General features: G+C 67.9%; 200 protein-coding genes and 2 tRNA genes (1 of these 202 cut by a window edge). 130 read left to right on the forward strand and 72 right to left on the reverse strand.

Features of this window, described 5'->3' with window-relative positions:
* Positions 1-24: 24 nt before the first annotated feature.
* The 10 genes from ACODTB_RS06220 to ACODTB_RS06265 form a co-directional block, all read right to left on the reverse strand.
* The gene (locus tag ACODTB_RS06220) at positions 25-1,023 is read right to left on the reverse strand and encodes an ABC transporter substrate-binding protein (RefSeq protein ID WP_488929175.1); all 999 of its coding nucleotides are present in this window, start codon (positions 1,021-1,023) and stop codon (positions 25-27) included.
* Between the two features lie 70 nt (positions 1,024-1,093).
* Entirely contained in the window at positions 1,094-1,951 is an 858-nt protein-coding gene (locus ACODTB_RS06225; protein ID WP_291120300.1) for a creatininase family protein, read from the reverse strand.
* A gap of 21 nt (positions 1,952-1,972) precedes the next feature.
* On the reverse strand, positions 1,973-3,232 hold the full coding sequence (locus ACODTB_RS06230) for an amidohydrolase family protein (RefSeq protein ID WP_291120298.1): 1,260 nt from the start codon (positions 3,230-3,232) through the stop codon (positions 1,973-1,975).
* Between the two features lie 11 nt (positions 3,233-3,243).
* Complete coding sequence (locus ACODTB_RS06235; RefSeq protein ID WP_291120295.1) at positions 3,244-4,263, reverse strand: PDR/VanB family oxidoreductase; 1,020 nt, start codon at positions 4,261-4,263, stop codon at positions 3,244-3,246.
* Positions 4,264-4,385: 122 nt separating this feature from the next.
* A complete protein-coding gene (locus tag ACODTB_RS06240; RefSeq protein ID WP_291120293.1) occupies positions 4,386-5,051 on the reverse strand; it encodes a TetR family transcriptional regulator C-terminal domain-containing protein in 666 nt (221 codons plus the stop codon).
* A gap of 107 nt (positions 5,052-5,158) precedes the next feature.
* A complete protein-coding gene (locus ACODTB_RS06245) occupies positions 5,159-5,560 on the reverse strand; it encodes a RidA family protein (RefSeq protein WP_291120290.1) in 402 nt (133 codons plus the stop codon).
* A gap of 7 nt (positions 5,561-5,567) precedes the next feature.
* On the reverse strand, positions 5,568-6,548 hold the full coding sequence (locus ACODTB_RS06250) for a Bug family tripartite tricarboxylate transporter substrate binding protein (protein ID WP_291120287.1): 981 nt from the start codon (positions 6,546-6,548) through the stop codon (positions 5,568-5,570).
* A 13-nt stretch (positions 6,549-6,561) separates the two neighbouring features.
* Entirely contained in the window at positions 6,562-8,163 is a 1,602-nt protein-coding gene (locus ACODTB_RS06255) for a hydantoinase B/oxoprolinase family protein (protein WP_291120284.1), read from the reverse strand.
* Positions 8,160-10,115 (reverse strand): hydantoinase/oxoprolinase family protein, encoded by a 1,956-nt coding sequence (locus tag ACODTB_RS06260; RefSeq protein WP_488929176.1) that lies wholly within the window; start codon positions 10,113-10,115, stop codon positions 8,160-8,162. Before ACODTB_RS06260 ends, ACODTB_RS06255 begins: the two co-directional genes overlap by 4 nt.
* A gap of 9 nt (positions 10,116-10,124) precedes the next feature.
* Positions 10,125-11,363 carry an NAD(P)/FAD-dependent oxidoreductase gene (locus tag ACODTB_RS06265; protein WP_291120277.1) on the reverse strand — a complete coding sequence of 413 codons (1,239 nt, stop codon included), beginning with the start codon at positions 11,361-11,363 and terminating at the stop codon, positions 10,125-10,127.
* 163 nt (positions 11,364-11,526) lie between these two features.
* Between ACODTB_RS06265 and ACODTB_RS06270 the strand changes: the two genes are divergently transcribed.
* Positions 11,527-12,447, forward strand: coding sequence for a LysR family transcriptional regulator (locus ACODTB_RS06270; RefSeq protein WP_488929177.1), 921 nt, complete (start codon positions 11,527-11,529; stop codon positions 12,445-12,447).
* 1 nt (position 12,448) lies between these two features.
* Here the strand turns inward: ACODTB_RS06270 and ACODTB_RS06275 are convergent, their stop codons facing one another.
* Complete coding sequence (locus ACODTB_RS06275; RefSeq protein ID WP_291120272.1) at positions 12,449-13,696, reverse strand: DEAD/DEAH box helicase; 1,248 nt, start codon at positions 13,694-13,696, stop codon at positions 12,449-12,451.
* A gap of 40 nt (positions 13,697-13,736) precedes the next feature.
* Between ACODTB_RS06275 and ACODTB_RS06280 the strand changes: the two genes are divergently transcribed.
* Positions 13,737-14,102 (forward strand): translation initiation factor Sui1, encoded by a 366-nt coding sequence (locus ACODTB_RS06280; RefSeq protein WP_291120269.1) that lies wholly within the window; start codon positions 13,737-13,739, stop codon positions 14,100-14,102.
* Positions 14,103-14,105: 3 nt separating this feature from the next.
* On the opposite strand, the gene ACODTB_RS06285 is transcribed toward ACODTB_RS06280, so the two are convergent.
* Together ACODTB_RS06285 and serB are read right to left on the reverse strand one after the other, a co-directional pair.
* Positions 14,106-14,657, reverse strand: coding sequence for a redoxin family protein (locus ACODTB_RS06285; RefSeq protein ID WP_291120267.1), 552 nt, complete (start codon positions 14,655-14,657; stop codon positions 14,106-14,108).
* 14 nt (positions 14,658-14,671) lie between these two features.
* Complete coding sequence (gene serB, locus ACODTB_RS06290; protein WP_291120265.1) at positions 14,672-15,397, reverse strand: phosphoserine phosphatase SerB; 726 nt, start codon at positions 15,395-15,397, stop codon at positions 14,672-14,674.
* Positions 15,398-15,441: 44 nt separating this feature from the next.
* On the opposite strand from serB, the gene ACODTB_RS06295 reads away from it, so the two are divergent.
* Positions 15,442-15,888, forward strand: coding sequence for a GNAT family N-acetyltransferase (locus ACODTB_RS06295; RefSeq protein WP_291120263.1), 447 nt, complete (start codon positions 15,442-15,444; stop codon positions 15,886-15,888).
* On the opposite strand, the gene mfd is transcribed toward ACODTB_RS06295, so the two are convergent.
* On the reverse strand, positions 15,863-19,372 hold the full coding sequence (mfd, locus tag ACODTB_RS06300) for a transcription-repair coupling factor (RefSeq protein WP_291120260.1): 3,510 nt from the start codon (positions 19,370-19,372) through the stop codon (positions 15,863-15,865). The genes ACODTB_RS06295 and mfd overlap by 26 nt on opposite strands.
* Positions 19,373-19,491: 119 nt before the next feature.
* Between mfd and ispD the strand changes: the two genes are divergently transcribed.
* Positions 19,492-20,214, forward strand: coding sequence for a 2-C-methyl-D-erythritol 4-phosphate cytidylyltransferase (gene ispD, locus ACODTB_RS06305; protein ID WP_291120257.1), 723 nt, complete (start codon positions 19,492-19,494; stop codon positions 20,212-20,214).
* Complete coding sequence (gene ispF / locus ACODTB_RS06310) at positions 20,211-20,714, forward strand: 2-C-methyl-D-erythritol 2,4-cyclodiphosphate synthase (RefSeq protein ID WP_291120254.1); 504 nt, start codon at positions 20,211-20,213, stop codon at positions 20,712-20,714. The genes ispD and ispF overlap by 4 nt, the downstream gene beginning before the upstream one ends.
* Here ispF and ACODTB_RS06315 read toward each other — a convergent pair.
* Complete coding sequence (locus ACODTB_RS06315) at positions 20,698-22,101, reverse strand: sensor histidine kinase (RefSeq protein WP_488929178.1); 1,404 nt, start codon at positions 22,099-22,101, stop codon at positions 20,698-20,700. The two genes, ispF and ACODTB_RS06315, sit on opposite strands and share 17 nt — an antisense overlap.
* Positions 22,101-22,832, reverse strand: a complete 732-nt coding sequence (ompR, locus tag ACODTB_RS06320; protein ID WP_291121876.1) for an osmolarity response regulator transcription factor OmpR — start codon at positions 22,830-22,832, stop codon at positions 22,101-22,103. Before ompR ends, ACODTB_RS06315 begins: the two co-directional genes overlap by 1 nt.
* Before the next feature lie 169 nt (positions 22,833-23,001).
* Between ompR and ACODTB_RS06325 the strand changes: the two genes are divergently transcribed.
* Together ACODTB_RS06325 and ACODTB_RS06330 are read left to right on the forward strand one after the other, a co-directional pair.
* The gene (locus ACODTB_RS06325; RefSeq protein ID WP_291121875.1) at positions 23,002-23,295 is read left to right on the forward strand and encodes a hypothetical protein; all 294 of its coding nucleotides are present in this window, start codon (positions 23,002-23,004) and stop codon (positions 23,293-23,295) included.
* 62 nt (positions 23,296-23,357) lie between these two features.
* The gene (locus ACODTB_RS06330) at positions 23,358-24,044 is read left to right on the forward strand and encodes an SIMPL domain-containing protein (RefSeq protein ID WP_488929197.1); all 687 of its coding nucleotides are present in this window, start codon (positions 23,358-23,360) and stop codon (positions 24,042-24,044) included.
* A 55-nt stretch (positions 24,045-24,099) separates the two neighbouring features.
* On the opposite strand, the gene ACODTB_RS06335 is transcribed toward ACODTB_RS06330, so the two are convergent.
* The gene (locus ACODTB_RS06335) at positions 24,100-24,870 is read right to left on the reverse strand and encodes a 3-hydroxybutyrate dehydrogenase (protein WP_291121874.1); all 771 of its coding nucleotides are present in this window, start codon (positions 24,868-24,870) and stop codon (positions 24,100-24,102) included.
* A 91-nt stretch (positions 24,871-24,961) separates the two neighbouring features.
* Here ACODTB_RS06335 and ACODTB_RS06340 point away from each other — a divergent pair, with 91 nt between their 5' ends.
* From ACODTB_RS06340 to phaR, 4 genes are all read left to right on the forward strand, one after another.
* Positions 24,962-25,882 carry an alpha/beta fold hydrolase gene (locus ACODTB_RS06340; protein WP_291121873.1) on the forward strand — a complete coding sequence of 307 codons (921 nt, stop codon included), beginning with the start codon at positions 24,962-24,964 and terminating at the stop codon, positions 25,880-25,882.
* A 22-nt stretch (positions 25,883-25,904) separates the two neighbouring features.
* The gene (locus ACODTB_RS06345) at positions 25,905-28,217 is read left to right on the forward strand and encodes a RelA/SpoT family protein (RefSeq protein ID WP_291121872.1); all 2,313 of its coding nucleotides are present in this window, start codon (positions 25,905-25,907) and stop codon (positions 28,215-28,217) included.
* A 63-nt stretch (positions 28,218-28,280) separates the two neighbouring features.
* A tRNA-Val gene (locus ACODTB_RS06350) sits at positions 28,281-28,357 on the forward strand.
* 222 nt (positions 28,358-28,579) lie between these two features.
* Positions 28,580-29,122, forward strand: a complete 543-nt coding sequence (gene phaR, locus ACODTB_RS06355; protein WP_291121871.1) for a polyhydroxyalkanoate synthesis repressor PhaR — start codon at positions 28,580-28,582, stop codon at positions 29,120-29,122.
* On the opposite strand, the gene ACODTB_RS06360 is transcribed toward phaR, so the two are convergent.
* On the reverse strand, positions 29,112-29,882 hold the full coding sequence (locus tag ACODTB_RS06360; protein ID WP_291121870.1) for a DUF72 domain-containing protein: 771 nt from the start codon (positions 29,880-29,882) through the stop codon (positions 29,112-29,114). The genes phaR and ACODTB_RS06360 overlap by 11 nt on opposite strands.
* Positions 29,883-30,020: 138 nt before the next feature.
* Between ACODTB_RS06360 and rimO the strand changes: the two genes are divergently transcribed.
* Positions 30,021-31,403: a 30S ribosomal protein S12 methylthiotransferase RimO gene (gene rimO / locus ACODTB_RS06365; protein ID WP_291121869.1), complete on the forward strand. Its 1,383-nt coding sequence runs from the start codon at positions 30,021-30,023 to the stop codon at positions 31,401-31,403.
* A gap of 161 nt (positions 31,404-31,564) precedes the next feature.
* On the opposite strand, the gene ACODTB_RS06370 is transcribed toward rimO, so the two are convergent.
* Positions 31,565-31,649: transfer RNA gene (locus tag ACODTB_RS06370), tRNA-Leu, on the reverse strand.
* 47 nt (positions 31,650-31,696) lie between these two features.
* On the opposite strand from ACODTB_RS06370, the gene rnr reads away from it, so the two are divergent.
* From rnr to ACODTB_RS06385, 3 genes are read left to right on the forward strand one after another with little or no spacing between them, the layout of a single operon-like run.
* Positions 31,697-33,979: a ribonuclease R gene (gene rnr / locus ACODTB_RS06375; RefSeq protein ID WP_291121868.1), complete on the forward strand. Its 2,283-nt coding sequence runs from the start codon at positions 31,697-31,699 to the stop codon at positions 33,977-33,979.
* Positions 33,980-34,002: 23 nt separating this feature from the next.
* A complete protein-coding gene (locus ACODTB_RS06380) occupies positions 34,003-34,938 on the forward strand; it encodes a gamma-glutamyl-gamma-aminobutyrate hydrolase family protein (protein WP_291121867.1) in 936 nt (311 codons plus the stop codon).
* A 41-nt stretch (positions 34,939-34,979) separates the two neighbouring features.
* Entirely contained in the window at positions 34,980-35,531 is a 552-nt protein-coding gene (locus ACODTB_RS06385) for a YggT family protein (protein WP_291121866.1), read from the forward strand.
* Positions 35,532-35,539: 8 nt separating this feature from the next.
* On the opposite strand, the gene ACODTB_RS06390 is transcribed toward ACODTB_RS06385, so the two are convergent.
* Positions 35,540-37,153 carry an NAD(P)H-hydrate dehydratase gene (locus tag ACODTB_RS06390; RefSeq protein WP_488929179.1) on the reverse strand — a complete coding sequence of 538 codons (1,614 nt, stop codon included), beginning with the start codon at positions 37,151-37,153 and terminating at the stop codon, positions 35,540-35,542.
* 43 nt (positions 37,154-37,196) lie between these two features.
* Positions 37,197-38,477, reverse strand: coding sequence for an FAD-dependent oxidoreductase (locus ACODTB_RS06395; RefSeq protein WP_291121865.1), 1,281 nt, complete (start codon positions 38,475-38,477; stop codon positions 37,197-37,199).
* A gap of 343 nt (positions 38,478-38,820) precedes the next feature.
* On the opposite strand from ACODTB_RS06395, the gene rpsB reads away from it, so the two are divergent.
* The 20 genes from rpsB to ACODTB_RS06495 all read left to right on the forward strand — a co-directional run bounded on the left by rpsB (position 38,821) and on the right by ACODTB_RS06495 (position 59,698).
* Positions 38,821-39,576 (forward strand): 30S ribosomal protein S2, encoded by a 756-nt coding sequence (gene rpsB, locus ACODTB_RS06400; RefSeq protein ID WP_291121864.1) that lies wholly within the window; start codon positions 38,821-38,823, stop codon positions 39,574-39,576.
* 114 nt (positions 39,577-39,690) lie between these two features.
* Positions 39,691-40,584 carry a translation elongation factor Ts gene (tsf, locus tag ACODTB_RS06405; RefSeq protein WP_291121863.1) on the forward strand — a complete coding sequence of 298 codons (894 nt, stop codon included), beginning with the start codon at positions 39,691-39,693 and terminating at the stop codon, positions 40,582-40,584.
* 147 nt (positions 40,585-40,731) lie between these two features.
* Positions 40,732-41,442: a UMP kinase gene (pyrH, locus tag ACODTB_RS06410; protein ID WP_291121862.1), complete on the forward strand. Its 711-nt coding sequence runs from the start codon at positions 40,732-40,734 to the stop codon at positions 41,440-41,442.
* A gap of 43 nt (positions 41,443-41,485) precedes the next feature.
* Positions 41,486-42,046 carry a ribosome recycling factor gene (gene frr / locus ACODTB_RS06415; protein ID WP_291121861.1) on the forward strand — a complete coding sequence of 187 codons (561 nt, stop codon included), beginning with the start codon at positions 41,486-41,488 and terminating at the stop codon, positions 42,044-42,046.
* Between the two features lie 25 nt (positions 42,047-42,071).
* Positions 42,072-42,839 carry a polyprenyl diphosphate synthase gene (gene uppS / locus ACODTB_RS06420; RefSeq protein WP_291121860.1) on the forward strand — a complete coding sequence of 256 codons (768 nt, stop codon included), beginning with the start codon at positions 42,072-42,074 and terminating at the stop codon, positions 42,837-42,839.
* Complete coding sequence (locus ACODTB_RS06425; RefSeq protein ID WP_291121859.1) at positions 42,832-43,653, forward strand: phosphatidate cytidylyltransferase; 822 nt, start codon at positions 42,832-42,834, stop codon at positions 43,651-43,653. Before uppS ends, ACODTB_RS06425 begins: the two co-directional genes overlap by 8 nt.
* A gap of 5 nt (positions 43,654-43,658) precedes the next feature.
* The gene (gene ispC / locus ACODTB_RS06430; protein ID WP_291121858.1) at positions 43,659-44,843 is read left to right on the forward strand and encodes a 1-deoxy-D-xylulose-5-phosphate reductoisomerase; all 1,185 of its coding nucleotides are present in this window, start codon (positions 43,659-43,661) and stop codon (positions 44,841-44,843) included.
* Positions 44,844-44,891: 48 nt separating this feature from the next.
* On the forward strand, positions 44,892-46,256 hold the full coding sequence (rseP, locus tag ACODTB_RS06435) for an RIP metalloprotease RseP (RefSeq protein WP_291121857.1): 1,365 nt from the start codon (positions 44,892-44,894) through the stop codon (positions 46,254-46,256).
* A 13-nt stretch (positions 46,257-46,269) separates the two neighbouring features.
* On the forward strand, positions 46,270-48,594 hold the full coding sequence (gene bamA, locus ACODTB_RS06440) for an outer membrane protein assembly factor BamA (RefSeq protein ID WP_488929180.1): 2,325 nt from the start codon (positions 46,270-46,272) through the stop codon (positions 48,592-48,594).
* Positions 48,594-49,112, forward strand: a complete 519-nt coding sequence (locus tag ACODTB_RS06445) for an OmpH/Skp family outer membrane protein (RefSeq protein ID WP_291121650.1) — start codon at positions 48,594-48,596, stop codon at positions 49,110-49,112. Before bamA ends, ACODTB_RS06445 begins: the two co-directional genes overlap by 1 nt.
* A gap of 20 nt (positions 49,113-49,132) precedes the next feature.
* Complete coding sequence (gene lpxD / locus ACODTB_RS06450; RefSeq protein WP_291121649.1) at positions 49,133-50,185, forward strand: UDP-3-O-(3-hydroxymyristoyl)glucosamine N-acyltransferase; 1,053 nt, start codon at positions 49,133-49,135, stop codon at positions 50,183-50,185.
* A complete protein-coding gene (gene fabZ, locus ACODTB_RS06455) occupies positions 50,182-50,622 on the forward strand; it encodes a 3-hydroxyacyl-ACP dehydratase FabZ (protein ID WP_291121647.1) in 441 nt (146 codons plus the stop codon). The genes lpxD and fabZ overlap by 4 nt, the downstream gene beginning before the upstream one ends.
* Before the next feature lie 19 nt (positions 50,623-50,641).
* Positions 50,642-51,436 carry an acyl-ACP--UDP-N-acetylglucosamine O-acyltransferase gene (gene lpxA / locus ACODTB_RS06460; RefSeq protein WP_291121646.1) on the forward strand — a complete coding sequence of 265 codons (795 nt, stop codon included), beginning with the start codon at positions 50,642-50,644 and terminating at the stop codon, positions 51,434-51,436.
* Between the two features lie 7 nt (positions 51,437-51,443).
* Complete coding sequence (lpxB, locus tag ACODTB_RS06465) at positions 51,444-52,589, forward strand: lipid-A-disaccharide synthase (RefSeq protein WP_291121644.1); 1,146 nt, start codon at positions 51,444-51,446, stop codon at positions 52,587-52,589.
* Positions 52,561-53,208 carry a ribonuclease HII gene (gene rnhB, locus ACODTB_RS06470; protein WP_291121642.1) on the forward strand — a complete coding sequence of 216 codons (648 nt, stop codon included), beginning with the start codon at positions 52,561-52,563 and terminating at the stop codon, positions 53,206-53,208. The genes lpxB and rnhB overlap by 29 nt, the downstream gene beginning before the upstream one ends.
* Positions 53,205-53,981 (forward strand): TrmH family RNA methyltransferase, encoded by a 777-nt coding sequence (locus ACODTB_RS06475; RefSeq protein ID WP_291121641.1) that lies wholly within the window; start codon positions 53,205-53,207, stop codon positions 53,979-53,981. The genes rnhB and ACODTB_RS06475 overlap by 4 nt, the downstream gene beginning before the upstream one ends.
* A gap of 197 nt (positions 53,982-54,178) precedes the next feature.
* Positions 54,179-55,345: a glutamine-hydrolyzing carbamoyl-phosphate synthase small subunit gene (gene carA / locus ACODTB_RS06480; protein ID WP_291121639.1), complete on the forward strand. Its 1,167-nt coding sequence runs from the start codon at positions 54,179-54,181 to the stop codon at positions 55,343-55,345.
* A gap of 24 nt (positions 55,346-55,369) precedes the next feature.
* Positions 55,370-58,627 carry a carbamoyl-phosphate synthase large subunit gene (gene carB, locus ACODTB_RS06485; protein WP_291121637.1) on the forward strand — a complete coding sequence of 1,086 codons (3,258 nt, stop codon included), beginning with the start codon at positions 55,370-55,372 and terminating at the stop codon, positions 58,625-58,627.
* Between the two features lie 148 nt (positions 58,628-58,775).
* A complete protein-coding gene (greA, locus tag ACODTB_RS06490; RefSeq protein ID WP_291121636.1) occupies positions 58,776-59,252 on the forward strand; it encodes a transcription elongation factor GreA in 477 nt (158 codons plus the stop codon).
* Positions 59,253-59,257: 5 nt separating this feature from the next.
* Complete coding sequence (locus tag ACODTB_RS06495; RefSeq protein ID WP_291121634.1) at positions 59,258-59,698, forward strand: DUF4149 domain-containing protein; 441 nt, start codon at positions 59,258-59,260, stop codon at positions 59,696-59,698.
* A gap of 4 nt (positions 59,699-59,702) precedes the next feature.
* Here ACODTB_RS06495 and folD read toward each other — a convergent pair whose 3' ends face one another.
* The 3 genes from folD to ACODTB_RS06510 form a co-directional block, all read right to left on the reverse strand.
* Positions 59,703-60,554, reverse strand: coding sequence for a bifunctional methylenetetrahydrofolate dehydrogenase/methenyltetrahydrofolate cyclohydrolase FolD (folD, locus tag ACODTB_RS06500; RefSeq protein ID WP_488929181.1), 852 nt, complete (start codon positions 60,552-60,554; stop codon positions 59,703-59,705).
* Between the two features lie 87 nt (positions 60,555-60,641).
* Entirely contained in the window at positions 60,642-61,268 is a 627-nt protein-coding gene (locus ACODTB_RS06505) for a response regulator transcription factor (RefSeq protein ID WP_291119523.1), read from the reverse strand.
* A complete protein-coding gene (locus ACODTB_RS06510; RefSeq protein WP_291119526.1) occupies positions 61,265-63,820 on the reverse strand; it encodes a PAS domain-containing sensor histidine kinase in 2,556 nt (851 codons plus the stop codon). Before ACODTB_RS06510 ends, ACODTB_RS06505 begins: the two co-directional genes overlap by 4 nt.
* A 216-nt stretch (positions 63,821-64,036) precedes the next feature.
* Between ACODTB_RS06510 and aceE the strand changes: the two genes are divergently transcribed.
* The 3 genes from aceE to lpdA (ACODTB_RS06525) are packed head-to-tail and all read left to right on the forward strand — an operon-like array spanning position 64,037 to position 70,288.
* Positions 64,037-66,748 carry a pyruvate dehydrogenase (acetyl-transferring), homodimeric type gene (gene aceE, locus ACODTB_RS06515; RefSeq protein ID WP_291119529.1) on the forward strand — a complete coding sequence of 904 codons (2,712 nt, stop codon included), beginning with the start codon at positions 64,037-64,039 and terminating at the stop codon, positions 66,746-66,748.
* A gap of 15 nt (positions 66,749-66,763) precedes the next feature.
* On the forward strand, positions 66,764-68,434 hold the full coding sequence (gene aceF, locus ACODTB_RS06520) for a dihydrolipoyllysine-residue acetyltransferase (protein ID WP_488929182.1): 1,671 nt from the start codon (positions 66,764-66,766) through the stop codon (positions 68,432-68,434).
* A gap of 12 nt (positions 68,435-68,446) precedes the next feature.
* Complete coding sequence (lpdA, locus tag ACODTB_RS06525) at positions 68,447-70,288, forward strand: dihydrolipoyl dehydrogenase (RefSeq protein ID WP_291119535.1); 1,842 nt, start codon at positions 68,447-68,449, stop codon at positions 70,286-70,288.
* A gap of 69 nt (positions 70,289-70,357) precedes the next feature.
* Here the strand turns inward: lpdA (ACODTB_RS06525) and ACODTB_RS06530 are convergent, their stop codons facing one another.
* On the reverse strand, positions 70,358-71,710 hold the full coding sequence (locus ACODTB_RS06530; RefSeq protein ID WP_291119537.1) for an alpha/beta hydrolase: 1,353 nt from the start codon (positions 71,708-71,710) through the stop codon (positions 70,358-70,360).
* Positions 71,711-71,808: 98 nt separating this feature from the next.
* Here ACODTB_RS06530 and ACODTB_RS06535 point away from each other — a divergent pair, with 98 nt between their 5' ends.
* Positions 71,809-72,744, forward strand: coding sequence for a LysR family transcriptional regulator (locus tag ACODTB_RS06535; protein WP_291119540.1), 936 nt, complete (start codon positions 71,809-71,811; stop codon positions 72,742-72,744).
* Positions 72,741-73,727, forward strand: coding sequence for a tripartite tricarboxylate transporter substrate-binding protein (locus ACODTB_RS06540; protein WP_291119546.1), 987 nt, complete (start codon positions 72,741-72,743; stop codon positions 73,725-73,727). Before ACODTB_RS06535 ends, ACODTB_RS06540 begins: the two co-directional genes overlap by 4 nt.
* A 42-nt stretch (positions 73,728-73,769) precedes the next feature.
* Here the strand turns inward: ACODTB_RS06540 and ACODTB_RS06545 are convergent, their stop codons facing one another.
* Complete coding sequence (locus ACODTB_RS06545; RefSeq protein WP_488929183.1) at positions 73,770-74,324, reverse strand: C40 family peptidase; 555 nt, start codon at positions 74,322-74,324, stop codon at positions 73,770-73,772.
* Between the two features lie 82 nt (positions 74,325-74,406).
* Positions 74,407-76,065, reverse strand: coding sequence for a 4-hydroxyphenylacetate 3-hydroxylase family protein (locus tag ACODTB_RS06550; protein ID WP_291119553.1), 1,659 nt, complete (start codon positions 76,063-76,065; stop codon positions 74,407-74,409).
* 136 nt (positions 76,066-76,201) lie between these two features.
* On the opposite strand from ACODTB_RS06550, the gene ACODTB_RS06555 reads away from it, so the two are divergent.
* From ACODTB_RS06555 to zapE, 8 genes are all read left to right on the forward strand, one after another.
* Positions 76,202-76,936: a TetR/AcrR family transcriptional regulator gene (locus ACODTB_RS06555; protein WP_291119555.1), complete on the forward strand. Its 735-nt coding sequence runs from the start codon at positions 76,202-76,204 to the stop codon at positions 76,934-76,936.
* 78 nt (positions 76,937-77,014) lie between these two features.
* The gene (locus tag ACODTB_RS06560) at positions 77,015-77,623 is read left to right on the forward strand and encodes an isochorismatase family protein (protein ID WP_291119605.1); all 609 of its coding nucleotides are present in this window, start codon (positions 77,015-77,017) and stop codon (positions 77,621-77,623) included.
* Between the two features lie 126 nt (positions 77,624-77,749).
* Positions 77,750-79,645 carry a propionate--CoA ligase gene (locus ACODTB_RS06565; RefSeq protein ID WP_291119558.1) on the forward strand — a complete coding sequence of 632 codons (1,896 nt, stop codon included), beginning with the start codon at positions 77,750-77,752 and terminating at the stop codon, positions 79,643-79,645.
* 107 nt (positions 79,646-79,752) lie between these two features.
* Positions 79,753-80,127 carry an ArsR/SmtB family transcription factor gene (locus tag ACODTB_RS06570; protein ID WP_204731485.1) on the forward strand — a complete coding sequence of 125 codons (375 nt, stop codon included), beginning with the start codon at positions 79,753-79,755 and terminating at the stop codon, positions 80,125-80,127.
* Between the two features lie 178 nt (positions 80,128-80,305).
* Positions 80,306-83,197: a 2-oxoglutarate dehydrogenase E1 component gene (locus ACODTB_RS06575; protein ID WP_291119565.1), complete on the forward strand. Its 2,892-nt coding sequence runs from the start codon at positions 80,306-80,308 to the stop codon at positions 83,195-83,197.
* Between the two features lie 89 nt (positions 83,198-83,286).
* Entirely contained in the window at positions 83,287-84,558 is a 1,272-nt protein-coding gene (gene odhB, locus ACODTB_RS06580) for a 2-oxoglutarate dehydrogenase complex dihydrolipoyllysine-residue succinyltransferase (RefSeq protein WP_291119568.1), read from the forward strand.
* A 65-nt stretch (positions 84,559-84,623) separates the two neighbouring features.
* On the forward strand, positions 84,624-86,051 hold the full coding sequence (gene lpdA, locus ACODTB_RS06585; protein ID WP_291119571.1) for a dihydrolipoyl dehydrogenase: 1,428 nt from the start codon (positions 84,624-84,626) through the stop codon (positions 86,049-86,051).
* Positions 86,052-86,060: 9 nt separating this feature from the next.
* On the forward strand, positions 86,061-87,158 hold the full coding sequence (gene zapE / locus ACODTB_RS06590) for a cell division protein ZapE (RefSeq protein WP_291119574.1): 1,098 nt from the start codon (positions 86,061-86,063) through the stop codon (positions 87,156-87,158).
* An 8-nt stretch (positions 87,159-87,166) separates the two neighbouring features.
* On the opposite strand, the gene ACODTB_RS06595 is transcribed toward zapE, so the two are convergent.
* Positions 87,167-87,925 (reverse strand): PP2C family protein-serine/threonine phosphatase, encoded by a 759-nt coding sequence (locus ACODTB_RS06595; RefSeq protein WP_291119577.1) that lies wholly within the window; start codon positions 87,923-87,925, stop codon positions 87,167-87,169.
* A gap of 164 nt (positions 87,926-88,089) precedes the next feature.
* Here ACODTB_RS06595 and ACODTB_RS06600 point away from each other — a divergent pair, with 164 nt between their 5' ends.
* Complete coding sequence (locus tag ACODTB_RS06600; RefSeq protein ID WP_291119580.1) at positions 88,090-90,123, forward strand: ATP-dependent DNA helicase; 2,034 nt, start codon at positions 88,090-88,092, stop codon at positions 90,121-90,123.
* Here the strand turns inward: ACODTB_RS06600 and ACODTB_RS06605 are convergent.
* Positions 90,086-90,850 carry an outer membrane protein assembly factor BamD gene (locus tag ACODTB_RS06605; RefSeq protein WP_291119609.1) on the reverse strand — a complete coding sequence of 255 codons (765 nt, stop codon included), beginning with the start codon at positions 90,848-90,850 and terminating at the stop codon, positions 90,086-90,088. The two genes, ACODTB_RS06600 and ACODTB_RS06605, sit on opposite strands and share 38 nt — an antisense overlap.
* 116 nt (positions 90,851-90,966) lie before the next feature.
* Here ACODTB_RS06605 and ACODTB_RS06610 point away from each other — a divergent pair, with 116 nt between their 5' ends.
* The 22 genes from ACODTB_RS06610 to ACODTB_RS06715 all read left to right on the forward strand — a co-directional run bounded on the left by ACODTB_RS06610 (position 90,967) and on the right by ACODTB_RS06715 (position 112,552).
* Positions 90,967-91,977 carry an RluA family pseudouridine synthase gene (locus tag ACODTB_RS06610; protein ID WP_291119583.1) on the forward strand — a complete coding sequence of 337 codons (1,011 nt, stop codon included), beginning with the start codon at positions 90,967-90,969 and terminating at the stop codon, positions 91,975-91,977.
* Between the two features lie 198 nt (positions 91,978-92,175).
* Positions 92,176-92,940 (forward strand): SMC-Scp complex subunit ScpB, encoded by a 765-nt coding sequence (gene scpB / locus ACODTB_RS06615; RefSeq protein ID WP_291119587.1) that lies wholly within the window; start codon positions 92,176-92,178, stop codon positions 92,938-92,940.
* On the forward strand, positions 92,906-94,246 hold the full coding sequence (locus tag ACODTB_RS06620; RefSeq protein ID WP_291119591.1) for a pseudouridine synthase: 1,341 nt from the start codon (positions 92,906-92,908) through the stop codon (positions 94,244-94,246). The genes scpB and ACODTB_RS06620 overlap by 35 nt, the downstream gene beginning before the upstream one ends.
* A gap of 114 nt (positions 94,247-94,360) precedes the next feature.
* On the forward strand, positions 94,361-94,786 hold the full coding sequence (gene ndk, locus ACODTB_RS06625; protein ID WP_086123506.1) for a nucleoside-diphosphate kinase: 426 nt from the start codon (positions 94,361-94,363) through the stop codon (positions 94,784-94,786).
* 7 nt (positions 94,787-94,793) lie between these two features.
* Complete coding sequence (gene rlmN, locus ACODTB_RS06630) at positions 94,794-95,942, forward strand: dual-specificity RNA methyltransferase RlmN (RefSeq protein WP_291119596.1); 1,149 nt, start codon at positions 94,794-94,796, stop codon at positions 95,940-95,942.
* On the forward strand, positions 95,939-96,799 hold the full coding sequence (pilW, locus tag ACODTB_RS06635) for a type IV pilus biogenesis/stability protein PilW (protein WP_291119599.1): 861 nt from the start codon (positions 95,939-95,941) through the stop codon (positions 96,797-96,799). Before rlmN ends, pilW begins: the two co-directional genes overlap by 4 nt.
* Positions 96,792-97,724 (forward strand): RodZ domain-containing protein, encoded by a 933-nt coding sequence (locus ACODTB_RS06640; protein WP_488929184.1) that lies wholly within the window; start codon positions 96,792-96,794, stop codon positions 97,722-97,724. The genes pilW and ACODTB_RS06640 overlap by 8 nt, the downstream gene beginning before the upstream one ends.
* Before the next feature lie 2 nt (positions 97,725-97,726).
* Positions 97,727-99,007, forward strand: a complete 1,281-nt coding sequence (ispG, locus tag ACODTB_RS06645) for a flavodoxin-dependent (E)-4-hydroxy-3-methylbut-2-enyl-diphosphate synthase (RefSeq protein WP_291113383.1) — start codon at positions 97,727-97,729, stop codon at positions 99,005-99,007.
* A gap of 49 nt (positions 99,008-99,056) precedes the next feature.
* Positions 99,057-100,361: a histidine--tRNA ligase gene (gene hisS, locus ACODTB_RS06650; RefSeq protein ID WP_291113295.1), complete on the forward strand. Its 1,305-nt coding sequence runs from the start codon at positions 99,057-99,059 to the stop codon at positions 100,359-100,361.
* Between the two features lie 91 nt (positions 100,362-100,452).
* On the forward strand, positions 100,453-101,118 hold the full coding sequence (locus ACODTB_RS06655) for a YfgM family protein (RefSeq protein WP_291113297.1): 666 nt from the start codon (positions 100,453-100,455) through the stop codon (positions 101,116-101,118).
* 5 nt (positions 101,119-101,123) lie between these two features.
* Complete coding sequence (gene bamB / locus ACODTB_RS06660; RefSeq protein WP_291113299.1) at positions 101,124-102,278, forward strand: outer membrane protein assembly factor BamB; 1,155 nt, start codon at positions 101,124-101,126, stop codon at positions 102,276-102,278.
* A 50-nt stretch (positions 102,279-102,328) separates the two neighbouring features.
* Positions 102,329-103,663, forward strand: coding sequence for a ribosome biogenesis GTPase Der (gene der / locus ACODTB_RS06665; RefSeq protein ID WP_291113300.1), 1,335 nt, complete (start codon positions 102,329-102,331; stop codon positions 103,661-103,663).
* Positions 103,664-103,728: 65 nt separating this feature from the next.
* Entirely contained in the window at positions 103,729-103,998 is a 270-nt protein-coding gene (hfq, locus tag ACODTB_RS06670) for an RNA chaperone Hfq (protein ID WP_084360358.1), read from the forward strand.
* A 79-nt stretch (positions 103,999-104,077) separates the two neighbouring features.
* The gene (gene hflX, locus ACODTB_RS06675) at positions 104,078-105,262 is read left to right on the forward strand and encodes a GTPase HflX (RefSeq protein WP_291113304.1); all 1,185 of its coding nucleotides are present in this window, start codon (positions 104,078-104,080) and stop codon (positions 105,260-105,262) included.
* A gap of 134 nt (positions 105,263-105,396) precedes the next feature.
* The gene (gene hflK / locus ACODTB_RS06680) at positions 105,397-106,710 is read left to right on the forward strand and encodes an FtsH protease activity modulator HflK (RefSeq protein ID WP_291113306.1); all 1,314 of its coding nucleotides are present in this window, start codon (positions 105,397-105,399) and stop codon (positions 106,708-106,710) included.
* Positions 106,711-106,736: 26 nt separating this feature from the next.
* Positions 106,737-107,630, forward strand: a complete 894-nt coding sequence (gene hflC, locus ACODTB_RS06685) for a protease modulator HflC (RefSeq protein ID WP_291113308.1) — start codon at positions 106,737-106,739, stop codon at positions 107,628-107,630.
* A gap of 30 nt (positions 107,631-107,660) precedes the next feature.
* Positions 107,661-107,846: a DUF2065 domain-containing protein gene (locus tag ACODTB_RS06690; RefSeq protein ID WP_291113310.1), complete on the forward strand. Its 186-nt coding sequence runs from the start codon at positions 107,661-107,663 to the stop codon at positions 107,844-107,846.
* A 104-nt stretch (positions 107,847-107,950) separates the two neighbouring features.
* Positions 107,951-109,144, forward strand: coding sequence for an ATP phosphoribosyltransferase regulatory subunit (locus ACODTB_RS06695; RefSeq protein WP_291113312.1), 1,194 nt, complete (start codon positions 107,951-107,953; stop codon positions 109,142-109,144).
* On the forward strand, positions 109,141-110,529 hold the full coding sequence (locus tag ACODTB_RS06700) for an adenylosuccinate synthase (RefSeq protein ID WP_291113314.1): 1,389 nt from the start codon (positions 109,141-109,143) through the stop codon (positions 110,527-110,529). Before ACODTB_RS06695 ends, ACODTB_RS06700 begins: the two co-directional genes overlap by 4 nt.
* 66 nt (positions 110,530-110,595) lie before the next feature.
* A complete protein-coding gene (locus ACODTB_RS06705; RefSeq protein ID WP_291113316.1) occupies positions 110,596-111,120 on the forward strand; it encodes a phosphoribosyltransferase in 525 nt (174 codons plus the stop codon).
* Between the two features lie 5 nt (positions 111,121-111,125).
* Entirely contained in the window at positions 111,126-112,322 is a 1,197-nt protein-coding gene (locus ACODTB_RS06710; protein WP_291113318.1) for a PLP-dependent transferase, read from the forward strand.
* Positions 112,323-112,357: 35 nt separating this feature from the next.
* Positions 112,358-112,552: a hypothetical protein gene (locus ACODTB_RS06715; protein WP_291113320.1), complete on the forward strand. Its 195-nt coding sequence runs from the start codon at positions 112,358-112,360 to the stop codon at positions 112,550-112,552.
* A 36-nt stretch (positions 112,553-112,588) separates the two neighbouring features.
* On the opposite strand, the gene mnmH is transcribed toward ACODTB_RS06715, so the two are convergent.
* Positions 112,589-113,668 carry a tRNA 2-selenouridine(34) synthase MnmH gene (gene mnmH / locus ACODTB_RS06720; RefSeq protein ID WP_291113322.1) on the reverse strand — a complete coding sequence of 360 codons (1,080 nt, stop codon included), beginning with the start codon at positions 113,666-113,668 and terminating at the stop codon, positions 112,589-112,591.
* 6 nt (positions 113,669-113,674) lie between these two features.
* Positions 113,675-114,355, reverse strand: a complete 681-nt coding sequence (locus tag ACODTB_RS06725; protein WP_291113324.1) for an arylesterase — start codon at positions 114,353-114,355, stop codon at positions 113,675-113,677.
* Here ACODTB_RS06725 and ACODTB_RS06730 point away from each other — a divergent pair.
* Complete coding sequence (locus ACODTB_RS06730; RefSeq protein WP_291113326.1) at positions 114,354-115,040, forward strand: ABC transporter ATP-binding protein; 687 nt, start codon at positions 114,354-114,356, stop codon at positions 115,038-115,040. The genes ACODTB_RS06725 and ACODTB_RS06730 overlap by 2 nt on opposite strands.
* Before the next feature lie 7 nt (positions 115,041-115,047).
* On the opposite strand, the gene ACODTB_RS06735 is transcribed toward ACODTB_RS06730, so the two are convergent.
* Genes ACODTB_RS06735 through ACODTB_RS06750 form a run of 4 tightly spaced genes read right to left on the reverse strand, consistent with a single transcriptional unit; the run spans position 115,048 to position 118,112 of the window.
* A complete protein-coding gene (locus ACODTB_RS06735; protein ID WP_291113328.1) occupies positions 115,048-115,395 on the reverse strand; it encodes a thioredoxin family protein in 348 nt (115 codons plus the stop codon).
* Positions 115,385-116,683, reverse strand: coding sequence for a c-type cytochrome (locus ACODTB_RS06740; protein WP_291113330.1), 1,299 nt, complete (start codon positions 116,681-116,683; stop codon positions 115,385-115,387). The genes ACODTB_RS06735 and ACODTB_RS06740 overlap by 11 nt, the downstream gene beginning before the upstream one ends.
* Entirely contained in the window at positions 116,680-117,423 is a 744-nt protein-coding gene (locus ACODTB_RS06745; protein ID WP_488929185.1) for a c-type cytochrome, read from the reverse strand. Before ACODTB_RS06745 ends, ACODTB_RS06740 begins: the two co-directional genes overlap by 4 nt.
* Positions 117,424-117,443: 20 nt before the next feature.
* The gene (locus ACODTB_RS06750) at positions 117,444-118,112 is read right to left on the reverse strand and encodes an acyl-CoA dehydrogenase family protein (protein WP_291113331.1); all 669 of its coding nucleotides are present in this window, start codon (positions 118,110-118,112) and stop codon (positions 117,444-117,446) included.
* Between the two features lie 210 nt (positions 118,113-118,322).
* On the opposite strand from ACODTB_RS06750, the gene ACODTB_RS06755 reads away from it, so the two are divergent.
* Genes ACODTB_RS06755 through ACODTB_RS06780 form a run of 6 tightly spaced genes read left to right on the forward strand, consistent with a single transcriptional unit; the run spans position 118,323 to position 122,768 of the window.
* On the forward strand, positions 118,323-118,664 hold the full coding sequence (locus ACODTB_RS06755; protein ID WP_291113333.1) for a CidA/LrgA family protein: 342 nt from the start codon (positions 118,323-118,325) through the stop codon (positions 118,662-118,664).
* Entirely contained in the window at positions 118,661-119,341 is a 681-nt protein-coding gene (locus ACODTB_RS06760; protein WP_291113335.1) for an LrgB family protein, read from the forward strand. Before ACODTB_RS06755 ends, ACODTB_RS06760 begins: the two co-directional genes overlap by 4 nt.
* A 56-nt stretch (positions 119,342-119,397) precedes the next feature.
* On the forward strand, positions 119,398-120,822 hold the full coding sequence (locus tag ACODTB_RS06765; RefSeq protein ID WP_291113337.1) for an aminotransferase-like domain-containing protein: 1,425 nt from the start codon (positions 119,398-119,400) through the stop codon (positions 120,820-120,822).
* Between the two features lie 26 nt (positions 120,823-120,848).
* A complete protein-coding gene (gene rlmB, locus ACODTB_RS06770) occupies positions 120,849-121,592 on the forward strand; it encodes a 23S rRNA (guanosine(2251)-2'-O)-methyltransferase RlmB (RefSeq protein ID WP_291113339.1) in 744 nt (247 codons plus the stop codon).
* Positions 121,593-121,597: 5 nt separating this feature from the next.
* Entirely contained in the window at positions 121,598-122,326 is a 729-nt protein-coding gene (locus ACODTB_RS06775) for an SIR2 family NAD-dependent protein deacylase (RefSeq protein ID WP_291113341.1), read from the forward strand.
* A gap of 52 nt (positions 122,327-122,378) precedes the next feature.
* Positions 122,379-122,768, forward strand: coding sequence for a nuclear transport factor 2 family protein (locus tag ACODTB_RS06780; RefSeq protein ID WP_291113343.1), 390 nt, complete (start codon positions 122,379-122,381; stop codon positions 122,766-122,768).
* A gap of 7 nt (positions 122,769-122,775) precedes the next feature.
* Here the strand turns inward: ACODTB_RS06780 and ACODTB_RS06785 are convergent, their stop codons facing one another.
* Both ACODTB_RS06785 and ACODTB_RS06790 read right to left on the reverse strand, forming a co-directional pair.
* The gene (locus ACODTB_RS06785) at positions 122,776-123,930 is read right to left on the reverse strand and encodes a CaiB/BaiF CoA transferase family protein (RefSeq protein WP_291113345.1); all 1,155 of its coding nucleotides are present in this window, start codon (positions 123,928-123,930) and stop codon (positions 122,776-122,778) included.
* Positions 123,927-125,090, reverse strand: coding sequence for an acyl-CoA dehydrogenase family protein (locus tag ACODTB_RS06790; RefSeq protein WP_488929198.1), 1,164 nt, complete (start codon positions 125,088-125,090; stop codon positions 123,927-123,929). Before ACODTB_RS06790 ends, ACODTB_RS06785 begins: the two co-directional genes overlap by 4 nt.
* A 97-nt stretch (positions 125,091-125,187) precedes the next feature.
* Here ACODTB_RS06790 and ACODTB_RS06795 point away from each other — a divergent pair, with 97 nt between their 5' ends.
* Positions 125,188-126,081: a LysR family transcriptional regulator gene (locus tag ACODTB_RS06795; RefSeq protein ID WP_291113349.1), complete on the forward strand. Its 894-nt coding sequence runs from the start codon at positions 125,188-125,190 to the stop codon at positions 126,079-126,081.
* Between the two features lie 8 nt (positions 126,082-126,089).
* Here the strand turns inward: ACODTB_RS06795 and ACODTB_RS06800 are convergent, their stop codons facing one another.
* The gene (locus ACODTB_RS06800; protein WP_291113351.1) at positions 126,090-127,067 is read right to left on the reverse strand and encodes a Bug family tripartite tricarboxylate transporter substrate binding protein; all 978 of its coding nucleotides are present in this window, start codon (positions 127,065-127,067) and stop codon (positions 126,090-126,092) included.
* A gap of 204 nt (positions 127,068-127,271) precedes the next feature.
* On the opposite strand from ACODTB_RS06800, the gene ACODTB_RS06805 reads away from it, so the two are divergent.
* Positions 127,272-128,828, forward strand: a complete 1,557-nt coding sequence (locus tag ACODTB_RS06805; protein WP_291113353.1) for an acyl-CoA synthetase — start codon at positions 127,272-127,274, stop codon at positions 128,826-128,828.
* The gene (locus tag ACODTB_RS06810) at positions 128,828-129,676 is read left to right on the forward strand and encodes an alpha/beta fold hydrolase (RefSeq protein WP_291113355.1); all 849 of its coding nucleotides are present in this window, start codon (positions 128,828-128,830) and stop codon (positions 129,674-129,676) included. The genes ACODTB_RS06805 and ACODTB_RS06810 overlap by 1 nt, the downstream gene beginning before the upstream one ends.
* Here ACODTB_RS06810 and ACODTB_RS06815 read toward each other — a convergent pair.
* The 10 genes from ACODTB_RS06815 to ACODTB_RS06860 form a co-directional block, all read right to left on the reverse strand.
* On the reverse strand, positions 129,662-130,255 hold the full coding sequence (locus ACODTB_RS06815; protein ID WP_291113357.1) for a chromate transporter: 594 nt from the start codon (positions 130,253-130,255) through the stop codon (positions 129,662-129,664). The two genes, ACODTB_RS06810 and ACODTB_RS06815, sit on opposite strands and share 15 nt — an antisense overlap.
* A gap of 2 nt (positions 130,256-130,257) precedes the next feature.
* Entirely contained in the window at positions 130,258-130,878 is a 621-nt protein-coding gene (locus ACODTB_RS06820) for a chromate transporter (RefSeq protein WP_291113359.1), read from the reverse strand.
* A 10-nt stretch (positions 130,879-130,888) separates the two neighbouring features.
* Positions 130,889-131,758 carry an AraC family transcriptional regulator gene (locus tag ACODTB_RS06825; protein ID WP_291113361.1) on the reverse strand — a complete coding sequence of 290 codons (870 nt, stop codon included), beginning with the start codon at positions 131,756-131,758 and terminating at the stop codon, positions 130,889-130,891.
* Positions 131,755-132,219 (reverse strand): GyrI-like domain-containing protein, encoded by a 465-nt coding sequence (locus ACODTB_RS06830; RefSeq protein ID WP_291113363.1) that lies wholly within the window; start codon positions 132,217-132,219, stop codon positions 131,755-131,757. Before ACODTB_RS06830 ends, ACODTB_RS06825 begins: the two co-directional genes overlap by 4 nt.
* A gap of 85 nt (positions 132,220-132,304) precedes the next feature.
* Entirely contained in the window at positions 132,305-133,234 is a 930-nt protein-coding gene (locus tag ACODTB_RS06835) for a bifunctional helix-turn-helix transcriptional regulator/GNAT family N-acetyltransferase (RefSeq protein WP_291113365.1), read from the reverse strand.
* A 58-nt stretch (positions 133,235-133,292) separates the two neighbouring features.
* Complete coding sequence (locus tag ACODTB_RS06840; protein WP_291113367.1) at positions 133,293-133,679, reverse strand: response regulator; 387 nt, start codon at positions 133,677-133,679, stop codon at positions 133,293-133,295.
* Positions 133,676-135,310, reverse strand: a complete 1,635-nt coding sequence (locus tag ACODTB_RS06845; protein ID WP_291113369.1) for a GAF domain-containing sensor histidine kinase — start codon at positions 135,308-135,310, stop codon at positions 133,676-133,678. The genes ACODTB_RS06840 and ACODTB_RS06845 overlap by 4 nt, the downstream gene beginning before the upstream one ends.
* Positions 135,311-135,572: 262 nt before the next feature.
* On the reverse strand, positions 135,573-136,316 hold the full coding sequence (gene fabG / locus ACODTB_RS06850; RefSeq protein WP_291113371.1) for a 3-oxoacyl-ACP reductase FabG: 744 nt from the start codon (positions 136,314-136,316) through the stop codon (positions 135,573-135,575).
* Between the two features lie 70 nt (positions 136,317-136,386).
* Positions 136,387-138,540 carry a 3-hydroxyacyl-CoA dehydrogenase NAD-binding domain-containing protein gene (locus tag ACODTB_RS06855; RefSeq protein WP_291113373.1) on the reverse strand — a complete coding sequence of 718 codons (2,154 nt, stop codon included), beginning with the start codon at positions 138,538-138,540 and terminating at the stop codon, positions 136,387-136,389.
* 3 nt (positions 138,541-138,543) lie between these two features.
* A complete protein-coding gene (locus ACODTB_RS06860; RefSeq protein ID WP_291113375.1) occupies positions 138,544-139,749 on the reverse strand; it encodes an acetyl-CoA C-acetyltransferase in 1,206 nt (401 codons plus the stop codon).
* A gap of 98 nt (positions 139,750-139,847) precedes the next feature.
* On the opposite strand from ACODTB_RS06860, the gene ACODTB_RS06865 reads away from it, so the two are divergent.
* Entirely contained in the window at positions 139,848-141,011 is a 1,164-nt protein-coding gene (locus ACODTB_RS06865) for an acyl-CoA dehydrogenase family protein (RefSeq protein ID WP_291113377.1), read from the forward strand.
* Between the two features lie 13 nt (positions 141,012-141,024).
* Here ACODTB_RS06865 and ACODTB_RS06870 read toward each other — a convergent pair whose 3' ends face one another.
* The 5 genes from ACODTB_RS06870 to ACODTB_RS06890 form a co-directional block, all read right to left on the reverse strand.
* Positions 141,025-141,654, reverse strand: a complete 630-nt coding sequence (locus tag ACODTB_RS06870; RefSeq protein ID WP_291113379.1) for an ABC transporter ATP-binding protein — start codon at positions 141,652-141,654, stop codon at positions 141,025-141,027.
* Positions 141,655-141,658: 4 nt separating this feature from the next.
* Positions 141,659-142,447 carry a general secretion pathway protein GspB gene (locus ACODTB_RS06875; RefSeq protein WP_488929186.1) on the reverse strand — a complete coding sequence of 263 codons (789 nt, stop codon included), beginning with the start codon at positions 142,445-142,447 and terminating at the stop codon, positions 141,659-141,661.
* Between the two features lie 13 nt (positions 142,448-142,460).
* Positions 142,461-144,173 carry an ExeA family protein gene (locus ACODTB_RS06880; RefSeq protein ID WP_291121941.1) on the reverse strand — a complete coding sequence of 571 codons (1,713 nt, stop codon included), beginning with the start codon at positions 144,171-144,173 and terminating at the stop codon, positions 142,461-142,463.
* Positions 144,174-144,259: 86 nt separating this feature from the next.
* Complete coding sequence (locus ACODTB_RS06885; protein ID WP_291121939.1) at positions 144,260-144,838, reverse strand: bactofilin family protein; 579 nt, start codon at positions 144,836-144,838, stop codon at positions 144,260-144,262.
* A gap of 102 nt (positions 144,839-144,940) precedes the next feature.
* Positions 144,941-145,855 carry a crotonase/enoyl-CoA hydratase family protein gene (locus ACODTB_RS06890; RefSeq protein WP_291121937.1) on the reverse strand — a complete coding sequence of 305 codons (915 nt, stop codon included), beginning with the start codon at positions 145,853-145,855 and terminating at the stop codon, positions 144,941-144,943.
* Positions 145,856-145,998: 143 nt separating this feature from the next.
* Here ACODTB_RS06890 and ACODTB_RS06895 point away from each other — a divergent pair, with 143 nt between their 5' ends.
* The 5 genes from ACODTB_RS06895 (at position 145,999) to ACODTB_RS06915 (ending at position 151,244) form a co-directional block, all read left to right on the forward strand.
* A complete protein-coding gene (locus ACODTB_RS06895) occupies positions 145,999-147,570 on the forward strand; it encodes an FAD-dependent monooxygenase (RefSeq protein ID WP_291121935.1) in 1,572 nt (523 codons plus the stop codon).
* The gene (locus tag ACODTB_RS06900; RefSeq protein WP_291121934.1) at positions 147,567-147,764 is read left to right on the forward strand and encodes a hypothetical protein; all 198 of its coding nucleotides are present in this window, start codon (positions 147,567-147,569) and stop codon (positions 147,762-147,764) included. The genes ACODTB_RS06895 and ACODTB_RS06900 overlap by 4 nt, the downstream gene beginning before the upstream one ends.
* Positions 147,754-148,206, forward strand: coding sequence for a MarR family winged helix-turn-helix transcriptional regulator (locus ACODTB_RS06905; protein WP_291121933.1), 453 nt, complete (start codon positions 147,754-147,756; stop codon positions 148,204-148,206). The genes ACODTB_RS06900 and ACODTB_RS06905 overlap by 11 nt, the downstream gene beginning before the upstream one ends.
* A gap of 24 nt (positions 148,207-148,230) precedes the next feature.
* Positions 148,231-148,809 (forward strand): GAF domain-containing protein, encoded by a 579-nt coding sequence (locus ACODTB_RS06910; protein WP_291121931.1) that lies wholly within the window; start codon positions 148,231-148,233, stop codon positions 148,807-148,809.
* Between the two features lie 92 nt (positions 148,810-148,901).
* Entirely contained in the window at positions 148,902-151,244 is a 2,343-nt protein-coding gene (locus tag ACODTB_RS06915) for a YgiQ family radical SAM protein (RefSeq protein WP_291121929.1), read from the forward strand.
* Between the two features lie 3 nt (positions 151,245-151,247).
* On the opposite strand, the gene ACODTB_RS06920 is transcribed toward ACODTB_RS06915, so the two are convergent.
* Positions 151,248-151,937: a DUF1294 domain-containing protein gene (locus ACODTB_RS06920; protein WP_291121927.1), complete on the reverse strand. Its 690-nt coding sequence runs from the start codon at positions 151,935-151,937 to the stop codon at positions 151,248-151,250.
* A 92-nt stretch (positions 151,938-152,029) separates the two neighbouring features.
* Between ACODTB_RS06920 and ACODTB_RS06925 the strand changes: the two genes are divergently transcribed.
* The 3 genes from ACODTB_RS06925 to ACODTB_RS06935 are packed head-to-tail and all read left to right on the forward strand — an operon-like array spanning position 152,030 to position 153,351.
* Positions 152,030-152,380: a TA system antitoxin ParD family protein gene (locus tag ACODTB_RS06925; RefSeq protein WP_291121925.1), complete on the forward strand. Its 351-nt coding sequence runs from the start codon at positions 152,030-152,032 to the stop codon at positions 152,378-152,380.
* The gene (locus tag ACODTB_RS06930) at positions 152,377-153,015 is read left to right on the forward strand and encodes an ATPase (protein WP_291121923.1); all 639 of its coding nucleotides are present in this window, start codon (positions 152,377-152,379) and stop codon (positions 153,013-153,015) included. The genes ACODTB_RS06925 and ACODTB_RS06930 overlap by 4 nt, the downstream gene beginning before the upstream one ends.
* A gap of 12 nt (positions 153,016-153,027) precedes the next feature.
* On the forward strand, positions 153,028-153,351 hold the full coding sequence (locus ACODTB_RS06935) for an ATPase with chaperone activity (protein WP_291121921.1): 324 nt from the start codon (positions 153,028-153,030) through the stop codon (positions 153,349-153,351).
* A gap of 10 nt (positions 153,352-153,361) precedes the next feature.
* Here ACODTB_RS06935 and ACODTB_RS06940 read toward each other — a convergent pair whose 3' ends face one another.
* The 7 genes from ACODTB_RS06940 to ACODTB_RS06970 all read right to left on the reverse strand — a co-directional run bounded on the left by ACODTB_RS06940 (position 153,362) and on the right by ACODTB_RS06970 (position 160,379).
* Complete coding sequence (locus ACODTB_RS06940) at positions 153,362-154,540, reverse strand: MFS transporter (RefSeq protein ID WP_488929187.1); 1,179 nt, start codon at positions 154,538-154,540, stop codon at positions 153,362-153,364.
* 8 nt (positions 154,541-154,548) lie between these two features.
* On the reverse strand, positions 154,549-155,103 hold the full coding sequence (locus ACODTB_RS06945; protein ID WP_291116575.1) for an NUDIX hydrolase: 555 nt from the start codon (positions 155,101-155,103) through the stop codon (positions 154,549-154,551).
* Between the two features lie 166 nt (positions 155,104-155,269).
* Positions 155,270-156,316 (reverse strand): TRAP transporter substrate-binding protein, encoded by a 1,047-nt coding sequence (locus tag ACODTB_RS06950; protein WP_291116578.1) that lies wholly within the window; start codon positions 156,314-156,316, stop codon positions 155,270-155,272.
* 102 nt (positions 156,317-156,418) lie between these two features.
* The gene (locus tag ACODTB_RS06955; RefSeq protein ID WP_291116581.1) at positions 156,419-157,123 is read right to left on the reverse strand and encodes a fumarylacetoacetate hydrolase family protein; all 705 of its coding nucleotides are present in this window, start codon (positions 157,121-157,123) and stop codon (positions 156,419-156,421) included.
* 69 nt (positions 157,124-157,192) lie between these two features.
* The gene (locus ACODTB_RS06960) at positions 157,193-157,516 is read right to left on the reverse strand and encodes a 2Fe-2S iron-sulfur cluster-binding protein (protein WP_291116584.1); all 324 of its coding nucleotides are present in this window, start codon (positions 157,514-157,516) and stop codon (positions 157,193-157,195) included.
* A gap of 8 nt (positions 157,517-157,524) precedes the next feature.
* A complete protein-coding gene (locus tag ACODTB_RS06965) occupies positions 157,525-159,003 on the reverse strand; it encodes a glutamine synthetase family protein (protein ID WP_291116589.1) in 1,479 nt (492 codons plus the stop codon).
* Positions 159,000-160,379, reverse strand: coding sequence for a Rieske 2Fe-2S domain-containing protein (locus ACODTB_RS06970; RefSeq protein ID WP_291116593.1), 1,380 nt, complete (start codon positions 160,377-160,379; stop codon positions 159,000-159,002). Before ACODTB_RS06970 ends, ACODTB_RS06965 begins: the two co-directional genes overlap by 4 nt.
* Before the next feature lie 79 nt (positions 160,380-160,458).
* Here ACODTB_RS06970 and ACODTB_RS06975 point away from each other — a divergent pair, with 79 nt between their 5' ends.
* The 4 genes from ACODTB_RS06975 to pgeF all read left to right on the forward strand — a co-directional run bounded on the left by ACODTB_RS06975 (position 160,459) and on the right by pgeF (position 163,841).
* Complete coding sequence (locus ACODTB_RS06975) at positions 160,459-161,178, forward strand: GntR family transcriptional regulator (RefSeq protein ID WP_291116596.1); 720 nt, start codon at positions 160,459-160,461, stop codon at positions 161,176-161,178.
* 110 nt (positions 161,179-161,288) lie between these two features.
* On the forward strand, positions 161,289-162,392 hold the full coding sequence (locus ACODTB_RS06980; protein WP_291116599.1) for an alkene reductase: 1,104 nt from the start codon (positions 161,289-161,291) through the stop codon (positions 162,390-162,392).
* Positions 162,393-162,426: 34 nt separating this feature from the next.
* Positions 162,427-163,068: a maleylacetoacetate isomerase gene (gene maiA, locus ACODTB_RS06985; RefSeq protein WP_291116602.1), complete on the forward strand. Its 642-nt coding sequence runs from the start codon at positions 162,427-162,429 to the stop codon at positions 163,066-163,068.
* Complete coding sequence (gene pgeF, locus ACODTB_RS06990) at positions 163,068-163,841, forward strand: peptidoglycan editing factor PgeF (RefSeq protein ID WP_291116605.1); 774 nt, start codon at positions 163,068-163,070, stop codon at positions 163,839-163,841. The genes maiA and pgeF overlap by 1 nt, the downstream gene beginning before the upstream one ends.
* On the opposite strand, the gene ACODTB_RS06995 is transcribed toward pgeF, so the two are convergent.
* The gene (locus ACODTB_RS06995; protein ID WP_291116608.1) at positions 163,761-164,075 is read right to left on the reverse strand and encodes a hypothetical protein; all 315 of its coding nucleotides are present in this window, start codon (positions 164,073-164,075) and stop codon (positions 163,761-163,763) included. The genes pgeF and ACODTB_RS06995 overlap by 81 nt on opposite strands.
* Before the next feature lie 131 nt (positions 164,076-164,206).
* Here ACODTB_RS06995 and ACODTB_RS07000 point away from each other — a divergent pair, with 131 nt between their 5' ends.
* From ACODTB_RS07000 to ACODTB_RS07020, 5 genes are all read left to right on the forward strand, one after another.
* Entirely contained in the window at positions 164,207-166,051 is a 1,845-nt protein-coding gene (locus ACODTB_RS07000; protein ID WP_291116611.1) for a PHA/PHB synthase family protein, read from the forward strand.
* A 33-nt stretch (positions 166,052-166,084) separates the two neighbouring features.
* Positions 166,085-167,263, forward strand: coding sequence for an acetyl-CoA C-acetyltransferase (locus ACODTB_RS07005; protein WP_291116614.1), 1,179 nt, complete (start codon positions 166,085-166,087; stop codon positions 167,261-167,263).
* An 80-nt stretch (positions 167,264-167,343) separates the two neighbouring features.
* Positions 167,344-168,081 (forward strand): acetoacetyl-CoA reductase, encoded by a 738-nt coding sequence (phbB, locus tag ACODTB_RS07010; RefSeq protein WP_291116616.1) that lies wholly within the window; start codon positions 167,344-167,346, stop codon positions 168,079-168,081.
* A gap of 226 nt (positions 168,082-168,307) precedes the next feature.
* On the forward strand, positions 168,308-170,026 hold the full coding sequence (locus tag ACODTB_RS07015) for a cation:proton antiporter domain-containing protein (protein ID WP_488929188.1): 1,719 nt from the start codon (positions 168,308-168,310) through the stop codon (positions 170,024-170,026).
* A 108-nt stretch (positions 170,027-170,134) separates the two neighbouring features.
* A complete protein-coding gene (locus tag ACODTB_RS07020; protein ID WP_291116622.1) occupies positions 170,135-171,073 on the forward strand; it encodes a hypothetical protein in 939 nt (312 codons plus the stop codon).
* 135 nt (positions 171,074-171,208) lie between these two features.
* Here ACODTB_RS07020 and ACODTB_RS07025 read toward each other — a convergent pair whose 3' ends face one another.
* From ACODTB_RS07025 to ACODTB_RS07035, 3 genes are read right to left on the reverse strand one after another with little or no spacing between them, the layout of a single operon-like run.
* The gene (locus ACODTB_RS07025) at positions 171,209-172,870 is read right to left on the reverse strand and encodes a response regulator (RefSeq protein WP_291116625.1); all 1,662 of its coding nucleotides are present in this window, start codon (positions 172,868-172,870) and stop codon (positions 171,209-171,211) included.
* A complete protein-coding gene (locus ACODTB_RS07030; RefSeq protein WP_488929189.1) occupies positions 172,867-174,378 on the reverse strand; it encodes an ATPase domain-containing protein in 1,512 nt (503 codons plus the stop codon). Before ACODTB_RS07030 ends, ACODTB_RS07025 begins: the two co-directional genes overlap by 4 nt.
* Before the next feature lie 39 nt (positions 174,379-174,417).
* On the reverse strand, positions 174,418-174,924 hold the full coding sequence (locus ACODTB_RS07035; RefSeq protein ID WP_291116631.1) for a hypothetical protein: 507 nt from the start codon (positions 174,922-174,924) through the stop codon (positions 174,418-174,420).
* A 236-nt stretch (positions 174,925-175,160) separates the two neighbouring features.
* Between ACODTB_RS07035 and dusA the strand changes: the two genes are divergently transcribed.
* Entirely contained in the window at positions 175,161-176,186 is a 1,026-nt protein-coding gene (gene dusA / locus ACODTB_RS07040) for a tRNA dihydrouridine(20/20a) synthase DusA (protein ID WP_291116634.1), read from the forward strand.
* Between the two features lie 3 nt (positions 176,187-176,189).
* Here the strand turns inward: dusA and ACODTB_RS07045 are convergent, their stop codons facing one another.
* Both ACODTB_RS07045 and ACODTB_RS07050 read right to left on the reverse strand, forming a co-directional pair.
* A complete protein-coding gene (locus ACODTB_RS07045) occupies positions 176,190-177,074 on the reverse strand; it encodes a Dyp-type peroxidase (protein ID WP_291116637.1) in 885 nt (294 codons plus the stop codon).
* Positions 177,075-177,176: 102 nt separating this feature from the next.
* Complete coding sequence (locus ACODTB_RS07050; RefSeq protein ID WP_291116640.1) at positions 177,177-177,812, reverse strand: GntR family transcriptional regulator; 636 nt, start codon at positions 177,810-177,812, stop codon at positions 177,177-177,179.
* Positions 177,813-177,944: 132 nt separating this feature from the next.
* Between ACODTB_RS07050 and scpA the strand changes: the two genes are divergently transcribed.
* The 8 genes from scpA (at position 177,945) to ACODTB_RS07090 (ending at position 188,050) form a co-directional block, all read left to right on the forward strand.
* Positions 177,945-180,101 (forward strand): methylmalonyl-CoA mutase, encoded by a 2,157-nt coding sequence (gene scpA / locus ACODTB_RS07055; RefSeq protein ID WP_291116643.1) that lies wholly within the window; start codon positions 177,945-177,947, stop codon positions 180,099-180,101.
* Entirely contained in the window at positions 180,098-181,102 is a 1,005-nt protein-coding gene (gene meaB, locus ACODTB_RS07060; RefSeq protein WP_291116646.1) for a methylmalonyl Co-A mutase-associated GTPase MeaB, read from the forward strand. The genes scpA and meaB overlap by 4 nt, the downstream gene beginning before the upstream one ends.
* Positions 181,103-181,128: 26 nt before the next feature.
* Positions 181,129-182,661, forward strand: coding sequence for an acyl-CoA carboxylase subunit beta (locus ACODTB_RS07065; RefSeq protein WP_291116648.1), 1,533 nt, complete (start codon positions 181,129-181,131; stop codon positions 182,659-182,661).
* A gap of 138 nt (positions 182,662-182,799) precedes the next feature.
* Positions 182,800-184,848, forward strand: coding sequence for an acetyl-CoA carboxylase biotin carboxylase subunit (locus ACODTB_RS07070; protein ID WP_291116651.1), 2,049 nt, complete (start codon positions 182,800-182,802; stop codon positions 184,846-184,848).
* An 83-nt stretch (positions 184,849-184,931) separates the two neighbouring features.
* Positions 184,932-185,519, forward strand: coding sequence for a class I SAM-dependent methyltransferase (locus ACODTB_RS07075; RefSeq protein WP_291116654.1), 588 nt, complete (start codon positions 184,932-184,934; stop codon positions 185,517-185,519).
* A 3-nt stretch (positions 185,520-185,522) separates the two neighbouring features.
* Positions 185,523-186,014, forward strand: a complete 492-nt coding sequence (locus tag ACODTB_RS07080) for a VOC family protein (RefSeq protein ID WP_291116657.1) — start codon at positions 185,523-185,525, stop codon at positions 186,012-186,014.
* A gap of 149 nt (positions 186,015-186,163) precedes the next feature.
* A complete protein-coding gene (locus ACODTB_RS07085; protein ID WP_291116659.1) occupies positions 186,164-186,451 on the forward strand; it encodes a hypothetical protein in 288 nt (95 codons plus the stop codon).
* 78 nt (positions 186,452-186,529) lie between these two features.
* Positions 186,530-188,050 (forward strand): methyl-accepting chemotaxis protein, encoded by a 1,521-nt coding sequence (locus ACODTB_RS07090; RefSeq protein WP_291116663.1) that lies wholly within the window; start codon positions 186,530-186,532, stop codon positions 188,048-188,050.
* A 9-nt stretch (positions 188,051-188,059) separates the two neighbouring features.
* Here the strand turns inward: ACODTB_RS07090 and rsxB are convergent, their stop codons facing one another.
* Together rsxB and ACODTB_RS07100 are read right to left on the reverse strand one after the other, a co-directional pair.
* On the reverse strand, positions 188,060-188,722 hold the full coding sequence (gene rsxB, locus ACODTB_RS07095) for an electron transport complex subunit RsxB (protein ID WP_291116666.1): 663 nt from the start codon (positions 188,720-188,722) through the stop codon (positions 188,060-188,062).
* A 46-nt stretch (positions 188,723-188,768) separates the two neighbouring features.
* Positions 188,769-190,163, reverse strand: a complete 1,395-nt coding sequence (locus ACODTB_RS07100) for a polyhydroxyalkanoate depolymerase (RefSeq protein ID WP_291116670.1) — start codon at positions 190,161-190,163, stop codon at positions 188,769-188,771.
* Positions 190,164-190,397: 234 nt separating this feature from the next.
* Between ACODTB_RS07100 and ygiD the strand changes: the two genes are divergently transcribed.
* Positions 190,398-191,270 carry a 4,5-DOPA-extradiol-dioxygenase gene (gene ygiD / locus ACODTB_RS07105; RefSeq protein WP_488929190.1) on the forward strand — a complete coding sequence of 291 codons (873 nt, stop codon included), beginning with the start codon at positions 190,398-190,400 and terminating at the stop codon, positions 191,268-191,270.
* 101 nt (positions 191,271-191,371) lie between these two features.
* Here the strand turns inward: ygiD and ACODTB_RS07110 are convergent, their stop codons facing one another.
* Complete coding sequence (locus ACODTB_RS07110; RefSeq protein ID WP_291116676.1) at positions 191,372-192,568, reverse strand: amino acid aminotransferase; 1,197 nt, start codon at positions 192,566-192,568, stop codon at positions 191,372-191,374.
* Between the two features lie 255 nt (positions 192,569-192,823).
* Between ACODTB_RS07110 and ACODTB_RS07115 the strand changes: the two genes are divergently transcribed.
* The 16 genes from ACODTB_RS07115 (at position 192,824) to ACODTB_RS07190 (ending at position 212,572) form a co-directional block, all read left to right on the forward strand.
* Positions 192,824-193,459 (forward strand): XrtA/PEP-CTERM system exopolysaccharide export protein, encoded by a 636-nt coding sequence (locus ACODTB_RS07115; protein ID WP_291116680.1) that lies wholly within the window; start codon positions 192,824-192,826, stop codon positions 193,457-193,459.
* An 81-nt stretch (positions 193,460-193,540) separates the two neighbouring features.
* Positions 193,541-195,097, forward strand: coding sequence for an XrtA system polysaccharide chain length determinant (locus ACODTB_RS07120; RefSeq protein WP_291116683.1), 1,557 nt, complete (start codon positions 193,541-193,543; stop codon positions 195,095-195,097).
* A gap of 15 nt (positions 195,098-195,112) precedes the next feature.
* Positions 195,113-196,063, forward strand: a complete 951-nt coding sequence (locus ACODTB_RS07125; protein ID WP_291116686.1) for an XrtA-associated tyrosine autokinase — start codon at positions 195,113-195,115, stop codon at positions 196,061-196,063.
* Between the two features lie 22 nt (positions 196,064-196,085).
* Positions 196,086-197,666: a TIGR03016 family PEP-CTERM system-associated outer membrane protein gene (locus ACODTB_RS07130; protein ID WP_291116689.1), complete on the forward strand. Its 1,581-nt coding sequence runs from the start codon at positions 196,086-196,088 to the stop codon at positions 197,664-197,666.
* Positions 197,667-197,669: 3 nt separating this feature from the next.
* The gene (locus ACODTB_RS07135; RefSeq protein ID WP_291116691.1) at positions 197,670-198,788 is read left to right on the forward strand and encodes an XrtA/PEP-CTERM system-associated ATPase; all 1,119 of its coding nucleotides are present in this window, start codon (positions 197,670-197,672) and stop codon (positions 198,786-198,788) included.
* 16 nt (positions 198,789-198,804) lie between these two features.
* Positions 198,805-199,668, forward strand: coding sequence for an XrtA system polysaccharide deacetylase (locus ACODTB_RS07140; RefSeq protein WP_291116693.1), 864 nt, complete (start codon positions 198,805-198,807; stop codon positions 199,666-199,668).
* Positions 199,661-200,713: a FemAB family XrtA/PEP-CTERM system-associated protein gene (locus tag ACODTB_RS07145; protein ID WP_291116696.1), complete on the forward strand. Its 1,053-nt coding sequence runs from the start codon at positions 199,661-199,663 to the stop codon at positions 200,711-200,713. Before ACODTB_RS07140 ends, ACODTB_RS07145 begins: the two co-directional genes overlap by 8 nt.
* 21 nt (positions 200,714-200,734) lie before the next feature.
* The gene (locus ACODTB_RS07150) at positions 200,735-201,970 is read left to right on the forward strand and encodes a TIGR03087 family PEP-CTERM/XrtA system glycosyltransferase (protein ID WP_291116698.1); all 1,236 of its coding nucleotides are present in this window, start codon (positions 200,735-200,737) and stop codon (positions 201,968-201,970) included.
* Position 201,971: 1 nt separating this feature from the next.
* The gene (locus tag ACODTB_RS07155) at positions 201,972-203,882 is read left to right on the forward strand and encodes an XrtA/PEP-CTERM system amidotransferase (RefSeq protein WP_291116701.1); all 1,911 of its coding nucleotides are present in this window, start codon (positions 201,972-201,974) and stop codon (positions 203,880-203,882) included.
* Positions 203,883-203,914: 32 nt separating this feature from the next.
* Positions 203,915-206,026 (forward strand): NAD-dependent epimerase/dehydratase family protein, encoded by a 2,112-nt coding sequence (locus ACODTB_RS07160; protein ID WP_291116704.1) that lies wholly within the window; start codon positions 203,915-203,917, stop codon positions 206,024-206,026.
* Positions 206,023-207,144 carry a glycosyltransferase gene (locus tag ACODTB_RS07165; RefSeq protein ID WP_291116707.1) on the forward strand — a complete coding sequence of 374 codons (1,122 nt, stop codon included), beginning with the start codon at positions 206,023-206,025 and terminating at the stop codon, positions 207,142-207,144. Before ACODTB_RS07160 ends, ACODTB_RS07165 begins: the two co-directional genes overlap by 4 nt.
* Before the next feature lie 13 nt (positions 207,145-207,157).
* Positions 207,158-208,357, forward strand: a complete 1,200-nt coding sequence (locus tag ACODTB_RS07170) for a glycosyltransferase family 4 protein (RefSeq protein WP_291116710.1) — start codon at positions 207,158-207,160, stop codon at positions 208,355-208,357.
* A 3-nt stretch (positions 208,358-208,360) separates the two neighbouring features.
* A complete protein-coding gene (locus tag ACODTB_RS07175; protein WP_291116712.1) occupies positions 208,361-209,902 on the forward strand; it encodes a hypothetical protein in 1,542 nt (513 codons plus the stop codon).
* Positions 209,899-211,077, forward strand: coding sequence for a glycosyltransferase family 4 protein (locus tag ACODTB_RS07180; protein WP_488929191.1), 1,179 nt, complete (start codon positions 209,899-209,901; stop codon positions 211,075-211,077). The genes ACODTB_RS07175 and ACODTB_RS07180 overlap by 4 nt, the downstream gene beginning before the upstream one ends.
* Positions 211,074-211,235: a hypothetical protein gene (locus ACODTB_RS07185; protein WP_291116718.1), complete on the forward strand. Its 162-nt coding sequence runs from the start codon at positions 211,074-211,076 to the stop codon at positions 211,233-211,235. Before ACODTB_RS07180 ends, ACODTB_RS07185 begins: the two co-directional genes overlap by 4 nt.
* Positions 211,236-211,243: 8 nt before the next feature.
* Positions 211,244-212,572 carry a putative O-glycosylation ligase, exosortase A system-associated gene (locus tag ACODTB_RS07190; protein ID WP_291116720.1) on the forward strand — a complete coding sequence of 443 codons (1,329 nt, stop codon included), beginning with the start codon at positions 211,244-211,246 and terminating at the stop codon, positions 212,570-212,572.
* Here the strand turns inward: ACODTB_RS07190 and ACODTB_RS07195 are convergent.
* Positions 212,550-214,007: an oligosaccharide flippase family protein gene (locus ACODTB_RS07195; RefSeq protein ID WP_291116722.1), complete on the reverse strand. Its 1,458-nt coding sequence runs from the start codon at positions 214,005-214,007 to the stop codon at positions 212,550-212,552. The genes ACODTB_RS07190 and ACODTB_RS07195 overlap by 23 nt on opposite strands.
* 320 nt (positions 214,008-214,327) lie before the next feature.
* Here ACODTB_RS07195 and ACODTB_RS07200 point away from each other — a divergent pair, with 320 nt between their 5' ends.
* Positions 214,328-215,485 (forward strand): acyltransferase family protein, encoded by a 1,158-nt coding sequence (locus ACODTB_RS07200; RefSeq protein ID WP_291116725.1) that lies wholly within the window; start codon positions 214,328-214,330, stop codon positions 215,483-215,485.
* Between the two features lie 10 nt (positions 215,486-215,495).
* On the opposite strand, the gene ACODTB_RS07205 is transcribed toward ACODTB_RS07200, so the two are convergent.
* Positions 215,496-216,197, reverse strand: coding sequence for a 4'-phosphopantetheinyl transferase family protein (locus ACODTB_RS07205; RefSeq protein ID WP_291116728.1), 702 nt, complete (start codon positions 216,195-216,197; stop codon positions 215,496-215,498).
* Between the two features lie 352 nt (positions 216,198-216,549).
* Between ACODTB_RS07205 and ACODTB_RS07210 the strand changes: the two genes are divergently transcribed.
* The 4 genes in view from ACODTB_RS07210 to ACODTB_RS07225 are tightly spaced (each overlapping or abutting the next) and all read left to right on the forward strand, a layout consistent with a single transcriptional unit that may run on beyond the window.
* A complete protein-coding gene (locus ACODTB_RS07210; RefSeq protein ID WP_291116731.1) occupies positions 216,550-217,329 on the forward strand; it encodes a thioesterase II family protein in 780 nt (259 codons plus the stop codon).
* Positions 217,326-221,843: a type I polyketide synthase gene (locus tag ACODTB_RS07215; protein WP_291116733.1), complete on the forward strand. Its 4,518-nt coding sequence runs from the start codon at positions 217,326-217,328 to the stop codon at positions 221,841-221,843. Before ACODTB_RS07210 ends, ACODTB_RS07215 begins: the two co-directional genes overlap by 4 nt.
* Positions 221,843-228,274, forward strand: coding sequence for an SDR family NAD(P)-dependent oxidoreductase (locus ACODTB_RS07220; protein WP_488929192.1), 6,432 nt, complete (start codon positions 221,843-221,845; stop codon positions 228,272-228,274). Before ACODTB_RS07215 ends, ACODTB_RS07220 begins: the two co-directional genes overlap by 1 nt.
* On the forward strand, positions 228,271-228,658 hold the 5' end (the start) of the coding sequence (locus ACODTB_RS07225) for a type I polyketide synthase (protein ID WP_291116740.1). Its footprint extends 3,995 nt past the window's final position; the window shows 388 of its 4,383 coding nt (coding positions 1-388); its start codon is at positions 228,271-228,273; its stop codon lies off the right edge, out of view. The genes ACODTB_RS07220 and ACODTB_RS07225 overlap by 4 nt, the downstream gene beginning before the upstream one ends.

Raw genomic sequence — 228,658 nt, forward strand, 5'->3', positions numbered from 1 at the left:
CCGGGCACGGCGCACCGCCGTCGCTCAGGGCAGCACCTTGGCGTCGCGGGCGAGGTCGAAACGGTAGGCCTGGTCGATGTTGACCTTGGCCGGGTCGATCATCTCGTTCTCGACCAGGAAGGCGTGCGTCTTGAGCAGGCGCTCGCGCGTGATGATGCCGATGCCCTGCTTGGCGGCGTCGCCGCTGGTGATGATGCCCATCTCCTTGAGCTTGCCGATGCCGTAGTTGAGCTGGTCGTCGGTCATGTTGGGGTTGTCCTTCTTGATCAGCGCGTTGGCGGGCGCCGGGTCGGCCAGGTAGCTCTTGTAGCCTTCGGCCGTGGCTTTCACGAAGGCGGCCACGGTCTTCTCGCGCTCCTTGACGGTCTTGTCCATGCAGGAGATCAGGTTGGCGTAGGGAGGGTAGCCCTGGTCGGCCAGCAGGAAAGAGTTGGCCTTCACGCCGGCCTTCTGGATCGCGAACGGCTCGGACGAGAGGAAGCCCATCTGCACGACGTTCTTGTCGGCCACGAAGGGCTGGATGTTGTAGGTGTAGGGCCGCGCCTGCGCGTCGGTGTAGCCGTACTTGCCCTTGAGCCAGGACCACATGCCACGCATCGCCGTGGGCGCGATCAGGATGGTCTTGCCCTTCATGTCCTCGAAGGACTTCACGTCCTCGTGGGCGATCAGCACCTGTGGGTCCTTCTGGAAGATGGCGGCCACGTTGACGATGGGCAGGCCGTTGCCGCGCGCCACCATCATCTGCGTGTCGGTCGCGCCCATGATGCAGTCGGCCTGGCCGGCGGCCATGATCTGGATGATGTTGATCTGCGGGCCGCCCATCTTGATGGTCACGTCCAGCCCGTGCTTCTTGTAGATGCCGTTCGCGATGGCCTGGTAGTAGCCGCCGTGCTCGGCCTGCGCGTACCAGTTGGTCATGAAGGTGAACTTTTCCTGCGCCTGGGCGGCGCTCAGGCTCAGGACGCCCAGGGCGGTGGCGCCGAGGGCTCGGCACAGTCGGGTCAGGGATGCGGAGGAGGACATGGCAGGCCTTTCTGTCGAAGGGTGGGGGTGGGACGGAGGAGCGCGGGAGGGAAACGGAACGGTGGATCGATCAGCCCAGCGTCTGCTGGATGTGACCGGTGAAGTGGCCACGCTCCCAGGTCGGTTCATCGCGAACGACCCAGCGCATGGTGAAGAGTTCGGTGATGGCCTGGACCCAGCTGTTGGCCAGGCTGTCGAGGATGGCTTCGCCCTGTTCGCGCGTGGCGGTGGTGGGGTCGCCGATGACGCCGCTGGGGCCGAAGTCGCGCGCCACCCAGGCGCAGGCCGGTCGGCCATCGGCCGAGAGCGTCTTGGACGGGAAGGGCGGCGGGAAGTACGCGGCCGCGCGCTCCATGTGCACCGTGTCGGGCGCCAGCGCGAGCATCAGCGCGGTTTCCGAATGGCCAGCGTGCATGGAGAGCTTGCGTTCTTCGTCGCTGATGAACTTGCCCGAGACGTTGGGCACGCGCGAGACGCCATAGGGCACGACGACGAAATCGCCATGGCGCAGGCGCAGCTCGCGAGCGGCCATCTCCAGCACCTGCGGCTGGCCACCATGGCCGTTGGCGAACACCAGCTTGCGGAAACCCGAGCGGTAGACCGACTCGCCCAGCTCGATCATGGTCGAGAGCAGGGTGGTGCCGGTGAGCGTCATGGTGCCCGCGAAGTGCAGGTGCTCTTCGGACTTGCCGTAGGTGATGGGGGGCAGGCCGAAGGCGCGGATCTCGGCGGGCAGGCGCTCGAAGGCCTTGCCGATGACGCCCGCGGCGATCACGGTGTCGACCGAGCACGGCAGGTGCGGCCCATGCTGTTCGGTGGCCCCCACCGGCAGCACGATGACCGTGTTCTCGCGGTCGGGCAGCGCGGTGATTTCCGTCCAGGCCAGGTAGGGCAGGAAACGGTGCGGGGGGAAGTAGCCGTGCATCATGGGGCGGGTCCTTGTGGGGAGTCAGGGAATGAGGGGGCGGCCGTTGCGCAGCACCACGCGGGGCGCGGTGCGCGAGGGCCAGGCATGGGTGTCCGAGGCGGTGAAGACCACGAGGTCGGCGCTCGCGCCGTCCAGCGTGGCGCGGGCCAGCGGCTGGCGCTGCAGCCAGTCGGCGCGGCACAGCGCGTCGGACCAGGTGTCGAAAGGGGTGTCGAGCTGACCGGCCAGCGTGGCGGCCTGCATGGCTTCGAGCGGGTCCAGGCTGCCGACGCGGCAGAACGGGTCCTGCACGTTGTCGCTGGCGAACAGCAGCGGGATGCCGCGCTCGCGCGCTTCCTTCACCAGCATGAGGCCGCGCAGGCGCGGCGTGCGGCCGGTGATGGCGTCCTGCAGCAGCAGGTTGGTGATGGGCAGCGACACCAGTGTGATCGGCGCGCGCGCCACGGCGTCCAGCGTGGCCAGCGCCTGGTCCTCGGGCTGGGCCGCTAGCGCGCAGTTGTGGCCGCAGACCACGCGGCCGGTGAAGCCGATGTCGCGCAGCAGCAGCGCGATGAAGGCCAGGCCTTGCGCGCCGGGATGGAGTTCCTCGTCCACGTGCAGGTCCAGGTCCAGATCGACCGCCTGCGCGGCGTGCACGAGGTGGCGCAGGGCGTTGGCGTCCCAGTTGCTGGAGTGCACGAAACCGCCGAGCAGCGCGTGCGGGCCGGTGGCGGCGACGCGGCGCGCCAGGGCCTGCGCCTCGTCGCGGTCCTGGAACAGGCCGAGCTTGATCAGGGCGACCTGTTCGAGCCGCACGCGGCCGCGCCATTCGGCGGCGAGTTCGGTGATCACCTCCCACGCCAGGGGCGGGGTGCTGGGGTCCCACCAGTCGATGTGGGTGCGCAGGTGCGTGGTTCCGGCCTCCCAGGCCCATTGCAGGCCGCGCTCGGCGCGCTCGCGCAGGTCGGCGTGGGTCCAGTGGGCGCGGTCGCCGATCACCGCGTCGATCGCGCCGAGCAGGCCGGGCTTCACGGCGCCCATGCGCGGCAGGATGAAGGCCTTGTCCAGGTGCGTGTGCGCATCGACCATCCCGGGCAGCACCGGCGCGCCCTGCACGTCCCAGCCCTGGCCGGTGACCCTGACGGTGCCGGTGATGGGCGAGGTGCGGGTCACACGGCCCTGGGCCAGTTCTAGCAGCGCCAGGGCCGGGCCGGCGCGGTCGGTGGGCCAGTCGGTCGGCAGCAGCCAGCGCGGCAGCCGCGCGTTGGCGATGAAGTCGGGGGCGGCGGGCGGCTGCGGCATGGGGGTGGGGTTCAGAGGTCGAGGGTCAGGGTGGGCGAGTGGCTGCGCGCGCAGCAGATCGCCACGTGCGTGGCGCGCTCGGCCTCGGTCATGCACGCGTCCTGGTGGTCCGGCGTGCCATCGAGGTAGGGCGTGAGGCAGGAGCCGCAGATGCCTTGTTCGCACACGGTGTCCACCGCCACGCCCGCGCCTTGCAGCACGTGGGCGATGCTTTTGCCCGGCGCCACGGGCAGGCGCAGCTGGCGGCGCGCGAGCAGCACCTCGAAACCCGACGTCTGGGCCGGGGCGGCCTGGGGCTGGGTCGGGGCGCTGAAGTACTCGAAGTGCACGCGCTCGGCCGGCCAGCTCTGGCAGGCCTCGCGCACGTGGGTCATGAAACCCTCGGGCCCACAGAAGTAGACGTGGGAACCGGCCGGCGCCTGGGCGATCACGGAAGAGGGGCGGGTGGGCGACGGCACGCTGTCGAAGTGCACCTGCACGTTGCGCCGCCAGGGTGCGTGGTCGAGCGTGCTGCACAAGGCCAGGTGCTTGGAACTGCGCGCGAACACCGCGAGCGTGAACGGCGCGCCCAGCGCGTGCAGCGCATGCGCCATGGAGACCAGGGGCGTCACGCCGATGCCACCGCCCAGCAGCAGGTGGTGGGCCGCGTTCGGCGCCAGGCGGAACTGGTTGCGCGGCAGGCCGATGCGCAGGATCTCGCCTTCGCGCACCCACATGTGCAGGGCGCGCGAGCCGCCGCGGCCGGTGTCTTCGCGCTTGACCGCGATCTCGTACGACTCCGTGGTGCGCGTCGGATCGCCGCAGAGCGAATAGCTGCGCACCAGGCCGCCGGGCAGGTGCACGTCCACGTGCGCGCCGGCCTCGCAGGCCGGCAGGGGCAGGCCGTCGATGCGCTGCAGCACATAGCTGTTCACCTCGTCGGTGTGGCGCACGACGCGGGCGACGCGGATGGTCAGGTCACCGCGTGGCGCGGGGCCGTTCGGGGGGCTGGCATGGACCGGTTGGCCCGCTGGCGTGTTGATCGAGCTCAATTTCTGACCATTTAATTTGACTGTTTGGTCAGTATAAGAAAAATCATCCCCGGGGAAACCGTGAAAACCCGCAGATTCAGGGAAGGAAGGTGGCGCCGCGTGTCGTTGGCGCCACAGCGCGCTCAGTCGCGCAGCAGGCCGCAGCCGCGCAGGATGAACGGGATGAGCTCGTTGGCCACGGCCTCGCGGTCCAGGGGCCCGCAGATGTGGCGCACCTGCAGCGCGAAATCGGCGTGGTGCTGCGTCATGGCCCAGATGTGCATGAGCAGCAGGTGCGCGTTCATGGGCTTCATCAGACCGCGCGCGATCCAGCCGTTGATGATGCCGACTTCCTTCTGGACCCAGGTGCGGGCGTTGGGCCAGTAGCGCCCCAGGTTGTGGCCACCGTCCAGGATCTCGCGCGTGAAGATGCGCGAGACCGTCGGCTGGTCGAAGGCATGGTCCAGCTTCTGGCGGATGTAGTGGCTCAGGATGTCGGCCGGCTCGGTCAGGCCGGGCGGTGCGAACTCGATCTTCCAGGCCATCATCACCGAGTCCAGCAGCTCGTTGTAGAGCTCCTCCTTGCCGGTGATGTAGTAGTGCAGCTGGGGCTTGGTCAGGCCGGCGCGCTCGGCGATGGCCTGGGTGGAGGTGCCCTTGAGGCCATGCAGGCTGAACTCCTGGGTGGCCGCTTCCCGGATGGCGGCGAGGATGCGCTGTCGGCTTTCCCGCACCGCACGTGCGGGGCGCGCAAGCGTGGGGGTGGCGGCGCGGGGCTCGCGCCGTGCCGGGGAATCTGCAGCTGTCATGGTCCGGAGTCGCGTGGGCCGGAGCCGGCCACGACGCGCTGAAAAGTGGGATTTCATGATAGCAGGCGCGCCATTCTGGTGCGCGCGGCCAGCCCCTCGCCACGGGCTCAGCCGGGGCGGCGCAGGGCCACCGCCTCGATCTCCACCAACACGGGCGCAATCAGGCCGGAAATGACGGTCGAACGCGCGGGCGCCGTGGCCGCGGGGAAGCGCTCGGCGTAGGCCTCATTGAAGCCGGGGTAGTCCTTGGCGTTGACCAGCCACACCGTGGTCTTGACCACATCGGCCAGCGTGCAGCCGGCGCGCTGCAGGATGGCTTCGATCAGGTCCAGGGTGTAGTGGGTCTGGCTCGCGATGTCCTCACCGGCCGGCTGCCCGTTGCGCATGGGCACCTGGCCCGCGACGAAAACCAGCCGGTCCTCGACCACCACCGCCGGGGAGATGGGCTGGACCTTGCCGGCCCGTTCCACGGGCGGCCCGATGTGTTCAATGCCGGGGTTGGGGCTCATGCGGGGGTCAGTCGGGTTTGGCACCGGAGGCCTTGACGATGGAGGCCCACTTCTTCGTTTCCGATTCGATGAAGGCCTTGTACTCGGTGGCGCTGCTGCCGCCGAGCTTGAAGCCGCGCGAGACGAAGTACTCCTGGATGTCGGGGCTGGCCAGCGCGGCGTTCACGTCCTTGTTGATCTTCTCGACGATGGCCGCCGGCGTGCCGGGCGGCGCGAACAGGCCTTGCCACGACAGCGCCTCGAAGCCGGGGTAGCCGCTCTCGGCGACGGTGGGCACGTTGGGAAACAGCGGGTGGCGCTCTTTGGACGTGACGGCCAAGGGCACCAGTTTGCCGGCCTGGATCTGCGGCATCACCACCAGCACGTCGCCGAACATGAGGTCGATCTGGCCACCCATGAGGTCGGTGAGCGCACCGGCGCTGCCGCGGTACGGGATGTGCAGGAACGACGCCTTGGTGGCGAGCTTGAACATCTCGCCGGTCAGGTGCATCGAAGTGCCGCTGCCGGGCGAGCCGTAGGTGATCGAGGCGGGCTTGGCGCGCGCGGCCGCGATCAGTTCCTGCAGGTTCTTCGCCGGCAGGTTGGGGTTCTTCACGATCAGCAGCGGCGCGCTCACCACGGCCGTGACCGGCGTGAAGCCCTTGACCATGTCGTAGGGCAGGTTGGGGTAAAGCGCGCCGGCGATGCCGTTGCTGCCGGTCACGCCCAGCAGCAGCGTGTGGCCGTCCGACTCGGACTTGGAGACGTGGTCCGCGCCCACGGTGCCGCCGGCCCCCGCGCGGTTGTCCACCACCACGGTCTGTTTCCAGGTGACGGTGAGTTTCTCGCCGAGCTTGCGCGCGAGCAGGTCGGTGCTGCCGCCGGGCGGGAAGGGCACGACGATGCGCACCAGTTTGCTGGGGTAGGCCTGCGCCGAAGCGAGCGAGGGCGCGAGCGCGGTCACGGCGAGCGTGGCCGCGAGCGCGAAGGTGGTGGCGATGCGGTTCATGGCGAAATCACTTTCATGTGGGTTGGTCTTTCGGTGCCACCAGCGTGTGGTCTGGTGCACCCCAAGCGCCTCCTCCGGCCGTTTCTATGACGAGCCTGTCCCCCGCCGACCACTCGACGCGCGCCCGGGCGGGCAACACGTCGATGCGGCCATCGGCTCTTTCGATGCGGGCGGCCGACGGAGAACCGTCGCCACCGCCCTGGCTGCCGCGCGCGCGGCTGACATGGCGTTCGCCCCGGTAGGAGACGCTGCCCTGTCCATCTAGCAATAGGTATACCCGCCGCACGCCATGGCCACCCACGAAGCGGCCCACGCCGCCGGAGCCTTCGCGGATCGCGTAGGTGCTCACGCGCAGCGGCGCTTCGGATTCGATCACCTCCACCGGCGTGTTGCGCGCATTGCCCACGTCGGTGGAAATGCCGCTGGTGCCATCGGCCTGCGCGCTCGCGCCCGCGCCGCTGGCGATGATCTCGGTGAGCAGCCAGCGCTGGCCGTTGGCCCCGGTGCCACCGAGCGAGAGCACCGTGGCCACGCCCGCGTTCGAGGCCAGCGGCTCGCGCGAGGCACCGAGCGACCAGGCGCTGAGCATGGCGTTGCAGGCGAGCTTGAGCGTGGCGGTGCGCGCGTTCACGGCGGCGGGCAGGCGCGGGTTGACCACGCTGCCTTCGGGCAGCACCCAGGTGGCGGGCGCGAGGCAGCCCGCGTTGTTCGGCGCCTGCGGCGCGAGCGAGCGCATGAAGAACAGGATGGCCGACATCATGCTCGAGGGCGAGGCGTTCACCGGTCCGCGTGTCTGCGGCGACGAGCCGGTGAAGTCGATCGTCAGCGCGTCGCCCTGCTTGCGCAGGCTCACCGCGATGCGCACGGGCGCGTCGTCGATGCCGTCGCCGTCGAGCTGGTCTTCCCACTGCCAGGCGCCGTCGGGCACCTGGCGCAACGCATCGCGCGTCATGCGCTCGGACTGCGCGAGCAGGGCGTCGCACACGGCGTTGAAGGCGGGGCCGGTGCGCGCCTGCAGTGCGGCGGTCTCGCGCGCACCCAGGCTCACGGCGGACCACTGCGCGTTCAGGTCGCCGACCAGGTTGCCCGGCGTGCGGCTGTTGGCGGTGAGCAGGGTCTCGACGTTGCTGTCCACCACGCCGGCCGCGCGCCAGCGCACCGGCGGGATGCGCAGGCCTTCCTGGTGGATGTCGGTGGCGTTGGGTGGGATCGAGCCGGGCGCCATGCCGCCCACATCCTGGTGGTGCAGGATGGCGGCGGCCAGGGCGATGGTGACGCCTTCGCGGACGATGGGCCGCACCACGATCAGGTCGGGCAGGTGCGTGCCGCCCGACCAGGGGTCGTTCATGAGGTAGGCGTCGCCCTCGGTCATCTGTGGCGCGGGAAAACGCTTCAGGACGCCGGCGACGGCGGGGATCAGCGAACCCAGCAGCAGCGGCAGCGAGCGCGCCTGCGCGAGCAGGCGGCCGTCGGGCAGGAAGACGGCGGCGGCGCAGTCGCCGCCTTCGCGCGCGATCGACGAGTAGGCCGCGCGCATCATGCGGCTCTGCATGCGGTCCACGATGCCCTGCAGCGCCAGCCGCACGGGCTCCATGAGGATCAGGTGTTCGTTCATGCGCGTGCCTCCTCGGCCTGCGTCAGCAGCAGGGAGCCGTCGGCCTCGTGCGCCCATTGCCAGCCCGCCGGCACCCACACCGTGGTGGTGGCCGCGAACAGGGCCTGCGGACCCTGGCCCGTGGGAGCGCAGCCGGCCCAGAGCGCGGGGTCGGGCCGCAGGTGGTGGGCGTTGACGCCGGGCTGGGGCACGGCCTGTTCGAACACACCGCGCAGCAGGCCGACCAGCGCATCGCTGCGCGCGGGCATCTGGCCGCGGAGGGCTTCGTAGCGCGCGGCGAAGCGCGCCTGCAGCGTCGGCAGGTCGTCTTCGGGCAGCCACGCCACTTCCACCGGGCTGCCTTGGCCCCGGTGCAGGATCTCCAGGCTCCAACGAATGGCTGCGCAGTCGGTGCTGGGTTGCAGTGCGTCGCGCAGGCCGGTGAGCGCGGCCAGGCCGTCGGCATTCAGCGACATCGAGCAGGCCTTTTCTACTGTCTGCGTGGGCGGCGAGGCCAGCAGGCCCAGCGCGGCGACCACGCCGGCGTGCGCGATCACGCGCACCTGCGACACGCCCGCGAGCTCGGCCACCTCGGCCACGTGCTGGGCGCCACCGCCACCCGCCGCGACGAGCAGGCAGTCGGCGGGGTGGATGTGGCGCTGGAAGGCGCGCATCTTCACGCTCTCGGCCATGGCCGTGGCGGCGGTGGCCGCGATGGCTTTCGCCGCGTCGATGGTGGCAATGCCCAGGGGCAACGCGACGTCGCGCGCCACGGCCGCTTCGGCCAGCGCCACGTCCAGCACCACGCCGCCGGAGAGCCGGTGCGGCAGGCGGCCGAGCAGCAGCAGGGCGTCGGTCAAGGTGGCGTTCGTTCCGCCCAGGCCGTAGGCCGCGGGGCCGGGCCAGGCGCCTTGCGAGCGCGGGCCCAGGCGCAGGCCGCCGCCGGCGTTCACGCTGGCCAGGCTGCCGCCGCCGATGGAGAGCGATTCCACATCGGCGCAGCGCAGCCGCAGCGCGAGGTCGCCGCAGAGCAGTGTGTCGGTGAAAAGGGGGCGTCCGGCTTCGAGGATGCCGATGTCGGTGCTGGTGCCGCCCACGTCGATCGACATGACCACCTGCGCGGCATCGCTGTCGGGCAGGCTCGCGGCCACGCCCTGCAGCGCGGCGCAAGGGCCGGACATGGCCAGGCCGATGGGGCGCGCCACGGCATCCTGCCAGGGTGCGATGCCACCTTCGGAGCGCATCAGCGCGGGCGCGGGCAGGCCGCGTTCGGCCAGCGCGCCGCCCAGCGACTGCAGGTACTGCTGCACCATGGGCTTGCTGTAGGCGTCGAAGGCGGTGGCGAGGAAACGCTCGAACTCGCGCGGCTTGGGGTCGACCTCGCTGGAGAGCGAGACCATCAGTTCCGGTTGCGCTTCGAGCAGCCAGGTGCGCACCTGCTGCTCGTGCGCCGGTCGCAGGTGGGAGAACAGCAGGCAGACCGCGACCGAGCGCAGGCCCGAGGCAGCGATGCGGTGGGCCAGGGCGGTGACCTGTTCGCGGTCCAGCGGCTCGATCTCGTCGCCGTGCGCGTCCACGCGCCCGGCGATCTCGACGCGGTGCGCGGCGGGAAAGAGGCGGCGCTCGGGGGTGGGCGGCAGCACGGCGGCGGTGTACAGGTCGCGCCGGTCCTGGCGGGCCAGCGCGAGGATGTCGCGCATGCCGGTGTTGGTGATCACGGCCACCGGGCCGTCGTTCTGCTCCAGCAGCAGGTTGGTGACCACGGTGGAACCGTGCACGATGCGCGCGACCTGGGTGGGCGCGATGCCGTTCTCATCGAGCATGCGCTGCACCGCCTGCAGGATGGGCTGCACCAGCTGACCGGCCTCGCGCGGGTGCTTGAGGCTGCGCAGTGCGCCGTCCGAGGCGCAGGCCACCACGTCGATGAAGGTGCCACCCATGTCGATGCCGATGGCCCAGCTCGGTGTGCTCATGCCGGCCTTTCAGCGGAAGCGCCGCGCGCTGAAGGGCGACAGGTCCACCTGCGTGGCGCGGCCCGCCACCAGGTGGGCGACCTCGCGGCCGGTGGTGGCGCCCATGCACATGCCCATGTGGCCGTGGCCGAAGGCGAGCCAGGCGTTGTCGGCATCGCGGCTGCGGTCGATCACCGGCAGGCTGTCGGGCATGCAGGGGCGGTGGCCCATCCACTGCGTCACTTCCGAGGTGTCCAGGTGCGGGAACAGCAGCTGGCCCTGGCGCAGCAGCGCCTGGGCGCGCTCGTAGTTGGGTGCGCGCTTGAGGCCGGCGAACTCCACCGTGCCGGCAAGCCGCAGGCCCATGGCCATGGGGTTGACCATGATGTTGTTTTCCGACGCCATCACAGTGTGGCGCAGCTTCAGGTTGGAGCTGCGCACGGTCACGTGGTAGCCGCGCTGGGTTTCCAGCGGCACGCGGTCGCCGAGCTGCTTCGCGAGCTGGCCGGACCAGGCACCGGCGGCCACCACCACGCCATCGACCGCGAGTGGTTCGCCGCGGTCCATGCGCAGGCCGGTGACGCGCCGGCCTTCGCGCTCGAAGCCGGTGACCGAGCGGTGGTCGTGGCGGGCGCCGTCGCGCACGCTTTGTGCGACCAGGGCCTTGACCAGTTGCGACGGGTCCAGCGTGGAGCCGTTGTCGGGCGCCAGGATGCCGAAGCGAAAGCGCCCCTTCAGGTCGGGCTCAAGCTCTTCCAGCTCATCGCGTTCGACGTTGATGAGGTTCACGCCGAGGGACTTGCGCAGCGCCATGCCCCACTTCCACTGGTCGGCGGCCTCGCGCGAGGAATAGACGTACAGGCAGCCGCTGCGGCGCACCAGGGCGTTCGCGTCGGCGTGGTCGAGCAGCGGGCCGTAGCAATCGAAGATTGGGCGCAGCAGGGTCTGCAGCGCCGTGGCGATGCGCGTGACCTCCTGCGGCGTGGAGTGCTGCAGCATGCGCAGCAGCCAGGGCAGCACGCGCGGCAGGTAGGTGGTGCGGATGGTCAGCGGCCCCAGCGGGTCGAGCAGCCAGCTGGGCACTTTCTTCCACATGTTGGGCATGCCCACTGGCAGGCAGGCGCTGGGGGACAGGGAGCCGGCGTTGCCGAATGAACAGGCTTCGCCTGGTTCCAGCGGATCGACGAAGGTGATCTGGTGGCCGTCGCGCTGCAGCCAGGCGGCTGTGCAGGCGCCGACGATGCCTGTGCCTACAACGGCGATGTGCATGGGATCAGCGGTTTCTTTTGAAGGGGACGAGGTTGTCTCGCGGCATTCTAGGGAGCACGCCATACATCAAACAAGCGAATTCTTTTGATACATTCATCATGAAATCTGATGATGGTGCATGCACGCCCGCGGGCACCGCTTCTGAACCAGATGGGTGCACGCGATGAACATCAGCTTGAGACAGATGCGGGCCTTCGCAGCCGTGACGCAGAGCGGCAGCTTCACCGGCGCTGCGCGCCAGCTCAGCCTCACGCAGTCGGCGGTGAGCATGCTGGTGCAGCAGCTGGAGCAGGAGCTGCACCTGCAGCTGTTCGACCGCAGCCGCACGGCCATCACGCTCACCGAGGCCGGCAAGAACCTGCTGCCGCTGGCGCAGCGCATCCTGGAGGACGTTCGCCAGGTGGTCGAGGGCGCTTCCGAGATCCGCGCCTTGCGCCGCGGCTTTCTGCGCGTGTCCACGTCGCAGATGATGGCCTGCACCTGGGTGGCCTCGGTGCTCACCGAGTTTGGCCAGCAGCACCCTGGCATCAGCCTGCGCCTGAAAGACGCTGTGGCCGACGACGTGGTGGACACCGTGCGCCATGGTGCGGTGGAGCTGGGCATCGGCCCCGAGCGCGTGACGGGCGAGGACGTCACGCGCAGCTTCCTCATGAACGTGCCGATCCGCCTGGTGTGCCCGAAGGGGCACCCGGCCTACGGGCGCGCCAGCGTTTCGTGGAAAGAGCTGCGCGACGAGCGCTGGATCAGTTATTCCCATGAGTTTGGCCGCCACGTGGAGCGTGCGCTGCACACGCACGGCCACGACTTCTCGCTGGACACGGCGAGCGACGTGGGCTTTCTCACCACGGCGATGGCACTGGCCGGCCACGGCATGGGCGTGCTGCTCGCACCGGAGTACGCGCGTTCGTTCGCCGACAACTTCGGCGTGCGCTTCGTGCCGCTGCGCGCGCCGGCGATCCAGCGCGAGTACTTCGTGTACCAGCGCAAGGGGCAGTCGCTGTCGCCGGCGGCGGCCACCTTTCTCGATCTGTTGCGGCAGCGCGGTGGGGGTGCCCGGCGCGCGGGCAAGGTGGCTCAGGGCTGAATCAGTCCGGCTTGCGGGTGGCAGCTGCCGCGGCTGCGCGCAGCTTGTCCTTCTTGCTGGGCCGTTTGCCCTTGATGCCACCGTCGCCTGGCGAAGGCGGTGGCGCGGTTTCGGTGGGCTCGAAACCGGGCAGCACTTCGAGTGGCAGGGAGAGGCCCTGGCGTTTCTCGATCAGGCGCCAGTGGGCTTCGGTGGCCGGGCTCACGAAGCTCACCGCCAGGCCGCTCGCACCGGCGCGGCCGGTGCGGCCGATGCGGTGCACGTGGTCCACCGCCGAGCGCGGCAGGTCGTAGTTCACCACCACCGGCAGTTGCTCGATGTCGATGCCGCGCGCGGCCAGGTCGGTGGTGACGACCACGTCCCAGCGCTTTTCCTTGAACTCGCCCAGCGCCTGCTGGCGCGCACCCTGGCTCAGGCCGCCGTGGAAGGAAGTGGCGTACAGGTCGCCGTGGTGCAGCTTGGCGGCCACGCGCTCGGCCGCGTACTGCGTGGCCACGAACACCAGCACGCGCTGCCAGCCCTGGTCCTTGATGAGCTGGCGCAACAGCTGTGTGCGGCGCGTGCTGTCGACCAGAAAGACCTGTTGCAGGATCACCGCGGCCTCGGCCGGCGCGGCGGACACGTCGATGCGCAGGGGTTCGCGCAGCAGCGCGTCGGCCAGCGCCTGCACCGCCGAAGGGAAGGTGGCTGAGAAGAAGAGGTTCTGCCGCTGGGTGGGCAGCAGGGCGAGCACGCGCGCGAGTTCATCGGCGAAGCCCAGGTCCAGCAGGCGGTCGGCTTCGTCGAGCACCAGCAGCTCCACCGCCGACAGGCGCAGCGCGTTGTGTTCCACCAGATCGAGCAGGCGCCCGGGCGTGGCGACCACCACGTCGGCGCCGCCGCGCAGCGCCATCATCTGCGGATTGATCGACACGCCGCCGAACACCACGGCCACTTTGGGCTGGCGCGGCAGGTGCTGCGCCAGCGCACGCACCACCTCGCCGGCCTGCGCCGCGAGTTCGCGCGTGGGCACGACCACCAGCGCGCGCACGCGGCGCGGCGAATGGGTGGTGGCCTGGGTGAGCCGTTGCAGCAGGGGCAGGGCGTAGGCGGCGGTCTTGCCGGAGCCGGTCTGCGCGGTGGCGAGCAGGTCGTGGCCGGTCAGCACGGCCGGAATGGCTTCACGCTGGATCGGGGTGGGCGTGGTGAAGCCGAGTTCGGCGGCGGCTTGGGCGAGGGCGGGCGCGAGGCCCAGGGCGGTGAATGGCATGGATCGGGGCAGTGTACCGGCCCGGGCATGATGCGGCCCCATGAAGAACAAGCTTTCGACCGGTGGCCTGGTCTACTCCACCGATGCGGGCCGCATGTGCCCTGACTGCCGCCAGCCGGTGGCGCAATGCGTGTGCAAACAACGGGCCAGTGCCGTGCCGGCGGGCGATGGCGTGGTGCGCGTTTCGCGCGAGACCAAGGGCCGGGGTGGCAAGGCGGTCACGCTGGTCAAGGGCGTGGCGCTGGACGCGGCGGCCTTGGCCGCGCTGGGCAAGCAGCTCAAGGCGGCCTGCGGGACGGGTGGCACGGTGAAGGACGGTGTGATCGAGATCCAGGGCGACCACATCGAGAAGGTGATGGCCGCGTTGAAGGCGCAGGGCCACGCCGTCAAGCGCGCGGGCGGCTGAAGCTCAGACCAGGCGCGCCCACCACAGTCGCAGCCGCATGCCGATCTCGCTGGTGTAGCCGACCGTGGGCGTGCGCAACCGGCCCTGGGCATCCACCACCACGAAGGCTGGCACGGCCTTGAAGCCGAACTGGCGGGCGATCTCGCCGCGCGGATCGATCGCCGTGGCCCAGGGCAACTGCCGCTGCCCGAGCACGCGGGCCACGGGGCCGGCCTGACCGGATTGCATGGCGATGGTGAGCACCGGCCAGTCCGCCGAGAGCCGGGTCACGCTGTGTTCTTCCGTGCGGCAGATGGGACACCACTCGGCCCACACGTGCAGGGCCACGGGCTGGCCGGGGTGGTCGGCGCGCCATTGCGCCAGGGTCGTGCGGCGCTCGCTGCCGTCGGGCTGCACCAGGGTGAGGGCCAGATCGGGCGCGGGGCCACTCGGCACATCGCGCGTCTGCCAGACTTGCACGCCCAGCAGCACGGCCAGCACCAGTGCCAGGGTGGTGAGGTGGCTTTTCCACCGTTGGCGCAGCGACTGCGCGAAGCGGGCAAGGCGCAGCGGCATGGACATCAGCGTGTTCAGCGCAGGACTTCGAGCAGGCGGTCGAGCCCGCCTTCGTTGATGGCCACCATGGCCTGCGCGCGCACGGCGGGCTTGGCGTGGTAGGCCACCGAGAGGCCGGCCACACCCATCATGGGCAGGTCGTTGGCGCCGTCGCCCATGGCGATGCACTGCGAGGGCTCGATGCCCAGCAACGAGGCCACCTCGAGCAGCGTGCGGCGTTTCTCGGCACCGTCGCAGATGTCGCCCCAGGGCTGATCCACCATGTGTCCGGTGAGCTGCCCGCAGTTCGGGCCGCTTTCCACCTCGAGCACGTTGGCGCGGGTGAAGTCGATGCCCAGCGTCTGGCGCACGCGCTCGCTGAAAAAGGTGAACCCGCCCGAGACCAGCAGCACCTTCAGGCCGGCGGCCTTGCAGGCGCGCACCAGCTCGGCCGCGCCCGGGTTGATGCGCAGGCGCTCGGTGTAGACCTGCTCCATGTCGGCGATGGTCACGCCGCGCAGCAACGCCACGCGCTTGCGAAGGCTGTCCTTGTAATCGGTGATCTCGCCGCGCATGGCGGCCTCGGTGATGGCGGCCACCTCGGCCTTCTTGCCCACGGCATCGGCGATCTCGTCCACGCATTCGATGCTGATGAGCGTCGAGTCCATGTCGAAGGCAATGAGCTTGAAGTCGCTGAGCTTGAGTGGAGGGGTGAAGCCCTGGACGGTGAGGCCGGGGGTGAATTCGGTGGCGGTGGTCATGGGTTGGATGAGGCTAAAGTTCTTGTCATTCAAGAGGGAATGCGATGCAAATTGTTCACTGCACGAACGCTCAATTGGACGTGCTGTCCGAGCTGTTCAACGACTATCGGATCTTCTACAAGCACGAAAGCGATGTGTTGGCTTGCCGGAACTTTATCGCGCAAAACATCGAGCAGCGACGTTCAAAGATCTTTCTGCTGCTAAGCGATGAAGGCAAGCCGCTGGCTTTTTCCCAGCTGTATCCAGCAGTCTGCTCCCTGGCACTGCGACCTTACTATTACCTGTCCGATCTGTATGTTGTGGCGTCGGAGCGGAAAAAGGGCCATGCGCGGCATCTGATGGGCTATCTGACCGAGCACTTCGCGCAGCTTGGGGCGCAGCGCCTGACGCTGGACACGGCCACCACCAACAAAGCGGCACAGTGCCTGTACGAGTCACTGGGGTACGTGCGGGAAGACGTGTACATCACCTACCACCAGACGCTGGGTTGACAACAGGCGCTTCGACGGGGGACTTCAGCGTCCCCAAACTGCGCAGCACGTCGCGCACCAGCTGCACGCGGTCCTTCACCTCGGGCAGGGGGCGTTCGATGCGCAGCTTGTCGTTGCCGGCGAGCTTGATGTGGCGGTTCTTCTGGATCAGTTCGATGATGCGCATCGGCTCGAACGGCGGGTTGGCGCGGAAGGTGATGTTCGTCACGCCCGGTGCCGCATCGACTTTGACGACACCATAGGGTGTGCTGATGCAGCGCAGGCGGTGCACGTCGATCAGCGTCTGCGCCTGTGGCGGCAGCTTGCCGAACCGGTCCACGATTTCTTCGAGCAGGGCATCGACCTGGTCGGTGGTCTTCGCTGTGGCCAGCTTCTTGTAGAAGGACAGGCGCAGGTGCACGTCGCCGCAGTAGTCGTTGGGCAGCAAGGCGGGGGCGTGCAGGTTGATGTCGGTGGTCACCGACAGCGGTGAGAGCAGGTCGGGCTCGCGCCCGGCCTTGAGCGAGCTCACCGCTTCGCTGAGCATCTCGTTGTAGAGCTGGAAGCCCACTTCCAGCATGTTGCCGCTCTGGTTCTCACCCAGCACCTCGCCCGCGCCGCGGATTTCCAGGTCGTGCATCGCCAGGTAGAAGCCGCTGCCAAGTTCCTCCATCTGCTGGATCGCGTCCAGCCGCTGCGCCGCCTGCTTGGTCAGGCCTTCGATGTCGGGGACCATGAGGTAGGCGTAGGCCTGGTGGTGGCTGCGGCCCACGCGGCCGCGCAGCTGGTGCAGCTGCGCCAGGCCGAACTTGTCGGCGCGGCTCATCACGATGGTGTTGGCCGTGGGCACGTCGATGCCGGTCTCGATGATGGTGGAGCACAGCAGCACATTGAAGCGCTGCGCCACGAAGTCGCGCATCACGCGCTCCAGCTCGCGTTCGGGCATCTGACCGTGCGCGATGGCGATGCGCGCCTCGGGCAATATCTCTTCCAGCTTCTGGCGCCGGTTCTCGATGGTCTCCACCTCGTTGTGCAGGAAGTAGACCTGACCGCCGCGCTTGAGTTCGCGCAGCACGGCTTCGCGGATCACGCCGTTGCCCTCGTTGCGCACGAAGGTCTTGATGGCCAGGCGGCGCTGCGGTGCCGTGGCGATCACGGAGAGATCGCGCAGGCCTTCGAGCGCCATGCCCAGCGTGCGCGGGATCGGCGTGGCGGTGAGCGTGAGCACGTCGACCTCGGCGCGCAAGGCCTTCATCTGTTCCTTGTGGCGCACGCCGAAGCGGTGTTCCTCATCGATGATGAGCAGGCCCAGGTCCTTGAACTTCACGCTTTCGCTGAGCAGCTTGTGCGTGCCGACCACGATGTCCACCGAGCCGTCGGCCAGGCCCTTGGCGGCGGCGGTGATTTCCTTGGCCGAACGGAAACGGCTCATTTCGGCCACCTTCACGGGCCATTTCGAAAAGCGGTCGGACAGCGTCTGGAAGTGCTGTTCGGCCAGCAGCGTGGTGGGCGCGAGGAAGGCGACCTGGCGCCCGCCGGTGACGGCCACGAAGGCAGCGCGCAGGGCGACCTCGGTCTTGCCGAAGCCCACGTCGCCGCAGACCAGACGGTCCATGGGGCGCGGGCTGATCATGTCCTGGATCACGGCGTGGATGGCGGCCTTCTGGTCGGCGGTTTCCTCGAAGCCGAAGTCGTTGGCGAACACCTCGTAGTCCTGCGCGGAGTAACGGAACGCATGGCCCTGTCGCGCGGCGCGGCGCGCGTAGATGTTGAGCAGTTCGGCGGCGGCGTCGCGAACTTGCTCGGCTGCCTTGCGCTTGGCTTTCTCCCACTGCCCGCTGCCCAGTTTGTGCAGCGGCGCCTCGTCGGCGCTCACGCCGGTGTAGCGGCCGATCAGCTGCAACTGGCTGACCGGCACATACAGCACGGCCTTGTCGGCGTATTCCAGGTGCAGGAATTCCTGCAGCGCGGGGCTGCCGTCGGGGTTCTTCTCCCCCATGTCCATGTTGACCAGGCCGCGGTAGCGGCCGATGCCATGTGCGTTGTGCACCACGGGGTCGCCCAGGTTGAGCTCGGACAGGTCCTTGATCAGCGCGTCGACGTCGCTGACCTGTTCCTGCTTCTTGCGCCGGCGCGTGGTGGGCCCGGCGGCGAAGAGTTCGGTCTCGGTGACAAAGTCGATGCCGTCGTCCAGCCAGGAGAAGCCGACCGCGAGCGCGGCGGTGGCGATGCCGGTCTTTTCGTCGCTGGCCTGGAACTCGGCGAGCGAATCGAAGGCCGGTGGGTTGACGCCGCTGGCGCGCAGGAAGTCCAGCAGGCTTTCGCGCCGGCCATCGCTTTCGGCCAGCAGCAGCACGCGGTGCGCGGTGTTGCGGATGTGGGCCTGCAGGCGAGCGAGCGGGTCTTCGGCGCCGCGCACCACGGACAGGTCGCCCAGCTTCTGCACGTGCGCGCCGTGTTCGATCTCCTGTTGCGCCGGGCGCACCACGTACTGCGCGTGCTGGTTGGCGCGGGTGTAGAACTGCTCGGTGCCCAGGAACAGCGCTTCGGGCGGCAGCACCGGCCGCTCGGTGTCGCCGCGCAGCAGGCGGTGTCGGTCCTTGGTGTCCTGCCAGAAGCGCTGGAAGGCGGGCTCGAGGTCGCCGTGCAGCACCACGGTTGCGTCCGCGCCGAGGTAGTCGAACACGGTGGCGGTGTCGTCGAAGAACAGCGGCAGGTAGTACTCGATGCCGGCGGTGGCCACGCCGTTGCCGATGTCCTTGTAGATTCGGCTCTTGGTCGGGTCGCCTTCGAGCAGCTCGCGCCAGCGGCTGCGGAATTTGGCGCGCGCCGTGTCGTCCATCGGAAACTCGCGCCCGGGCAGCAGCCTTACCTCGTTCACCGGGTACAGGCTGCGCTGGCTGTCGGGGTCGAAGGTGCGGATGCTGTCGATCTCGTCGTCGAACAGGTCCACCCGGTAGGGCACCAGGCTGCCCATGGGGAAGAGGTCGATCAGACCGCCGCGCACCGCGTACTCGCCGGGGCTCACGACCTGCGTCACGTGCTGGTAGCCCGCCAGGGTCAGCTGGCCCTTGAGTCGGGCTTCATCCAGCTTCTGCTTGACCTTGAAGTGGAAGGTGTAGCCGGCCAGAAAGGAGGGCGGCGCGAGCCGGTACAGCGCGGTGGTGGCGGGGACGAGCACCACGTCGGCGCCGGTGTCCTTGTCGCGCTGCGAGATGCGCCAGAGCGTGGCCAGGCGTTCGCTGATCAGGTCCTGGTGCGGCGAGAAGGTGTCGTAGGGCAGCGTTTCCCAGTCGGGGAAGAGGGCGCAGCGCAGGCCGGGCGCGAAGAACGCCATCTCGTCGATCAGGCGCTGCGCATCGTTGGCGTCGGCGGTGACGATGGCGGTGAGGCGGCCGGCGGCCTTCTCGCGCTCGCCCAGCTGGGCCAGCATCAGGGCATCGGCCGAGCCGCCGGGGTGCGGCACGGTGTGGCGTTTGCCGGGGATGAGTTTGGGCAAGTCCATGGGAGATGGAGGGGCGTGCGGGGTGGACTTGAGTGCGTGGTGGGCCAGTGCGGCCATGACGAACACCCCCGACCGGGAGGGCGGGGGTGTGAGGGCTGATTTTAGAATGCAGGCACACCATGCCCCATGCCGACACCGAATTGACCCGCCCGGGCGCTCCCCGATACCATGCGCTGCTGCCCTGTGCGGGGACCGGCACCCGAGCCGGCACCGACATCCCCAAGCAGTACCAGCCGATCGCCGGCCAGCCCATGGTGATGCACACCCTGGCGGCCTTGCGAGCCGTGGCGCGCCTGCAGGGCTGTGTGGTTGTCATCGCACCCGACGACGCTTTCTGGGCCTCGCCGCCCGTGGGCACCACGCTGGCGCGCTGCGGCGGGGCCACGCGCGCCGAGAGCGTGTTCAACGGCCTGCAGGCTTTGCGCGAGCAGGGTGCAGACGCGCACGACTGGGTGCTGGTGCACGACGCCGCGCGCTGCCTCGTCACGCCGGCCCAGGTGGATGCCCTGATCGATGCCTGCTGGAACGACGCCGTGGGCGGACTGCTGGCGCTGCCTTTGCCGGACACGCTCAAGACCGAAACCGGTGGGCGCGTGGCGGCCACGGTGGAGCGCGCCGACAAGTGGCTGGCGCAGACGCCGCAGATGTTTCGCCTGGGTGCCTTGCAGGCCGCGCTGGCGGCCACGGCGCCCGGCGGCTTCGCCGGTGTGACCGACGAGGCCAGCGCCATGGAGATGGCGGGCCATCGGCCGCTGCTGGTGCGCGGCAGCGCGCAGAACTTCAAAGTCACCTACCCCGAAGACTTCGCACTGGCCGAAGCCGTGCTCAGGAGCCGATCATGAAGACCACCTCCCTTCCATCGTTGCGCATCGGCGAGGGCTGGGACGTGCACGCCCTGGTGCCCGGGCGGCCGCTCATCATCGGCGGCATTCGCATCCCCCACAGCCAGGGCTTGCTCGGCCATTCCGATGCCGATGTGCTGCTGCACGCCATCACCGACGCGCTGCTGGGTGCGGCAGCGCTGGGCGACATCGGCCGCCATTTCCCCGACACCGACGAGCGCTTCAAAGGAGCCGATTCCAGTGTGCTGCTGGCCGAAGCGGCGCGCCGGGTGCGCGAGAAGGGTTTCGAGATCGGCAACATCGACAGCACCGTGATTGCGCAGGCGCCCAAGCTGGCGCCCCACATCGCTGCCATGTGCGAAGGCATCGCCCGCACGCTGGGGCTGGCGCCCGGTCAGGTCAACGTGAAGGCCAAGACGGCCGAGAAGATCGGCCCCGTGGGGCAGGGCCTGTCGATCGAGGCGCGCGCCGTGGCGCTGCTCGTCAAGACGGCGCCTTGACCAGCTTCATGTGGGCCGCCAGGCCCCCGGTGCTGCTGTTGGCCAGCGCGAAACGGCCGCCCATGCGCGCGATGGCTCGGTCCACGATGGCCAGGCCCAGGCCGGTCCCGGTCGCGGCCGAGCGCGAGACGTCGCCCCGGTAGAAGGGCTGGGTCAGCTGTTCGAGCTGCTCCGGATTGACGCCTTGCCCGTGGTCGCGCAGCTTGACCAGGACGTGGTCGTCCTTGGCCTTGGCCGCGATGTCGATCTTGGCGATGCCGGTTTCCGGGTCGCGCCCGTAGCGCATGGCGTTCTCGATCAGGTTGGAGAACACGCGTTGCAGTTCCACCGCGTCGCCCATCACGGCGGTGTCGCGCGGGATGTTGGTGGTGATGTAGGTGTTCGGGTCCTGGCCGACCGAGAAGATCGCGGCGTCTACCACCTGATTGAGGCTCACGCGCTCGGGCTTGAGGTGGTCGGGGCGGGCGTAGTCGAGGAACTTGTCGATGATCGCGTTGACCTGGTCGATATCGGCCGCCATGTGCTCGCGCGCTTGCGCGTCGTCCACGCTCATCTCGGTTTCCAGGCGCAGGCGGGCCAGCGGCGTGCGCAGGTCGTGCGAGATGCCGGCGAGCATCAGGGCCCGGTCCTGCTCGATCTTGGAAAGCCGCTGGGCCATGCGGTTGAAGCCGATGTTGACCTCGCGGATCTCGCTGGTGGCCACGGCTTCGTTGAGCTGGCTGGCGTTGAAGTCGCCTTCACGCACGCGGCTGGCCGCGAACGAGAGCTTCTTCAGCGGCCGGTTGATCAGGCGCGCGATCAGCGCCGCGCCCGTGAGTGAGAGCAGGGCGGCGGTGCCCAGCCATATCAGCCAGGTGGTGCCCGCCACCGGGCCGATGCGCGAGGGATCGGTGAGCAGCCAGTAGGGGTCGCCGTCGATGGTGAAGCCGATCCACAGGCCTGGCGCGCCATTGACTTCGCGCGCCACCAGGGTGTCGGGCCCGAGCCGGCCCCGCAGGCGCTCGGCCACGTTGCGGCTCAGTGCATCGGTGTTGTAGAGGCGGAAGGTGTCGGTGGGCTCACGCGGTGCGATGCGCAGGCCTTCCTCACTGGCCAGGGTCTTGATCAGCGAGACCCGGGCGATGGCGTCCGAGTGCACCAGGGCGGCCCGGCTGAGGTTGACCAGCGAGGCCAGCTGGTTCGCGCTCTGCAGCGCCCGCGGCTCGTACTCCAGCGCGCGGAAGGTCTGCAGCCAGGCGACGGTGCAGCCGACCAGCAGCAGCGCCAGAAAGAAGAACGTGCGCCAGAACAGGCTCACGCCCCGCGAGGGACGCATGTCCAGCGGGGCGGGCGCTGTCTCCAGCGAGGCCGGCTGGGTCTCGAACGGAACGCGTGACTCGTCGGACATCAGGCATTGCCATCGGGCACGAAGACGTAACCCACACCCCAGACGGTTTGCAGGTAACGCGGCGAAGCGGCGTCCTCTTCGATCAGCTTGCGCAGGCGGGAAACCTGCACGTCCAGGCTGCGGTCAAAGGGCTCGAACTCGCGGCCGCGCGCCAGCTGGGCCAGTTTTTCGCGCGACAGGGGCTGGCGCGGGTGGCGCACCAGGGCCTTGAGCATGGCGAATTCGCCGGTGGTCAGCGGCAGGTCGGCGCCTTCCTTGCGCAGGGTGCGCAGGCTCAGGTCGAATTCGAACGGGCCGAACTTCACCACTTCCTGGTCCTGCGACGGTGCGCCAGGCACCTCGGTGGGTGGGCGGCGGCGCAGCACGGCGTGGATGCGGGCCAGCAGCTCGCGCGGGTTGAAGGGTTTGCCCAGGTAGTCGTCGGCGCCGACCTCCAGGCCCACGATGCGGTCCACATCCTCGCTCTTGGCGGTGAGCATGATGATGGGCGTGCGGTCGCCATTGGCGCGCAGGCGGCGGCAGATCGACAGGCCGTCTTCGCCGGGCATCATCAGGTCGAGCACGATGATGTCGACCGAGTCGCGTTGCAGAACCCGGTTGAGGGCCTTGCCGTCTTCGGCCAGCATGACCTCGAAGCCTTCCTGCATGAGGTAGCGGCGCAGCAGGTCGCGGATGCGGACGTCGTCGTCGACGACCAGCACTTTGTTGGGACGGACAGTGGTTTGTGGCATGGGAGCAACTTCCGTTAAATGTAACAAACTCGATTGTGGCAGCGCCAAGTGCTTGTCAGCACTCATTTTTTATTTTTATGACACGCTGTTACAGATGTTGCCCACATACTCCGCCGCTTCACCTCGCCCACATCACACAATCGGCGAATTGACCATACTTGAGTGCACCATGAAATCGTATCTGTCGAGTGGTTTGTTGCTAGTCACCCTGGGTTCGGCCTACGCCGCGCCGGGCGATCAGCGCGTGCATCCGATGCCCTCGGATGCGCCGGTGGCCGTCATGCCGATCTCGGCCGACGAAAGCGACCCACGCAGCACGATGCGCTTGCGCGATGCGCTGCGACAGCCCTTCGATGACATGGACGACAGCCGCAAACCCTACCGACTTTCGGTGGAGGAGCGCCAGCGTCTGCGCGAACAGCTTCGCGACCAGCCGCATCACGACTTCAAGTTCAAACCATGACCCTGTCTTCCTCGCGTCGCTTCTCCGGTTCCTCTCTTTCTTCCCGCTTTCTTCTCCCCTCCATGCTGGCCCTCGGGCTGGGCTTGAGCGCTTCGGCGATGGCCCAGGTCACGGTGCCCGTGCCTGCCAACGTGGTGAACATCGCCGCCAGCGGTTTCCTGGAGGTGCCCCAGGACTGGCTGAGCATGAGCCTGAACACCACGCGCGAGGGCAGCGACGCCGTGACGGTGCAGAACCAGCTCAAGCAGGCACTCGACGCCGCGCTGGCCGTGGCCCGCGCCAACGCCAAGCCGCAGCAGCTGGAGGTCCGCACCGGCCAGTTCAGCCTGTACCCGCGCTACAGCAGCAACGGCAAGATCAACGGCTGGCAGGGCAGCACCGAACTGGTGCTCGAAGGGCGCGACTTCGCCCTCATCAGCGCCACCGCCGGCAAGATCCAGACCTTGACCATGTCGGGCACCAGCTTCTCGCTCTCGCGCGACGCCCGCCGCAAGCTCGAATCCGATGTGCAGGCCCTGGCCATCGAGCGCTTCAAGGCCCGCGCCGACGAGGTCAGCAAAGGTTTCGGCTTTGCCGGCTACACCTTGCGCGAGGTGTCGGTGAGCTCGGCGGACCAGGAAGTGCGCCCGTTCCAGCCGCGCGCGATGGCGATGGAGGCCAAGGCCGCGATGTCGGACGCCGCCGTGCCGGTGGAAGCGGGCAAGTCCACGGTCAACGTGACCGTGTCGGGCTCGATCCAGCTGCGGTGATGCACCTCAATGACAAAGGCCCGCATCGCGGGCCTTTTTTCTTTGGGGCGGGCCTTTACTGCGCCGCCCAGCCTCCGTCCATGTTCCAGGCCACGCCGCGCACGTTGTTGCCGGCCGGGGAGCAGAAGAACACCGCCAGTTCGCCCAGCTCTTCAGGTGTGGTGAACTGCGTGGACGGCTCTTTTTCACCCAGCAGCTGCCTGGTGGCGTCCGCGTTGGAGATGCCTTGGGCCGCGGCCTTGGCGTCCACCTGCTTCTGCACCAGCGGGGTGAGCACCCAGCCCGGGCAGATCGCGTTGCAGGTGACGCCGGTGGTGGCGTTCTCCAGCGCCGTGACCTTGGTCAGGCCCACAATGCCGTGCTTGGCCGCGACGTAGGCCGACTTCTCGGCCGAACCCACCAGCCCATGCACCGACGCCACGTTGATGATGCGGCCCCAGTTGGACTTGAGCATCGCGGGCAAGGCCAGTCGGCTGGCGTGGAAGGCGCTGCTGAGGTTGATGGCGATGACCGCGTCCCAGCGCTCGACCGGAAAGTCTTCCACGCGCGCGACATGCTGGATGCCGGCGTTGTTGACCAGGATGTCCACCTGGCCGAAGGTGCTGGCCGCGAAGGCCATCATGGCCTCGATCTCGGCCGGTTTGCTCATGTCGGCGCCGTGGTAGGCGACCTTGGCCCCCAGCGCAGCGATCTCCGCCTTGGGGCCTTCGGCATCGCCGAAACCGTTGAGCACGATGTTGGCACCCTGGCGCGCCAGGGCCTTGGCGATGCCCAGGCCGATGCCGCTGGTGGAGCCGGTGACGAGGGCAGTCTTGTTGGCGAGCATGAAGTGAACTCCAGTTCCAGTACGATGGGTTGAAAAGCGCTCAAGGCATTATCACGGACGCCTCCAGGCGCCCGCTTCGCACTGTCACACCATGCAAGAACCGAACCTCCAATACCTTCCCGTCACCGGACCTGTGGCCCGCACCGGCGAGCCGCGACGCATGGCTTATTGGGACTGGGCCAGTGCTTCGGGCGACAGCCGTCATGTGGTGGTCTGCGTGCATGGTCTCTCGCGCCAGGGGCGCGACTTCGACACCCTGGCACGCGCCTTGGTCGAACGCTGCCGCGTGATCGCGGTCGACGTGACCGGGCGGGGCCACAGCGACTGGCTGGTCGATCCCATGGCCTACCAGGTGCCCACCTACGCGGCCGACCTGGCAGCCCTGCTGATGCATCTGCGGGCTGCGAACCCGAAGGCCGTGATCGACTGGGTCGGCACCAGCATGGGCGGTCTGATCGGCATGGCGATCGCGGCCCAGCCCGCCTTGGCGCCACGCCGCCTGGTGCTCAACGATGTGGGGCCAGCCATCCAGTGGGAGGCGCTGCAGCGCATCAGCACCTACCTGGGGCAGAACCCCTCGTTCGACAGCGAGCAGGCGGCCCTGGATTACCTGGCCTCGATTTCCACCGGCTTCGGCCCCCACACGCCAGCGCAATGGCGGGCGCTGTCCCTGCCGCTGCTGCGCGAGCGCGATGGGCGCTGGTGGCTTCACTACGACCCGGCCATCGCCATGCCGGTCAAGGCCTTGACCGGCATGGCCGACGAAGCACAAGCCCGGCAGATCGCCCGCGACGGCGAGGCCACCCTCTGGCAGCTGTACGACGCCATCACCGCGCCCACCCTGCTGCTGCGCGGCGGGCAGTCGGACTTGCTCTCCGAGGCCACCGCCACCGAGATGGGCCGGCGCGGTCCCAGGGCGCGCTGTGTGGTTTTTGACGGGGTGGGCCACGCGCCGACGCTGGTGGCCGATGATCAGGTGGCCGCCGTCCGGGACTTCCTCTGGTCCGACTGAGCGGTGGGTTGTTGAGCGATTCATGAAACGTGTGATTTCCCCGACCTCGTCCGAGGCCCCTCTCATCGAGCGCGCGCCGGCCGTGCCCTCGGCGATTGTGGCGGCCACTTCCGACAGCCTGCCCAAGCAGGCCAACGCACTGGCCCGCGCTCGCGCGTTCGCAGAACCCCTGCTGGGCAGCGAACAGCTCGACACCGGCGAGAACACCCTGGCGCACGCCGATGCCGTGGCCGGCGTGCTGCACGACATCGGCGGGTCCGAGGCGATGCAGGCGGCGGCGTATCTCGTGTACGCCTGCCAGCACCTGAACCGTCCGCAGGAGGTGATCGCCAAGGCGTTTGGCGACAACTTCGCGGCGCTGGCGCTGGAGACTACCAAGCTGGTGCAGTTGCAGCGGCAGGCCCGGATCAAGTCGGCCGAGGTGCTGGCGAAGAAGGAGGAGGAACGCCAGGCGGCGCAGGAGCAGGCCCTGCCCGTGGCCACGCCCGGCAAGGCGCCGGTGTCCGAGCTGGCCGCGAGCCAGACCGAGAACGTGCGCAAGATGCTGCTGGCCTTCTCGCGCGACTTGCGCGTGGTCATGCTGCGCCTGGCGTCCCGGCTGCAGACCCTGCGCTACTTCGCCGCCTGCAAGGGCGAGCCTGGCGACGCGCTCGCCAGCGAGTCGCTGCACGTCTTCGCGCCGCTGGCCAACCGCCTGGGCATCTGGCAGATCAAATGGGAAATGGAGGACCTGGCCTTCCGTTTCCTGGAGCCGCAGACTTACAAGCACGTGGCCCGGCTGCTGGACGAGAAACGGGCCGAGCGCGAAGCCCATGTGGAGCAGGTGCGCCAGCAGCTCGAGGCCGAGCTGCAGCGCCAGGGCGTGGCCGCTTCCGTGCAGGGACGGCCCAAGCACATCTACAGCATCGTCAAGAAGATGCGCGGCAAGTCGCTGGACTTCGACCAGGTGTTCGACATCCGCGCGCTGCGCGTGATCGTGCCCGGCCGCGACGATTGCTACACCGCGCTGGCCCATGTGCACGCGAACTACGTGCCCGTGGCCGACGAGTTTGACGACTACATCGCCAAACCCAAGCCCAACGGCTACCAGTCGCTGCACACGGTGGTGCGCGATGAACAGGGCCGTGCCTTCGAGATCCAGATCCGCACCCAGGCCATGCACGACCATGCCGAACACGGCGTGGCCGCGCACTGGGCGTACAAGGAGGCGGGTGCCAAGGGTTATGCCGGCGTCTCGGCCAGTTCGGAATACGACGCCAAGATCGCGGTGCTGCGCCAGCTGCTGGCCTGGGAGCGCGACCTGAGCGGCACCGCGCAGGGGCTGTTCGACGATCGCATCTACGTGCTCACGCCCGATGCGGCCATCGTCGAATTGCCCCAGGGTGCCACGGCGGTGGACTTCGCCTACAGCGTGCACACCGACCTGGGTCATCGCTGCCGGGGCGCGCGCGTCGATGGCGCCATGGTCACGCTCAACACGCCTCTGCAGAACGGGCAGACGGTGGAGATCACCGCCGCGAAAGAAGGCGGGCCGTCGCGCGACTGGCTCAATGCCGAACTGGGCTACCTCGTCAGCCACCGGGCCAAGAGCAAGGTGCGCGCGTGGTTCAACGCGCAGGCCATGGAGGAGACCATGGCGCGCGGGCGCGAGGCGGTGGAAAAACTGCTGCAGCGCGAGGGCAAGACCGCGCTGAAGTTTGACGACCTTGCCGTGTCCATGGGCCTGGCTTCCGCGCAGGAGCTCTTCGAGCAGGTGGGCAAGGACGAACTGTCGCTGCGGGCCATCGAGACGCACCTGCGCCCGCCCGAGCCCGAGGCGCCTTCCGACATTCCCGTGTGGCTCAAGAAGCCGCGCAAGTCCTCCAGCCAGCCCAGCGGCGGGGTGCTGGTGGTCGGGGTGGATTCGCTCATGACGCAGCTGGCCAAGTGCTGCAAGCCGGCGCCGCCGGACGACATTGGCGGTTTCGTGACGCGCGGCAAGGGCGTGAGCATCCACCGAGCCGATTGCAGCGATTTCGCCCACCTGCAGCGCAAGAACCCGGACCGCGTGATCGAGGTGCAGTGGAGCGGTCAGGTCGCCCCGGATCGGGATGGCCGTGCGGCCGTGTACCCGGTGGACGTGGCCATCGAGGCGCAGGACCGCCAGGGCCTGCTGCGCGACATTTCCGACGTGTTCGCCCGCGAGAAGATGAACGTGATCGGGGTGCAGACCCAGTCGGTCAAGGACGTGGCCTGGATGACTTTCACCATCGAGGTGTCGGACGCCCGGCAGGTGCTGCGGGCCATGTCCGTGGTGGGCGATGTGCCGGGTGTGCGCGTGGTGCGCCGCAAATGATGTGGCGGGGCGGCCAGAAGTGCCCCGGAACACTGCTATACTGCGAGGCTTCGAATCGTTTGTAGGCGCGTAGCTCAGCTGGTTAGAGCACCACCTTGACATGGTGGGGGTCGTTGGTTCGAGTCCAATCGCGCCTACCAAACTTCTTCGGGGTCAACCAGGCCCCGGAAACAGAAAGCAGACTCCGCAGTCTGCTTTTTTTTCGTCTGTTCGGCGCCAGGGCATCGGCGGACGCTGTCTCGCAAGGCTCCCCGCACAGGGAAAACCCATGCTTGCGGCCCAGGGGCGGGTTTTTAGAATGTGCCGTATCCTTCCCGCAGACGACGGGCCTTGTTCGCCCGTCCCTTCCTGAAAGTTCCGCAGTGCAAAAATCCAAGGCCGGTAGCGGCAGCGAACGTGCGCCCGCCGTGCGTGTGATCAAGAAGTACCCGAACCGGCGTCTCTACGACACCGACACCTCGTCGTACATCACGCTGGCCGAAGTGAAGTCGCTGGTCATGGACAACGAGCCCTTCGTGGTTCGGGACGCCAAGACCAACGACGACCTCACGCGCAGCATCCTGCTGCAGATCATCCTGGAAGAAGAGACGGCGGGCGTGCCGATCTTCACCGAGCAGGTGCTGGCCAACATCATCCGGTTCTATGGCCATGCCATGCAGGATTTCATGGGCGCCTACCTCGAAAAGAATGTCCAGATCTTCATGGATCTGCAGCACAAGATGGCCGAGCAGTCCACGGGCGTCAACCCGGAAGCCTGGAAGCAGTTCATGAACGTGCAGTCGCCCATGATGCAGGGCATGATGGGCACCTACCTGGAGCAGTCGCGCACGGCCTTCACGCAGATGCAGGAGCAGATGCAGAAGAACAGCGAGCAGATGCTGGCGGCGCTGGGGCTCAAGCGCTGAGTCTCGCCATTTTTGCTGCCAGCCGCAGCGCGTCGTGGGCTGCCGCGCCCGCCGCCGTGTTGTCGAAGATGCACCAGACTTGGGTGGTCGCTGGCCAGTTCAACAGCTCCCACGCCCTGGCCTCAAGCCAGCTGTCGTCGTATGCCGACCAATACATGCGTGGCGAACCGTGCCAGCGGCAGTAGACGACGGCACCCTGACCGTCTCCGCGCTCGCCGAGCCAGCCGCCTGGCTCCCCGGCGCCGGCAGGTTTGGGCGGATCGGCGACCACGCGACCGATGCGCTGCTCCACCAGCAAGCGCTCGGCTGCCGCCGTGAACCAGGTGGGATGCCTTGGTTCGCAGACGACGGCGCCCGGGTATTCCGCGCGCACCGAGCGAAAGAAGTCGCGTGCGACCTCGGGATCGAATCTCAACGACGGCGGCAGTTGCACCAGCAACACCGCCAGGCGCTCGCCGAGTCCCGCCAGCGACGAAACGAAGGTGCCCACTTCCCCTGGTGGAACCTTCAGCCGCGCCACGTGTGTGAAAGCCTTGGGCAGCTTCACTGAGAAGCGGAAACCTGTCGGTGTCTGCATCGCCCAGCGCTCGAAGGTGTCCGCGCGGTGGGTGCGGCTGAAGGTGGTGTTGATTTCCGTGCAGCCCAGCACCCGTGCATAGCGCTCCAGCAGCGCTCCGTCGCCCGGAAATGCCTCGGCCACCGCTCGCGGCAGGCCCCAGCCTGCGGTGCCGATGTGAAGGGAAGGTGTGGTCCGTGTCATGCCGCTCGTGTGCGGCAATCCGCGTGCCGCTGCCTGCGAGGGGCCAAGGAATGTGCTGCCAGCCAAATCGACGCGCCGCCTTACAATACTGGACCACGCTCTTCAGCCAGGTAGCCCGGCGGAATTCAAATGGAAACAATGACTTACGACACCGCCCCCGCCGCCAAAACACCCAAAGTCGGGTTCGTCAGCCTGGGTTGCCCCAAGGCGCTGACCGACTCCGAACTGATCCTCACGCAACTCAGCGCCGAGGGTTACCAAACCTCCAAGACCTTTGCCGGTGCCGATCTGGTGATCGTCAACACCTGCGGCTTCATTGACGACGCCGTTCGCGAGAGCCTGGACACCATTGGTGAAGCCCTGGCCGAGAACGGCAAGGTGATCGTCACCGGGTGCCTGGGCGCGCGCGAAGGCGAGGGCGGCGGCAACCTGGTGCGGCAGATGCACCCCAGCGTGCTTGCCGTGACCGGCCCGCATGCCACGCACGAGGTGATGACGGCGGTGCACGAGCACCTGCCCAAGCCGCACGACCCCTTCGTGGATCTGGTGCCGCCGCAGGGCATCAAGCTCACGCCGCGCCATTACGCCTACCTGAAGATCAGCGAGGGCTGCAACCACCGTTGCACGTTCTGCATCATCCCGTCCATGCGCGGCGACCTGGTGAGCCGACCGATCGGCGACGTGCTGACCGAAGCGCGCAAGCTGTTCGAGTCTGGTGTGAAGGAGCTGTTGGTGGTGAGCCAGGACACCTCGGCCTATGGCGTCGACGTGAAGTACCGCACCGGCTTCTGGGATGGCAAGCCGGTGAAGACGCGCATGTTCGATCTCGTGCGTTCGCTGGGTGAACTGGCCCAGGGCTATGGCGCCTGGGTGCGGCTGCACTATGTGTACCCGTATCCGCACGTGGATGAGATCATTTCGCTGATGGCCGACGGCCTGTGCCTGCCTTACCTGGACGTCCCGTTGCAGCACAGCCATCCGGACGTGCTGCGCCGCATGAAGCGGCCGGCCAGTGGTGAGAAGAACCTGGAGCGCATCGCGCGCTGGCGCGAGCTCTGTCCGCAGATCGTGGTGCGCAGCACCTTCATTGCTGGCTTCCCTGGCGAGACCGAGGCCGAGTTCGACCACTTGCTGGAGTTCGTGCGCGAGGCGCGCATCGACCGCGCCGGCTGCTTCGCCTATTCGCCGGTGCCGGGTGCCACGGCCAACGAGCTGCCTGACGCCGTGCCCGATGCCGTGCGGGAAGAACGCAGGGCGCGCTTCATGGCGGTGGCCGAGGCCGTGTCGGCCGAGAAGCTGCAGCAGCGCGTGGGCGCGACCATGCAGGTGCTGGTGGACTCCGCGCCGGGCCTGGGCAAGAAGGGCGGCATCGGACGCAGCTACGCCGATGCGCCGGAGATCGATGGTGTGGTGCGGCTGCTGCCGCCAGAGAAGATCAGCAAGACCATGAAGGTCGGCGAATTCACCAAGGCCCGTGTGGTCGCGGCCCAGGGGCACGACCTGTTGGCGGTCCCGGTTTGACGGTGACTGCGATGGCCGGCCTGCCCATTCGCCGGTCACATCGGGTGCTTCAGAATGTGAAGCAACTCAACCGTATGCGCAAAGCCTGCTTGCAGGCTTTGCATCTTGATAAGGCAAAAGAAAAGGGCTTGCAAACATCACGTTTGCAAGCCCTTTATGATTGGTGCCCAGGAGAGGACTCGAACCTCCACGATGTTACTCGCTAGTACCTGAAACTAGTGCGTCTACCAATTCCGCCACCTGGGCTTTCAGGAAAACCAGAAGTATAGCAGAGAAAAAAAGCGATCCAAAAAGTGAACGAAAAAAACAGCCTGTTGGCCGAATATGAAGGTGTCGTTTCCGGACATCGCGATGGACACGGTTTTGTGATCCGCGACGATGGCCAGGCCGACATCTACCTGCCTTCCAACGAGATGCGCGCGGTGTTGCACAAGGACCGGGTCAAAGCCCGCATCGTGCGGCTGGACCGCAAGGGGCGTCCCGAAGGGCGCGTGACCGAAATCGTCGAACGTTCCGACTCCCCCATCATTGGGCGCCTGTTGCAGGAAAGCGGTGTGTGGCTCGTCGCCCCCGAGGACAAGCGTTACGGGCAGGACGTGCTGATCCCCAAGGGCGCCACCGGATCGGCCAAGCCCGGCCAGGTGGTGGTGGTGCAACTGACGGAGCCGCCGGCGCTGTACGGCCAACCGGTGGGGCGCGTGAAGGAAGTGCTGGGTGAGATCGACGACCCCGGCATGGAGATCGAGATCGCGGTGCGCAAGTACGGCGTGCCGCACGAGTTTTCCGACGCCGCACTGGCCCAGGCGCGCGCGCTTCCGGACCACGTGCGCGCCGCCGACCACAAGCACCGCGTCGACTTGCGCGACGTGCCGCTGGTGACGATCGACGGCGAAGACGCGCGCGACTTCGACGACGCCGTGTATTGCGAGCCGGCGAAGGTCGGCAAGGGCAAGGGTTGGCGCCTGCTGGTGGCGATTGCCGATGTGAGCCACTACGTGGAGACCGGTTCACCCATCGACATCGATGCCTATGACCGCGCCACCTCGGTCTATTTCCCGCGCCGTGTGATTCCCATGCTGCCGGAGAAGCTCTCCAACGGCCTGTGCTCGCTGAACCCCGGTGTCGAACGCCTGTGCATGGTGTGCGACATGCTGGTCAACGCCAAAGGCGAGGTGCATGCCTACCAGTTCTACCCGGCGGTGATGTTCAGCCACGCGCGTTTCACCTACACCGAGGTGGCCGCGATTCTGCAGAACACCCGGGGGCCGGAGGCCGCGCAGCGCAAGGCGCTGGTGCCTTATCTGCTCAATCTGCACGACGTGTACCGCGCGCTGCTGATGGCGCGCGGCGAACGCGGCGCTGTGGATTTCGAAACCACCGAGACGCAGATCGTCTGCGACGAGTCGGGCCGCATCGAGAAGATCGTGCCGCGCACGCGCAACGACGCGCACAAGCTGATCGAGGAGGCCATGCTCGCGGCCAACGTGTGCTCGGCCGATTTCATCCAGGAGGGCAAGCACCCCGGTCTGTACCGCGTGCACGAAGGCCCCACGCCGGAGAAGCAGGAAATCCTGCGCAACTACCTCAAGGCCATGGGTGTGTCGCAGACGATCGGCGACAACCCCAAGCCGGGCGATTTCCAGGCAATCGCCAACGCGACCAAGGACCGCCCCGAGGCCCAGCAGATCCACACCATGCTGTTGCGTTCCATGCAGCAGGCGATCTACACGCCCATCAACAGCGGCCACTTTGGTCTTGCGTTCGAGGCCTACACGCACTTCACGAGCCCGATCCGGCGCTACCCCGACCTGCTGGTGCACCGCGTGATCAAGGCCATCCTGGCGCGCAAGCGCTACGAACTGCCGAACCTGCCCACGCCAGGCGAGGCGCACGCCAAGTTGAGCAAGCGGCTGGCGAGCCGTGTGAAGCCCCCGGTGGCGGGCGAGGTGGTGAAGAAACCGTCGGCCGACACGCTGGCCTGGCAAGCCGCAGGCTTGCACTGCAGCGCCAACGAGCGCCGCGCCGACGAGGCCAGCCGCGATGTGGAGGCCTGGCTCAAGTGCAAGTACATGCGCGAACACCTGGGGGAAGAGTTCAGCGGCGTGGTGACCGCGGTCACGAGCTTCGGCCTCTTTGTCACGCTCGATGCGATGTACGTCGAGGGGCTGGTGCACATCACCGAACTCGGCGGCGAGTACTTCCGGTTCGACGAGGCGCGCCAGGAACTGCGTGGCGAGCGCACCGGCATTCGCTATGCATTGGGCACCCGGGTGCAGGTGCAGGTGAGCCGGGTGGATCTGGACGGTCGGCGCATCGACTTCCGGCTGGTCAGCGGTGACGACGATCTCGTGTTGCGGGCCATGCGCGACAAGACCGGTTTGCCTTCCTCGCCCGACCATCCGGCACCGCCCGCCCGGGGGGGCAAGTCGCGCCGCAACCGGAGCGAGGGCGCGCCGCAGGGGCGCCAGGCGCCCGCCATGGACGTCAAGGCCGCCGTGCGCAAGGCGGCGGGAAAGAAGGGCGAGCGGGGCGGTGCCCGCAGCACCGCGAGCCAATCTCGCAAGAGCCGGCGCTGAACCGGTCGTCATCGGACTTCGACATGCCCAACTCTGCCGCCCTGACCAAAAGCCCCGCGGCCAAGCCCGCCAAGGCCACCGTGGTGCGTCGGCGCGAGCCGGCGGCCGTGCCCACCGACCGGGCCTTGCGCATCGGCGTCTCGGCGCGCCTGCTGCACCAGGCGCCTCAGGAGCTGGGTTTCCGGAACAAGATTCTGCAGTACATCGAACAGTCGCTGGCCCACTGGATCATGGAACACGGGGCGGTGGCCTTCATGGTGCCGGCCGTGGCGCACGACAGCAAACACGCGGCGCGCCACCTCAAGGTGGAGCAGGTGGTGCAGGAGCTGGATGCCCTGGTGCTGCAAGGCGGCGCAGACGTGGCGCCTCAGAGTTACGGGCAGACCCCGATGGACCCGCGTTGGCAGGGCGATGTGGTGCGCGACCGCTATGAGCTGGCCTTGTTGCGCACCTTTCTCGCACAGAAGAAGCCGGTGCTGGGCGTCTGTCGAGGCGCGCAACTGCTCAACGTGGCCTTCGGCGGGACGCTGTATCAGGACATCCCGACGCAATGCCCGGCGGCCCATGCCCACGTGGACACCGATCTGTACGACCAACTGGAGCACGACGTGACCTTTCTCCAGGGCACGGCACTGACCAAGCTGTACCCGAATGCCTCGCAGCTGCGGGTGACCAGCATCCACCACCAGGCTGTGGCAGAGCTGGGCAAGGGGGTGGTGGTGGAGGCCGTGTCCACGCTGGACGGCATGGTCGAGGCCATTCGCTGGACCGGCGGGACCTATGCGCGCGGCGTGCAATGGCATCCCGAGTTCCACCATGGGCGCGATGCGCTGGCCGACAGCTCGCCCATCATGCTGGACTTTCTGGAGGCCTCGCGGGCTGCCGCGTTGGAGCGGTTGGCCAGCGGGCACGAACCCGATCCGCGCACGCCGCGGGCGCCCTTGCGATTGGGCGCCTGAGCCTACACTCTGTCCTCTCCGTCCTCCGCTGCTCTCACGCCATGCGCATTGTTTTCTTCCTGCTCGAAACCTTCTTCTTCTTCCTCGTGGCGGCGGCGCTGTTGAGGGCGTGGATGAACCACCTGCGCATCAACATGTCGGGCCAGCCGGGGCGTTTCGCGATCGCGGTGACCGACTGGCTGGTGGCTCCCCTGCGCCGGGTGCTGCCACGCTCGCTCGCGCAGAGCCGCATCGACTGGGGCAGCCTCGGTGCCGCCGTGCTGCTTTCGCTGGCGTTCGGCGTCTTGTGGTGGTTGCTGGCGGCGAGCCTGTCTGCGGCGCCCGGCTCGGCCGCCGGAGTGGTGACGATCGTCTTCACCATGGCGGTGCGACTGCTGGTGCGCACCTTGCTGCAGGGCTTGATGATCCTGCTGATCGGCTACGCCATCCTGTCGTGGGTGCAGCCGCAATCGCCGGTGATGGGCACGCTCGACCGCCTGTGCGCGCCCATCCTGCGCCCGGTGCGCCGGGTCGTGCCCTTGATCGGCGGGGTGGACCTGTCGGTGCTGGTGGTGATCATCCTGCTGCAGGTCGGCCTGATGCTGCTGGGCTGATCGGGCGTTCAGCCCGGCGGCCGCGCCCGCGCCGCCAAGCGTCCTGCCGTGAGCCCAAGGGCAGCGCCATCGTCCCAGTGGTCGGCCAGCCAGCCGTGCAGATGCACGGCCGCAGCGACCCTGTCCCGCACCCCTTCGCCTGAAAGCCCGGCGCGCGCGATCGCGCTGCCGATCATGCCGGCGAGCACATCGCCTGTGCCGGCGGTGGCCAGGGCGGCGTTTCCGCTGGCGTTGATGAGCGGCACGTCCCCGGGCGAGGCCAACACCGAGCCCGAGCCCTTGAGCACGCACAACGCGCCGAAGCGATCGGCCAGCGCCTGCGCAGCCTTCAATCGATGGGCCATGACCTCGGAGGTCGTGGTGCCCAGCAGGCGCGCGGCTTCCAGGGGATGCGGGGTGAGCACCGTTGTCCAGCCCCTGCCGTGGCGGTGGCCGAGCAGGGTTTGCAGCGCGGTGTCGGCGGCGATGGCATTGAGCGCGTCGGCGTCGAGCACCAGCGTTCGGGCGGCCGAGAGCACGCGCGGCAGCAGCGCAGCCACCGAAGCACCGCCGCCGCAACCGCACACGACACTCGCGGTTTCGAGGGCGCCGGGCTCCAGCAGCCGCTGCGGACGGCGGAACATGAGTTCGGGGCAGGCGGGGTCCCAAGGCGTCGGGCTGTTTGCATCACCTTCTAGCAGACCGACGAACACGCGGCCCGCGCCGGCATGCAGCGCGGCCCGGGCAGCGAGCACGGCGGCACCGGTCATGCCCGCGCCCTGCACGGCGATGCCTTGGCCGCCGAGCACCAGCACGTCGCCGAAGCTGCCCTTGTGACTGGCATGGGGCCGTGCGCCTGTCGTCTGTGGCTGCCCGGCCAGCCAGGCGGTCACAGGCACGGCAGTCGCTGGCGGCGCACCCAGCTCGTCGAACCAGACGCTGCCGGCGGCATCGCGTCCGGCACCGGTGAACAAACCGGGTTTCAGGGTGAGCAGCGACAGCGTGTGGCGCGGCCCCGGCGGTGCCAGGGAAGGGGTGTTCAGGGTCGCCAGGACGCCCGTGTCGGCGTCCAGCCCACTGGGGACATCGACGCAGAGCACGGTCTGGACGCAGGAGCGAAGCAGGTCCAGCCATGGGGCGAGAGGTCCCTCCAACGCCCTTTGTGGGCCGATGCCGAACAGAGCATCGATGGCGAGATCGAAGCGCGCCGGCGGCCCGTCGCCGAACGGCACACCGGCGGCGCGCGCGGCCTGCAGGGCCTGGCGGGCGTCGGTTGGCATCCGGGCCTCATCCTGCACCGCATGCGTCACCACCACTTCGGGAAAGCCGCCCCGTTCCTGCGCCCACTGGTGGAGGTGGGTGGCTGCGACCAGGCCGTCGCCCCCGTTGTTGCCGGGCCCGCAGGCCACCCAGATGCACCGCGCGTGCGGTTGCAGGGCCCGCGCCAGCCGCGCGACCGCCAGGCCGGCGCGCGACATCAAGGTGTGGTGGGGGAGGGTGGATGCGGCCTGCTGTTCGATCTGCCGCGTGGCGGCGCTGCCGTACAAGGCAGCGCGGCCGGTGCCGGACGCTGGGTGCAGGCCGGTGCCTGTGTTGAAGCTGCGCGTGTCCAAGGTCTCGCTCCTCTCAAGGAATGGGCGCATTTCAACATGTTTGCGCGCAGGCGCTGACCGCCCGCGGATCGTCTCAGAGACCGAATCGCTGGGGCGTGCTGCCGCTGATGTCGATCTCGGCTGAACGCCCTGACAGCTGATCGGCCAGCGCCCGGGCGGTGCCGCAGGCCATGGCCCAGCCCGCGCCGCCGTGGCCCAGGTTCAGCCACACGCCGGGTTGGCGTGTGGCGCCCAGCACCGGAGGGCCATCGGGCAGTGTCGCCTGGGCGCCTTGCCATTCCTGCACGCTGCCCCGGGGGCCGCCCAGACGCACGGCACCGGGAAACCAGTCCGCCAGCACGCCGTAGAGCCGTTTCAGCGTGGCTTTGGAGGGCTGGCCGGGCGTGGCGCCGAACTCACTGCCGCCGGCCACGCGAATGCGCTGGCCCAGCCGGGCGATCGAGATGCCATGACCCGCGTCCAGCACCGCCGACTGCGGGGCGTCCAGCGGCTCACGCACCGCAGCACTGAGCGAGTGGCTGTAGACGGGCTGCAAAGGCAGGCGCAGCCCGAGTGGGTGCAGCAGGCGCGCGCTGTGCACCCCTGCGCACACCACCACCGCGTCGAACCGTTGCGCGCCGTTGGCGTCCGGGGTGCCCGCGCTCGAGAGCCGCAGGTTCACGCCACCCGTGGGGCCCAGGGTTTCGATGGCGTCCACCGACGTGCTGAACACGAAGCGGCAACCGAGTTGCTGGGCCTCGGCGCGGATCGACAGCGCGAATTCCCGGCAATTGGCGGCGGCTTCCCCGCCCAGTTCGACCGCACCGTGCAACGGCGTTTCAGGATTCAGGGCGGGTTCGAGCGCGCGGGCCTGATCGGCCGAGAGTTCGCGGCAGGCGATCCCGAGGTCCTTCATCTGTTGCAGGGCGGGCTGGGCTTGCTCCGCCTCCCGCGCGTGGCGCCAGAGCACCAGCATGCCCTGGCTGCGGTCGTGGTCGAGATCCCGTTCCTCGGTGATTTCCAGCAGGCGCTGCTGGCTGTACTGCACCCATTGGTGCATCTGCCGGTGGTGTTCGGCCTGGCGCGGGCCTTGGCCCGCCTGCAGCCAGCGCCAGATCCAGCGCCACTCTCCGCCGCGGGGGAACCGGGCCAGTTTCAATCCTCCCGGGCGCGAGACCCAGGGCATGCGCAGGCTGCGTTCGGGCCGATTCCAGGCGGCCGTCCAACCCGCGGCGACGAGCGCACCGCTGGCGAAGCTGGCTTCTTCGGCCACGGTGCTGCGGCGCTCGAACACCGTGACTTCATGGCCGTCGCGCGTCAGTTCGAACGCGGTTGTGGTGCCGATCACACCCGCGCCCACCACCGCGATCCTCAAGATGCGCCCCCGACGGGTGCAGAGGGTGCCCCTGGGTGGGAAGGGGGTGGGCAATCGACGGTCAACGGGACATCGGGCATGGGTCGTGGCGCAGAAACACCCCGGACGCGGTTCCGTTCGGAGCGCGGTCCAGAGAGCGAAAGGAGGACGGGATCGGTCGGGCTGCTATAATCGATGGGCTTTGCAGATGGCTGACTCGAACACCGTTCTTGCCGCCTTTGCAGGGCGAAATCGCAAACCAGCCCAACCGGGTGTTGCCTGAAGCACCAGGACCGTCAGCGGTCCGTTCAATGCACAGGTGATCGGGGCTGGATTTTAGACTCAACCTCTGGAAAGTTAACTCATGTCTATCTCCATGCGCGAAATGCTGGAAGCCGGTGTCCACTTTGGCCACCAGACCCGCTTCTGGAACCCCAAGATGGCACCGTACATCTTCGGCCATCGCAACAAAATCCACATCGTCAACCTCGAAAAGACGCTGCCCCTGTTCGAAGAGGCTGCCAAGTTCGTGCGCCAGCTCTCCGCCAACCGCGGCACCATCCTGATGGTGGGCACCAAGCGCCAGTCGCGCGACATCGTGGCCCAGGAAGCCCGCCGCGCCGGCGTGCCTTTCGTGGACCAGCGCTGGCTGGGCGGCATGCTGACCAACTTCAAGACGGTCAAGACCTCCATCAAGCGCCTGAAGGACATGCAAGCCCAGAAGGAAGCTGGCCTGGACAGCATGACCAAGAAAGAGCAGCTGATGTTTGCTCGCGAAATGGAAAAGCTCGAGAAGGACATCGGCGGCATTCAGGACATGAACGCGCTGCCCGATGCCATCTTCGTCATCGACGTGGGCTTCCACAAGATCGCCGTGCTCGAAGCCCAGAAGCTGGGCATCCCGCTGGTGGGCGTGGTCGACACCAACCACTCGCCCGTGGGCATTGACTACGTCATCCCCGGCAACGACGACTCGGCCCGTGCCGTGGCCCTGTATGCCCGTGGCATCGCCGACGCCATCATCGAAGGCCGCAGCAACGCGGTGAACGATGTCGTCAAGGCCGTGGCCGCCGAAGGCGCCGACGAGTTCGTGGAAGTCAAGGAAGACGCTTCCGCCTGAGCCCGACTCTTGCATGAAAGAGGGGCTCGTGTAGCCCCTTTTTCATAAGGCCACCCGATCATTGAAACAGACCGTTCTGCCCGCTGGGGCACAACGGCGAACGGAGAAACTGAAATGGCAATTACCGCAAGCATGGTCGCCGAACTGCGCGCCAAGACCGACGCACCCATGATGGAGTGCAAGAAAGCCCTGACCGAAGCCGATGGCGACATGGCCAAGGCGGAAGAACTGCTGCGCGTCAAGCTCGGCACCAAGGCCGGCAAGGCCGCCAGCCGCGTCACCGCCGAAGGCGTCGTGGCCAGCTCCATCAACGGCACCACCGGTGCCCTGATCGAAGTCAACTGCGAAACCGACTTCGTCACCAAGAACGACAGCTTCCTGGCGCTGGCCAATGCGGCCGCCCAGCTGGTGGCGGCACACAACCCTGCCGACCTGGAAGCCCTGGGCGCGCTGCCTTACAGCCAGGACGGCTTCGGCCCCACGCTGGAAGACGTGCGCAAGGGCCTGATCGGCAAGATCGGCGAAAACATGTCGTTCCGCCGCTTCAAGCACTGGGCCAACGGTGGCCAGCTCGCTGGTTACCTGCACGGCACCCGCATCGGCGTGGTGGTGGAGTTCGAAGGCGATGCCGTGGCGGCCAAGGACGTCGCCATGCACGTGGCCGCGATGAAGCCGGTGTCGCTGACCTCGGCCGACGTGCCTGCGGAGCTGATCGAGCGCGAGCGTTCGGTGGCCGCCGCCAAGGCTGCCGAATCGGGCAAGCCTGCCGACATCGTCGCCAAGATGGTGGAAGGCTCGGTGCAGAAGTACCTCAAGGAAGTGTCGCTGTTCGACCAGGTCTTCGTGAAAGCCGCCGACGGCAAGCAGACCGTGGGCGCGATGCTCAAGGCCGCTGGCACCAACGTGAAGGGCTTCACCCTGTTCGTGGTGGGCGAAGGCATCGAGAAGAAGGTCGACGACTTCGCGGCGGAAGTGGCCGCGCAAGTGGCTGCCGCCAAGGGCGCCTGATCCTGCCGAGACTGGACGAGACAACGGGCCGCAAGGCCCGTTGTGCCGTATGGGGCTTATTTACGCCCCGAAGCGGCAGGTGAATGCGGGCTCCTCGCTACACTTGCCGGTTGAATCTTTGTTTATCGATTTCCTGAAAGTTGCCTCATGCCAGCCTACAAACGGATTCTGTTGAAACTGTCGGGAGAGGCCCTCATGGGCGATGACGCTTTCGGCATCAACCGAGCCACCATCGTGCGCATGGTGGAAGAAATCGCCGAAGTCACCCGCCTGGGCGTCCAGGTGGCCATCGTCATCGGTGGAGGCAACATCTTCCGCGGCGTGGCCGGGGGTTCTGTCGGCATGGACCGCGCCACCGCCGACTACATGGGCATGCTTGCCACCGTGATGAATTCGCTCGCCCTCGCTGACACCATGGACAAGGCCGGTCTGGTCGCCCGCGTGATGTCGGCCATTGCCATCGAGCAGGTGGTCGAGCCCTACGTCCGCCCCAAGGCCTTGCAGTACCTCGAAGAGGGCAAGGTTGTGGTCTTCGCCGCCGGCACCGGCAACCCCTTCTTCACCACCGACACGGCCGCTGCACTGCGCGGAGCCGAGATCGGCGCCGAGATCGTGCTCAAGGCCACCAAGGTCGATGGCGTCTACACCGCCGATCCGAACAAGGACCCCAGCGCCACGCGCTACACCACCATTTCTTTCGACGAGGCCATGAGCAAGAACCTGCAGGTGATGGACGCCACCGCATTTGCCCTGTGCCGCGACCAGAAATTGCCCGTGAAGGTGTTCTCGATCTTCAAGCCCGGCGCGCTGCGCAAGGTGGTGCTGGGGGGCGATGAGGGCACGCTGGTTCACGTCTGATGCCCACACGGCATTCCATTTCCTGCTGCATTGAGGAGTTTTCATGAGCACCGACGACATCCGCAAAACCGCTGAGCACAAGATGCTTCAATCGGTGGAAGCGCTCAAGAACAGTTTGAGCAAGGTCCGCACCGGCCGGCCCAACCCCGCCTTGCTGGACACCGTGCACGTGGAGTATTACGGTTCCATGCTGCCGCTGTCCCAGGTCGCCAACCTGACGTTGCTCGACGCGCGCACCATCGGCGTGGCGCCGTGGGAAAAAGGCATGGGCGCCAAGATCGAGAAGGCCATCCGCGAGTCGGATCTGGGCCTGAATCCTTCCAGCCAGGGCGACCTGATCCGCGTCCCCATGCCTCCCATGACCGAGGAGCGCCGCAAGGAGCTCACGAAGGTGGTCCGGGGTGAAGGCGAAGCCGCCAAGATCGCGGTGCGCAACCTCCGGCGTGACGCGAACGAATCGGTGAAGAAGCTGGTCAAGGAAAAGCTGGCGTCCGAAGACGACGACCGCCGCTCGCAGGAAGACATCCAGAAGCTCACCGACCGCATGATTGCCGAGGTGGACCGGCTGGTGGCGTCCAAAGAGCAGGACATCATGGCGGTCTGATCCGCCCCTTCCATCGATCCTGGCCATGGCATCTGCTGCAACTCCCCCCTCCTTGCCGGCGAAACTGCCTGGCCATGTGGCCATCGTCATGGACGGCAATGGCCGCTGGGCGCAGAAGCGCTGGCTGCCGCGCGCGGCCGGGCACAAGCAGGGCGTGGACGCGCTGCGTGGGGTGGTCAAGGCGTGCATCGAGCGAGGCGTGCCCGTGCTCTCCGTGTTCGCGTTCTCGTCCGAAAACTGGAACCGCCCGGTGGAAGAGGTCTCGGGCCTCATGGATTTGCTCGCCATGGCGTTGTCGCGCGAGGTGCCCAGCCTGAAAAAGAGTGGCGTGCAACTGCATTTCCCAGGCAACCGGGAAGGTCTGTCGACGCGGGTGGTGCAAGGCCTGGAGGCGGCCGAGCGCGAGACCGCGCACAACCACACCCTGGTCTTGAACGTGTGCTTCAACTACGGGGGGCGCTGGGATATCGCCCAGGCCGCCCGGCGCCTTGCCCAGCAAGGCGTGGAGATCACCGAGCAAAGCCTGTCAGGTGCGATGGCGCTGGCCCACGTGGACGACCCGGATCTGTTGATCCGCACCGGTGGTGAGCTGCGCATCAGCAACTTCCTTCTCTGGCAGTCGGCCTACACGGAACTGCTGTTCACCGACTGCCTCTGGCCCGATTTCGATGCGGCCGAACTGGACCGCGCATTGGCCGAATTCGCCCGGCGCGAGCGCCGCTTCGGCCAGACCGCCGAGCAACGGGCCGAGGTCGAGCCCGAGGCGGTCGCGGTGGGCCAGCGACATGCTTAAGCAGCGCATCATCACTGCCCTGCTGCTGCTGGCCGTTCTGCTGCCCGCGCTGTTTTACCCCTCGATCGAGCCTTTTGCCGCCCTGACCCTGCTGCTGATCGTGGCGGGCGGCTGGGAATGGGCGCGCCTCAACGGCTGTGGCTCTTCGCTCTCGCTGGGCCTGGGCCTGGGTCTGGGTGTCCTGATGGCGGTGGTCTGGTGGGCGGGTGGCCTGAGCCTGTCGCTGCGCCCGCTCTGGCTGGCCGTGGGGGCCGCCTGGGTATTGCTCGCTGTCGTGATGCTCGGCCGTGGCGTGAGAGGCTGGAGCGCCTGGCCCGTCGGCCTGCGCCTCTGGGTGGGGCTGGCACTCATCGCCTGTGCCTGGCTGGCCATGGTGCACGCGCGCCTGGAAGGTCTGGGCTTTCTGCTCTCCGTGCTGCTGCTGGTCTGGACGGCCGACATCGCCGCCTATTTTGGTGGCAAGGCCCTGGGGCGGCGCAAGCTGGCGCCCACCATCAGCCCGGGCAAGAGCTGGGAAGGCGCCATCAGTGGGTTGTTGGGGGTCTTTGTGCTGGCGGCTTGCTGGGTCTGGGCCGATGCGCAGGGCACGAGCCTGTATGCGCGGCTCTGGGCTCTGGGGCCGGCGCTGGCGGTGCTGTCGCTGGTGTTTCTCGTCACCATGAGCGTGGTCGGTGATCTGGTGGAGTCGCTGGTCAAGCGCAGTGCCGGTGCCAAGGATTCCAGCCAGCTGCTCCCCGGCCATGGCGGCGTGCTCGATCGCGTCGACGCCTTGCTGCCCGTGTTGCCACTGGCCATGATGCTTATCACCGTCTGATTGCCATGACCCGTCCCCAAGCCATCACCATTCTGGGCTCCACAGGCTCGATCGGGGTCAGCACGCTGGACGTGATCGCCCGCCATCCGGAGCGCTACACCGTGTTTGCGCTGACCGCCGCCACGCAGGTGGAGGCCCTCCTGGCGCAATGCCAGCGCTTTGCTCCCCGCTACGCCGTCATGGCCAGCCCGGCGCATGCGCAGCAACTGGCCGGCCGCGTGCGCGAGCTCGGCCTGTCGGTCGAGGTGCTGTCGGGCGCGCAGGCCTTGTGCGACGTGAGCCGCGATCCGGAGGTGGATGCCGTGATGGCCGCCATCGTCGGGGCCGCCGGCCTTTCGCCCAGCCTGGCGGCCGCGCAGGCGGGCAAGAAGCTGCTGCTGGCGAACAAGGAGGCGCTGGTGGTCGGCGGCGAGCTGTTCATGCGGGCGGTGCGCGAAGGCGGTGCGACGCTGCTGCCCATCGACAGCGAACATTCGGCGGTCTTTCAATCGCTGCCCGAAGACCCCACGACCTGGTCGCGCCGGGTCGATAAGATCGTGCTCACGGCTTCCGGTGGTCCTTTCCGCACGCGCGATCCGCAGACCTTGCACGAGGTGACGCCGGAGCAGGCCTGTGCCCACCCCAACTGGGTGATGGGCCGCAAGATCTCGGTGGACTCGGCGACCATGATGAACAAGGCGCTGGAAGTCATCGAGGCCTGCTATCTGTTTGGATTGCCCGCTTCGCAGATCGAAGTGGTGATCCATCCGCAGAGCGTGATCCACTCGATGGTGCAGTACACCGACAGCTCCGTGGTGGCCCAGCTGGGTACCCCAGACATGCGCGGGCCCATCGCCTATGGCCTGTCCTGGCCGGAGCGCATCGTCTCCGGTGCGGCCGCACTCGACTTCGCTTCACTGGGGGCTCTGAGTTTCGAAAAGCCGGACGACCGGCGTTTTCCCGGTCTGCGCCTTGCCTGGGATGCCCTGGGCGGCCCGGCGGGCACGACGGCGGTGCTCAATGCCGCCAACGAGGTCGCCGTGGCGGCCTTTCTGGACCATCGGCTGCGGTTCGACCAGATTCACGTCGTCAACCATGCAACTTTGCAGGCCCTGACCCCCTCGAAGCCCCAGGGCCTGGACGACCTGATGGCGATCGACGCGGAAACGCGTGCCATCGCGCAAGTCCAGATCGACCGGCTGGCGGCTTGACGGTCCGGCGGCCGTCACCCCGTCCGTTCACTTTTCAAACGATTTCGCATGCTCACACTCGTTGCCTTCGTCGTGGCCCTCGGCCTGCTGATCGCCGTGCACGAGTACGGCCACTATCGGGTGGCTGTGGCCTGCGGCGTGAAGGTGCTGCGTTTTTCGGTCGGCTTCGGCAAACCGCTGCTGACCTGGCGCAAAAAGGGCAGTCCCACCGAGTTCGTGCTCTGCGCGTTGCCCCTGGGCGGTTATGTGCGCATGCTCGATGAGCGCGAGGCACCCGTCGACCCGGCCGAGCGCCATCTGGCCTTCAACACCCAGCCGCTGCGCTCTCGTGCCGCCATCGTCGCGGCCGGCCCCGCGGCGAACCTGCTGCTGGCGATCGCGATTTATGCCGTCGTCAACTGGACCGGCGTGGAAGAGCCCAAGCCGGTGCTGGCCAGTCCGGTGGCGGGTTCGATCGCCGAGCGTGCTGGCTTGCGCGGCGGTGAGTGGGTGGCGCAGACCGCCGCGGCCGGCGCCGAAGCCAGCGCGGTGGCGTCTTTCGAGGACCTGCGCTGGCGCCTGACGCAGGCCGCTCTGTCGAGCGAGGACTTGACCCTGTGGGTGTCGTCGCGCGAAGGTGATGCGACGCGCCCCGTGACGCTTCCCTTGAGCGAGCTGGACGTGCGGGAAGCCGACGCTGCGCTGTTCCAGCGCATCGGCATCACCAGCCCGTGGAGTGCGCCGGTGGTGGGCGAGGTCATGGAGGGTGGGGCGGCGGCCGCTGCCGGGCTGAGGGAAGGCGACATCGTGCGCAAGGTCAACGACCAGGCCCTGGGCGATGGGCAAAGCCTGCGGGCCCTGATCCGGGCGGCCGTCGGCCCGGCCGGGCAGCCCGTCGAGCAGCGCTGGGAGGTGCTGCGTGCAGGGCAGGCGGTGCATCTGGTGGTCCAACCCGTGCCCGAGCAGCAGGCTGGCATCTGGGTGGGGCGTGTCGGGGCGTACATCGGCGCCATGCCGGAGATGACGACCGTGCGCCACGGCGCGGTCGATGGCCTGGTCAACGGGGTTGTCCGGACCTGGGAGGTGTCCTGGCTGACGCTCAAGATGATGGGGCGGATGCTGATTGGTGAAGCATCGGTGAAGAACCTCAGCGGCCCGCTCACGATCGCGGACTACGCAGGCAAATCGGCCAGCCTCGGTATCACCTCTTACCTGCTGTTTCTCGCTCTGATCAGCGTGAGTCTAGGTGTGCTCAACCTGCTGCCGCTGCCGGTCCTCGATGGGGGGCACCTGATGTATTATCTTTGGGAGGGTGTCACTGGGCGCAGCGTGTCTGATGTCTGGATGGAGCGCCTGCAGCGAGGGGGTGTCGTGGTTCTCATGGCGCTCATGTCCGTCGCCTTGTTCAATGATGTGGCCCGCCTGGCTGGCTGAACGCTTCTTTTCCATGAAAATAAAATCCTTCGGACTTCGCGGCCTGACCCTTTCGGCGCTCGCGACGACCCTTCTTGCGGCCCTGCCTGCCTGGGCTGTCGACCCCTTCACCTTGCGCGACATCCGTGTCGAAGGCCTGCAGCGTGTCGAGCCCGGTACGGTGTTCGCCTCCTTGCCGTTTCGCATCGGTGACCAGTACAACGACGACAAGGGGTCGACCGCCATCCGTTCGCTGTTCGGCCTGGGCCTGTTCAGCGACGTGCGCCTGCAGGTCAATGGCGACGTGCTGGTGGTGATTGTCGAAGAGCGGCCGACGGTCGCGGACATCAGCTTCTCTGGCATCAAGGAGTTTGACGACACCGTGCTCAAGAAGGCCCTGCGCGACATCGGCCTGACCGATGGCCGGCCGTTCGACAAGGCGCTGGCGGATCGAGCCGAGCAGGAGCTCAAGCGCCAGTACATCAACCGCAGCATGTACGCCGCGCAGATCGTCACCACCGTGACCCCGAGCGAGCGCAACCGCGTCAACCTCAATTTCAGCGTGGTCGAAGGCGACGTGGCCAAGATCCGGGAAATCCGCATCGTCGGCAACCGCGCATTCTCGGAGTCGACGCTGCGCAACCTGTTCGACCTCGACACCGGTGGCTGGCTGAGCTGGTACACCAAGTCCGACCGCTATTCGCGCGCCAAGCTCAACGCGGACATCGAAACCCTGCGTTCTTACTACCTTACGCGCGGCTACCTCGAATTCCGCATCGACTCCACCCAGGTCGCGATCGCGCCGGACAAGGAGAGCATGTCCATCACCCTGAACATCACCGAAGGCGACCGCTACGTGGTCAAGTCGGTGGCGCTCGAGGGCGAGTACCTGGGACGGGAAGAGGAGTTCAAGTCGCTCGTGACGCTGCGCGCTGGCGAGGCCTACAACGCGGAAGACGAAAGCAGCACGGTGAAGGCCTTTACCGACTACTTCGGTGCCTTCGGTTATGCCTTCGCCCAGGTCGAGGCCAGCCGCGACATCGATCGGGTGAACAAACAGGTGGCCTTTGTGCTGCGGGCCCAGCCCGCGCGCCGCGTGTACGTGCGCCGCATCAACGTGGAAGGCAACAACCGCACCCGCGACGAAGTCATCCGCCGCGAGTTCCGCCAGCTGGAATCGGCCTGGTACGACAGCGATCGGATCCGCCTGTCGCGCGACCGGGTCGACCGGTTGGGCTTCTTCACATCCGTGGAGGTCGATACCCAGCCCGTGCCGGGCACGCCCGACCAGGTGGACATGACCATCACCGTGGCCGAAAAGCCCACCGGCAACCTGACGCTGGGTGCCGGCTACTCACAGGCCGACAAGCTCTCCATCATTGCCGGCATCCGCCAGGAAAACGTGTTCGGCTCGGGCAACTACCTGGGGGTGGACGTCAACACCAGCGATTACAACCGCCAGGTCGTGATCAGCACAGTGGACCCGTATTTCACGCCGGACGGTGTGTCGCGCAGCTTCGACGTCTACTACCGCACGACCCAGCCGTACACCGAGCAGGGCGGTGACTACCGGCTCATCACGCCGGGTGTGAGCGTGAAGTTTGGCGTGCCCTTCACCGAACAGGACACGGTGTTCTTCGGCATTGGCATCGAGCAGACCAAGATCGAACCCGGTACGGGGCTGCCACAGGCCTACCAGCAGTACTCGAACACATTCGGGGAAACCAGCTCCTCTGTGCCCCTGACCATCGGTTGGTCACGGGACGGTCGCGACAGCGCGCTGGTGCCGACCCAGGGCCGGTTGCAGCGCTTCAACACCGAGATCGGGGTGGGCGGCGATACCCGCTACCTCAAGGCCAACTACCAGATCCAGCAGTACATTCCGCTGACCAAGCAGTACACCCTCGCGTTCAACGGTGAGTTGGGCTATGGCAAGGGCCTGGGCGGCCGTCCGTTCCCGCTGTTCAAGAACTTCTACGGGGGTGGCCTGGGTTCGGTGCGCGGCTTCGACCAAGGCACCCTGGGTCCGACCTCGCCCATCATGTCGGGCGTTCAGGCCGGCGAGCTGGTCAACATCGGTGGCAATCGCAGCATGGCTTTCAGCGCCGAGTTCATTACGCCTTTCCCAGGTGCGGGCAATGACCGCACCCTGCGCATGTTCGGGTTCATCGACGTCGGCAACGTGTACGGTGAAAATGACACCCGAGCAAACGCCACCGATTTGCGCGCTTCCGTGGGTGTGGGCCTGAGCTGGATCTCGCCCGTCGGCCCCTTGCGCTTCGCCATCGCCAACCCTATCCGGAAATTCCCTGGCGATAGAATCCAGAAATTCCAGTTTCAGATCGGAACCTCCTTTTGATGAAGACTTTCTCCCGACTTTTCAACCGACGCCTCCTGCTGGCCGCTGGGCTGGGCCTGCTGGCCTTTGCTGCCATGGCGCAGGACTTCCGCATCGGCTTCGTGAACACCGACCGCATTTTCCGCGAGGCCAACCTGGCCAAGGCGGCACAGACCAAGCTGGAGCAGGAGTTCTCGCGGCGCGAGAAGGAAGTCCAGGGTCTGGCAGCGCAGCTCAAGACCGCTTCGGAGAAATTCGAACGTGAGTCTCCCACGTTGCCGGATGCCCAGCGCGCGGCGCGCCAGCGCCAGCTCGTCGAGCAGGACCGCGACTTCCAGCGCAAGCAGCGCGAGTTCCAGGAAGACCTCAATCTGCGCAAGAACGAGGAGCTGCAAAGCGTGCTCGAGCGCGCCAACCGCGTGATCAAGCAGGTGGCCGAGGCCGAGAAATACGACCTGGTGATCCAGGAAGCCGTCTACATCAACCCCAAGCACGACATCACCGACAAGGTGCTGAGCGGCTTGAACGGCGGCAAATAAAGTTCACGCCAGGGCGACCCGTGTCGAGGCCACTGGGCGACATCGTTGAAGCCCTGGGCGGCGCGCGGCACGGCTCACCCGACCTGCTGATTCACCGCCTGGCCCCCGTGGCCACGGCCGGCCCTGGCGAGTTGGCCTTCGTGGCGCAGGCGCGCTACGCAGGCCAGATTGCCAGCACCGCGGCCGAAGTGCTCATCGTTCCTCCTGCCTTGCAGGACCAGGCCATGGCCCGTGGGGCCTGCATTGTCACGGACGACCCCTACCTCTATTTCGCCAGGCTGACCCAGTGGTGGAAGCAACAGCACCAGGCTGCGCCTGCGCAGGGCATTGATCCACTGGCCAGCATCCACCCCTCGGCCCGTGTGGACGAGGGGGTGAGCGTGGGGCCGTTTGCTGTGGTGGGGCGCGACGTTCATTTGTCGCGTGGTGTCCGGGTGGGCGCCCACGCCGTGCTGGGTGACGGCGCACGCGTGGGTGAAGGCACCTGGCTGCATCCCCGGGTCACCCTGGGTGAGCGGTGCACCATCGGCGCGCGCGGCGTGGTGCATTCCGGTGCGGTGATCGGGGCCGATGGTTTCGGTTTCGCGCCTCATCAGGGCGAATGGATCAAGATCGAGCAATTGGGTGCGGTGCGCATCGGCAACGACGTGGAGATCGGCGCGAACACCTGCATCGACCGCGGCGCGCTGGACGACACCGTGATCGAGGACGGTGTGAAGCTGGACAACCTGATCCAGATCGGCCACAACGTGCATGTGGGAGCGCACACCGCCATGGCCGGTTGTGTCGGCGTGGCAGGCAGTGCGACCATCGGGGCGCATTGCACCATTGGAGGTGGCGCGGTGGTGCTGGGGCACCTCCGGCTGGCCGATGGTGTGCACGTCTCGGCAGCCTCGGTGGTCACGCGCTCCCTGCTCAAGCCAGGACATTACACCGGCATGTTCCCCATCGACGACAATGCCAGCTGGGAAAAGAACGCTGCCTCCCTCAAGCAGCTCAACCGCCTGCGCGAGCGCCTCAAGGCCGCGGAGCAGGCGATCGAACAAGCCCTTCAAAACAATTCAAAGCCATGATGGACATCCACCAGATTCTCAAGCAGTTGCCGCACCGATACCCCATTTTGCTGGTGGATCGCGTGCTGGAGCTGGACAAGGGCAAGAGCATCAAGGCACTGAAGAACGTGACCATCAACGAGCCGTTTTTCGTGGGCCACTTTCCGCATCGCCCAGTCATGCCAGGGGTGCTGATGCTCGAAGCCATGGCCCAGGCCGCGGCGCTGCTGTCCTTCGACACCATGGGCGTCACGCCCGACGACAAGACGGTGTACTACTTTGCGGGCATTGATGGCGCGCGTTTCAAGCGCCCCGTTGAGCCCGGCGACCAGCTCATCATGGACGTGACCCTGGAGCGCGCCAAGGCGGGCATCTTCAAGTTCAAGGGTGTGACGCGCGTGGGCGATCAGATTGCGTGTGAAGCCGAACTGATGTGCACCATGCGCACCATCGCCTGACCGTGGGAGAGCGCGCCTCGTGTCTCTGATTCATCCCACTGCGCTGGTCGACCCTGCCGCCGAACTCGACAGCTCGGTGAGCGTGGGGCCGTACACCGTGATCGGGCCACACGTGAAGATCGGTGCCGGTACCACGGTCGGGGCCCACTGTGTGATCGAAGGCCACACCACCATCGGCCGCGAGAACCGCATCTTCCAGTTCAACTCGCTGGGGGCGATTCCACAGGACAAGAAGTACGCGGGCGAGCCCTGCGAACTGGTCATCGGTGACCGCAACACGATCCGCGAGTTCTGCACTTTCAACATCGGCTCGCCGGGCGACCGTGCGGTGACCCAGGTCGGCAACGACAACTGGATCATGGCCTACGTGCATCTGGCGCACGACTGCGTGGTGGGCAACCACACCATCTTCGCCAACAACTCGCAGCTCGCCGGCCACGTGGTGGTGGATGACTGGGTGATTCTCGGCGGTTTCACCGTGGCTCATCAGTTCGTGCGCATCGGTGCGCATGCCATGACCGCCATGTGCTCTCTGCTGTTTGCCGACTTGCCCCCATTTGTGATGTGCCAGGGCCAGCCTGCCCAGGCGCGTTCGATGAATTTCGAAGGCCTGCGCCGCCGGGGCTTTTCGCCCGAGCGCATTTCGGCCGTGAAGGCCATGCACAAGGCGTTGTACCGGGACGATCTCAAGCTTGAAGAGGCCGTGGCGCGCATTCACGGGCTGACCGACAAGACGCCCGAGGCGGCGCCCGATGTGGCGATGATGCTGGACTTCCTCGGGCAGGTGTCGCCCCAGCGCGGCATCGTCCGCTGACGCCCTGATGAACCCGTCCAAGCGTTTTGCCCTCGTGGCGGGCGAGACGTCGGGCGACCTGCTCGCCGGTCTGTTGCTGGGGGGCGTCCGGCAGCGCTGGCCCGATCTTCACTCGTTCGGCATCGGTGGTCCGCAGATGGTGGCGCAGGGCTTCGACCCCTGGTGGCCCAGCGAGAAGCTCGCGGTGCGTGGGTACGTCGAGGTGCTGCGCCATTACCGCGAGATCGTGGGCATTCGTGCCGAGTTGCAGCAGCGCTTGCTGACATCGACGCGCCCCGATGTGTTCATTGGCGTGGACGCACCCGATTTCAATCTGGATCTGGAAGCCAACCTGAAGGCGGGGGGCATTCGCACCGTGCACTTCGTCTGCCCGTCCATCTGGGCCTGGCGCGCGGACCGGGTCGACAAGATCCGGCGCAGCGCCGACCACGTGCTCTGTATTTTTCCGTTCGAACCCGAGCTGCTGGGGCGGCATGGCATTGCGGCGACCTACGTCGGCCATCCGCTGGCCAATGTGATCCCCATGGAGCCAGACCGCGCGGCAGCGCGCGCCCAATTGGGGCTGCGCGAGGAGGACGCGGTGGTCGCCATTCTGCCGGGCAGTCGCGCGTCGGAGGTGCAGTACCTGGTCGCGCGCTTTTTTGAAACTGCCGTGCGACTTCGGCGCGAGCGCCCGGGGATTCGATTCGTGGTGCCGGCGGTGCCAGCGCTGCGCGAGCGCATCGAGGCCGCGGCCCGTGCCGCCGGGCTGGATGGCGCGTTGACGGTGATCCCAGGTCAGTCGCACACCGCGCTGGCCGCCTGCGATGTGACGCTGATCGCCAGCGGCACTGCCACGCTGGAGGCCGCGCTCTTCAAGCGGCCCATGGTGATCGCCTACAACATGAACTGGCTCTCGTGGCAGATCATGCGGCGCAAGCAGCTGCAGCCCTGGGTGGGCCTGCCCAACATTCTGTGTGGCGAATTCGTGGTGCCCGAGCTGCTGCAGGACGCGGCCACACCCCAGGCGCTGTCGCGGGCGGTGCTGGACTGGCTCGACGCACCTGCGAAAATCGCATCGCTCCAGCAGCGATTCACCGAGCTGCACCACACACTGAGACGAGACACCGCCCAACTGGCCACCGATGCGATCGAACAAGTTCTTGAAGGCTGAACAGGCCCCGCTGATCTGGGACGTGCCCGGACTGCTCGCGGGCGTGGACGAGGCCGGGCGCGGCCCTCTGGCCGGGCCGGTGGTGGCCGCCGCGGTGATCCTGGACGACCGCTCGCCCATCAAGGGTCTGGCGGACTCCAAGCAACTGACCGCATTGCGCCGCGAAAAACTGTATGACGAAATCCGCGCCAAGGCGCTGTGCTGCAGTGTGGCGCAGGCCTCGGTGGAGGAGATCGACCAGCTCAACATTCTCCAGGCCACCATGCTGGCCATGCGCCGGGCGGTCATGGGCCTGCGCCTGAAGCCCGCCAAGGTGCTGGTGGACGGCAACCGGCTGCCGACACTGGACGTGCTGGCCGAGGCCATCGTGTCGGGCGATGCGCTGGTGCCGTCGATTTCGGCCGCGTCCATCCTGGCCAAGGTCACGCGCGATCGCCTGTTGTGCGAGCTGCACCTGCAGCACCCCGAGTACGGATTCGACCAGCACAAAGGCTACGGAACGGCGCAACACATGCAGGCCTTGCGGGTGCATGGCGCCCTGGCTGTGCACCGGCGCTCGTTCGCGCCGGTCGCGCGTGCCTTGGTGGTGCCTGCAGCGAACGAGGGTGGTGAGCCATGACGGCATCGCCCCTGGCCATCACCTCTCGCGACAATCCCCTGCTCAAACGCCTGCGCCTGCTGGTGCAGGATGGCACCGCCTACCGCAAGCAGGGTCAGGTCTGGCTGGAGGGGGATCACCTTTGCCGGGCCTTGCTGGCGCGCGGGCAGCGTCCGCTCACCGCGGTGTTTACCGAGTCCTTCTGGCCGCAGGCCCCGCACGACTTGCGCGATGCCACCGACCACGTGGTCACCGTGCCCGACGCACTGATGGCGGGGATCAGCGGGCTGGAGTCACCGGCCGGTGTGGGCTTTGTCTGGGCTTTGCCGCCCGCTTTGGTGGTGCAGGGCGGCACAGCCACCGTGGTGCTGGACCGCTTGCAGGACGCGGGCAATGTGGGTTCCATCCTGCGCAGCGCCTCGGCTTTCGGTTTTGGCCAGGTGCTGGCCCTCAAGGGCACTGCCGCGCTGTGGTCGCCCAAGGTGGTGCGTGCCGGCATGGGAGCGCATTTCGGGCTGCGCTTGATCGAAGGTTTGGCCGCGGACGATCTCGCGGCGCTGGACGTGCCGATGCTGGTGACCAGTTCCCACCAGGGCGACTGGCTGCATCAGGCCCGGCTGCCCTGGCCTTGCGCCTGGGTCCTGGGCCACGAAGGGCAGGGCGTGGGCGAGGCCCTGATGGCCCGTGCCGGGGCTTTCGTGCGCATTGCCCAGCCCGGCGGAGAAGAGTCGCTCAACGTGGCCGCCGCCGCCGCCATTTGCCTGCATGCCAGCGCAGCCGGATTGGCTTCGTGATCCGTCGGTCGATTGACCGACCCGGGCTATAATTCCACGGTTTACCCGCAATCAGCGCAACCCTGCGCGCCCCGGCTCACCACCCCAGGTTTTTTCTCCGTTTCTGCCCCGGCTCCGGCTGGTGTGAGGCGGGTGCAAGGCCTGCGCGGCACCTGCCGCCGGCGCGAAGACGTTGCCGCCCCACTCTGGAGAATTCCGTGCTTCCCGTCCACCCGAAAGCCCTTCTCGCGCTCGCCGACGGCACGGTCTTTACAGGCGTTTCCATTGGCGCCACCGGTCAGACCACGGGCGAGGTGGTGTTCAACACCTCGCTCACCGGCTACCAGGAAATCCTCACCGATCCCAGCTACTGCCAGCAGATCGTCACGTTGACGTATCCGCACATTGGCAATACCGGCGTCAATGCCGAAGACGTGGAAGCCAGCCGCGTCCACGCCGCTGGCCTGATCATCAAAGACCTGCCCCTGCTGGCCTCCAACTTCCGCAGCAACGAAACGCTCTCGCAGTACCTTCAGCGCGAAGGCACCGTGGCCATCGCCGACCTCGACACCCGGGCGCTCACGCGCCGCCTGCGCACGCACGGCGCGCAGAACGGCTGTGTCCTAGCCCTGCCGGCCGGTGAAGCCATCACCGAGGCGCACCGCGCCCAGGCCCTGGCCGCGGCCAAGGCGGCGCCGAACATGGCCGGTACCGACCTGGCCAAGGTGGTTTCGGCCACGGCACCCTACGCCTGGACGCAGACCGAGTGGCAGCTCGGCTTCGGCTATGGCGAGCAGATCGCGCCGCGTTTCCACGTGGTGGCCTACGACTTTGGCGTGAAGTACAACATCCTGCGCATGCTCAGCGAGCGGGGCTGCAAGATCACCGTGGTGCCGGCGCAGACGCCTGCCGCCGACGTGTTCAAGCTCAAGCCCAACGGCGTGTTCCTGTCCAACGGCCCTGGCGACCCGGAGCCTTGCGACTACGCCGTCGCCGCCACGCGCGAGATCATCGAAGCGGGCGTGCCGACCTTCGGCATCTGCCTGGGCCACCAGATCCTGGCGCTGGCCAGTGGGGCCAAGACCTTCAAGATGAAGTTCGGCCACCACGGTGCCAACCACCCGGTGAAGGACCTCGACAACGGCCGCGTGAGCATCACCAGCCAGAACCACGGCTTCGCGGTCGACGAAAAGACCTTGCCCGCCACGCTGCGCGCCACGCACGTGAGCCTGTTCGACGGCACGCTGCAAGGCCTGGCACGCACCGACCAGCCCGCCTTCTGCTTCCAGGGCCACCCCGAGGCATCGCCCGGCCCGCACGACATCGGCTACCTGTTCGACCGTTTCATCGACCTGATGCAGGCCCGCGTGCCCGCCACCGCCTGAGCCGGCGCACATCCCCAGCGAACCATGCCCAAAAGAACCGACATTCAAACCGTCCTCATCATCGGCGCCGGCCCGATCATCATCGGCCAGGCCTGTGAGTTCGACTACTCTGGCGTGCAGGCCTGCAAGGCCCTGCGCGAAGAGGGCTACCGGGTCGTGCTGATCAACAGCAACCCCGCGACCATCATGACCGACCCGGCCACGGCCGACGTCACCTACATCGAGCCCATCACCTGGCAGACGGTCGAGAAGATCATCGCCAAGGAGCGCCCGCTGGCCCAGGGTGGCTTCGCCATCCTGCCGACCATGGGCGGTCAGACCGCGCTGAACTGCGCGCTCGACCTCTGGCGCAACGGCGTGCTCGCCAAATACGACGTGGAGCTGATCGGTGCGACACCCGAGGCCATTGACAAGGCCGAAGACCGCTTGAAGTTCAAGGACGCCATGACCAAGATCGGTCTGGGGTCGGCGCGCTCAGGCATCGCACACAGCATGGAAGAGGCCTGGGGCGTGCAGAAGACCGTCGGCTTCCCGGTGGTGATCCGCCCCAGCTTCACGCTGGGCGGCACGGGGGGCGGCATCGCCTACAACCCCGAAGAGTTCGAAACCATCTGCAAGCGCGGCCTCGAGGCCTCGCCCACCAACGAGCTGCTGATCGAAGAGTCGCTGCTTGGCTGGAAAGAGTACGAGATGGAGGTCGTGCGCGACAAGGCGGACAACTGCATCATCGTCTGCTCGATCGAGAACCTGGACCCCATGGGCGTGCACACCGGTGACTCGATCACCGTGGCGCCGGCCCAGACGCTGACCGACAAGGAATACCAGATCCTGCGCAACGCCTCGCTGGCCGTGTTGCGCGAGATCGGCGTGGACACCGGCGGCTCCAACGTTCAGTTCTCCATCAACCCGAAGGACGGCCGCATGGTCGTCATCGAGATGAACCCGCGTGTCTCGCGGTCTTCGGCCCTGGCGTCCAAGGCCACCGGTTTCCCGATCGCCAAGGTGGCCGCCAAGCTGGCCATCGGCTACACGCTGGATGAACTGCGCAACGAAATCACGGGCGGCGCCACGCCCGCGAGCTTCGAGCCCAGCATCGACTACGTGGTCACCAAGATCCCGCGTTTCGCGTTCGAGAAATTCCCCACCGCCGACAGCCGCCTGACCACGCAGATGAAGAGCGTGGGCGAGGTCATGGCCATGGGCCGCACCTTCCAGGAGTCGTTCCAGAAAGCCCTGCGCGGCCTGGAAGTGGGCGTGGACGGCATGAACGAGAAGACGCAGGACCGCGAGACGCTGGAGCGCGAGCTCGGTGAACCCGGTCCCGACCGCATCTGGTACGTGGGCGACGCCTTCGCCGCCGGCTGGACGCTGGAGGAAGTGCACCAGTTCACCAAGATCGACCCCTGGTTCCTGGTGCAGATCGAGGAGATCGTGAAGATCGAGCTCGCGCTGGAAAAGACCAGCCTCGACGCGATCGACGCCGACACGCTGCGTGGCCTGAAGAAGAAGGGCTTCTCCGACCGCCGCCTGGCCAAGCTGCTCAAGACCAACGACCAGGCCGTGCGCGAGCGCCGCATCGCCGAGAACATCCGCCCGGTCTACAAGCGCGTGGACACCTGCGCGGCCGAGTTCGCCACCGACACCGCCTATCTGTATTCCACCTACGAAGGCCATGGCGACGGTGAGTGCGAGGCCGAGCCGACCAACAAGAAGAAGATCATGGTGCTGGGTGGCGGTCCCAACCGCATCGGCCAGGGCATCGAGTTCGACTACTGCTGCGTGCACGCTGCGCTCGCCATGCGCGAGGACGGCTATGAGACCATCATGGTCAACTGCAACCCCGAGACCGTGTCGACCGACTACGACACCAGCGACCGCCTGTACTTCGAACCCCTCACGCTGGAAGACGTGCTGGAGATCGTGGACAAGGAAAAGCCGGTGGGCGTGATCGTGCAGTACGGCGGCCAGACGCCGCTCAAGCTCGCGCTGGGCCTGGAGGCAGCGGGTGTGCCCATCATCGGCACCAGCCCGGACATGATCGACGCGGCCGAAGACCGCGAACGTTTCCAGCAGCTGCTGCACACCTTGGGCCTGCGCCAGCCACCCAACGCCACTGCCCGCGCCGAGCCGGAGGCGCTGGAGAAGGCGGCTGCCCTGGGCTACCCGCTGGTGGTGCGCCCGAGCTATGTGCTCGGAGGCCGTGCCATGGAGATCGTGCACGAGCAGCGCGACCTCGAGCGCTACATGCGCGAGGCCGTCAAGGTCAGCAACGATTCGCCCGTGCTGCTGGACCGCTTCCTGAACGATGCCATCGAGTGCGACGTGGACGCGGTGCGCGATGCCACCGGCCGCGTCTTCATCGGCGGCGTGATGGAACACATCGAACAGGCCGGTGTGCACAGCGGTGACTCCGCTTGCTCGCTGCCGCCGTACTACCTGAGCAAGGCCACGGTCGATGAACTCAAGCGTCAGACCGCGGCCATGGCCGAAGGCCTGAACGTGGTCGGCCTGATGAACGTGCAGTTCGCGATCCAGGAAGTGGAAGAGAACGGCGTGAAGAAGGACGTGATCTTCGTGCTCGAAGTGAACCCGCGTGCCTCGCGCACCGTGCCCTTCGTGTCCAAGGCCACCGGCATCCAGCTGGCCAAGGTGGCGGCGCGCTGCATGGCCGGTCAGTCGCTCGACCAGCAGGGCATCGGCGCCGAAGTGACGCCACCGTACTTCAGCGTCAAGGAAGCGGTGTTCCCCTTCGTGAAGTTCCCCGGTGTGGACACCATCCTCGGCCCCGAGATGAAGTCCACCGGCGAAGTGATGGGCGTGGGCAAGACTTTCGGCGAAGCCTTCGTGAAGAGCCAGCTCGGTGCCGGCACCAAGCTGCCGACCTCGGGCAAGGTCTTCCTCACCGTGAAGAACAGCGACAAGCCGCGCGCGGTGGAGATCGCGCGACAGCTTGTCGAGATGGGTTTCTCACTGGTCGCCACGCGCGGCACGGCGGCAGCCATTGCCGCCGCGGGTGTCGCGGTGCAGACGGTGAACAAGGTCACCGAGGGTCGCCCGCACATCGTGGACGCAATCAAGAATGGCGACATCGTGCTCGTCATCAATACCGTGGAAGAGCGCCGCAACGCCATCGCCGACTCGCGAGCCATCCGCACCTCGGCCTTGCTGGCGCGCGTGACCACGTTCACCACCATCGCTGGCGCCGAAGCCGCGGTGGAGGGGATGCAGTACCTGGACAAGCTGGGTGTGATCTCGGTGCAGGAGATGCACGCGCAACTCTGAGGGCGGCCCGCGCGTCGGCTCGGCCGATGCGTGTGGACACCTTTTTCTTTCGCGGCATAATGCCCTTTCATGAACACCGCCGAGCGGCAACGCCCGGCGGTTTGCTTTTGTGCCGGCGCAGAGCCGGAAGCAGTAGGAGAACATCACAGTGGCCACCATTCCGATCACCAAACGCGGCGCCGAAAAACTCAAGGAAGAGTTGCAGCGCTTGAAAACTGTGGACCGCCCCTGGGTGATCAATGCGATCGCCGAGGCGCGCGCGCAGGGGGACCTGAGCGAGAACGCCGAGTACGACGCCGCGAAGGACCGCCAAGGTTTCATCGAAGGCCGCATCGCCGAAATCGAAGGCAAACTCTCGGCCGCGCAGATCATCGACCCGGCCACACTCGATGCGGGCGGCCGCGTGGTGTTCGGCGCCACGGTGGAGCTGGAGGACGAAGACAGCGGCGCGGCCGTGACCTACCAGATCGTGGGCGAGGACGAGGCCGATCTCAAGCTGGGCCTGGTGAACATCAGCAGCCCGATCGCGCGCGCGCTGATCGGCAAGGAAGAGGGCGATGTGGCCGAAGTGCAGGCGCCGGGTGGCACCAAGCGCTTCGAAATCGTCGCCGTGCGTTACGCCTGATGGCCATGCCACTGCACCGTGCTTCCATCTTCATCGCCGCGCTGTGGTGGGGTGGCATCACGGCGCTGAGTTTTCTCGCGGTGCCGACCCTGTTCGCCCAATTGGGCAATCCCGCCGTGGCGGGGCCGGTCGCCGCCAAGCTCTTTTCCCTGCAGTGCTACGCGGGCCTGTTGCTGGGCCTGGCGCTGCTGGTGATGTTGAGGCGGGGCAATGAAAAAGGTGGCCCGCCCAATGGCGCCACCATGACCACCCTGGGCATCGTGGCGTTAGGCATGTTGCTGGCGCTGCTGCAGGAGTTCGGTGTGGCGCAGAACATCGTTACCGCGCGCGCCAGCGGTGGCAACCTGCGTCTGTGGCATGGCGTGGGCACCGCCATGGTGCTGAGCCAGTGGCTGTGTGCCGGCGCCGTGCTCTGGCGCTTGAGCCGGGCATCGCCGGCTCGCTGAGGCCTCAGGCCGCCAGACGCTCGGCCGATTCCAGCGTATTGACCATCAGCATGGTGATGGTCATGGGACCCACCCCGCCGGGCACGGGTGTGATCCAGCTGGCCACCTCCTTCACGCCGTCGAAATCCACGTCACCGCAGAGTTTGCCTTCGTCGTTGCGGTTCATGCCCACGTCGAGCACCACGGCGCCGGGTTTGACCATGTCGGCCGTGAGCACATTGCGCTTGCCCACGGCCGCCACGATCACGTCGGCCTGCAGCGTCAGGGCTTTCAGGTCCTTGGTGCCGCTGTGGCAGATGGTCACGGTGGCGTTCTGTTGCAGCAGCATCAGGGCCATCGGCTTGCCCACGATGTTGCTGCGTCCAATCACCACGGCATGCTTGCCCTTGAGTTCGCAGCCGATGCTCTCCAGCATCTTCATGCAGCCATAGGGCGTGCAAGGCCAGAAGCCAGGCATGCCGGTCATCAGGGCGCCCGCGCTGGCGATGTGGAAGCCGTCCACGTCCTTGGCCGGAGAGATCGCTTCAATTACCTTCTGGGCGTCGATGTGGGCGGGCAAGGGCAGCTGGACGAGGATGCCGTGGACCGACGTGTCGTGGTTGAGCGCATCGACCCGCGCCAGCAACTCCGCTTCGCTGAGGGTGGCGGGCCAGCGTTCCAGCACCGAGTGCATGCCGGTGTCTTCGCAGGCCTTGACCTTGTTGCGCACATAGACCTGCGAGGCCGGGTTCTCGCCGACCAGAATCACGGCCAGGCCCGGCGTGATGCCTTTGGCCTTGAGGGCGGTGACGCGGGCGCTGACGTCGGCGCGCAGTTGGCGGGAGAGGGCATTGCCGTCGATGAGTTGAGCGGTCATGGCTGGAGAGTGTCTGCGGTTGAAATGCAAACGCCCGCCGGGAAAGCGGCGGGCGTTAGGGGGAATGGGTGTGGCTGATGAAGGGATTCAGGCCTTCGCCGGGGTCTGCCCCAGCGCGATCTTGAGCAGGTCGGCCACGGTGTTGGCGCCGAGCTTTTCCATGATGTTGGCGCGGTGTGCCTCCACCGTCTTGATGCTGATGCCCAGGTCGTCGGCGATCTGCTTGTTCAGCCGGCCGGCGACGATGCGTTCGAGCACCTGCGCCTCGCGGCTGGTCAGCTTGGAGAGCAGGGCGTCGCGGCTGACCGCCTGCTGGTGGGTGGCGAAGGCTTCGCGCGCGTGTTCGAGCATGCGCTCGACCAGGGCCACGAGCTGGTCTTCCTTGAAGGGTTTCTGGATGAAGTCGAGCGCGCCGCGCTTCATCGATTCCACCGCCATGGGCACGTCGCCGTGGCCGGTGATGAAGACAATGGGCAGGGGCGACTGGCGCTCGATCAGGCGTTCCTGCAGTTCCATGCCGGTCATGCCACCCATGCGGATGTCGGCGATCAGGCAGGCCACTTCGCGTGCGTCGTAGCGGCTCAGAAAGGCCTCGGCCGATTCGAAACATCGGACCCGGAAGTCCTTGCCTTCGAGCAGCCATTGCAGAGAGTCGCGCACCGCCTCGTCGTCATCGACCACGTAGACGCTGCCTTTTTTGGGGATCAAACTCATCTCGCTCTTTCAGTGTCCGTCAGCGGCTCTGTGGCGGGCCCGGCCGCGGCGCTGAGATTCTGCAGCCGAGAGATCACGGGGATCCAGAAGCTGAAGCAGCAGCCCACCACCTCTTCACCATTGTAGATGTTCTGAACCTGCATCCGGCCGTGGTGCGATTCGACGATGCTGCGGCACAGTTTGAGGCCGATGCCCATGCCTTCGCTCTTGGTGCTGTAGAAGGCTTCGTAGATGCGCTCGATCATTTCGTCGGGCACGCCATTGCCCGAGTCGCGCACCGAGAACTCCACCACATCCACGTCGTCCAGACGGCGTGGCCCGACGCGCAACTCCACGTAGCGTTCACCCGGCGCGCGCCCCGCCTGCGCGATGGCTTCACCCGCGTTCTTGAGGAGATTGATCAACACCTGCTCGATCAGGATGGGATCGACCATGAGATTCGGCAAGCGCGCGGCCACGTAGGGCGAGAGGCGCACCTGATGCCGGCGCAGCTCGATGTCGGCGAGTTCGATCGCGTTGCTCACCATCTGTGCCACGTCGGACAGCGTGGGATTGGGTTCGCTGCGCTTCACGAAAGCCCGGATGCGCTGGATGATCTGACCGGCGCGCTGAGCCTGGCGCGAGGTCTTCTCCAGCGCGCCCAGCAACTCGTCGGTGGTGATGCGCTGCTCGGTCACGCGCGAGATCATGCCGTTGCAATAGTTGGTGATCGCGGTCAGCGGCTGGTTGAGTTCGTGCGCCACGCTCGATGCCATCTCTCCCATGGTGATCAGGCGACTCGCGGTCTGCGCGCGCTCGGCCTGGCGAGAGGCTTGTTCTTCCGCGTAGCGGCGGGGCGTGATGTCGCTGGCGATCACCATTTGCGCCAGCCGGCCGTCGACCCAGGTGAGATAACGCGTGCGCACCTCCAGCCAACGGTCCAGTTCTTCCACGAACACTTCGGCGTTCTCCGCGCCGGCGTCGGTCAGCGTTTCGGTGGGCATGCCGGCGAAGGCGTCCACGGCGTCACCGTCGTCGGGGCTGGGGGAGGGCTGGTTGCCGGCGAGGTCGACCAGGTGCCGGTGCCCCTGGCCCCGCGTGCCGAACCACAGGCGGTACATCTTGTTGGCGAACAGCATCTCGTCGCTGCCCAGGGGTGCGACCGAGACGGCGGAGTCGAGCGACTCCAGCACCGTGGTGAAGCGTTCGTAGGAGGCCGAAAGCTCCTCCCGGATGCGCTTGGGCTCGGTGATGTCGGTCATGGAGGTCATCCAGCCGGTCTGGTGGCCCTTGGGATCAATCAGCGGCGAGACGTACATGCGCGCGTCGAAGATGCTGCCGTCGCGGCGCTTCACATGGACCTCGAAGCCGCCTGGCGTGGAGCGGCCGCGCAGCTCGTCTTCCAGTCGCGCGGCGAGTTGGTCGTGCTCCTCTTCCGGCCAGTAGGGGAAGGGCGCGGTGCGGCCGACGAGTTCGCCTTCGGTCCAGCCGGTCATCGAGCAGAAGGCCGGGTTGACGTAGGTGATGCGGCCCTGCATGTCCAGCGCCCGCATGCCGGTGAGCATGGAGTTTTCCATCGCCCGGCGGAAGTTGGTCTCGGCCACCAGCGCCTGCTGCGCCTGCACGCGGCGGCGGGTGTGGCGCCAGGTGCCGAGCAGCATCCAGACCGTGAGTGCGGACAGCGCGCCGATGACCCAGAAGAAACCACTGCCCACGATGTCCTGCGAGGTGCGGTAGCCCTGGGCTTTCAGGATCAGGCCGTTGCCCACGGGCGAGACGGGCACCTCGTGCTCCAGCGGCGGGTTGGACCACGGCAGCAGGCGCAGCACGCTGGTGGGTGTCTGCAGGCTGCCGGCCAGCACGTGGCCGCGATCGTCCACCAAGGCCACGGCATAGCGCGCCATGATTTCCGGCGGGATGCCGAAGCGCATCAGCCCATCGACCGAGTACTCACCCATGATGGTGCCGGAGAAGCGGCCCTGCTCGCTCAGCGGCACGTGCAGCATCAGCGTGGAATTGCGCGCGTCCTCGCCCAGCGGGCGCGAGTAGATAGGTTGGCGCAGGTCGCGGGCCAAGTCGAAGGAGCCGTCGGTTTCGCCGGCCGAGAGCACCGTGCCAACGGGGCGCACCAGTCCCGCCGGTGCGCTGGGCGAGGCGTAGGTGGCCAGCACGTTGCGCCGGCCATCGATCCAGCTGATGGCCAGCATCTCGGGGAACTGGCTCACCAGGGATTCGACCTGGAACTCGAACTCCTCGCTCTCGATCTCCTTGTTGCCCACCTCACGGGCCAGTCGCATGAGCTGCTCCTGCCGTTCGAGCAGGCGCAGGCGCAGGCGCTGCTGGGCGTACTCCACGTCGCGCGTGACGGCCTCCTGTTCGCGCTCGAGTTCCTCGTAACGCAGGTAGGTGATGGCGACCACGATGGCCGAGAGAAACAGGAGCACGGCCAGCAAGGGGCCGAGGGTGGCGAAGCGATCCTGGCGGGACGGCGGCAGGCGGCGCCACCAGCGCTTCCACCACACGGCCTGGGCAGGCGGGCTGTTGGTCGGCGTGGTTTGGGGCAGGGGAATCATGAACCCGAGAGTCTACGTGAGTGGGTGCTCCACGCCCTTCGTAGGCGCAGGAGAAACGCTGGTTTTGTCGCGCCCAAGGCCTGTTTCGTCAATGGCTTAAATTTTCATAATATAAAAACATAAAGCATATGTTGAAAATGAAAAGCTTTTGTGGAAAAATCAGTGACAGTGCGGATAGACCTCCGTAAGCTCGATTCAAACCAACAGGAGACAACAATGTCAGCGAATGACGCTCTCAATGCCCGTGGTGCCGCCGATGCGGATTCCCAGGAAACCCGTGAGTGGATGGAGGCGCTGGCCGCCGTCATCGAGCGCGAGGGCCCCGAGCGCGCGCACTTCCTGCTCGAACAGCTGCTGGAGGAAGCCCGCCAGCACAGCATCGACCTGCCGTTCTCGGCCACCACCGGTTACGTCAACACCATCGAGCCCAACCAGGAAGAGCGCTGCCCGGGCAACATCGAGATCGAAGAACGTCTGCGCGCCTACATGCGCTGGAACGCCATGGCCATGGTGGTCAAGGCCAACCGCCACAACCCCGAGGATGGGGGCGACCTGGGCGGTCACATTGGTTCGTTCGCCTCGCTGGCCCACATGTTCGGCGCCGGCTTCAACCACTTCTGGCATGCCGAGAGCGAGAACCACGGCGGCGATTGCCTCTACATCCAGGGACACGTGTCCCCCGGTGTGTACGCCCGCGCCTACCTGGAAGGCCGCCTGACCGAAGAGCAGTTGCTCAATTTCCGTCAGGAAGTCAACGGCAAAGGGCTGTCGAGCTACCCGCACCCCAAGCTCATGCCCGAGTTCTGGCAGTTCCCCACGGTGTCCATGGGCCTGGGCCCGCTGATGGCGATCTACCAGGCGCGTTTCCTGAAGTACCTGCATGCCCGTGGCATTGCCAACACCGAGAACCGCAAGGTCTGGGTGTTCTGCGGCGACGGCGAGATGGACGAAGTCGAGTCGCTGGGCGCCATCAGCCTGGCCGCCCGTGAAAACCTGGACAACCTGATCTTCGTGGTGAACTGCAACCTGCAGCGCCTGGACGGCCCGGTGCGCGGCAACGGCAAGATCATCCAGGAGCTCGAAGGCGAGTTTCGCGGCTCCGGCTGGAACGTGATCAAGCTGCTGTGGGGCAGCGAGTGGGACTCGCTGCTGGCGCGCGACAAGGACGGCGCGCTGCGCAAGATCATGATGGACACGGTCGATGGCGACTACCAGTCGTTCAAGGCCAACGACGGCGCCTACGTGCGCAAGCATTTCTTCGGCCGCGATCCCAAGACGCTGGAGATGGTCGCCCACCTGAGCGACAACGACATCTGGAACCTCAAGCGCGGCGGCCACGACCCCCAGAAGGTCTATGCGGCCTACCACAAGGCGGTCAACCACAAGGGCCAGCCCACCGTGCTGCTGATCAAGACCGTCAAGGGTTTTGGCATGGGCAAGGCGGGCGAGGGCAAGAACACGGTCCACCAGACCAAGAAGCTCACGGACGAGGACATCAAGATCTTCCGCGACCGCTTCAACCTTCCGATCCCGGACAGCGAACTCTCCAAGATCCCGTTCTACAAGCCGGCCGAAGACACGCCGGAAATGAAGTACCTGCACGAGCGTCGCCAGGCCCTGGGCGGCTACCTGCCCAAGCGCCGCGTGAAGGCCGATGAAAGCTTCACCGTGCCCTCGCTCGACACCTTCAAGGCCGTGCTCGACCCCACGGCCGAAGGCCGCGAGATCTCGACCACGCAGGCCTACGTGCGCTTCCTCACCCAGCTGCTGCGCGACCAAGCCCTGGGACCGCGCATCGTGCCCATCCTGGTGGATGAAGCCCGCACCTTCGGCATGGAAGGCCTGTTCCGTCAGGTCGGCATCTACAACCCGCACGGTCAGCAGTACACCCCGGTCGACAAGGACCAGGTGATGTACTACAAGGAAGACAAGGCCGGCCAGATCCTGCAGGAAGGCATCAACGAAGCCGGCGGCATGAGCAGCTGGATCGCGGCGGCCACGAGCTACAGCACGAGCAACCGCATCATGGTGCCGTTCTACGTGTACTACTCCATGTTCGGCTTCCAGCGCATCGGCGACCTCGCCTGGGCGGCGGGCGACATGCAGGCGCGCGGCTTCCTGCTGGGCGGCACCTCGGGCCGCACCACGCTCAACGGCGAAGGCCTGCAGCACGAAGACGGCCACAGCCACATCCTGGCCGGCACGATCCCGAACTGCATCAGCTACGACCCGACCTTCGCGCACGAAGTGGCGGTGATCCTGCACCACGGCTTGAAGCGCATGGTGGAGAAGCAGGACAACGTCTTCTACTACCTGACGCTGCTCAACGAGAACTATCCCATGCCCGGCCTGCAGCCCGGCACGGAGGAGCAGATCATCAAGGGCATGTACTACTGCAAGCAGGCGCCGGCCCTCAAGAAGGACGCGCCCAGCGTGCAACTGCTGGGCAGCGGCACCATCCTGCGCGAGAGCATCGCCGCGCAGGAACTGCTGGAGAAGGACTGGGGTGTGAGCGCCGGCGTGTGGAGCTGCCCGAGCTTCAACGAACTGGCCCGTGACGGCCAGGACGCCGACCGCTGGAACCTGCTGCACCCGACCGAAACGCCGCGCGTGCCCTTCGTGGCGCAGCAACTGAGCGCCACCACCGGCCCGGTGATCGCATCCACCGACTACATGAAGAACTACGCGGAGCAGATCCGCCCCTTCATTCCCAAGGAGCGCACGTACAAGGTGCTGGGCACCGACGGTTTCGGTCGCAGCGACTTCCGCAGCAAGTTGCGCGAGCACTTCGAGATCAACCGCCACTACATCGTGGTCGCTGCGCTCAAGTCCCTGAGCGAAGAGGGCAAGCTGCCGGTGGCCAAGGTGGCCGAAGCGATCAAGAAGTACGGCATCAACGCCGACAAAGTGAACCCGCTGTACGCGTAATCCGGAGACAAGAACATGGCACTGATTGATGTGAAGGTCCCGGACATCGGGGACTTTGATGAAGTGGCGGTCATCGAGCTGCTGGTGAAGGTGGGTGACACGGTCAAGGCCGAGCAGTCGCTGATCACGGTCGAGTCCGACAAGGCCTCGATGGAGATCCCTTCCAGCACGGCCGGCGTGGTCAAGGAGCTCAAGGTGGCGCTGGGCGACAAGGTCAAGCAAGGTTCGGTGGTGCTGGTGCTGGAGGCGGCGGGAGAGACCGCAGCTGCTCCGGCTCCAGCGGCGGCACAGGCTGCGGCCGCTGCACCGGCCTCGACCCCTGCGGCACCGGCTGCCGCGCCTGCGGCGGCGCCCGCCGCAGCCGCCGGCCCGGTCGAGGTGCGTGTGCCCGACATCGGCGACTTCAAGGACGTCGCGGTGATCGAGGTGCTGGTCAAGCCTGGCGACAAGATCGCGGTGGAGCAGAGCCTGATCACGGTCGAGTCCGACAAGGCCTCGATGGAGATCCCGTCTTCGGCCGCTGGTGTGCTCAAGGAGCTCAAGGTCAAGATCGGCGACACCGTGAACATCGGTGACCTGCTGGCGATTCTGGAAGGCGCCGCCGCCCCGGCCGCAGCGCCGGCGCCCGCCGCCGCACCGACGGCCGCGCCCACGGCACCTGCTGCCGCTGCGGCAGCACCCCAGGCCGCCACGGCATCGGCGCCCGCCGCCGCCGCACCGGCCCACAACCCCACTGCCACGGCGCCGCTGGGCCTGCCCCACGCCTCGCCCTCGGTGCGCAAGTTCGCCCGTGAACTCGGTGTGCCGCTGGAAGAGGTCAAGGGCAGCGGTCCCAAGGGCCGCATCGTGCTCGACGACGTGCAAGGTTTCACCAAGGCCGTGATGGCCGGCGCCACGCAGACCAAGGCGCAGGCGGCCAAGGCCCCGGCTGGCGGTGGTGGCGACGGTGCCGGCCTGGGTCTGATCCCCTGGCCCAAGGTCGACTTCGCCAAGTTCGGCCCGATCGAGCGCAAGGAGATGGGCCGCATCAAGAAGATCAGCGGCGCCAACCTGCTGCGCAACGCGGTCATGATCCCGGCGGTCACCAACCACGACGACGCCGACATCACCGACCTCGAAGCCTTCCGCGTGTCCACCAACAAGGAAAACGAGAAGAGCGGCGTGAAAGTCACCATGCTCGCTTTCCTGATCAAGGCCTGCGTGGCCGCGCTCAAGAAATTCCCTGAATTCAACAGCTCGATCGACGGTGACGCCCTGATCTACAAGCAGTTCTGGCACATCGGCTTCGCGGCCGACACGCCCAACGGCCTGATGGTCCCGGTGATCAAGGACGCCGACAAGAAGGGCGTGCTGCAGATCAGCCAGGAAATGGGCGAGCTCGCCAAGAAGGCGCGCGAAGGCAAGCTGAGCCCGGCCGAGATGAGCGGGGCGACCTTCACCATCTCCAGCCTGGGCGGCATCGGCGGGCGCTACTTCACGCCCATCATCAACGCGCCCGAAGTGGCCATCCTCGGCGTGTGCAAGAGCACCATGGAGCCGGTGTGGGACGGCAAGGCCTTCCAGCCGCGCCTGATGCTGCCGCTCTCGCTGACCTGGGACCACCGCGTGATCGACGGCGCCGCCGCCGCGCGCTTCAACGTGTACCTCGGCCAGATCCTCAGCGACTTCCGTCGCGTGTTGCTGTAAAGGAGCGCGCAGATGGCAATCATCGATATCCAGGTCCCCGACATCGGCGACTTTGACGAAGTGGCGGTGATCGAGTTGCTGGTCAAACCCGGCGACACGGTCAAGGCCGAGCAAAGCCTGATCACCGTGGAGTCCGACAAGGCCTCGATGGAAATTCCGTCTTCCCAGGCGGGCGTGGTCAAGGAGCTCAAGGTCAAGCTGGGCGACAAGGTCAAGCAGGGCAGCGTGGTGCTGACGCTTGAAGCCGCTGGTGAGGCCGCTGCCGCGCCCGCCGCCAGCGCAACGGCACCCGCGCCGCAAGCGGCACCCGCCGCGGCGCCGGCTGCGGCCCCGGTGGCTGCGCCGACCGCCGCCAGCTTTGGCGGCAGCGCCGATCTCGAGTGCGACGTGGTCGTGCTCGGTGGTGGTCCCGGCGGCTACAGCGCGGCTTTCCGCGCGGCCGACCTGGGCCTGAAGGTCGTGCTGGTCGAGCGCTACGCCACCCTGGGTGGCGTGTGCCTGAACGTGGGTTGCATTCCGTCCAAGGCGCTGCTGCACGTGGCGGCGGTGATGGACGAGGTCAGCCACATGGCGGCGCTGGGCGTGGAGTTCGGTCGCCCGGTGGTCAACATCGAGAAGCTGCGCGGCCACAAGGAAAAGGTGATCGGCAAGCTCACCGGTGGCCTGGCCGCCATGGCCAAGATGCGCAAGGTCACGACCGTGCGCGGTGTCGGCTCCTTCGTGGGCGCCAACCACCTGGAAGTGGAAGAGACCACGGGAGCCACCGGTCAGGAGAAAACCGGCAAGAAGCAGGTGATCGGCTTCAAGAAAGCCATCATCGCGGCCGGCTCACAGGCTGTGCGCCTGCCTTTCATGCCAGACGATCCGCGCGTGGTGGACAGCACTGGCGCGTTGGCGCTCAAGGAAGTGCCCAAGCGCATGCTGATCCTGGGCGGCGGCATCATCGGCCTGGAAATGGGCACCGTCTATAGCACCCTGGGCGCGCGCCTGGACGTGGTGGAAATGCTCGACGGTCTGATGCAGGGCGCGGACCGCGACCTCGTGAAGATCTGGCAGAAGATGAACGCGCCGCGCTTCGACAACATCATGCTCAAGACCAAGACGGTGTCGGCCAAGGCCACATCGGCGGGCATCGAGGTGACGTTCGAGAGTGCCGAGCCGGGTGGCACGGCGCCCGCGCCGCAAACCTACGACCTGGTGCTGCAGGCCGTGGGCCGCACGCCCAATGGCAAGAAGATCGGCGCCGAGAAGGCCGGTGTGGCGGTGACCGACCGGGGCTTCATCAACGTCGACATCCAGATGCGCACCAACGTGCCCAACATCTTCGCCATTGGCGACATCGTGGGCCAGCCCATGCTGGCGCACAAGGCGGTGCATGAGGCGCACGTGGCGGCCGAGGTGATCGCGGGTGAACTGCAGGGCAACAAGGAGCTGGCCAGCGCGGCGTTCAACGCGCGCGTCATTCCGAGCGTGGCCTACACCGACCCCGAGGTGGCCTGGGTGGGTCTCACCGAGGACCAGGCCAAGGCGCAGGGCATCAAGGTCAAGAAGGGCTTGTTCCCCTGGACGGCCTCGGGCCGCGCCATCGCCAACGGCCGCGACGAAGGCGTGACCAAGCTGCTGTTCGACGACTCGCCCGAGGCCCATGGTCACGGCAAGATCCTGGGCGGCGGCATGGTGGGCACGCACGCGGGCGACATGATCGGCGAGATCGCCCTCGCCATCGAGATGGGCGCGGACGCAGTGGACATTGGCAAGACCATCCACCCCCACCCCACGCTGGGCGAGAGCATCGGCATGGCGGCGGAGATCGCCCACGGCTCCTGCACGGACGTGCCGCCGCAGCGCAAGTAAGCGCCGCGATGCCGGCCAAAAAGAAGCCGCCAGCCCTCACGGGTCGGCGGCTTTTTTAGTGGGCCGCGTTCAGCGGGCAGGGACGCGGCTGGCCAGCGGCGCGCTGCGGTAGTCGGGCAGCAGCTTGCAGGTGTCGCCGTACGCGGCCTCGTAGCCCTTGCAGAGCGTGGCCACCGTCTGGGGCGTGGGCTTCTCGTTCTTGTCGATCCAGTTGAGCAGGGCGGTGAACAGCGCGGGGTACTGTGGATCGCTCAGATAGCTGTGCTCGGATTCGTCGCTGAAGGTCTGCACCAGCAGGTTGCCCTTGCCCGCGCGATCCAGTGTCTCGCGGTAGGCGGACGAGAGTTCGACGAATGCGGTCGGATCGTTGACGGCGTGCAGCGAGAGCACGGGCATGTTGATCCGGCCTTCGGGGTCGCTGTCCTTCGCCAGCTCGGCCACGGCCGCCGGGTCGGCGGTGTAGCGCAGCACGCCGGCGTTCAGGGCTGCGTCGTCGGTGGAGCCGGTGTACCGCACGTTGGCGTTGTTGAACGGGTTGCGGTTGCCCAGGCGCAGCTGCGTCAGGTCGCGGAACAGCCAGGTCGCCCAGTTGAGGTGGGCGATCAGCGAGCGTTCCGGGATCTTGATGACGTTGACGATGTTGGCGAGGTTGGTCTTCTGCTGTTCGGTGCGTTGCGCGGCGGGCTTGCGCACGCCGGTGCATTCGTCCACGCGATTGGCCAGTTCGGCGCGCGTGAGCTTGGCGTCCATGGGCAGGCCCTGCCACAGCGGGTATTGGGGCTCGTCTGCCTTCGGGTGGTTCTTGCACACGTACTGGTAGACCACGCGCAAGTCGATCCGGAAGTCGTAGGCGCGGGTGCCGCCGCCCAGCATGCCGCTGGTGAGCAGCATGCCGTCGTAAGGACCTTTGACGGGTCCGTTGGGGCCGTCTACCGTGGCGTACAGTTCGGCGCCCTTGGCGGCGACCGAGCCGCCGTAGCTTTGCCCGTGCAGGATGGTGCGGCGGGGTGGGCCGAAATGCTTCACGAAGACGCGGCGCACGCGCTCGGTGTCCTCGGCCGCCATGCTCACGCCAAAGCCCCCCCGGCGGTAGGTGGCGCCCGCCCAGGCGTGGCCGGCCTTGACGGTCACGGCCCAGCGTTTGAGGTCTTCCTCGCCGCGCGCGAGCGTGGCCGGTCCGGTGTCGGCGGGGCCTCCATGGGCATGCACGACGAGCACGCCGGTTTCAGGTTTCCAACCGGCGGGCAGGGCGATCCAGTAGAAGCCACCGAGCCCGTCTTCGCCGGTGTGGCAGGTGGCACCGGCCGGCACTTCGGCGGGGCAGGCGCGGGGCTGAGGGTCGGTGGGCACCTGGGCGATGGCGCCACCGCTGTGGCCGGCGAGGGCCGCCAGCGCCAGCAGCGCGATGGGGCGAAGGGGCATGAAAGGTCTCCAGTGGTTGTTCGAATCCACGCGGACGATAGGTGCGCCGCCACCCCATGTCAAATATACTGAAATCCGAGTTTCAATACCTTTCAGATATGGAAATCAGGCACCTGCGCTACTTCCTGGCCGTCGCCGAGGCCGGCCACATGACGCGCGCGGCCGAGCGCCTGGGCATCCAGCAGCCGCCATTGAGCCTGCAGATCAAGGCACTGGAAAAGGAGCTCGGCGTTGCCTTGTTCCACCGCCATCCCAAGGGCGTGGCGTTGTCGGACGCCGGGCGCCTGTTCGAGCGGGAAGCGCGCCAGCTGGTGGACGACATGGCGGCCATGGAGCAGCGCATGGCGCGCGTGGCGCGCGGCGAACTCGGTGTGCTCCATGTCGGCTTCACCAGCTCCGCCGCCGCGCATGCTTTCACCCCCGAGGCCTTGCGCGCCTGCCGGCGGGCCTGGCCCGGCATCGCACTGTCGATCCGCGAAGACCACGCGGCCGGCATCACCGAGGCGGTGGCGGCGGGGCGGCTGCATTGCGGTCTGATCCGCGTGCCGGTGTCGCAGCCCGAGAGCCTGACCTTCGAGGTGCTGCTGCGCGAGCCGGTGCTGGTGGCGCTGCCCGCAGACCACGCCTTGGCGCGACGCCGGTCGGGCGCGCTGGCGTTGGCGGACCTGCGCGAGGAGGGCTTCATCCTGGTGCGGCAGCCCGGTGCCCCGGGGCTGTACGCCAACCTGCTGGCGCTGTGCGAATCCCATGGTTTTCGTCCGCGCATTGCCGCCGAGGTCGAGCGCATGGTGACCAGCCTGAACCTGGTGGCCGCTGGCGCGGGCATCGCGGTCGTGCCGACCTCCATGAGCGGCCTGCATCCCCACGCGGTCGTCTATCTGCCCTTGCGCGAAGGCACGCCGTTGGATGCGCCCCTGACCTTGGTGTACCGCTCGGCCGAAGCCTCCGGCCCGGCCGCGCATTTCCTCAAGATCGCCCGGGACACGGCGCGCAAGGCCCAGGCGCGCACGCGACGGGGGCGCACCGCGACATGAGAGGAGGGCTGTCGCGTCGGCAAGCGATCCCGGCGCTGCTGGCACTGGCAGGCGCCGTCGGTCCACGGGCCAGCCGTGCGCAGCCCGGGTGGCCGTCTCAGCCTTTGCGCATCATCGTCGTGTATCCACCGGGTGGGCTCAGCGATGGCGTCGCGCGCGCGCTGGCCGAGCGCCTGTCGTGGCAACTCGGCGTGGCGGTGCGGGTGGAAAACCGGGGCGGTGGCGGCGGCAGCGTGGGGCTGCAAGCGCTGGCGCGCGCGCCAGCCGACGGGCACACGCTGGCCTTCTCGGCGGTCAGCCCCTTGACCCTGCGCCCGCACCTCGGTGCGGTGGGCTACGACCCGTTTCGAGACATCGAGCCGGTGGCCAGCGTGATGTACACGCCCGTGCTGCTGGTGGGCACGCCAACCTTCACCGGCCGGGGCTTTGCGGACCTGCTTGTGCAAGCCAAAGCCCATCCAGGCGCGCTGCGCTGGGCCACCTCCGGCCTGGCCACCGCCGGCCATCTGGTGCTGGAACAGGTGCAGCTGGGCAGCCGCGTGGCGGTCACGCACATCCCCTACAAGGGCGGAGGCCAGCAACTCACCGATGCGCTGGGCGGGCAGTTCGAGTTGCTGTCGACCAATGTGGCTCCCGCGCAGCTGGCCCACATCGAGGCCGGCCGCTTCAAGCCCCTGGCCGTGGGCGCGCCTCAGCGCCTGGACGTCTTGCCGCAGGTGCCCACGTTTGCCGAACTGGGGCTGCCCCAGGCCAACGTCACGTCCTTGTTCGGGCTGTTCGCGCCGGGTGGAACGCCGACGCGCGTGCTGGACCGGCTGAATGCGGAAATCAACGCCGCGGTGCAGACGCCGCCCATCCGGGAGCGGCTGCTGGCGTCGGACAACCTGCCCGCGCTTGGCGACCGCCCTTCCTTCGCGCGCCGCATTGCCGAGGAATGGCGCAGCAACCACCAGCTCAAGGGCGCGAACATCAAGATGGAGTGAGCGTCGGGGTGGCGACGCAGTGGCCGTGACGGCCTGGAAAGCTCAGGGGGCCTTGTCGGCCACTTCCACTCGGCGCGCGCCGTTGAAGCGCTTGTTCCAGTAGGCCATGCGCATGTCTTCCATGCGCACCTGGGCACCGCTGCGCGGGGAGTGGATGAACTTGCCGTCGCCAACATAGATGCCGACGTGGCTGAAGGCACGGCGCATGGTGTTGAAAAACACCAGGTCGCCGGGCTTGAGTTCGCTGCGGTCGATGGTCTGCGTGGCCGCGGCCTGTTCATCGGAGCGGCGGGGCAGGATCTTGCCCAGGGATTGCTCGTACACCGCGCGAACGAAGCCGCTGCAGTCAAAACCCGTCTCGGCGCTGTTGCCGCCGTAGCGGTACGGCACATCGAGGAAGGCCATGGCATTGATGACGAGGCTGGACGCCTGTTCGCTCACCGTGTCGCGGGCATGCTGCACTTGTTGGCCGATGCGCGCCATCAGGCCCTTGTCGCTGAGCAGCGAGTCCATGTCTTCATAGCCGTTGGCGGTGCCCGGCGCGGCGTGGGCCACGGCCGAACCGCACAGCAGAAGAATGGGGAGCCAGCGCAACATAGGGCGTGAGGGTATCGGCGCTGCTGCTGGAAGTCAAGCGAGAATCGAGCGCCAACCCTTTGATTTACAACCACTTTCGTATTCACTTCCTGGCCAGCGGGGTGGCTCGCGACGGAAGGCTGCTGGTGACCGACGGAAGATCGACCATCACGGGCTGGCCGGGCGTGGTGCAGCCGGTGTCGCAGCACTTGCCGGGTTGCCGGTTTTTCGTGATGGCGCGTGCCGGGTCGTGAGGCGATGCGGCGGCGCTGCCGTCGGCCGCAACGCCGCGTTCCAACAGGCGTTCGACCAGCTCGACCTTGTTGCCCACCGGGTAGTTGCGCCAGATTTCCTGTTTCATGGCGGCCGGTGAACCGCCGCCGTGCAGGCTGATCACGCTGTACCAGCCACCCTGGTAGCCAGCGGTCAGGTCTTCCAGGAAACGAGCCGTCTGGATTCGCTGCTCGTAAGGCACGTCGGGGTTGGCACGCAGCACGTCCGAGAGTTTCGCGCCGGTCTCGGGGTTGTGGTCTTCGTCCGGGCCGGGCAGGGTGACGATCAGGCCGCCGCTCACGTAGTGGGCGATGCGGTGCATGTCGTAGATCTGCGTGGCCAGCAGCAGCTTGCCGATGTTGGAGAAGACGGGGTCGGGCATGAAGGTCTGGCTGTGCGGGTCGGCCTTGCCATAGACGCTGGCCGCCACGCCGCAGGCGTAGAAGCCCTCGGTGATGGTGATCAGTTCCACCATCTGTTCACGCAGATGCGTTTCCCGCCCCGGGTCGAAGCCGTTGGCTTCGCACATGAGCGCCCCGGCGCCGATGAGCAGGTCGCCGAAGCCGGCGCGCGCGCCGATGCAGGTGTGGCGGTGGTGGGTGGCGTAGCTGTAGGTGAGGTGGCTGGAGTGCTCCCACTCGCCGGCGTAGAACACGTTGTCCCAGGGCACGAACACCCGGTCGAAGATGCAGACGCCGGTGCTCTGCCCGTACTTGCGGCTGAACAGGGCTTCGCCATGTTCGACCTTTTCGCCGGGCCGGCCGGCAGGGCGAGCGACGATGGTCAGGCCGGGTGCGTCGATGGGCACGGCGCAGCAAACCGCGAAGTCGGCGTCCTCTCGGCCCATGTGGCGGCACGGCATCACCAGCAGTTCGTGGACGTAGGGCGCGCCGGTGACGATGGCCTTGGTGCCGCTGATGACGATGCCGCGTGCGTTTCTCTCCACCACGTGCACGTAGCTGTCCACGTTGGCCTGCTCGTGCGGACGGCGGCTGCGGTCGCCCTTGGCATCGGTCATGGCCACGCCCAGGGTCAGGTCCTGGTCCTGCACGCGGTGCAGGTAGTTCAGGAAGCGCTGGGTGTGCTCGGTGGTCCCGCGGGCATCGTCGATGCGGGCCGAGACCTGGCCGATGGCATTGAGCGCGTCGTGCGTGAGGTAGCGCTGGGCGCAACCGGTCTCCTGGCACACCAGGCGCACGGCTTCCAGCTTGTTGAGCAGGTCGCCGCTGCTGGTGTTGATGTGGCTGAGGCGGTTCACCCGACGGCCACTGGTCTGCTGGACCGCCGTCATCAGCGGCGCGTACCGGGCTTGGAGGGCCAAGTCATAGGTGAGGGCGATGGCGTTGATCCCGGGTTGCAAGGCCGGTTCGTCGGCCACGCTGTCCACCGCGCACCCGTCCACGAACACGCGCGGCTTGCGCTCGCGCAGGGATTCGCGGAAATCTGCGCCGCTCATGAGGGTGGGGGGGTGAGTCAGGGCGTCATTCATGGGATGGATGCCTCGTGGATCGATGGATGGTTGATGAATTTTTTACCTGCCGAGCAGCAATTTAAACAACGTTCAATAATTTATGCAAACGTTTAATTTTGGCGGCGCATGTTCGTCAGGGCGATAAACTGCGCGCATGGACGTCCATTTGCATGAACTGATCCCCGTGCCCTCGGAAGCCGAGGCAGAGGCCGCGCGAGAACAACAACGCCAACGGCAGCTGCGCCAGGCAGCGCAGTCGGATTCCCGGCGCGCCCTGGTGTTGGAAGCGGCGCGCAGTGTCTTCGCCGAAAAGGGCGTGGACGGCGCTAGCATCCGGGAAATCGCCAAGCGGGCGGCGTACACACCAGGGGCGATCTACAGCTACTTCGAGAGCAAGGAGGCGATCTACGCCGCGTTGCTGGCCGAATCGCTGGAGCGGCTGAACCAGGAGGTGGCTGCCGCCAAGCCGCCCAAACCCCAACCCCAGGCGATGCTCGCGGCCAAGGCGCAGGCCTGGTTCGGCTTCTACGCCCGCAACCCTCGCGATCTGGACCTGGGCTTCTACTTGGTGCAGGGGCTGGCCCCACGGGGCCTGACCAGCGAACTGAACCAGCAGCTCAACAGCCGCCTGCACGACGCCCTGCATCCTTGCGAACAGGCCTTGCAGGCCATGGGGCTCTCGCCCGAAGCCGCGCTGCGCGAGAACACCGCGCTCTTCGCCCATGGGGTGGGTTTGCTGCTGTTGCAGCACACCGGCCGCATCCGCATGTTCGGGCAGTCCCCTGACGCGCTGTTCCAGGCCTATGTGGACCAGCTCGTGGCCCGGTTGAGCCCGGGCGATGGCGCTTCAGCGGGTGAACCGGGGCAGGCCGATCTGTTCGGGGGTTGAGGGCATTCGCGGCCACCCCGACCGGCCCTGCGAAAATCCCCGCTTCTCCCCGAAGCCTTAGACGTGAAAGACAAACCGATGCTGCTGGACGCCTCCGATTCCCAACTGGTGCTGGTGGACTACCAGGTCCGCCTGATGCCCGCCATCTTCGAAGGCCCTCAAGTGCTGGCCAATGCCCTGCGCCTGGCGCGCATGGCCCAGGCCCTGCGGGTGCCCACCTGGGGCACCGAGCAGAACCCCGAAAAACTGGGACCCAACCCGCCCGAGCTGCGCGAGCTGTGCCAGAAGACCCTGTCCAAGATGCACTTCGGCGCCGTCTCCGATGGCCTGGCCGACTGGTTGCGCCCTCCCGCGCGTCAGCAGGCGTCCGGCAATGCGCGCAGCCTGCCCAAGCACCTGCAGAAGCCGGCGGCGGCACCAGTCTCGGAGCGCCAGACTGTCGTCGTGGCGGGCTGCGAGGCCCATGTGTGCCTGCTGCAGACCGCGCTGGAGCTGATCGAGCAGGAGTTCGACGTCTGGGTGGTGACGGATGCCTGCAGCTCGCGCACCGAGCGCAACCGAGACGCCGCCTTCGACCGCCTGGCCGGCGCGGGCGCCGAGCTGGTGACCACGGAGATGGTGGCGTTCGAGTGGCTGCGCACGGCCGAGCACCCCGCGTTCCGCGATATCCAGGCCTTGATCAAATAAGAGAAGCGTGCAGCGGCGCAGGGCGGCGGCCTTGCGCCGTGTCAGCCTCGCGCAAGCGGGCTCAGCATAATTATGAATTCACTTTAGTGCGCGACTTTAGGTCCATCAGCTGCAGGAGACATTCATATGAGTCAGGGCTACGCCGAGTTCTACCGCCGCTCCATCGAGGACCGCGATGCCTTCTGGACCGAACAGGCCGCGCTGGTGGACTGGCACAAACCGTTCGACCGGGTCTGCAACCACGACCACCCGCCGTTCGCGCACTGGTTCGAGGGTGGGCTGACCAACCTGTGCCACAACGCGGTGGACCGCCACCTTCAGGATCGCGCCGATCAGAACGCGCTGATCTATGTGTCGACCGAGACCGACACCGAGCGCACCTACAGCTTCCGCGAATTGCATGCCGAGGTGCAGCGCATGGCGGCGGTGCTGCTGGCGCAGGGCGTGAAGAAGGGCGATAGGGTGTTGATCTACATGCCCATGATTCCCGAAGCCACCTTCGCCATGCTGGCCTGCGCGCGCATCGGCGCCATTCACTCGGTGGTGTTCGGCGGTTTCGCGAGCCATTCGCTGGCCAACCGCATTGACGATGCCTCCCCCGTGGCCATCGTGAGCGCCGATGCAGGGTCGCGCGGTGGCAAGGTGGTCGAGTACAAGCCGCTGCTGGACGAGGCCCTTCGCCTGTCCAGCCACAAGCCGGCGTCGGTGGTCCTGGTCAATCGGGGCCTGGCGCCGATGTCCCTGGTGCCCGGGCGCGACCACGACTACACCGCTCTGCGTGAGCAGCACCTGAACGCGCAGGTGCCCTGCGAATGGATGGAGTCCACCGCGATCAGCTACACGATCTACACCAGCGGCACCACAGGCAAGCCCAAGGGCGTGCAGCGCGATACCGGGGGCTACCTGGTGGCGCTGGCAGCGAGCATGAAGCACATCTTCATGGGCGAACCCGGTGAGACCTATTTCTCCACCAGCGACATTGGCTGGGTGGTGGGCCACAGCTACATCGTCTACGGCCCGCTGATCGCCGGCATGGCGACCATCCTGTACGAAGGCCTGCCGATCCGGCCCGATGGTGGCATCTGGTGGCGGCTGGTCGAGAAGTACAAGGTGACGGTGATGTTCAGCGCGCCCACCGCGGTGCGCGTGCTCAAGAAGCAGGACCCGGCCTACCTGAAGCAGTACGACCTCTCCAGCCTCAAGGCGTTGTTTCTCGCTGGCGAACCCTTGGACGAGCCCACGGCGCGCTGGATCAGCGACGGCCTGGGCGTGCCCATCATCGACAACTACTGGCAGACCGAGAGCGGCTGGCCCATCCTCACCATCGCCAACGGGGTCGAGAAGAAGCCCAGCAAGTTCGGCAGCCCGGGGGTGCCGATGTATGGCTACAGCGTCAAGCTCCTGCATGAGTCCACCGGTGAAGAGCTCACCGGCGCCGATGAGAAGGGCGTGGTGGTGATCGAGGGGCCAACGCCTCCCGGCTTCATGCAGACCGTGTGGAAGGACGACGCGCGTTTTGTCAACACCTACTGGAAGAGCATCCCGGGCAAGCTGGTCTACAGCACCTTCGACTGGGGCATCCGTGACCAGGACGGGTACTTCTACATCCTGGGCCGCACCGACGACGTGATCAACGTGGCGGGCCACAGGCTGGGCACGCGGGAGATCGAAGAGAGCATCTCCAGCCACGCCAACGTGGCGGAGGTGGCGGTGGTGGGCGTGGCCGACCAGCTCAAGGGGCAGGTGGCCATGGCCTTCGTGGTCGCCAAGGACACCTCGGCGCTCGGTGACGAGGCCTCGAAGCTCAAGCTGGAGGGGGAGATCATGAAGCGGGTGGACGAGCAGCTCGGTGCCGTGGCCCGCCCGGCCCGGGTGCGTTTCGTGACCGTGCTGCCCAAGACGCGCAGCGGCAAGCTGCTTCGCCGGGCCATCCAGGCGGTCTGCGAAGGCCGCGATCCGGGCGATCTCACGACCATGGACGATCCCGCCGCGCTGCAGCAGATCAAGGATCTGCTGGCCTGAACCGCAGGGGCGGCCTTGCCGGCGTTCCGGTCGCGTTGGCAAGGCATGGTGGTTCGGGATGTTTGTAAGTACAATTCATGCTTATATTTACACGAGCAACGACCGCCATGGAACAGATGATCGCGTCCGAAGGCCAAGTGGAAAAAGTCCGCGTGTTTGAACTCGCGGCCGAACTCTTCGGCGTGCTCGCCACCCCCATGCGGCTGCGCATCCTCAGTGCGCTCTGCGACAAGGAGAAGTCGGTTTCCCAGCTGTTGCAGGAAATCGACACCACCCAGCCCAATCTGTCGCAGCACCTGAACCTGCTTTACCGCGCGGGCGTGCTGGCCAAGCGCAAGGACGGTACGCAGGTGATCTACCGCGTGCAGAGCGAAAAGGCCGTCACCCTGTGCCGCACGGTCTGCACCCAGATCGCGATCGAGATGGACGAGCCGAGCTCGGTGCCGGCCTCCGAGCGCCTCTCGCCCCGCGTCGCGTCCTGACGAACGGCTCCCGCATCGCATCTTTTTACACAGGGCTGTTCCCGCGGTGGCACAATCGCGGGCTGCAGTCAGGTCCTTCCACAGTCACTGTCGCATCCGCCTAACGGTTCAGCCGTGCCGCGGAAGGTTGTCTTAACCAGCTTATGTTTCCCCAAGGGAAACGGAGGTCAGCGGATTTATGAGCGATTCCCAATCGAACGGGGGCAACGTCTATGTTGCCTACAAAGGCAACTCGTACCTCTTCGGCGGCAACGCGCCGTACGTGGAAGAGATGTACGAAAACTACCTGGACAATCCTGGTAGCGTCCCCGAAAACTGGCGCGGTTACTTCGACGCGCTGCAGAACGTCCCCGCTGGTGATGGCACCGACGCCCGCGATGTACCCCACCTGCCCGTCATCAACGCCTTCGCCGAGCGCGCCAAGCAGGGTGGCACCAAGGTCGTCGTGGCCGCAGGTGCCGACTCCGAACTCGCCCGCAAGCGCACCGCCGTCCAGCAGCTGATTGCCGCCTACCGCAATGTCGGTGCCCGCTGGGCCGATCTGGATCCGCTCAAGCGCGCCGAGCGCGACCACATTCCCGAACTCGAACTCTCGTTCTACGGCTTCACCGACGCCGACCTCGAGACCGTGTTCAACACCAGCAACACGTTCTTCGGCAAGGAAACCATGTCCTTGCGCGAGTTGCTCAACGCCTTGCGCGAAACGTACTGCGGCTCCATCGGAGCCGAGTACATGTACATCACCGACCAGAGCCAGAAGCGCTGGTGGCAGGAGCGCCTGGAAGCCACGCGCACCAAGCCAGCCTTCAACGCCGAGAAGAAAAAGCACATCCTCGACCGCCTGACGGCCGCCGAAGGCCTGGAGCGTTTCCTGCACACCAAATACGTGGGGCAGAAGCGTTTCTCGCTGGAAGGTGGCGAGAGCTTCATCGCCTCGATGGACGAGCTGATCAACCAGGCCGGCCAGATCGGCGTGCAGGAAATCGTGATCGGCATGGCCCACCGCGGTCGCCTGAACGTGCTGGTCAACACCCTGGGCAAGATGCCCAAGGACCTGTTTGCCGAGTTCGACCACACCGCGCCCGAAGAGCTGCCCGCCGGTGACGTGAAGTACCACCAGGGCTTCAGCTCCGACGTGACCACCCCCGGTGGCCCGGTGCACCTGTCGCTGGCGTTCAACCCATCGCACCTGGAAATCGTGAACCCGGTCGTGGAAGGTTCGGTGCGCGCCCGCATGGACCGCCGTGGCGACCCGCTGGGCAAGCAGGTGCTGCCGGTGTTGGTGCACGGTGATGCCGCCTTTGCCGGCCAAGGCGTGGTGATGGAAACCCTGGCGCTGGCCGAAACCCGTGGCTATTCCACGGGCGGCACGGTGCACCTGGTGATCAACAACCAGATCGGCTTCACCACCTCCGACCCGCGCGACAGCCGCTCCACGCTGTACTGCTCCGACGTCGTGAAGATGATCGAGGCGCCGGTGCTGCACGTGAACGGCGACGATCCCGAGGCAGTGGTGTTCGCCACCCAGCTGGCGCTCGATTTCCGCATGACCTTCCAGAAGGACGTGGTGGTCGACATTGTTTGCTTCCGCAAGCTGGGCCACAACGAACAGGACACCCCGAGCCTGACGCAGCCGCTCATGTACAAGAAGATCGCGGCCCACCCCGGCACGCGCAAGCTGTACGCCGACAAGCTGGCCGCGCAGGGCCTGGGCGAGACGTTGGGCGACGACATGGTCAAGGCCTACCGTGCCGCGCTGGACGCCGGTCGCCACACGGTGGACCCGGTGCTGACCAACTTCAAGAGCAAGTTCGCGGTCGACTGGAGCCCGTACCTGGGCAAGAAGTGGACCGACAGCGCGGACTCCGCCATCCCCATGGCCGAGTGGAAGCGCCTGTCGGATCGCCTGACCACGATTCCGGACAACGTCACCCCGCACCAGCTGGTGAAGAAGGTGTACGCCGACCGCGCGGCCATGGGCCGTGGCGACATCCCGGTGGACTGGGGCATGGGCGAGCACATGGCTTTTGCCTCGCTGGTGGCCAGCGGCTTCCCCGTGCGCCTCTCGGGCGAGGATTGCGGCCGCGGCACGTTCACGCACCGCCACGCCGTCATCCACGACCAGAACCGCGAGAAGTACGACGAAGGCATCTACGTGCCGCTGCAGAACGTGGCCGACAACCAGGCCCCGTTCGTGGTGATCGACTCGATCCTGTCCGAAGAGGCCGTGCTCGGTTTCGAATACGGCTACGCCTCGAACGACCCGAACACGCTGGTGATCTGGGAAGCCCAGTTCGGCGACTTCGTCAACGGTGCGCAGGTCGTGATCGACCAGTTCATCGCTTCCGGCGAAGTGAAGTGGGGCCGCGTCAATGGCATCACGATGATGCTGCCGCACGGCTACGAAGGCCAGGGCCCGGAGCACAGCTCGGCGCGCCTGGAGCGCTTCATGCAGCTGGCCGCAGACACCAACATGCAGGTCGTGCAGCCCACCACCGCGAGCCAGATCTTCCACGTGCTGCGCCGCCAGATGATTCGCGGCCTTCGCAAGCCGCTGATCATCTTCACGCCCAAGTCGCTGCTGCGCAACAAGGACGCGACCTCGCCGCTGTCCGAGTTCACCAAGGGCGGTTTCCAGACCGTGATCCCGGAGCAGAACGCCGACGTCGTGAAGAAGGCCGAGAAGGTCAAGCGCGTCATCTGCTGCTCGGGCAAGGTGTACTACGACCTCGTCAAGAAGCGCGAAGAGCGCGGCTCGGACGACGTGGCGATCGTGCGCGTGGAGCAGCTGTACCCGTTCCCGCACAAGGTGTTCGGCGCGGAGCTGCGCAAGTACCCCAACGCGACCGACATCGTGTGGTGCCAGGACGAGCCGCAGAACCAGGGCGCCTGGTTCTTCGTGCAGCACTACATCCACGAGAACATGCTTGAGGGTCAGAAGCTGGGCTACGCCGGGCGCGCGGCCTCCGCATCGCCGGCCGTGGGTTACGCCCACCTCCACCAGGAGCAGCAGAAGACGTTGATCGAAGCCGCTTTCGGCAAGCTCAAAGGCTTCATCCTCACCAAGTGAACTGAACGGACCCGAGCCGGTCACCCGACGTTGACGTCCTGTGACCGGCCCGTCCGGCGCACCCCACAAAACCCCCAGGTAGAACACTCATGGCAATCGTAGAAGTCAAAGTTCCGCAACTGTCCGAATCCGTGGCCGAAGCCACCTTGCTGGCATGGAAGAAGAAAGCCGGCGAAGCCGTCGCGGCCGATGAAATCCTGATCGAGATCGAAACCGACAAGGTCGTGCTCGAAGTGCCCGCGCCCGCCGCTGGCGTGCTGGTGGAGCTGGTCCAGGGCGACGGCGCCACCGTGGCCGCCGACCAGCTGATCGCCCGGATCGACACCGCGGCCGTCGCCGGTGCCGCGGCGCCCGCACCCGCTGCTGCGGCGCCTGCTGCCGCCGCTCCCACCGCCGCACCGGCTGCTGCCGCTGCTGCTGCTGCAACATCCCAATCCAAGGCCGGTGTGGCCATGCCCGCTGCCGCCAAGCTGATGGCCGACAACAACCTGGCCGCTGGCTCGGTGGCCGGCACCGGCAAAGACGGCCGCGTGACCAAGGGCGACGTGCTGTCGGCCGTGGCCGCGCCCAAGGCTGCTGCCGCCGCGCCCGTGGCGATCCCCACTGGCGCGCCCACCAAGGTGCTGCCGCAGGTGCCCGTGGTGGCCCCCGACCTGGGCGACCGCCCTGAAGAGCGCGTGGCCATGACCCGCCTGCGCGCGCGCGTGGCCGAGCGTCTGCTGCAATCGCAATCCACCAACGCCATCCTGACCACGTTCAACGAGGTGAACATGGCGCCGGTGATGGAGATGCGCAAGAAGTTCCAGGAGAAGTTCGAGAAGGAACACGGCGTCAAGCTGGGCTTCATGAGCTTCTTCGTGAAGGCCGCGGTGCATGCGCTCAAGAAGTACCCGATCATCAACGCCTCGGTGGACGGCAACGACATCGTCTACCACGGCTACTTCGACATCGGCATCGCCGTCGGTTCGCCCCGCGGCCTGGTGGTGCCCATCCTGCGCAACGCCGACCAGATGAGCTTTGCCGACATCGAGAAGAAGATCGCCGAGTTCGGTCAGAAGGCCAAGGACGGCAAGCTGGGCCTGGACGATCTCACCGGTGGCACGTTCTCGATCTCCAACGGCGGCACCTTCGGCTCCATGCTGTCCACGCCCATCATCAACCCGCCGCAGTCTGCCATCCTGGGCGTGCACGCGACCAAGGACCGCCCGGTGGTGGAAAACGGCCAGATCGTGATCCGCCCGATCAACTACCTCGCCATGTCGTACGACCACCGCATCATCGACGGCCGCGAAGCCGTGCTGGGGCTGGTGGCGATGAAGGAAGCGCTGGAAGACCCGGCCCGCATCCTGTTCGACATCTGATCGATCCTTCTCTTGCCAACGCCCCGCCGCCAGGGGCGTTGGCCCTTTGAATTCAGGAACACAACATGTCCCAATCCTTTGACGTCGTCGTGATCGGCGGCGGCCCCGGTGGCTACATCGCCGCCATCCGCGCAGCGCAGCTCGGCTTCAAGGTCGCCTGCATCGACGAGTGGAAGAACGCTGCCGGTGGCCCGGCACCGGGTGGCACCTGCACCAACGTCGGCTGCATCCCCAGCAAGGCCCTGCTGCAGTCGTCCGAGCACTTCGACCACGCCAACCACCACTTCGCCGACCATGGCATCAGCGCCACCAACGTGAAGATCGACATCGCCAAGATGATCGGCCGCAAAGACACGGTGGTGAAGCAGAACAACGACGGCATCCTGTACCTGTTCAAGAAGAACAAGGTCACCTTCTTCCACGGCCGCGGCTCGTTCGTGAAGGCCGTCGAAGCCGGCTACGAGATCCAGGTGACCGGCGCGAAGGAAGAGCTCATCACGGGCCAGCAGATCATCCTGGCCACGGGTTCCAACGCCCGCGCGCTGCCGGGTGTGCCGTTCGACGAAGAAAACGTGCTGTCCAACGACGGCGCGCTGCGCCTTGGCGCCGTGCCCAAGAAGCTGGTGCTGATCGGTTCCGGCGTGATCGGCCTGGAAATGGGCTCGGTCTGGCGCCGCCTGGGCTCGGACGTGACCATCCTCGAAGGTCTGCCGACCTTCCTGGGCGCGGTGGACGAGCAGATCGCCAAGGAAGCCAAGAAGGCCTTCGACAAGCAAGGCCTCAAGATCGAGCTGGGCGTGAAGGTCGGCGAGGTCAAGACCGGCAAGAAGGGCGTGAGCGTGGCCTACACGAACGCCAAGGGCGAAGCGCAGAGCATTGATGCTGACAAGCTGATCGTCTCGATCGGCCGCGTGCCCAACACCATCGGCCTGAATGCCGAGGCCGTGGGCCTGCAGCTCGACGAGCGCGGCGCCATCGTGGTGGACGGCGAATGCCGCACCAGCCTCAAGGGCGTGTGGGCCGTGGGCGACGTGGTGCGTGGCCCCATGCTGGCTCACAAGGCGGAAGAAGAGGGCGTGGCCGTGGCCGAGCGCATCGCCGGCCAGCACGGACACGTCAACTTCAACACCATCCCCTGGGTGATCTACACCAGCCCCGAGATCGCGTGGGTGGGCCGCACTGAGCAGCAGCTCAAGGCCGACAGCGTGAAGTACAAGGCCGGCACCTTCCCGTTCCTGGCCAATGGCCGTGCGCGGGCGCTGGGCGACACCACCGGCATGGTGAAGTTCCTGGCCGACGCGACCACCGACGAAATCCTGGGCGTGCACATCGTGGGCCCCATGGCCAGCGAACTGATCGCCGAAGCCGTGGTGGCCATGGAGTTCAAGGCCAGCGCCGAGGACATTGCGCGCATCTGCCACGCCCACCCTTCGCTGTCGGAAGCGACGAAGGAAGCCGCGCTGGCGGTGGACAAGCGCACGCTGAACTTCTAAGCGCCTATCTTGAGCGTTCGCAGCACGTACGAGGCCGCGCTCAAGGAGCGCGGCTACACGACGGACCCCGCCCAACAGCGCGCCATCGACGCGCTGGAGCGGTGCGCGGCCGAGTGGGCGGTGTACAAGCAGAAGCGCTCGAACTCGCTGAAAAAGCTCTTCGTCAATCCCGAGATCCCGCGCGGCGTCTACATGTACGGCGGCGTGGGCCGGGGTAAGAGCTTCCTCATGGAGTGCTTCTTCGAAGCGGTGCCACTGCGTCGCAAGACGCGGCTGCATTTCCACGAGTTCATGCGCGAGGTGCACCGCGAACTGCGCGAGCTGCAGGGCACGGTCAATCCGTTGGACGAGCTCGGCGCGCGCATCGCCAAGCGCTACAAGCTCATCTGCTTCGATGAGTTCCACGTGGCCGACGTGACCGACGCGATGATCCTGCACCGCCTGCTGGATGCGCTGTTCAAGGCGGGCGTGGGGTTCGTCACCACGTCCAACTTCCGGCCGGACGACCTGTACCCCGACGGGCTGCATCGCGACCGCATCCTGCCCGCGATCGAACTGCTCAAACAGCGGCTGGAGGTGCTTAGCGTGGACAACGGCACCGACTACCGCCAGCGAACGCTCAACCACATCCAGCTCTACCACTGCCCGCTGGGGCCGCAGGCCGATGCCGCGATGGAGGCCACCTTCAATGAACTGGCCGAGATGGGCGACCACGATGCGGTCATGCACATCGAGGCGCGGCAGATCCAGGCGCTGCGGCGTTCAGGCGGCGTGATCTGGTTCGACTTCCGCACCTTGTGCGGCGGACCCCGTTCGCAGAACGACTACCTCGAGATCGCCTCCCAGTTCCACACACTCATGCTGTCGAACGTGCCGCAGATGTCGGTGCGCCAGGCATCGGAAGCGCGGCGCTTCACCTGGCTGGTGGATGTGCTCTACGACCGGCGGGTCAAGCTGGTGATGTCCGCCGCCGTGCCACCCGAGGATCTGTACGTGGAAGGGCCAATGTCGCACGAATTCCCGCGCACCGTCTCGCGCCTGACCGAGATGCAGTCACAGGAATTTCTGTCGCTGGAGCACCGGTTGGTGGACACCGGGCTGACTTGAACCCCGCTTCAGCCGAGCGGGTCGAGTTTGACGATCGTCAGCGACAGGTTGTCGCCCATGCCCTTGGCGCGCGAGCGCGCCTTCTGGATCAGGAACTCGCAAGCCTCGCGGGGCGAGAGCATGGCGATCGTGCTGGAGAGTTCTTCCGGGGTGAAGTAGTGCCAGATGCCGTCGCTGCAGGCCATGATCGCGTCACCCGCGCTCAGCTGGGGCACCACGTGCAGGTCCACTGGCGGATCGTTCTCCGTGCCCAGGCAGCCCATCAGGATGTTGGCATGGGGGTGGTCCAGCGCTTCTTCCTCGCTGATCTCGCCCTGGTTGACCAGGGTCTGCACGTAGGAATGGTCCATGGTGCGAAAGACCATCCGGCCATTGCGAAAGTGGTAGATGCGCGAGTCGCCCGCGTGCACCCAGTGGCTGTCGCCACCCGGGTTGATGAGGAAGGCGGCGATGGTGCTGTGCGGCTCCTGTTCTGCCGAGACGGCCGTGAGCTTGATGACCAGATGCGACTCTTCGACGATCTGGCGCAGCAACGCGGCGGCATCGTCCGTCTCAGGGTCGTAGCGCTCGAACAGCTGCCGCGCCGTGAGCATCACCTGATCGGAGGCTTTGCGCCCGCCGCTGCGACCGCCCATCCCGTCGGCCAGCACCGCGAGCAGGCAGGTGCCATGGCGCGGATGGTGCAGCAGGCTGACCTGGTCCTGCTGGTAATCGCGGTCGCCCCGGTGGATGCCGGTGGAGGCCTGGATGCGGTAGCCTTTGGACATGAATGTGCTGGTCGGACTGTGCGGGTGGGGAAATGGGTGCAATGGTATCCACATATGCGCTGCGCGAAGCCCGGCAAAGGCCGAAACCGTGAACCCTTGCGCGCCGGGCCGCCGTCCGGCGGCGTGGGCCTGCCCAACGGTGGCTGGCAGGACCTGGAGGCGGCTTGAGCACGCTTGAAAACAGCGTGGCGGCCGCGTTTGCCGCCGACGGACCCTTGGAGCGCGCGCACGGCAGTCTGCGCCCGCGTCAGGGGCAGCTCGACATGGCCGCCGCCGTGTCCCGCGCCATCGAAGACGGCCATGGCCTGGCCGTCGAAGCGGGTACCGGGGTGGGCAAGACCTTTGCCTACCTCGTGCCCTTGCTGCTCAGTGGCCGGCGTGCTCTGCTGTCCACCGCCACCCAGGCCTTGCAGGACCAGCTGTTCACGCGCGACATTCCCGCCGTGGTCCGCGCACTCGGTCTGCCGGTGCGCGTGGCCCTGCTCAAGGGGCGGTCGAGTTACGTCTGCCTGCATCGGCTGGAGCAGGCCTTGCATGGGCCGGCGTCGGTCGGCCTGCGCGACCCGGCCATCACGGCCGCGTTGGCCCAGGTGCTGAGCTGGGCGAACCGCTCGCGCAGCGGCGACCTGGCCGAACTGGAGGCCCTGGACGAACGCTCGCCGCTGCGCCCGATGGTCACATCCACCCGGGACAACTGCCTGGGCGCGAGCTGCCCGCGCCACGGCGATTGCCATGTCAATCGCGCGCGCGGCGAGGCCTTGCAGGCCGAGTGGGTGGTGATCAACCACCACCTGTTCTTTTCGGATCAGCTGTTGCTGGAGTCGGGCGTGGCCTCGTTGCTGCCGGCCGCTGAGGTGGTGGTGTTCGACGAAGCGCATCAGCTGAACGACACCGGCATTCCGTTTCTGGGGCGCACGCTGGGGACGGGGCAGTTGCGGGAACTGGCGCGCGATCTGGCCACCCAGGGGCCCCAGTGGGCGCGTGGCCAGCGGCCGTGGGCCCACCTGGCACTGGCAATCGAACAGGCCGCGCGCGCGATGGCTGCCTTGCCCCGCCAGGGCGGTGGCAGTGGTGGCCGCCACCGTTGGCAAGGCATGGCGCCCGAAGGCGTTGACGCGGCCGCCTGGCAGCGTTGCGCCACCGAACTGGGCCAGGCGTTGACGGCCAGCCAGGAGGCGCTGACCGCCACCGCACAAGCCTCGGTGGAGCTGGAGCGTTTGCAAGCACGGGTGCGGGCCCTGGTGTCCGGATGGAGCGTCATGGCCACGGGCTTGCCCGCGGCCGACATGGTCCGGTGGGTGGAGTGGGGTGAGACCCGGCATTGGCGCGCCGTGTGCGCACCGTCCGACAGCGCCCGTCTGTTCCAGCCCTTGCTGGACGAATCGGCGGGCCGACGCAGCTGGGTGTTCTCGTCGGCGACCCTGGGCAGCGACGACGGGCTGAGCTGGTTCACCCGGGGCCTCGGCCTGGATGCGCTGCCGGGTTTGCGCACCCTGCGCGTGCCCAGCCCGTTCGATCACGCGGCCCAGGCGGCGCTGTACGTGCCCCACGACCTGCCCGAGCCCGCCGACGCCTCGCACACGCCGGCGCTCGCCGACGCGGTGGCGCGCTGGGCTTCCCGACTGGGGGGCCGCACCCTGGTGTTGACCACCACTTTGCGCGCCGCGTCGCGCATGGCCGACCATCTGCAGGGGCTGGTGACGCAAGGGCGGTGCGCGCCGCTTCAGGTGTTGGCCCAGGGACGCTTGTCCAAGCGCGCGTTGCTGGCGCGGTTTCGCCAAGCGAGCCAACCGTCCGTGCTGGTGGCGTCAGCGTCGTTCTGGGAGGGCGTGGATCTGCCCGGCGACGCACTGCAGCTGTTGGTCATCGACAAGCTGCCTTTTCCACCACCGGACGATCCTTTGATGCAGGCGCGCGCCCAGCGCCTGGAGGCGCAGGGCTTGAGCGCTTTCAACGACGCCTTTCTGCCCGAAGCTGCCATGGCGCTCAAGCAAGGGGCAGGGCGTTTGATCCGCTCCGAGACCGACCAAGGCATTCTGGTGATCGGCGACCGGCGCCTGGTCACCCGCTCTTATGGCAGCCGTCTGCTCGGGGCGTTGCCGGCCATGAGCCGGCTGGTCGACGAGGCGGACATGGTCGCCCGCCTCGATGCACTGGTGCTTACCAGATCTTCCACCAGGGATCGTCTTTGGACTTGAAACCCTGGCTCAGGTACTCGCTGTTCGGGTAGCTGGCCTGCATCACGCGGCGGGTATCGTCGCGCAACTGCGTCAGGCCCAGCGCCTCATAGGACCGTAGCATGATGAACAGGGCTTCTTCGAGGGCCGGCGCGTTGACGTAGTCGGTCAGGGCCGTCTGGGCGCGGTTGATGGCCGCCACGTAGGCGCCTCGGCTGTGGTAGTAGCGCGCGACATGGACCTCGTACTGCGCCAGCGAGTTGACGATGTACGTCATGCGGTCCCGGGCATCGGGGCTGTAGCGGGAATCCGGAAACCGCGAGACGAGTTCGCGGAACGCTTCGAACGATTCCTTGGCGGCTTTCTGATCGCGTTCGGACAGATCCTGGCGCGCCAGCGAGCCGAAGAGGCCGAGGTTGTCGTTGAAGTTCACCAGCCCCTTGAGGTACAGGGCATAGTCCATCGCCGGGCTGGTGGGATGGAGCTTCTGGAAGCGGTCGAGGGTGGCCAGGGCCTGGGCTTGTTCGCCGGCCTTGTACTGGGCGTAAGCCTTGTCGAGCTGGGCCTGCTGCGCCAGAGGGGTGCCGGCGGCACGGCCCTCGAGCTTTTCGTACAGCGTCACCGACTTCTCGTAGTTGCCTGCGGCACGCTCTTCGGTCGCTTCGCTGTAGATTCGGTTCGGGCTCCAGCCGGCCGTTTCATCCACGGGCGTGGTGCTGCATGCGCTGAGCACCAGCGCCGAGGCCATCGCGCACAGGGGCACAGCCGATAATCTGGACGTCAACTTCACGGGTGCACCTTTACAACGGAACAATGGACTTGGCTTCGCAAATTATATCGACGGGGGATGTGACAGGAGGTTCCATGCCGGGTCTCGAATCGGAGGCGGGCGCCGTGCTCGACGAACTCACGGCGGAAGTGGAAACGCGGATCTGCGAAGTACCCGCTGCCATGCATGGCTGGCGCATCGATCGCGCGCTGGCGCAGCTGATTCCCGAATTCTCCCGTTCCTACCTGCAGCAACTGATGGCCGACGGCGCTGTCGTGATGCGTGGCGCGGCCCTGCGCAAGCCGTCGGCCCGCATCGCCGTGGGCGACCGGTTGGCGGTGGAACTGCGCCCCACGCAACAGGCGCAGGCCTTCGTGGCGCAGGCCATGGCGCTGGACGTGGTGTTCGAGGACGCCGACCTGCTGGTGATCCAGAAGCCCGCCGGCCTGGTGGTGCACCCGGCGGCTGGTCACTGGACCGGCACCTTGCTCAACGGTCTGCTGGCGCACCACGCCGGCGCCGCGGCGTTGCCGCGCGCCGGTATCGTGCACCGCCTGGACAAGGACACCTCAGGCCTCATGCTCGTGGGCAAATCGCGCCAGGCCGTGGAGGCGCTGGTGCGGGACATCGCCGCGCGCGAGGTGAATCGCCAGTACCTTGCCCTGGCCCACGGCCGCTGGCAGGGCGCGGCCGAGAAGGGCGTGGACCAGCCCATCGGGCGCGACGTGCACAACCGCCTGCGCATGGCCGTCGTGCGCGCCGACACTGGCATCGGGAAAACGGCGCAGACCACCATCCGCCTGCTCGATGGGTCTGACCAGGCCTGCCTGGTGGCCTGCAAGCTGCACACGGGGCGCACGCACCAGATCCGCGTGCACATGGCATGGCTGGGCCATCCCCTGGTCGGGGACACGCTCTACGGCGGTCGCCCGCTCTGGGGCATGGGCCGCCAGGCCCTGCATGCGGCACGCCTGTCGCTGCGGCATCCGATCACCGGCGAGCCGCTGGCGTTTCAATCGGCCCCGCCACCGGACCTGCTGGCCGCCATCGATGGCAGCGGCCTCCGGTACAATGAGCCGGGTCTGGGCAGCGGATTCCTCGAGTGAGCGCCACCGTGCGACCCCCGCAGCGCGGCGTGTCGAGGTCCTGACCTCACGATCCCCCAGTTTTGCCCTGCCAGGCAACAGGTTCTTCCCCGGCGTTCCGAGCCGACGGCCAGCGCCGTCCTCGCCGGTTTGAGCAACGGGCCCCGTGCCCACCCCTGTACCGTCCCGGTCGATGCCGGTTTTTGACAGACTGACACCATGAACACCACGGATGCCAAGCGCGTCCTCGAGACGGCGTTGATCTGCGCGCCCCAGCCCCTGTCTGTGCGGGAACTGGGCACGCTGTTCGACGCCGAAGTCTCGGCGGACACGCTCAAGACCTTGCTGGCCGACCTTCAGCTGGAATGGACCGGCCGCGGCGTCGAACTGGTGCAGGTGGCCAGTGGCTGGCGTTTCCAGAGCCGGCCCGAACTGCGCCCCTACCTGGACCGTTTGCACCCCGAAAAGCCACCACGCTACAGCCGCGCCACGATGGAGACCCTGGCCATCATTGCCTACCGCCAGCCGGTGACGCGGGGCGACATGGAAGACATCCGCGGCGTGACCATCAACTCGCTCATCATCAAGCAGTTGGAGGATCGGGGTTGGGTCGAGGTCATCGGCCACCGCGAAACCGTGGGCCGTCCCGCGCTGTTCGCCACCACACGCCAGTTTCTCGACGACCTGGGTCTGTCTTCGCTCGATCAGCTGCCCCCGCTCGAGGGCAATGAAATCCAGGAGTCGGCCCTGGACCGGCTGGACTTCGAAGCGCTGTCGTCCAACCTGTCGCCCGAAGCCGCAGAAGTGGCCGAAGTGGCAGAGGTCGCGATCGATACCGAGATTGCCGTGGCGGATGCGTCCGAAGCAGCGGCGACCGCCGACTTGCCGGCCGACGCCGAGACCCCCACCCCCGATCTGCAGAGAGCCGATCCCTCCACCCAGGAACACCATGAACCCGGCGAACACCCCCCCAGCGACGCCTGAGTCGACCCCCGACGCGACGTTGCCGCCCGCCGAGAATGCGGTGCCGCCTCAGGCCGCAGGCGTTGAGCCTGCCCCTGTTGCGGGCCCTCGAGAGGCCGCCGATGCCGAAGCCCTGCGTTTCGACGACGTGGTCAGCGGTGCTTTCGATGCAGAGCAGGAGCAAGCCCTGCCGCTGCCGACCAAGCGCGTGCTCGCGCCGCAGGCCGAGTCGCCCAAGCTGCACAAGGTGCTGGCGCAGGCCGGCATGGGCTCGCGGCTGGAGATGGAGCAGCTCATCCTGGAAGGCCGCATCTCGGTCAACGGCGAGCCTGCCCACATCGGGCAGCGCATCCAGTTCGGGGACATCATCAAGGTCAACGGCAAGCCGGTGCGCGTGCGCATGACGCCGCCGCCGCCCCGTGTGCTGGCGTACCACAAGCCCGCCGGGGAGGTGGTTTCTCACGATGACCCGCAGAACCGCCCGACCGTGTTCCGCCGCCTGCCCAAGCTGATGCAGGGCAAGTGGCAGTCGGTCGGCCGGCTCGACCTCAACACCGAAGGCCTGCTGTTGCTGACCAATTCGGGCGAACTGGCCAACCGGCTGATGCACCCCCGTTTCGGTTTGCAGCGGGAATACGCCGTGCGCGTGCTGGGTGCCTTGTCCAACGAAGAGAAACAGCGGCTGCTGGACGGCGTGCGCCTGGATGACGGCGTGGCACAGTTCGCCTCCATCGAGGATGGAGGCGGCGAGGGCGCCAACTGCTGGTACCGCGTGACGATCGGCGAGGGCCGCAACCGCGAGGTGCGTCGCATGTTCGAAGCCGTTGGCCATGCGGTCAGCCGGCTGATCCGCATCCGCTATGGCGCCGTGATGCTGCCTCGCGGGCTCAAGCGCGGCGTGTGGCTGGAACTCGACGACCGCGACATCGCCCGGTTGACCGCCGCGGCAGGGTTGGTGGAGGCCGACGAACCGCGGGGCCCGCGCCCCGGCGGCCGGCACCCCGCCCAGCGGGGCAAACAAGGCGGCAAGGGTAGCCGCACCCAGGGCAAACCGCCAGGCAGCCGTGCCGATGGCCCTGGTTTCGGCGATCGCCGGACCAACAGCGGCTACGGCATGGGCGGGGCGCCGGGTGGCGCCAAGCCGCGCGGTGCCAAGGGCCCGGGCAAGGGGCAGGGCGGCGCGGGTTCGCAGCCGGACCCGATGAAAACCTCCTTCGGTTACATCGGTCAGGACGCCCTGCAGCGCCGGCGCGAGCAGGACGCCGGCCGCGGAGGCCCGCCGGGCGGTGGCCGGCGCCGGGGCGGCGGACGTTCGGGCGGGCGCTGAATGGCGCTTCCCACGCCCACGTTCCACGGCACGGACACCCGAGCAATGTAGAATCGTGGGCTTTGTGAGGCCTTGTGGCTTCGGCAAATTCAACCAAGAAACTTCAGGATTCCTATGGCCATCGAACGCACCCTCTCGATCATCAAGCCCGACGCCGTCGCCAAGAACGTCATCGGCCAGATTTACGCCCGCTTTGAAGCCGCTGGCCTGAAGGTCGTGGCCGCTCGCATGGCCCACCTCTCGCGCGGCGAAGCCGAAGCCTTCTACGCCGTGCACAAGGCCCGTCCCTTCTTCAAGGACCTGGTCGACTTCATGATCTCCGGTCCCGTGATGATCCAGGCGCTCGAAGGCGAAGGCGCCATTGCCAAGAACCGTGACCTGATGGGCGCCACCGATCCCAAGAAGGCCGCTGCCGGCACCATCCGCGCCGACTTCGCCGACAGCATCGACGCCAACGCCGTGCACGGCTCGGACGCGCCCGAGACGGCCGCTGCCGAAGTGGCATTCTTCTTTGCCGGCCTCAACGTCTACTCGCGTTGATCATGGTATGACGGCCAATCTGCTCGACTTCGATCTCGAGGGTTTGGCCGCCTTTTGCGAGCAGCTGGGCGAGAAGCGCTTTCGAGCCGTCCAGCTGTTTCGCTGGATCCATCAAAAAGGGGCGTCGGACTTCGCCCAGATGACGGACCTGGCGCGCAGCCTGCGCGACAAGCTGCCCGGCGTCTGCACCATCACCGACCTGCCCGTGCTCTCGCGCCAGGACTCGGCCGACGGCACCATCAAGTGGCTCTTCGATGTGGGCGATGGCAACGCGGTGGAAACCGTGTTCATCCCCGAGGAAGACCGCGGCACGCTGTGCATTTCCTCCCAGGCCGGTTGCGCCGTGGGCTGCCGCTTCTGCTCCACCGGCCATCAGGGCTTTTCGCGCAACCTCACCACCGGTGAGATCCTGGCCCAGCTGTGGCATGCCGAGCATTTTCTTCGCCGTCACCTGAAACGCGGGGAACGCGTGATCACGAACGTGGTCATGATGGGCATGGGCGAACCCTTGCAGAACTACCACGCGCTGGTGCCGGCGTTGCGCGCCATGCTCGATGACCATGGCTACGGCCTCTCGCGCCGCCGTGTGACGGTTTCCACCTCGGGCGTGGTGCCGATGATCGATCGCCTGGCGCAGGATTGCCCGGTGGCCCTGGCGGTGTCGCTGCACGCCCCCAACGACCCCCTGCGCGACGACCTCGTGCCCTTGAACCGCAAGTACCCCATCGCCGAGCTGTTGGACGCCTGCCTGCGCTACCTGCCGGCGGCCCCGCGCGACTTCATCACCTTCGAGTACTGCATGCTCGACGGGGTGAACGACCAGCCCGAGCACGCCCGCGAGTTGCTGGCCCTGCTCAAGCAGCATGGCGAGCGCGGTGTGCCGTGCAAGATCAACCTGATTCCTTTCAACCCTTTCCCGGACTCGGGGCTGACCTGCTCGCCGCGCGCGGTGGTGCAGCGCTTCGGGCAGATGCTCAGTGAAGCCGGTGTGGTCACCACGGTGCGCAAGACCCGTGGGGACGACATCGATGCCGCCTGCGGTCAGCTCGCGGGCGATGTGCTGGACCGCACCAATGCCGCCAAGCGCCTGGCGCAACGGCGCAGCAATGCCAGCGAGCGCCCCATTCGTTTCGTTCAAAAGGAAAGGCAGGCATGACACATCCGACCCGCACCGGTTTTGGGGCGCAACGCACGCGCTCGCGTGGCATGGTGGCCAGCTTCTGGCTGGGTGTGCTGCTGGTGTTGCTGGCCGGCTGTGCGCAAACGCGCGGCCTGCCCGCCACCACGGCCGCTGCCGTGGCAGCCGGCGCCGAACCGGTCACCGAGTCTGACGAGCCCGAATCGCGCAAGCGCGCGCGCATCCGGGTGGAACTGGCTTCGGGCTACTTCGAGCAGGGCCAGACCACGGTGGCGCTCGACGAGATCAAGCTGGCGCTGGGCGCCGATCCGAACTACGCACCGGCCTACACGCTGCGCGGCCTGGTGTATGCGCGGCTGAACGAACTGCGGCTCGCGGAAGACAGCTTCAAGCGCGCGCAACTGCTCAGCCCGCGCGATCCGGACGTGCTGCACCACTACGGCCTGTTCGCGTGCCAGCAAGGCCGCTACCCGCAGGCGATCGAGCTGTTTCAGCAGGCGCTCGCCAGCCCGGTGTACGGCGGCCAGGCCAAGACCCTGATGGTCAAGGGCATCTGCCAGGTGCGGGCGGCGCAGTTTGACGAAGCAGAGGGCAGTCTGGCGCGCTCCTACGAGCTTGATCCTGGCAACCCCATCACGGCCTACAACCTGGCGGCCCTGCAGTTCCGCCGCGGCGAGAACGCGAAGGCGCAGTTCACCATTCGCCGGCTGAACAACAGTGAATTGGCCAATGCCGAAACCCTGTGGCTGGGCATCAAGGTGGAGCACCGCATGGGCAATGCCGAAGCCATGGCCCAACTGGCCCAGCAACTGAGCCGGCGTTATCCGGACTCGCGTGAGTGGGCGTCGTATCAGCGGAGAGCATTTGATGAATGAGGTGTATGCCAACGAGGGCGCCACGGCGGCCGGGGAGGGTGCTTCGCGCCCGGTGCTGCTGCGCGCGGCGCGCGAGGCGGCGGGCCTGCACATTGCGGCGCTCGCCGCGGCCCTCAAGGTCCCGGTGAAAAAACTCGAAGCCCTGGAAGCGGGGCGGTACAGCGAACTGCCCGACCTGACCTTCGCGCGCGCGCTGGCGTCCAGCGCATGCCGCCACCTCAAGGTGGATCCGGCGCCGATCCTCGAACAGATTCCGCAGGGAGGCATCCCTGAACTGGGTGGTTCGCGCCATGCGATCAACGCCCCCTTCCAGCCAGCGCATGACCCGGCCCCCATCAACCCCTTGAGCTGGCTCTCGCGCCCCGCGCTGCTGGCCGCGATCGTGCTGCTGCTGGGCGCGCTGGTGATCGTGTTCCTGCCGCGCGCGGAAGAGTCCGCGCAGGAGCCTGCGCAGGCCGAGGCGGGCAACGTGGTCACGCCGCTGGAGCAACCGGCAGAGCCGGTGGCGGCGGTGGAGCCCGAGCCTGTTCAGGAACCCGCTGCGGCGGGTGCGCCTGTGACGCCCGCGCCAGGGGGGGCGACGCCCGCGGCGCCTGCGGCGGCACCCGCCCCAGTGTCCGCGTCGCCTGCGGCCGTTCCTGCCGTGGCTGCGGTGCCACCTGTGGCCCCGGTTGCCGCACCCGCATCGGGCAGCCTGCTCACCATTGCCGCCACCGGCGAATCCTGGGTGGAGGTCGTCAATGGCTCGGGCAGTGTCGTCATCCAGCGCGTGCTGCAAGCCGGTGACGCCGTCGATTTTTCCAGCGCGCCGCCTTACACCGTGGTGCTCGGCCGCGCCGAGGTCGCTCAGGTTACTGTGCGTGGCAAGCCGTTCGACGTGACGCGCTACGCGCGCAACAACGTTGCCCGATTCGAGGTGAAATGAACATGGACACCCTGGTGCGCCCTGCCGCGTCGTGTGAACCCATTCCGCTGTCGGCGGCGCGAACGCGCCGCACCCGCCAGGGGGTGGTGGCCTGGGGCGACCACCGCGTCACGGTGGGCGGCGATGCGCCGGTGCGCGTGCAGTCCATGACCAACACCGACACCGCCGATGCCGTGGGCACGGCGATCCAGGTCAAGGAACTGGCGCTGGCTGGCTCCGAACTGGTGCGCATCACGGTCAACAACGACGAGGCCGCCAAGGCCGTGCCCTACATCCGCGAGCAGCTCGACCGCATGGGCGTGAACGTGCCGCTGATCGGGGACTTCCACTACAACGGCCACCGCCTGCTCACCGACCACCCGGCCTGTGCCGAGGCGCTGTCCAAGTACCGCATCAACCCCGGCAACGTGGGCCGTGGCGACAAGGGCGACCGCCAGTTCGCGCAGATGGTGGAAATCGCGGCGCGCCACGACAAGGCCATCCGCATCGGCGTGAACTGGGGCAGCCTGGACCAGGACCTGCTCGCGCGCCTGATGGACGAAAACGCGAACCGCAGCATGCCCTGGGAAGCGCGGCAGGTGATGTATGAGGCGCTGATCACCTCGGCACTCGAATCCGCCCGCAAGGCCGAAGAGATCGGCCTGAATGGCAACAACATCGTGCTGTCGTGCAAGGTCAGTGGCGTGCAGGACCTCATCGCGGTCTACCAGGCCTTGGCGCAGCGCTGCGACTACGCGCTGCACCTGGGCCTGACCGAGGCTGGCATGGGCACCAAGGGCGCCGTGGCCTCGGCGGCAGCGCTGTCGGTGCTGCTGCAGCAAGGCATCGGCGACACGATCCGCGTCTCGCTCACGCCGCAGCCCGGCGAAGCGCGCACGCAGGAGGTGGTGATCGCGCTGGAGATCCTGCAAGCCCTGGGCATGCGCGCTTTCGTGCCGTCGGTCACCGCCTGCCCGGGCTGTGGCCGCACCACCAGCACCACCTTCCAGGAATTGGCCAAGCAGATCGACGACTACCTGCGCAGCTCCATGCCACTGTGGCGCGCGCGCTATCCTGGGGTGGAGAACCTCAAGGTGGCCGTGATGGGCTGCATCGTCAATGGCCCGGGTGAAAGCAAGCACGCCGACATCGGCATCAGCCTGCCCGGCACTGGCGAGGCGCCCGCCGCCCCGATCTTCATCGACGGGCAGAAGGCCATGACCCTGCGGGGCGAGGGCATCGCGCGCGAGTTCCAGCAGGTCGTTGAAAACTACATCGAGAAGAAATTCGGCGCAACGTCCTGAGCGTCGGGACCACCCGATGCCTCTGGCGCATGGCTGAACGAGAGATTGCATGGCAGACAAACTGAGCGCCGTCAAAGGCATGAACGACATCGCCCCTCCCGCGTCCGCGCACTGGGAGTGGCTCGAAGACACTCTTCGCACGCTGATGCGCCGCTACGGCTATCGCAACCTGCGCACGCCCATCGTAGAGCCCACGGCGCTGTTCGTGCGGGGGCTGGGCGAGGTGACCGACATCGTCGAAAAGGAGATGTACTCCTTCGAAGACCGGCTCAACGGCGAGCAGCTCACGCTGCGTCCCGAGAACACCGCCGGTGTGGTCCGCGCCGCGCTGGAGCATTCGCTGCTGTACGACGGCGGCAAGCGCCTGTACTACATGGGCCCGATGTTCCGGCACGAGCGGCCTCAGCGGGGGCGCTACCGGCAGTTCCATCAATTCGGTGCCGAGGCCCTGGGCTTCGCAGGCCCGGACGTGGATGCCGAGCTCATCGTGCTGGCCTGCGACCTCTGGGCCGAACTCGGCCTCACGGGCATCGAACTCGAGATCAACAGCCTGGGCCAACCGCCCGAGCGCCTGGCCCATCGCCAGGCCCTGATCGCCTACCTGGAGGCGCACGCCGACCAGCTCGACGAAGAAGCCAAGCGCCGCCTGCACAGCAACCCCTTGCGCATCCTGGACACCAAGAACCCGGCCATGCAGGACCTGGTCAACGCCGCGCCGCGCCTCATGGACCACCTGGGCGCCGAGTCGCTCGACCACTTCAACCGCCTGCGCGGCCTGCTCGATGCGCACGGCATCGCCTACCGCATCAACCCGCGCCTGGTGCGCGGCATGGACTACTACAACCTTTCGGTGTTCGAGTTCGTGACCACCCAGCTGGGCTCGCAGGGCACGGTGTGCGCGGGCGGCCGGTACGACGGCCTGTTCGAACAGATCGGTGGCAAGGCCGCTCCGGCGGTCGGCTGGGCCATGGGCATGGAGCGCATCCTGGAATTGCTGAAAGAGCAGGGGCGCCTGCCCGAGCAGCCTGCGCCCGATGTGTATGCGGTCGTGCCGGACGCGGCCCGCGTGCCCCAGGTGATGCCGGTGCTGCGGGCGCTGCGCCTGCAAGGCGTGAACGTGCAGATGCATGCCGGCGGTGCCGATGGCATGGGCAGCATGAAGTCGCAGTTCAAGAAGGCCGATGCCAGCGGCGCGCGCTTTGCGCTCATCTTTGGCGAACAGGAAATGCAGCAAGGCACGGTGGCGCTCAAGCCCCTGCGTGGCCCGCGCACGGACGCGCCCGCGGAAGCCGCGCAAAGCCTGCTGCCCCTCGACGCCGTCGCCGATTGGGCGGGCCGTCTGCGCGGCGACTGAAGTTCGCGCGTCCGCACAGGGTGGCCTGGGGCCACCCGCCTACAATCCCCCGTTGCGCAACCGGCGCACGAATTCCAGACCCGCATCCACCATGGCCAAACACCTCGACCTCGAAGAACAGGAACAGATCGATCAGATCAAGCACTTCTGGGCCCAGTACGGCAACCTCATCAGCTGGGTGCTGATCGTCGTCTTCGGTTCCTTCGCGGCCTGGAACGGCTGGAACTACTGGCAGCGCACGCAGGGCGTGAAAGCCGCCGCGCTGTACGACGAGGTTGACCGCGCGGTGCTGGCGCGCGACAACGAGCGCGTGGAGCGCGCCCTGGCCGACATGCAGGCCCAGTTCGGCGGCACCACCTTCGCCAGCCAGGCGGCGCTGCTGGCGGGCAAAACCCTGTTCGAAGCCGGTCAGGTCGACAAGGCCCGTGCCGCACTGACCTGGGTGGTCGAGAAATCCGGCGACGCGTCCTACCAGGCCGTGGCCCGCTTGCGCCTGGCCGCGCTGGACGTGGAAGGCAAGGCCTTCGACCAGGCCCTCAAGACGCTGGAAGCCTCCGTGCCCAAGTCTTTCGAACCCCTGGTGGCCGACCGCCGTGGCGATGTCTTCATGGCCCAGGGCAAGGCCGATGAAGCCAAGGCGCAATATCAGAGCGCCTGGCAGGCCCTGGGCGCGCGCACCGAGTACCGCCGGCTGGTCGAGGTGAAGCTCGCCGCCCTGGGCGTGGACACCGCCAGTCTGTCTTCCACCGCACGTTGAAATCCATGGTCACCTGCACACCCCTTTCATCCACGGCGCCCTGGCGCCGGGCCTTGCCCGTCATCGGGCTGGTCGCCGTCGCCTTGCTGTCGGCCTGTGGCTCGAGTTCGAAGAAGCCGCAGCCGGCCGAGCTGCCCGCTGTGGCCGCCCTGATGGGCACCCAGCTCGTTTGGTCGGCCCAGGTCGGCGAAGGCCATGCCTCGCTGGCACCGATCGTGGCGGGCGGACGCGTTTTCGTCGCTGGCGGTGCGGGCAACGTGGCCGCATTGGATGCCGCGACCGGCAAGGATGTCTGGCGCCTGAACCTGAGCACGCCGATTGCCGCCGGGGTGGGTTCCGATGGACAGACCGCCGTCGTGGTGACCCGCAACAACCAGCTGGTGGCCATCGCCGATGGGGCTGAGCGCTGGCGCGTGCGCCTGCCCGCGCGCTCGTTCACTGCCCCCCTCGTGGCGGGCGAGCGGGTGTTCGTTCTCACGGCCGATCGCGTGGTCACGGCTTTCGATGGCAAGACTGGCGCCCGGCTGTGGAGCCAGAGCCGTCCCGCAGAACCGCTGGTGCTGAGCCAGACAGGCGCGCTGCTGGCGGTGGGCGATACCCTGGTGGTGGGCCTGGCGGGACGCCTCACGGGTCTCAACCCCGACAACGGATCCGTGCGCTGGGAGGCACCGGTGGCCACGTCCCGAGGCACCAACGAAGTCGAGCGCCTGGTCGACATCGTGGGGCCGGTCAGCCGCATCCGCAACAGCGTCTGCGCGCGGGCCTATTCGGCCGCCGTGGGCTGCGTGGACGCGAGCCGAGGCACCGTGGTGTGGACGCGCGCCGCGCAAGGCACGACGGGTGTGCACGGCGATGACCGCCTGGTTTTCGGCAGCGAGAGCGATGGCCGCTTCCAGGCCTGGCAGCGCGCCACCGGCGAGCCCGCCTGGAGCATCGACCGCCTGAAATACCGCGGCCTGACCGCGCCGCTGGCCCTGGGCCGCGTCGTGGCAGTGGCCGACAGCCGTGGCCTCGTGCACCTGATCTCCCGCGAGGACGGCAGCGAAATGACCCGCCTGACCACCGACGGCTCGCCCATCGTGGCCCCGCCGGTGCTCGCTGGCGATGCGCTGGTGGTGCAGACACGCAACGGCGGCGTGTTCGCCTGGCGTCCCCAGTAATGCCCGCCACGAACACCGTGTTCGTGACCGCCTGAACGAAAGCTCTTTCCGTGAAACCCGTCATCGCCCTGGTGGGCCGGCCCAATGTGGGCAAGTCCACCCTGTTCAACCGCCTGACGAGTTCACGCGACGCCATCGTGGCCGACTTTGCCGGCCTCACCCGGGACCGCCACTACGGCAACGGCCGTCAGGGCCGGCGCGAGTACATCGTCATCGATACCGGCGGCTTCGAACCCGAGGCCAGCGAAGGCATCTACAAAGAGATGGCCAAGCAGACGCGGCAGGCCGTGGCCGAGTCCGATGTGGTGATCTTCGTGGTCGATGCCCGTGCCGGCATCAGCGCCCAGGACCACGAGATCGCAGGCTACCTGCGCCGCCTGGGCAAGCCCACGTTGCTGGTGGCCAACAAGGCCGAAGGCATGACGCAAGGCCTGCAACTGGTCGAGTTCTACGAGCTCGGGCTGGGTGAGGTGATGGCGGTGTCCGGTGCGCACGGGCAGGGCGTGCGCTCCATGCTCGACGGCGCCCTGGAGCTCATCCCCGGACTGCCGCCGGAGGACGAGGAGGAGCCCGAAGTTGAGACCGGGGTGATCCGCCTGGCGGTGGCGGGCCGTCCCAACGTGGGCAAGTCCACCCTCATCAACGCCTGGCTGGGCGAGGAACGCCTGGTGGCCTTCGACCTGCCGGGCACCACGCGCGACGCCATTTCCGTGCCGTTCGAGCGCTCGGGCCAGAAGTTCGAGCTGATCGACACCGCCGGGATCCGCCGCAAGGGCCGCGTGTTCGAGGCGATCGAGAAGTTCTCGGTGGTCAAGACGCTGCAGGCGATCGAAAACGCCCACGTGGTTCTGTTGCTGCTGGACGCCACGCAGGGCGTGACCGACCAGGATGCCCACATCGCCGGCTACATCCTTGAGAGCGGCCGCGCCGTGGTGCTCGCGATCAACAAGTGGGACGCGGTGGACGCCTACCAGCGCGAGCAGATCGAGCGCCAGGTTGAAACCCGGCTTGCTTTCCTGAAGTTCGCCTCGCTGCACCTGATTTCCGCTCAGAAGCGCCAGGGCCTGGGCCCAGTCTGGAAGTCCATCACCCAGGCCCACGCTTCCGCCATGCGGAAAATGTCAACCCCGGTGCTGACCCGCCTGCTGATGGAGGCGGTGGCCTTCCAGGCACCCACCCGCAGCGGCATGTTCCGGCCCAAGATGCGCTACGCCCACCAGGGCGGCATGAACCCGCCGGTGATCGTGATCCACGGCAATTCCCTGGAAAATGTGCCGGACGCGTACAAGCGCTTCCTTGAAGGGCGCTTCCGCAAGGCCTTCGATCTGGTCGGCACCCCCCTGCGGATCGAGTTCAAGACTTCGGCCAATCCCTTCAAGGAGTAGGAATTTCGACTCAACCTCGGCCCGGCCGCACGGCTGTGGTATGGTCCATTCCTCATTAACTTTCATTGAACACGGAGCATATCGTGAGCAATAACAAAGGCCAGCTCTTGCAAGACCCCTTCCTGAACCAGCTTCGCCGGGAGCATGTGCCCGTGTCGATCTATCTGGTCAACGGCATCAAATTGCAGGGTCAGATCGAGTCATTCGACCAATACGTCGTGTTGCTGCGCAACACGGTCACGCAAATGGTCTACAAACACGCCATTTCCACCATCGTGCCGGGTCGCCCGGTGCAGTTCTCGGCCGTCGGCACGGACGAGCCGGCAGCGTCCTGATTCAACGCCTGAATCGCATCCGGCCCGTGCAGCCGACCTGCCGGGCCCGCAACGCCGTGCGCGTTGTCGCTCTACCGATTTGAATTCACCCGCTTCCACCCCGTCCTCCACGCCGTCCGTCATCCTGGTTGGCGTGGACTTTGGTGTGCCTCATTTTGATGCCGGTCTCGAGGAGTTGGGCCTGCTGGCTCAGACCGCCGGATACACCGTGGCCGATCGCGTCAGCTGCAAGCGCCGCGCGCCCGACCCCGCCTTGTTCGTGGGTTCGGGCAAGGCCGACGAGATCAAGATGCTGGCGCAATCTACCGGTGCTTCCGAGGTGCTGTTCGACCAGTCGCTCAGCCCGGCTCAGCAGCGCAACCTGGAGCGCCATCTGGGCCTGCCGGTCAACGACCGCACCCTGTTGATCCTGGAAATTTTCGCCCAGCGCGCGCGCAGCCACGAAGGCAAGCTGCAGGTCGAGCTGGCTCGGCTGCAGTACCTGTCGACGCGCCTGGTGCGACGCTGGTCGCACCTGGAGCGGCAAAGCGGGGGCATCGGCATGCGCGGTGGCCCGGGTGAAACGCAGATCGAACTGGACCGCCGCATGATCGGCGAGGCCATCAAGCGCACCAAAGAGCGGCTTGAAAAGGTGAAGAAGCAGCGCTCCACCCAGCGCCGCCAACGCGAGCGCCGCGACACCTTCTCGATCTCGCTCGTGGGCTACACCAACGCCGGCAAGTCCTCGCTGTTCAACAGTCTGGTCAAGGCGCGCGCGTACGCGGCCGACCAGCTCTTCGCCACGCTGGACACCACCACGCGCCAGCTCTACCTGGGCGAAGCAGGGCGCTCGGTCTCGCTCTCCGACACCGTGGGCTTCATCCGCGACTTGCCGCACGGCCTGGTCGACGCCTTTGCCGCCACGCTGCAGGAGGCCGTCGACGCCGACCTGCTGCTGCACGTCGTCGACGCCTCCAACCCGTCCCACCTCGAACAGATCGCCTCGGTGCTCGGCGTGCTCAAGGACATCGGTGCCGATCAGGTGCCGCAGATCCTGCTGTTCAACAAGCTCGATGCGATGGACCCAGCCACCGTGCCGAATGTTTTGAGCGATGCGATGGAACTGGACGGCCAGTCGGTCCCTCGAATCTTCGTCAGTGCGCGCACCGGCGTGGGCTTGCCCGAGTTGCGGGCCTTGTTGGCGGCACACGTGATCGCGCAAAAGCCGGGGTCTGACCCCATGCGCCCCGGGGCGCTCCCGGAAATCGGCGAACCCGTGTCCTGATTGGGCACAATGTGATGGTTTTGAATCGACAAAAGAGTTGGCAACCCATGGATGTGAATCTGCAAACCCCTGCCCGCGGCGCTGATCGAGCGACCCGCCCTGTCCGCCGCCGTGGTTGGCACGGGCTGTGGGGCATGTTCAATCTGAACGACCCCCGTTGGGGCCGGGGTGACGACGAGCCCCGCAACGACGGTGGCCAGGAGCCGGGCCGCGAGGAGGACCGCAACCCGCAGCGCCAACCCCCGCGCGGCCAAGGCCCGAACCAGGGCCCGCCGGACCTGGACGAACTCTGGCGCGATTTCAACCGCAAGCTCGGTGGCTTGCTCGGCAACAAGGGCCGGGGCGGCAACCAGGGTGGTGGCAATGGTTCCGGCGGCAATGGCGGCATGCAGGGCTTCAACCCGAACCCCAAGGCCACCGGCATCGGCTTCGGCCTCATCGCGGGCGTGGCCTTGCTCATCTGGATGGGCACGGGCTTCTTCATCGTGCAGGAAGGTCAGCAGGCCGTGATCACCCAGTTCGGCAAGTACCACAGCTCCGTGGGCGCCGGCTTCAACTGGCGCCTGCCGTACCCGATCCAGCGCCACGAAACCGTGTTCGTCACGCAGATCCGCTCGGTGGACGTGGGCCGCGACAACGTCGTGCCCGCCACCGGCCTGCGCGAATCGGCCATGCTCACCGAAGACGAAAACATCGTGGAGATCAAGTTCGCGGTGCAGTACCGTCTGAACGACGCCCGCGCCTTCCTGTTCGAGAGCCGGGACCCTGACGCGGCCGTCGTGAAGGTCGCCGAGACCGCGGTGCGTGAGGTGGTCGGCAAGATGAAGATGGATGCCGCGCTGGCCGAAGAGCGCGATCAGATCGCACCGCGCGTGCGCACGCTGATGCAGAGCATTCTCGACCGCTACAAGGTCGGCATCGAGGTCGTGGGCATCAACCTGCAGCAGGGTGGGGTGCGCCCGCCCGAGCAGGTGCAGGCATCGTTCGACGACGTGCTCAAGGCCGGTCAGGAGCGCGAACGCGCCAAGAACGAGGCCCAGGCCTACGCGAACGACGTGGTGCCGCGCGCCCGTGGTGCGGCCTCTCGCCTGACCGAAGAGGCCGAAGGCTACCGCGCCCGCATCGTGGCGCAGGCCGAGGGTGATTCGCAGCGCTTCCGCGCGGTGTTGACCGAGTACCAGAAGGCACCGCAGGTGACCCGCGAACGCATGTACACCGATGCCATGCAGGAGATCTACAGCAACGTGACCAAGGTGCTGGTGGATTCCAAGTCGGGCTCCAACCTGCTGTACCTGCCGCTGGACAAGATCATGCAGATGACGGGGCAGCCCGCGTCCACGCCCAGCGCCAGCACCCAGCCCAGCGCGCCCACGCAGAGCACGATCCCGGTGCCCACCAGCCGCAGCACGGACAACGCCGCGCGTTCGCGCGAGCGCGAGAGCCGCTGAACAGCGCCAGCGACCAGAGAAACAACATGAACAAACTCGGTTTCATCATCACATCCTTCATCGTGGTTCTGGCGATCGCCAGCTCCATGCTGTTCGTGGTGGACCAGCGCCAGTTCGGCGTGGTCTTCCAGCTGGGGCAGATCAAGCAGGTCGTCACCGAACCTGGCCTGAATTTCAAGCTGCCGCCGCCGTTCCAGAACGTGTCCTACATCGACAAGCGTCTGCTCACGCTGGAGAGCACCGACACCGAGCCGACGCTCACCGCCGAGAAGCAGCGCGTGGTGATCGACTGGTACGTGCGCTGGCGCATCAGCGAGCCGCAGGAGTACATCCGCAACGTCGGCGTGAACGAGCGCGCCGGCGCGCTGCAGCTCAACCGCGTGGTGCGCAACTCCTTCCAGCAGGAAGTCAACAAGCGCACGGTGAACGAGCTGCTGTCGACCCGGCGCGAGCAGCTCATGGCCGACGTCAAGCGTGAAGTGCTGGCGGCCGTGCGCGGCGCCGACAAGCCGTGGGGCATGGATGTGGTCGACGTGCGCATCACGCGCGTCGATTACGCCGAGAGCATCACCGCCTCGGTCTACCAGCGCATGGAAGCCGAACGCAAGCGTGTTGCGAACGAGCTGCGCTCCACCGGCTTTGCCGAGGGCGAGAAGATCCGCGCCGATGCCGACCGCCAGCGCGAAGTGATCGTCTCTGAAGCCTACCGCGACGCGCAGGCGATCAAGGGTGCGGGCGATGCCAAGGCGGCGGCCTCGTTCTCCGATGCCTTCGGCCGCGATCCGGCATTCGCCCAGTTCTACCGCAGCCTGGAAGCGTACAAGTCGAGCTTTGCCAGCAAGTCCGATGTGCTGGTGGTCGACCCTTCGTCCGACTTCTTCAAGGGCATGCGCAGCAGCAACGTGGCGCCGGCCCGGTGAGCCTAGAGCGCTGACAGACCAGGGCACGACATGTCCGACGCGATCTGGCCGGCGCTGGCCCTGGTGCTGATCTTCGAGGGGCTGCTGCCCCTTCTGGCGCCCAGGCTGTGGCGCCGCGTCTTCACCGACATGCTGAGCCTGCGCGACGGGCAGTTGCGCTTCTTCGGCCTGATCTGCCTGGGCAGCGGTGTGCTGCTCTGGTGGTCGCTGGCCTGACTCCGCGCTTCTTTTCCAGCGCCTCCCCGCGCTGAGCGATACCCGCCGGAGTAGCTCCCGGGGGGCCGGTAGAATCACGTTTTTAACAGCGCCTGAAAATATCCATGTCTGCCTGGGTCCTCCCGGATCACATTGCCGATGTCCTGCCTTCCGAGGCCCGTCACATCGAAGAACTTCGCAGGGGCTTGCTGGACACGGCCCGGGGCTACGGCTACGAGCTGGTCATGCCGCCGCTGCTGGAGCACCTGGAGTCCTTGCTCACCGGCACCGGTGAGGCCCTCGGTCTGCAGACCTTCAAGCTGGTCGATCAGCTCTCCGGCCGCACCCTGGGTTTGCGCGCGGACAGCACGCCGCAGGTTGCCCGCATCGACGCCCACCTGCTCAACCGCCAGGGCGTGGCCCGCCTGAGCTACTGCGGCCCGGTGGTGCACACCCGCATCGACCGCCCGCTGGCCAGCCGTGAGCCGCTGCAGTTCGGGGCCGAGATCTACGGCCACGCCGGCCAGGAGGCCGATCTCGAGATCATCGAACTCGCACAGGCCTGCCTGCGCAATGCGGGCGTGAAGGGCCTGCAGCTGGACATGGCCGATGTGCGCGTGATCGATGCCGTGCTCGCCCCTGTCTCGCTCACCGCCGCGCAGGAAGCCCGCATCCACGCGGCGCTCAACGCCAAGGACGTGGCCGAACTCGAGGTGCTCGCGCGCGACCTGCCGGCCGCCGTGCGCCGCGATCTGGTCGCGCTGCCGCGCCTGTTCGGGGGTGTGGCGGTGCTTGACGAGGCGCAGCGCATCTTGCAACCCTCTCCGGCCCTGCACGCCGCGCTGGACAGCCTGCGCTGGCTGGCCTCGCACGCGCAGGGCATGGACGTGTCGATCGACCTGGCCGACCTCCGCGGCTACGCCTACTACACCGGCATGCGTTTCGCGCTCTTTGCCCACACGCCGGAAGGCCGGGCAGGGCAGACACTCGAACTGGCACGGGGCGGCCGCTACGACGAGGTGGGCGCCGTGTTCGGCCGCAACCGCCCCGCGGTGGGCTTCAGCCTGGACCTCAAGGAACTGGTGGCAGCGGTGGCGCCGCGACCGCTGGTGGCAGCCATCCGCGCACCTTGGGGCATGGACGCCGGCCTGCGCCAGGCCATTGCCGAACTGCGCGCTCAGGGCCACACCGTGGTGTGTGCCTTGCCAGGCCACGACCACCAGGTCGATGAATTTCACTGCGACCGCGAACTGGTGCCCGATGCGGCCCGCCGCGGCGCCTGGACAGTACAAACCCTTCGAACGGAAACCAGCAAATGAAGAACAGCAGCAACGCCGTGACCCCCGGGCGCAACGTCGTGGTGGTAGGCACCCAGTGGGGTGACGAAGGCAAGGGCAAGCTGGTCGACTGGCTGACCGAAACCGCCACGGGCGTGGTGCGCTTCCAGGGCGGGCACAACGCGGGCCACACGCTGGTCATCAACGGCGTGAAGACGGCGCTGCACCTGATCCCCAGCGGCATCATGCGCGCCGGTGTGAAGTGCTACATCGGCAACGGCGTGGTGCTTTCGGTGGGCAAGCTGTTCGAGGAAATCGCCGGCCTGGAGAAAGCCGGTGTCGAGGTGCGCTCGCGCCTGCGCGTGAGCGAAGGCTGTCCGCTGATCCTGCCGTTCCACGCCGCCATCGACATCGCGCGCGAGGCCGCCAAGGTGAAGGCCGGCACCGAGAAGATCGGCACCACCGGCCGTGGCATCGGGCCGGCCTACGAAGACAAGATCGCGCGCCGTGCGCTGCGCGTGCAGGACCTGAAGTACCCCGATCGTTTCGCGGCCAAGCTGCGCGAGTTGCTGGACCTGCACAACCACGTGCTCACCAGCTACCTGCATTCCGCCGACATGGCCTGGGACGACAAGATCGCCTCGTACATGAAGGACGGCGCGATCCAGTTCGACGCGGTGTACACCGAGGCCATGCAGCAGGCCGAACTGCTCAAGCCCATGATCGCCGACGTCTCGCGCGAACTCAACGAGGCGCATCAGGCCGGTGCCAACCTGCTGTTCGAAGGCGCGCAAGGCACGCTGCTCGACATCGACCACGGCACCTATCCCTTCGTCACCTCCAGCAACTGCGTGGCCGGCAACGCCGCCGCCGGTTCGGGCGTGGGTCCGGGCCTGTTGCACTACGTGCTGGGCATCACCAAGGCGTACTGCACCCGCGTGGGCGGTGGCCCGTTCCCCACCGAGCTGGAATGGGAAAAGGAAGGCACACCCGGCTGGCACATGGCCACCGTGGGGGCCGAGAAGGGCGTGACCACGGGCCGCAGCCGCCGCTGTGGCTGGTTCGATGCCGCGCTGCTCAAGCGCTCGGCCCAGGTCAATGGCCTCTCGGGCCTGTGCATCACCAAGCTCGACGTGCTGGATGGGCTCAAGGAGCTTCAACTGTGCACCGGCTACGAGCTGGATGGCCAGGTCATCGACATCCTGCCGATGAGCGCGGAAGACATCGCGCGCTGCAAGCCCATCTACGAAACGCTGCCCGGATGGAGCGAATCGTCGGTGGGTGCCACGCGTTATGAAGACCTGCCGGTCAACGCGCAGCGCTACCTCACGCGCATCGCGCAGACCACCGGGGTGCCGATCCACATCGTCTCCACCAGCCCGGACCGCGACCACACCATCCTGGTGCACAACCCCTACCATGGGTGAAACCACCGGGGGCCGCGAGCGGCCCTTCGTGCAAAATTCCCATCGACTTCCCCATCCGGAGCCCGCATGCTGACCGAAGACGGCAAACACCTCTACGTCTCCTACGACGAGTACCACAACCTGATCGAGAAGCTCGCGCTCAAGGTCTACCAGTCGGGCTGGGAGTTCGACACCATCCTGTGCCTGGCACGGGGCGGCATGCGACCAGGCGACATCCTCTCGCGCATCTTCGACAAGCCGCTGGCGATCATGTCCACCAGCTCCTACCGCGCCGCCGCCGGCACCGAGCAGGGCAACCTGGACATCGCGCGCTACATCACCACGCCCAAGGGCGAGATCGCGGGCAAGGTGCTGCTGGTGGACGATCTCGCCGACTCGGGTCACACGCTCAAGGCGGTCATCGACCTGCTCAAGAACAACTACAAGCCGATCACCGAGATGCGCAGCGCCGTGATCTGGACCAAGCAGCTCTCGACCTTCACGGCCGATTACTCGGTGGAGTTCCTGCCCACGAACCCCTGGATTCACCAGCCTTTCGAAGGCTACGACAGCCTGCGCCCCGCGCAACTCCTGGAAAAGTGGAAACTTTGAACTGAATGAGTGACGACCTGTCCACGCGCCTGATTCACCATCCCTACAAGCCCCCTGAGGGTTTCGAGGGGGTGGCCCCGGGGGTGTACAAGGCGTCCACCGTGTTCTTTCCGAACGTCGAGGCCCTGCGCACGACCGACTGGAAAGACAAGAGCGGCTACACCTACGGCCTGCACGGCACGCCGACCACCTTCACACTGGAAGAGCGCATCGCCACCATCGAAGGCGGTCTGCATTGCGTGCTCGCGCCCAGCGGCCTGGCAGCGGTGTCGCTGGTGGACATGGCCCTGCTGCGCCAGGGCGATGAGGTGCTGATCCCCGACAACGCCTACGGACCGGGCAAGTCCTTTGCCTCGGTCGAACTCGCGGCCTGGGGCATCACGCACCGCTATTTCGATGCCATGGACCCGGCCGATCTCGCGCGCAAGATCGGCCCGGCCACGCGCCTGGTCTGGCTGGAGGCGCCCGGTTCGGTCACGTTGGAGTTTCCCGATCTGCCGGCCCTGGTGGCCCGTGTGCGCGAGGTCAACGCCCAGCGCGGCGCCGACCAGCGCCCCGTCGTCACCGCGCTCGACAACACCTGGGGCGCCGGCATCGCCTTCGCGCCGTTTGATCTGGGCGTGGACATCTCGGTGCAGGCCCTCACCAAGTACCCCAGCGGCGGTGCCGACGTGCTCATGGGCTCGGTCGTCACGCGCGATCTGGCGCTGCACCGCCAGGTCTTGCTCACGCACATGCGCCTGGGGCTGAACATTGGCGTGAACGACGCCGAATTGGTCTTGCGCGGCCTGTCCAGCATGGCGCTGCGTTACCACGCCCAGGACGCCAGCACCCGCGAACTCGCCACCTGGATGCAGCAGCAGGCCGGCGTGGTGCAGGTGCTGCACCCGGCGCTGCCGGGTTCGCCCGGCCACGCCACCTGGCAACGCGATGCGACCGCTGCGGCCTGCCTGTTCAGCGCGGTGTTCGACGCCTCCATTTCCCAGGCGCGCATCGACGCGTTCTGCGACAGTCTGCGCCTGTTCAAGCTGGGCTGGAGCTGGGCTGGCCCGATCAGCCTGTGCGCGCCCTACGACATCGGCGGCAGCCGCTCCCTGGGCTGGCCCCACGCGGGCGGTCTGGTACGCTTTGCCGTGGGCCTGGAGTCCGTGCACGACCTTCGCGCCGACCTGGCGCAGGCCTTGACCGCATTGAACCCCTGACCCTCCCCCTTTTTCCACCGACCTGAAAGACTGACTTGGCCACTCCCAATTACGGATACGAAAAGCGCCAGCGCGAGCTCGCCAAGAAGAAAAAGAAAGAGGAAAAGCTCAAAGCCAAGGCCGCCGGTCGCCAGCACCAGGACGCCGATGCGCCCGAGGAGCCGGAGGCCGGATCGCCCGACACGCCCGGTGATGCACCGGCGGCGGGTGGCGACAGCGCGGCCGACTGAGCCCGCTGGTTCCCACGTCGGCCGGCGCTTGGGCGCTCAGGCCGGGTGGGTGGCTGTGGCCTCGTCAGCCATCAGCGCCCGCGCCGCCTCTTCCAGGGCGTCGGGCGACCGGTCCCGCAGCACCAGCGGCCGGGCCTGCGCAAACCGCGTGAAATTGCGCGCGATCGACTGGGCGTACATCGGGTCGTAGTGGCCCGTGAGCAGTTCCAGCACCACCTCCGGTGTGTGGCCCGCACGCACCTTCCCCGTCCAGCCCGACACCACTTGCTTGCCCCGCAGTTCCGTGAGCGCCTCCAGGCGTTCGCAGAACGCCGCCGGGTCCTTGACGAAGAAGTCGTAGTCCTCCAGCAGCAAGGCCACCCGTTCCTCGTCGCCCAGGCGCAGGTCGATGCAGGGGCTGGCGCGCATCGCGTCGATCAGCGCTTCGTTCACGCGCACATTGCCCACCTTTTTGCTCTCGCTCTCGACGTACACCACGCGGCCCGGGTCGAAACCCCGCAGGGCCGCCCACACCAGGGAGTCGAAGCGCTTCTGGCTGGGTTGCGGCTGACCGGGGATCTGGCCCAGCACCGAGCTGCGGTGGCTGGCCAGGGCCTCGAGGTCGAGCACCTGGGCACCCTGGGCGGCCAGGGCATGCAGCAGGCGCGTCTTGCCGCTGCCGGTGGGGCCGCAGACCACGCGGTACGACAGGCCCTGGGCCAGCACGGGCAGGGCGTCCACCAGCGCGGCGCGCCAGGCCTTGTAGCCGCCTTCGATCAACGTCACGCGAAAGCCGATGGCACCCAGGATGGTCGCGAGCGCGCCGCTGCGGTTGCCGCCGCGCCAGCAGTAGGCCAGCGGCTTCCAGCCCTTGGGTTTGTCGATCACCTCGCGTTCGATGTGGGCCGCGATGTTGCGCGCCGACAGGGCCGCGCCGCGCTTCTTGGCCTCGAAGGGATTGACCTGCTTGTACATCGTGCCGATGTCGATGCGCTGCTGGTTGTTCAGCGTGGGCCAGTTCACCGCGCCGGGCACGTGGTCGAGCGCGTACTCGTCTTCGGTGCGCGCGTCGATGAGGGTGTCGAATTCGGCGAGGCGGGCCAGCGCCTCGGTGGCGCTCAGGGTGTGGACGGGCATGCCCGATTATCGGGCGGCGAGCAGCCTGCGCAGCTCGGGCCAGACGTTGTCGCGCATCGTGGCCTGGGCGGACTCGTTGGGGTGGATGCGATCGGCCTGGAACAGCGCCGTGGGGTCTTTGGTGTCGGCCACGCCCTTGAGGAAGAACGGCACGAGCGCGGTCTTTTCGGCCTTGGCGACGGTGGTGAACACCTCGCGGAACTCCTGCCCGTACTTCGCGCCGTAGTTGGGCGGCATCTCCATGCCCAGCAGCAGCACCTTGGCGCCGGCCTCGCGCGAGAGGCGGGCCATGGTGGCGAGGTTCTCGCGCGTCATGTTCAGCGGCAGGCCGCGCAAGGCGTCGTTGCCACCCAGTTCGATCACCACCAGGGCAGGCTGGTGCTGCTTGAGCAGGGGGGCGATGCGCGAGCGCCCGCCGGAGGTGGTGTCACCGCTGATGCTGGCGTTGACCACACGGGCGCGAACTTTTTCCTGTTTCAGACGCTCATCCAGCAGGGCCACCCAGCCGGTGCCACGCTTGAGGCCGTATTCGGCGCTGAGCGAATCTCCCACCACGAGGATGAGCGGATCGGCAGAAGCGGTGGCCTGAGCATGGGTGAAGCCAGAAGACCCCGCGGCCGCCAGGGCGCACAGCGCGCTGGCCAGCACGTTAAAGTGACGGCGTTTCAACTTGAGAAGTCCTTCCATGTCCGATGTGATGATTGCGGTCCAGCATGTGTTCAAGTCCGTGACCGACTCCACCGGCTCCCTGACGATTCTGCGCGATATCGATTTCACCCTGAACAAGGGGGAAACCGCCGCCATCGTGGGGGCATCCGGGTCGGGCAAGAGCACGCTGCTCTCGATCGTTGCGGGTTTGGACACGCCCAGCAGCGGCACAGTTCACATCGACGGCGTCGATTTGTTCGCCCTGGACGAAGACCAGCGTGCCGCGCTGCGCGCGCAGAAGGTCGGTTTCGTGTTCCAGAGCTTCCAGTTGCTGGGCAACCTCACCGCGCTGGAGAACGTGATGCTGCCGCTGGAGCTGGCCGGCCAGCGCGATGCGCGCGCCACCGCTACTCAGATGCTGCAGCGGGTGGGCCTGGGCGAGCGCCTGTCGAGCTACCCCAAGGTGCTCTCGGGCGGTGAGCAGCAGCGGGTGGCCCTGGCGCGCGCCTTCGTGGTGCAGCCCTCGGTGCTGCTGGCCGACGAGCCCACCGGCAGCCTGGATTTCGCCACCGGCGCCCGGATCATGGAACTCATGTTCGAGCTCAACCGCGAGCAGGGCACCACGCTCGTGCTCGTGACGCACGACCGCGCCATCGCCCAGCGCTGCGAGCGCCGCATCACCATCGAAGCCGGCCAGGTGGCCGCCGAGGCCGAAGCGGCCTGAGGCGCCTTCAGGGGGAGGCCGGGCGCAGCCGCTGCCAGAGTTCGGCGACTTCGTCGTCGACCTGTGCGGCCGGGTGTTCCGGCTCACTCAGGGTCTCCAGCAGGCGCGTCAGCAGCTCCACGCGGGGCAGCACCGGCCCGAAGAACAGCACCCGATCGCCCCGGCCCACCAGGACCGTGGGCAGGGTTTCCACGTCGAGGTCGCCGAGCAGCGTGGCCTCGTCTTCGATGTCCAGCCAGCGCCAGCGCAGGTGCGGGAGGCTGCTGGCCGTCTCGTCGATCACCGGTTTCCAGTCGCGGCAGGTGCCGCACCACTGGGCGCACAGGCTGACGACATGGAGGGGTTCAGCGGCCAAGCGGTCCCCTGAGCTGCTGCACGTCCAGCGCGCTGACCGGCGGTGCCTGATTGCCCCATTGGGTGCGCACATAGGTCAGCACGTCGGCCAGTTCCTGGTCGTTGAGCTGCAGCACGAACGGGGGCATGCCGAAGGGGCGCGGATGACCCTCGGTGGCCGGGCCGAAGCCGCCGTTGAGGACGATCTGCACCAGGTTGGCGGGGGAGGCCATGGTCACCGCGCGGTTGCCGGCCAGGGCCGGGTAGGCCGTGGTGCCCTGGCTGGTGATGCCTTCGCCCTGGTTGCCGTGGCATTGGGCGCAATGCTGCTCGTAGCGCTTGCCACCCACGCTGAGCGCGCGGCTGTCGGCGGCGGGCGGCTTCTCGCTGCGCGACGCGGGCGGCTTGGGCAACTGCTGGAGGTAGCTGGCCATGGCCCGCAGATCGGCCGGTGCCCAATGCTGCGTGCTGTGCTGCACCACCTCGGCCATGGGGCCGGAGACCAGCGCGTCGCGGGCGCGGCCGTCCTTGAACAGGGCGACGATCTCGTCGACGGACCAGTCCTGCAACCCGGCCTCCGCCGGATCGAGCAGCGAGGGGGCGTACCAGCGTTGCATGGGGATCAGCCCGCCGGAGAGACCGAGCATGTCGCCCTGGCCGCCCAGCGCATCGCGCGGCACATGGCAGGCGCTGCAATGGCCCAGGCCGTTGACGAGGTAGGCGCCGCGCAGCATCTCGGGTGCGCGCGCGGCCGAGGTCGGCGGCTCCTCGGGGCCGGCCTTGAAGTACAGCGTGCGCCAGGCCTTGAGCGCGAGCTGCGTGTTGTAGGGCCAGCGGATGTCGTGCGGCGGCACCGGCGCGTCCACCGGGGGCAGGCTGCGGAAGTAGGCGTAGAGCGCGTCGCTGTCTTCGCGCGTGACCTGGGTGGTGTTGTTGTACGGGAAGGCCGGGTTGAGCCAGCGGCCGTCCGGGCCCTGGCCGTGGTGCATGGCGCGCCAGAAGTCGTCGGCGCTCCAGGGGCCCAGGCCACTCTCGCTGGGGGTGAGGTTGCTGCCGTACACGGTGCCGAACGGCGTGGGCAGGGCATAACCGCCGGCGAACGGCTCGCCGCCGCGGGGGGTGTGGCAGGCCTGGCAGTTGCCCAGCACCGAGAGGTAGCGACCCCGCTCGATGGTGTTCGGATCGCGCAGGTCGGCGGCCACGGTGGCGGGCGGCACGGCGATGGGCTGCGCAGGCCAGGCGAGCCAGGCCACCACGGCCACGCCGATCAGCAGCAGCACGGCGAACGCGCGCAAGGCGATGCGGCTCATGGGCGGCCTCCCTTGGGCGGCATGGCACTGCCGCATTGCAGGGGCAGGGGCGCAGCACCGGGCGCCACGGCGTGGGTGTTCGCCGGCAGGCGCTGGGTGGAGAGCCAGGCGCTCACGGCCGCGATGTCGCGGATGTCCAGGCGCTGGGCGATGTCGGCCATGCAGTCGGGCGCGTGGGCCTTGCGCTGGCCGGTGCGCCAGGCGCCGAGCTGCGCGTTGAGGTAGTCGCGCGGTAGCCCCAGCAGGCCGGGCGTGGCGGGCTGCACGCCGGTGAGGGCCGCACCGTGGCAGGCGACGCAGGCGGGCAGGCGGCGCGCGGCATCGCCATGCAGGGCCAGCTGTTCACCGCGCTGCAGTTCCTGCGGCGTGGCTTCCGCCTTGGCCGGCGCGGGGTAGGGCACGTCCATGGCGGCGAAGTGCTCGGCGATCTCCAGCAGGTAGGCGTCGCTCAGCGGGTCCACCATCTGTGTCATGAGGCGGTAGGTGCGCCGGCCATCGCGGAAATGCAGCAACTGGTTGTAGAGGTAGCCCGCCGGCTTGCCCGCCAGGCGCGGGTAGTAGCCATCGGGCGCGGCGCGGCCCTGGTTGCCGTGGCAGGCGGTGCAGGCCACCATGCGCTGGGCCATGGTGTCTTCGAAAGTGGATGGCTGCGCGGCGGCCGGGAACCCCACGCAGGCCAGGGCGAGCAGCAGGGAGGGGCGCCAGTGCGGGGGCAAGATCAAGCGGGAGAGCAGGGTCATGTCGTGGGGACCGTTGAAGGTTAGAGCGTGGACAGGGCGGTTCGGTTCCAGTCGGTCAGGCAGGGCAGGCCCGGGGCCAGCGCGGCCGCCACGGGGGCCAGGCGCTGGGGCAGGTCGGGGCCGAACAGCCATTCGTCTTCGCGAAAGAACACGTGTTCGAGGCGCAGCCTGCCAGCGAGGGCTTTCGCGGGCCAGTTTGCGCCAGTATCGGGCACGACCGACAGGCCGTCTTCCTCGCTGCGCAGCAGCACCCAGTGGTCCACCGGGCCGTTCAGGCGCACCGGCGCGATCAGGGAGAAGTCGGCCCATTGCAGGTTGGGCACCGGTTGGAGTTCACCGCGCAGCAGCCAGCCCCGGCCGGTGTCGTGCGCGTACAGCGCGTCGAACGAAGGGGCCACGGTGGCCGCCCGCTCGCCGCTCAGGAAGTCGGCCAGCCAGTGCTCGCGCAGGGCGACGTTGGGTGACTGGAGCAGCGCCTCGATGGCCAGGCGCTGGGCCCACAGCAGCCAGGCCGCGGCCGGGTCGTGCCGCGCCAGTTCGGCCGCGCCGGCCGCCAGCGCGGCCAGCCCTTCGCCCGCACCGCCCAAGTGGGCGGGCACGCCGCAGCGCAGCAGGCCGCTGTCCACCACCTCGCGCAGCGCGTCGAGGCCGGGTGGGGCCGGTGGTGGTTTCGTGGGTTCCAGGGACATGCCGCCATGGTGGCCCAGGCTCATCTGATTCGCAAGATGCAGTTTTATTGAAAAAATACCAGATCAGAAGCGCCTGCTGATCTGTTCTGATCCGCTTGCATTGCGCCGCATCTGAGCCGTGGCAGATGCGGCGCACCGGGCGATACTGGCCGGATGATGTTCCCATTCCCTGATGATCTTGGGCCGCGCGCCAGGCGCGTGGCTGGGTGGGTGGCCGCCGCTGCGCTGCTGGCCGGCCTGCAGTGGCTGGGCGACGCCCTGGTGGCCTTGCTGGGTTGGCCCTTGCCCGGATCGTTGCTGGGCTTGCTGATGCTGCTGGGCCTGCTGGCGCTGCTCGGTGGGGTGCCGCGCGGCCTGGACGAGGTCACCGCACCGCTGCTGCGCCACCTGATGCTGTTCCTGATCCCCTCGGTCGCGGCCGTCGGGCTCTACGGCCACCTGCTGTGGCAGCACGCGGCGCTGTTTGCGCTGGCGGCCACGCTGGTGACGGCGTTCACCCTCGCTGTCACCGGCTGGACCCTGCACCGGCTGATGCGCCGGCGGCAACCGTGAGCACGGCAGTGCTCTGGACGCTGGTGACGCTTGCGGCCTACGCGGCGGCGCTGTGGCTGTACCGGCGCAGCGGCCACCACCTGCTGTGCCTGCCGGTGCTCACCGGCACGGCCCTGGTGCTGGGCGCGCTGGCGCTGGCGGGCACAGGCTATTCCGTTTACGCCGAGGGCACCCGCCTGCTGCGCTGGCTCACCGGGCCGGCCATCATCGCGCTGGCCGTGCCGCTGTACCAGCAGGCGGCGCTGTTGCGGCGCATGGCGCTGCCGCTGCTGGGCGCCTTGCTGGCCGGGTGCCAGGCCTCGGTGCTGGGCACGCTGGTGCTGGCCCAGGTCCTGGGTTCGCCGATGCCTTTTGCGCTGTCGATCGCCCCCAAGGCCGCGACCATGCCGATCGCCATGCAGGCAGCGGAGCGGGCCGGCGGCCTGCCCGCGGTCGCGGCCCTGGCTGTGGTGGCCACCGGCGTGCTGGGCACCCTGTTCGCGGGCCCGGTGCTGCGGTTGCTGCGACTGGACGATGCGACCACGCGCAGCTTCGCGCTGGGCCTGGTGGCGCACGCCATCGGCACCGCGCGCGCCCTGCAGACGCACCCCGGCAGCGTGGCCTTCGCGGCGCTCGCGATGGGCCTGAACGGCGTGTGCACCGCGCTGGTGATCGCGCTGCTGGCGCGCTGGCTGTGAGAGACCCGGCGATGCGGCCGCTAAGATCGGCCGACCCCCTTCACGATGCCGATCCGATGAGTGGCGCCCGCCTCACCCGCTACCAGCAACTGGCCGAAGAAATTGCCGATGGCATCCGCGCCGGCCTGCTGCGCCCCGGCGAGCGCCTGCCCTCGGTGCGCCAGACCTGCGAGCAGCGCGGCGTGAGCCCGTCCACCGTGTTCCAGGCCTATGGGCAGCTGGAGTCGCAGGGGCTGGTGGAGGCGCGGGCCCGGTCCGGCTTCTTCGTGCGCGCGACGCGCCGCCCCGCGCGCTCCGCACCGCAGGCGGCTCGGCCCAGCGGCGAGGCCACACCGGTGGCCATCAGCGAACTGGTGTTCGAGCTGCTGGGCTCCACGCGCGACGCCGACGTGGTGCCGCTGGGCTCGGCCTTTCCGGCGCCGCACCTGTTCCCCTTCGACGCGCTGGCGCGCAGCGGTGCGCGCGCCATGCGCCGGCTGCCGGCGGCCCGCATCACCGGCGCGCTGACCGCGGGCGACGTGGGCCTGCGCCAGGCGGTGCGGCGGCGCTACGCGCTGCACGGCGTGCCGCTGGCCGAGGACGAACTGGTCATCACCAATGGCGCCATGGAAGCGCTCAACCTGTGCCTGCAGGCGGTGACCCAGCCCGGGGACGTGGTGGTGGTGGAGTCGCCCACCTTCTATGCCGCGCTGCAGGCGCTCGAACGCCTGCACCTCAAGGCGGTGGAGGTCGCCACCGATCCGCGCGAAGGCGTCGACCTGGACGCCCTGGCCACGCTGCTGGAGCGCCAGTCGGTGGCGGCGTGCTGGTTCATGCCCAGCTTCCAGAATCCGCTGGGCGCGCTGATGCCCCCCGATCGCAAGCAGGCGCTGGTGGCCTTGCTGGCGCGCCACCGCGTGCCGCTGATCGAGGACGACGTGTACGGCGAGCTGCACGCCGGGGCGCGCCGCCCGCCACCGGCCAAGGCCTTCGACCGCGAAGGCGGCGTGCTGCACTGCTCGTCGTTTTCCAAGTGCCTCGCGCCGGGTTACCGCGTGGGCTGGGCCGCGGCCGGGCGCTACGCCGGCGCGGTGGAGCGCCTGAAGATGTCGAACTCGCTGGCCACCGCCATCCCGCCCCAGCTCGCGCTGGTGGACTACCTCGCGCAGGGCGGCTACGACCGCCACCTGCGCCGCCTGCGCGAGGCGCTGGCGGGCCAGCAGCAGCGCGCGCTGCGCCTGGTGGAGCGCCATTTCCCGGCCGGCACGCGCGTCACCCGCCCGCTCGGCGGCTACTTTCTCTGGCTGGAGCTGCCGCCCTCGGTGGACGCCCTCGCGCTGCACCACCGCGCGCGCGAGCGCAACATCAGCACCGCGCCAGGCGTGCTGTTCTCGGCCGACCGGCGCTTCACGCACCACCTGCGGCTCAACGTCGGCCACCCCGGCGATCCGCGCTTCGACGCGGCGCTGCGCCTGCTCGGCGAGCTGGCGCACACCGCCTGAGGGCGGCCAGCGTCGATAATCCCCGGATGTCCTCCCCCAAAGTGCTGTTCGGCTTTCACGCCGTGGGCGTGCGCCTCAAAACCGCGCCGCAATCCATCATCGAGATCTACTACGAGCCCACCCGGCGCGACGCGCGCATGCGCCAGTTCCTGGACAAGGCGCGCGAAGCCAACGCCCGGCTGATCGAGGCCGATGGCCTGCGCATCGCCAAGCTGGCCGGCAGCCATGGGCATCAGGGTGTGGCCGCGCGCGTCGAAGCGGTGGCGCAGGTGCGCTCGCTGGACGACCTGCTCGAACAGCTCGAACCCACCGGCATCCCGCCGCTGCTGCTGGTGCTCGACGGCATCACCGACCCGCACAACCTCGGCGCCTGCCTGCGCGTGGCCGACGGGGCCGGTGCGCACGCGGTGATCGCGCCCAAGGACCACGCCGCCGGCATCAACGCCACCGTGGCCAAGGTCGCCAGCGGCGCGGCCGAAACCATGCCGTACTTCATGGTGACCAACCTCGCTCGCACCCTGGGCGAACTCAAGGAACGCAACATCTGGGTCATCGGCACCAGCGACGACGCGCCCAAGACGCTCTACCAGGTGGATCTCAAGGGCCCGGTGGCGCTCGTGCTCGGCGCCGAAGGCGCAGGCATGCGCCAGCTCACGCGCAAGACCTGCGACGAGCTGGTGAGCATCCCCATGGCCGGCGCGGTCGAGAGCCTGAACGTCTCGGTCGCCAGCGGCGTCTGCCTCTACGAAGCCCTGCGCCAGCGCAGCTGAACACCATGGGTGACATGGACGCGGTGCGCGGCTGGGTTCGGGGCGCGCGCCACATCGCCGTGCTCACCGGCGCGGGCATGAGCGCTGAATCCGGCGTGCCCACCTTCCGCGATGCACAGACCGGCCTGTGGGCGCACTTCGATCCGCAGGAACTCGCCACCGAATCGGCCTTCCGGGCCCACCCGCAGCGCGTGTGGGACTGGTACGCCCACCGCCGCGACATGATCCGCGCCGTGCAGCCCAATGCCGGCCACGCAGCGCTGGCGGCTTACGCGCGGCAGCACCCGGGGCGCCTGACCCTGATCACCCAGAACGTGGACGGTTTGCACCAGCGGGCCGGCAACACCGACGCCCTGGCCCTGCACGGCAGCATCGCCGAGGACCGCTGGCTCGATGCGCCGCGCGCCTGCTGCCGACCTGAAACCATCGAGGCCGGCCATCCGCCGCGTTGCCCGGTGTGTGGCAACCTGCGGCGCCCAGCCGTGGTCTGGTTCGGCGAAAACCTGCCGGCCGATGCCCTCGAAGCCGCCGAACAGGCGGTGCGCCACTGCGACCTGATGCTGGTGGTGGGCACCTCCGGCGAGGTTTATCCGGCGGCAGGCCTGGCCTTCACCGCCCACCAGAGTGGCGCGCGCGTGGTCATCGTCAACCCCGAGACGACGCCGCTGGACGCGGTGGCCGAGACCTGTCTGAGGGCGACGGCGGCGGTTTGTCTGCCGGCCTTGCTGGCCTGAACCGGGTTACGCTGTCACCTGCCGCCCAACCCACCCGCACAGGAGACGACCCATGGCCCACCCCGTCCTCGACACATGGCACGAACTGGTGAAGACGCGCAACGCCCGAGGCCTGCGCGATCTGCTGGCCGATGACGTGGTGTTCCACTCGCCGGTCGTGCACACGCCGCAGGCCGGCAAGGCGGTGACGACGCAGTACCTGGCGGCGGCGTTCCAGGTCTTCTTCAATGCCTCGTTCCGATACGCTCGCGAGGTGGTTGGGCCGCGCGACGCGGTGCTGGAGTTCCAGGTCGAGATCGACGGCATCACTGTCAACGGCGTGGACATGATCCGCTGGAACGACGAGGGCCGCATCATCGATTTCAAGGTGATGATCCGCCCGCTCAAGGCCATCAACCTGATCCACCAGAAGATGGCGGCGATGCTGCAGGCAAACCAGTAGCCAGGTCTCACGGGGCGAGCTCGGCGAGGTCTCCCGTTGCGAGCCATCGCAGCACCTGGTCCCGGTGGCCATCGAGGGCCGGGGCCTGCCCGCCGTGTGGTGCGATGCCGCCGGAGAACTTCACGGGAAAGTCCACGATCCGGCTGCTGCCATCGCTGGGCGCGCGCGACACGCCGCGCGCCACGACGTGCGGATCGTCCAGCAGCTCGTCGTACTCCAGCACCGGTGACCAGGGGATGTCGCGGGCGCCGAACTGCGCCGCCCACTGCCCCAGGGTCTTCGTGGCGAGGAGGGCCTTCAACAAGGCATTGAGCCGGCGCTTGTGGCGCAGCCGGTCGGGCCGCGTGGCGAAGTCCGCGGCGCCCAGGGCGGGGCAGTCCGGTACCAGCGCGTCGCGCAGGTTGTCCCAGAACTTTTCCTCCAGGATGCCGAGGGCGATGAAGCGGCCGTCGGCGGTGGCGAAGAGGTCGTTGTCGGGCATCACATGGCCCATCTTCTCGATGTCCTTGCCGGTCTTGCGGACCATGCTGTCGATCCCGGGGATGGTCCAGGCGGTCATGGCGTCGTGCAGCGACACGTCCAGGTGTTGACCCTGGCCGCTCAGGCGCGCCGTCATCATGGCCACCACCAGCGACAAGGCGGCGTACATCGAACCGCAGTAGTCCGACAGCCGCACGTTGGGCCGCCCGGTGTGGTCGTCCACCTGCGAAGGCACGGCCCAGTAGCCGGCCAGCGCCAGGTAGTTCAGGTCATGCCCCGCGCGCTGCGCATAGGGGCCGGTCTGGCCGAAGCCCGAGATCGAGCACAGCACGAGGGCCGGGTTCACTTCGCGCAGGGCCTGGTAGCCCACGCCCAGGCGGTCCATCACGCCGGGGCGAAACCCTTCGATCAGGGCCTGGCTGCGCCGTGCCAGGCCTTTCAGGACGGTCTGGTCCTCCGGGTTCTTCAGGTCCAGCGCGATGGAGAGCTTGCCCCGGTTGTACTTGGCGAAGGTGTCGGCGCCCAGCGCACGGCCCGAATCGCCACCGTGGGGGCGCTCGACCTTGATGACGGTGGCGCCCAGTTGCTGCAGCAGCATCGCGGTGTGGGGGCCGGGGTGGAGCTGACCGAGGTCCAGCACGACCTGCCCCGTCAGGCAGGTGGGAGGGACAGCGGTGTTCATGCCAGGATTGCTTTCGCAATGGTGTTGCGCTGGATCTCGCTGGTGCCGGTGAGGATGCGGTACAGCCGCAACCGGCGAAAGGCGAACTCCACCGGGTGGTTCTTGGTGACGCCCACGTTGCCGTGGATCTGCACCGCCTTGTCGGCGATCTCGAAACACTTCTCGGACACGAAGAGCTTGCACATCGCGCCCTCCATGCGCACGTCGCCGCCTTCGTCGGCTTTCTGCGCCGCGGCCAGCACCATGCCTTCGCAGGCGTACAGCCCGGTCGCCATGTCGGCGAGCATGTGCTGAATGGCCTGGAAGCGGCTGATGGGACCGCCGAACTGGCGGCGCTGGTTGGCGTACGCCAGCGACAGCCGCAGGCACAGACGCGCCAGGCCGATCATGTTGGGGCAGTGCAGCAGTCGGTTGACGTTGACGCGCGCCATGGCGATCTTGAAGCCGCCGCCTTCTTCACCGATCAGGTTGGCGCGCGGCACCCGCACCCGGTCGAAGTGGATGTCGGCATCCACATGCTGGCCCGTCATCGGCAGGTAGTCGTAGGTGAGCGAGACACCGGGCGCGTCGAGGTCGACCAGGATGGCCGAGATGCCCTGGGCGCCGGCGTCCGGGTCGGTCACGCACATCACCACGGCGAAGTCGGCGAACGCGGACGCGGTGATGTAGTGCTTGTGTCCCGTGATGATGTAGTCGTCGCCGTCGCGCACGGCGCGGGTCTGGATGCTGGCGGCGTCGGAGCCGGACTGGGTTTCCGTCATGGCGAAGCAGGCGCCTTTTTCACCGCGGGCCACCGGCAGCATGTAGTGCTCCCGCTGGTAGGGTGAGGCGTACTTCACCAGATTGCCGATGCGCGAAGGCCCGCCCCAGTCGCCCAGGACGTGAGGGAAGAGCACGGCACCCGAGGCGGCCACGTCGGCCTTCAGGATCGCCAGATCGCGCACGCCCAGGCCCAGGCCGCCCAGCTCCGGTGGCAACTGCAGCCCATAAAATCCGAGTTCGCGCGAGCGCTTCCAGATGGTCTTGGCGAAGTCTCTCGAGAGCTTGTCCTCGTAGGCGATGCCGGACGATTTTTCGAAGGGGATCAGCTCTTCGTTCAGGTAAGCGTTGAGCCGTTCGCGAAGGCTGGCGAGGTCGGGATGGGTGGCTGTCGTCATGATGGTGTGCCCGTGAAAAGTGGGTGTCGGGTGGATCATGTCGCGCGGAAGGGGTGCGGCGATCCGCAAGTGCCTGGGTTCGATAACCTTCGGGAATAACGTGCGAATCGAAGATCTCAACTACTTCATTGCGGTCGCGGAAACCGGCCATGTGGGTCGCGCTTCGCAGCGGCTGGGTCAGAGCCAGCCGGCGCTGACCAAGGGCATCCAGCGGCTGGAGCGCGAACTCAAGCTGCAGCTGTTCGAGCGCACCGCGCGCGGCATGGAGCTCACCACGGCGGGCACGGCGTTCTTCCAGCGGGCACGCCATGTGCGGGTGAGCCTGGACGACGCCATCAAGGAGGCCAACGACCTCCACCTGGGTAAGAAGGGCCAGGTGCGCGTGGGCGTGGCACCGACCTACTCGGAGATGTTCTTCGGCCAGGCGTGTGCCGAGCTGCTGCGCCAGCGGCCGGCGGCGCGGGTGCAGGTCATGATCGGCCTGAACGATCAGCTGCTCGCGGCCCTGCAGTTCGGTGACCTGGACATGGCCATCAGCGCGCTGCCCGCGCACGAGTCACCGGAGTTCACGCAGATGCCGCTGTTCCGCGACGACATCCACGTGGTGGCACGCGCCGATCACCCGATGCTGGAGTCGACGTCGCTGCGGTTCAAGGACCTGGCGGGAGCCTCGTGGGTCCTGCCGGGGCGCAACGTCGCGGCCCGGCGTTCCCTGGAGGCGCGCTTCGCCGAGCACGGCCTGCCGGAGCCCAACGTGGTGGTGGAGTCCAACTCGTCGGTCACCGCGCTGGCCAGCGTGGTGCGCACCACCGATCTGTTGAGCGTGATCCCGGCGTCGGTCCTGTCACGGCCCCAGGGTACCGGCCTCAAGCCCCTGGCCTTGGCGCAGGCGGTGTGGCCTCGCACGATCGGCATCTCGATGCGCAAGGCCGCCTACCTCTCTCCGCTGGCCGAGCGCCTGGTCGAGCTGTTGAAGGCGCACGGCCCCGTCTGAGTGGCGCCTCAGTCGGCGGTGATCTTGTTGTCGCGCACGATCTTGCCGTAGGCCTCGACTTCGGACGCGATGAACTTCTGGAACTGTTCGGCGGTGGTGGGTTCGATCCGGAACCCCATTTCCTCCATCCGCTGCCGGTTGGCCGGGTTGTCCTGGAAGGCGCGCACCACGCCATGCCAGCGCGCCACGATGTCGGCCGGCATCTGGCGCTGGCCGGCAATGCCCAGCCAGCTGCCGGCGTTGAGTTCCGGGTAGCCCACTTCGGACAGCGCGGGCACGTTGGGCAGGGCGCGTGAGCGCCCCTTGCTTGTGACCCCAAGGGCGCGGATGCGGCCCGCGTTCAGGAATTCCTGGGCGGGGGCGATGCCGATGATGCCCAGGTTGACCTGCCCGCCGGAGAGGTCGGTCAGCGCGTTGGCGCCGCCCCGGTAGGGAATGTGGGTGATGTTCAGGCCGTAGTGCGCCTTGATCATCTCGAACGTGAGGTGCATCGAGGTGCCCATGCCCGGTGTCGCGTAGTTCAGCTTGCCGGGGTTTTTCTTGGCGTAGGCCACCAGCTCGGCCATGTTGTGGATGGGCATGGCGGCGTTCACCAGCACCACGTGGGGCGTGATGCTGACCATGGAGATGGGTGAAAAGTCCTTGGTCACGTCGTAGCCCGGCTTGGCGTAGAGGGACTTCGCGATCGCGTGGTTGCCACCCAGCACCAGCAAGGTGTAGCCATCGGGCGCGGCGTTGGCGACCCGCGCCGCGCCGATGTTGCCGCCGCTGCCCGCCACGTTTTCAACCACCACCGGCTGCTGCAGTTCCGTGCTGGCGAACTGCGCCAGCATGCGCGCGACGATGTCGAACTGACCGCCCGCGCTGAAAGGGATGATGAGTTTGATGGGGCGGTCCGGGTAGCGCCCCTGGGCGTGCGCGGGCAGTCCCAGGGCCAGCAGTCCGCCGGCGAGGCCGCCCAGAAGAAGAGTGCGTTTGGTCAGCATGCGTGGTGTCTCCAGAGAATTTTGATCTGGCTCGATTCTCTGGCGCCAGGGCCCATGGCGCGATTCCGCGGCGGGCGATATCGATGCCCCAGCGGCATGAGCGCGGCCATTCCCGGCGGGCATCGGGATCGCTCGGGGCCTTATCGGTCGGGCCTGTGGCCGATCCTACGATCCGTTCACTTTCATTCTTTGCGAGGAATCCCCGTGAACCAAGGCCGATTTTTGACCCGCAGCGCCCGCTACTGGCCGCAGCGCCCCGCCATTCTTTTTCACGACCGGGTGATCACCTACCGCGAGCTCGACGAGCGCTCCAGCCGGCTCGCCAACGCGCTGATTGCCCTGGGCGCGCAGAAGGGCGATCGGGTGCTCGTCCAGTCGTTCAACCGCCCTGAACTGATCGAGTTCGAGTGCGCCATGTACAAGGCCGGTCTGGTGAAGGTCGCCCTCAATGCGCGCCTCTCACCCGAAGAGATGGTGGAGTCCGCCAACAGCTCGCAGGCGAAGATCATGCTCGCCGGGCCCGAGCACGTGGCTTCGGTGGTGCAGCAGGCCGGCCGGTTGACGGACATCCGCACCCTGGTGGCGCTGGAAAACGGGCCGCAGGGCTTCCTGGACTACGAGGTGCTGCTGGCGGCGGCCTCGCCGGTGTCGCCCGACGTGGAGATGGACGCCTGCGATCTCGCGGTGCTGCATTTCACCTCGGGCTCGACCGGCAAGGTCAAGGCCTCGATGCAGACGGTGGGCAACCGCCTGGCGTCGCTGCGCAAGGTCGTCATGGGCCGGCTGCGGGCCAAGCCCGGCGACGTGCTGGCGCTGGCCGGGCCCGTCACGCACGCCAGCGGCATGTTCATCCAGCCCTTCCTGTTCCAGGGCGGCACCATCCTGCTGCACGACCGATTCGATGCCGAGGTGTTCATGGCCTCCGTGCAAAAGCACCGCGTGACCGCCTGCTTCCTGGTGCCGACCATGATCAACATGATCCTCGCGCACCCGCGGCTCAAGGAATTCGACCTCAGTTCGCTGCGCGATGTCACCTACGGCTCGGCCCCGATCGCACCCTCGCGCATCAAGGAGGCGTGGAAGGCCTTCGGGCCGGTCCTGTCGCAAGGCTATGGCGCGGGCGAGACCACGGGCGGGCTGGTGATCCTGACGGCGGAGGACCACCGCATCGCGATCGAAGAAGGCCGCGAAGAACTGCTGCTCTCCTGTGGCCGCGCGTTCGGTGAATCCCGTGTTCGCCTGGTGGACGACGCCGGCCAGGAGGTGCCGCTGGGTGAGGTCGGCGAAATCGTGATCCAGGGCCCCGATGTGTTCGCTGGCTACTGGCGCGAGCCGGAGATCACCGCCGACACCTTGAAGAACGGGTGGCTGCACACCGGCGACCTGGCCCGCATGGACGAACTCGGCTACCTCTCGATCGTCGATCGCAAGAAGGAGATGATCATCTCCGGCGGCTTCAACGTGTACCCCAGCGAGGTGGAGCTGGCCTTGTACCGGCACCCCGCGGTTTACGAGGTCTGCGTGGTGGGGGTGCCCGACGCGACCTGGGGCGAAGCCATCAAGGCGGTGGTCGTCAAGCGGCAGGGGCACGAGGTGGCCGCCGACGAGCTGGTGGACCACTGCCGCCAGTTCCTGGCCGACTTCAAGAAGCCACGTTCGGTCGACTTCGTGTCGGAGCTGCCCAAGAACGCGAACGGCAAGCTCTCGCGCAAGGAGCTGAAGGAGCGCTACTGGGATGGGCAGGCCCGGCGCGTCGCGTGATGGCGGCCGCGGACATCGACCGGGTGGCCTCGCTGGCCGAGCGCCACACCGTGGACGCCCTGGGCCTGCGCGTGTGCTGGCGCCGCTTCGGTCGCGGTGGCCCGCCGCTGGTCCTGCTGCATGGCGGTTATGGGAACTGGATGCACTGGATCCGCAACGTGGAGGCGCTGTCGGCGGCACACGAGCTGTGGGTGCCCGACATGCCGGGTTTCGGCGAATCGGACGCCCTGCCGCCCGAGGTGCCGCGGGCCGCGCGGCTGGAGGCGCTGGTGGTGCATCTCACGGCCTCGCTCGAGGCCTTGCTCGGGTCGGGCACGCGCCTGGATCTTGCGGCTTTTTCCTTCGGGTCGCTGGTGGCCATGGGCGTGGCCGAGCGCACCCGCCGGGTGCGGCGGCTGGCGCTGCTCGGGCCGGCAGGCCATGGCTCCGGGCGCCAGCGCGAATTCAACCTGGTGGACTGGCGCAGCGGGATCGACGCGGCGCACACGCGCGACCTGCTTCGGCGCAATCTGGCCGAGCTCATGATCGCCCCGGCCAGCGGCATCGACGCGCTGGCCCTGGACATCCACGAGCGCGCCTGCAGGGCCGCGCGCTTTCAGAGCCGGCACTTCTCGCAGTCGGCGCACCTGCCCACCGCGCTGGCGGCCTTCGATGCGCCGGTGCTCGGCGTCTGGGGACGGGAGGACGCGACCGGCCTGGCCGAGCGCGTGGCATCGACCCTGGTCCTGGGGACGGCCGAACGGCCCTGGGCCGTGGTGGAAGGGGCGGGCCACTGGGTCCAATACCAGCGGCCCGACGAGGTCAACGACCTGCTGCTGAACTGGTTTGCGCCGTCAGACCAGGCCTAGCGCGCCCAGCAAGCCGCCCGCGCCGATCAGCCACAGCAGGTGCATCTTCGTGCGCCACACCAGCATGGTGGTGACGCCGGTGAGCAGCCACAGCGGCCAGTCGCGCGCGGGGTGCTCGTGCGAGCCGGTGAGCAGCCAGCCGGTGGCGATCAGCAGCGCGATCACGATCGGGGCCATGCCGGTCTTGAAGGCGCGCACCGCGCGCAATTCGCGGTTCTGGTGCGCCCAGCGCGTGGCGGTGTAGGTCAGCACCGACGAGGGCAGCAGGATGGCCACCATGGTGACCAGCACGCCGGACAGGGCCAGGGCCCAGGCCAGCCAGCCGGCCGAGGGCCCGCCGCCCGCATTGAGACCCACGTTCCAGCCCAGCACCGCCACGAAGAGCACGTTGGGGCCAGGGGCGGCCTGCGAGATGGCGATGGAGGAGGTGAACTGCGCCTCGCTCAGCCAGCCGTTCTGAAGCACGAGGTAGCGGTGCATGTCGGGCGCGGTGGTGATCGCGCCGCCCACGGCGAGCAGCGAGAGCGAGGCAAAGTGGGTGAAGAGGTCGAGCCAGTTGGCCGGGGTGGGCAGCATCATGCTCAGGCGTCTCCCTTCTTGGCGCGGTCGGCGTCGGCGTCGCTCAACACCCGGTAGGCCCACAGGCAGGCCCCCCCGCCGATGCTGAGCAGCACCCACAGCAGCGGCCAGCGCAGCAGGCCGATGGCGATGAAGGTGACGAGGGCCAGAAAGACGCATACCCCCATGCCCATGGCGTTCTTGTCGAGCGCCCCGATGAGCTTGATGCCGGTGGCCGCGATCAGGCCGGCAGCCACCGCCCCCATGCCACGCAGCGCGTCCTGGGCCACGGCGCTGTCGGCCACGCTGCCGTAGAGCGCGGCCAGCAACAGCACCAGCACCATGGGCGCGCTCAGCATGCCGGCCAGCGCTGCCAGGGCCCCCGGCAGGCCGAAGTAGCGCCCGCCGATCATCATGGAGAGGTTGACCACGTTGGGTCCCGGCATGATCTGCGCGACGGCCCAGTCCTCCACGAACTGCTCGCGGCTCATCCAGCGCTTCTTCTCCACCAGCTCGCGCTGCACCACCGCCAGCACCCCGCCAAAGCCCTGCAGGGCCAGCCAGGTGAAGGAGACGAACAGATCGGTCTTTGATTGCGGGTGCTGGAGCGGGAGGGTATCGGGGGTCGTCTGGGCGGGCGGCATGCCCGGATTATCAGGCCCCGGTCGCGTGGGCCAGCGGCAGGCAGATGTCGGTGAGCAGGTCGGCTGGCGCAGTGTCGCGCGGGTTGTTGAGGTACTCCTCGAACACCGGCGCGTCGCCCACCTCGTGGCCGCTGTTCACGAGCCAGTGGCCGTACAGCCACTGGTAGGCCGCGCGCATGGTGGCGTAGGGCCCGCGGTGGCGCAGCACGGCGCAGGGCCCGCCGCCCACCTCGAAGGCCACGAGGGGTGGCGCCACCTCGGCGCTGTCGGGCACGGACAGGCCGGCGCGCGAGCACAGCTGGCGCTCGGGCACCGAGGACGGGTCGTCGACGTACTCGGCGATCCAGCGCGAGGCTGGCCCCACTTGGCCGCGCGCGGCCAGTTGCACGTAGCTGCGCTCGAACGCCTTGCCGATGGCCATGTACGAGCCCTTGTGGTCCAGGCCGGCCAGGCGCACGCGCGGGATCTCCCGCACGCTCACCTCGTAGCCCGCGGGCACGGCGCTCGCCGCCTGCGCCGTGCGAAAGGCCACGTGGTTGCCATGCTGGCGGTACTGCAGCGGGCTCATGCCGTAGGCCGTGCGGAAGGCGCGAGCGAAGGACTGGGCATTGGGGTAGCCGCAGCGGCGCGCGAGTTGCTCCACCGGCAGGCTGGTATTGGCCAGGTAACCCGTGGCCCAGTGCAGGCGCAGCCGCCGAACGGTGACCGCGATGGTCTCGCCGTGCAGCGCGTGGTAGACGCGGTGCCAGTGGTAGGGCGAGAGGTGCGCCACCTCGGCCAGCCGGTGCAGGTCGAGCGGCTCGTCCAGGTGGTCGTGCAGGTAGGCGATCACGCGGCCCAGGCGCTGCTGGTAGTCGGTCCAGCCATGGCCCGGGTTCATGCGGGGGTGCCGCCGTGCCGCAAGCCGATGAGGATGTCGATCTGGCCGTCGGCGCGGTAGCGTTCGCAGTCGGCCACGTAGGCCTTGGGCAGGTCGTCGCGCTGCCAGACCGCCTGCCACGCGGGGACCACCTGGTCGATGCGCCCCTGGGGCACGGGGAAGACCGCGCGCGGCGAGGCCGGCAGCACGGCGTGGCTCATGCCCGGGGGTACGGCCTGCGCGCTGCTCACCGGCGCGCCGATGATGAGCGAATAGACGCCCTCGTTGTTCACGCCGGCGTTCTCGAAGTGCGTGTAGACCGCGTACACCTCGTCGGAGAGCTTGCCCGGGATGCGTGCGAGCACGCCTTCCTCGGTAAAGCGCTGCCAGTGGGGCGGGATGGTCCGCATGGCCTCGTGGTTGTCGGTCCTGAGTTCAATGCCGATGATGCGCACGGCGCGGTCTTGCTGTTCGAGGTGCATGAAGGCTCCTGAAAGGGATGTGGGTCGAGGCCTTCAATCTAGCCGCGCCGGGCTGACATTTCTTGCGGAGTTGCGCCGCGAGCCCTCACAGCGTCAATTCCCAGGTCTCGCCCACCAGGTCTTTGCCATAGCCATGGTGCGCCTCGCTGTGCACCAGCGTGAAGCCGCGCCTGGCGTAGATGGCGCGCGCGGCGCTCAGGATGCTGTTGGTCCACAGGACCATTTTGCGGTAGCCCTTGGCGCGCGCGAAGGCCAGGCATTCGTCGGTGAGGCGCCCGCCCAGGCCCAGGCCGCGCGCGGCGGGGCTGAGGATGAGCAGGCGCAGCTGGGCCTCGGTCTCGCTCTTGCGCACCACGAAGACCGAGCCCACGCGCTCGCCGTCGAGCTCGGCGATCCAGCCGCGCTCCCAGGCCGGGTCGTGCCGGCGGATCATGCCCGCCGCGATCTCGGCGACCAGGGCCTCGAACTCGCTGTTCCAGCCGTACTCGCGGGCGTAGATCTCGCCGTGCTGCTGCACCACCCAGCCCATGTCCCCGGGGCGCACGTCGCGCAGCACGGCGGTGCGGGAGGCGGGGCCGCTGCCGGGGTCGAGCAGGCCTTGCGCGCGCGCGAGCGCGGCCATGAGCGCCTGGCGCTGATCGGGCGCCAGCGGGGCCAGCAGGTGGGCGGCTGCTTCACGCGAGCGTTGCTGCAGGGGCTCGAAGGCGGAGCGGCCCTCGGCGGTCAGGCTCAGCGCGTGCTGGCGGGCGTCGTTGGTCAGCGGGGTGCGCGTGATCCAGCCGGCGCTGGTGAAGCGGCGCACGATGCGGCTCAGGTAACCGGCGTCGAGCACCAGTCGGCGCCCAAGCTCGCTGGCGGTGCAGGGCGCGTGGTGTGCCAGCTCGTAGAGCACGCGCACCTCGGTGAGCGAGAACGCGCTGCCCAGGTAGGGGTCGAGCAGGCCGGTGCGCTGGGTATAGAAGCGGTTGAAGGCGCGCAGCGCACGCACCTGGGCGGGATCAACGGGGAAGGTCATGCCCCCGATTCTGGTTCAGTTGTTTGACTTTGGCAAGTAAGTGGTTGACAGAGGCAATTCAGCCCTGTTGCAGCATTTCTCGCACGCGCTCCCGGGTGAGCGGCTTCGTGACGAAGCCCTGGATCACCGGCATGCCACTGGCGCGCAGGCGGTCCTGCGGTGCGTCGGACGAGGTGAGCATCATCACCAGCATGGTGGGTTTGTCCTGCAGCAGCGGCTGGGCCTGGCGCGCGAACTCGAAGCCGTCCATCTGCGGCATGTTGATGTCGAGAAACAGGCAGGTGGGCGTGGCCAGCGGGTCGCTGCGCAGGAAGTCCAGCGCCTCGGCGCCGCTTTCGAACACCCGCACCTCGCCGGTGAAGCCGGCGCGGCGGATCATGATCTCGTGGTAGACGTTGTCGGCCTCGTTGTCGTCGACCAGGATGAAACGTTGTGGAATGGTCATGGGGCGCCTCGGGACGGCGTGCCGTGGGGCACCGGCAGGTGCAGCGTGAAACGGCTGCCTTCGCCCGGCACCGACTGGACCGAGAGGTGGCCGCCGTGCAGTGCCGCGATGCGCCGGCAGATCGGCAAGCCCAGGCCCGAGCCGGCGTGCGTCTTGCGCGGGTGCAGGCGCTTGAACATGTCGAAGATGCTGGCCTGGTGTTCAGGGGCGATGCCCAGGCCGTTGTCGAGCACGTGGATCTGGTCGAAGCCATGCTCGCGCGTGGCACTCACGCGCACGTGCGGCGGAACGCCAGGCCGCGCGAACGCCAGGCCGTTGGCCACCAGATTCTGCAGCGCGATGCGAAGCAGGGACGGATCGGCCTGCACGGTGGGCAGGGGGTCGCACTGCAACTGGCCCTGGGTTTTCGACAGTGCGTCGCCGAGGTCGTCGCCCACCTGGCCGACCAGCACGGTCACGTCCACCGGCCCGCTGTCGAGCGAGTGGCGGTCCAGGCGCACGTACTTCAGCAGGCTGTCCAGCAGGCAGGCCATGTGCTGGCCGCCCGTGCGCACGAAGCCCAGGTAGCGCCGGGCTTCGGGCGAGAGCTCGTGCTGGTGGTCGGCCTCCAGCAGCGAGGTGAAGTTGTTGATGGCGTTGATGGGCTCGCGCAGGTCGTGCGACAGGATGTGGATGAACCGCTCCTGCTCGAGCGTCTTCTTCTCGAGCTGGACGATGGTTTCGCCGAGCTGGCGTTCCTTGTTCTTGAGTTCCTGGATGTCGCGCCCGCGCATGACCACGCCGCTGACCTTCCCGTCCGCGCCGCGCACGGGCAGCAGGGCGACCTCCATGTGGCGGTCGCCGGCGACCTTGAAATGCGAGACGCGCTGGTAGATCACGGTCTCGCCGGCCATGGCGCGCGCCATCTTGGAGCCGACCATGTTGTTGTAGGTCGCCTCACCCAGGCGGTCCTTCACGGCCATGCCGATGACTTCGCTGCGCGTGCTGCCGATGTAGTTCAGGTAGGTCTGGTTGACATGGCGGTAGACGCCGTCGGCATCGATGTAGGCCTGCAGGTCCAGCCCGGCAGCGGCCATCGCGGTGAGCTCCTCGTGCGCCTGCTGGGCCTCGTTGGCGGAGCGCCGGGCCTCGAGCTGGCGCGCCCGCTCGTGTTCAAGCAGGGTGGAGACCAAGGCCGAGAGGCGGCTCAGGGCGCTCAGCTGCACCGAATGCAGCGTTCGCGCCATCTGGTCGATGACGCACACCGTGCCCAGCGCGAAGCCGTCGCTGGTGACGATGGGCGCACCGGCGTAGAAGCGCACGTTGGTGGGGCCTGTCACCAGGGGGTTGCACTGGAAACGCATGTCCTGGCTCATGTCCTCGACCACCATGACGTGTCCGGGGTCGAGGATGGCGTGAGAGCAGAACGCCACCTCGCGCGGGGTTTCGCTCACGTCCACGCCGACGCGGGACTTGAACCACTGGCGATCGCGGTCGACGAGCGTGATCAGCGCCACCGGCGTGCCGCAGATCACCTGCGCCAGGGCGGAGATGTCGTCAAACGCTTTCTGAGGCAGGGTGTCGAGCACGCCCAGGCCCCGCAATCGGGCCAGGCGTTGTTCCTCGTTGGGGGGAAAGGGAGCAGTCTGCATGCGGGCCGGAACGGGACGGGGACGGAGCGAGGCCCCGATGATTGCATACCAGGCGGGTATATGGCACGCGCAGGCGCGGCTTACGGCGGTACCCGGAAGTACGGCACGCGATTCCGTCACGTTCCCCCGCCAATTCGCGGCCAGACCAAAAAAACCAGGCGAGTGGCGCCAGCCTCCAATGGACCCGCGGAACCGGCTTGGCCGGGCCGCCAGGTGCGTCCCCCCGGGGGGGAAGACGCCGCAGGCGGCGCAGGGGGCTTCTCTACACCGACATGCCGCCCGAGACCTCGATCACGGCGCCGTTGATGTAGCTGGCCTCGTCGCTGGCCAGGAAGGCATAGACGTTGGCGATCTCCTCCGGCCGGCCCAGGCGGTGCAGCGGCACGCGGTGCTCCATCTCGGCGATGACCTTGGCCGGGATGGTGTCCAGGATGGGCGTGGCGATGAAGCCGGGCGCCACCGCGTTCACGCGCACGCCCTTGGGGCCGAGTTCGCGACTCCAGGTCTTGGTGAAGCCGATCACGCCGAACTTGCTCGCGGCGTAGTTGGTCTGCCCGAAGTTGCCATAGATGCCGACAACCGACGAGGCGTTGAGGATCACGCCGCTGCCTTGCGCGGTCATGGTGTCGGCCACGGCCTGCGCGCAATGGAACACGCCGCGCAGGTTGACGTCGATCACGCGGTCGAACTGCTCTGGCGTCATCTTCTGCAGGCGCGCGTCCTGCGTGATGCCGGCGTTGTTCACCAGCACGTCGATGCGGCCGAAGCGTTCCTTCACCTGGGCCACCACGGCGTCGACCATCTCGCGCTGGGTCACGTCCATCACGAAGCCCAGCGCGGTCGCGCCCAGCGCCTCGCACTGCCGCACGGCGCTGTCCACCGCGGTCTGTTTCACGTCGCAGACGATGACGGTGGCGCCTTCCTGCGCGAACTTGAGTGCGGTGGCCAGGCCGATGCCTTGCGCCGCACCGGTGATGAGGCTGACTTTTCCTGCGAGTCGTTTCATGGGGAAGAGGGGGGAGGTGGTTCAAAAAAACGCCGGCGGGGTGGCCGCCGGCGCGTGGGACCGGGCGTGTTCAGTACACCGGCTGGTGCTGGCGGATCGCGTTCTTCGCCGCGTCGTCGAGCGCGAAGCCCGCGCCGTGGCGCGCCGCCAGCTCGGCGCAGCGGCGCTCGAAGGCCTCGATGCCCATGCCGTAGATGAACTGCAGCGCACCGCCCGTCCAGGCCGGGAAGCCGATGCCGAAGATCGAGCCGATGTTGCCGTCGTGCACGCTGGTGAGCACGCCTTCGGCCAGGCAGCGCGCGGTCTCCACCGACTGGCGGTAGATCAGGCGGTCCTTGACGTCCTGAAGGTCCCAGGCGGCACCGGGCTTCTCGAAGCGCGCCTTGAGCTCGGGCCAGAGCTGCTTCTTCTGGCCCGCGGGGTAGTCATAGAAGCCGCCGCCGGCGGCTCGGCCCGGCCGCTTGAATTCCTTGACCATGCGCTCGACCAGCAGCTCGCCCGGCGTGGCGGTGTAGCGGCGGCCTTCCTTCTCGAAATCGGCGCGGGTCTGGTCCATCACGTGCACCGAGAGCGAAAGCGCGGTCTCATCCAGCACGGCCAGCGGCCCCACCGGCATGCCGGCCTGCATGGCGGCGTTCTCGATCACCGGCGCCGGAATGCCTTCGCCCAGCATGGCCGCGCCTTCCATCACGAAGGTGCCGAAGGTGCGGCTGGTGTAGAAGCCGCGCGAGTCGTTCACCACGATGGGCAGCTTGCCCAGGGCCTGCACGTAGTCGAAGGCGCGCGCGATGGTCTCGTCGTCGGTCTCCTTGCCGCGGATGATCTCCACCAGCTTCATCTTGTCCACCGGGCTGAAGAAGTGGATGCCGACGAAGCGCTGCGGCCGACTGCTGGCCTGTGCCAGGCCGGAGATGGGCAGGGTGGAGGTGTTGCTCGCGAAGAAGCCGCCAGCGGCCAGCATGGGCTCGGTTTCCTTGGTGACGGCGGCCTTGACCTCGCGGTTCTCGAACACCGCCTCGATGATCAGGTCGCAGCCCTTGAGGTCGCTCGGGTGGTCGGTGGGCAGGATGTGGTCGAGCAGCTCGCGCTGGTCGTAGGGGCTCATGCGGCCCTGGTCCACGCGGGTCTGGGTGAGCTTGAAGCTGTAGGACTTGCCGCGCTCGGCGGTTTCGATGCTCACGTCCTCCAGCACGGTGTGGATGCCCCGGCTGGCTTGCACGTAGGCGATGCCCGCGCCCATCATGCCAGCGCCCAGCACGCCCACCTTCTTCGGCTTGTAGCGCGAGATGCCCTTGGGGCGCGACTGGCCGCTTTTGATCGCGTTGAGGTTGAAGAAGAACGTGTTGATCATGTTCTTCGCCACCGGGCTCACGATGAGCTTCGCCAGGTAGCGGCTCTCGATGCGCAGCGCGGTGTCGAAGTCCACCATGGCGCCTTCGGCCATGGCGGCGAGCGCCGCCTCGGGCGCCGGGTAGAGCCCGCGCGTTTTCTGCTTGAGCATGGCCGGCGCCACGGTGAGCATGCCGGCGACCTTGGGGTTGCTCGGCGTGCCGCCGGGAATCTTGTGGTTCTTGTCGTCCCAGGGCTGGCGCGACTGCGGGTGCGCCGCGATCCAGTCCAGTGCGGCGTTGCGCAGTGCGTGGGCCACGTCGCCCTCGGGCGACACGAGCTCATGCACCAGGCCAAGCTCCTGGGCTTCGCGCGGGTTGAACAGCTTGCTCTCCAGGATGTAGGGCTGCGCGCCCATCAGGCCGAGCAGGCGCACCATCTTGGTGATGCCGCTGGCGCCGGGAATGAGGCCCAGTGTGATCTCGGGCAGGCCGAGCTGGATCCTGGGGTCGTTCACCGCGATGCGGTGGTGGCCCACGAGCGCCACTTCCCAGCCACCGCCCAGCGCGGTGCCGTTGATGCAGCTCACCACCGGCACGCCCAGCGTCTCCAGCGTGCGGAAGTTCTTCTTGGTCTGCTCGATCTCGGCGAACACGCGCGGCGCGTCGCTGGGCTGCAGGCGCATCGTGCCCTTGAGGTCGGCGCCCGCGAAGAAGGTGCTCTTGGCCGAGGCCAGGATGATGCCCTTGATGTCGGCGCAGTCGCGCATGACCTGCGCCGTGACCTCGGTGAGGTCCTGCTGCCAGTCGGCGCACATGGTGTTGACGGGGGAGCCTTCCTCGTCGAAGGTGATGGTGGCGATGCCGTCGGCGAGTTCGTAGCGGATGGTTTTCATGCCTCAGACCCTTTCGATGATCGTGGCGATGCCCATGCCGCCGCCCACGCACAGCGTGGCCAGGCCGTAGCGCAGCTGGCGGCGGTGCAACTCGTCGATCAGGGTGCCCAGGATCATGGCGCCGGTGGCCCCCAGCGGGTGGCCCATGGCGATGGCGCCGCCGTTCACGTTCACCTTCTCGTGGGGCACGCCCATCTCCTTCATGAACTTCATGGGCACGGCCGCGAAGGCCTCGTTGACCTCGAACAGGTCGATCTGCTCGATGGACAGGCCGGCTTTCGCCAGGGCCTTGCGCGCCGCCGGCATGGGGCCGGTGAGCATGATGGTGGGGTCGGCGCCCGAGAGCGCCACCGAGACGATGCGCGCGCGCGGCGTGAGGCCGTGCGCCTTGCCCGCGCCTTCGCTGCCGATCAGCACGGCGGTCGCGCCGTCGACGATGCCCGAGGAGTTGCCCGCGTGGTGCACGTGGTGGATGCGCTCGACCTGTGGGTAGCGCTGCAGCGCCACGGCGTCGAAGCCCATGCCGCCGAGGTGTTCGAACGCGGGCTTGAGCGAGGCCAGACCGTCCATCGTGGTCTGCGGCTTGATGAACTCGTCTTCTTCCAGGATGGTCTGGCCCAGGAAGTCGGTGACGGGCACGACCGAGCCCTTGAAGTGACCAGCCGCGCGCGCGGCCGCCGCGCGCTTCTGCGATTCGAGGGCGAAGGCGTCGACGTCCTCGCGGGTGAAGCCTTCGAGCGTGGCGATCAGGTCGGCGCCGACGCCCTGCGGCACGAACAGGGTATCGCTGTTGGTCTGCGGGTCCTGCGCCCAGGCGCCGCCGTCGGAGCCGATGGGCACGCGGCTCATGCTCTCCACGCCGCCGGCCACCACCAGGTCTTCCCAGCCGCTGCGCACCTTCATCGCCGCCATGTTTACCGCCTCCAGGCCGGAAGCGCAGAAGCGGTTGAGCTGCACGCCGGAGCAGCGCCAGTCCCAGCCAGCCTTGAGGGCGGCCACCTTGGCGATCACCGAGCCTTGCTCGCCGATGGGCGAGACCACGCCCATGACCACGTCATCCACCGCGCCGGTGTCGAAGCCATTGCGTTGCTGCAGATGCGTGAGCACGCCGGCCAGCAGATCGATCGGCTTGACCTCATGCAGGCTGCCGTCTTTCTTGCCCTTGCCGCGCGGCGTGCGCACGGCATCGAATACGAATGCTTCGCTCATGGTGTCTCCTGGGGGAAGGCGGATGCCGCGAATCAGTATAGACTTTTGCCAAGCATTTGCTTTCTGTAATTCTTCGCCGCAGTCTGATAGGTGACACCATGATCGAACGCACCCTGTTCAACGCCGACCACGAGGCCTTTCGCGACAGTTTCCGCAAGTTCGTGGAGAAGGAGGTCGCGCCACACCACGAGGCCTGGGAAGAGCAGGGCTACGTGGACCGCGCGGTCTGGAGCAAGGCCGGCGAGAACGGTTTTCTCTGCATGACCCTGCCCGAGGCCTACGGTGGCTCGGAGGCTGACAAGCTGTATTCGGTGGTGCAGATGGAGGAGATCGCGCGCAGCGGCTTCAGCGGCATCGGTTTCGGCCTGCACAGCGAGATCGTGGCGCCGTACATCCTGCACTACGGCACCGAGGAACAGAAGAAAAAATACCTGCCCCGGCTCGCCACGGGCGAGATGGTCGGCGCGATCGCGATGAGCGAGCCCGCCGCCGGCAGCGACCTGCAGGGCGTCAAGAGCACCGCCATCAAGCAGCCCGACGGCAGCTACCTGCTCAACGGCAGCAAGACCTTCATCACCAACGGCTGGCATGCCGACCTCGTGATCGTGGTCGCCAAGACCGACCCGAGTGCGGGCGCCAAGGGCACCAGCCTGCTGCTGGTCGAGCGCGGCATGCCGGGGTTCGAGAAAGGCAAGCGCCTGAAGAAGCTGGGCATGAAGGCGCAGGACACCTCCGAGCTGTTCTTCGACAACGTGGCGGTGCCGGCCGAGAACCTGCTGGGCGGCCCGGCGATGGAAGGCCGGGGCTTCATCTGCCTCATGGAGCAACTGCCCTGGGAGCGGCTGCAGATCGCCATCGGCGCGGTGGCGTCGGCGCAGGCCGCGATCGACTGGACGGTGCAGTACACCAGGGACCGCAAGGTCTTCGGCCAGGCCGTGGCCCAGTACCAGAACACGCGCTACACCCTGGCCGAGCTGCAGACCGAGGTGCAGGTGGCGCGCGTGTTCGTCGACAAGTGCTGCGAGCTCATCGTGGACGGCAAGCTCGACACCGCCACCGCGAGCATGGCCAAGTACTGGTGCTCCGACCTGCAGTGCAAGGTGATGGACGAGTGCTTGCAACTGCACGGGGGCTACGGCTACATGTGGGAATACCCCATCACCCGCGCGTATGCCGACGCGCGCGTGCAGCGCATCTACGGCGGCACGAACGAGATCATGAAAGAGGTGATCTCGCGCGGGATGGGGCTGGGCGGGCGCTGAGCCGCAGGCCCTGCTAGAGCGAGATCGTCTGCTTCAGCGGGACGCCCTCGGGCGCCTCGTGGTCCGCCAGCAGCCAGGCGCGGCCGGGGTGGTCGGCGGCGTCCTGCAGCAGCCCGCGCAGGAAGCGGATCGAGGGCGCGTCGAGCGCGGCGAAGGGCTGGTCGATCAGCGTGAGCGGTGTACCCGACGCGAACGCCGCGGTGAGCCAGACCTTGCGCCGGCTGCCGGTGGAGAGCATGTACATCGGCTTGGCCAGGTGCGGCCCCAGCCCGAAGCCCTCCGCCAGTTCGGCCATGGCCTCGGCGTCGAAGTTCGGGTAGTGGTGGCTCAGGCTGTCCAGGTAGCCCTTGGCCGCCAGCGCGTCGTGCGCCTCGGTCTGCGGATCGATCCAGAACACCTGGTGGCGGTAGGCGTCGTGGTGTTCGTCGAGGTGGATGCCGTGGATGACCAGCGAACCGGCGTCGGCGTTCTGCGCCCCGGCCAGCAACCGCAGCAGCGTGCTCTTGCCGCTGCCGTCGTCGCCACGCACCAGGCTGACGCCGGGCGGGATGTCGAACGACAGCCGATCGAACAGGGGCGGCTCGGCCCAGCCGAAGCACAGGCCCCTGACCTGCAGGACGGGTTCTTCCGGGTCGGCGTTCATGTCGTCAGTAGCCGATGGAGTAACGCAGGCCGTTGTGGTTGAGCACCGCGCTGCGCTGGCCGATGGTCTCCAGCTTGAAGCCGGGCGAGATCTCCTGGCCTTCCTGCAGCACCTTGCCGTTGACGATCAGCATGCGCAAAGCCGGGTTCTTGGAGTAGGTCGAGCCGCTCACGTTGACGGCTGGCAATTGCGCGCGGGCTTCGGGCGAGAGCTCGGCAAAGCTGCGCACAGGCGCGGCGTTGGCGTCCGGGGGGCTGGCGGCGGCCGGGGCCGCAGGCGGTGTCACGGCGGGTGCCCTGGCCGTCGTGGCGGGGGCTGGCGTGGCCGCTGCGGCAGGCGCGTTGGCCGGTGGTGGCGCGGCAGGGGTGGCGGCTGGCGCGGGCGCCGGCGGCTTGCTGGCCTGGGGCCGTTTGGGTGCGGGTTCCACACGGGGCGGCGCCAGGATGGGCTGCACCGGTTCGGGCGCGGGCAGGACGGGGCTGGGGGCCACTGGGACTGGGGTCACGGCGGCCACCGGAGGCATGGCGGGTGGCGTTGGCTCGGCGGATGCTGGCGCTGGCGATGGCGCGGCGACCGGCGTTTCGTCGGCCTGACCCAGCCACCACCACAGGCCGGCGGCGATCAGCAGCGCGGCCAGCACCGCCCCCGCCACGGCGGTGCGGGAGACGCTGCGACGGCGCACGGGTCTGGCCTTTCGGCTGGGGGGTGGCACGATCTGGCTGTTGAGGCCGGGCACGTGGCCACGCTCGCGCTCCGCGTCGGCGCGTTGAAGGGCATCGAGGATGTAGGACATCGTGGAACGGCCCTCAGGAGCCGGGGCGCGAGAGCCGGGGCTCGTCCACGCCGCTGGCCAGGTTGACCTGCATGAAGGTGATGGGGCCGGCCAGCCCGGCGGCCTCGATGCCGTTGGCGCGCTGGAAGGCCTGGATGCGGGCGGAGAGCTGGTGGGCCGAAGGCGGCACCTTGCCCGCCGCCTGCAGGCTGGCGATGCGCTCGCCCAGCCAGTCAGCGGCCGGGCCGGTGCGGCCGTCCACCAGGCGGGTGGTCTGGCCCGGCGGCGTGCGCCACAGGGTGGCGAAGTCGCCGCGCCAGCTGTCGGCCAGGGCAGTGAGCGGCATGCGCCAGCGCTGGTCGCCCGCCTGCAGCGTGGCGGTGTCGTGGGTGAGCGCAGTCACCAGCGCCAGGCCCGACCCTTGGCCCGCCTGGCGCAGGGTGATGATGCCGGGCCGATCGAGCTGGCGCAGGCCGTTGAGGGTCATGCGGTCGGTGCGGTAGCACTGCAACTGGGCTTGTTGTGCGTCGGTGCAGGGGTCGCCCGAGGCCAGTGCCTGGCCCCAGAGCGGGCCCAGTTCGCGCCAGGCCTCGTTTTCGTTCTTGAGCAGGGCCGACGCCTCGGGTGGGCCGGGCAGGGGTTCGGGGCGGTTCGCCGCGGCAGGCGTCGGTGCGGGCGTGTCGGCTGGGGCTGCTGCGCCGGGCGTTGGCGCGGGTGGGGCGGCCACTGCGGCGGGGGCGGGCTGAGGGGTGGCGGGGGGCGGTGCCGCCGCGGTCGCCCTGGGTGCGCTGTGGCTCCAGAACCAGAACAGCGCGCCGGTCACCAGCGCGCCCACCACCAGGCCGATGCCCAGGGTGCCCAGCGGCGAAGCCCAGGCGGTCAGCGGCGCGGCGGCCTGCCCACGGCGGAGCTTGGGCATGGGCGCATCGGTCTCGAACACCTCGCTCGCCGCCTTCTCCACCACGGCGCGCTCCACACGGGCCTGGTGGGTGGCATAGGCGCCGAGCAGGGCACGGTCGCACAGCAGGTTCACGCGCCGCGGTACGCCCCGCGTGATCTCGTGGATGCGCTGGATCGCCTGGTTGGAGAAGGGCAGTGGCCCGCGCAGACCGGCCACCTGCATGCGGTGCTGGATGTATTGGCGGGTTTCGGCTTCGTTGAGCGTGCCCAGGTGAAAGCGCGCGATCACGCGCTGCGCCAGCTGTTCCAGCTCGGGCCGGGCGAGCACCTCGCGCAGCTCGGGCTGGCCGATCAGGATGACCTGCAGCAGCTTGCGCTCGCTGGTTTCCAGGTTGGTCAGCAGGCGAAGCTGCTCCAGCACGTGGGGTGTGAGGTTCTGCGCTTCGTCGATGATGAGCACGTTGCGCTCGCCCTTGGCGTGGCTCTGCAGCAGGTACTCGTTGAGCGGGTCCAGGTAGTCCTTGATCGTGGCTGGGCCGATGCCCTCGTGCTGGACCTCGATATGGAACTCGCGGCAGATCGTCTTGAGCAGGTCGCCCACCGTGAGCTTGGGGTTGAAGATGTACGCCACCCGGCACTGCTCGGGGATCTGCTCCAGGAAGCAGCGGCAGATGGTGGTCTTGCCGGCACCGATCTCGCCGCTGAGCAGCACGAAGCCACCCCCGCCGCGGATGCCATAGAGCAGGTGCGCCAAGGCCTCCCGGTGGCGCTCGCTCATGAAGAGGTAGCGCGGGTCGGGCGCGATGGAGAAGGGGTCCTGCTTCAACCCGAAGAATTCGGCGTACATGGCCCCGAGCATAACGGGGCCGCCGAGGGCGGGCAACGACGCCCGGCCGAGCCGTGCCGGGCGTGTGCCGCGCTGCTAGCGGACGGTCAGGCCGCCAGGGCCATGGAGCGCTGCGACGACGAGGCGGGGTACTTCGCGCTGGCCGAGGACGAGCATTCGATGTCGCCGGAGAGCTGGCCGCCTTCCTCGATCACGACCTTGCCGTAGCGGATCTTGCCGGTGACCTTGCCCGTGGCGTAGATCACCAGCTTCTGGCGCACCGTGAGGTTGCCGTCGAACACGCCGCGGATCTCGGCGATGTCGATCTCGGCCGAGCCCTTGAATTCGCCCTGTTCCGCGATCTGGATCACGCGCGAATCCATGGTCGCCTCGACCAGGCCTTCCACCACGAGCGTGTCGCAGTCGGTGATCTCCACGCCCTTGAGCTTGATGTTCGGGCCGACGGTGAGCTTGCTGCCGCCTTCGGGGGTGGACGACGAGGCGCTGGCGCTGCCCGTGGCGGCGGGGGTGGCCAGGTCCAGGTCGGGGGTGGAGGGGGCCGGGGTCTGTGGCTGGGCCTGCGAGGCGCTGGTGCTGCTGCTCGCGGGCTGGCCGTAACGTTGCGTGGCCATGCCGGTGTTCAGGGTCTTGGGTTGATCGTCTCGTTTGCCAAAATGCAGTGCCATGCCAGCTCCTTCTGTAAATGAAGCGGTCATGCTAAGCGGCATGCGGATTACATTTTCGGTCGTCCCGTAAGAGGGGTAACGAGATGAACCGTACATGCGGTTTCATTTTTTCGGGGATGACCTGTTGCGGTTTTCCATCTCGCGGATCAGGGCGCGCGCTTCGTCGCCTTCGGGAATCGGCCGGCCGCTGTCGCGCCATTGCACCGCGTCCTTGAAGCCCGCTTCCTGCGCATGGCGGCGGAACCAGAGGCCCTCCGGGTTGTGGCGCGTGATGCCGTCGAACAGCGTGGCCATCTGCTGCGTCTGTTCCAGACCCATGGTGAGCATGACCTGGTTCACCACCATCTTGTGCATGGCCAGGTGCGAGCGCGGCACGCCCGCGATGCGCTCGGCCAGCTGCATGGTGGTCGCTTCCAGCTGGTCGGCCGGCACGGCCTCGTTGGCCAGGCCCCAGGCGGCGGCGGTGCGGCCGTCGATCACGTTGCCGGTGAACATCATCTGCTTGGCGCGCGCGGCGCCAAGGCGGTAGGTCCACATCGCGGTGGTGGGGCAGCCCCAGACGCGCGTGGGCATGTAGCCGATGCGTGCGTCATCGGCCATGACCAGCAGGTCGCAGCACAGTGCGATGTCGCTGCCGCCGGCCACCGCCGCGCCGTGCACCTTGGCGATGGTGGGCTTGGGACTGCGCCACAGCGCCATGAAGTCTTCGGTGTTGCGCTTCATGAAGGCGTAGTCGTCCATCGGGTCCCAGGGGTGGCGTTCCTGCTGGCAGGGGTGGTCGATCTCGCCCTCACCGAACATCGAGAGGTCGTAGCCGCCGCAGAAGCCCTTGCCGGCACCCTCGACCACGATCACGTGCACCTCGTCATCGGCGTTGGCCCATTCCACGGCGGCGCGGATCTCGCGCGGCGTCTCGTCGTTGATGGCGTTGAGGCGTTCGGGGCGGTTGAGCAGCAGGCGCGCGACGCGCGGCTGGTTCGCATCCTTCTCGATGCGCAGGGTGTTGAAGCTGGGCATGGTCGTGTCTCCTGGGTTGTTTTCCCCATGATAGGCAGCACCCGGGCTTGCCGCAGTTGCCTCGGAGACAGCGGCCCCATGCCCATGTGGTTGCGCACGCAACCAAAAATGTATAAAGTTGCGCACGCAACCATATGGACACCATGAACCCAGAATTGCCTTCCTCCATTCCCGTGCTGATCGCTGGCGGCGGTCCCGTGGGCCTGACCCTTTCGGCCCTGCTCGCGCGCGAGGGCATCGCCCACCTCGTGATCGAAGCCGACGAGAGCTACTGCACCGGCAGCCGCGCCATCTGCATCTCGCGGCGGTCGCAGGAGATCCTGGGGTGGGTGGGTGCCGATGCACCGCTGGTGGCCAAGGGACTGAGCTGGACGGGCGGCCGCAGCCACTGGCGCGACACCGAGGTGCTGCACTTCGAGATGCCCGCCGAGCCGAGCCAGCGCTTCGCGCCCATGGTCAACATCCAGCAGTTCCATGTGGAAGCGTTCGCCCACCAGGCCGCCCAGGCGCAAGGCGACGCATCGCGCGTGCTCTGGGCCAGCAGCGTGGTGGCGGTGCGCCCGCAGACCGATGGCGTGCAGGTGGAGGTGGACACGCCGCAAGGGCGGCAGACGGTGCAGGCCGGCTTCGTCGTCGCCTGCGACGGCGGCCGCAGCACGGTGCGCGAGCAGCTCGGCCTGCAGCTCGAAGGCACGCAGTACGACGGCAAGTACGTGATCGTCGACGTGGTGCAGAAGACGCAGCGCCCGGTGGAGCGCCTGGCCTGGTTCGATCCGCCGTCCAACCCCGGCTCCACCATCCTCATGCACCGCCAGCCCGACGACGTCTGGCGCATCGACTACCAGATCCGCGACGACGAAGACCCGGTGGAGGCGGTCAAGCCCGAGAACGTGCTGCCGCGCGTGCGCAGCCACCTGGCCATGATCGGCGAGAACGCGCCCTGGGAGCCGCTGTGGATCTCGATCTACAACGCCAAGTGCCTGACGCTGCCCGGCTACCGCCACGGCCGTGTGTTCTTCGCCGGCGATGCAGCGCACCTGGTGCCCATCTTCGGTGTGCGAGGACTCAATTCGGGCCTGGACGATGCGGCCAACCTGGCCTGGAAGCTGGCCCGCGTGCTGCGCGGCGAATCGCCCGACGCCTTGCTCGACTCCTACTCCGCCGAACGCGTGCACGCCACGCGAGAGAACATCGCCTACGGCGCCAAGAGCACCGAGTTCATGGCACCGCCGAACTTCGCCTACCAGCTCATGCGCGAAGCCACGCTGCGCCTGGCGGTGAGCGACGAGCAGGTGCGCTCGCTGATCAACCCGCGCCAGTCTTCCCCGATCACCTACCTGGGTTCGCCACTGAACGCGGCGCAGGGCGGCGAATGGACGGACGACCGCGCGCGGCCTGGCGCGCCCGCCCCCGAAGCCCTGCTGCGGGGCCATGGGGCCGCATCCTGGCATCTGAGTGGCCGGTTCGGCCATGGTTTCGTGTGCCTGGCCTTCGGGGGCGCGGGCCCCGACCTGAGCGACGCCGGTGTCACGGTGCTGGAGATACCACCCGACATCGACACCCTCGGCCAGGCCTGGCGGCGCTACGGCCTGCGCCGTCCGGATGAACCCGCGCTGGTGCTCGTGCGGCCCGACGGCTATGTGATGGGCCGCTGGCATGGCCTGGACCCTGCGCATCTGCGCGCCGCCCTGAAAGACACCGGAGTGTTCGCATGACCGATACCGATCTCGACCAGAGTTACAGCGCCGTCTGTGAAGCGCTCTCGCAAGTCGGCGAGGCGCGCGCGCCGATGTTCCTCGCCATGCTCAGCCTCTCGCTCATGAGCCGCTTCGAGCGCGCCGAGCAGGTGTTGCCGCTGATCGCGAACGCGTTGGCGCAAAGCGGGGAGGGGACGGACCATGGGCGCTGAAACCACCTCGCTGCAGGACTTCCTCACCTACCGCCTGCACAAGCTCAACAAGATCACCGACCGCCACAGCAGCGAGGCCTACGCGGCGATGGGCCTGGGTGTGAGCGAGGCGCGCTGCCTGGCCGCCATCGGTGAATTCGCGCCGTTGTCGGTGAGCGACCTCGCGGCGCGCGCCAACCTGAACAAGGCCCAGGCCAGCCGCGCGGCGCAGATGCTGGTGGACCGCGAGCTGGTGCTCAAGTCCACCAGCGACGCGGACGCGCGCGGCGTGGTGCTGGTGCCCACGCGCGGCGGGCGGGCCCTGTGGAAAAAGGTGATGCGCCTGATCGCGCAGCGCAATGCCGAGATTTTTGGTTGCCTGTCCGCGAACGAGCAGAGACAGTTGGAAACACTTTTTGACCGCCTGATTGCCCATTCGCACAAGGCGACTGGAGAAGGGTGATGCGAGGCGGTTTATAAACGCGCCATGAACCCTCTCAACGACCTCGGCTACAAGGCCGACGACCTCACGGTCCAGGTCACCGAATTGCTGGTGGCCACTTCCGACACCTCCGACGAACTCATCGACCACTCGGTCTCCGAAGTGCTGCGCCTGCTGCGCGAGCGCATGAAGATGGACGTGGTGTTCGTCTCCGAATTCACCGATGGCCAGCGCGTGTTCCGCCATGTGTCCCAGGCGCCCGACTCGCCCGTGATCGGCGAGGGCGGCTCGGAGCCGCTGGAGCGCTCCTGGTGCCAGCGCGTGGTCGATGGCCGCCTGCCCAGGTTCATCGCCGATGCCTCGGCCCATCCGCTGGCCTCGGAATTGCTCAGGAGCGTGCCTTTTCCGATCGGCACGCACATCAGCACGCCCATCGTGCTGGAGAACGGCGACATCTACGGCACGCTGTGCTGCTTCAGCTTCCATCCCCAGGACAAGCCCAACACGGAAGACCTGAAGAAGCTGGAGTTCACGGCCCGGCTGGCGGCCCAGAAGCTCGATCAGCGGCGCGTGGTGCGCAAGGCGCCCGAGTCGGTGCCGGAATGGCAGCTCCGGCCCAAATGAGGGGGAATGGGGTTGAAGGCCCCTGAAATGGGGGTGGGCCCGTAAAATCAGGGGTTTTCCAGCCGCCCGCGCTCCGGGTCTGTGCCAGCCCCATGAACGCCCCCATCGACGTCTCCTTCTTCGCGCGCGCCGCCAAGCCGATCACCAGCTACCGGCCCTACTGGGCCAAGCGGTTCGGCGTGGCGCCGTTCCTGCCGATGAGCCGCGCCGAAATGGAGCAGCTGGGCTGGGACAGCTGCGACATCATCCTGGTGACGGGCGACGCCTATGTGGACCATCCCAGCTTCGGCATGGCCGTGGTGGGGCGTGTGCTGGAGGCACAGGGCTTTCGCGTGGGCATCATCGCCCAGCCCGACTGGACCAGCGCCGAGGCCTTCAAGGCCCTGGGCAAGCCCAACCTGTTCTGGGGCGTGACCGCCGGGAACATGGATTCCATGATCAACCGCTACACGGCGGACCGCAAGATCCGCAGCGACGACGCCTACACGCCGGGCGACGTGGGTGGCAAGCGGCCTGATCGCGCTGCCATCGTCTACAGCCAGCGCTGCCGCGAGGCCTTCAAGGACGTGCCCATCGTGCTCGGCGGCATCGAAGGCAGCCTGCGCCGCATCGCCCACTACGACTACTGGAGCGACAAGGTGCGCCGCAGCGTGGTGGTCGACAGCAAGTGCGACCTGCTGCTGTACGGCAACGCCGAGCGCGCGCTGGTCGAGGTGGCGCACCGCATCGCGGCGCGCGAACCGATCGAGCAGATCACCGACGTGCGCGGCACCGCCTTCGTGCGCCGGCCCGGCGACCCGACGGCCGCGGGCTGGATCGAGATCGATTCGAGCGAGGTCGACACGCCCGGGCGTGTGGAAAGCCACATCAACCCTTACCAGACCACCAGTGAACAGGCCCAGGCCCAGGGGCAGAGCTGCGCCAAGGAAGAGGGTGAGGCCGCCGCCGCGCCGGCCGAGGTCAACCCGGCCATCCAGACGCTGAAGTTCGTGCCCAACCCCGCGCTGCAGGGCAAGGGCCGGCTCAAGGTGCCGCCGCGCGAACGCTCGGTGATCCGCCTGCCCAGCTACGAGCAGGTCAAGAGCGATGCCGTGCTCTACGCCCACGCCAACCGCGTGCTGCACCTCGAGACCAACCCCGGCAACGCGCGCGCGCTGGTGCAGGCGCACGGCGAAGGCACGACCGCGCGCGACGTGTGGATCAACCCGCCGCCGATCCCGCTGACCACGGCCGAGATGGATCACGTGTTCGATCTGCCGTACGGGCGCAGCCCGCACCCGGCCTACGCCGACGAACACGGCAAGCACGACGGTGCGACCAAGATCCCGGCCTGGGAAATGATCCGCTTCAGCGTGAACATCATGCGCGGCTGTTTCGGCGGCTGCACCTTCTGCTCGATCACCGAGCACGAGGGCCGCATCATCCAGAGCCGCTCGGAGGAGTCCATCATCAAGGAGGTGGAGGACATCCGCGACAAGGTGGAAGGCTTCACAGGCGTGGTGTCCGATCTCGGCGGTCCCACGGCCAACATGTACCGCCTGGGCTGCAAGTCGCCCGAGATCGAGGCCGCTTGCCGCAAGCCCAGTTGCGTCTACCCCGGCATCTGCTCCAACCTGCACACCGACCACGGCCCGCTGATCAAGATCTACCGCCGCGCGCGCGAATTGCGCGGCATCAAGAAGATCCTGATCGGCTCGGGCCTGCGCTACGACCTCGCGGTCAAGAGCCCCGAGTACGTGAAGGAGCTGGTGCAGCACCACGTGGGCGGCTACCTCAAGATCGCGCCCGAGCACACCGAAGGCGGGCCGCTGTCGAAGATGATGAAGCCCGGCATCGGCAGCTACGACCGCTTCAAGCAGCTATTCGAGAAGTTCAGCGAAGAGGCGGGCAAGAAGCAGTTCCTCATCCCGTACTTCATCGCGGCCCACCCGGGCACAAGCGACGAGGACATGATGAACCTCGCGATCTGGCTCAAGAAGAACGGGTTCCGCGCCGACCAGGTGCAGACCTTCTACCCCAGCCCCATGGCCACCGCGACGGCCATGTACCACACCAACCTGAACCCGCTCAAGGGCATCCACCGCGACGACCGCGCCGAGCGCGTGGACATCGTGCGCGGCGACAAGCGCCGCCGGTTGCACAAGGCCTTCCTGCGTTACCACGACCCGAACAACTGGCCTTTGCTGCGCGAAGCGCTCAAGACCATGGGCCGCGCCGACCTCATCGGCAACGGCAAGCACCACCTCATCCCCACCTTCCAGCCGATGACGGACGGCAGCTACCAGAGCGCGCGCCGCAAGAACAGCACGCCGGTGGGCAACAAGGTGCCGGGCGCCCAGCCGGGCAAGGGCCGCCTGCTCACGCAGCACACCGGCCTGCCGCCGCGCGTCACCGGTTCCGCGCCGGCGGGTGCGGGCAAGCGCAAGCCGCGCTGAAACTCAGGCGGCCGGCGCGCCGAGGAACGCCGGCCACAAGATCCAGGCCAGCAGGGCCAGCATGTTGACCGCCACCGTGCCCCAATAGATCAGGCGAAACGGCTGCTTGCTCGTCTTGTGGCGCAGGATCTGCTGGGCGAACCACGCGCCCGGCCAGCCGCCGGCCACGGCCAGGCCGTGCAGCCAGTCTTCGGGCGTGCGCTGCACTTCGTTGATGGCCGCGTGCTTGTCGCGCCAGTACATGTAGAACGTGACCAGGTTGATCAACACCACGGCGGTCAGGATCACCCAGGGGAAGCGCCCCGTGCCGATGCCCACCAGCCACAGCAGCAGCCAGAAGGCGATCAGGCCCAGGCCGATCCACAGGGGGCGTTCCTCGCGCCGCTTCTGCCATTGCGAGCGCGAGCGTGCCGCCGGCTGGCGGGGTGGCAGCAGCTCGGCGCCGGCCGGGGGCGGTGGCGGCGCGGGCGCCTCGGTGACGATGGTGTTGCGGGCCGGCTCCACCGACAGCGCGCGCGGGCCTTTGCCGCCCACGTGGATGTCGTCGAACATCACCTGCATGCCTTCGCGCGGCTTGGACGGGCCGCTGTAATCGCGCAGGTGAAAGAAGACGTCGGCGGGGATCTGCGGGCAGCGGATGAAGCCGAAGGCCTTCTCGCTGTCCCAGCGCACCACGGTTCCCTGTTTTTTCATGATCGCGTGCGTGTGAAAGGTGTCGGGTGGAAAATCCGCTCGGTTGCCATGGTATCCGAAATGGCGCAAAATGCGCCATCCAGGAGATTTTCATGTCGTCTTCCAGCAGCAGCGCATTTTCCTCGGTCAAGTTGCCCGCCGGCCTGGTCCGGCAGGCACGTGAGGCCGCGCAGCCCCAGCGCCGGTCGGTGGCGGGCCAGATCGAGTACTGGGCCACGCTGGGCCGCATCGCCGAAGAAACGGGCCTGACCGTGCAGGAAGCCCGCGAAGCCATCGCCCGCTACGACGCCGCCGCCCGCCACGCCGAGGCGGCGGCCGATCCGGTCGATGCGATCGAGGCCCGCTTCCTGGCCGCCGAATCCAGCGGCCGCCTGGCCCAGGCCGTGCGCCAGACCGTGCTCGACAACCGCAGCAAGTCACCGGCCGCTCGCCGCGCCGCGTGACCCAGCCGGTTTTCTACCTGCTCGCCGGCCCCAACGGTGCCGGCAAGTCCACGCTGTACCGGGCCGCGCTGGCCACCGGGCTGATCCCGGCCGAGGCCGAGTTCGTCAATGCCGACCTGCACGAGGCCGCGCACCTGCTGCACATCACCCACCCGTTGAAGCGTTCGCAGATGGCGCGGCAATGGGCCGACCAGCAGCGCGCGGCCTGCCTGGCGGCGGGTGAGTCCTTCGTGAGCGAAACCGTCTTCTCGCACCCGTCCAAGCTCGATCTGCTGGCGGCGGCGAAGGCGGCCGGTTTCGCGGTCGTGTTGCTGGTGGTCTGTGTCGACGAACCCCGGCAGCTGCTCGCGCGCGTGCAGCAGCGCGAAAGCGAGGGCGGCCACAGCGTGCCGCCCGAGCGCATCCTGGCGCGCTACCCGCGCACGTTGGCGAACCTGGCGAAAGCGGTCGCGCTCGCCGACCTGGCCTTGCTGTACGACACCTCGGGCCCGCGCAACCGCGTGGTGCAGCCACCGCGCCTGGTGGCGCGTTGCCGTGCCGGGCGCGTGCGGTGGAAGAACCCGGTGCGCTGGCCGGCCTGGGCCGAGCGACTGCTGGCCGAGGTGCCCGAAGGCCCGTCGGCCGCCGCCCATTGATTACAGTGCGGCATGTCCGACGAATCACAGATCGAAATCCCCCCGTCCTTCCTGGCGCTGTACGTGGCGCCCGGGCGCCAGAAGCCCAGCCTGCCGCGCGACGAGCTGGCCGCGCGCTATGAGCTGTGCGAGGACATGGCACAGATGCTCACCGAGACCGCGCGCAACATGGAATTCGGCCTGGGCATCACCGAGGCCGACGTGCTCGCGCGCTGCCTGCAAGGGTTGCGGGTGGAGCCCACGGTGGTGAGCGAGGCCGAGTCGGTGTGGGTGGTGCACCGTCTGGCCGAACTGCTGGATTGGCCGGCGCCCGAGGGCGGTGCGCCCGTGGCCTGACGGCCGCGACTCAGCGCGACCTGGTGGCGCGCAGCCACACCAGGCAGGCGAAGGCGCTCAGGCCCAGTGCGCTGGAGATCCACAGCGCGCCTTCGCCCCAGCGCTCGAGGCAGGCGCCAAACACCAGCGGCGCAAAAGCCTGCGCCAGGCGCGAGGGCAGCATGATGAGGCCTTGCCGCCGGCCGTAGCCCGCGGGGCCGAAGTACACCAGTGGCAGCGTGCCCTTGGCGATGGTCATGATGCCGTTGCCCGCGCCGTGCAGGATGGCGAACAGCGGCCCGGCCACCGGGCCCAGCAGCATCCAGCAGGCGACCCCCAGGGGGTGGCCCAGGGCCGCGGCGCGCGCGGCGAACACCGGGTGCAGCCGCCGAAGCAGGCCGAACTCCAGCAACCGGCCCGCCACCTGCGCGGGCCCGACCAGGGCGCCAATGGCAACCGCGCCGGCCAGGGTGGCACCCCCGGCCATCAGCAGGGCCGGCAGGTGCGCCGCCATGGCCGTGCTCACGAACCAGGTGGCGGCGAACACATAGGCCAGCACGCCGGCCGTCCAGCGGTGCGGCGGTGCCTGCGGTGCGGGCGCCTCGGGGGAGGGCGGCGCCGCGTTGCGGGCTGGCTCGGGCAAGGGGGATGCGCGGGGCAGGCTGGCGTTCAGCGGCAGGCCGAGCAACAGGTGCAGGCCGGCCCAGCCCAGGCAGGCACCGCGCCAGCCCCAGGCGGTGTCCATCCAGCCGCTGAGTGGCCAACCCACGGTGCTGGCGAAGCCGGCCAGCAGGGTGATGCCGGTGATGGACGCGCGGGCGTCATGTCCCTTGAGCCGCACCAGCGCGGCAAAGGCGGCTTCGTACAGGCCGCTGCCCATGACGATGCCCAGCAACAGCCAGCCCAGCACCAGCCCCGCCGTGCCCTGCGCTTGCGACAGCACCGCCAGGCCCGCAGCGGCGAGCAGGCTGGTGCCCGTGAGCACCGGGCGACCACCCCAGCGGTCGATGGCGCGGCCGGCCCAGGGGCCCAGCGCCGCGGCCAGCAGCATCGCGGCCGTGACCGCGCCCCAGACGTGGGACGCCGGCACGCCCAAGCCCCGGGCCATGGGTGCGGCCAGCAGGGCCGGCAGGTAGTAGGTGGAGGCCCAGGCCAGCGTCTGCGCCGTGCCCAGACGCAGCACCAGGGGCCAGTCGCGTGCCGAGCCCATGCCGCTGCTCAGGCGATGTCGAAGGCGTGGAAGCCGAAGCGGCCCTGCCGGCGATCGGCGAAGTAGTGTTCCAGCGTTTCCTTGACGGTGCGGAAGGCGATCTCGTCCCAGGGAATCTGGTCTTCGGTGAACAGCCGTGCCTCGATGGTTTCGTGGCCGGGGTCGAAGCGGTCGCTCAGCAGCCGGGCGCGGTAGTAGATGTGCACCTGGCCCACGCGCGCCACGTTCATCAGCGTGAAGATGTCGCCGAGTTCGAACTGCGCGCCGGCTTCTTCGTCGGTCTCGCGGGCCGCGCCTTCGGCGGTGGTTTCACCGAGCTCCATGAAGCCGGCCGGCAGCGTCCATTTGCCCCAGCGCGGTTCGATGTTGCGCTTGCAGAGCAGCACGTACTCGCCCGTCTCGCCCCACACCGGCACGGTGCCGACAACGTTGAGCGGGTTCTCGTAGTGCACCGTGTGGCAGGTGGGGCAGACGGCGCGGATCTTGGTGTCGCCGTCGTCGGGCAGGCGCATGTCGACGGCGGTGCCGCAGTTGCGGCAGTGTTTGGGGGGTGTGCGCAGCATCGCGGCAGTGTAAGAGAACCCACCCCTGCAGCGCTGCGCGCCTCCCCCTCAAGGGGGCAACGCTGGCAGACTGGCAGAGCCGGATCTGCGGCGTTCTGGAAGGTTCGCTCGCTTCGGGTGGGCAAAAAAAACCGGGCGACAGCCCGGTTCTTTGCGTGATGAAGGCTCAGGCCTTCTTGCCGTGCTTGGCGATCAGGGCCTTGGCGGTTTCGAGCAGCTTCTTGCCGTCGAAGCCGCGCTTGTCCATGTCCTGCACCCACTCCACTTCCACCAGGCGCGCCTTGCGCTTGAATTCCTGCGCTTCGGCCGAGGGGATGGTGTAGATGGTGTTGCCCTGCTTGACGGCGGCTTCACGGCCGGGCGCATCGCCGGCCTGCTGCACCTTGCCCAGCCAGCCGGAGGTCTCGATGCCCGAGTTCTTGTCGATGACGGCCTTGAGGTCGGGCGGCAGCGAGGCGTACTTGTTGCGGTTCATGCCCATCACGAAGGTGGTGGTGTAGAGCGCGCCGCCAGCGGGGTCGAACTCGCTGTGGAACTTGGTGAGCTCGTGCACCTTGACCGAGGGCACCACTTCCCAGGGGATCACGCAGCCGTCGATCACGCCCTTGGAGAGCGCATCGGGGATCTGCGGCAGCGGCATGCCCACGGGGATGGCGCCGAGGTAGCCCAGCATCTTGGTGATCTGGCGGGTCGGGCCGCGCACCTTGGAGCCGCGCAGGTCTTCCGCGGTCTTGATCTGCTTGCTGCGCATGTGGAACATGCCGGGGCCGTGCACCTGCAGGGCGATCGGCTGCACTTCCTTGTACTCGTCGGGGGCCATCGTGGTGATGTACTCCCAGAAGGCCCTGGAGGTGGCTTCGGCGTTGTTCATCATGAACGGCAGCTCGAACACTTCGGTGCGCGGGAAGCGGCCCGGGGTGTTGCCCGGCAGGGTCCAGACGATGTCCACCACGCCGTCGCGGGCCTGGTCGAACAGCTGCACGGGCGTGCCGCCCAGTTGCATGGCGGGATAACCTTCGAACTTGATCCGGCCGCCGGATTCCTTCTCGACCTTGTCCATCCATGCCTTGTGCATGTTGATGTACACGTTGGACTGAGGCGCCATGAACGTGTGGAACTTGAGCGTGACGCTTTGTTGGGCGAAGCCTGTGAGCGCGGGTGCGCCGAGGGCCACGGCCGCACCGGACTGGAGCAGGGTTCTGCGTTGAATCATGTTGAAAGTCTCCTGGGGTCAAAGAAAAACGGGAAAAGCATATGTCAGGCCAGGTCGTTTTCGTGAGAGGTCTAACCCTCGGATGCGACCTGCGTCACGTTCTCACACCACGCGCACCGAAACGGGCGTGAGGCCGTCCACGCCGCCGTGCAGGGTGTCGCCGCTCACCACCGCTGCCACGCCTTCGGGCGTGCCGGTGTAGATCAGGTCGCCGGGTTGCAGTTCCCAGGCGGCCGACAGGTGTTCGATGGTCTCGGCCACATTCCAGATCAGCTTGGCCACGGTGCTGCGCTGGCGGTCCGCGCCATTGACCTGCAACCAGATCGGCGCCTCGTTCACGTTGCCGGCCTGCGCGGCCGGGGTGATGGGGCCGATGGGCGCGGACTGGTCGTAGGCCTTGCCGATGCACCAGGGGCGGCCCTGCTTCTTCATGTCGTTCTGCAGGTCGCGGCGCGTCATGTCCAGGCCCACGGCATAACCCCAGATGTGCTTCGCGGCATCGGCGGCTTTGATGTTCTTGCCGCCCACGCCGATGGCCACCACGAGTTCGATCTCGTGGTGCAGGTTGCCGGTGAGGCTGGGGTAGGGCATGGACGCGGTCTGGCCTGCCTCGGCGACCACGATGGCATCGGCCGGCTTGAGGAAGAAGAAGGGCGGCTCGCGGCCGGTGAAGCCCATCTCCTTGGCGTGCTCTTCGTAGTTGCGGCCTACGCAGTAGATGCGGTGCACGGGGAAGCGCTCGGCACGCCCGACCACGGGCACGCTCACGGTGGCCGGGGGGGCAAAGAGGTAGGAGGTGTCTGGCATGGCGGATGGTTTTGTTGGAATCGAAGATCACCAGTGTGCCATGGGCGCAGACCGCCTTTCGGTGCGTCCTCAATGCTGGGACGCGGGCAGCCGGACCTCCATGCCATCCATCTCCGGCGTGAGCTTGATCTGGCAACTCAGGCGGCTGTCAGCCTCCACCGGGCTGGACGCGAAGTCCAGCATGTCGATCTCGTCGGGCACCGGGGTGCTCAGCATGGCGGCCCAGGGCGCCCCGATCATCACGTGGCAGGTGGCGCAGGTGAGGCTGCCGCCGCAGTCGGCCTCGACGCCCTGGATGTTCGCGTCCACCGCGGCCTTCATCAGGCTCTGGCCGGGCTCGGCCTGGATGGCCTGCACCGTGCCATCGGCGTTGAGGAATCGGATCGAGATCATGGGCGGGCTCAAGTCCTGGCGAAGTACTCGCGGCGCTCGAAGTCGGTCTTGTCTTCGGCTTGCGCGTGGCGGTCGATCTCGCTTTGCTTGATGCGGCAGAAGTAGCGCACGAAGTCGTCACCCAGCGCTGCGCACAGCGCGCTGTCGGCGCGCAGCGCATCCAGGCCTTCACCCAGCGAAGAGGGCAGCTTCTGGTTGTCGGCCGCGTAGGGCGATTCGCTCGCGGGCGGCGGCAGCGTGGCGCGGGCCAGGCCGTCGAGTCCGGCGTGGATCTGCGCGGCCATGTAGAGGTAGGGGTTGGCGGCGGGCTCACCCACGCGGTTCTCGATGCGGGTGGCGTTGTCGCCGGCCGCACCCACCACGCGCAGCATGGCGCCCCGGTTGTCCTGCCCCCACAGCGCGGCCTGCGGCGCGAGCGCGTTGGGCCGGAAGCGGGCAAAGCCGTTGATGGTGGGCGTGCACAGCACCGTCATGCCGCGCGCGTGCGACAGCAGGCCGGCAAGCCAGTGCGCGCCCGCCCCGGACAGCGTGTGCGTGGCGTCGGTGCGGGTGGTGCCGGGTGCGGGCGTGTCGCGCACGCAGGCGTTGCGGCCGGTCCGCAGGTCCACCAGCGACTGGTGCAGGTGCCAGCCGCTGGACATGATGTTGGGGAACGGCGGGCGGCACATGAAGGTGGCGTGGTATCCCGCGCGCCGCAGCGCCTGGCGCACACCGTTGCGGAACAGCACCATCTGGTCGGCGGCGGTGAGGGCGTCGGTGGCGTCGAACACCGCTTCCACCTGGCTCGGGCCGAGTTCGATCTCCAGCGACTGCAGCGGCAGGCCCAAAGCCTGCGCGGTGCGCTGCACGATGCGCAGCGGCTCGTCGCTCATGTCGCCCATGGCCTCGGCCTGCAGGTTGTAGCCGGGGTGGATCATCTCCACCGTGGGCGGCAGGCCGGGCCAGGCCGCGAGTTCGGGGTCGAGCTGAGGGCGGGTGTCGGTGATGCGGTAGATGTGGAATTCCACCTCCAGCCCGGTCTTGAGGCCGTAGCCGGCCTGGCCCAGTTTGGCCAGCGCGGTCTGCAGCATGCCGCGCGCGTCCAGCGGCACCGGCGTGCCGTCGGCGAACCAGGGCTGGCAGCGCAGCCAGCCGGTGCGCTCCAGCCAGGGCAGCACGGTGAAACTCTGCGGATCGGGCATGAGCATGAGGTTGGCCGCGCCGGCGAAGCCGGGCAGGCCGTCGGCGCCACCGGGCTCGAACACCTTCCAGGCCGTGCGGTCGGCCGTGTCCTTGAGCATCAGCGTGCCCACCATGCCCACGCCGTCGTTCAGCGCGCGCAGCGCTGCCTTGGCGGTGAGCGTCTTGCCGCGCAGCATGCCGTGGGCGTCGCCCCAGCCGAAGCGCACCAGCTCGATGCCGCTGGCTTCAATGAGTTGGGCCACGCGCCGGCATTCGGCGTCGCGTTCGGGGGATTCGAGGCCGCAGCGTTGGGCGAACGACGTCATTTGGCGCCCGCCGTTTCCTCGGCGGAGGCCTTCTGGTGCCAGGGCGCGCCTTCGCGCTTCTCGCGCACCGCGTCCTGCCACCAGGTTTCCCAGCCCTGCGCGGGGGCGATGCCGTCCACCGTGTCGGGGCCGGCAATGGCGCCGTGCAAGGCGGGGTCGGCCACGCCGGGGGCGGTGCCGCCTTGCTCCACAGCGTCGATGGCCTGCAGCAGCATGCGGCGGTTCGCCATCACCACCTTGTCGGTGGTGCCCAGGTGTTCGCGCGTGCGGTCCTGGATCGGGCCCATGCTCTCGCAGGCCCACTGGTCGTGCACGTTGATGTCGTCCTCGCCCATGCCGAGGTAGGTGCGGGTCTGCTGCTCTTCGGCGTTGAAGCCCCAGTTGTTGTGGCGGCCCGCCTTCGGGATGTAGTCGGGCAGGGTCACGGCCTGCAGGCGCGGCGTGCGCATGGCGTCCTTGTCCACCGGGCCGGTGAAGCTGGTGAAGAAGGCGTACCAGTAGTTGTGGGTGTCGTCCACCGGCACGTGCATCTGCGTGATGGTCATGGTCTCCGACAGCGGGATCACGAAGGTCTGCGGGAACACGGCATTGGTCACGCGCACGTGGGTCAGCTCGTCGGTCATGGGGCGCAGCGCGGTGAGCTGCAGGCCATAGGGCTTGGGCTCGAAGCTGATGAGGGGCTGGCCGAATTCGCGCATCACGCGCGTCATGGGCCAGCGTTCGCCGCCCACGTCACCGGCGCTGGCGCCGCGGAACTGCTTGCCGTAGCTGTCTTCCAGCGAGCCGTCGTTGAAGAAGCGGTGCAGGTAGGAGGCGTGGGCCGGGTCGATGCCCACTTCCAGCGACTGGAGCCAGTTGCAGTGCCACAGGCCCTTGAAGGCGAAGGTGTGGCTTTCGGGCGCGGTGAAGCAGTCCAGCTCGGGGAAGGGCGGGGGCGTCTGGCCTTCGGGGCCGAACCAGCCGAACAGCACGCCGCTGCGCTGCACCAGCGGGTAGCTGCGCTGCTTGATGCGCGTGCACATCTTGCTGCCGGCCGGTTCGGCCGGGGTGTCGATGCACTGGCCCGTGGTGTCGAACTTCCAGCCGTGGAAGGGGCAGCGGATGCCATCGCCTTCGTTGCGGCCGAAGGCGAGGTCGGCGCCGCGGTGCGGGCAGTCGCGATCGAGCAGGCCGAACTCGCCCTGGGCGTCGCGGAACAGCACGAAGTTCTGGCCCAGCACGCGCACCGCCTTCACGGGACGCACGGCCATCTGGGGATCCAGCGCGGGGTTGAATTCGTCCATCAGCGCCACCGGCTGCCAGTAGCGGCGCAGCAGCTCGCCACCGGGCGTGCCCGGTCCGACCTGGGTCATGCGTTGATTGAGTTCGGCTTTCATGGGGGAATCTCCGGCAATAAAACGGGGTGGGGTATCGAAATGGTATACCGTTTTTTGATTTCGGTGTACATTTTGTGCCATGAGCCTGCAAGAAACCGTTTTGATGCAATTGCGCGACCTGATCCTGAGCGGTCAGTTCGAACCCGGCCAGCGCCTGGCCGAGCAACAGCTGGCCGAGCGCCTGGGCGCCTCGCGCACGCCAGTGCGCGCCGCGCTGGTCACGCTGGAGCAGGAGGGCCTGGTGCAGGCCAACGAGACCGGCAAGTACCTGGTGCGCCAGTTCACCGCGCAGGAAGTGATCGACGCCATCGCGGTGCGCGGCCACCTCGAAGGCATGGCCGCGCGCCTGGTGGCCGAACACGGCGTGTCTCGACAGTTGCAAGGCCAGCTCCAGACCGTGCTCGACGAGGGAGACCGCCTGCTCGCGGACAACCCGCTGACCATCGAAAGCTACGCGGCCTACGCCTTGATGAACGACCGCTTCCACGCGCTGATCCTCGATGCCTGCGGCAACCGGGCCTTGCAGCGCTCGGTGGAGCTCAACGACAAGCTGCCGTTCGCCCCGGCCTCGGCCATGCTGCCCATGCAAGGCACGGTGACCATGGATCGCGACTGGATGCTGTACGCGCACCGCCAGCACCACATGCTGTTCGATGCCCTGCGGCGCGGCGAAAGCGCGCGCGCCCAGGCGCTCGCGGTGGAGCACACGGAAGTGGCGCAGATGAACATGCGCCTGGCGCTGGAGCGGCGCGCCGAGTCCGAGCAGGTGCTGCCCGGCATCCGCCTGGTGGTGGGCTGATCGTTCAGCACAAGTGCGGCGGGTCTGCCGTGGGGGTTTGAGCGCTCCCCGGGAAGCGTCGGAGGTGGCTGCACACTATGGGCCATCGTTCAACCCGCTTCCTTTCCCGCATGACCCGTCTTTTCGAGCCCACCACCGCCGGCCAGCTGTCGTTGGCCAACCGTGTCGTCATGGCACCGCTCACGCGCAACCGCGCGCCCAATGCCGTGCCCACGCCGCTCATGGCCACCTATTACCAGCAGCGCGCCAGCGCTGGCCTGCTGATCACCGAAGCCACCGCGATCAGCCACCAGGGCCAGGGTTATGCCGATGTACCGGGCCTGTACGCGCCCGAACAGGTGGAGGGCTGGAAGCGCGTGACCGCGGCCGTGCACACCGCCGGCGGCAAGATCGTCACCCAGCTCTGGCACGTGGGCCGCGTCTCGCACACCGAACTGCAACCCAACGGCGGCGCCCCCGTGGCGCCCTCGGCCATTGCCGCCAGGACCAAGACGGTGCTGATCAAGGACGGTGTGCCCACGTTCGTGGAAACCTCCGCGCCGCGCGCGCTCGATGCGGCCGAACTGCCCGGCATCGTCGAGGACTACCGCAAGGCCGCGCTGGCCGCCATCGAGGCTGGCTTCGACGGGGTCGAAATCCACGCGGCCAATGGCTACCTGATTGACGAGTTCCTCAAGACCGGCAGCAACCACCGCACCGATGCCTACGGCGGCGGCATCGAGAACCGTGCGCGCCTGCTGCTGGAAGTGGTCCAGGCCGTGACCGATGCGATCGGCGCGGCACGCACTGGCATCCGCCTTTCGCCCGTGACGCCGGCCAACGACGTGGTCGACGCCGACCCGCAGCCGCTCTTCACCTGCGTGGTGCGCGAGCTGGCGCGTTTCGATCTGGCTTATGTGCATTTCATCGAAGGCGCCACGGGTGGCCCGCGCGAGATCCCCGATCGCCCGTTCGACTACGCCGCGCTGCGCGCCACCTACCGCGCGGCCGGCGGCCGTGCGGCCTGGATGGTCAACAACGGCTACGACCTCGCGCTGGCGCAGAAGGCCCTGGACGACGGCGCCGACCTCGTGGCCTTCGGCAAGAGCTACATCGCCAACCCCGATCTCGTGGCCCGGCTCCAGCAGGGTGGCCCGTTCAACCAGCCCGACAAGGCCACGTTCTACGGCGGCGGCGAGAAGGGCTACACCGACTACCCCGCGTTGACGGCCTGACGGGCCCAGCCGCTGCGGGTTTATCCTTGGGGCCATGAAGCTCTACAACTACTTCCGCTCCTCGGCCTCGTTTCGCGTGCGCATCGCGCTCGCGCTCAAGGGCATTGCCTACGACTACGTGCCCGTGCACATCGCGCGCGGCGACCACAAGCTGCCGGCCTTCACCGACAAGGCGGTCGAAGGTCTAGTGCCTCTGCTGGAGCTGGACGACGGCACGCGCCTGACCCAGTCGATGGCGATCATCGAGTACCTGGACGAGGTGCAGCCCGCGCCCGCGCTGCTGCCGGCCGACGCGCTGGGCCGTGCGCGCGTGCGCGCGCTCTCGCAGATCGTGGCCTGCGAGATCCACCCCATCAACAACCTGCGCGTGCTCAAGTACCTGACCAAGGAACTGAAGGTGGAAGAGGAGCCCAAGAACGTCTGGTACCGCCACTGGGTGCGCAGCGGCCTGGAGTCCTTCGAGCGCCAGCTCGCGCTGCAGCCCGAGTCCACCTACTGCGCGGGTGACACGCCCACCATGGCCGATTGCTGCCTGGTGCCGCAGATCTTCAACGGCCAGCGCTTCAACACCGACTTCAGCGGCCTGCCGCGCACCATGGCGGCGTTCGAGGCCTGCATGGCCTTGCCTGCGTTCCAGCAGGCCCAGCCGTCGGCCTGCCCGGACGCCGAGGGCTGATGCCCCAGTCCCCGGACTGCCTGGTTCCCGACTGGCCCGCACCACCGGGCGTGCGGGCGCTGTTCACCACGCGCGATGGTGGTGTGTCGGCCCCGCCGTTCAACAGCTTCAACCTGGGCGACCACGTGCGCGACGACCCGCTTGCCGTGGCCGCCAACCGCGCCCGCCTGGCCTCGCTGACCGCGCCCGCACGTCCCGTGTTTCTTCAGCAGGTCCATGGCACCGGGGTGGTGCGGCTGGACCGCGCGACGCCGGACGGCGCCGAGGCCGATGGCTGTGTGGTGCAAGGGCCCGGCCTGGCCGCCACCATCATGGTGGCCGATTGCCTGCCGGTGCTGTTCGCCCATGCCTCGGGCCAGGTGGTGGCCGCTGCGCACGCGGGCTGGCGCGGGCTGGCGAACGGTGTGCTCGAGGCCACGCTGCGCGCCTTGCGCGAAGCGGCGGGCGAGGGTGAGGTGGTGGCCTGGCTCGGCCCCTGCATCGGACCGTCGGCGTTCGAAGTCGGCGCGGAAGTGAAGGACGCCTTCGTCCTGGCCGATGTCGAAGCCGCTCCCTGTTTTCGGTCTCATGGGCGAGACGGCAAATCTTTGGCGGACCTGCCCGCGCTCGCGCGGCGCCGGCTTCAGGCCGCGGGTGTGGCACAGGTGCACGGCAACGACGGCAGCGCCGCGTGGTGCACCGTCACGCAGGCCTCAAGGTTCTTTTCTCACCGGCGCGATGCCGTCCCTCTCGGCAGCACCGGGCGCATGGCCGCCTGCATCTGGATCGGCTGAAGCTGTGGGCGAGGTCGTCGCGGCCCGCTGTGCTTCGAGCTCGGCGGCCTCGCGCGCCTTGATCGCTTTGCGCCTTTGTGGCGTGAGCATCAGGTAAACCACCAGTGCGACCGGCAGCAAACCGTAAAGAAAAAAGGTCACAATGGCTCCCAGCACAGAGCCTGTGGTGTTGGTCGCTTCGGCCACCGACATCATGAGCACCACGTACATCCAACCGATCACCACCAGATACACAACATTCCTTGCAGCCCGGACCACCCGTGTCAGCCTGCTGGATGCTGATACGAAAAACCTGGGGAAGATCCGGAATCTCTCCCCCGAGGGCTGCCCATGATAAGTCGCAGGCAACACCCTAGGAGACCAGCATGACATCGGGCAAGAACCCTTCTTCAGACTGGCTGGAAACCGCGCAACAGTTCCAGCAGAACCTCGTTCAACAGTGGACGCAGATGGCCCAGGCCTTTCCCGGGGCCTCAGCCCCACCATCCGCCGCCAGCGACCCTTTTGCCGCGTTCAAGGCGTTCATGCCGAAAGCGGGCGCGGCCAACCCCTTCGGCATGGCCATGCCCACGGGCGCCGCCGCCTTCCCCGGCATGCCGGCCGTGGGCGACATCTTCAGCCAGGCCAGCCAGGGCCAGGCGGTCAGCTTCGACCCGGCCCAGCTGCTGGAGATCCAGAACACCTACCTCCAGGAACTGGCCGGGTTGTGGAACCAGGGGCCGAACGTGAAGCCTGCGGGCGATCGGCGCTTCGCGTCCGATGCCTGGGCCAGCAACCCCATGGCGGCCTTCGCGGCCGCAACCTACCTGCTCAACGCCCGCACCCTCATGGCCATGGCCGAGGCGGTGCAGGGCGACGCCAAGGCGCGAACGCGCGTTCGTTTTGCCGTGCAGCAGTGGATCGACGCCAGCGCGCCCAGCAATTTCCTGGCATTCAACGCCGAAGCCCAGAAGAAGGCGATCGAGACGCAGGGTGAGAGCATCGCCAAGGGCGTGGCCAACCTGCTGCACGACATGAAGCAGGGCCACGTGTCCATGACGGACGAGAGCGTGTTCGAGGTCGGCAAGAATGTCGCCACCACCGAAGGCGCCGTGGTGTTCGAGAACGAGCTGTTCCAGCTCATCGAGTACAAGCCCCTGACCGCCAAGGTGTATGAGCGGCCTTTCCTGCTGGTGCCGCCTTGCATCAACAAGTTCTACATCCTCGACCTGCAGCCCGAGAACTCGCTGATCCGCTACTGTGTGGAGCAGGGCCATCGCACCTTCGTGGTGAGCTGGCGCAACCCCGACGAATCGCTGTCGAAGAAGACCTGGGACGAGTACATCGAGGACGCGGTCATCAAGGCCATTGCGGTCACGCAGGACATCACCGGCGCCGAGACCATCAACGCCTTGGGCTTCTGCGTGGGCGGCACCATGCTGGGCACGGCGCTGGCCGTGCTGGCCGCGCGGGGCGAGACGCCGGTGAACAGCGCGACCTTCCTCACCACGCTGCTCGACTTCACCGACACAGGCATCCTCGACGTGTTCATCGACGAGAACTTCGTGAAGTTCCGTGAGATGCAGTTCGCCGATGGCGGCCTCATGCCCGGGCGCGACCTCGCCACCACCTTCAGCTTCCTGCGCCCGAACGACCTGGTGTGGAATTACGTGGTGGGCAACTACCTCAAGGGCGAGACGCCGCCGCCGTTCGATCTGCTGTACTGGAACTCCGACAGCACCAACCTGCCCGGACCGTACTACGCCTGGTACCTGCGTCAGATGTACCTGGAGAACAACCTGGTCAAGCCGGGCAAGGTCACGGTGTGCGGCGAGAAGATCGACTTCCGCCAGGTCAAGCTGCCGGTCTACATCTACGGCTCGCGCGAAGACCACATCGTGCCCATCGGCGGGTCCTACGGCAGCACGCAGATCTTCCCGGGCAAGAAGCGCTTCGTGATGGGCGCCTCGGGCCACATCGCGGGCGTGATCAACCCCGCATCGAAGAACAAGCGCAGCCACTGGATCGGCCCGGCGGGCAAGTTCCCGGCCGACGTGAAGGACTGGATCGCCAGCGCCACCGAACACCCCGGCAGCTGGTGGACCGACTGGTCCGCCTGGCTCAAGCCGCTGGCTGGCAAGCAAATTGCTGCGCCCAAGGCGTATGGCAAGGCCAAGCGCTACACCGCCATCGAGCCCGCACCCGGCCGTTACGTCAAAGCCAAAGCCTGAACTTTTTTTTCATCCGCACCCAGGAGACATTGCATGGAAGACATCGTCATCGTTTCAGCCGCCCGCACCGCCGTGGGCAAGTTCGGCGGCACGCTCGCCAAGACGCCGGCCACCGAGCTGGGCAGCATCGTCATCAAGGCGCTGCTGGAGCGCACCGGCCTGCCGGCCGACGCCATCGGTGAAGTGATCATGGGCCAGGTGCTGGCCGCTGGCGTGGGCCAGAACCCGGCCCGCCAGGCCATGATGAAGGCCGGTGTGGCCAAGGAAACGCCGGCGCTCACCATCAACGCCGTGTGCGGCTCCGGCCTCAAGGCCGTGATGCTGGCCGCGCAGGCCGTGGCCTGGGGCGACAGCGAGATCGTGATCGCTGGTGGCCAGGAGAACATGAGCGCCTCGCCGCATGTGCTCAACGGCAGCCGCGACGGCCAGCGCATGGGCGACTGGAAGATGACCGACACCATGATCGTCGACGGCCTGTGGGACGTGTACAACCAGTACCACATGGGCATCACCGCCGAAAACGTGGCCAAGGAGCACGGCATCAGCCGCGACGCGCAGGACGCGCTTGCGCTGGGCAGCCAGCAGAAGGCCAGCGCCGCGCAGGACGCCGGCAAGTTCAAGGACGAGATCGTGGGCGTGAGCATTGCGCAACGCAAGGGCGACCCCATCGTTTTCGACACCGACGAGTTCATCAACAAGAAGACCAGCGCCGAAGCCCTGGCCGGCCTGCGCCCCGCGTTCGACAAGGGCGGCTCGGTGACGGCGGGCAACGCCTCGGGCATCAACGACGGCGCCGCCGCGGTGGTGGTGATGACCGCCAAGAAGGCCGCAGCGCTGGGCCTCAAGCCGCTGGCGCGCATCGCCGCCTTCGGCACCAGCGGCCTGGACCCGGCCACCATGGGCATGGGCCCGGTGCCGGCGTCGAAGAAGGCCCTGGCGCGCGCTGGCTGGAAGGCCAGCGACGTGGATCTGTTCGAGCTCAACGAAGCCTTCGCGGCCCAGGCTTGCGCCGTCAACAAGGCGTTGGACATCGATCCGGCGCGCGTGAACGTCAACGGCGGTGCGATCGCCATCGGCCACCCCATTGGTGCGTCCGGCTGCCGCATCCTCGTGACGCTGCTGCACGAAATGCAGCGCCGCGATGCCAAAAAGGGTCTTGCTGCTTTGTGCATCGGTGGCGGCATGGGGGTTTCCCTCGCGGTCGAACGCTGAATTCACGGTTAAATCAACAACGGATGACCGGAGGGAGGGCCTTCCGGTCACCATCGCCAAAGGCACAAGGAGCACAAGAGATGAGCAAGAAAGTCGCGTACGTCACGGGCGGCATGGGTGGCATCGGAACGGCCATCTGCCAGCGCCTGCACAAGGAAGGTTTCACGGTCATTGCGGGCTGCGGCCCCACGCGCGACTTCAAGAAGTGGCTCGACGAGCAGAAGGCTCAGGGCTACACCTTCCACGCCTCGGTCGGCAATGTCGGCGACTGGGATTCCACCGTGGAAGCCTTCACCAAGACCAAGGCGGAACACGGCACGATCGACGTGCTGGTGAACAACGCCGGCATCACGCGCGATCGCATGTTCCTGAAAATGTCGCGCGACGACTGGGACGCGGTGATCGAGACCAACCTGAACTCCATGTTCAACGTGACCAAGCAGGTCGTGGCCGACATGGTGGAAAAGGGCTGGGGCCGCATCATCAACATCTCGTCGGTCAACGGTGAGAAGGGCCAGGCTGGGCAGACCAACTACTCGGCCGCCAAGGCCGGCATGCACGGCTTCTCGATGGCGCTGGCGCAGGAACTGGCGACCAAGGGTGTCACGGTCAACACCGTGAGCCCGGGCTACATCGGCACGGACATGGTCAAGGCCATCCGCCCCGACGTGCTGGACAAGATCGTGGCCACGGTGCCGGTCAAGCGCCTGGGCGAGCCGAGCGAGATCGCGTCCATCATCGCCTGGCTGGCCAGCGAGGAGGGCGGCTACGCCACCGGTGCGGACTTCTCCGTCAACGGCGGCCTCCACATGGGCTGAATGCGTTCCCCCCGCGCCAGGCTCGCGCAGCGAGCCTGTCACCCCCCGGGGGGGCGGCACTGCCGGCCGGCGAAGCCGGACCGGCGTTGCCTTGGCCAGGGAGGCTGCGCCGCTCGACGTGCAACCCGCTTCGGCGGGTTTTTTGTTGCGGGCATGGTTCGTGCGAAAGCGTGGTGTAAATTCGACCGCACCCCCCACCCCATTTCCGCCAAGGAGTTTCCGGCCGATGCCGCACAGCGTTTCACTGATCAACACCATTGCTGCGGGCCTGGGTCTGGCACTGATCCTCGGCTTCCTGGCGGCCAAGGTGCGCCTGCCCGCGCTGGTGGGCTACCTGCTGGCGGGTGTGATCATCGGACCGTTCACGCCGGGCTTCGTGGCCGACGCCGGCATCGCTGCCCAGCTCGCCGAGATCGGTGTGATGCTGCTGATGTTCGGCGTGGGCTTGCATTTTTCCCTGGAAGACCTGCTCTCGGTGCGCAAGATCGCCTTGCCCGGCGCGGTGGTGCAGATGGCGGTCGCCACGCTGATGGGCATTGGCATGGCCATGTGGTGGTGGGACTGGAGCTTCGGCTCGGCGCTGGTCTTCGGCGTGTCGCTTTCGGTGGCCAGCACGGTGGTGCTGCTGCGGGCGCTGGAGAGCCTGGGCATTCTCGATTCCTTCACCGGCCGCATCGCGGTGGGCTGGCTGGTGGTGGAAGACCTGGCCATGGTCCTGGTGCTGGTGCTGCTGCCGCCGCTGGCGGGCTTCCTGGGCGGCAAGGGCTCGGACGGCGATCTCGATTCCATCTGGCGCACGCTGGGCTTCACCTTGCTGCAGGTGGGCGGCTTTGTGGCGCTGATGCTGGTGGTGGGGCGCCGGGTGTTCCCCTGGCTGCTCTGGCAGGTCACACGCACCGGCTCGCGCGAGTTGTTCACGCTGTGCGTGGTGGCGGCGGCGGTGAGCATCGCGTTCGCCTCGGCGGCGCTGTTCGGCGTGTCGTTCGCGCTGGGTGCCTTCTTCGCCGGCATGGTGCTGCGCGAATCGGAGTTCAGCCACCGCGCGGCCGAAGAGTCGCTGCCGCTGCGCGACGCCTTCGCGGTGCTGTTCTTTGTCTCGGTGGGCATGCTGTTCAACCCTGCGGTGCTGAGCGAGCGCCCGTTGCAGGTGCTCGGCGTCGTGCTGATCATCATCGTGGGCAAGTCGGTGGCCGCCGCCGCCCTCGTGGTGGCCATGCGCTACCCGCTCAACACCGCGCTCACCGTCTCCGCCAGCCTGGCGCAGATCGGCGAGTTCTCCTTCATCCTGGTCGGCCTGGGGGCATCGCTGGGCCTGCTGCCGCCCGAGGGGCAGAGCCTGGTGCTGGCTGGTGCGCTCATCTCCATCGCCACCAACCCGCTGTGGTTCAAGGCCATCAACCCGCTGCAGGAATGGCTGCGCAAGAACTCCGAGTTCGCGCGCAAGCTGGAGCAGCGCGACGACCCGCTGGCCGAACTGCCCATGACCACGCACGAGAAATTTCTCTCGCGCCAGGTGGTGCTGGTGGGTTACGGCCGGGTGGGGCGGCGCATCGCCGCCGCGCTGGATGAACAGCATTTGCCCTATGTGGTGGCCGAAGAGAACCGCGACATCGTCGAGCGACTGCGCGAGCGCGGCATCGCTGCCGTGTTCGGCGACGCGGCGGACCCGGCGGTGCTGATCCAGGCCCACATCGCGCGCGCCGGCATGCTGGTGATCGCCACGCCCGACACGCTCAACGTGCGGCAGATGATCGCCACCGCCCGCGCCCTCAACCCCGAGATCCAGACCGTGGTGCGCACACACAGCGAGGAAGAGGCCGGCCTGCTCGAGAAGGAAGTCGCCGGCAAGGTCTTCCTGGGTGAGGAAGAACTGGCGCAGTCGATGACGCGCTACGTGATCGAGCACTCCCGGCTCGCGAACCCGGGCGCGCGCGCCGCCGCCTGACCTCGGGTCGGCGCCAGGGCCGGTCCTACACGCCTTCGCGCACCCGTCCGACAGGCGCCCATGAAGGCGCCACCCATGATGGCCTGACATTCCAACAGGAGGCCCATCATGGCATTGACCCATTCGCCCACATTCGACGACATCGCCGTGGCACCGGCATCCGAGCACGCGGTGTCCTGGCCTGCGGTGTTCGCTGGCGCAGCCGGCGCGGCCGCGCTCTCACTGATCCTGCTCATCCTGGGCACGGGCCTGGGAATGGCATCGGTCTCGCCCTGGGTGCAGCAGGGCATCGGTGCCGCTGCCTTTGGCGTCTCGACCATCCTCTGGATTTCCTTCACCCAACTGGTGGCCTCTGGCATGGGCGGGTATCTGGCAGGTCGGCTGCGCACGCGCTGGGCCGGCGCGCAGGCCGACGAGGTCTACTTCCGCGACACCGCGCACGGCTTCCTGGCCTGGGCGGTCGCGACCCTGGCCACGGCCACGCTGCTCACCTCGGTGATCGGCGCGATCGTGGGCACCGGTGTGAACGCCGGTGCCACGGTGGCGGCCGGTGGCGCGGGTGCGGCTGGTGCAGCTGTGTCCCAGGTGGCGGGCCAGGCGGCCGGTGAAAAGGACGGAGAGGCCGACCTGGACTACTTTGTCGGCACGCTGTTCCGGACCGACGCGGCCGCCGCGTCGACGGCCGGGGCCCCGGGCGTGCTGATGGTGAACCCGTCGCCCGCCGCGATGGCCGCGGAGGCCTCGGGCATTTTTCTGACGGCCCTGAAGAACGGCGCCTTGCCGCCTGAGGACGCCAGCTACCTTGGCCAGCAGGTGGCCTTGCGCACGGGTGTCAGCGCGCAGGAAGCGCAGAAGCGCGTGACCGACACCTTTGGGCGCATGCAGGTCAAGGCCCGTGAAGCCGAAACCGCCGCGCGCGAGGCGGCCGACAAGGCGCGCAAGGCCACCGCCTATGGTTCGTTGTGGCTGTTCGTCTCGCTGCTGATCGGCGCCTTTTTCGCCAGTCTCGCCGCAACCTTCGGCGGCCGTCAGCGTGATCGCGCCTGAGTCGCACCACCCCCTCAACCTTACAAGGAGCCTTCCATGCAATCGCTGCTGCTGTTTTTCCTCGGTGTCCCGATTCCCATCATCATCTTGCTGGCCCTGCTGTTTTGACCACTGGACGGCGGCGCGAAGCGAATGTCAGGTGGAGGCGAGGTGGACCGCTTCGGTGAGCGTGGCCACCCCGAAAGGCTTCTTCAGGATGGACTTCGCGCCCAGCACCTTGCCGACACTTTCCATGTCGGCGTAGCCGGTGGCAAGAATGATGGGAATGTGGGGCCAGGAGGCCTGCACGTGGCCGATCAACTCCGCACCATTCATGCCCGGCATCACGTAGTCCACGATCAGAAGATCCGGCAGCGATTCGCGCAGTGACGCCAGCGCGGCAGCCCCGTTGCTCACCGAGGCAACCTGATGCCCCATGACCTCCAGGCTCTGCACGATGGACTGCCGGACATCCTGATCGTCTTCCACCACCAGAATGTGCTTGCGGGGCGTCGCGGCATGCGAGGGCGGTGGTTCAATCTCTTCCCGCGCGGCATCGGCCAACAAGGGAAACAGCAAGTGGATCCGGGTGCCCGAACCCATCGAGCTTTCGATCCGCGCATCACCACCGGACTGGCGGGCGAAACCATAAACCTGGGCCAATCCCAGGCCGGTGCCACTGCCCATTGGCTTGGTGGTGAAGAACGGCTCGAACACCTTTTCCTGAATCGAAGCGGGAATGCCATTGCCGGTGTCGGCAATCGTGAGGCGCACGGCCGGGACCAAGGCGCCACCGTCCAGGCCGATGCTCGCCTCTCGAGTCGAGATGGTCAGGGTCCCGCCGTCCTGCATGGCATCGCGCGCGTTGAGCACGAGGTTGAGCACGGACATTTCCAGCTGATTGGGGTCGAGCAGCGTCACCGCCTGCGGGTGGGTGAGATCGAAGCGCAGCTCGATGCGCGATCCAACGGACGTGACGATCAGTTCGCGCATGCCGTTCAGCAAAGCGTGGACGTCCGTCGGACTGGGCAGCAGCGACTGGGCCCGCGCAAATGCCAGGAGCTGGGCCGTCAATTGTGCGCCTCGCTTCACCGTGCGCCGCGCCACTTCGACCACCCGCGTGGCCTGCGGCGTCTTCTCAATGCGGGAGAGCAAGTCGAGGTTCACGCCGATGACATGAAGCAGGTTATTGAAATCGTGCGCGATACCACCCGTGAGGTGGCCGATGGCCTCCATCTTCTGCACCTGGAGCAAGGCCGACTGGGCCCGTTCGCGCTCGGCGATCTCGTTCATGAGCCGGTTGTTGGCGTCCGAGAGCTGGTGAGTGCGCCTTTCGATGCGTATTTCCAGCTCGCGGTTGAGCTGGCCCACCTTGTCGCGTGTCTCGCTCAGTTCCTGCAGCATGGCCCGCGTCGAATACTGGCGCGCCCGCGCGCGCACCGCAGCCTCCACCGCGCTGTGCAGCGTCTCGGGACTCAGGGGCCGCTCCAGCAGGATGACGTTGCCCATCAGGCGCAGCGATGCGAGCGCATTGATGGGGCGGCGTCCCGTGCGCTTGCTGCCCAGCACGACAAAAGGAAAGTCGGACCAGGATGGTTGCGAGCGCAGCCAGAGGTCCAAAGGGCTCCCGGCGAACACGGTGAACGCTTCTTCGGTGACCACGGCGGCGGCGGCACCTTGCAACATCGCGTCGAACAATGCCTCCGTGGTGAAGACCGCCTCGGCCCGGCCAAGGCCGTTGATTACTTCGCAGATGACCTGCGCATCTCGGCCGCGCGGTGCCATCACCAGAACGCGGTCTTCGGCTGAGGAGGTCATCGTGGTGCGGTGTTGTCTGCCAGCAACGCGAGATTGCCGGTGTAACGGGACACACCGGCCACCACGCCTTCAAAGTCGGTCAGCGCCTCGCCTACCTCGACCCCATCGGGGCCGAGTCGGAACTCGTGGATGGTGGTGGCGTGCTGGCTGGTGCGGCTCTTCGTGACCGATAGCGCCTTGAGCAGATTTCCCCGGGCCTCGAAATAGCGGAACATCACCACCGCATCGCTGAGATAGCTCAGATCGATGTCCTGGCGACCTTCGCCGAGCACACCGTGTTGGCCCAGCACCAGGATGGTGATGATGCCGCGCTGGTTCAGGTAGGTCAGCAATTCGTGCATCTGCAGCAGAAGGAACTTGCTGCCGGGCATGGCCTGGAGGTAGGCGTTCAGACTGTCGATCACCACCGCCCTGACGCCGTCCACCTCTACCGCGTGCCGCACCCTCGCCGCGAATTCGCCGGCCGTGACTTCCGCCGGATCGAGCGCGCTGATGAGGAAGTTGCCGCGTTCCATGGCTTCCTCGAGGCGGTAGCCCAATGCATTGGCGCGAGGCAACAAGGTGCCCAGGCCTTCGTCGAAGAGGTAGTAAGCCGCCTTTTCACCGCGTTGCATGGCGGTGTACACACAGGCCAGGGCGGTGGTGGTCTTGCCCACGCCAGAAGGCCCGACGAACAGCGTGTTGCTGCCCCGGGCCAGGCCGCCACCGAGGGCCGCGTCGAATGCCGCATTGCCGGTGCTCACGCTCTCCGCGTGGAACACCTTGTGGTGCTCGGCGGCCACCAGGCGCGGAAACACCTGAATGCCGCCGGTGTCCAGCGTGAAATCATGTTCGCCGCTGCGGAATTTGATGCCACGCATCTTGGCCACGCGCAGGTAGCGCTTGTCCGCGCCGTATTCGCCGACCACCTGGTGCAGCCAGATCACGCCGTGCGCGATGCTGCGCAATTGCATGTCCCCGGTGCGGGCGCTCAGGTCGTCCAGCATCAGCACGGTGCAGCCATGGCGCGCGAAGAAGTGCTTGAGTGCGAGCACCTGGCGGCGGTAGCGCAGTGGGTCCTGCGCCAGCAGGCGCATTTCAGAGAGGCTGTCGAAAACGACCCGTTTAGGCCTTGTGGCCTGCACCTGTTTCATCACTCCTTGCACGGTCTCGCTCAGCTCGAGTTCGGCCGGATGGATGATCGATTGCTCGGCTTCGGGGCCCAGTTCGTCGGCGCTGACCAGCTCGAAGATGCTCAGGCCCGGCTGCTCCAGATCCCAACCGTGGGACTGCGCGACGGTCTTGAGTTCCTCTCCGGTTTCGGACAGGGTCACGTACAGGCCCGTTTCGCCGACCTTCAGGCCGGCAAGCAGGAAATGGATGCCCAGGGTGGTCTTCCCTGTGCCGGGTTCACCTTCGAACAGATAGAGATGGCCGCCGGGCAAGCCTCCGTGCAGGACGTTGTCCAGACCGGTGATGCCGGTGGATGCGCGCGTTTCAAGGGGGTGGATCTTGGAGAGGGTGGGCATGCGACTTGAAGAATCGACTGTCTGGTATCGACCGGACCTTTATCGGCTGCCCGGCGACGCGCTGATGTCTCTGGCGTGGGTTTCCAGGCACCGCGAGACGATGAGCTGGACCGCGCTGGTGGCATCGGGTGTCAGACTGGCGGTGTTGTGCACCCGGGTGCGCACGGGCCGCCCCACTTCACCACCCACGCGCACCTGCGATTCCACGGTGCAGGAGAGCTCATCCCCCGACGCCAGGCCGCCCTGGTGTTCCACTTCCATGCGCAGCAAGCCCACGTAAAAAGGCTGGGGCCCGCTGTAGCTCGCCGCCACCCAGTTCCGCAGGGCCTCGGCGACCGGAGGCCGCATCTCGATAGGCAGGTTGCCGTTCGCCGTTCGAACCTTCAAATCGGTGTCATGCCGTGAATCCTGTACCTGCACGCCAGCCTCAGCGGCCGCCGGAGGTTGAAGGTCCACCTTTTGTTCTGCCGTGGCACAACCAGCAAGCGCCAGTGCGATGAGGGCAGAAGCCAAAAGACCCGAACGATGTGGTGAAAGTGTTTCCATGGCCCATTGTGGTGTTGCAAAACGGCCGATTCCACCCCGGCGAGGGCGAATCTCCTCGCGTCCTACAAGCCCGTCGGCCACTCTCCGACAAGGCGACAGCACCTTCGTCGGAATACTGGCCTCACTGTCACACCAGGTCTCCGAAGCTCCCTCCCCCGAGCTTCCCTCCGCCAGGAGGTTCAACCCGCTTCGGCGGGTTTTCTTTTGCCCGCTTGCCGGAGTGAGAAAATACCGGGGTGCAATCACATCCCACCCTGCAAGTTCCGAGTCCCTGGCGCCTGTCCGTCGCGCCCATGATGGACTGGACCGATCGCCACTGCCGCTACCTCCATCGCCTGCTCTCGACGCACACCTTGCTGTACACCGAGATGGTGACCACGGGCGCGCTCACCCACGGCAGCGTGCAACGCCACCTGCGTTTCAACGCCGAGGAACACCCGGTGGCCTTGCAGCTCGGGGGCAGCGACGCCGCCGAGCTCGCCAGCGCCGCGCGCCTGGGCGAACAATGGGGCTACGACGAGATCAACCTCAATTGCGGCTGTCCGAGCGACCGCGTGCAGCGCGGGGCCTTCGGCGCCTGCCTGATGGCCGAGCCGCAGACCGTGGCCGACGGGGTCAAGGCCATGGTGGATGCGGTGTCGATTCCCGTCACGGTCAAACACCGCATCGGCATCGACCGGGTCGAGAGCTACGACTTCGTGCGCGATTTCGTCGGCACCGTGAGCGAGGCGGGCTGCGGCGTGTTCCTGGTGCACGCGCGCAACGCCTGGCTGGACGGCCTCTCGCCCAAGGAGAACCGCGAGATTCCGCCGCTGCGCTACGAACTCGCGCACCGCCTCAAGCAGGACTTTCCGCAACTCACCTTTGCCATCAATGGCGGCTTCACCACCAACGCGCAGATCGCCGAGCACCTGCGGGCGGTCGATGGCGTGATGGTCGGCCGCGAGGCGTACCACAACCCCTGGGTGCTCACCGGCTGGGACGAGGCCTTCTTCGGCGCCGCGCCGTCCACCGTGACGCGCGAAGCGGTGGAAGAGCAGATGGTGGCCTACATGGAGCGCGCCTTCCTGGAAGACGGTTGCCCCTGGTACGCGATCGCGCGCCACATGCTGGGCCTGCGCCACGGGTTGCGCGGCGCGCGCCGCTGGCGCCAGGTGTGGAGCGATCACCGCTTGAAACCACTGCCTCCGCGCGAGGTGTGGGCCATGGCCCAGGCCCACGTGGGCCAGGAAGCCGAAACCGACGGCCTGGTGGGCGCCTGAAGCTCAGAGCCCCACGGCGCGCAGGTCGATGCGGCCCTGGTGCAGGGGCGGGCACCAGAAGTAGGCCCCGGTTTCCGGTTCCGTGAAGGAAAAGAGACCGTCAACCACGCCGTCTTCCGCGCCCGACATGCGGCGCAGCAGGGCTTCGTAGGCATCGAACGAGTGGCCGAAGGCGGTGAACATGGAGCCGCCTTCGTTGCCTTCCGCCCAGGGCATGGCACGGCGCAGCACGAACGCCGGCGGCTCGAAGTCCTCCTGGGCCGTGCGCTTCACGTGCGCCGAGGCCGGTGCGTCGTCGAGTTCTTCGTTGTTGTGGTGGGCGCGGCCGAAGACGTGGTCGCGTTGCAGTTCGGGCATGGCGGCGAAATGGCTCAAATGGTGGCGCCAGCGCTGCACCGCCAGGAAGCTGCTGCCCGCAAGCGGGCCCTGGGCAACGAGGGCCGCGGCGAGCGCGTCCTCGCCCTGCGGGTTTTCCGTGCCGTCTTCGTAGCCGCTGAGGTCGCGGTTGGTGCGGTGGCTGAAGGCGTCGGTGATGGCGCGCAGCTCGAAGGCTGGCGCCAGCAAGGCCTCCAGCTGGCGGCTGCGCAGCAGCAGCTCGCCCCGGTCGTTGCCGCGCAACCAGATCAGCAGGTCGATGGGCGTGGCCGGCAGTTTGACGAGCGCGCCCTCGATCTGGGGGAAGCTCCTGAGGCCGGGCACCTGCTTGCCGAGCACGCGCACCAGCGACTCGCCCAGGCCGACGACGGTCGCTTCGCCATCGGCGAAAGCAGCGAGTTCGCTCAGCACGGTTTGTGGTGCAGCGCCGACGCGCAACTGGCAACTGAGGTAGCGGGCCTGGGTGGGAATGGGCTGGAGGATGCCGGGTTGAGCGGGGAGTGGGGCGGACATGGGCTGTTCTTGGGAAGGGCGATGGCGGCGCGCCGAGCGGGCGCAAGCCGCGCGGCAGAAAGGAAGGCGGGACTTTACCAGCGGCCCGTGGGCCGGGACCGGTCAGGCCGCGGCTTCCAGGCCGTTCTCGAAGTGCTCGCGCATGCGCTGCACCGTCAACGCGGCGTCGCGCTGCGTGAGCGCGGCCACGATGGCGCGGTGCTCGGCCAGCGACTCTTCGATGCGCCCGCTCTTGAGCAGCGAGTTGTGGCGGTTGAGCTTCATCACCTTGCGCAGGTCGGCCACCATCTGCTCGCGCCAGCGGTTGCGCGCGAGTTCGAGCACGCGCATGTGGAACTGCTCGTTGAGCGCGAAGAAGCGGTCGCGCTCGCCCGCGGCGGCCTCCAGTTCCTGGTGCAGGGCCTGCAGGCTGGCCAGCTCCTCGTCGCTGGCGCGCGCGGCCACCACGCCGGCCGCATCCGATTCCAGCAGGGCCAGCAGGTGGTAGACATCTGCGAGGTCTTTCTCGGACACTTCGGTGACGTAGGCGCCGCGCCGTACCTTCATCGTGACCAGGCCCTCGGCGGCCAACACCTTGAGCGCTTCGCGCAACGGGGTGCGGCTGATGCCGTATTCCTCGGCGAGCTTGAGCTCGTCGATCCAGCTGCCGGGCTCGAGCTCGCGGCGGAAGATGCGCTGGCGCAGCAGCTCGGCGACTTCTTCGTACAGGGCGCGGGGCGAAAGCGACAAAGCGGACATGGTCAGAGAGGGGGTCAATCGGAAGCGGGTGACATCGGCCGGCATTGTAAGGCAATAGGAATATTTTGCATCAATAATTATGAATCATGTAGAATCCCGGCGGTCCTGATCCCGTCCAAACCGAGTTTTGCCATGAGCCAGAAACAGCCCGAATTCAACGCAGCCACCCTGGAAGCCTGGGCTCAGGCGGCACGCAAATCCGCACCCGGTGGCGATGTCTCTGCGCTGGACTGGGTCACGCCCGACGGCATCCGCGTCAAGCCGCTGTACACCGCCGAAGACACGGCCGGGCTGCCGCACACCAACACCCTGCCGGGCTTCGAGCCCTTCATCCGTGGTCCGCAGGCCACCATGTACGCGGTGCGACCGTGGACGATCCGCCAATACGCGGGCTTCTCCACCGCCGAAGAGAGCAACGCCTTCTACCGCAAGGCCCTGGCCGCGGGCGGGCAGGGGGTCTCGGTCGCGTTCGACCTGGCCACCCACCGGGGCTACGACAGCGACCACCCGCGAGTGACCGGCGACGTGGGCAAGGCCGGCGTGGCGATCGACAGCGTGGAGGACATGAAGATCCTGTTCGACCAGATCCCATTGGACAAGGTGAGCGTGTCCATGACCATGAACGGCGCGGTGCTGCCGGTGCTGGCGGGCTACGTGGTGGCGGCCGAAGAGCAGGGCGTGGGACAGGACAAGCTGAGTGGAACCATCCAGAACGACATCCTCAAGGAGTTCATGGTCCGCAACACCTACATCTTCCCGCCCGAGCCGTCGATGAAGATCATCGGCGACATCATCGAGTACACGGCGCAGCACATGCCGAAGTTCAACTCGATCTCGATCTCGGGTTACCACATGCAGGAAGCCGGCGCCAATCAGGCGCTGGAGCTGGCCTTCACGCTGGCCGATGGCAAGGAGTATGTGAAGACCGCGATCGCCAAGGGCATGGACGTGGACGACTTCGCCGGCCGCCTGTCGTTCTTCTGGGCGATCGGCATGAACTTCTACCTGGAGATCGCCAAGATGCGCGCGGCCCGCCTGCTGTGGACGCGCATCATGAAGGGCTTCAACGCCAGGAACCCCAAGAGCCTGATGCTGCGCACGCACTGCCAGACCTCGGGCTGGTCGCTCACCGAGCAGGACCCCTACAACAACGTGGTGCGCACCGCCATCGAGGCCATGGCCGCGGTGTTCGGCGGCACGCAGTCGCTGCACACCAACTCGTTCGACGAGGCCATCGCGCTGCCCACCGAGTTCAGCGCGCGCATCGCGCGCAACACGCAGCTCATCATCCAGGAAGAGACGCACATCACCAATGTGGTGGACCCCTGGGCCGGCAGCTACATGATGGAGAGCCTCACGCAGGAGATGGCCGACAAGGCCTGGGCCATCATCGAGGAAGTCGAGGCCATGGGCGGCATGACCAAGGCGGTGGACAGCGGCTGGGCCAAGCTCAAGATCGAGGCCGCCGCCGCCGAGAAGCAGGCGCGCATCGACTCCGGCAAGGACGTGATCGTCGGCGTCAACAAGTACAAGCTGGGCAAGGAAGACCCGATCGAGGCGCGCGACATCGACAACGTGGCCGTGCGCGACGGGCAGATCGCCCGCCTGAAACAGATCAAGGCCACGCGCGACGCGGCGAAGGTGCAGGCCGCGCTGGAGGCGCTCACCGCCGCCGCCGAGAGCGGTGAGGGCAACCTGCTGGATCTGTCGATCCAGGCCATCCGCCTGCGCGCCACGGTGGGCGAGGTGAGCGATGCGCTGGAAAAGGTTTACGGGCGCCACCGCGCCGACACGCAAAAGGTGACCGGTGTGTACGCAGCTGCCTACGATTCCGCCGAGGGCTGGGACGCCCTCAAGACCGAGATCAATGCCTTTGCCGAAGAGCAGGGTCGCCGCCCGCGAGTGATGATCAGCAAGCTCGGGCAGGACGGCCACGACCGGGGTGCCAAAGTGGTGGCCACGGCGTTCGCCGACCTCGGCTTCGACGTCGACATGGGTCCGCTGTTCCAGACGCCCGAAGAATGCGCGCGCCAGGCGATCGAGAACGACGTGCACGCGGTGGGCGTGTCCACCCTGGCCGCCGGCCACAAGACCCTGGTGCCAGCCATCATCGCCGAGCTGAAGAAGCAGGGCGCGGACGACATCATCGTGTTCGTGGGTGGCGTCATTCCCCGGCAGGACTACGAGTTCCTGTACGAGTCGGGCGTCAAGGGCATCTACGGCCCGGGCACGCCGATCCCGGCCAGCGCGAAGGACGTTCTGGAACAGATCCGGAAGGCCCAGGGGTGACCCCTCAGGCATTGCTTGATGGCATCGTGCGCGGCGAACCCGCCGCGCAGCGCCGCGCCATGGCCAAGGCCATCACGCTGCTGGAGTCCACCCGCGCGGACCACCGTGCCCAGGGCGACGAGCTGCTCACCGCCTTGCTGCCGCACACCGGGAACGCATTGCGCCTGGGCATCAGCGGCGTGCCGGGCGTGGGCAAGAGCACCTTCATCGAGGCGCTGGGCCTGTACCTGATCGGGAAGGGGCACCGCGTGGCGGTGCTGACCATCGACCCGTCCTCTTCCGTCTCGGGCGGCTCGATCCTGGGCGACAAGACGCGCATGGAAAAACTCTCGGTGCACGACCAGGCCTACATCCGGCCCAGCCCGAGCAGCGGCACGCTGGGCGGCGTGGCCGAGAAAACGCGCGAGGCCATGCTGGTCTGCGAAGCGGCCGGCCACGACATCGTGATCGTCGAGACCGTGGGCGTGGGCCAGAGCGAGACCGCCGTGAGCGGCATGACCGACATGTTCGTGCTGATGCAGCTGCCCAACGCTGGCGACGACCTGCAGGCGATCAAGAAGGGCGTGATGGAGCTGGCCGACCTGGTGGTCATCAACAAGGCCGATCTCGACCCCGACGCCGCCACGCGCGCGCGCGCCCAGATCACTTCCTCGCTGCGCCTGCTCGGCTTGCACGGCCACCCCGAACACGCCCACCACAACGACGGCCTCTGGCATCCGCAGGTGATCCAGCTCAGCGCCCTTCATGGGCGGGGCGTGGACGCCTTCTGGGCCGAGGTCTCGCGGTTTCGCACGCTGCAGACCGCCAACGGCCAGCTCGCCCAGCGCCGCCAGCAACAGGCCCGCGCCTGGATGTGGGAGCGCATCGACGCCGGTCTCAAGCAACGTTTTCGCGCCCACCCCGGGGTGCGCGCCAACCTCGACGAGACCACCCGCCGGGTGCTGGCGGGCGAACTGCCGCCGTCCACCGCGGCGCGCCAGCTGCTCGACCTCTTTGACTGACCGAACGTTTCCTCCGGAGAACCACCATGCAGGACATCCTTGAACAACTCGAACGCAAGCGCGCTGCGGCGCGGCTGGGCGGTGGCGAGAAGCGCATCGCCGCGCAGCACGCCAAGGGCAAGCTGAGCGCGCGCGAGCGGCTGGAGGTGCTGCTCGACGAGGGCACTTTCGAAGAGTGGGACATGTTTGTCGAGCACCGCTGCACCGACTTCGGCATGCAGGACAACAAGATCCCCGGCGACGGCGTGGTGACCGGCTACGGCATGATCAACGGCCGCCTGGTGTTCGTGTTCAGCCAGGACTTCACCGTCTTCGGCGGCGCGCTGTCCGAAGCGCACGCCGAGAAGATCTGCAAGGTGATGGACCAGGCGATGAAGGTCGGCGCGCCAGTGATCGGCCTGAACGACTCGGGCGGCGCGCGCATCCAGGAAGGCGTGGCTTCGCTCGGCGGTTATGCCGACGTGTTCCAGCGCAACGTGATGGCCTCGGGCGTGGTGCCGCAGATCAGCATGATCATGGGGCCCTCGGCCGGCGGCGCGGTGTACTCGCCGGCCATGACCGACTTCATCTTCATGGTCAAGGACTCGAGCTACATGTTCGTCACCGGCCCCGAAGTGGTGAAGACGGTGACGCACGAGGAGGTGACCTCCGAGGAACTGGGCGGCGCGATCACGCACACCACCAAGAGCGGCGTGGCCGACCTGGCCTTCGAGAACGACGTGGAGGCGCTGCTGATGCTGCGCCGCCTCTACAACTACCTGCCGCTCAACAACCGCGAGAAGGCGCCGGTGCGCCCCAGCGGCGACCCGATCGACCGCATGGAGCTCAGCCTGGACTCGCTGGTGCCCGAGAACCCGAACAAGCCGTACGACATGAAGGAGCTCATCGTGAAGACGGTGGACGACGGCGACTTCTTCGAGCTGCAGCCCGAGTACGCCAAGAACATCCTCATCGGCTTCGCCCGCATGGACGGCCAGACCGTGGGCATCGTGGCCAACCAGCCGCTGGTGCTGGCCGGCTGCCTGGATATCAAGAGCTCGATCAAGGCCGCGCGCTTCGTGCGCTTCTGCGATGCCTTCAACATCCCCGTGGTCACCTTCGTCGACGTGCCCGGCTTCATGCCCGGCACCTCGCAGGAGTACGGCGGCATCATCAAGCACGGCGCCAAGCTGCTCTACGCGTATGCCGAGTGCACCGTGCCCAAGATCACCGTGATCACACGCAAGGCCTACGGCGGCGCCTACGACGTGATGAGTTCCAAGCACCTGCGCGGCGACGTGAACTTCGCCTGGCCCAACGCCGAGATCGCGGTGATGGGCGCGAAGGGCGCGGTGGAGATCATCTTCCGCGAAGAGAAGAAGGACCCGGTCAAGCTCGCGCAGCGCGAGGCCGAGTACAAGGCCCGCTTCGCCAACCCCTTCGTGGCGGGCGCGCGCGGCTTCATCGACGACGTCATCCTGCCGCACGAGACGCGCAAGCGCATCTGCCGCAGCCTGGTGATGCTCAAGGACAAGAAGCTCGAAAACCCGTGGCGCAAGCACGGCAACATCCCGCTGTGAACAGGCCCACCCCCCGCGCCGCGCTTCGCGCGTCACCCCCTCAAGGGGGCAGCGCCAGCGGCCCGGCAAAGCCGGTTCCGCGGCACTTCTGGAATGTTGCTCCGGACATGAGTCGGTAAAGAACAGATTGGACAAATGATGTTTACCAAGATCCTGATTGCCAACCGTGGCGAGATTGCCTGCCGTGTGATCGCCACCGCCAAGAAGATGGGCATCGCCACGGTGGCGGTGTACTCCGAGGCCGACAAGGAAGCGCGCCACGTGCAACTGGCCGACGAGGCTGTGCTGCTCGGCCCGGCGCCCTCGCGCGAGTCCTACCTGGTCGCGGACAAGATCATCGAGGCCGCCAAGCGCACCGGCGCCCAGGCCATCCACCCGGGCTATGGCTTCCTGTCGGAGAACGAGGCCTTCGCCAAGCGCGTGGAAGACGAGGGCATGGCCTTCATCGGCCCGCGGCACTTCAGCATCGCCGCCATGGGCGACAAGATCGCCTCGAAGAAGCTGGCCAACGAAGCCAAGGTCAACACCATCCCGGGCTGGAACGACGCCATCGAGTCCGCCGACCGCGCGGTGGAGATCGCCCGCGACATCGGCTACCCCGTGATGATCAAGGCCAGCGCGGGCGGCGGCGGCAAGGGCCTGCGCGTGGCCTTCAACGACAAGGAAGCGCTGGAGGGTTTCACCAGCTGTCGCAACGAGGCGCGCAACAGCTTCGGCGACGACCGCATCTTCATCGAGAAGTTCGTGCAGGAGCCGCGCCACATCGAGATCCAGGTGCTGGGCGATTCGCACGGCAACGTGATCTACCTCAACGAGCGCGAATGCTCCATCCAGCGCCGCCACCAGAAGGTGATCGAAGAGGCGCCATCGCCCTTCATCTCGGAGGCCACCCGCAAGGCCATGGGCGAGCAGGCCGTGGCCCTGGCCAAGGCGGTGAAGTACCAGAGCGCTGGCACGGTGGAGTTCGTGGTCGGCAAGAACCAGGACTTCTACTTCCTGGAGATGAACACGCGCCTGCAGGTCGAGCACCCGGTGACGGAGTGCATCACCGGGCTGGACCTGGTGGAGCTGATGATCCGCGTGGCGGCTGGCGAGAAGCTGCCGCTGACGCAGGCCCAGGTGCAGCGCAACGGCTGGGCCATCGAGTGCCGCATCAACGCCGAAGACCCGTTCCGCAACTTCCTGCCCAGCACCGGCCGCCTGGTGCGTTTCGCGCCGCCGGCGCAGAGCATGTTCCAGAGCAACACGGCCGACCTGCTCGGTGTGCGCGTGGACACCGGTGTGCAGGATGGTGGCGAGATTCCGATGTTCTACGACTCGATGATCGCCAAGCTCATCGTGCACGGCAAGGACCGGCTGGACGCCATTGCCAAGATGCGCGAGGCGCTCAATGGCTTCGTGATCCGGGGCATCAGCAGCAACATTCCCTTCCAGGCCGCGCTGCTGGCGCACCCGAAATTCGTCGCGGGCGACTTCAACACCGGCTTCATCGCCGAGCACTATGGCCAGGGTTTCCGCGCCGAAGACGTGCCGCACAGCGACCCGGACTTCCTCGTCGCCCTGGCCGCCTTCGTGCGGCGCAAGTCGCGCGAGCGCGCCGCAGGCCTGTCGGGCCAGTTGCCTGGCTATGGCGTGAAGGTCGGTCACGACTACTCGGTGATCGTGCTCGACGCCCAGGGCGAACACGCCTACAAGTCCGTGCATGTGGACGAGGTGGTGGGCCAGCTCGGCTCGGCCGTGGTGACGGTGGACGGCAAGCGCTACGCGATGTCCAGTCCCTCGCGACTGAACGATATCTGCGTGACAGGCACCTGCAACGGCCAGCCCTACACGGCGCAGATCGAGCGCGGCACGCCGCGCAACCCGCTGGCCCTGGTGGTGCAGCACAACGGCACGCGCATCGAGACCATGGTGGTGTCGCCGCGCATGGCCGAGCTGCACGCCCTCATGCCTTTCAAGGCGCCGGCCGACATGAGCAAATACGTGCTCTCGCCCATGCCGGGGCTGCTGGTCGAGGTGGCGGTGCAGCCGGGCCAGAAGGTGCAGGCCGGTGAGCGCGTGGCCGTGATCGAGGCCATGAAGATGGAGAACGTGCTGTTCGCCGCCGCCGACGGCGTGGTCTCCAAGGTGCTGGCGAAGATGGGCGAATCGCTGGTGGTGGACCAGCCGATCGTCGAATTCGGCTGAGGCGCCGTTGAGCACCTTTGGATACGGACAGCGGGCCGTGAAATGCGCTAACCTGCAAAGCCACCCGGCTCTGAAGGATTCGCATGAAGCATGGTCTGGCTTTCGCCCTGGGATGTTTGCGCGATCCGCGCCGCATGGGTGCCATCGCACCGGCTTCCCGGGCGCTGGCCCGGGCCATCGTGAGCGAGGTCTGGCGCAGCCAGCCGGGCGTGCTGATCGAGGTGGGCGCGGGCACCGGCGCCATCACGCGCGAGCTGGCCATGTCGTTCGCGGCGCTGGAGCGTTTCGTGGTGATCGAGCGCGACCCCGACTTTGCCCGCCTGCTGCGCCACGCCTTCCCGTTGGCCGAGGTGCTCAACCACTGTGCCTCCGACGTGAACCAGCTCACGATCGAGGCGCGCTCGCCCGTCACGCTGGTGTCGTCCCTGCCGCTGCTGTCCATGCCGCGTGACGAAGCCCGCGAGTGCGTGAGCGCCATGCTGACCTTGATCGGCCGCCAGCCGGGCTCGCGCCTGATCCAGTACACCTACGCGGCGCCGCACCTGCGGCCCTTCAACGGCATCCCCCCGGGCTGGCATTGGCGGCGCTCGGCCTCGGTCTGGGCCAACCTGCCGCCGGCCACGGTCTGGGCGCTGGAGCGCGCGCCCGTTTCCCTCAACGGAGTTCATTGAGACATGCCTTCCTCCTCACGTCCTTTCAAGGTGCTGGGCATCCAGCAGATCGCCATTGGCGGGCCTGACAAGCAGCGCCTGCAGAAGCTCTGGGTCGACATGCTGGGCCTGGAGATCACGGGCACCTTCCGCAGCGAACGCGAGAACGTGGACGAGGACATCTGCGCCATCGGCTCCGGCCCGTTCAAGGTCGAGGTCGACCTGATGCAGCCGCTGGACCCCGAGAAGAAGCCGGCGGTGCACACCACGCCGCTCAACCACATCGGGCTGTGGATCGACAACCTGCCCACCGCCGTGCAGTGGCTCAGCGCCCAGGGCGTGCGTTTCGCGCCGGGCGGCATCCGAAAGGGCGCGGCGGGCTTCGACATCACCTTCCTGCACCCCAAGGCGAATGAGGAATTCCCGATCGCGGGTGAGGGCGTGCTGATCGAATTGGTGCAGGCGCCCCCCGAGGTGGTGAGCGCTTTCGCTCGACTGGCCGCCCAGCCGGTCTGATTCCCGGGACGGGTGGCGCAGCGCCCGGAGCAGGGCGGCTTTTCGGGTGCTGTTCGGCGCACCGCGGCCCGGGCCGCGAACTTAATCTTGTGACCTGTGAAGGCTGTGCCAGGGTTGGTGCGGCCCACCCCTTGTCGCAGGAGTTCCGCATGAACCCGTCACCCGGCCAAGATTCGAAAGACCTCGCCCGCGCGTCCGGCTGGCTGGGGCGAGGCATGGCGCCCGCCTGGCCGGCCGAACTGCTGGAGCCCTTCTGCCTGCGCATGTCGTCCCAGGGCATGTGCGTGAGCCGGGCGCTGATGATCTGCGACCGCCGCTACGCGCTGGAACAACTCGCGCATGCCCACAACATGGCCGACGACACGCTGCGGATGATGGCCGTGCAGCTGTTCCGGCATTTCGAAGCCCGCCAGTCCGGCATCGCCGGTCTGCATTGAGCCCACGGGGTTTCCCCGGCTCAAGGCCGATGGCGCGGCACCGATAAGAACCCATCTACACCGAGGAGCGGTACACCCATGTCCGGATTCCATCCGCTGTTGCCAGGCATTGCCCTGCTGCGCCGGTTCCGCCTGCGCGGCAAGCTTCTGCTGCTCGCGGCCTTGTCGGTCCTGCCCCCGCTGCTCGCCTGGGGCCTGCAAGGCCCTGACGGGCTGCACGGCAGCGCCCTGATGGTCGCGATCGCGGGCCTGGCCCTGCTGGCCTACCTCATGGTCTCGTTCTATGTCAGCTTCACCGCCGACTTCCAGCAGGTGCTCGGTGCCATGGGGCAGACGGTGTCGGGCAACCTTCGGTCCACCATCCGCGTGCAGGGCGACGACGAACTGGCCGAGCTGGCCCGCCTGCTGGACCGCACAATCGGCAACCTCTCGGCCATGGTGGCCGAGGTGCGCAGCAATTCCGCGCTCGTCGCCCACGCCGGCAAGAGCCTGGCGATCGGCAACCGAGACCTCGCCGACCGCACGGAGCAGCAGGCCGCGAACCTGGAGCAGACGGCGGCCAGCGTGCACGAGCTCTCAGGCACGGTGCAGCAGAACGCCCGCACCGCAGGCGAGTCCGACCAGCAGGCCGCGCAGGTGCGCGATGTGGCCGAGTCGGGCGCGAAGTACATGGGTCATGCGGTCGAGTCGGTCGAAGGCATCCAGAAGAGCGCGCAGCAGATGAACGAGATCATCGGCGTGATCGACAGCATCGCGTTCCAGACCAACATCCTCGCGCTGAACGCGGCGGTGGAAGCCGCGCGCGCCGGTGAACAGGGTCGGGGTTTCGCGGTGGTGGCCGCCGAGGTGCGCACGCTGGCACAGCGCTCGTCCGCCTCGGCCAAGGAAATCCGCGAGCTGATCGAGGCCTCGCGCAGCCAGGTGGAGGCGGGCGTGGCCCAGATCCGCACGGCCGGCAACAGCATTGGACAGATCGTCACCGGCGTGCGCGGTGTGGCGGCCAACATGTCGCTGATCTCGGCGTCGAGCGCCGAGCAGAGCACCGGCCTGAGCGAGATCTCGGCGGCCGTGACCCAGCTCGACCAGATCACCCAGCACAACGCCCAGATGGTGGAACGCGCGGTGCAGCAGGCCAACCAGCTGGAACAGCGCGCGGCCCACCTGTCGAAGGCGGTGTCGTCCTTCATGCTGCAGCAGGGCACGGCCGACGAGGCCATGCAGCTGGTGAGCCGTGCCTTGGCCCAGCGCAAACAAGGCGGGCGCGAGGCGTTTTCGCGCTCGATCACCGAACCCTCCGGCGGCTTCCACGACCGCGACATGTACGTCTTCGCGCTCGACAGCACCGGCGTCTACCGCGCCTTTGGCGGCAAGCCCGAGAAGGTGGGCAGCCGGGTGCAGGACATCGCGGGCGTCGACGGCCAGGCCTTGCTAAACGCGATCATCGCGCAGGGCGAGGCGGGTGAGGGCTGGGTGGAGTACGACATCGCCAACCCGGTCACCGGCGCCATCCAGGCCAAGATGTCCTACGTGATGAAGATCGACGATCTCTACGTGGGCTGCGGCGTCTACAAGACCGTGGCCGCGCGCCAGGGCGCCTGAAGGGGCGGGTCAGCCGCCGGTCTGCCCGCGCCTGGCTCGGGAACGGGCCAGCGCGGCTTCGATCACGGCGCGCTTCTTGTCCAGCACGGCCTCGTCGCTGATCTTCGAGTGCGCGGCCAGATCGGCCAGTTTCTCGCGCGCCTTCGTTTCAAGCCGCGCCTCGTGTTCCCGCTTCTCGCGCGCCAGGCGCTGCTGCCGCAGGGTGTAGCGCTCGCGCCCCTGCGCGGCCTGTTCGGCCGACCAGGCCTGCCAGCCGGTGCGCTCACCGCTCACGATCTCCAGCGAGATGCAGTCCACCGGGCAGACCGGCAGGCACAGCTCGCAGCCGGTGCAATAGGGCTCCACCACGGTGTGCATGCGCTTGTGGATGCCGAGGATGGCGTCGGTGGGGCAGGCCTGGATGCACAGCGTGCAGCCGATGCACCAGGCCTCGTCGATCACCGCCACGGTGACCGGGCCTTCGATGCCAAAGCGGTGGTCCAGCGGCTGCACGGGCTGGCCGGTGAGGGCGGAAAGCCGCTCGATGCCTTCGGCCCCGCCGGGCGGACACTGGTTGATGCCCGCTTCGCCGTGCGCGATGGCCTGCGCATAGCTCGCGCAGTCGGGGTAACCGCAACGCGTGCACTGGGTCTGCGGCAGGGCGGCGTCGATGCGCCGGGCGAGGTCGTTCATGCCCGCGAATATACCGGCGCCGCCAGGGCGCCGTGGGCTTCGCCGCTCAGGCCTTGGCGGCCTTGCGGCTGGCCGTCTTGCGGGCCGCTGCCGGTGCTTTGGCGGCCGGTTTGCGCGCCACGGCCTTGGGGGCCACTTTCACGGCCGGCTTCGCGGCGGCAGGCGCGGCATCCGCGGCGGGCTGGTGCGCGCGGATGAAGGTCTTGACCACCGGGTGCACCATGTCGCGCCAGCGCCGGCCGCTGAAAATGCCGTAGTGGCCGGCGCCCTGCGCCTCGTAGTGCATCTGGTGCGTCTTGGGGATGCCGGTGCACAGGTCGTGCGCGGCGGCCGTCTGCCCGGAGCCGGAAATGTCGTCGAGTTCGCCTTCCACCGTGAGCAGGGCGGTGCGTTTGATGTCCTGCGGACGCACGCGCTCCAGCGCACCCTGTTCGTTCTTCACGTCCCAGGTGCCGTTGACCAGCTTGAATTCCTGGAACACCGTCTCGATGGTTTCGAGGTAGTAGTCGGCGTCCATGTCGAGCACGGCGTTGTACTCGTCGTAGAACTTGCGGTGGCTCTCGGCGCTGGAGTTGTCGCCCTTGATCAGGTCCTTGAAATAGTCGTAGTGGCTCGACGCATGGCGGTCGGGGTTCATGGCCACGAAACCGGTGTGCTGCAGGAAGCCCGGGTACACGCGGCGGCCGGCGCCGGGGAAGTTGTCGGGCACGCGGTAGATCACGTTGTTCTCGAACCACTGGTGGCTGCGCTGCGTGGCCAGGTTGTTCACCGCCGTGGGTGACTTGCGCGCGTCGATGGGGCCGCCCATCATGGTCATGGACAGTGGCGTGGTCTCGCCCCGGCTGGCCATCAGCGAGACCGCCGCGAGCACCGGCACGGTGGGCTGGCAGACGCTCATCACATGGCAGTTGCCGTAGCCCTGCTGCAGGTAGCGGATGAACTCCTGGATGTAGTTCACGTAGTCGTCCAGATGGAACTCGCCATCGGCCATCGGCACGAGGCGGGCGTTCTTCCAGTCGGTGATGTAGACCTTGTGGTCCTTGAGCATGGTGCGCACGGTGTCGCGCAGGAGCGTGGCGTAGTGGCCCGAGAGCGGGGCGACGATGAGCACCACCGGCTGGCCCTTGAGCTTGGCCAGCGTCTCGGTGTCGTCGGAGAAACGCTTGAAGCGGCGCAGTTCGCAGAACGGCTTGTCGATCTCGATGCGCTCGTGGATCGCGACGTCCACCCCATCCACATCCACGGTGTGGATGCCGAACACCGGCTTCTCGTAGTCCTTCCCCAGCCGGTGCATCAGGTCGTAACCGGCGGAAATGCGCTGGGCGCCCGGCAACTGGGCCAGGGGCAGCATGGGGTTGGTGAAGAGTTTGGACGCCACCTCGGCCAAGTCGGCGAACGGCTCCATGATCGAGCGCTGGGTTTCGTAAATCTGGTACAGCATGGGGCGTCGAAACTGGTTATGTTGCAGTGCAATATAGCAGCATGTGCAAGCCCTTGTGAGGGTGAAAACACTATACCCCCGGGTGTTGTTGTCACCTTCGTGAAAGAATCCTGCCGGACGGAACTTCGCGCCGGGCGGCCGGCTCCATGGCTTTTCCGTCCGCTCCCTACCATGCAACGTCGCCCCCTATTGATGGCGGGCGGGGCCCTCGCGGTCACCGCCCTTGGAACCTACATGAGCACCTCGGCCTCCGCCCCTTCCTCCGCCGCCGGTCTGGCCGATCTGGCCGCCGCGCTGCCCGCCACCGAGCGCATGCCGGTGTTGTTCCTGGGGCATGGCAGCCCCATGAACGCGATCGAGGACAACACCTGGCGCCGCAGCTGGCAGGCCCTGGGCCAGGAACTGCGCGCGCGGGGCACGCAGCCCAGCCTGATCCTCTGCATCTCGGCCCATTGGCTGACCCCCGGCTGGCAGCTGACCGCCATGAGCCAGCCGCCGACCATCCACGACTTCGGTGGCTTTCCACAGGCCCTGTTCGGCCAGCAGTACCCGGCGCCGGGTTCGCCAACCATGGCGCGCGCCATCAGCGCCGCGGTGCGGCAGCCGGACTCCGGCCGTGCGCTGGACCTGGACGAGCGCGAATGGGGCCTGGACCACGGCACGTGGTCGGTGCTCAAGCCCATGTTCCCGGAGGCGAAGATCCCGGTCATCCAGCTCAGCATGGACTACCGCCGGCCCGCCGCCGAGCACTTCGCGGTCGGCCGCCAGCTGGCGCAGCTGCGCGAGCGGGGTGTGCTGATCGTGGGCAGCGGCAACATCGTTCACAACCTGCGCACCATGCGGCGCGATGCGGCCGACAACCAGGCCTACGAGTGGGCGATCGAGTTCGACCGCATCACGGCCGAGCATCTCGCGCAGGGGCGGCTGGAAGCGCTCAACGACTTCCAGCAACTGGGGGCCGTGGCGCAGATGGCGCACCCGAGCTGGGAGCACTACCTGCCGCTGCTGTACACGGCGGGTGCCGTGACCGACAAGGAGGAACCGCGCTTCTTCAACGACGGTTTCCAGGGCGCATCGATCTCCATGCGCTCGGTCGTCTGGAGCTAGACAGGCTCACCCCGCGCCGGGCCTTCAGCCCGTCACCCCTTCCAGCGGCAACACCAGCGGCCCGGCGAAGCCGGTTCCGCGGTGTTCTGGAACGGGAGCGCTCAGACCACCTTGGCGATGGCCTGGCAGACGTAGTCGATGTTCTTGCTGTTGAGCGCGGCCACGCACATGCGGCCGGTGTCGGTGCCGTAGACGCCGAACTCGCTGCGCAGGCGCACCATCTGGTCCTTGGTCAGGCCGGAGTAGCTGAACATGCCGATCTGGCTGGTGATGAAGCCCATGTCCTGCTTCACGCCGGCGGCCTTGAGGCCGTCCACCAGCTTCTGGCGCATGGCTTTGATGCGCACGCGCATCTCGCCGAGTTCCTTTTCCCACAGGGCGCGCAGCTCGGGGTTGTTCAGGACGGCGGCCACCACCGCGCCACCGTGGATGGGCGGGTTGGAGTAGTTGGTGCGGATCACGATCTTGAGTTGCGACAGCACGCGCGAGGCTTCCTCGGCGTTTTCGCACAGCACCGACAGGGCGCCCACGCGCTCGCCGTAGAGGCTGAAGCTCTTGGAAAACGAGGTCGAGACGAAGAAGGTCAGGCCAGCGGCGACAAACTTGCCGATGACCGCGCCGTCTTCGGCAATGCCGTGGCCAAAGCCCTGGTAGGCCATGTCCAGGAAGGGCGTGAGGCCGCGGGCCTTGACGGTGGCGATGACCTGGTCCCATTGGGCCGGGGTGATGTCGTAGCCGGTCGGGTTGTGGCAGCAGGCGTGCAGCACGGCGATGGTGCCGGGCTGCGCGGCGTTCAGGCTGGCCAGCATGCCGTCGAAGTTGACGCCGCGCTTGTCGGCGTCGTAGTAGGCGTAGCTGTCGACCGTGAAACCGGCGTTGGTGAACAGGGCGCGGTGGTTTTCCCAGCTCGGGTCGCTGATCAGGACCTTGGCGTTCGGGTTGAGGCGCTTGAGGAAGTCGGCGCCGATCTTGAGGCCCCCGGTGCCGCCGATGGCTTGCACCGTGGCCACGCGGCCGGATTTCACCGGCTCCGAATCGCTGCCGAACACCAGGCTCTTGACGGCCGCGTCGTAGGCCGCGATGCCGTCGATGGGCAGGTAGCCGCGCGCGGCGGGCTTGTCCATCATGGTCTTCTCGGCCGCCTGCACGCATTGCAGCAGCGGCAGCTTGCCGTTGTCGTCGAAGTAGACACCGACGCCGAGGTTGACTTTGTTGGGGTTGGTGTCGGCGGCAAACTGTTCGTTCAGACCCAGAATCGGGTCGCGCGGCGCCATTTCGACGGCGGAGAAGAGGGACATGCTGGGTTTCCTGGGTTGAGGTCGGGAGCAACCGGCATTTTAGCGGCCGGGCGTGTTGCGTTCCTGATGCCAAATGGCGTGCCCGTCGCGGCCTTCGCATGCATGTTTTCGCCACAAGCGTGCGCTTCCTCATGACAGAGGAGGGTTTGGGTATTCGTTACCGTTTACAAGCGTTCCATTGCCGCATGTCTGCGGTATATTCAAAAGGGCGTTAACTTTTATTAACATTTCACCGTTCCATGGAGGAAATGGGTCATGCGAAAACATACTTCCGGTCTCGTTCGTGTTCTCGCCATTGGCGCCGCTGCAACCGCGTTGTTGGTGGGTGTCAGTGGCTGCGCGAGCAACAGCAACCTGCCGGCCGCGCCGGTGGTGGCCAGCACCGCCAACTACAACTACCTGGTGGGACCGGGCGACACGCTGAACATCACCGTGTGGCGCAACCCCGAGCTTTCGCTGACGGTGCCCGTGCGCCCCGATGGCAAGGTGTCCGCGCCGCTGGTCGACGAACTCGTCGCGCAGGGCAAGACGTCCTCCGAAATCGCCCGCGATGTCGAGAAGGCGCTGGGCAAGTTCGTGCGTGATCCCGTCGTGACGGTGATCGTCACCAACTTCGTCGGTCCCTACAGCGAGCAGATTCGCGTGGTGGGTGAAGCCACCAAGCCGCAGTTCCTGCCCTACAAGCAGAAGATGACGGTCATGGACGTGATGATCGCGGTGGGCGGGCTGACCGACTTCGCTGACGGCAACAAGGCCACCATCGTGCGCGCCGCTGAGAGCAACAAGCGCTACAGCGTGCGGCTGCAGGACCTGGTCAAGCGCGGCGACATTTCCGCCAACGTGGAAATGCTGCCCGGCGACATTCTCATCATCCCGCAGGGCTGGTTCTAAGGCCGCCGTCCGGTCGGCCTCGGGGTTGGTCGGGCGACCAGCCAGTTCCTCGCTGTTCTGCTGTCACACACAGATTTCTGCATGCATGATCTCCTGAACCAAATCTCCACCACCCTGCGGGGCATGTGGAAATACCGCCGACTCGGGGTGCTGATCGCCTGGATCGTGGCCGCTGTGGGTGCCGCTGGCGTGTTGATGATCCCCGATCGCTACGAGGCGACGTCGCGGGTGTACGTCGACACCCAGTCGATCCTGCGCCCTCTCATGACCGGTCTGGCGATCCAGCCCGATGTGGAGCAGCAGGTCGCCATGCTCAGCCGCACGCTGATCAACCGCCCGACGGTGGAAAAGCTCATGCAGATGGCCCAGCTGGAAACCGCGGGCCAGACCAAGGCGCAGCGCGATGCCCTGGTGGACAACCTGTTCAAGTCGCTCGCCATCCGCTCGACGGGGCGCGACAACCTCTACACCCTGTCGTACCGCGACGAGAACCCCGAGCGTTCGCTGCAGGTGGTCAAGTCGCTGCTGACGATCTTTGTCGAGTCGGGCAAGGGCGCCGCCGGCACCGATTCCGACAACGCCCGCAAGTTCATCGAAGAACAGATCAAGAACTACGAGAACAAGCTGTCCGAAGCCGAATCCCGCCTGAAGGATTTCCGCCTGCGCAACCTGGAGATGCAAGGGCAGGGAGGTCTCGATGTGGCTGGCCGCATGGCCGAGATGCTGAGCACGCTCAGCCAGGCCCGCCTGGAACTGCGCGAAGCCGAGAGCGCCCGCGAGGCCGCGCGCAAGCAGCTGGAGCAGGCCCGCGCCATGGCGCGCACCGCGCCCGACACCTCGTCGCTGAACCTGGCCACGCCCGACCTGGATTCCCGCATCGATGCGCTCAAGCGCAGCCTGGACGCCCTGCTGCAACGCTTCACGGACCAGCACCCGGACGTGCTCAACACGCGCCGCCTGATCAAGGAACTGGAAGACCAGAAGCGCCGCGAGATCGCCGAAATGCGCCGCGCCGCCGCGGCCTCGCCCACGTCGCCGGTGGTGGAGAACAACCCGGCCATCGTGGAAATCACACGCACGCTGGCCTCGGCCGAAGTGCAGGTGGCGTCCCTGCGCGCCCGTGTCGGTGAATACGAAGGCCGCTCGGCCCGCCTGCGCGAGCAGCTCAAGGTGGCGCCGCAGATGGAAGCCGAGCTGGCCCAGCTCAACCGCGACTACGAAATCCACCGCAAGAACTACCAGGACCTGGTGTCGCGCCGCGAGACCGTGTTGATGAGCGGCGAACTGGAAAGCACCTCCAACCTGGCCGACTTCCGCGTGGTCGAACCGCCGCAGGTCTCGCGCCGCCCGGTGGCGCCCAACCGGGCCCTGCTGTTGCCCGTGGCCCTGCTGGCCGCGCTGGCCGCAGGTGTTGGCGTGACCTTCCTGGTCAGTCAGCTGCGCCCGGTGTTCTTCGATGCCTCGGCCTTGCGCGGTGCCACCGAGCTGCCCCTGCTGGGGGTGGTGACCCTGGTCAAGAACGACGCCATGCGCCGGCGCGAATCCCGAAGCCTGCGGCGTTTCCTGCTGGCCATCATGGCCTTGGTCGTGTTGTTCCTCATCGGTATGGTGACCTTGTCGTACCGATCGAGCCTTTGAAGGTGATCTGAAAACATGTCCAGCTTGATTGAAAAAGCAGCCCAACGGCTTGAGCAACTGCGACAGGCCGGCGCCGACATGCCGGCGGTGCCCGATGCCGCCGCGGCGCCCGCCAGCCCACCTGAAACCGCAGCGCCTGTGGCCGCTGCCGCCAAGCCTGCGCCCGTCGTGATGAAAGAGGCCGCCAAGACCGTCTCCAAGAGCGTGCGCCTCGATCTGGCCGGGCTCACGGAGGCGGGCTTCGTCACGCCGAACGCGCCGCGCGCCGCCATCGCCGACCAGTACCGCGTCATCAAACGCCCCCTGATCGCCAATGCCACCGGCAAGGGGGCCTCGGTCGTGCAGCATGGCAACCGCATCATGGTGACCAGCGCCATGCCCGGCGAAGGCAAGAGCTTCACCGCCATCAACCTGGCGATGAGCATCGCCATGGAACTGGACTACACGGTCCTGCTGGTCGATGCCGACGTGTCCCGCCCGTCGATCATGAAAACGCTGGGGCTGCCGCCCGGCCCCGGCCTGCTGGACCTGCTGACGAACAAGCAGATGGAGATGTCCGACACGCTGCTGCGCACCAACGTGGACAAGCTCAGTCTGCTGCCCAGCGGCACGCCGCATCCGCGCGCCACGGAGCTGCTGGCCAGCGACGCGATGACCGACCTCATCGAAGAGATGGGTCACCGCTACCCCGACCGCATCATCATTTTCGATTCGCCACCCCTGCTGCTGACCACCGAGTCGCGCGTGCTGGCCACGCACATGGGCCAGATCGTGGTGGTGGTGCAGGCCGAGAAGACCCTGCAGTCCCAGGTCCGGCACGCACTGACGACGATCGAGTCGTGCCCGATCAAGCTGATGGTGCTCAACCAGGTGCACGGCGGCGATCAGGATGCCTATGGGTACGGCTACGGCTACGGGCATGGGGCGTCTAGTGACGCCCCGGTCTCAGAGACCACGCCGGCTTGAATCGGTTCACGGAGGTTTCCCAGTGACACATCGATCATCCCGCCGGCCCACATCGTTCCCGGTGGCCACGCTGGTGCAGGCCTTGTCGGGCCTGCTCGTGCTGTCGCTGCATGCCCAGGTGAGGGCGCAGGAAGTCGGTCCCGCAGGGGATCTGGTGGAGGTGGAGACGCCGGTGGCGCCGCCCCCCGCCATCTGGGTGACGCCCCGCATCTCCGTGAGCCAGGGCTTTTCCAACAACGGCGATCTCTCCACGCAGAACCGCCAGAACGAGCAGATCACCGAAATCAGCCCGGGCATTGGCGTGGTGGTCAACAAGCCGCGCCTCAAAGGCTTCTTCGACTACTCGCTGCGCGGCATCTACGACGCGCGCAACACGGTGCAGGACAACATCCAGCAGTCCCTGAACACCAATGGCACGTTCGAGGCCTGGGACAACCGCGCCTTCATCGATTTCTCCGGGATCATCGGCCAGCAGGCCATCTCGGCATTCGAGTCGCCGAGCATCGACGCCCTGGGCAACGACAACCTGTCGGAGACCTCGAGTTTCCGGTTCTCGCCCTACCTGCGCGGCAGCCTGATGGGTTCGGTGGACTACGAGCTGCGCTACGCCTACCAGACCACCCGCACCGACACGCGGCTGCGTTCCGACATCAGCTCCGAAGAGGGCCTGGCGCGGCTGTCGCGTCAGGTGACCGGGCAGTCGCTGGGCTGGACGCTCGAAGCGGGTCGCACGCAGCTCGACTACAGCTTCGGACAGCGGCAGACCATGGACGCGGTGAATGGCCGGCTGTTCTACGCGCTGAACCCGACGCTGACCCTGTCGGCGCTGCTCGGCGTGGAGTCCAACGACCTGCTGACCCCCGACATGAAGTCGTACCGCTCCACCGGGCTGGGGGTCGAATGGCGGCCCTCCGATCGCACGCGCGTCTTCGCCGAGCGGTCCAACCGCTATTTCGGCAATGGCCACAACGTCGAGGTCGAGTACCGCAGCCGGCGCGCGATCTGGCGCTATGTGGACACCCGCGACGTGGTCACCAGCCAGCTGGATGCCGCGGGTGCGTCCCAGGGTTCGCTCTATGGCCTGATTGACGCGCTGTCCAACGAGCCCGATCCAGTGCGGCGGGCGCAGCAGGTGAATGCCGAGCTGCAGCGCCTGGGCCTGCCGGCCGATTTCCAGCTCAACCCGGGCTTCCTCACCTCGTCGGCGTCGGTGCAACGCCTGCAGGAGCTTTCGCTGGGCCTGTTCGGTCCCCGCGATGCCTTTGTGGTGGCCGTGGCCCGCAACACGGGGCGCCGCCTCAATCCGGTGATCACGCTCAGCGACGACTTCAACATCGCCTCCGACATTGTCGAGAAGGCCTGGCGGGTCACCTATGCCCACCGCCTGACGCGGCTGACCTCGGCCAACGTGTCCTTCACGCGCCAGACGAACGAAGGCATCAACACCTCGTTCAGCAACACCCTCAAGACCTTGACGTTCGGCGTCAGCACGCGCCTGGCCGCCCGCACCAGCGGCAGCGTGCAGCTCCGGCGTTCGCTCTACAGCGGCACCTTCCCCTACAAGGAAACCGCCATCCTGGGCGTGGTCACCCACCGGTTCTGATACATGTACGAAGCCTATTACGGGTTGACCAGCAAACCCTTCCAACTCAATCCCGACCCGCGTTTCTATTACAGCAGCAAGCCGCACCGGCGCGCGCGCTCGTACCTGGTGTACGGCGTCATGCGCGGCGAAGGCTTCATCGTCATCACCGGTGAGGTAGGCGCCGGCAAGACCACCATCGTGCGCGACCTGCTCGACAGCCTGGAAAACGGCTCGGTGGTGGCGGCCCACCTGGTGAGCACCCAGCTGGGCGCCGAAGACGCGCTGAAACTGGTCTGCGCGGCCTTTGGCGTGCCCGTGCGCGGCACCGGCAAGGCCGACATGCTGATGGCGCTGGAGGCCTTCTTCATCACCCAGACGACCCAGGGCAAGCGCTGCCTGCTGATCGTGGACGAAGCGCAGAACCTGCAGCCGCTGGCGGTGGAAGAGCTGCGCATGCTGTCGAACTTCCAGTTCGGCGAGCAGGCCCTGCTGCAGACCTTCCTGGTCGGGCAACCCGAGTTCCGCACCATCCTGCAGGGCCCGGGCATGCTGCAGCTGCGCCAGCGCGTCACCGCGCGCTGCCACCTCGGCCCGCTGGACGAGGAGGACACCCGCGCCTACATCGAGCACCGGCTCAAGTGCGCCGGCGCGGTGGACAAGCCGGTCTTCGAGCCGGCGGTGTTCGCCGGCATCTTCCAGCACAGCGGTGGCATTCCGCGCCGCATCAACACCCTGTGCGACCGCCTGCTGCTGCAGGGCTACCTGTCCGAATCACCGACCCTGACGCTGGATGCGCTCAACGAGGTGGTCGCGGAGATGCACGCCGAGAGCGCGGTGCCCGCGCCGGACCACCAGGGCAGCGACGACCGCTGGGCCCACCTGCCCAAGGCAGGCGAGGGCGCCGAGCCCCGCCCTTCGCTGGTCGATGGCATCGGCCCTGAAGACCTCGACCTGGACCCGGGCGTGGTGGACGGCATCGGCGAAGAACTCACCCGCGTGACGGCCGAGCAGCTCAGCACCCGCCTGCTGCGCATGGAGCGCAGCGTGCTGCGCCAGGAGCGGGTGAGCCTGGAGATCCTCGGTGCCTTGAGGAAGATCGTCGCGGCCACCCGCAAGTCGCGCAACAACGGCAGCAACTGATCCCAAGGGGGTTCCCATGCCATCCAACGCACCCATCGAAAACGCCCTGACCATCGACGTCGAAGACTACTTCCAGGTCTCGGCCATGGCGCCCTACATCGACCGCGCCGATTGGGACCGCTGCGAGTGCCGGGTCGAACACAACATCGACCGCATCCTGCAGCTGCTCGCGGCGAAGAAGACCCACGCCACTTTCTTCACCCTGGGCTGGATCGCCGAGCGCTACCCCGACATGGTGCGCCGCATCGTGCGCGAAGGCCATGAACTCGCCAGCCATGGTTATGGGCACCAGCGGGTGAGCGACCTCACCGAGGCCGAGTTCTTCGACGACATCACGCGCTCCAAGGGCCTGCTGGAAGACCTGGGCGGCCAAGCCGTCTGGGGCTATCGGGCGCCGAGCTTCTCCATCGGTGCGAAGAACCTGTGGGCGCTCGACACCCTGCAGCGCGCGGGCTACCGCTACAGCTCCAGCATCTACCCCGTCAAGCACGACCACTACGGCATGCCCGATGCACCGCGCTTCGCCTACGAGACGCCCGGCGGCATGATGGAAGTGCCGCCGACCACGCTGCGCATGTTCAACCGCAACCTGCCGTCCAGCGGCGGCGGTTATTTCCGCCTCATGCCCTATGCGCTCTCGCGCTGGATGCTGCAGCAGGTGAACAGGCAGGACGAGCAATCCGCCATCTTCTACTTCCACCCCTGGGAGATCGACCCCGGGCAACCGCGCGTGGCCGGCATCGACCTCAAGACCCGCTTTCGCCACTACGTCAACATCGGCCGCACGGAACAGCGCCTCGCGCGCCTGCTGGACGATTTCCAGTGGGGCCGCATGGACCAGATCTTCATCGGCGAGCGCAAAGAGGTGCCCGTTGTCTGAGCCCTCGCCACTCCGCATCCACCGCCTCGACAGCGCCCAAGCCGATCTCGTCGCCCGCTGGGACGCCTTCGTCCTGGCGCAGCCCCAGGCCACGTTCTTCCACCGCGCGGGCTGGCAGACGGTCATCCGCGACGTCTTCCGCCACGACACCTACTTTCTCTACGCCGAGTCCGCTGGCGAGATCCAGGGCGTGCTGCCGCTGGCCCATGTCAACAGCCGCCTGTTCGGCAACGCGCTGACCGGCCTGCCGTTCGCGGTGTACGGCGGCGTGGCCGCCGCGACCCCCGAGGCCGCCGCCGCGCTCGAAGCCGAGGCCCAGCGCCTGGCCGTCGAGCTCGGCACCGACCACCTGGAGCTGCGCCACATCGAGCGCCGCCACACCGACTGGCCGGTGCAGGAGCTTTACGTCACCTTCCGCAAGGCCATCCTGCCCAAGGAAGAGGACAACATGCTGGCCATCCCGCGCAAGCAGCGCGCGATGGTGCGCAAGGGCATCAAGAACGGCCTGACCTCGCACATCGACCCGACCGTCGACCGCTTCTTCGCCCTGTACGCCGACAACGTGCACCGCCACGGCACGCCGGCCATGCCCAAGCGCTACTTCCAGACCCTGCTCAAGACCTTCGGCGCCGACGCCGAGGTGCTCACCGTGTGCTCGGCCGAAGGCACGCCGCTGTCCAGCGTGCTCAGCTTCTACTTCCGCGACGAGGTGCTGCCGTACTACGCGGGCGACGACGAGGCCGCCCGCGATCTGGCCGCCAACGACTTCAAGTACTGGGAGCTCATGCGCCTGGCCTGCGCGCGCGGGCTCAAGGTGTTCGACTACGGGCGCAGCAAGGAAGGCACTGGCCCTTACGCGTTCAAGAAGAACTGGGGCTTCGAGCCCACGCCGCTGAACTACGAGTACCGCCTGTACAAGCGCGAGGGCATTCCGCAGAACAACCCGGCCAACGCCAAGTACAAGCTGCTGATCGCCACCTGGCGGCGCCTGCCCATTGGCGTGGCCAATTGGCTGGGCCCGTTCATCGTGCGCAATCTGGGCTGAGCGACGCCACCTTGACGCACCATGGCCAACCTGCTGTACCTCGTTCACCGCCTTCCGTATCCGCCCAACAAGGGCGACAAGGTGCGCTCGTACCACCTGTTGCGCCACCTATTGCAGAAGCACCGCGTGTTCCTGGGCACCTTCATCGACGACCCCGACGACGAGCAGCACCTGCCCACGCTGAAGGCCTTGTGCCCGGACCTGCACGTCGAGCGCATCGCGCCGCGCCGGGCCAAGCTGATGAGCGCCACCGGCCTGCTGCGCGGCGAGGCGCTGACGCTGGCCTACTACCGCAATGCCGGGATGCGGCGCTGGGTCGAGCAGGTGGCCCAGGCCCATGAACTGCAGGCCAGCGTGGTGTTCTCGGGCGCCATGGCGCAGTACGCGCAGCCGCTGGCGCCGGCCGTGCCCATGCTGGTCGATTTCGTCGACGTGGATTCGGCCAAGTGGACGCAGTACGCCCCCGCGCACCGCTGGCCGATGTCGGCCGTGTACCGGCGCGAAGGCGAACGCCTGCTGGCCTACGAACGCGAGGTGGCCTCGCAGGCCCGCCGCTCCTTCTTCGTCACGCCGAACGAGACCGCGCTGTTTCTCTCGCACGCGCCCGAGGCCCAGGGCCATGTGCAGTCCCTCAGCAACGGCGTGGAAGCCGATTTCTTCGCCCCCGATCCCGCGCGCGCCAACCCGTTCGCGGCGAACGAGCAGGCGATCGTGTTCACCGGTGCCATGGACTACTGGCCCAACATCGATGGTGTGAGCTGGTTCGTCTCGGACATGCTGCCGCGCCTGCGCGCGCACTGGCCGCGGGCGCGCTTCTACATCGTGGGCCGCAGTCCTTCGCCGCAGGTGCAGGCCCTGGCCGGCCAGCATGTGGTGGTCACCGGCACCGTGCCCGACGTGCGGCCCTACCTGCAGCACGCCGCCGCGGTCGTGGCGCCGCTGCGTGTGGCGCGCGGCATCCAGAACAAGATCCTCGAAGCCATGGCCATGGAGCAGGCGGTGATCACCGTGCCTTCCTGCGCCGAAGCCATCGGCGCCAGCAGCGCGCAGGGTTTGCTGCGCGCCGAGGATGCCGACGGCTTCCTGCAGGCGCTGCAGCAACTGCTCGATGCGCCGCCAGCCCAGGCCGCCGCGCTCGGCCGCGAGGCCCGCCGCTTCGTGCTGCAAGGCTTCAGCTGGCAGGCCCACCTGAGCGGCATCGACGCCTGCCTGGACGACCCCCACCACCTCAACGCCACCGTTCAGGAGGCCCACTGACATGTGCGGCATTTCCGGCCTGTTCGACACCCAGGGTCTGCGCAGCTACGACCGCGCGCTGGTGTCCCGCATCAACGACATCCAGGCCCACCGCGGCCCGGACGAGGACGACCTGCACCTCGAACCCGGCCTGGCGCTGGGCCACCGGCGCCTGTCGGTGATCGACCTGGCCACGGGCCAGCAGCCGCAGTTCAACGCCGACGCCAGCGTGGGCATCGTCTTCAACGGCGAGATCTACAACTTCCAGGAACTCGTGCCCGAGCTCAAGGCCCTGGGCTGCGTGTTCCGCACGCGCAGCGACACCGAGGTGATCGTGCACGCCTGGTCGGCCTGGGGCACGGCCTGCGTGCACCGCCTGCGTGGCATGTTCGCCTTCGCCATCTGGGACCGCGCGCAGCAGTCCTTGTTCCTCGCGCGCGACCGCATGGGCGTCAAGCCCATGCACTACGCCTGGCTGCCCGACGGCAGTTTCATCTTCGGCTCCGAACTCAAGGTGATCACGGCCCACCCGGGCTTCGTGCGCGAGATCGATCCGAAGGCGGTGGAAGACTATTTCTCGTTCGGCTACGTCCCCGACCCGCGTTGCATCTACCGCAATGCCCACAAGCTGCCGGCGGCGCACACGCTGCTGCTGCGCCGGGGTGAAGCCGACCAGCCCGCGCCCGTGCCGTACTGGGACGTGCAGTTCACCAACGACAACCCGATCGAGCAGGCCGATGCCGAGGTCGAGCTGCGCGATCGCGTGCGCGAGTCCGTCAAGCTGCGCCTGATCGCCGACGTGCCGCTGGGTGCCTTCCTCTCGGGCGGGGTCGATTCCAGCGCCGTGGTCGCGACCATGGCCGGCCTGTCCGACACGCCGGTGCAGACCTGCGCGATCGGTTTCGACGACCCGCGCTTCAACGAGTCCGAGTTCGCCCAGCAGGTCGCCGACCGCTACCAGACCGACCACCGGCTGGAGATTGTCAAGAGCGACGACTTCGACCTGATCGACACCCTGGCGTGGCTGTACGACGAACCCTACGCCGACAGCTCCGCCATCCCGACCTACCGCGTCTGCGAGATGGCGCGCAAGCACGTCACCGTGGCGCTCTCGGGCGACGGCGGCGACGAAAGCCTGGGCGGCTACCGGCGCTACCGCATGCACCTGGGCGAGGAGCGCGTGCGCAACCGACTGCCGCACGGCCTGCGCCAGTCGGTGTTCGGCACGCTGGGCCGGCTCTACCCCAAGGCCGACTGGGCGCCGCGCATGTTCCGCGCCAAGACCACCTTCCAGGCCATGGCCATGGACAGCGTGCAGGCCTACCACCACAGCATGTCGCACCTGCGCGCCGACCAGCGCGCGCGCCTGTTCTCGCCCGCGTTCCAGCGCGAACTGGGTGGCTACAACGCCATCGAGGTGTTCCGCGAGCACGCCCAGCGCGCGCAGACCGACGACCCGCTCGCGCTGATCCAGTACCTGGACTACAAGACCTGGCTGGTCGGTGACATCAACACCAAGGTGGACCGTGCCGCCATGGCGCACTCGCTGGAGGTGCGCGAACCCCTGATGGACCACCAGCTCATCGAGTGGCTGGCCACGCTGCCCAGCGATCTGAAGATCCAGGGCGGGGAGGGCAAGGCGGTGTTCAAGAAGGCTTTCGAGCCGCTGCTGCCGCACGACGTGCTGTACCGGCCCAAGATGGGCTTCTCGGTGCCCCTGGCGAAGTGGCTGCGCGGGCCGTTGGCGCAGCGCATGCGCGAATCGGTGCTGAGCCCGCGCATGCTGGACTCGGGCTACTTCAATGCCACCGTGCTCGAGCGCATGGTGAAAGAGCACCTGAGCGGCCAGTCCGACCATTCCACGCCCTTGTGGATGCTGATCATGTTCGATGCGTTCCTGCGACAGAACGAGAAGCGCGCGCCCGCCGTCTGACGGGCCAAGAATTCATTTCCAGGAGGATGTTTGTGAGCAACAAGAAGAAGGTGCTGCTGGTCGGCGCCGGCAATATCGCCAAGACCCACGCGGCCGCGCTGCGCGAGATCCCGGGTGTGGAGCTGTACGGCGTGTTCGACGTGAACGCCGCCACCGCCCAGGGCCTGGCCAAGGAATTCGGCGCGGGCCGCGTGTTCAACTCGATCGATGAAGCCGCCGCCTCGGACGCCGACACCGTGCACGTGCTGACGCCGCCGGACTTCCACCTGTCTTCCGCCATGCCCTTCGTGGCTGCGGGCAAGACCGTGCTGCTGGAAAAACCGGTGGGCGTGAGCACCGCCGAATGCGAGCAGCTGCGCGAGGCCGCCAACCACGCCGGCGCCGTGATCGGCGTGAACCAGAACCTGGTGTTCAACCCCGCCTACGTGCAGCTCAAGGAAGCCATCGCGTCGGGCCGCCTGGGCAAGCCGCGCTACCTCGACTACGTGTACGAAGTGCCGCTGCGCCAGCTGGCCGCGCGCCAGTTCGGCCATTGGATGTTCCGCAAGCCGCTCAACATTCTGCTGGAGCAGGCGGTGCATCCGCTGTCGCAGGTGCTCGACCTCGCCGGTTCGGTGCGCGAGCTCTCGGTGCTGGCCGAGGACCCGGTGGAAATCTCGCCCGGCGTCGGCCTTCACAACGCCTGTCAAGTGTCGCTGCGCTGCGAGCGCATGCCCGCCCACATGCGCTTCCATGTGGGCGCCGAGTTCACCGTGTGCCGCATGACCGTGGTCTGCGACGACGGCGTGGCGGTGGCCGACATGTTCGCCAACCAGTTCCACACCCTGGAACGCACGGCCTACATGGAACCGGTGGATGCGTGGCTCTCGGCGCGCGCCACGGGCAGGCAGGTGAAGTCGCAAGGCTTTTCGGTGCTGCGCGACTACGTCATGGCCACGGCCAAGCTCAAGCCGCGCTCCGATGCGTTCTACCTGGGCATGAAGGGCAGCCTGCGGGCCTTCTACCAGGAGCTGCAGAGCCAGGGCAAGCCCCGCATCGACCTCGACTTCGGTGCCGAGCTGGTCTCGGTCTGCGAGCAGATGGCCGCGGCCTTCAAGCCCTTGCCCGCGCGCGCCACGCCGGTGGCCGAGCCTGCGCCCACGGGTGACCTGGTCGTGGTGCTGGGCGGCACCGGTTTCATCGGCTCGCACACCGTGGCGGCTTTGCTGGGCCAGGGCCACCGCGTGCGCGTGATGGCGCGCGGCGTGAGCAACCTGCAGCCGGTGTTCTACCGTCCCGGCGTCGAGATCGTGCGCGGCGACGTGAAGAACAAGGCCGACCTGGAGCGCGCGATCGCCGGCGCGCCCTACGTGATCAACCTCGCGCACGGTGGCGGTGGCGCGAACTTCGAGGCCATCCGCGCCGCGATGGTGGACTCCGCCGTGATGGTGGCCGAGGTGTGCCGCGCGGCCGGTGTGCAGCGCATGGTGCACGTGGGCTCCATCGCCAGCCTGTTCCTGGGCGATGCGGGCGAGACCATCACCGGCGCCACGCCGCCGGACCCCCGGCCCGAGACGCGCGCCGACTACGCGCGCGCCAAGGCCCTGGCCGACCAGGCCTTGATGGACATCCATCAGAAGACCGGCTTCCCCATCGTGCTGATGCGCCCCGGCCTCGTGGTGGGCGCGGGCACCTCGCCCTTCCACAGCGGCCTGGGCTTCTTCAACAACGACCAGTACTGCGTCGGCTGGAACGGCGGCGAGAACCCCTTGCCCTGGGTTCTGGTGGGCGACTGCGCCTCGGCCATCGTGGCCGGCGTGACCGCGCCTGCCGCGCCGGGCCGGGCGTACAACCTGGTCGGTGACGTGCGCCCGAGCGCGCGTCAGTACCTGGCCGACCTGTCGCGCACCATCGGCCGTCCGCTGAAGTTCGTGCCGTCTTCCCCCACCGGTCTGTGGCTGGTGGAGATGGGCAAGTGGCTGATCAAGCGCGTGACCGGCCGCGCCGTGGCCCGACCGTTCAAGCGCGACCTGATGTCGCGCGGCCTGCTGGCCAACATCGACTGCAGCAACGCCAAACAGGACCTGGGCTGGCAGCCGGTGGGCGATGCCGCCACCTTCCACCGCCAGGCCATGGCCGTGCACGCCGGAGAAGGTTCTGCATGAGCGAGGGCGCACGCCCCCCGCGCGTGCTGCTGCACGCCTTCTCGACCTTCAAGCTGGGCGGGCCGCAGGCGCGCTTCGTGCAACTGGCCAATGCCCTCGGGCCGGGCTACCGCCACCTCATCGTGGCGATGGACAACTGTTTCGACGCCGGTGAGCGGCTCGATCCGGCGGTGAACTGGGCGCCGATGCGGCTCGAGGTGGTCAAGGGCGGGGCGCTGGCCAACCGGGGCGCCTTTCGCGCCTTGCTGCAGCGCCTGAAACCCGACCTGCTGCTGTCCTACAACTGGGGCGCCATCGAATGGGCGGCGGCCAACCTGCCGCGCGTGGTGCCGCACGTGCACGTGGAAGACGGCTTCGGCCCCGAAGAGGCGGCCCGGCAACTGCCGCGCCGCGTCTGGATGCGGCGCGTGCTGCTGGGCTGGAACCGCGTCTCGGTGGTGGTGGCCTCGCGCAACCTGGAGCGTTTGGCCACGGGCGTGTGGAAGCTGCCGGCGCGCCGGGTCACCTTCATCCCCAACGGCGTGGACATTCCCGCGGCGGCGCGCGCGGTGTCGGCGGAAGAAGGCCGGCCGGTGTGCATCGGCACGGTGGCCGGGCTTCGGCCGGAGAAAAACATCGCCCGCCTCATCCGCGCCTTCGCCGACGTGCGGGCCCGGCGTGCCGCCCGCCTCATCGTGGTCGGCGACGGCGCGCAGCGCGGCGAGCTGGAAGCGCTGGCGCAGCAGCTTGGCGTCGCCGCCGAGGTGGAATTCACCGGCTACCTCAAGGACCCGTCCGCGCGCCTGACGGACTTCGATCTGTTCGCCCTGTCGTCGGACACCGAGCAACTGCCGATCGCGCTGCTCGAAGCCATGGCGGTGGGCATGCCCGTGGTGGCCACGCGCGTGGGCGACGTGGGTGACATCCTCTCGGACGTGTCGCCCGACACCCTCTGCGAGCCGCAGGACGGCGCGTTCGCCGCCGCCCTGTCGCGCGCCCTGGACCAGCAGCCCCTGTGGCCGGCGTGGGCCCGGGCCGGCCGCGAGAAGGTGCAGGCCTCGTACGCCAAAGCCCTGATGACCGCCCAATGGAAGCGGGTCTTCGATGGCCAACTTCACCGATCCTCTGCGGCGGCCTGAGGCCGTTCGACCCATGAAAATTCTGTACCACCACCGCACGGCATCGAAAGACGGCCAGGCCGTGCACATCGAAGAGATGATCGAGGCCTTGCGCAGCGAGGGGCATGAGGTGCGCGTGGTCAGTCCGGGTGGCGACGAGCCCGAAGGCAGTGCGCCAGGGCAGGGCGGCAATGGCCAGATGGGCAGCGACATGGGCTGGGTGCACCGCCTCAAGGCCCTGATGCCCAAGGCCTTGTACGAACTCATGGAGCTGGCTTACAGCGTGCTGGCCTACCGCAAGCTGATGAAGGCCGCGAAAGACTTCCGGCCCGACGTCATCTACGAGCGCTACAACCTCTTCCTGCTCAGCGGCCTGATGGCCAAGAAGCGGCTCGGCATTCCCCTGCTGCTGGAGGTGAACGCGCCGCTGGTGTTCGAACGCTCGCAGCACAGTGGTGGCCTGGCCCTGCAGGCGCTGGCCCGCTGGGCCGAGGGCGTGGCCTGGCGCGGCGCGGACTGCGTGCTGCCCGTGACCAATGTGCTGGCCGACCACGTGCGCGCCCGCGGCGTGCCCGACTCGCGCATCCAGGTCATTCCCAACGGCATCAACCGCGCGCATTTCGCCCAGGCCCCGACCCAGGAGACCGCCAAGGCCCACCTCGGCCTGCAGGGCCGCCTGGTGCTGGGCTTCACCGGCTTCGTGCGCGACTGGCATGGCGTGGACCGCATCGTCGACTGGATGGCGTCCCCGCAGGCGCCGTCCCACACCCACCTGCTGGTGGTGGGGGACGGCCCGGTGCGCGAAGCGCTCGAGCAGCAGGCCCGGCGCCTGGGCCTGGCCGACCGCGTGACCTTCACCGGCGTGATCCACCGCGACCGGGTGCCCGCGCACGTGGCCGCCTTCGACGTCGCCCTGCAGCCCGCCGTGACGCCCTATGCCTCGCCCCTGAAGCTGATGGAATACCTGGTGCTGGGCAAGGCCGTCGTGGCGCCCGCCACCCCCAACCTGCAGGAAGTGCTGACCCACGAGGACAACGCCCTGTTGTTCGACGAGGCCTCGCCCACCGGCATGCAGGACGCCCTGACCCGGCTCTGCACCGACGACAGCCTGCGCGAGCGGCTGGCCGTCGCGGCGCACGACACCATCGAGCGCCTCGGCCTCACCTGGACGGGCAACGCCCGGCGGGTGGTGGCGCTGTCGACCTCCCTGGCCCAGGCTTCCCCGACGAGGTGAACCATGACGACGCGAAGCACCGACCCTCTTTCGAGCAAGGCGGCCCTGGGCGGCCTGTTGCTGGTGCTGCTGGTCGCGTTCGGCTTGCGCTTCATGGCGATCCGGGCCGATGGGGGCCTCTGGTACGACGAGATCTTCGGGGCCAGCTACGTCAACCTGAATCCGCTGGACGTGGTGGTCGCGGTGATGCGCTTCGACATCCATCCGCCGCTGTACTACCTCCAGCTCAACGCCTGGGGCGTGTTCTCGAAACAGGACACCTGGCTGCTCCTGAACTCGGTGTTCTGGAGCCTGGCGTCGATCGGGGTGGTCTACCTCGGCGTGGCCGCGCGGGCCGGCCGCCGCGCCGCGCTGCTGGCCGCGGCCTTCACGGCGCTGCTGGGCAGCGAGATCTACTACGCCTCCGACCTGCGCATGTACGCCATGCTGGGCTGCAACGTGCTGCTGCTCTGGTACTGCGTCGATCAGTGGCTGCTGCACGGGCGGCGCGGCCACTGGTGGGCCATGTGCCTGCTGGTGCTCTCGCTGTCCATGCTGCACAGCATCGCGTTCATCGCGGTGGGGTCGGTGCTGTGCTACACGCTGATCCGCTGCTGGGTGGCCGGCGAGCGCCACCGCCTCAAGCCCCTGCTGTGGTTCATCGGGATTTCGGGCGTGTTGCTGCTGCCCTGGCTGGCCAACGCCAGCTTCCGCTCCGTGTCGCACACCCGCATGCCGAGTTTCGACAACGTGGCCCAGACGATCGGCGGCTGGCTGCTGGGCTACTTCCCCGGGGCGACGACCACGCAGTACGCGGTGGCCGCCGCCCTGGTGCTGGCCCTGGTGCTCTACCTGCTGGTGTTCGGCTCGGCCTACGTGAGGGCCTGTGTGGTCTCGTTCGTGGTGCTGCCGGTGCTGGTGGTGGGCGTCATCTCGCTGGTGCTGCGGCCCATCTGGCTGGACCGCACGCTGGCCTACACCGCGCCTTTCCTCGCCGTGGCGCTGGCAGTGCACCTGCACGAGCGCCTGCGGCCGGACGCACGCCTGCGGGTTTGGGGCTCTGTGCTGGTGGTGGCCTTTCTGGCTTTCGTGGTGGCCTATGGCGCCGGCTGGGAGCGGCTGCAGACCCCGCGCAAGATGGACTTCCACCAGGTCGCCCGGCACATCGCGCAGCACAACACCGAGCGCCGCGACATCTACGTGCCCTCCAACGTGCGCTACTGGGCCACGGCCCGCTATCTCCAGGGGCCAGGCTGGGGCAGCCTGCTGGCCATCCAGGACCCGGCGAAGATCGACGACTCCGACACCTGGCGCCGGATCTACCAGAAGCTGGGCGACACCTGGCTGGAGCGGCTGCACCTGAAAGGCGCGGCGCGTTTCATCGACACGCCCCATGGACGGCTGTGGATCGGCCACAGCCCGCTGCCCGACGAGGTGGTGGCGCGCGGCTACTACCTGGTGGGCGACAACAACGACCGCGACAAGGCCCAGCCCTGCCCGCAGGGGCGCGAGACGTCCCGGAAAAGTTTTGAAGGTGTGATGGTGTTCGAATGCAAAAATCCTTGAAGCCCCTTCGCATCCTGCTGTTCTCCAGCCTGTACCCGAGCGAGGTGCGGCCCATCCACGGCATCTTCGTCGAGACACGCCTGCGCGAGCTGCTGAAAACCGGGCAGGTCCAGGCCAAGGTGGTGGCGCCAGTGCCCTGGTTCCCGCTGAAGTCGCCTCGCTTCGGTGAATACGCCCAGTTCGCGGCCACGCCTCGCCTGGAGCAGCGCAACGGACTGGAAGTGCACCACCCGCGTTACCTGCTGCTGCCCAAGGTCGGCATGAATCTGGCGCCCTACACCATGGCCCTGGGGGCTCTGGCCACGGTGCGGCGCCTGCAGAAGCAGGGCTTCGATTTCGACCTGATCGACGCCCACTACTACTACCCCGATGGGGTGGCCGCCGGGCTGCTGGCGCGCTGGCTGAAAAAGCCGTTCGTCGTGACCGCGCGCGGCACCGACCTGAACCTCATTCCCGAGTACCCCTTTCCCCGCAAGCTCATCCTCCAGACCGCCCAACAGGCGCAGGCTTCCATCGGCGTGTGCCGTGCGCTCATGGATTCGCTCGCCGCCCTCGGCGCTGAGCCGGGCAAGCTCAACACCTTGCGCAACGGCGTCGACCTCGAGCGCTTCACCCCCGAGCCGCGCGAGGCCGCGAGGCAGCGCCTGGGACTGGATGTGCAGGGGCCGTACCTGCTGTCGGTGGGCCACCTGATCGAGCGCAAGGGCCACCACATCGCGATCGAGGCGCTGCCCGCCATGCCGGGCGTGACCTTGCTGGTGGCCGGGGGCGGGCCGGAGCAGGGCGCCTTGAAGGCGCTGGCGGCCCGCCTGGGCGTGAGCGATCGCGTGCGCTGGGTGGGCCTGGTGCCGCAGACCGAACTCAAGTGGTGGTACAGCGCGGCCGATGCGCTGGCCCTGTGTTCCAGCCGCGAAGGCTGGGCCAATGTGCTGCTGGAGGCCATGGCCTGTGGCACGCCCGTGATCGCCACCAACATCTGGGGCACGCCCGAGGTGGTCAGCCAGCACGCTGCCGGCCTGCTGATGGCGCGCCGTGACGGGCCGGCCCTGGCCGAGGCCTGGGAGCAGCTGATGGGCGACCTGCCCACGCGCGCGGCCACGCGCGCGCACGCCGAAACCTTTTCCTGGGATTCCACCACCCAGGGGCAGCTCGACATCTTCAGGAGATTCGCATGACCGAAGGCTTGCTGCTGTTGGCCGAACTGGTGCTGCTCGCGCTGCTCCTGCTGGCGGTGCTGCGCAAGGCCCGCGATCCGAAGGCACCCGACATGGGCTTCTTCTCCTACGAGGAGCTCACCGATGACGCACCGCCCGCGCCGAAGAAAAGGAACTAGGAACCGCCATGCGTGACCTGCTGGTCTTCGGGGCCGTGCTGCTCTTCGTGCCCCTGGGCTTTTCGAACGCCTTCATCGGCTACCTGCTGTGGGGTTGGGCCGGCCTGATCGCCATGAACAGCTACGTGCACGGCTTCATGGGCGCCGTGCCCTTCGTGCAGCTGTTCGCCCTGGTGACCATGGCCTCGCTGCTGATGCGCCGGGGCGACCGCTTCGAGCGCATCGAGATCAACCGCACCACGGTGCTGATGATGCTGTTCGCGGTGCACGGCTTCTTTGTCGCGCTGTTCGCCTACCCAGGCCTGGACCGCAACTGGGAGCTCTTCGGAAACCTGGTCAAGACCGTGCTGTTCTGCCTGCTGATGCCGGTTTTCGTGACCTCGCGTTACCGCATCCACGCCATGGTGGTGATGGTGGTGCTGGCAACGAGTTTTCACGGCGCCCTCGATGGTCTGAAATTCATTGCCAGCGGCGGCGGGCACAACGCGCGCGGCATCGCCAAGTTCGGGGACAACAACCACTTCGCGATGGTGCTGCTGATGGTGTTGCCGCTGCTGTACTACCTCTACCAGATCTCCTCGCGCAAGCTGGCCAAGATCGGCTTTGCCGTGCTGCTGCCGCTCACGGCCTTCGCCGTGGTGGCCACGGCCTCGCGCGGCGCCTTGATCGGCCTGTGCGTGATCGTCTTCTTCATCCTCATGAAGAGCCGCAACCGCATGATCGGCATCGTGATCGTGGCCATCAGCGTGGCGGTGGTGGTGCAGCTGGCGCCCGATTCGTGGTCCGAGCGCATGGAGACCATCAAGACCGCGAAGGAAGACGATTCCCTGCTGGGCCGTTTCGGCGCCTGGCGGGTGAGCTCGTCCATCGCCCTGTCCAACCCGGTCTTCGGGGGTGGTTTCCGGGCGGTGCAGTCGTCCGCGCTCTGGGAGACGTTCAAGGAGGGCCCCACCTTGCTGCCCTTCATCGAGGTCGCACCAAGCAGCCCCTCGGGCCTGGCCGCGCACAGCATCTGGTTCGAGGTGATGGGCGACATGGGCTTCATCGGCTTCCTGCTGTTCGTCGCGCTGGTGGCCAATGCCTTCCTCACGCGCCGGGAGATCCTGAAGCTGACCAAGGCGCGAGGGCCGTCGCTGCGCTGGGCGTCCGACCTGGCCGACATGCTGGGCGCCGCCCTGCTGGCCTTCGTGGTGACGGGCTCGCTGCTCAGCGCCGCCTACTTCGAGCTGCCTTACATCTTCCTGATCCTGATGGAGGTGCTCAAGCAGCACGTCCTCAAGACCGTGGCGGCCAGCAAGGTGCCGCCGCCCCCGCTCAGCCCGCCGCGTCCTTCTTGAAGATCAAGGCCACCGCGCTGTCCTGGAAGCGCCGCAGCTCGGCCTCGATCGGCGGCTTCATCAGCATGATGCAGGCGTACCAGGCGGCGACGAACATCACGCCGTTGAACAGCAGGCTGAAGAAGATCGGGAAGTTGGGGTGCACGTAGGTCTTGAGCAGGTAGCTGAAGGTCCCGGTGATCAGCGAGATCAGCACGATGGGCACATTGCCCCGCAGCCACTGGCGCACGCCCAGCCCGAAGTAGACCTTGTTGACCATGACGTAGAGCGGGATGCCCACGATCTGGCCAACGGCCATGGCGATGCCGAAGCTCACCAGGGTGCCGTCGAACAGCATGATGGCCAGCACCACCTTGATCAGCAGCACCAGCAGCGAGGGCACGGCGGCCGCGTACGGCTTGCCGATGCTGGTGAGCGCGGGTGTGACCAGGCGAAAGAGGATGCCGGCGGCCCCCGTGAGGCACAGCCAGGGGATCACGTCGATGCTGGCCACCCACTGCGGACCGAACAGGAACAGGATGATCTCCCGGTCCATCACCATCATCCACACCATGGCGGGGATGATGACCACGGAGATGTACGAGGAAGCCTGCTGGATCGCCGCCGCCATGTCTTCGTTGGCGTGGTGCAGCTTGGAGAGGTAGGGCAGCGCGAAATAGTCGATGGTCGACTTGAGCACCGTGTAGGGCAGCGACACCGCCGAGGCGGCCTTGCTGAAATAGCCCACGGCCGCGGGCGTGCTCATCTTGCCCAGCATCACGTCGGGCAGCGCCGCGTCCAGGGCCGCGACGGTGGAGGTGACGATGGTGCCGGTGCCGAAGTGGGTGATCTTCTTCCAGCCCTTGAGGCTGGGCAGCCAGGGGATGGGCGTGGTGGAGTACCAGTGGTAGGCCGCGCCGGTGACGATGATGTTGACCAGGTTGGCCCAGGCCATGGTCATGTGGCCGTGGCCGGTGTAGGCCAGGGCGATGGTGGTGATGAAGTAGGTCACCACGGAGATCGCCATGACCTTGGAGGTGCGCTTGACCTCCAGGTTGCGCGTGAGCAGGGCGTAGGGGATGGAGCCGAACGGAATGAAGACGAAGCCGATGGCCAGCACCTTGACCACGTCGCCGACCTCGGGCGTCTTGAAGAACACCGACCACACATCGGACGTGAAGAACAGGATGGCGGCCACCGTCCAGGACGTCACCAGCAGCACGCCCAGCGCGGTGCGAATGGTCTGCTGCGTGACCTCCTTCTCCTTGACGATGTAGGAGAACACACCGAAGTCGCGGAACACGTGCGCGAAGGTGATGAGGATGGCGCTCATCGAGAAGATGCCGATGTCCGTGGGGGTCAGCAGGCGCGCCAGGATGACCGACAGGGCGAAGTTGGCGACCGTGGCGCCATTGCTCACCAGAAACTGAAGGCCGATTTTTTTTCTTATGTTCAACGAAGATTCCCGGATGGTCGTTGGGTCAGGGTGGCACACAGGGGCCGCGTTGGGGCGGTGACAGGTGCCTCTGGGCGGTTCACGGGGAGCTCAGATGTCGCGTCGCATTGTAGTGAGCGGACATGACTCGCAGCGTTCTGGATCGAAGTGTTTCAGTGGGGTAGGGCAGTGTGTACGGGATTCTCGGCATTTGGTGGGTTCGAATCCTCGTCAGATGTGACGCAGTGCGGAATCCTGCCGATTTTGAGGCTTGATTTGTCAACAGTTTGTTATCAACTATTTGTTACATTGGAGCATCCCCCCCCACACGGAGTTCCTCCATGACCGCGACCCGCGATGCCGCGCGCCCCGCCGCGACGATGACGCCCGCGCTCTCCGTCTGGCTGGATCTGTGCCGCGTTCTTGCGGCCCTGGCGGTCTACATCGGGCATTCGGTCTACCTCAAGGTGGCGCCATCGGCGCTCACGCTCACCTGGCACCGGTCGGCCGATGATGCGGTGATCGCCTTCTTCGTGATCTCCGGTCTGGTGATCGCGCACACCACCCGCGATCGCCAGCTCAGCGCAGGGCAGTACGCGCTGGCGCGCCTCTCGCGCGTGTACTCCGTCGCGCTGCCCGCGGTGCTGCTGGCCCTGGCCATCGATCTGGTCGGGATGCGGTTCAACCCCAGCCTGTACACCCCCGACTGGCAGTACCCCAGGCTCTGGTTCTACCTGCCGTTCCACTGGTTGTTTCTGGGTGAGACCTGGTTCGGCGCCATCCAGCCGTTCAGCATGGCGCCGTACTGGTCGCTCGGATACGAGGTCTGGTACTACGTGTTGTTCGGCGTGGCCCTGTTTCTGCGCGGGCCGCTGCGCTGGATCGCCCTGATCGGGGTATTGGCCGTGATGGGGCCGCGCATCGTGCTGCTGCTGCCGGTCTGGTTGCTGGGCGTCTGGCTCCAGCGGTGCCTGCCGGGCCTGCGGATGGGGCCGCGCGCCGCACGCGCGCTCATGGGCCTTGCAGTGGCCGCCTACCTGGTGTTCTTCCTGTCGGGTCTGCGGGGCGTGACCGATGAGGCATCGCGCCGCCTGTACGCCGGTTTCAGCCAGGTCTTGCCAGTGCCTTTCGACCCGGGTTCCACCGTCCATGTGCTGTCGGACTACCTGGTGGCCCTGATCTTCGCGGGCTTCGTCATCGGCTGCGCGCGTTGTGAATGGGATTTCAGGGGGGCCGGGGCGCGCTGGATCCAGCGGCTCGCCGGCTTCACCTTCAGCTTCTACCTGATCCATTTCACCCTGCTGGTGTTCGCCAGCGCACTGGGCCTGTCGCGGCCCGGCTGGGGCCTGTACGGCGTGCTCCTGCTGGCGGTGCTGGCCGCCACCTGGGCGCTGGCCCAGGTGGGCGAGCTGCGGCGCGACTGGTACCGCGCGCGCCTGCTGAACCTGTGGAACGCCGGTGCCTGGTGGCGCCGCGACCGGCCGCGCGCGGGCGCCTGACAGCCGCCCGCTACATCGCCAGGCGGTGGTCCGTGTCCGCCAGTCGCGCGCAGGCGGCCTGGCCGGGGAAGGGCAGCGCCAGGCTGTGCACCGCCATGGCGCAGGCCTGGCCCTGGACGTCGATCGCAGTGAACCGAGGCTCGGTCTCGATCCCCGCCTCGAACACCCCGGGCTCGATGGACAGGCCGCTGCCCAGGGCTTTGAGGCAGGCTTCCTTGCGGGTCCAGCAGCGCAGGAAGGCCTCCAGGCGCTGGTCCGGATCGACCGCGCACAGGGCCAAGAACTCGGCCGGGGAAAAATTGCGCTGCGCCAGCGATTCGAGGTCGCTCATCGGCCGTGGCACCTCGATGTCCACGCCGATCGGCGCGTCGGCGCAAAGCCCGATCAGCGCCCAGTCGCCGCTGTGGCTCATGTTGAAGTGGGGCTGCCCCTCGCCCCGCAGGCGGGGTTTGCCGAATGGGCCTTCGACGAAGCTCAGGACGCGCGCGGGCTGGCCCGTGACCTGCGCCAGCAGCTGACGCAGCGCCGTGTGGCTGGCGCGGTAACGGCGGGCATCGCGCTCGAAATGAAAGCGGCCGGCCTTGGCCCTTTCGGTCGCGCTGAGCAGCGCCATCTGGTCGGGATCGCCGGGGTCCGACGGGGGCAGGCTCAGGTCGACGAGCCAGAGGGTGATGCCGATGGCTTCGGGTGAGGTCAGGTGCGTGGCGGTCATGCGGAAAAGGTGGCTTGAATGGTCATATTTCCGGGCTGGGAGGAGAAGCGATTCGTCTATAGTGCACGAGCACTTTCCAGTGCAGTGCGACAACCTAGTACTACCTCACTGCTACCCCGGCCTCAAGTGTGCGGAAATGCACTTAATGGCAGGTACTTTCGCGTTGTCACGATGCTACGTTTGGTAACATCATTCTTTCATGAAGGCAGAGACGTTCACGCCTCGCCGCGCGATGGTGGCGGGGGTGAATCGCAAGGGACGACACGATGAAACGCTGGACCGCTTCACATCCTGACCGCGGAACAACCGTGACCATCGGGATGCCATCTTCAGCCTGGCTGCGGGGCGCGCGATGAACAGCCTGTGGTTGCAACGCTTCACACCCAGGCCGCAGGCGCGGGCCCGCCTGTTCTGCTTTCCCCATGCCGGGGTGGGTGCGGCCGTGTACCGGCCCTGGTCGCTTGCGCTGCCCGCCGATCTGGAACTGTGCGCGATCCAGCTGCCCGGCCGCGCCAACCGCCTGAACGAGCCCGCGATGACGCACCTTCCCGAGCTCGTCAGCGCCGTGGTGGCCGCGCTGCAACCCCATCTCGATCTGCCGTTCGCCTTTTTTGGCCACAGCATGGGCGCGGTGCTCTCGAGTGAAGTGGCGCGTGCGCTGCACGCGAGCGGCGCGCCGACGCCGCGCCACCTGTTCGTCTCGGGCCGGCGTCCGCCGCACTGGCCCAACCCCGATCCCCTGCTGCACGTCCTGTCGGACGCCGATTTCGTGACGGAGATCAACCGCCGCTACGGTGGCATTCCGCCCGAGGTGGCCGAGCACGAGGAGCTGCTGGCGTTGCTGTTGCCCGCGCTGCGGGCCGACATCCACGCCCTGGAGACCCACCTGCCGCCGGCCTCCCGCGCGCCGCTGGCCTGCCCGGTCACGGTGTTCGGCGGCTCGGACGATCCGCTGACGCCGCGCGCCCACCTGGACGGCTGGCGCGGCGAAACCCAGGGCGCGTTCCGCGTGCGGGTGTTCCCGGGGGATCACTTCTACCTCCAGGCGCAGAAAGACCCGCTGCTGGCCGACCTGTCGGCCACGCTGGCGCCGCTGCTGGCCGAGGCCCGGCCGCGTGAGACCTCGGCATGAACCACCCCTCGAAGGAACCCGTCGCCATCGTGGGCATCGGGTGCCGCTTCCCGGGGGGCGTGATCGACCCCGCCAGTTTCTGGCGGCTCTTGAGCCAAGGGCAGGATGCGATTGGCGAGGTGCCGGCCGACCGCATCGACCTCCAGCGGTTTTTCGACGCGCGCCCCGCGACCCCGGGCCGCATGATGTCGCGGCGCGGTGGCTTCCTCGATCGCATGGACCTGTTCGATGCCGATTTCTTCGGCATTTCGCCGCGCGAGGCACAGGTGATCGATCCCCAGCAGCGCGTGCTGCTGGAGACGGCCTGGGAGGCGCTGGAAGACGCCGGCCAGGATGTGCCGCAGCTCGAAGGCAGCGAGACCGCGGTCTACATCGGCCAGTGGGTCAGTGATTTCGAGTCCCGGCTGTTCGCCCAACCCGAGGCAATCGACTTCCCTTCCACGCTGGGCAGCGGGCGCTACGCCTCGTCGGGGCGCATCTCCTACGTGTTCGGCTTTCGCGGGCCGAGCCTGACGATCGATTCGGCCTGCTCGTCGTCGCTGGCGGCGGTGCACCTGGCCGTGCGCAGCCTGCGCAGCGGTGAGACGCGCCTGGCCCTGGCCGGCGGCGTGAACATGATCCTGCAGCCGCACATCACCATCGGCTACTCGCAGAGTCGCATGATGGCCGCCGACGGCCACTGCAAGTTCGGCGACGCCTCGGGCGATGGCTACGTGCGCAGCGAAGGCGCCGGGCTGGTGGTGCTGAAACGGCTGGCCGATGCGGTGCGCGACGGCGACCGCATCTACGCGGTGATTCGTGGCAGCGCGGTGAACAACGATGGCCGCAGCAGCGGCGTGATGGGCCGGCCCAGCCGCATCGGCCACGAGGAGATGCTGCGCGCCGCCTACCGCGACGCCGGCGTGGCCGCCTCGCAGGTGTCGTACGTGGAAGCGCATGGCACCGGCACGCGCGCCGGCGACCCGGTGGAGATCACCGCCTTGGGCGCCGTGCTGGGCGATGCCCGCGAGGCGGGCCGCACCTGCCACATCGGGTCGGTCAAGACCAACATCGGCCACACCGAGGGCGCGGCCGGCGTGGCCGGGCTGATCAAGACCGCGCTTGCGCTGCACCACGGTGCAGTGCCGGCCAGCCTGCATTTCGTGAATCCCAATCCCGGCGTGCCCTGGGGCGAGCTGCCGTTTCGCGTGCCGACCTCGCTCGCGGCCTGGTCGGCGTCGGGCACCCCGCGCGTGGCAGGCGTCAACTCGTTCGGCATCGCGGGCACCAACGCCCATGTCGTGTTGCAGGAGGCGCCGGCGGTCGAGGCGAAGGCTTCGCCCGCCGCCCCGGGCCCGGCGGTGGTGCTTCCACTGTCCGCCAGGAGCCCGGAGGCCTTGCGCGCGCTCGCTTCCCGGTACGCCGATCGGCTCGCGGACGCGGACGCCCTGGCGCTGCAGGAACTCTGCCAGGCGGCCGCGCTGCGGCGCTCGGCGCTGGATGTCCGGGCGGCTTTCGCTGCGCAGGACGCGGCTTCGCTGCGCGAGGCCTTGCAGCGCTTCGCTTCGGGCGAAGGCGAGGGCGTCCAGGCGCGCCCCGGTGAGCGTCCGCGCGTCGCCTTCGTCGTGCCCGGGCAGGGCGCGCAGTGGAGTGGCATGGCGCGGCAGCTGATGGCTCACGAGCCCGTGTTCCGCGACATCCTTTCGCAGTGCGATGCCGCCGCGCGACCCTTCCTGGACGTGTCCATCCTGGCCCTGTTGCAGGCCGAACCCGGCAGCGCCGACGCCCAGCTCGACCGCATCGACGTGGTGCAGCCGATGCTGGTGTCCCTCGCGATCGCCTACGCGGCGCTGCTGCGCTCCTGGGGCGTGGAGCCCGACGCCGTGGTGGGTCACAGCATGGGCGAGGTGGGCGCGGCCTGCATCGCCGGCGTGCTCGACATCGGGCAGGCCATGCAGATCGTGTGCGCGCGCAGCCGGCTCATGCGGCGCGTCAGCGGCCTGGGCGCCATGGCCCTGGTGGAGCTGTCGATGGAGGATGCGCGCCAGCGCCTGCGAGGCCGGGAAGACCGGCTGTCGGTGGCGGTGAGCAACAGCCCGCGATCCAGTGTCATCTCGGGCGAGCCCGAGGCGGTGCAGGCCGTGATGGCCGAACTCGAGCGCGAGCAGATCTTCTGCCGCTTGGTGAAGGTGGATGTGGCCTCGCACAGCCCGCAGATGGAGCCGCTCGCGCAGGAACTGGCCCAGCAGCTCGACGGCCTGGCGCCCTCGGCCGCCCGCTGCCCTCTGTATTCCACCGTGCGCGCGCGCCGCGTCGAGGGCCATGAAATGCCCGCCGCCTACTGGGCGGACAACCTGCGCCGCCCGGTGCTGTTCTCGCACGCCGTGGAGCAGATGCTGGCCGAGGGCATCACCGTGTTCGTCGAACTCGGTCCACACCCGGTCCTGCTGCCATCCCTGCAGCAGACCGCGCAGATCGCCGCGCGCGACATCGCCACCGTGGCCTGCGGCCACCGCGACGAGCCGGCCTGCCTGGGTGCCCGCGCGGCACTGGGCGCCCTGTGGATGCACGGCGTTCCCGTGGACTGGCGCGCGAGCCAGCCGGCGCCGGGCCGCTGGGTGGACCTGCCTTCCTATCCCTGGCAGCGCGAACGGCACTGGGCCGACGCGGCCGAGGTGCCGAGCTTCAACACCAGCGGCGCGCTGGGCCCGACCCGCAAGCCGGACGCCGCTTCGCTGGACTGGCTGTACCAGCTCCAATGGATCGCCAGCGACCCTTCCCACGACAGCGCGCCGCGCGCTTCGCGCTGGCTGGTGGTCGGTGCGGCCGACGAGGCCCTGGTGGCCGCGCTGCGCGCCTCGGGCATGCAGGCGCGCGGCGTGCCGCTGGCCGGGCTGGACGCCGCACTTGCCGAGCCTTGCGACCATGTGGTGCTCTGGGCGAAAGAGGACGTCACGGCGCCGTTTCTCCCATTGCAGGCGCTGCGCGCTCTGCGGAGCGCGGGCGCCGACGCCCGCCTCTGGTTCATCACCCAGGCCGCCCAGGCGGTGGTGCCGGGCGAGCGCGTGCAACTGCTGCAAGGCGCGCTCTGGGGCAGCGCCCGCGTGCTCGCCGAAGAGCACCCCGAGCACTGGGGCGGTCTGATCGACCTCGGCGCCGACTTCGACGCCGCGCGCGGCGCAGGCGCGTTGGCGGACCACCTGCTGTGCGCCGATGGCGAAGACCAGGTCGCCTGGCGCGGCCCCTACCGCCATGTCCTGCGCCTGACGCGCGCCGAGCGCGACCGCCTGGTGCAGCCCTTTGCCTGGCGCGCCGACGCGGCTTACCTCATCACCGGTGGCCTGGGCGGCGTGGCCGGCCACGTGGCACGGGCCATGGTGGAAGGCGGGGCGCGCCGGCTGGTGCTGCTGGGCCGCACCCCCTTGCCCGAGCGCGCGGCCTGGGGCGCGCTCGACCCCGCCAGTGCCGAAGGCCGGCGCGTGGCCGCCGTGCGCGCGCTCGAAGCCCTGGGCGCCTCGGTGCACGTCGCCGCGGTGGACGTGGCCGACAGGGATCAGATGCAAGCCTTCCTCGCGCGCTACGCCGCCGAGGCCTGGCCGGCGATCCGGGGCGTGGTGCACGCCGCCGGCACCTTCGACAACCGCCTGGCCAGCCAGATGGACGAGGCCGCCTTCGACGCGGTGCTGCGGCCCAAGCTGCAGGGCGCTCGCTGGCTGGACCAGCTGCTGCCCGACCTCGACCTGTTCGTCACCTTTTCCTCGACCGGCGCCGTGTTCGCGCAGGCGGGCCAGGCCAACTACGCGGCCGCCAACGCCGGGCTGGACGCGCTGGCGCAGGACCGGCGCGCGCGCGGCGTGCCCGCGCTCAGCATCGGCTGGGGCGTGTGGGCCGGCACCGGCCTCGTGCACGACGCCGCCGGTGCCCAGAACGTCGCGCAGATGGAGCGCCAGGGCATCCGGGCGTTCGAACCCGCGCAAGGCGCCGCGCTGTTCCCCTGGCTGTGTCAGCGCCGCGAGGCGCACCTGATCGTGGTGCCCCTGGACTGGGCGGCCTTCGCCAAGGCGCGGGCCGGCCGAACCGCGCCGCTCTGCCGCGACCTGCTGGCCGCGTTGCCGGCGGCGCCGGTGACCACCGCGGGCCTGGGTGAACAACTCGCCACGGCAGCGCCGGCCGAACGGCGCCGCCTGCTGGAGGGCCTGGTGAAGGAGGCCGTGGGCGCCGTGCTGCGCATCGCGCCCGCTCGCCTGGACCCGCGCAAGGCCCTGGGCGCGATGGGCCTGAACTCCCTCATGGCCATGGAGCTGCGCAACCGGCTCGAAGCCGCCACCGGCCGCTCGCTCTCGGCAACCCTGGCCTGGAACTACCCCACGGTGGAAGCGCTGGCCGCCCATCTGGCGGGCGCCGATGCCGCCGCGCCGGTGGCGCCACCGGCCCAGGATGCCTTCCCACCGCCGGCCGCGCCCGTCGTGGCCGCCCTGTCCGATGAAGACGCCTTGCTGGCGCTGCGCGGCAGCCGCCGCCGGGGAGGAGGCTGATGGCATCCGACGCGCTCAAAGGCCTGTCCGCCCTCAAGCTCGCGCTGATGGCGCGGCAACTGCGCGAATCGGCCGAGCCGGTGCTGCGCGCCGACCCCATCGCCGTGGTTGGCATGGGCTGCCGCACGCCCGGCGGCGTGGAATCGCCGGCCGATCTGTGGAGCCTGCTGCGCGATGGCCGCGAGGCGATCCGCGAAGTGCCGGCCGACCGCTGGGACGGTGACGCCTGGTACAGCCCCGATGCGGCCGCGCCCGCGAAGTCGCTCACCAAATGGGGTGGCTTCCTCGACCGCATCGACGGCTTCGACGCCGCGTACTTCGGCGTGCTGCCGCGCGAGGCCGAGCGCATGGACCCCCAGCAGCGCCTGCTGCTCGAAGTCGCCATCGAGGCGCTGGACGACGCCGGCCTGTCCGAGGCGCACCTCAAAGGCAGCCGCACCGGCGTGTACATCGCGAGCTACCACAGCGACTACGCGCAGATGCAGCACAACGACCTGGCCGCCGTCGACGCGCGCACGCTCACCGGCACGCTGCACAGCGTGGTCGCCAACCGGCTGTCCTACCTGCTGGACCTGCGCGGCCCCAGCCTGTCGATCGACACCGCCTGCTCGTCCTCGCTGGTGGCGATCCACCTGGCCTGCCAGAGCCTGCGCAGCGGCGAAAGCGACCTCGCGGTGGCTGGTGGCGTGTCGCTGATGATCTCGCCCGAGCTGATGGTCTCGCTGTCCAAGGTCGGCTTCATGGCGCCCGACGGCCGCTGCAAGACCTTCGACGAATCCGCCGACGGCTTCGGCCGCGGCGAAGGCTGTGGCGTGGTGGTGCTCAAGCGCCTGGCCGACGCGGTGGCCGATGGCGACCGCGTGCTCGGCGTGCTGCGCGGCTCGGCCGTGAACTCCGACGGCCACTCCACGCTGCTGGCCGCCCCCAACGGCCTGGCCCAGCAGGCCATGGTGCGCGAGGCGCTGGACAACGCGCAGCTCGAACCCCACCGCATCGGTTTCGTCGAGGCCCATGGCACCGGCACCGCGCTGGGCGACCCGATCGAGGTGGAGGCCCTGGCCGCCACCGTGGGCCAGCCCGCGCCCGGTGCCGGCACCTGCTACATCGGCGCGGCCAAGGCCAACATCGGCCACCTCGAAGCGGGCGCCGGTGTGGTCGGCCTGATCAAGACCGTGCTGGCGCTGCAGCACGAGGCGATCCCGCCGCAACCCAATTTCACCCGGCTGAGCCACCACATCTCGCTGGCCGGCACGCGCCTGGCCGTGGCCACCGCGCTCACGCCCTGGCCGCGTGGCGCACAGGCGCGCTGCGCCGCCGTGAGTTCCTTCGGCGTGGGCGGCACCAACGCCCACGTGATCGTGGAAGAGGCCCCGGCGCTGCCGGCCGAGCCGTCCTCCCAGGGCGAGGGCGCCTGGCACCTGCTGCCGCTGTCGGCCCGAAGCCCCGAGGCGCTGCGCGCACTGGCGCAGCGCTGGGCGGAGTTCCTCGCCCGGGGCACCGTGGCCTTGCCCGATGCCGTGTTCACCGCCGCCGAACGCCGCACGCACCACGATGTGCGGCTGGCCGTGGTCGGCCAGTCGGCTCAAGACATCGTCACGCGCCTGAACCAGTTCGCGCTCGGCGAAGACGCGCCGGCGCTGGCCAGCGGCCAGCGCTCGTCCACCGCGCTGCCGCGCGTGGCCTTCGTGTTCAGTGGGCAGGGGCCGCAGTGGCACGCCATGGGCCGCGAACTGCTGGCCAGCGAGCCCGTGTTCCGCGCGGTGATGACCGAGTGCGACGCGCTGCTGCGCCCGCTCTCGGGCTGGTCGCTGCTGGACGCCCTGGCCGCAGACGAAGCGCACTCGCGGCTCGGCGAAACCGAGGTCGCGCAGCCTGCGCTGTTCGCCTTGCAGGTAGCCCTGGTGGCGCTCTGGAAATCCTGGGGCATCCAGCCCGATGGACTGGTGGGCCACAGCATCGGCGAGGTGGCCGCGCTGCACGTGGCGGGTGTGCTCCCGTTGCCCGACGCGATCCGCGTGGTCTGGCATCGGGGCCGCACCATGCAGCAGGCCACCGGCCTGGGGCGCATGGCCTCGGTCGGCCTGAGCGCCGAAGCCGCCGACGAATTCGTGAGGCCGTGGAACGGCCAACTCTCCGTGGCCGCGCTCAACGGGCCGCGCAGCGTGGTGCTCTCGGGCGACGCGAAGGCCCTGGACGAGGCGCTCGACCAGCTCACCGCGCGCGGCGTGGCCCACCGCATGCTGCCGGTGCAGTACGCCTTCCACAGCGCGCAGATGGCGCCGTTCCAGCAGCGGCTCACCGACGAACTCGCGGGCCTGCGCTGCGCGGCGCCGGGCGTGCCGGTCTACTCCACCGTCACGGGCGCCTTGCTCGACCCGCAACCGCTCGACGTGGGCTACTTCGGGCGCAACGTGCGCCAGACCGTTCGCTTCGCCCCGGCCATCCAGGCCATGGCAGACGACGGCTTCGACGTGTTCCTCGAAATCGGCCCCCACCCGGTGCTCGGCGCCTCGATCGCCGAATGCCTGGCCGGTGCGGAGGTGGAGCCCCGTTTGCTGACCTCGCTGCGCCGAGGCAAGCCCGAGCGCGAAACCCTGCTGCAGGCCTGCGCCGGCCTGTATGCCGCTGGCTTCATGCCGGCCTGGGACGCGCTCCAGCCCGAAGGCGGGCAGGTGGTGTCGCTGCCAGCCTACCCCTGGCAGCGCAGGCGCCACTGGATCCGCCCGCGCCCTGTGTCGACCCCGGGCGTTTCAACGCCACAGGGCGCGGCCGTTCACCCCTTGCTCGGCCGGCGCCTGCCCATGGCGAGTCAGAAGATGCGCATCCACGAGGGCGAGGCGTCCGCCGCGCAGGCCTGGCTGAACGACCACCGCATCTTCGGCCGCCTGCTGATGCCGGCCGCCGCCATGATGGACGTGCTGGGCGCGGCCGCGCGCGATCTGCTGCGGGCCGACGCCGTGCGGCTCACTGGCTTCACGCTCTCGCGCCCGCTGGTCATCGCCGAGGCGGGCGAGCCTGCCACGCGCTGGCAGGTCTCGGCCACGCTGGACGAGGGCGGCGCCGTGGACCTCGAATTGCACCAGGCGCTCGATGGCGATGGGTGGCTGCCGGTGGCGAGCGCCCGCGCGGTGGCCGCGACCGGCGCCGAGGAGGCCGATGCCGTGGCCACCGGCCAGGCCGTGGACGCCTCGGCGGTCCACCAGCGCTTCGCCGAACTCGGCGTGGCCTTCGGCCCCCATTTCCGCGTGCTGCGGGACGTGGCGTGCGGCCCTGGCGCGGCCAGCGGCTGGGTGGAACTGCCCGACGATGCCCTGGCCACGGGCCATGCCCTGCACCCGGTGTTGCTCGATGGCGCGCTGCAGCTCTGTTCCGTGGCCGCGGGCCACGCCGGTGGCGGCCTGCCGCCCAGCCTCTACCTGCCGCTGGGGGTGGACGAGCTGCTGTTGCGCCCGGCGCGATCGCGGCGCCTCCAGGTGGCGGCCAGCGTGGTCGAGACCGGCAGCTCGCTCACCGCGCGCGTGACCCTCTGCGAACCCGACGGCACCGTGGTCGCCCGCCTGGACGGCATGCGTTTCGCCCCGGCCGACGCCAGCGCCTTCGCGGCCGCCGATGCCAGCGACGGTTGGCTGTACGACCTGGCCTGGCAGCCCCAGCCGCTGCTCACCGCCACGGCCGACCTGCAAGGCCGCTGGCTGCTGCTGGCCGACCGCTGCGGCGTGGCCGACGAACTCGCGGACCGCCTGGCGCAGGCCGGCGCGCAGTGCGTGCGCGTGCGGCCGGGCGAGGCCCTGGACACCGCCGGCCCCTGGCGCGGCGTGGTGCATCTCTGGACCCTGGACACGGCACCGCTCGACGGGCCCGCCGGGCACGACGACGACTGGCTCACCGTGGGCAGCGCGCTCGCGCTGGTGCAGGGCCTGGGCGCCGCGCCCGCGCCGCTGTGGCTGGTGAGCCGGGGCGCGCAGGCGGTCAGCGGCCAGGAAGCCGCCGATGCCCTGCGGCCGCGCGCGGCCGGCCTCTGGGGCCTGGCGGGCGTGGTGGCGGTCGAGCACCCGGAACTGCAGGTCCATGCGATCGACCTGGACCCCACGGACACCGCGAATGCGGCCCTGAACCTGTTGACCGAATTGCGGCAACCGCCCGCGTCCCCGCAGCGCATCGCCCTGCGTGGCGCGCAGCGCTGGGCGGCCCGGCTGGTGCGCCACCGCCGGGGCGAGGGCGCGCGCCGCAGCGAGCCCCGGCATTGGGTGGTGGCCCAGGCCGGCACGCTCGACGGCGCGCGGCTGCAGGCCTCCACGCCCCACCGCCTGCAGGCCGGCGAAGTGCGCCTGCGCGTGCGCGCGGCCGGCATCAATTTCCGCGACGTGCTGCTCACCCTGGGCATGTACAGCGCGCCCGGCGTGCCGCTGGGCGCCGAGTGCGCCGGGGAGGTCACCGACATCGGCGTGGGCGTCGAGGGACTCGCGGTGGGCGACACCGTGTTCGGTTTTGCGCCCGGCAGCCTGGGCACGGAGGTGACCGTGCCGGCGGCCTTTCTCGCCAAGCTGCCGGCCGGCATGGCCGTTGAAAACGCCGCGGCCCTGCCGGTGGCGTTTCTCACCGCCCACCACGGCCTGCACCGCCTTGCCCAACTGCAGCCGGGCCAGCGCGTGCTGATCCATGCCGCCGCCGGTGGCGTGGGCCTGGCCGCCGTGCAGCTAGCGCTGCGCGCGGGTGCCCAGGTGTTCGCCACGGCGGGCTCGCCCGACAAACGCGAGCTGCTGCGCCAGATGGGCGTGGCGCAAGTGATGGATTCGCGTTCGCTCGCCTTCGCCGACGAGCTGCGCGCCGCCACGAACGGGCAGGGCGTGCACGTGGTGCTCAACTCCCTGGCCGGCGATTTCATTCCCGCCACGCTGGGTGTGCTGGGCCAGGGCGGCACCTTCCTGGAACTGGGCAAGCGCGACATCCTCACCGCCGAGTCCGCCGCCGCGCTGCGGCCCGACGTGCGCTACCACGCCTACGACCTGGGCTCCGAAGCCCAGGCCGACCACGGCCTGCTGCGGCCCATGTTCGACGACCTGCTCGCGGCCTTCGCCGATGGCAGTCTCGCGCCCCTGCCGGTGCGGGTCTACCCGCTGGAGGGCGCGCAGGACGCCTTCCGCTTCATGGCGCAGGCCCGGCACGTGGGCAAGATCGTGCTGCGCGTGCCGCAGCCGGCGGCGATCGCCGCCGACGCCACCTACTGGATCACCGGCGGCCTGGGTGGCCTGGGGCTGGAAACGGCGCGCTGGCTGGTCGCCTCGGGCGCGCGCCACCTGGCGCTCAGCGGCCGTTCGGCTCCTGGCGACCACGCGCAGGCGGTGATCGCCGAACTGCGCGCATCGGGCGCCACCGTGAACACCTTCGAGGCCGACGCCGCCGACCGCGAGCGCATGGCGTCGGTGCTCGATCGCCTTTCGCGCACCATGCCGCCGCTGCGCGGCGTGGTGCACGCCGCCGGCGCCTTGGACGACGCCGTGCTGCTGCGCCAGACCTGGCCGCGCTGCCAGGCCGTGCTGCGCGGCAAGGCCCATGGCGCCTGGGTGCTGCACGATCTCACGCGCCACCTGCCGCTCAATCTCTTCGTGCTCTATTCCGCCGCCGGCCTCTGGCTGGGCGCGGCCGGGCAGGGGGCCTACCCGGCCGCGAACGCCGAACTCGATGCCCTGGCCCACGCGCGCCATCGCCAGGGCCTGCCCGCCCTGAGCGTGGCCTGGGGCGCCTGGGCCGAGGTCGGCATGGCCGCGCAGTCGGCCAGCGGCGGCCACGGCACGTGGGCCGCGCGCGGCCTGGGCCAGATCACCCCCGCCACCGGCTTCGCCGCGCTGGCGCAGCTGCTGCAGGAGGGCACCGTCCATGCGCTGGTGCTGCCGATCGACTGGACGCGCTTCCTGGCGCAGCTGCCGGCCGGGGCCGACGCGGGCTTCTTCCAGGCGCTGGCCACCGCCACGCCCACCCCGGCGCCCGCTGCCCCGCCCGCCGGGCCAGCGGTGCTGGAGCGGCTGCAGGCCATGCCCGGCGGCCAGCGCCGCGCGGCCCTCATCGCCTACCTGAGCGAGCGCACCTTGCAGGTGCTGGGCCTGGAATCGGCGCAGCCGCTGCAGCCCCGCATCGCACTCAAGGAAGTCGGCCTCGATTCCCTGATGGCCGTGGAGCTGCGCAACGCCTTGGCCAAAGCCTTCGCGCACCCGCTGCCGGCCACGCTGCTGTTCGATTACCCCACGCTCGACGCCCTGGCCACCAGCCTGCTGCGCACGCTGGGCCTGGAGGTCGAGGCGGCGCCTGCGCCATCGTTCGCCGCGCCCGCCGCCGCGCCGCCCGTGCTCGACGAACTGGCCGACCTCAGCGATGAGGAAGCCGAAGCCCTCTTGTTGAAGGAACTCGAAAGCGGGTCCTCGGAGCACACATGACAGACACCCCGCCGGGCGCCGAAGCGCTCACCCCCGTCAAGCGTGCGCTGCTCGAGATCCGCGATCTCAAGGCCCAGCTCGCGCGCGCGCAGGCGGCGCTGCACGAACCCATCGCCATCGTCGGCATGGGCATGCGCCTGCCTGGCGGTGTGCACGACGCCGAGAGCTTCGCCGAGCTGCTGTGGTCGGGCACCGACGCGATCCAGGGCATCCCGGCGGACCGCTGGTCGCTCGACGAGCTCTACGCCGAAGACCCGGACGCGCCGGGCAAGATGACCACGCGCTTCGGCGGCTTCATCGATCAGGTGGACCGCTTCGACGCCGAGTTCTTCGGCATCTCGCCGCGCGAGGCCGCCAGCATGGACCCGCAGCAGCGCCTCATGC

This window comes from Hydrogenophaga sp. FG152, from assembly GCF_057809615.1.

Coding starts and splice junctions, on each gene's coding strand:
- aceF (WP_488929182.1), top strand. CDS start 66,764: ATGGCACTGATTGATGTGAAGGTCCCGGACATCGGGGACTTTGATGAA.
- ACODTB_RS07140 (WP_291116693.1), top strand. CDS start 198,805: ATGCCATCCAACGCACCCATCGAAAACGCCCTGACCATCGACGTCGAA.
- lpxB (WP_291121644.1), top strand. CDS start 51,444: ATGAACCCGTCCAAGCGTTTTGCCCTCGTGGCGGGCGAGACGTCGGGC.
- ACODTB_RS06690 (WP_291113310.1), top strand. CDS start 107,661: ATGTCCGACGCGATCTGGCCGGCGCTGGCCCTGGTGCTGATCTTCGAG.
- ACODTB_RS06260 (WP_488929176.1), bottom strand. CDS start 10,115: ATGAGCACACCGAGCTGGGCCATCGGCATCGACATGGGTGGCACCTTC.
- ACODTB_RS06445 (WP_291121650.1), top strand. CDS start 48,594: ATGAAGACTTTCTCCCGACTTTTCAACCGACGCCTCCTGCTGGCCGCT.
- ACODTB_RS07050 (WP_291116640.1), bottom strand. CDS start 177,812: ATGTCCGCTTTGTCGCTTTCGCCCCGCGCCCTGTACGAAGAAGTCGCC.
- ACODTB_RS07190 (WP_291116720.1), top strand. CDS start 211,244: ATGCGTGACCTGCTGGTCTTCGGGGCCGTGCTGCTCTTCGTGCCCCTG.
- ompR (WP_291121876.1), bottom strand. CDS start 22,832: ATGCCACAAACCACTGTCCGTCCCAACAAAGTGCTGGTCGTCGACGAC.
- ACODTB_RS06825 (WP_291113361.1), bottom strand. CDS start 131,758: ATGAACCCGGGCCATGGCTGGACCGACTACCAGCAGCGCCTGGGCCGC.
- ACODTB_RS06280 (WP_291120269.1), top strand. CDS start 13,737: ATGAAGAACAAGCTTTCGACCGGTGGCCTGGTCTACTCCACCGATGCG.
- ACODTB_RS06880 (WP_291121941.1), bottom strand. CDS start 144,173: ATGTACGCCGAATTCTTCGGGTTGAAGCAGGACCCCTTCTCCATCGCG.
- bamB (WP_291113299.1), top strand. CDS start 101,124: ATGGTCACCTGCACACCCCTTTCATCCACGGCGCCCTGGCGCCGGGCC.
- rpsB (WP_291121864.1), top strand. CDS start 38,821: ATGTCTATCTCCATGCGCGAAATGCTGGAAGCCGGTGTCCACTTTGGC.
- ACODTB_RS06750 (WP_291113331.1), bottom strand. CDS start 118,112: ATGTCCCTGGAACCCACGAAACCACCACCGGCCCCACCCGGCCTCGAC.
- ACODTB_RS06745 (WP_488929185.1), bottom strand. CDS start 117,423: ATGACCCTGCTCTCCCGCTTGATCTTGCCCCCGCACTGGCGCCCCTCC.
- ACODTB_RS06245 (WP_291120290.1), bottom strand. CDS start 5,560: ATGAGCCCCAACCCCGGCATTGAACACATCGGGCCGCCCGTGGAACGG.
- ACODTB_RS07100 (WP_291116670.1), bottom strand. CDS start 190,163: ATGCTGTACCAGATTTACGAAACCCAGCGCTCGATCATGGAGCCGTTC.
- ACODTB_RS07035 (WP_291116631.1), bottom strand. CDS start 174,924: ATGGAAACACTTTCACCACATCGTTCGGGTCTTTTGGCTTCTGCCCTC.
- ACODTB_RS07020 (WP_291116622.1), top strand. CDS start 170,135: ATGGCATTGACCCATTCGCCCACATTCGACGACATCGCCGTGGCACCG.
- ACODTB_RS07110 (WP_291116676.1), bottom strand. CDS start 192,568: ATGTCCCTCTTCTCCGCCGTCGAAATGGCGCCGCGCGACCCGATTCTG.
- ACODTB_RS06330 (WP_488929197.1), top strand. CDS start 23,358: ATGCTGGCCCTCGGGCTGGGCTTGAGCGCTTCGGCGATGGCCCAGGTC.
- rseP (WP_291121857.1), top strand. CDS start 44,892: ATGCTCACACTCGTTGCCTTCGTCGTGGCCCTCGGCCTGCTGATCGCC.
- ACODTB_RS06380 (WP_291121867.1), top strand. CDS start 34,003: ATGCCCAACTCTGCCGCCCTGACCAAAAGCCCCGCGGCCAAGCCCGCC.
- ACODTB_RS06945 (WP_291116575.1), bottom strand. CDS start 155,103: ATGCTGCGCACACCCCCCAAACACTGCCGCAACTGCGGCACCGCCGTC.
- aceE (WP_291119529.1), top strand. CDS start 64,037: ATGTCAGCGAATGACGCTCTCAATGCCCGTGGTGCCGCCGATGCGGAT.
- ACODTB_RS06905 (WP_291121933.1), top strand. CDS start 147,754: ATGGGCGCTGAAACCACCTCGCTGCAGGACTTCCTCACCTACCGCCTG.
- rlmN (WP_291119596.1), top strand. CDS start 94,794: ATGACGGCCAATCTGCTCGACTTCGATCTCGAGGGTTTGGCCGCCTTT.
- ACODTB_RS06655 (WP_291113297.1), top strand. CDS start 100,453: ATGGCCAAACACCTCGACCTCGAAGAACAGGAACAGATCGATCAGATC.
- ACODTB_RS06865 (WP_291113377.1), top strand. CDS start 139,848: ATGATCGAACGCACCCTGTTCAACGCCGACCACGAGGCCTTTCGCGAC.
- ACODTB_RS06960 (WP_291116584.1), bottom strand. CDS start 157,516: ATGATCTCGATCCGATTCCTCAACGCCGATGGCACGGTGCAGGCCATC.
- ACODTB_RS06785 (WP_291113345.1), bottom strand. CDS start 123,930: ATGAACACCGCTGTCCCTCCCACCTGCCTGACGGGGCAGGTCGTGCTG.
- ispC (WP_291121858.1), top strand. CDS start 43,659: ATGACCCGTCCCCAAGCCATCACCATTCTGGGCTCCACAGGCTCGATC.
- ACODTB_RS06840 (WP_291113367.1), bottom strand. CDS start 133,679: ATGACCATTCCACAACGTTTCATCCTGGTCGACGACAACGAGGCCGAC.
- mfd (WP_291120260.1), bottom strand. CDS start 19,372: ATGGACTTGCCCAAACTCATCCCCGGCAAACGCCACACCGTGCCGCAC.
- ACODTB_RS07210 (WP_291116731.1), top strand. CDS start 216,550: ATGAACAGCCTGTGGTTGCAACGCTTCACACCCAGGCCGCAGGCGCGG.
- ACODTB_RS07070 (WP_291116651.1), top strand. CDS start 182,800: ATGTTTACCAAGATCCTGATTGCCAACCGTGGCGAGATTGCCTGCCGT.
- ACODTB_RS06555 (WP_291119555.1), top strand. CDS start 76,202: ATGGACGTCCATTTGCATGAACTGATCCCCGTGCCCTCGGAAGCCGAG.
- ACODTB_RS07205 (WP_291116728.1), bottom strand. CDS start 216,197: ATGACCGCCACGCACCTGACCTCACCCGAAGCCATCGGCATCACCCTC.
- ACODTB_RS06875 (WP_488929186.1), bottom strand. CDS start 142,447: ATGTCCTACATCCTCGATGCCCTTCAACGCGCCGACGCGGAGCGCGAG.
- ACODTB_RS07005 (WP_291116614.1), top strand. CDS start 166,085: ATGGAAGACATCGTCATCGTTTCAGCCGCCCGCACCGCCGTGGGCAAG.
- folD (WP_488929181.1), bottom strand. CDS start 60,554: ATGACCGCTCAACTCATCGACGGCAATGCCCTCTCCCGCCAACTGCGC.
- ACODTB_RS06830 (WP_291113363.1), bottom strand. CDS start 132,219: ATGCACCTCGAACAGCAAGACCGCGCCGTGCGCATCATCGGCATTGAA.
- ACODTB_RS07065 (WP_291116648.1), top strand. CDS start 181,129: ATGCAGGACATCCTTGAACAACTCGAACGCAAGCGCGCTGCGGCGCGG.
- mnmH (WP_291113322.1), bottom strand. CDS start 113,668: ATGCCCGTCCACACCCTGAGCGCCACCGAGGCGCTGGCCCGCCTCGCC.
- ACODTB_RS06240 (WP_291120293.1), bottom strand. CDS start 5,051: ATGACAGCTGCAGATTCCCCGGCACGGCGCGAGCCCCGCGCCGCCACC.
- ACODTB_RS07150 (WP_291116698.1), top strand. CDS start 200,735: ATGGCCAACCTGCTGTACCTCGTTCACCGCCTTCCGTATCCGCCCAAC.
- hflC (WP_291113308.1), top strand. CDS start 106,737: ATGAACAAACTCGGTTTCATCATCACATCCTTCATCGTGGTTCTGGCG.
- ACODTB_RS06335 (WP_291121874.1), bottom strand. CDS start 24,870: ATGCTCGCCAACAAGACTGCCCTCGTCACCGGCTCCACCAGCGGCATC.
- ACODTB_RS06545 (WP_488929183.1), bottom strand. CDS start 74,324: ATGTTGCGCTGGCTCCCCATTCTTCTGCTGTGCGGTTCGGCCGTGGCC.
- ACODTB_RS06855 (WP_291113373.1), bottom strand. CDS start 138,540: ATGAAAACCATCCGCTACGAACTCGCCGACGGCATCGCCACCATCACC.
- ACODTB_RS07125 (WP_291116686.1), top strand. CDS start 195,113: ATGTCCAGCTTGATTGAAAAAGCAGCCCAACGGCTTGAGCAACTGCGA.
- ACODTB_RS06740 (WP_291113330.1), bottom strand. CDS start 116,683: ATGAGCCGCATCGCCTTGCGCGCGTTCGCCGTGCTGCTGCTGATCGGC.
- ACODTB_RS07135 (WP_291116691.1), top strand. CDS start 197,670: ATGTACGAAGCCTATTACGGGTTGACCAGCAAACCCTTCCAACTCAAT.
- ACODTB_RS06955 (WP_291116581.1), bottom strand. CDS start 157,123: ATGCCAGACACCTCCTACCTCTTTGCCCCCCCGGCCACCGTGAGCGTG.
- odhB (WP_291119568.1), top strand. CDS start 83,287: ATGGCAATCGTAGAAGTCAAAGTTCCGCAACTGTCCGAATCCGTGGCC.
- ACODTB_RS06885 (WP_291121939.1), bottom strand. CDS start 144,838: ATGGCACTGCATTTTGGCAAACGAGACGATCAACCCAAGACCCTGAAC.
- ACODTB_RS06725 (WP_291113324.1), bottom strand. CDS start 114,355: ATGGAAGGACTTCTCAAGTTGAAACGCCGTCACTTTAACGTGCTGGCC.
- rimO (WP_291121869.1), top strand. CDS start 30,021: ATGACTTACGACACCGCCCCCGCCGCCAAAACACCCAAAGTCGGGTTC.
- ACODTB_RS06965 (WP_291116589.1), bottom strand. CDS start 159,003: ATGACGTCGTTCGCCCAACGCTGCGGCCTCGAATCCCCCGAACGCGAC.
- ACODTB_RS06345 (WP_291121872.1), top strand. CDS start 25,905: ATGAAACGTGTGATTTCCCCGACCTCGTCCGAGGCCCCTCTCATCGAG.
- ACODTB_RS06595 (WP_291119577.1), bottom strand. CDS start 87,925: ATGTCCAAAGGCTACCGCATCCAGGCCTCCACCGGCATCCACCGGGGC.
- ACODTB_RS06860 (WP_291113375.1), bottom strand. CDS start 139,749: ATGAGCGAAGCATTCGTATTCGATGCCGTGCGCACGCCGCGCGGCAAG.
- ACODTB_RS06270 (WP_488929177.1), top strand. CDS start 11,527: ATGAACATCAGCTTGAGACAGATGCGGGCCTTCGCAGCCGTGACGCAG.
- ACODTB_RS07200 (WP_291116725.1), top strand. CDS start 214,328: ATGACCGCGACCCGCGATGCCGCGCGCCCCGCCGCGACGATGACGCCC.
- ACODTB_RS06870 (WP_291113379.1), bottom strand. CDS start 141,654: ATGAACGCCGACCCGGAAGAACCCGTCCTGCAGGTCAGGGGCCTGTGC.
- tsf (WP_291121863.1), top strand. CDS start 39,691: ATGGCAATTACCGCAAGCATGGTCGCCGAACTGCGCGCCAAGACCGAC.
- bamA (WP_488929180.1), top strand. CDS start 46,270: ATGAAAATAAAATCCTTCGGACTTCGCGGCCTGACCCTTTCGGCGCTC.
- ACODTB_RS06535 (WP_291119540.1), top strand. CDS start 71,809: ATGGAAATCAGGCACCTGCGCTACTTCCTGGCCGTCGCCGAGGCCGGC.
- ACODTB_RS06695 (WP_291113312.1), top strand. CDS start 107,951: ATGTCTGCCTGGGTCCTCCCGGATCACATTGCCGATGTCCTGCCTTCC.
- ispD (WP_291120257.1), top strand. CDS start 19,492: ATGCCCCATGCCGACACCGAATTGACCCGCCCGGGCGCTCCCCGATAC.
- ACODTB_RS06265 (WP_291120277.1), bottom strand. CDS start 11,363: ATGCACATCGCCGTTGTAGGCACAGGCATCGTCGGCGCCTGCACAGCC.
- ACODTB_RS06640 (WP_488929184.1), top strand. CDS start 96,792: ATGAATGAGGTGTATGCCAACGAGGGCGCCACGGCGGCCGGGGAGGGT.
- ACODTB_RS06895 (WP_291121935.1), top strand. CDS start 145,999: ATGAACCCAGAATTGCCTTCCTCCATTCCCGTGCTGATCGCTGGCGGC.
- ACODTB_RS07175 (WP_291116712.1), top strand. CDS start 208,361: ATGACGACGCGAAGCACCGACCCTCTTTCGAGCAAGGCGGCCCTGGGC.
- ACODTB_RS06620 (WP_291119591.1), top strand. CDS start 92,906: ATGAACCCGGCGAACACCCCCCCAGCGACGCCTGAGTCGACCCCCGAC.
- phbB (WP_291116616.1), top strand. CDS start 167,344: ATGAGCAAGAAAGTCGCGTACGTCACGGGCGGCATGGGTGGCATCGGA.
- ACODTB_RS06385 (WP_291121866.1), top strand. CDS start 34,980: ATGCGCATTGTTTTCTTCCTGCTCGAAACCTTCTTCTTCTTCCTCGTG.
- ACODTB_RS07030 (WP_488929189.1), bottom strand. CDS start 174,378: ATGCCCACCCTCTCCAAGATCCACCCCCTTGAAACGCGCGCATCCACC.
- ACODTB_RS06845 (WP_291113369.1), bottom strand. CDS start 135,310: ATGCAGACTGCTCCCTTTCCCCCCAACGAGGAACAACGCCTGGCCCGA.
- ACODTB_RS06900 (WP_291121934.1), top strand. CDS start 147,567: ATGACCGATACCGATCTCGACCAGAGTTACAGCGCCGTCTGTGAAGCG.
- ACODTB_RS06425 (WP_291121859.1), top strand. CDS start 42,832: ATGCTTAAGCAGCGCATCATCACTGCCCTGCTGCTGCTGGCCGTTCTG.
- ACODTB_RS06950 (WP_291116578.1), bottom strand. CDS start 156,316: ATGATTCAACGCAGAACCCTGCTCCAGTCCGGTGCGGCCGTGGCCCTC.
- maiA (WP_291116602.1), top strand. CDS start 162,427: ATGAAGCTCTACAACTACTTCCGCTCCTCGGCCTCGTTTCGCGTGCGC.
- ACODTB_RS06325 (WP_291121875.1), top strand. CDS start 23,002: ATGAAATCGTATCTGTCGAGTGGTTTGTTGCTAGTCACCCTGGGTTCG.
- ACODTB_RS06575 (WP_291119565.1), top strand. CDS start 80,306: ATGAGCGATTCCCAATCGAACGGGGGCAACGTCTATGTTGCCTACAAA.
- ACODTB_RS07015 (WP_488929188.1), top strand. CDS start 168,308: ATGCCGCACAGCGTTTCACTGATCAACACCATTGCTGCGGGCCTGGGT.
- ACODTB_RS06495 (WP_291121634.1), top strand. CDS start 59,258: ATGCCACTGCACCGTGCTTCCATCTTCATCGCCGCGCTGTGGTGGGGT.
- ACODTB_RS06250 (WP_291120287.1), bottom strand. CDS start 6,548: ATGAACCGCATCGCCACCACCTTCGCGCTCGCGGCCACGCTCGCCGTG.
- pgeF (WP_291116605.1), top strand. CDS start 163,068: ATGCCCCAGTCCCCGGACTGCCTGGTTCCCGACTGGCCCGCACCACCG.
- ACODTB_RS07120 (WP_291116683.1), top strand. CDS start 193,541: ATGCATGATCTCCTGAACCAAATCTCCACCACCCTGCGGGGCATGTGG.
- hflK (WP_291113306.1), top strand. CDS start 105,397: ATGTTCAATCTGAACGACCCCCGTTGGGGCCGGGGTGACGACGAGCCC.
- lpdA (WP_291119571.1), top strand. CDS start 84,624: ATGTCCCAATCCTTTGACGTCGTCGTGATCGGCGGCGGCCCCGGTGGC.
- ACODTB_RS06925 (WP_291121925.1), top strand. CDS start 152,030: ATGTCGTCTTCCAGCAGCAGCGCATTTTCCTCGGTCAAGTTGCCCGCC.
- lpdA (WP_291119535.1), top strand. CDS start 68,447: ATGGCAATCATCGATATCCAGGTCCCCGACATCGGCGACTTTGACGAA.
- ACODTB_RS06975 (WP_291116596.1), top strand. CDS start 160,459: ATGAGCCTGCAAGAAACCGTTTTGATGCAATTGCGCGACCTGATCCTG.
- ACODTB_RS06230 (WP_291120298.1), bottom strand. CDS start 3,232: ATGCCGCAGCCGCCCGCCGCCCCCGACTTCATCGCCAACGCGCGGCTG.
- ACODTB_RS07085 (WP_291116659.1), top strand. CDS start 186,164: ATGAACCCGTCACCCGGCCAAGATTCGAAAGACCTCGCCCGCGCGTCC.
- rnhB (WP_291121642.1), top strand. CDS start 52,561: ATGCGATCGAACAAGTTCTTGAAGGCTGAACAGGCCCCGCTGATCTGG.
- ACODTB_RS06800 (WP_291113351.1), bottom strand. CDS start 127,067: ATGCTGACCAAACGCACTCTTCTTCTGGGCGGCCTCGCCGGCGGACTG.
- ACODTB_RS06530 (WP_291119537.1), bottom strand. CDS start 71,710: ATGCCCCTTCGCCCCATCGCGCTGCTGGCGCTGGCGGCCCTCGCCGGC.
- ACODTB_RS06540 (WP_291119546.1), top strand. CDS start 72,741: ATGAGAGGAGGGCTGTCGCGTCGGCAAGCGATCCCGGCGCTGCTGGCA.
- rlmB (WP_291113339.1), top strand. CDS start 120,849: ATGTCCTCCCCCAAAGTGCTGTTCGGCTTTCACGCCGTGGGCGTGCGC.
- ACODTB_RS07115 (WP_291116680.1), top strand. CDS start 192,824: ATGCGAAAACATACTTCCGGTCTCGTTCGTGTTCTCGCCATTGGCGCC.
- ACODTB_RS06780 (WP_291113343.1), top strand. CDS start 122,379: ATGGCCCACCCCGTCCTCGACACATGGCACGAACTGGTGAAGACGCGC.
- fabG (WP_291113371.1), bottom strand. CDS start 136,316: ATGAAACGACTCGCAGGAAAAGTCAGCCTCATCACCGGTGCGGCGCAA.
- hisS (WP_291113295.1), top strand. CDS start 99,057: ATGGCAGACAAACTGAGCGCCGTCAAAGGCATGAACGACATCGCCCCT.
- ACODTB_RS06810 (WP_291113355.1), top strand. CDS start 128,828: ATGGCGGCCGCGGACATCGACCGGGTGGCCTCGCTGGCCGAGCGCCAC.
- ACODTB_RS07170 (WP_291116710.1), top strand. CDS start 207,158: ATGAAAATTCTGTACCACCACCGCACGGCATCGAAAGACGGCCAGGCC.
- ACODTB_RS06915 (WP_291121929.1), top strand. CDS start 148,902: ATGAACGCCCCCATCGACGTCTCCTTCTTCGCGCGCGCCGCCAAGCCG.
- ACODTB_RS07220 (WP_488929192.1), top strand. CDS start 221,843: ATGGCATCCGACGCGCTCAAAGGCCTGTCCGCCCTCAAGCTCGCGCTG.
- ACODTB_RS06340 (WP_291121873.1), top strand. CDS start 24,962: ATGCAAGAACCGAACCTCCAATACCTTCCCGTCACCGGACCTGTGGCC.
- ACODTB_RS06700 (WP_291113314.1), top strand. CDS start 109,141: ATGAAGAACAGCAGCAACGCCGTGACCCCCGGGCGCAACGTCGTGGTG.
- ACODTB_RS06980 (WP_291116599.1), top strand. CDS start 161,289: ATGACCCGTCTTTTCGAGCCCACCACCGCCGGCCAGCTGTCGTTGGCC.
- ACODTB_RS06225 (WP_291120300.1), bottom strand. CDS start 1,951: ATGATGCACGGCTACTTCCCCCCGCACCGTTTCCTGCCCTACCTGGCC.
- ispF (WP_291120254.1), top strand. CDS start 20,211: ATGAAGACCACCTCCCTTCCATCGTTGCGCATCGGCGAGGGCTGGGAC.
- serB (WP_291120265.1), bottom strand. CDS start 15,397: ATGACCACCGCCACCGAATTCACCCCCGGCCTCACCGTCCAGGGCTTC.
- ACODTB_RS06505 (WP_291119523.1), bottom strand. CDS start 61,268: ATGAGTTTGATCCCCAAAAAAGGCAGCGTCTACGTGGTCGATGACGAC.
- pyrH (WP_291121862.1), top strand. CDS start 40,732: ATGCCAGCCTACAAACGGATTCTGTTGAAACTGTCGGGAGAGGCCCTC.
- ACODTB_RS06360 (WP_291121870.1), bottom strand. CDS start 29,882: ATGACACGGACCACACCTTCCCTTCACATCGGCACCGCAGGCTGGGGC.
- ACODTB_RS06285 (WP_291120267.1), bottom strand. CDS start 14,657: ATGCCGCTGCGCCTTGCCCGCTTCGCGCAGTCGCTGCGCCAACGGTGG.
- ACODTB_RS07215 (WP_291116733.1), top strand. CDS start 217,326: ATGAACCACCCCTCGAAGGAACCCGTCGCCATCGTGGGCATCGGGTGC.
- ACODTB_RS06510 (WP_291119526.1), bottom strand. CDS start 63,820: ATGATTCCCCTGCCCCAAACCACGCCGACCAACAGCCCGCCTGCCCAG.
- fabZ (WP_291121647.1), top strand. CDS start 50,182: ATGATGGACATCCACCAGATTCTCAAGCAGTTGCCGCACCGATACCCC.
- ACODTB_RS06775 (WP_291113341.1), top strand. CDS start 121,598: ATGGGTGACATGGACGCGGTGCGCGGCTGGGTTCGGGGCGCGCGCCAC.
- ACODTB_RS06275 (WP_291120272.1), bottom strand. CDS start 13,696: ATGCCATTCACCGCCCTGGGCCTCGCGCCCGCCCTCGCCCAAGCCGCC.
- ACODTB_RS06970 (WP_291116593.1), bottom strand. CDS start 160,379: ATGAAAGCCGAACTCAATCAACGCATGACCCAGGTCGGACCGGGCACG.
- pilW (WP_291119599.1), top strand. CDS start 95,939: ATGACACATCCGACCCGCACCGGTTTTGGGGCGCAACGCACGCGCTCG.
- ACODTB_RS06315 (WP_488929178.1), bottom strand. CDS start 22,101: ATGTCCGACGAGTCACGCGTTCCGTTCGAGACCCAGCCGGCCTCGCTG.
- ACODTB_RS06710 (WP_291113318.1), top strand. CDS start 111,126: ATGAGTGACGACCTGTCCACGCGCCTGATTCACCATCCCTACAAGCCC.
- ACODTB_RS07025 (WP_291116625.1), bottom strand. CDS start 172,870: ATGACCTCCTCAGCCGAAGACCGCGTTCTGGTGATGGCACCGCGCGGC.
- ACODTB_RS06835 (WP_291113365.1), bottom strand. CDS start 133,234: ATGACCTTCCCCGTTGATCCCGCCCAGGTGCGTGCGCTGCGCGCCTTC.
- ACODTB_RS06765 (WP_291113337.1), top strand. CDS start 119,398: ATGAGTGGCGCCCGCCTCACCCGCTACCAGCAACTGGCCGAAGAAATT.
- ACODTB_RS06940 (WP_488929187.1), bottom strand. CDS start 154,540: ATGGGCTCGGCACGCGACTGGCCCCTGGTGCTGCGTCTGGGCACGGCG.
- rsxB (WP_291116666.1), bottom strand. CDS start 188,722: ATGAACGACCTCGCCCGGCGCATCGACGCCGCCCTGCCGCAGACCCAG.
- frr (WP_291121861.1), top strand. CDS start 41,486: ATGAGCACCGACGACATCCGCAAAACCGCTGAGCACAAGATGCTTCAA.
- ygiD (WP_488929190.1), top strand. CDS start 190,398: ATGAGCACCTCGGCCTCCGCCCCTTCCTCCGCCGCCGGTCTGGCCGAT.
- scpA (WP_291116643.1), top strand. CDS start 177,945: ATGAGCCAGAAACAGCCCGAATTCAACGCAGCCACCCTGGAAGCCTGG.
- ACODTB_RS07185 (WP_291116718.1), top strand. CDS start 211,074: ATGACCGAAGGCTTGCTGCTGTTGGCCGAACTGGTGCTGCTCGCGCTG.
- ACODTB_RS07090 (WP_291116663.1), top strand. CDS start 186,530: ATGTCCGGATTCCATCCGCTGTTGCCAGGCATTGCCCTGCTGCGCCGG.
- ACODTB_RS06475 (WP_291121641.1), top strand. CDS start 53,205: ATGACGGCATCGCCCCTGGCCATCACCTCTCGCGACAATCCCCTGCTC.
- ACODTB_RS06565 (WP_291119558.1), top strand. CDS start 77,750: ATGAGTCAGGGCTACGCCGAGTTCTACCGCCGCTCCATCGAGGACCGC.
- ACODTB_RS07165 (WP_291116707.1), top strand. CDS start 206,023: ATGAGCGAGGGCGCACGCCCCCCGCGCGTGCTGCTGCACGCCTTCTCG.
- ACODTB_RS06560 (WP_291119605.1), top strand. CDS start 77,015: ATGCTGCTGGACGCCTCCGATTCCCAACTGGTGCTGGTGGACTACCAG.
- ACODTB_RS06220 (WP_488929175.1), bottom strand. CDS start 1,023: ATGTCCTCCTCCGCATCCCTGACCCGACTGTGCCGAGCCCTCGGCGCC.
- ACODTB_RS06570 (WP_204731485.1), top strand. CDS start 79,753: ATGGAACAGATGATCGCGTCCGAAGGCCAAGTGGAAAAAGTCCGCGTG.
- scpB (WP_291119587.1), top strand. CDS start 92,176: ATGAACACCACGGATGCCAAGCGCGTCCTCGAGACGGCGTTGATCTGC.
- uppS (WP_291121860.1), top strand. CDS start 42,072: ATGGCATCTGCTGCAACTCCCCCCTCCTTGCCGGCGAAACTGCCTGGC.
- carB (WP_291121637.1), top strand. CDS start 55,370: ATGCCCAAAAGAACCGACATTCAAACCGTCCTCATCATCGGCGCCGGC.
- ACODTB_RS06705 (WP_291113316.1), top strand. CDS start 110,596: ATGCTGACCGAAGACGGCAAACACCTCTACGTCTCCTACGACGAGTAC.
- ACODTB_RS07075 (WP_291116654.1), top strand. CDS start 184,932: ATGAAGCATGGTCTGGCTTTCGCCCTGGGATGTTTGCGCGATCCGCGC.
- ACODTB_RS06820 (WP_291113359.1), bottom strand. CDS start 130,878: ATGCCGCCCGCCCAGACGACCCCCGATACCCTCCCGCTCCAGCACCCG.
- ACODTB_RS06910 (WP_291121931.1), top strand. CDS start 148,231: ATGAACCCTCTCAACGACCTCGGCTACAAGGCCGACGACCTCACGGTC.
- ndk (WP_086123506.1), top strand. CDS start 94,361: ATGGCCATCGAACGCACCCTCTCGATCATCAAGCCCGACGCCGTCGCC.
- ACODTB_RS06550 (WP_291119553.1), bottom strand. CDS start 76,065: ATGAATGACGCCCTGACTCACCCCCCCACCCTCATGAGCGGCGCAGAT.
- ACODTB_RS06390 (WP_488929179.1), bottom strand. CDS start 37,153: ATGCGCCCATTCCTTGAGAGGAGCGAGACCTTGGACACGCGCAGCTTC.
- ACODTB_RS06605 (WP_291119609.1), bottom strand. CDS start 90,850: ATGGCCTCGGCGCTGGTGCTCAGCGCATGCAGCACCACGCCCGTGGAT.
- ACODTB_RS06610 (WP_291119583.1), top strand. CDS start 90,967: ATGCCGGGTCTCGAATCGGAGGCGGGCGCCGTGCTCGACGAACTCACG.
- ACODTB_RS06295 (WP_291120263.1), top strand. CDS start 15,442: ATGCAAATTGTTCACTGCACGAACGCTCAATTGGACGTGCTGTCCGAG.
- ACODTB_RS07000 (WP_291116611.1), top strand. CDS start 164,207: ATGACATCGGGCAAGAACCCTTCTTCAGACTGGCTGGAAACCGCGCAA.
- ACODTB_RS06890 (WP_291121937.1), bottom strand. CDS start 145,855: ATGCCCAGCTTCAACACCCTGCGCATCGAGAAGGATGCGAACCAGCCG.
- ACODTB_RS06935 (WP_291121921.1), top strand. CDS start 153,028: ATGTCCGACGAATCACAGATCGAAATCCCCCCGTCCTTCCTGGCGCTG.
- ACODTB_RS06920 (WP_291121927.1), bottom strand. CDS start 151,937: ATGAAAAAACAGGGAACCGTGGTGCGCTGGGACAGCGAGAAGGCCTTC.
- ACODTB_RS06815 (WP_291113357.1), bottom strand. CDS start 130,255: ATGATGCTGCCCACCCCGGCCAACTGGCTCGACCTCTTCACCCACTTT.
- ACODTB_RS07045 (WP_291116637.1), bottom strand. CDS start 177,074: ATGTCCGCCCCACTCCCCGCTCAACCCGGCATCCTCCAGCCCATTCCC.
- ACODTB_RS06730 (WP_291113326.1), top strand. CDS start 114,354: ATGTCCGATGTGATGATTGCGGTCCAGCATGTGTTCAAGTCCGTGACC.
- ACODTB_RS07155 (WP_291116701.1), top strand. CDS start 201,972: ATGTGCGGCATTTCCGGCCTGTTCGACACCCAGGGTCTGCGCAGCTAC.
- ACODTB_RS07080 (WP_291116657.1), top strand. CDS start 185,523: ATGCCTTCCTCCTCACGTCCTTTCAAGGTGCTGGGCATCCAGCAGATC.
- ispG (WP_291113383.1), top strand. CDS start 97,727: ATGGACACCCTGGTGCGCCCTGCCGCGTCGTGTGAACCCATTCCGCTG.
- ACODTB_RS06255 (WP_291120284.1), bottom strand. CDS start 8,163: ATGAACGAACACCTGATCCTCATGGAGCCCGTGCGGCTGGCGCTGCAG.